The 230,686-nt window shown below is 53.2% G+C and carries 183 protein-coding genes, 1 tRNA gene, 1 other RNA gene and 3 pseudogenes (2 of these 188 running past the window's edge); 109 read left to right on the top strand and 79 right to left on the bottom strand.

Translation table 11 applies throughout. The features are described 5' to 3' along the window. Both HU175_RS13965 and HU175_RS13960 read right to left on the bottom strand, forming a co-directional pair. Positions 1-433 carry the start of a RagB/SusD family nutrient uptake outer membrane protein gene (locus HU175_RS13965; protein ID WP_176567183.1) on the bottom strand. The gene continues 1,346 nt to the left of window position 1, outside the view, so 433 of the gene's 1,779 nt are visible here — the first part of the coding sequence; its start codon is at positions 431-433; the stop codon falls past the left edge of the window. Between the two features lie 86 nt (positions 434-519). After that, positions 520-3,816: a SusC/RagA family TonB-linked outer membrane protein gene (locus tag HU175_RS13960; RefSeq protein WP_176567182.1), complete on the bottom strand. Its 3,297-nt coding sequence runs from the start codon at positions 3,814-3,816 to the stop codon at positions 520-522. A 399-nt stretch (positions 3,817-4,215) separates the two neighbouring features. On the opposite strand from HU175_RS13960, the gene HU175_RS13955 reads away from it, so the two are divergent. Together HU175_RS13955 and HU175_RS13950 are read left to right on the top strand one after the other, a co-directional pair. Continuing rightward, entirely contained in the window at positions 4,216-7,356 is a 3,141-nt protein-coding gene (locus HU175_RS13955; protein WP_176567181.1) for a DUF6493 family protein, read from the top strand. A 75-nt stretch (positions 7,357-7,431) separates the two neighbouring features. Then, entirely contained in the window at positions 7,432-8,778 is a 1,347-nt protein-coding gene (locus HU175_RS13950; protein WP_176567180.1) for an SWIM zinc finger domain-containing protein, read from the top strand. A gap of 102 nt (positions 8,779-8,880) precedes the next feature. Here HU175_RS13950 and HU175_RS13945 read toward each other — a convergent pair whose 3' ends face one another. The 5 genes from HU175_RS13945 to HU175_RS13925 form a co-directional block, all read right to left on the bottom strand. Beyond that, complete coding sequence (locus tag HU175_RS13945) at positions 8,881-9,210, bottom strand: type II toxin-antitoxin system PemK/MazF family toxin (RefSeq protein ID WP_176567179.1); 330 nt, start codon at positions 9,208-9,210, stop codon at positions 8,881-8,883. Further along, positions 9,198-9,455 (bottom strand): AbrB/MazE/SpoVT family DNA-binding domain-containing protein, encoded by a 258-nt coding sequence (locus HU175_RS13940; protein ID WP_176567178.1) that lies wholly within the window; start codon positions 9,453-9,455, stop codon positions 9,198-9,200. The genes HU175_RS13945 and HU175_RS13940 overlap by 13 nt, the downstream gene beginning before the upstream one ends. 81 nt (positions 9,456-9,536) lie before the next feature. Continuing rightward, positions 9,537-10,214, bottom strand: coding sequence for a tRNA (guanosine(37)-N1)-methyltransferase TrmD (gene trmD / locus HU175_RS13935; RefSeq protein ID WP_176567177.1), 678 nt, complete (start codon positions 10,212-10,214; stop codon positions 9,537-9,539). Beyond that, entirely contained in the window at positions 10,204-10,791 is a 588-nt protein-coding gene (gene rimM / locus HU175_RS13930; protein WP_176567176.1) for a ribosome maturation factor RimM, read from the bottom strand. Before rimM ends, trmD begins: the two co-directional genes overlap by 11 nt. A 70-nt stretch (positions 10,792-10,861) precedes the next feature. After that, positions 10,862-11,419, bottom strand: coding sequence for a 30S ribosomal protein S16 (locus HU175_RS13925; protein WP_176567175.1), 558 nt, complete (start codon positions 11,417-11,419; stop codon positions 10,862-10,864). Positions 11,420-11,722: 303 nt separating this feature from the next. On the opposite strand from HU175_RS13925, the gene HU175_RS13920 reads away from it, so the two are divergent. Then, positions 11,723-12,877, top strand: coding sequence for a zinc-dependent alcohol dehydrogenase (locus HU175_RS13920; RefSeq protein WP_176567174.1), 1,155 nt, complete (start codon positions 11,723-11,725; stop codon positions 12,875-12,877). 11 nt (positions 12,878-12,888) lie between these two features. After that, positions 12,889-13,389, top strand: a complete 501-nt coding sequence (locus tag HU175_RS13915) for a hypothetical protein (protein WP_176567173.1) — start codon at positions 12,889-12,891, stop codon at positions 13,387-13,389. A 244-nt stretch (positions 13,390-13,633) separates the two neighbouring features. On the opposite strand, the gene HU175_RS13910 is transcribed toward HU175_RS13915, so the two are convergent. From HU175_RS13910 to HU175_RS13900, 3 genes are all read right to left on the bottom strand, one after another. Then, a complete protein-coding gene (locus HU175_RS13910) occupies positions 13,634-14,596 on the bottom strand; it encodes a TIGR03885 family FMN-dependent LLM class oxidoreductase (RefSeq protein ID WP_176567172.1) in 963 nt (320 codons plus the stop codon). Between the two features lie 14 nt (positions 14,597-14,610). Continuing rightward, positions 14,611-14,988: a 4-alpha-glucanotransferase gene (locus HU175_RS13905; protein ID WP_176567171.1), complete on the bottom strand. Its 378-nt coding sequence runs from the start codon at positions 14,986-14,988 to the stop codon at positions 14,611-14,613. A 323-nt stretch (positions 14,989-15,311) separates the two neighbouring features. Continuing rightward, the gene (locus tag HU175_RS13900; protein ID WP_176567170.1) at positions 15,312-15,941 is read right to left on the bottom strand and encodes a DUF4142 domain-containing protein; all 630 of its coding nucleotides are present in this window, start codon (positions 15,939-15,941) and stop codon (positions 15,312-15,314) included. A gap of 85 nt (positions 15,942-16,026) precedes the next feature. Here HU175_RS13900 and HU175_RS13895 point away from each other — a divergent pair, with 85 nt between their 5' ends. Together HU175_RS13895 and HU175_RS13890 are read left to right on the top strand one after the other, a co-directional pair. Beyond that, positions 16,027-16,452: a helix-turn-helix domain-containing protein gene (locus HU175_RS13895; protein WP_176567169.1), complete on the top strand. Its 426-nt coding sequence runs from the start codon at positions 16,027-16,029 to the stop codon at positions 16,450-16,452. Next, positions 16,443-17,039, top strand: a complete 597-nt coding sequence (locus HU175_RS13890) for an IS630 family transposase (RefSeq protein WP_228724414.1) — start codon at positions 16,443-16,445, stop codon at positions 17,037-17,039. The genes HU175_RS13895 and HU175_RS13890 overlap by 10 nt, the downstream gene beginning before the upstream one ends. 129 nt (positions 17,040-17,168) lie before the next feature. On the opposite strand, the gene HU175_RS13885 is transcribed toward HU175_RS13890, so the two are convergent. The 4 genes from HU175_RS13885 to HU175_RS13870 all read right to left on the bottom strand — a co-directional run bounded on the left by HU175_RS13885 (position 17,169) and on the right by HU175_RS13870 (position 21,836). Continuing rightward, positions 17,169-18,032 (bottom strand): manganese catalase family protein, encoded by an 864-nt coding sequence (locus HU175_RS13885; protein WP_176567168.1) that lies wholly within the window; start codon positions 18,030-18,032, stop codon positions 17,169-17,171. A 746-nt stretch (positions 18,033-18,778) separates the two neighbouring features. Next, positions 18,779-19,355, bottom strand: an RNA gene (gene rnpB, locus HU175_RS13880) — RNase P RNA component class A. A 26-nt stretch (positions 19,356-19,381) separates the two neighbouring features. Further along, positions 19,382-20,800 (bottom strand): DUF4403 family protein, encoded by a 1,419-nt coding sequence (locus HU175_RS13875; protein ID WP_228724159.1) that lies wholly within the window; start codon positions 20,798-20,800, stop codon positions 19,382-19,384. A gap of 13 nt (positions 20,801-20,813) precedes the next feature. Then, on the bottom strand, positions 20,814-21,836 hold the full coding sequence (locus tag HU175_RS13870) for a Smr/MutS family protein (RefSeq protein ID WP_176567166.1): 1,023 nt from the start codon (positions 21,834-21,836) through the stop codon (positions 20,814-20,816). A gap of 168 nt (positions 21,837-22,004) precedes the next feature. Here HU175_RS13870 and HU175_RS13865 point away from each other — a divergent pair, with 168 nt between their 5' ends. Then, entirely contained in the window at positions 22,005-22,427 is a 423-nt protein-coding gene (locus HU175_RS13865) for an EamA family transporter (RefSeq protein WP_176567165.1), read from the top strand. A 73-nt stretch (positions 22,428-22,500) separates the two neighbouring features. Beyond that, entirely contained in the window at positions 22,501-24,930 is a 2,430-nt protein-coding gene (locus HU175_RS13860; protein WP_176567164.1) for a helix-turn-helix domain-containing protein, read from the top strand. Position 24,931: 1 nt separating this feature from the next. On the opposite strand, the gene HU175_RS13855 is transcribed toward HU175_RS13860, so the two are convergent. Beyond that, positions 24,932-25,834 carry a glycosyltransferase family 2 protein gene (locus HU175_RS13855; protein WP_176567163.1) on the bottom strand — a complete coding sequence of 301 codons (903 nt, stop codon included), beginning with the start codon at positions 25,832-25,834 and terminating at the stop codon, positions 24,932-24,934. A 190-nt stretch (positions 25,835-26,024) separates the two neighbouring features. Here HU175_RS13855 and HU175_RS13850 point away from each other — a divergent pair, with 190 nt between their 5' ends. After that, a complete protein-coding gene (locus tag HU175_RS13850; RefSeq protein ID WP_176567162.1) occupies positions 26,025-26,252 on the top strand; it encodes a hypothetical protein in 228 nt (75 codons plus the stop codon). A gap of 35 nt (positions 26,253-26,287) precedes the next feature. Here the strand turns inward: HU175_RS13850 and HU175_RS13845 are convergent, their stop codons facing one another. Then, positions 26,288-27,634 (bottom strand): Gfo/Idh/MocA family protein, encoded by a 1,347-nt coding sequence (locus HU175_RS13845; protein ID WP_176567161.1) that lies wholly within the window; start codon positions 27,632-27,634, stop codon positions 26,288-26,290. Between the two features lie 200 nt (positions 27,635-27,834). Beyond that, a complete protein-coding gene (locus tag HU175_RS13840; protein ID WP_176567160.1) occupies positions 27,835-29,733 on the bottom strand; it encodes a DNA topoisomerase IV subunit B in 1,899 nt (632 codons plus the stop codon). A gap of 247 nt (positions 29,734-29,980) precedes the next feature. On the opposite strand from HU175_RS13840, the gene HU175_RS13835 reads away from it, so the two are divergent. The 20 genes from HU175_RS13835 (at position 29,981) to HU175_RS13740 (ending at position 54,105) form a co-directional block, all read left to right on the top strand. Beyond that, complete coding sequence (locus HU175_RS13835) at positions 29,981-32,572, top strand: SLBB domain-containing protein (protein ID WP_176567159.1); 2,592 nt, start codon at positions 29,981-29,983, stop codon at positions 32,570-32,572. A gap of 21 nt (positions 32,573-32,593) precedes the next feature. Then, positions 32,594-33,712 carry a hypothetical protein gene (locus HU175_RS13830; RefSeq protein WP_176567158.1) on the top strand — a complete coding sequence of 373 codons (1,119 nt, stop codon included), beginning with the start codon at positions 32,594-32,596 and terminating at the stop codon, positions 33,710-33,712. A gap of 44 nt (positions 33,713-33,756) precedes the next feature. After that, positions 33,757-34,587, top strand: a complete 831-nt coding sequence (locus HU175_RS13825) for an ABC transporter permease (protein ID WP_176567157.1) — start codon at positions 33,757-33,759, stop codon at positions 34,585-34,587. 62 nt (positions 34,588-34,649) lie between these two features. Continuing rightward, positions 34,650-35,906 (top strand): ABC transporter ATP-binding protein, encoded by a 1,257-nt coding sequence (locus tag HU175_RS13820; protein ID WP_176567156.1) that lies wholly within the window; start codon positions 34,650-34,652, stop codon positions 35,904-35,906. Positions 35,907-35,936: 30 nt separating this feature from the next. Further along, complete coding sequence (locus tag HU175_RS13815; protein ID WP_176567155.1) at positions 35,937-37,037, top strand: DegT/DnrJ/EryC1/StrS family aminotransferase; 1,101 nt, start codon at positions 35,937-35,939, stop codon at positions 37,035-37,037. 77 nt (positions 37,038-37,114) lie between these two features. Beyond that, positions 37,115-39,178, top strand: coding sequence for a glycosyltransferase family 39 protein (locus HU175_RS13810; protein ID WP_176567154.1), 2,064 nt, complete (start codon positions 37,115-37,117; stop codon positions 39,176-39,178). A gap of 39 nt (positions 39,179-39,217) precedes the next feature. Continuing rightward, positions 39,218-39,916, top strand: a complete 699-nt coding sequence (locus HU175_RS13805) for a WbqC family protein (protein ID WP_176567153.1) — start codon at positions 39,218-39,220, stop codon at positions 39,914-39,916. Between the two features lie 110 nt (positions 39,917-40,026). Then, positions 40,027-40,683 carry an acetyltransferase gene (locus HU175_RS13800; RefSeq protein ID WP_176567152.1) on the top strand — a complete coding sequence of 219 codons (657 nt, stop codon included), beginning with the start codon at positions 40,027-40,029 and terminating at the stop codon, positions 40,681-40,683. A gap of 132 nt (positions 40,684-40,815) precedes the next feature. Beyond that, positions 40,816-42,030, top strand: a complete 1,215-nt coding sequence (locus HU175_RS13795; RefSeq protein WP_176567151.1) for a glycosyltransferase family 4 protein — start codon at positions 40,816-40,818, stop codon at positions 42,028-42,030. After that, positions 42,030-43,175 carry an acyltransferase family protein gene (locus HU175_RS13790; protein WP_228724158.1) on the top strand — a complete coding sequence of 382 codons (1,146 nt, stop codon included), beginning with the start codon at positions 42,030-42,032 and terminating at the stop codon, positions 43,173-43,175. The genes HU175_RS13795 and HU175_RS13790 overlap by 1 nt, the downstream gene beginning before the upstream one ends. A 46-nt stretch (positions 43,176-43,221) precedes the next feature. Next, positions 43,222-44,232, top strand: a complete 1,011-nt coding sequence (locus tag HU175_RS13785; protein ID WP_176567150.1) for a glycosyl transferase — start codon at positions 43,222-43,224, stop codon at positions 44,230-44,232. Positions 44,233-44,234: 2 nt separating this feature from the next. Next, the gene (locus HU175_RS13780; protein ID WP_176567149.1) at positions 44,235-45,275 is read left to right on the top strand and encodes a glycosyltransferase family 9 protein; all 1,041 of its coding nucleotides are present in this window, start codon (positions 44,235-44,237) and stop codon (positions 45,273-45,275) included. Positions 45,276-45,277: 2 nt separating this feature from the next. Then, positions 45,278-46,105 carry a DUF5672 family protein gene (locus HU175_RS13775; protein WP_176567148.1) on the top strand — a complete coding sequence of 276 codons (828 nt, stop codon included), beginning with the start codon at positions 45,278-45,280 and terminating at the stop codon, positions 46,103-46,105. Next, entirely contained in the window at positions 46,089-47,135 is a 1,047-nt protein-coding gene (locus HU175_RS13770; RefSeq protein WP_228724157.1) for a glycosyltransferase, read from the top strand. The genes HU175_RS13775 and HU175_RS13770 overlap by 17 nt, the downstream gene beginning before the upstream one ends. 16 nt (positions 47,136-47,151) lie before the next feature. Next, complete coding sequence (locus tag HU175_RS13765) at positions 47,152-48,186, top strand: hypothetical protein (protein WP_176567147.1); 1,035 nt, start codon at positions 47,152-47,154, stop codon at positions 48,184-48,186. Positions 48,187-48,279: 93 nt separating this feature from the next. Beyond that, on the top strand, positions 48,280-49,389 hold the full coding sequence (locus tag HU175_RS13760) for a glycosyltransferase family 4 protein (RefSeq protein WP_176567146.1): 1,110 nt from the start codon (positions 48,280-48,282) through the stop codon (positions 49,387-49,389). Positions 49,390-49,393: 4 nt separating this feature from the next. Continuing rightward, the gene (locus HU175_RS13755) at positions 49,394-50,299 is read left to right on the top strand and encodes a glycosyltransferase family 2 protein (protein WP_176567145.1); all 906 of its coding nucleotides are present in this window, start codon (positions 49,394-49,396) and stop codon (positions 50,297-50,299) included. Positions 50,300-50,339: 40 nt separating this feature from the next. After that, on the top strand, positions 50,340-51,710 hold the full coding sequence (locus HU175_RS13750; RefSeq protein ID WP_176567144.1) for an O-antigen ligase family protein: 1,371 nt from the start codon (positions 50,340-50,342) through the stop codon (positions 51,708-51,710). A gap of 23 nt (positions 51,711-51,733) precedes the next feature. Then, a complete protein-coding gene (locus tag HU175_RS13745; RefSeq protein ID WP_176567143.1) occupies positions 51,734-52,930 on the top strand; it encodes a glycosyltransferase family 1 protein in 1,197 nt (398 codons plus the stop codon). A gap of 20 nt (positions 52,931-52,950) precedes the next feature. Then, positions 52,951-54,105: a glycosyltransferase gene (locus tag HU175_RS13740; RefSeq protein WP_176567142.1), complete on the top strand. Its 1,155-nt coding sequence runs from the start codon at positions 52,951-52,953 to the stop codon at positions 54,103-54,105. Between the two features lie 26 nt (positions 54,106-54,131). On the opposite strand, the gene HU175_RS13735 is transcribed toward HU175_RS13740, so the two are convergent. After that, positions 54,132-56,114, bottom strand: coding sequence for a sialate O-acetylesterase (locus tag HU175_RS13735; RefSeq protein WP_176567141.1), 1,983 nt, complete (start codon positions 56,112-56,114; stop codon positions 54,132-54,134). A 135-nt stretch (positions 56,115-56,249) separates the two neighbouring features. Here HU175_RS13735 and HU175_RS13730 point away from each other — a divergent pair, with 135 nt between their 5' ends. From HU175_RS13730 to mtaB, 5 genes are all read left to right on the top strand, one after another. Continuing rightward, entirely contained in the window at positions 56,250-57,221 is a 972-nt protein-coding gene (locus tag HU175_RS13730) for a glycosyltransferase family 2 protein (protein ID WP_176567140.1), read from the top strand. Next, positions 57,214-57,789 (top strand): WcaF family extracellular polysaccharide biosynthesis acetyltransferase, encoded by a 576-nt coding sequence (locus HU175_RS13725; protein ID WP_176567139.1) that lies wholly within the window; start codon positions 57,214-57,216, stop codon positions 57,787-57,789. Before HU175_RS13730 ends, HU175_RS13725 begins: the two co-directional genes overlap by 8 nt. Next, on the top strand, positions 57,786-58,544 hold the full coding sequence (locus HU175_RS13720; RefSeq protein ID WP_176567138.1) for a glycosyltransferase family 2 protein: 759 nt from the start codon (positions 57,786-57,788) through the stop codon (positions 58,542-58,544). Before HU175_RS13725 ends, HU175_RS13720 begins: the two co-directional genes overlap by 4 nt. 180 nt (positions 58,545-58,724) lie before the next feature. Next, complete coding sequence (locus HU175_RS13715; protein WP_176567137.1) at positions 58,725-59,933, top strand: glycosyltransferase family 4 protein; 1,209 nt, start codon at positions 58,725-58,727, stop codon at positions 59,931-59,933. A 127-nt stretch (positions 59,934-60,060) separates the two neighbouring features. Next, complete coding sequence (gene mtaB / locus HU175_RS13710) at positions 60,061-61,401, top strand: tRNA (N(6)-L-threonylcarbamoyladenosine(37)-C(2))-methylthiotransferase MtaB (RefSeq protein ID WP_176567136.1); 1,341 nt, start codon at positions 60,061-60,063, stop codon at positions 61,399-61,401. A 227-nt stretch (positions 61,402-61,628) separates the two neighbouring features. On the opposite strand, the gene HU175_RS13705 is transcribed toward mtaB, so the two are convergent. The 3 genes from HU175_RS13705 to HU175_RS13695 form a co-directional block, all read right to left on the bottom strand. Further along, on the bottom strand, positions 61,629-62,963 hold the full coding sequence (locus HU175_RS13705) for an ammonium transporter (protein ID WP_176567135.1): 1,335 nt from the start codon (positions 62,961-62,963) through the stop codon (positions 61,629-61,631). Positions 62,964-63,022: 59 nt separating this feature from the next. Beyond that, positions 63,023-64,180: a porin gene (locus HU175_RS13700; RefSeq protein ID WP_176567134.1), complete on the bottom strand. Its 1,158-nt coding sequence runs from the start codon at positions 64,178-64,180 to the stop codon at positions 63,023-63,025. A gap of 349 nt (positions 64,181-64,529) precedes the next feature. After that, on the bottom strand, positions 64,530-64,880 hold the full coding sequence (locus HU175_RS13695) for a 4Fe-4S dicluster domain-containing protein (protein ID WP_176567133.1): 351 nt from the start codon (positions 64,878-64,880) through the stop codon (positions 64,530-64,532). Between the two features lie 132 nt (positions 64,881-65,012). On the opposite strand from HU175_RS13695, the gene HU175_RS13690 reads away from it, so the two are divergent. Further along, positions 65,013-66,050, top strand: a complete 1,038-nt coding sequence (locus HU175_RS13690; protein ID WP_176567132.1) for an acyl-CoA reductase — start codon at positions 65,013-65,015, stop codon at positions 66,048-66,050. A gap of 83 nt (positions 66,051-66,133) precedes the next feature. Here HU175_RS13690 and HU175_RS13685 read toward each other — a convergent pair whose 3' ends face one another. The 3 genes from HU175_RS13685 to HU175_RS13675 form a co-directional block, all read right to left on the bottom strand. After that, entirely contained in the window at positions 66,134-67,603 is a 1,470-nt protein-coding gene (locus HU175_RS13685) for a Dyp-type peroxidase (RefSeq protein ID WP_176567131.1), read from the bottom strand. Between the two features lie 211 nt (positions 67,604-67,814). Beyond that, entirely contained in the window at positions 67,815-68,636 is an 822-nt protein-coding gene (locus tag HU175_RS13680; protein ID WP_176567130.1) for a family 16 glycosylhydrolase, read from the bottom strand. 49 nt (positions 68,637-68,685) lie between these two features. Continuing rightward, positions 68,686-69,606 carry an alpha/beta hydrolase gene (locus HU175_RS13675; RefSeq protein ID WP_176567129.1) on the bottom strand — a complete coding sequence of 307 codons (921 nt, stop codon included), beginning with the start codon at positions 69,604-69,606 and terminating at the stop codon, positions 68,686-68,688. 142 nt (positions 69,607-69,748) lie between these two features. On the opposite strand from HU175_RS13675, the gene HU175_RS13670 reads away from it, so the two are divergent. Further along, positions 69,749-70,453, top strand: coding sequence for an esterase family protein (locus HU175_RS13670; RefSeq protein WP_176567128.1), 705 nt, complete (start codon positions 69,749-69,751; stop codon positions 70,451-70,453). A 74-nt stretch (positions 70,454-70,527) separates the two neighbouring features. On the opposite strand, the gene HU175_RS13665 is transcribed toward HU175_RS13670, so the two are convergent. The 6 genes from HU175_RS13665 to HU175_RS13640 form a co-directional block, all read right to left on the bottom strand. After that, entirely contained in the window at positions 70,528-73,032 is a 2,505-nt protein-coding gene (locus tag HU175_RS13665; RefSeq protein WP_176567127.1) for a glutaminase family protein, read from the bottom strand. Positions 73,033-73,115: 83 nt separating this feature from the next. Further along, a complete protein-coding gene (locus tag HU175_RS13660) occupies positions 73,116-73,805 on the bottom strand; it encodes a DUF3823 domain-containing protein (protein ID WP_176567126.1) in 690 nt (229 codons plus the stop codon). A 113-nt stretch (positions 73,806-73,918) separates the two neighbouring features. Beyond that, complete coding sequence (locus tag HU175_RS13655) at positions 73,919-75,787, bottom strand: RagB/SusD family nutrient uptake outer membrane protein (RefSeq protein ID WP_176567125.1); 1,869 nt, start codon at positions 75,785-75,787, stop codon at positions 73,919-73,921. Between the two features lie 11 nt (positions 75,788-75,798). Continuing rightward, positions 75,799-79,305 (bottom strand): SusC/RagA family TonB-linked outer membrane protein, encoded by a 3,507-nt coding sequence (locus HU175_RS13650; protein ID WP_176567124.1) that lies wholly within the window; start codon positions 79,303-79,305, stop codon positions 75,799-75,801. 23 nt (positions 79,306-79,328) lie between these two features. Then, positions 79,329-80,339 (bottom strand): FecR family protein, encoded by a 1,011-nt coding sequence (locus tag HU175_RS13645; protein ID WP_176567123.1) that lies wholly within the window; start codon positions 80,337-80,339, stop codon positions 79,329-79,331. A 28-nt stretch (positions 80,340-80,367) separates the two neighbouring features. Then, positions 80,368-81,027, bottom strand: a complete 660-nt coding sequence (locus HU175_RS13640; RefSeq protein ID WP_176567122.1) for an RNA polymerase sigma-70 factor — start codon at positions 81,025-81,027, stop codon at positions 80,368-80,370. A 282-nt stretch (positions 81,028-81,309) separates the two neighbouring features. On the opposite strand from HU175_RS13640, the gene HU175_RS13635 reads away from it, so the two are divergent. Beyond that, positions 81,310-81,954, top strand: a complete 645-nt coding sequence (locus tag HU175_RS13635) for a hypothetical protein (protein WP_176567121.1) — start codon at positions 81,310-81,312, stop codon at positions 81,952-81,954. Between the two features lie 170 nt (positions 81,955-82,124). Here the strand turns inward: HU175_RS13635 and HU175_RS13630 are convergent, their stop codons facing one another. Together HU175_RS13630 and HU175_RS13625 are read right to left on the bottom strand one after the other, a co-directional pair. Then, complete coding sequence (locus HU175_RS13630; RefSeq protein WP_176567120.1) at positions 82,125-82,301, bottom strand: hypothetical protein; 177 nt, start codon at positions 82,299-82,301, stop codon at positions 82,125-82,127. 66 nt (positions 82,302-82,367) lie between these two features. After that, positions 82,368-83,297 carry a DUF5677 domain-containing protein gene (locus tag HU175_RS13625; RefSeq protein ID WP_176567119.1) on the bottom strand — a complete coding sequence of 310 codons (930 nt, stop codon included), beginning with the start codon at positions 83,295-83,297 and terminating at the stop codon, positions 82,368-82,370. Positions 83,298-83,567: 270 nt separating this feature from the next. Between HU175_RS13625 and HU175_RS13620 the strand changes: the two genes are divergently transcribed. The 20 genes and pseudogenes from HU175_RS13620 (at position 83,568) to HU175_RS13525 (ending at position 110,898) form a co-directional block, all read left to right on the top strand. Continuing rightward, positions 83,568-84,650, top strand: coding sequence for a RimK family alpha-L-glutamate ligase (locus tag HU175_RS13620; protein ID WP_176567118.1), 1,083 nt, complete (start codon positions 83,568-83,570; stop codon positions 84,648-84,650). Positions 84,651-84,999: 349 nt separating this feature from the next. Next, positions 85,000-86,643 carry a TldD/PmbA family protein gene (locus tag HU175_RS13615; protein WP_176567117.1) on the top strand — a complete coding sequence of 548 codons (1,644 nt, stop codon included), beginning with the start codon at positions 85,000-85,002 and terminating at the stop codon, positions 86,641-86,643. Between the two features lie 7 nt (positions 86,644-86,650). Beyond that, on the top strand, positions 86,651-87,982 hold the full coding sequence (locus HU175_RS13610; protein ID WP_176567116.1) for a TldD/PmbA family protein: 1,332 nt from the start codon (positions 86,651-86,653) through the stop codon (positions 87,980-87,982). A 58-nt stretch (positions 87,983-88,040) separates the two neighbouring features. Next, on the top strand, positions 88,041-89,681 hold the full coding sequence (locus tag HU175_RS13605; RefSeq protein ID WP_218036994.1) for a TldD/PmbA family protein: 1,641 nt from the start codon (positions 88,041-88,043) through the stop codon (positions 89,679-89,681). Between the two features lie 26 nt (positions 89,682-89,707). Beyond that, positions 89,708-91,054, top strand: coding sequence for a TldD/PmbA family protein (locus tag HU175_RS13600; protein WP_176567115.1), 1,347 nt, complete (start codon positions 89,708-89,710; stop codon positions 91,052-91,054). 121 nt (positions 91,055-91,175) lie between these two features. Further along, a complete protein-coding gene (locus tag HU175_RS13595; protein ID WP_218036993.1) occupies positions 91,176-92,816 on the top strand; it encodes a TldD/PmbA family protein in 1,641 nt (546 codons plus the stop codon). A gap of 5 nt (positions 92,817-92,821) precedes the next feature. Then, positions 92,822-94,159: a TldD/PmbA family protein gene (locus tag HU175_RS13590; RefSeq protein WP_176567114.1), complete on the top strand. Its 1,338-nt coding sequence runs from the start codon at positions 92,822-92,824 to the stop codon at positions 94,157-94,159. A gap of 82 nt (positions 94,160-94,241) precedes the next feature. Continuing rightward, the gene (locus HU175_RS13585) at positions 94,242-94,916 is read left to right on the top strand and encodes a hypothetical protein (protein WP_176567113.1); all 675 of its coding nucleotides are present in this window, start codon (positions 94,242-94,244) and stop codon (positions 94,914-94,916) included. A gap of 113 nt (positions 94,917-95,029) precedes the next feature. Continuing rightward, positions 95,030-95,536 carry a GNAT family N-acetyltransferase gene (locus HU175_RS13580; protein WP_176567112.1) on the top strand — a complete coding sequence of 169 codons (507 nt, stop codon included), beginning with the start codon at positions 95,030-95,032 and terminating at the stop codon, positions 95,534-95,536. Between the two features lie 21 nt (positions 95,537-95,557). After that, a complete protein-coding gene (locus HU175_RS13575) occupies positions 95,558-96,175 on the top strand; it encodes a DUF4159 domain-containing protein (RefSeq protein WP_176567111.1) in 618 nt (205 codons plus the stop codon). A 155-nt stretch (positions 96,176-96,330) separates the two neighbouring features. Further along, positions 96,331-97,314, top strand: a complete 984-nt coding sequence (locus tag HU175_RS13570) for an AAA family ATPase (RefSeq protein WP_176567110.1) — start codon at positions 96,331-96,333, stop codon at positions 97,312-97,314. 83 nt (positions 97,315-97,397) lie between these two features. After that, positions 97,398-98,261 (top strand): DUF58 domain-containing protein, encoded by an 864-nt coding sequence (locus HU175_RS13565; protein ID WP_176567109.1) that lies wholly within the window; start codon positions 97,398-97,400, stop codon positions 98,259-98,261. 3 nt (positions 98,262-98,264) lie between these two features. Continuing rightward, positions 98,265-99,467, top strand: a complete 1,203-nt coding sequence (locus tag HU175_RS13560; protein ID WP_176567108.1) for a BatA domain-containing protein — start codon at positions 98,265-98,267, stop codon at positions 99,465-99,467. Continuing rightward, complete coding sequence (locus tag HU175_RS13555) at positions 99,464-101,704, top strand: hypothetical protein (RefSeq protein ID WP_176567107.1); 2,241 nt, start codon at positions 99,464-99,466, stop codon at positions 101,702-101,704. Before HU175_RS13560 ends, HU175_RS13555 begins: the two co-directional genes overlap by 4 nt. Continuing rightward, positions 101,701-103,323, top strand: coding sequence for a hypothetical protein (locus tag HU175_RS13550; protein WP_176567106.1), 1,623 nt, complete (start codon positions 101,701-101,703; stop codon positions 103,321-103,323). The genes HU175_RS13555 and HU175_RS13550 overlap by 4 nt, the downstream gene beginning before the upstream one ends. Before the next feature lie 223 nt (positions 103,324-103,546). Next, entirely contained in the window at positions 103,547-103,864 is a 318-nt protein-coding gene (locus HU175_RS13545; protein WP_228724156.1) for a hypothetical protein, read from the top strand. Between the two features lie 328 nt (positions 103,865-104,192). Next, positions 104,193-106,838: pseudogene (locus HU175_RS13540) on the top strand (efflux RND transporter permease subunit); the annotation flags it as partial. 114 nt (positions 106,839-106,952) lie between these two features. Next, a complete protein-coding gene (locus HU175_RS13535) occupies positions 106,953-107,843 on the top strand; it encodes an IS982 family transposase (RefSeq protein ID WP_176565439.1) in 891 nt (296 codons plus the stop codon). Positions 107,844-107,848: 5 nt separating this feature from the next. Next, a pseudogene (locus tag HU175_RS13530) lies at positions 107,849-109,666 on the top strand (efflux RND transporter permease subunit); the annotation flags it as partial. Positions 109,667-109,686: 20 nt separating this feature from the next. Beyond that, positions 109,687-110,898: an efflux RND transporter periplasmic adaptor subunit gene (locus HU175_RS13525; RefSeq protein ID WP_176567104.1), complete on the top strand. Its 1,212-nt coding sequence runs from the start codon at positions 109,687-109,689 to the stop codon at positions 110,896-110,898. Between the two features lie 148 nt (positions 110,899-111,046). On the opposite strand, the gene HU175_RS13520 is transcribed toward HU175_RS13525, so the two are convergent. After that, on the bottom strand, positions 111,047-111,307 hold the full coding sequence (locus HU175_RS13520) for a hypothetical protein (RefSeq protein ID WP_176567103.1): 261 nt from the start codon (positions 111,305-111,307) through the stop codon (positions 111,047-111,049). A gap of 570 nt (positions 111,308-111,877) precedes the next feature. On the opposite strand from HU175_RS13520, the gene HU175_RS13515 reads away from it, so the two are divergent. The 3 genes from HU175_RS13515 (at position 111,878) to HU175_RS13505 (ending at position 113,934) form a co-directional block, all read left to right on the top strand. Next, positions 111,878-112,300 (top strand): hypothetical protein, encoded by a 423-nt coding sequence (locus HU175_RS13515; RefSeq protein ID WP_176567102.1) that lies wholly within the window; start codon positions 111,878-111,880, stop codon positions 112,298-112,300. Between the two features lie 76 nt (positions 112,301-112,376). Further along, complete coding sequence (gene porQ, locus HU175_RS13510) at positions 112,377-113,408, top strand: type IX secretion system protein PorQ (protein ID WP_176567101.1); 1,032 nt, start codon at positions 112,377-112,379, stop codon at positions 113,406-113,408. Between the two features lie 19 nt (positions 113,409-113,427). Then, entirely contained in the window at positions 113,428-113,934 is a 507-nt protein-coding gene (locus HU175_RS13505) for a KdsC family phosphatase (RefSeq protein ID WP_176567100.1), read from the top strand. A 184-nt stretch (positions 113,935-114,118) separates the two neighbouring features. On the opposite strand, the gene HU175_RS24670 is transcribed toward HU175_RS13505, so the two are convergent. Both HU175_RS24670 and HU175_RS13495 read right to left on the bottom strand, forming a co-directional pair. Continuing rightward, positions 114,119-117,334 (bottom strand): PD-(D/E)XK nuclease family protein, encoded by a 3,216-nt coding sequence (locus tag HU175_RS24670; protein WP_228724155.1) that lies wholly within the window; start codon positions 117,332-117,334, stop codon positions 114,119-114,121. An 85-nt stretch (positions 117,335-117,419) separates the two neighbouring features. Beyond that, the gene (locus HU175_RS13495) at positions 117,420-118,016 is read right to left on the bottom strand and encodes a tRNA-(ms[2]io[6]A)-hydroxylase (RefSeq protein WP_176567099.1); all 597 of its coding nucleotides are present in this window, start codon (positions 118,014-118,016) and stop codon (positions 117,420-117,422) included. 144 nt (positions 118,017-118,160) lie between these two features. Between HU175_RS13495 and msrA the strand changes: the two genes are divergently transcribed. Then, complete coding sequence (msrA, locus tag HU175_RS13490; RefSeq protein ID WP_176567098.1) at positions 118,161-118,823, top strand: peptide-methionine (S)-S-oxide reductase MsrA; 663 nt, start codon at positions 118,161-118,163, stop codon at positions 118,821-118,823. On the opposite strand, the pseudogene HU175_RS13485 reads toward msrA, so the two are convergent. From HU175_RS13485 to HU175_RS13470, 4 genes and pseudogenes are all read right to left on the bottom strand, one after another. After that, positions 118,820-119,756: pseudogene (locus HU175_RS13485) on the bottom strand (pirin family protein). The gene msrA and the pseudogene HU175_RS13485 sit on opposite strands and share 4 nt — an antisense overlap. A gap of 67 nt (positions 119,757-119,823) precedes the next feature. Continuing rightward, positions 119,824-121,095, bottom strand: coding sequence for an Hsp70 family protein (locus tag HU175_RS13480; RefSeq protein ID WP_176567097.1), 1,272 nt, complete (start codon positions 121,093-121,095; stop codon positions 119,824-119,826). A 195-nt stretch (positions 121,096-121,290) separates the two neighbouring features. Further along, on the bottom strand, positions 121,291-122,409 hold the full coding sequence (locus tag HU175_RS13475; RefSeq protein ID WP_176567096.1) for an alpha/beta hydrolase: 1,119 nt from the start codon (positions 122,407-122,409) through the stop codon (positions 121,291-121,293). A 213-nt stretch (positions 122,410-122,622) separates the two neighbouring features. Next, positions 122,623-124,125 (bottom strand): capsule assembly Wzi family protein, encoded by a 1,503-nt coding sequence (locus tag HU175_RS13470; RefSeq protein WP_228724154.1) that lies wholly within the window; start codon positions 124,123-124,125, stop codon positions 122,623-122,625. 299 nt (positions 124,126-124,424) lie between these two features. Between HU175_RS13470 and HU175_RS13465 the strand changes: the two genes are divergently transcribed. From HU175_RS13465 to HU175_RS13455, 3 genes are all read left to right on the top strand, one after another. Next, positions 124,425-125,144, top strand: a complete 720-nt coding sequence (locus HU175_RS13465; protein ID WP_176567095.1) for a hypothetical protein — start codon at positions 124,425-124,427, stop codon at positions 125,142-125,144. 42 nt (positions 125,145-125,186) lie between these two features. Then, complete coding sequence (locus HU175_RS13460; RefSeq protein ID WP_176567094.1) at positions 125,187-126,215, top strand: prefoldin domain-containing protein; 1,029 nt, start codon at positions 125,187-125,189, stop codon at positions 126,213-126,215. Positions 126,216-126,318: 103 nt separating this feature from the next. After that, positions 126,319-127,365, top strand: a complete 1,047-nt coding sequence (locus tag HU175_RS13455) for a hypothetical protein (RefSeq protein ID WP_176567093.1) — start codon at positions 126,319-126,321, stop codon at positions 127,363-127,365. 164 nt (positions 127,366-127,529) lie between these two features. Here HU175_RS13455 and HU175_RS13450 read toward each other — a convergent pair whose 3' ends face one another. Then, a complete protein-coding gene (locus HU175_RS13450) occupies positions 127,530-130,454 on the bottom strand; it encodes a hypothetical protein (RefSeq protein ID WP_176567092.1) in 2,925 nt (974 codons plus the stop codon). A 265-nt stretch (positions 130,455-130,719) separates the two neighbouring features. On the opposite strand from HU175_RS13450, the gene surE reads away from it, so the two are divergent. Both surE and HU175_RS13440 read left to right on the top strand, forming a co-directional pair. Beyond that, positions 130,720-131,496: a 5'/3'-nucleotidase SurE gene (gene surE, locus HU175_RS13445; protein ID WP_176567091.1), complete on the top strand. Its 777-nt coding sequence runs from the start codon at positions 130,720-130,722 to the stop codon at positions 131,494-131,496. 13 nt (positions 131,497-131,509) lie between these two features. After that, on the top strand, positions 131,510-133,078 hold the full coding sequence (locus tag HU175_RS13440) for a GH3 auxin-responsive promoter family protein (RefSeq protein WP_176567090.1): 1,569 nt from the start codon (positions 131,510-131,512) through the stop codon (positions 133,076-133,078). Between the two features lie 54 nt (positions 133,079-133,132). Here HU175_RS13440 and HU175_RS13435 read toward each other — a convergent pair whose 3' ends face one another. The 3 genes from HU175_RS13435 to HU175_RS13425 all read right to left on the bottom strand — a co-directional run bounded on the left by HU175_RS13435 (position 133,133) and on the right by HU175_RS13425 (position 135,115). Then, positions 133,133-133,723: an HXXEE domain-containing protein gene (locus tag HU175_RS13435; RefSeq protein ID WP_176567089.1), complete on the bottom strand. Its 591-nt coding sequence runs from the start codon at positions 133,721-133,723 to the stop codon at positions 133,133-133,135. A 125-nt stretch (positions 133,724-133,848) separates the two neighbouring features. Then, positions 133,849-134,490 carry a LysE family translocator gene (locus HU175_RS13430; RefSeq protein WP_176567088.1) on the bottom strand — a complete coding sequence of 214 codons (642 nt, stop codon included), beginning with the start codon at positions 134,488-134,490 and terminating at the stop codon, positions 133,849-133,851. Between the two features lie 76 nt (positions 134,491-134,566). Next, positions 134,567-135,115 (bottom strand): NUDIX domain-containing protein, encoded by a 549-nt coding sequence (locus HU175_RS13425; RefSeq protein WP_176567087.1) that lies wholly within the window; start codon positions 135,113-135,115, stop codon positions 134,567-134,569. Between the two features lie 146 nt (positions 135,116-135,261). Between HU175_RS13425 and HU175_RS13420 the strand changes: the two genes are divergently transcribed. From HU175_RS13420 to HU175_RS13400, 5 genes are all read left to right on the top strand, one after another. After that, on the top strand, positions 135,262-136,272 hold the full coding sequence (locus HU175_RS13420; RefSeq protein WP_176567086.1) for a cation diffusion facilitator family transporter: 1,011 nt from the start codon (positions 135,262-135,264) through the stop codon (positions 136,270-136,272). Between the two features lie 3 nt (positions 136,273-136,275). Next, a complete protein-coding gene (locus HU175_RS13415; RefSeq protein ID WP_176567085.1) occupies positions 136,276-137,190 on the top strand; it encodes an AraC family transcriptional regulator in 915 nt (304 codons plus the stop codon). 124 nt (positions 137,191-137,314) lie between these two features. Further along, positions 137,315-137,779 (top strand): hypothetical protein, encoded by a 465-nt coding sequence (locus HU175_RS13410; RefSeq protein WP_176567084.1) that lies wholly within the window; start codon positions 137,315-137,317, stop codon positions 137,777-137,779. A gap of 2 nt (positions 137,780-137,781) precedes the next feature. Continuing rightward, the gene (locus HU175_RS13405) at positions 137,782-138,105 is read left to right on the top strand and encodes a DUF3817 domain-containing protein (protein WP_176567083.1); all 324 of its coding nucleotides are present in this window, start codon (positions 137,782-137,784) and stop codon (positions 138,103-138,105) included. Positions 138,106-138,442: 337 nt separating this feature from the next. Beyond that, entirely contained in the window at positions 138,443-139,024 is a 582-nt protein-coding gene (locus HU175_RS13400; protein WP_176567082.1) for a DUF998 domain-containing protein, read from the top strand. Here the strand turns inward: HU175_RS13400 and HU175_RS13395 are convergent. Together HU175_RS13395 and HU175_RS13390 are read right to left on the bottom strand one after the other, a co-directional pair. Continuing rightward, positions 139,013-139,603, bottom strand: a complete 591-nt coding sequence (locus HU175_RS13395; RefSeq protein WP_176567081.1) for an HD domain-containing protein — start codon at positions 139,601-139,603, stop codon at positions 139,013-139,015. The genes HU175_RS13400 and HU175_RS13395 overlap by 12 nt on opposite strands. Positions 139,604-139,678: 75 nt before the next feature. Continuing rightward, positions 139,679-140,248: a Crp/Fnr family transcriptional regulator gene (locus HU175_RS13390; protein WP_176567080.1), complete on the bottom strand. Its 570-nt coding sequence runs from the start codon at positions 140,246-140,248 to the stop codon at positions 139,679-139,681. Positions 140,249-140,425: 177 nt separating this feature from the next. Between HU175_RS13390 and HU175_RS13385 the strand changes: the two genes are divergently transcribed. Both HU175_RS13385 and HU175_RS13380 read left to right on the top strand, forming a co-directional pair. Then, positions 140,426-141,103, top strand: a complete 678-nt coding sequence (locus tag HU175_RS13385) for a response regulator transcription factor (protein ID WP_176567079.1) — start codon at positions 140,426-140,428, stop codon at positions 141,101-141,103. After that, positions 141,100-142,416 carry a sensor histidine kinase gene (locus HU175_RS13380; protein WP_176567078.1) on the top strand — a complete coding sequence of 439 codons (1,317 nt, stop codon included), beginning with the start codon at positions 141,100-141,102 and terminating at the stop codon, positions 142,414-142,416. The genes HU175_RS13385 and HU175_RS13380 overlap by 4 nt, the downstream gene beginning before the upstream one ends. Positions 142,417-142,488: 72 nt before the next feature. On the opposite strand, the gene HU175_RS13375 is transcribed toward HU175_RS13380, so the two are convergent. Beyond that, a complete protein-coding gene (locus HU175_RS13375) occupies positions 142,489-143,859 on the bottom strand; it encodes a hypothetical protein (protein WP_176567077.1) in 1,371 nt (456 codons plus the stop codon). 152 nt (positions 143,860-144,011) lie between these two features. Between HU175_RS13375 and HU175_RS13370 the strand changes: the two genes are divergently transcribed. Continuing rightward, the gene (locus HU175_RS13370; protein ID WP_176567076.1) at positions 144,012-147,965 is read left to right on the top strand and encodes a YCF48-related protein; all 3,954 of its coding nucleotides are present in this window, start codon (positions 144,012-144,014) and stop codon (positions 147,963-147,965) included. 265 nt (positions 147,966-148,230) lie between these two features. Here the strand turns inward: HU175_RS13370 and HU175_RS13365 are convergent, their stop codons facing one another. The 4 genes from HU175_RS13365 to HU175_RS24955 form a co-directional block, all read right to left on the bottom strand. Next, on the bottom strand, positions 148,231-149,307 hold the full coding sequence (locus tag HU175_RS13365; protein ID WP_176567075.1) for an amidohydrolase family protein: 1,077 nt from the start codon (positions 149,305-149,307) through the stop codon (positions 148,231-148,233). A 340-nt stretch (positions 149,308-149,647) separates the two neighbouring features. Continuing rightward, the gene (locus HU175_RS13360; RefSeq protein WP_176567074.1) at positions 149,648-154,795 is read right to left on the bottom strand and encodes a cellulose binding domain-containing protein; all 5,148 of its coding nucleotides are present in this window, start codon (positions 154,793-154,795) and stop codon (positions 149,648-149,650) included. A gap of 223 nt (positions 154,796-155,018) precedes the next feature. After that, a complete protein-coding gene (locus tag HU175_RS13355; RefSeq protein WP_176567073.1) occupies positions 155,019-155,561 on the bottom strand; it encodes a phage tail protein in 543 nt (180 codons plus the stop codon). An 898-nt stretch (positions 155,562-156,459) separates the two neighbouring features. Beyond that, a complete protein-coding gene (locus tag HU175_RS24955) occupies positions 156,460-156,588 on the bottom strand; it encodes a hypothetical protein (protein WP_255432964.1) in 129 nt (42 codons plus the stop codon). A 341-nt stretch (positions 156,589-156,929) separates the two neighbouring features. Here HU175_RS24955 and HU175_RS13350 point away from each other — a divergent pair, with 341 nt between their 5' ends. Both HU175_RS13350 and HU175_RS13345 read left to right on the top strand, forming a co-directional pair. Next, on the top strand, positions 156,930-157,457 hold the full coding sequence (locus HU175_RS13350) for a hypothetical protein (protein WP_228724153.1): 528 nt from the start codon (positions 156,930-156,932) through the stop codon (positions 157,455-157,457). Between the two features lie 340 nt (positions 157,458-157,797). Beyond that, positions 157,798-158,451, top strand: coding sequence for a hypothetical protein (locus HU175_RS13345; RefSeq protein ID WP_176567071.1), 654 nt, complete (start codon positions 157,798-157,800; stop codon positions 158,449-158,451). Between the two features lie 320 nt (positions 158,452-158,771). On the opposite strand, the gene HU175_RS13340 is transcribed toward HU175_RS13345, so the two are convergent. The 3 genes from HU175_RS13340 to HU175_RS13330 form a co-directional block, all read right to left on the bottom strand. Next, entirely contained in the window at positions 158,772-159,686 is a 915-nt protein-coding gene (locus HU175_RS13340) for a helix-turn-helix domain-containing protein (protein ID WP_176567070.1), read from the bottom strand. Between the two features lie 53 nt (positions 159,687-159,739). After that, entirely contained in the window at positions 159,740-160,603 is an 864-nt protein-coding gene (locus HU175_RS13335; RefSeq protein WP_176567069.1) for an SDR family oxidoreductase, read from the bottom strand. Between the two features lie 918 nt (positions 160,604-161,521). Beyond that, a complete protein-coding gene (locus HU175_RS13330) occupies positions 161,522-162,355 on the bottom strand; it encodes a hypothetical protein (protein WP_176567068.1) in 834 nt (277 codons plus the stop codon). Between the two features lie 509 nt (positions 162,356-162,864). Between HU175_RS13330 and HU175_RS13325 the strand changes: the two genes are divergently transcribed. Together HU175_RS13325 and HU175_RS13320 are read left to right on the top strand one after the other, a co-directional pair. Then, the gene (locus HU175_RS13325; protein ID WP_176567067.1) at positions 162,865-163,491 is read left to right on the top strand and encodes a helix-turn-helix domain-containing protein; all 627 of its coding nucleotides are present in this window, start codon (positions 162,865-162,867) and stop codon (positions 163,489-163,491) included. A gap of 112 nt (positions 163,492-163,603) precedes the next feature. Then, entirely contained in the window at positions 163,604-164,938 is a 1,335-nt protein-coding gene (locus HU175_RS13320) for a serine hydrolase domain-containing protein (protein WP_176567066.1), read from the top strand. 273 nt (positions 164,939-165,211) lie between these two features. Here the strand turns inward: HU175_RS13320 and HU175_RS13315 are convergent, their stop codons facing one another. The 6 genes from HU175_RS13315 to HU175_RS13290 form a co-directional block, all read right to left on the bottom strand. After that, positions 165,212-165,463 (bottom strand): DUF3820 family protein, encoded by a 252-nt coding sequence (locus HU175_RS13315; protein WP_176567065.1) that lies wholly within the window; start codon positions 165,461-165,463, stop codon positions 165,212-165,214. A gap of 12 nt (positions 165,464-165,475) precedes the next feature. Next, the gene (locus HU175_RS13310; protein WP_176567064.1) at positions 165,476-165,820 is read right to left on the bottom strand and encodes a cupin domain-containing protein; all 345 of its coding nucleotides are present in this window, start codon (positions 165,818-165,820) and stop codon (positions 165,476-165,478) included. Between the two features lie 85 nt (positions 165,821-165,905). Continuing rightward, positions 165,906-166,478: a hypothetical protein gene (locus HU175_RS13305; protein ID WP_176567063.1), complete on the bottom strand. Its 573-nt coding sequence runs from the start codon at positions 166,476-166,478 to the stop codon at positions 165,906-165,908. Positions 166,479-166,518: 40 nt separating this feature from the next. Continuing rightward, positions 166,519-168,933, bottom strand: coding sequence for a TonB-dependent receptor (locus HU175_RS13300; RefSeq protein WP_176567062.1), 2,415 nt, complete (start codon positions 168,931-168,933; stop codon positions 166,519-166,521). Positions 168,934-169,016: 83 nt separating this feature from the next. Then, positions 169,017-170,051, bottom strand: coding sequence for a DNA polymerase III subunit delta (gene holA, locus HU175_RS13295; RefSeq protein WP_176567061.1), 1,035 nt, complete (start codon positions 170,049-170,051; stop codon positions 169,017-169,019). 168 nt (positions 170,052-170,219) lie between these two features. Continuing rightward, positions 170,220-170,756, bottom strand: a complete 537-nt coding sequence (locus HU175_RS13290; RefSeq protein WP_176567060.1) for a DUF421 domain-containing protein — start codon at positions 170,754-170,756, stop codon at positions 170,220-170,222. Positions 170,757-170,990: 234 nt separating this feature from the next. On the opposite strand from HU175_RS13290, the gene HU175_RS13285 reads away from it, so the two are divergent. Beyond that, the gene (locus HU175_RS13285; protein ID WP_176567059.1) at positions 170,991-171,320 is read left to right on the top strand and encodes a hypothetical protein; all 330 of its coding nucleotides are present in this window, start codon (positions 170,991-170,993) and stop codon (positions 171,318-171,320) included. A gap of 532 nt (positions 171,321-171,852) precedes the next feature. Then, positions 171,853-172,179: a hypothetical protein gene (locus HU175_RS13280; protein WP_176567058.1), complete on the top strand. Its 327-nt coding sequence runs from the start codon at positions 171,853-171,855 to the stop codon at positions 172,177-172,179. A 78-nt stretch (positions 172,180-172,257) separates the two neighbouring features. Here HU175_RS13280 and HU175_RS13275 read toward each other — a convergent pair whose 3' ends face one another. From HU175_RS13275 to HU175_RS13255, 5 genes are all read right to left on the bottom strand, one after another. Further along, positions 172,258-172,851: an ACP phosphodiesterase gene (locus HU175_RS13275; RefSeq protein WP_176567057.1), complete on the bottom strand. Its 594-nt coding sequence runs from the start codon at positions 172,849-172,851 to the stop codon at positions 172,258-172,260. Further along, on the bottom strand, positions 172,848-173,378 hold the full coding sequence (locus tag HU175_RS13270) for a deoxycytidylate deaminase (protein WP_176567056.1): 531 nt from the start codon (positions 173,376-173,378) through the stop codon (positions 172,848-172,850). Before HU175_RS13270 ends, HU175_RS13275 begins: the two co-directional genes overlap by 4 nt. 47 nt (positions 173,379-173,425) lie before the next feature. Next, entirely contained in the window at positions 173,426-173,761 is a 336-nt protein-coding gene (locus HU175_RS13265) for a nucleotidyltransferase domain-containing protein (RefSeq protein WP_176567055.1), read from the bottom strand. A 43-nt stretch (positions 173,762-173,804) separates the two neighbouring features. Then, a complete protein-coding gene (locus HU175_RS13260; protein WP_176567054.1) occupies positions 173,805-175,133 on the bottom strand; it encodes an ABC1 kinase family protein in 1,329 nt (442 codons plus the stop codon). 116 nt (positions 175,134-175,249) lie between these two features. Beyond that, positions 175,250-175,930: a TetR/AcrR family transcriptional regulator gene (locus HU175_RS13255; protein WP_176567053.1), complete on the bottom strand. Its 681-nt coding sequence runs from the start codon at positions 175,928-175,930 to the stop codon at positions 175,250-175,252. Between the two features lie 117 nt (positions 175,931-176,047). Between HU175_RS13255 and HU175_RS13250 the strand changes: the two genes are divergently transcribed. From HU175_RS13250 to HU175_RS13235, 4 genes are all read left to right on the top strand, one after another. Further along, the gene (locus HU175_RS13250) at positions 176,048-176,566 is read left to right on the top strand and encodes an ABC transporter permease (RefSeq protein ID WP_228724152.1); all 519 of its coding nucleotides are present in this window, start codon (positions 176,048-176,050) and stop codon (positions 176,564-176,566) included. Positions 176,567-176,681: 115 nt separating this feature from the next. Further along, positions 176,682-177,227, top strand: coding sequence for a hypothetical protein (locus HU175_RS13245; RefSeq protein ID WP_176567052.1), 546 nt, complete (start codon positions 176,682-176,684; stop codon positions 177,225-177,227). Positions 177,228-177,409: 182 nt separating this feature from the next. Next, positions 177,410-178,612 (top strand): hypothetical protein, encoded by a 1,203-nt coding sequence (locus HU175_RS13240; protein WP_176567051.1) that lies wholly within the window; start codon positions 177,410-177,412, stop codon positions 178,610-178,612. A gap of 142 nt (positions 178,613-178,754) precedes the next feature. Beyond that, the gene (locus HU175_RS13235) at positions 178,755-179,789 is read left to right on the top strand and encodes a DUF2278 family protein (protein ID WP_176567050.1); all 1,035 of its coding nucleotides are present in this window, start codon (positions 178,755-178,757) and stop codon (positions 179,787-179,789) included. A gap of 7 nt (positions 179,790-179,796) precedes the next feature. Here HU175_RS13235 and HU175_RS13230 read toward each other — a convergent pair whose 3' ends face one another. From HU175_RS13230 to HU175_RS13210, 5 genes are all read right to left on the bottom strand, one after another. Further along, on the bottom strand, positions 179,797-181,938 hold the full coding sequence (locus tag HU175_RS13230; protein ID WP_176567049.1) for a ComEC/Rec2 family competence protein: 2,142 nt from the start codon (positions 181,936-181,938) through the stop codon (positions 179,797-179,799). Then, complete coding sequence (locus HU175_RS13225) at positions 181,935-182,390, bottom strand: GNAT family N-acetyltransferase (RefSeq protein WP_176567048.1); 456 nt, start codon at positions 182,388-182,390, stop codon at positions 181,935-181,937. The genes HU175_RS13230 and HU175_RS13225 overlap by 4 nt, the downstream gene beginning before the upstream one ends. A 61-nt stretch (positions 182,391-182,451) precedes the next feature. Then, entirely contained in the window at positions 182,452-183,732 is a 1,281-nt protein-coding gene (locus tag HU175_RS13220; protein ID WP_228724151.1) for a M43 family zinc metalloprotease, read from the bottom strand. A 58-nt stretch (positions 183,733-183,790) separates the two neighbouring features. Continuing rightward, positions 183,791-184,756 (bottom strand): PhoH family protein, encoded by a 966-nt coding sequence (locus tag HU175_RS13215; protein WP_176567046.1) that lies wholly within the window; start codon positions 184,754-184,756, stop codon positions 183,791-183,793. A 265-nt stretch (positions 184,757-185,021) separates the two neighbouring features. Further along, complete coding sequence (locus HU175_RS13210) at positions 185,022-186,902, bottom strand: beta-N-acetylhexosaminidase (RefSeq protein WP_176567045.1); 1,881 nt, start codon at positions 186,900-186,902, stop codon at positions 185,022-185,024. 234 nt (positions 186,903-187,136) lie between these two features. Here HU175_RS13210 and hslU point away from each other — a divergent pair, with 234 nt between their 5' ends. Next, the gene (gene hslU / locus HU175_RS13205; protein WP_176567044.1) at positions 187,137-188,522 is read left to right on the top strand and encodes an ATP-dependent protease ATPase subunit HslU; all 1,386 of its coding nucleotides are present in this window, start codon (positions 187,137-187,139) and stop codon (positions 188,520-188,522) included. Positions 188,523-188,555: 33 nt separating this feature from the next. Here hslU and HU175_RS13200 read toward each other — a convergent pair whose 3' ends face one another. Then, positions 188,556-188,978, bottom strand: coding sequence for a hypothetical protein (locus HU175_RS13200; RefSeq protein WP_176567043.1), 423 nt, complete (start codon positions 188,976-188,978; stop codon positions 188,556-188,558). A 437-nt stretch (positions 188,979-189,415) separates the two neighbouring features. Between HU175_RS13200 and HU175_RS13195 the strand changes: the two genes are divergently transcribed. Beyond that, complete coding sequence (locus HU175_RS13195) at positions 189,416-190,552, top strand: alpha/beta hydrolase family protein (protein WP_176567042.1); 1,137 nt, start codon at positions 189,416-189,418, stop codon at positions 190,550-190,552. A gap of 44 nt (positions 190,553-190,596) precedes the next feature. Here the strand turns inward: HU175_RS13195 and HU175_RS13190 are convergent, their stop codons facing one another. Together HU175_RS13190 and HU175_RS13185 are read right to left on the bottom strand one after the other, a co-directional pair. Further along, positions 190,597-191,010, bottom strand: coding sequence for an energy transducer TonB (locus tag HU175_RS13190; RefSeq protein ID WP_176567041.1), 414 nt, complete (start codon positions 191,008-191,010; stop codon positions 190,597-190,599). A 184-nt stretch (positions 191,011-191,194) separates the two neighbouring features. Beyond that, positions 191,195-192,439 (bottom strand): MFS transporter, encoded by a 1,245-nt coding sequence (locus tag HU175_RS13185; protein WP_176567040.1) that lies wholly within the window; start codon positions 192,437-192,439, stop codon positions 191,195-191,197. 204 nt (positions 192,440-192,643) lie between these two features. Here HU175_RS13185 and mltG point away from each other — a divergent pair, with 204 nt between their 5' ends. The 11 genes from mltG to HU175_RS13130 all read left to right on the top strand — a co-directional run bounded on the left by mltG (position 192,644) and on the right by HU175_RS13130 (position 203,096). Beyond that, positions 192,644-193,681 carry an endolytic transglycosylase MltG gene (gene mltG / locus HU175_RS13180; protein ID WP_176567039.1) on the top strand — a complete coding sequence of 346 codons (1,038 nt, stop codon included), beginning with the start codon at positions 192,644-192,646 and terminating at the stop codon, positions 193,679-193,681. 114 nt (positions 193,682-193,795) lie between these two features. Next, entirely contained in the window at positions 193,796-194,206 is a 411-nt protein-coding gene (locus tag HU175_RS13175; protein ID WP_176567038.1) for an acyl-CoA thioesterase, read from the top strand. Positions 194,207-194,370: 164 nt separating this feature from the next. Next, positions 194,371-195,324 carry a YihY/virulence factor BrkB family protein gene (locus HU175_RS13170; protein ID WP_176567037.1) on the top strand — a complete coding sequence of 318 codons (954 nt, stop codon included), beginning with the start codon at positions 194,371-194,373 and terminating at the stop codon, positions 195,322-195,324. 254 nt (positions 195,325-195,578) lie between these two features. Beyond that, positions 195,579-196,592, top strand: coding sequence for a glycosyltransferase (locus HU175_RS13165; protein WP_228724150.1), 1,014 nt, complete (start codon positions 195,579-195,581; stop codon positions 196,590-196,592). Between the two features lie 110 nt (positions 196,593-196,702). After that, positions 196,703-197,323: an L-threonylcarbamoyladenylate synthase gene (locus HU175_RS13160; protein WP_176567036.1), complete on the top strand. Its 621-nt coding sequence runs from the start codon at positions 196,703-196,705 to the stop codon at positions 197,321-197,323. Between the two features lie 99 nt (positions 197,324-197,422). Further along, a complete protein-coding gene (locus tag HU175_RS13155) occupies positions 197,423-198,463 on the top strand; it encodes a hypothetical protein (protein ID WP_176567035.1) in 1,041 nt (346 codons plus the stop codon). Between the two features lie 64 nt (positions 198,464-198,527). Further along, positions 198,528-198,728, top strand: coding sequence for a hypothetical protein (locus HU175_RS13150; RefSeq protein WP_176567034.1), 201 nt, complete (start codon positions 198,528-198,530; stop codon positions 198,726-198,728). A gap of 153 nt (positions 198,729-198,881) precedes the next feature. Further along, positions 198,882-199,757, top strand: coding sequence for an alpha/beta hydrolase (locus tag HU175_RS13145; RefSeq protein WP_176567033.1), 876 nt, complete (start codon positions 198,882-198,884; stop codon positions 199,755-199,757). A gap of 2 nt (positions 199,758-199,759) precedes the next feature. Further along, positions 199,760-200,644, top strand: a complete 885-nt coding sequence (locus HU175_RS13140) for an alpha/beta hydrolase (protein WP_176567032.1) — start codon at positions 199,760-199,762, stop codon at positions 200,642-200,644. 5 nt (positions 200,645-200,649) lie between these two features. Beyond that, entirely contained in the window at positions 200,650-201,540 is an 891-nt protein-coding gene (locus tag HU175_RS13135) for an alpha/beta hydrolase (RefSeq protein WP_176567031.1), read from the top strand. 2 nt (positions 201,541-201,542) lie between these two features. Then, positions 201,543-203,096 carry a carboxylesterase/lipase family protein gene (locus HU175_RS13130; RefSeq protein ID WP_176569211.1) on the top strand — a complete coding sequence of 518 codons (1,554 nt, stop codon included), beginning with the start codon at positions 201,543-201,545 and terminating at the stop codon, positions 203,094-203,096. Between the two features lie 78 nt (positions 203,097-203,174). Here the strand turns inward: HU175_RS13130 and tig are convergent, their stop codons facing one another. Together tig and HU175_RS13120 are read right to left on the bottom strand one after the other, a co-directional pair. Beyond that, the gene (tig, locus tag HU175_RS13125; RefSeq protein ID WP_176567030.1) at positions 203,175-204,539 is read right to left on the bottom strand and encodes a trigger factor; all 1,365 of its coding nucleotides are present in this window, start codon (positions 204,537-204,539) and stop codon (positions 203,175-203,177) included. 109 nt (positions 204,540-204,648) lie between these two features. Continuing rightward, positions 204,649-204,730, bottom strand: a tRNA-Leu gene (locus tag HU175_RS13120). A 184-nt stretch (positions 204,731-204,914) separates the two neighbouring features. On the opposite strand from HU175_RS13120, the gene HU175_RS13115 reads away from it, so the two are divergent. From HU175_RS13115 to HU175_RS13090, 6 genes are all read left to right on the top strand, one after another. Next, entirely contained in the window at positions 204,915-207,182 is a 2,268-nt protein-coding gene (locus tag HU175_RS13115) for a RelA/SpoT family protein (protein ID WP_176567029.1), read from the top strand. A gap of 126 nt (positions 207,183-207,308) precedes the next feature. Beyond that, the gene (locus tag HU175_RS13110; protein WP_176567028.1) at positions 207,309-207,818 is read left to right on the top strand and encodes a Fur family transcriptional regulator; all 510 of its coding nucleotides are present in this window, start codon (positions 207,309-207,311) and stop codon (positions 207,816-207,818) included. 76 nt (positions 207,819-207,894) lie between these two features. After that, on the top strand, positions 207,895-209,181 hold the full coding sequence (locus tag HU175_RS13105; protein ID WP_176567027.1) for an adenylosuccinate synthase: 1,287 nt from the start codon (positions 207,895-207,897) through the stop codon (positions 209,179-209,181). A gap of 142 nt (positions 209,182-209,323) precedes the next feature. Then, entirely contained in the window at positions 209,324-210,055 is a 732-nt protein-coding gene (locus HU175_RS13100) for a hypothetical protein (RefSeq protein ID WP_176567026.1), read from the top strand. Between the two features lie 614 nt (positions 210,056-210,669). Then, positions 210,670-211,902, top strand: a complete 1,233-nt coding sequence (eat, locus tag HU175_RS13095; protein WP_410528602.1) for an ethanolamine permease — start codon at positions 210,670-210,672, stop codon at positions 211,900-211,902. A gap of 207 nt (positions 211,903-212,109) precedes the next feature. Further along, complete coding sequence (locus HU175_RS13090; RefSeq protein WP_228724148.1) at positions 212,110-213,459, top strand: hypothetical protein; 1,350 nt, start codon at positions 212,110-212,112, stop codon at positions 213,457-213,459. A 54-nt stretch (positions 213,460-213,513) separates the two neighbouring features. Here HU175_RS13090 and HU175_RS13085 read toward each other — a convergent pair whose 3' ends face one another. The 4 genes from HU175_RS13085 to HU175_RS13070 form a co-directional block, all read right to left on the bottom strand. After that, complete coding sequence (locus HU175_RS13085; protein WP_176565439.1) at positions 213,514-214,404, bottom strand: IS982 family transposase; 891 nt, start codon at positions 214,402-214,404, stop codon at positions 213,514-213,516. A gap of 181 nt (positions 214,405-214,585) precedes the next feature. Next, positions 214,586-215,431 (bottom strand): SMP-30/gluconolactonase/LRE family protein, encoded by an 846-nt coding sequence (locus HU175_RS13080; protein ID WP_176567024.1) that lies wholly within the window; start codon positions 215,429-215,431, stop codon positions 214,586-214,588. 54 nt (positions 215,432-215,485) lie between these two features. Further along, on the bottom strand, positions 215,486-216,691 hold the full coding sequence (gene chrA, locus HU175_RS13075) for a chromate efflux transporter (RefSeq protein WP_176567023.1): 1,206 nt from the start codon (positions 216,689-216,691) through the stop codon (positions 215,486-215,488). 73 nt (positions 216,692-216,764) lie between these two features. Continuing rightward, a complete protein-coding gene (locus HU175_RS13070) occupies positions 216,765-217,724 on the bottom strand; it encodes an isopenicillin N synthase family dioxygenase (RefSeq protein ID WP_176567022.1) in 960 nt (319 codons plus the stop codon). A gap of 291 nt (positions 217,725-218,015) precedes the next feature. On the opposite strand from HU175_RS13070, the gene HU175_RS13065 reads away from it, so the two are divergent. Beyond that, on the top strand, positions 218,016-218,252 hold the full coding sequence (locus HU175_RS13065; RefSeq protein WP_176567021.1) for a hypothetical protein: 237 nt from the start codon (positions 218,016-218,018) through the stop codon (positions 218,250-218,252). Between the two features lie 227 nt (positions 218,253-218,479). Here the strand turns inward: HU175_RS13065 and HU175_RS13060 are convergent, their stop codons facing one another. Beyond that, positions 218,480-222,736 (bottom strand): hybrid sensor histidine kinase/response regulator transcription factor, encoded by a 4,257-nt coding sequence (locus HU175_RS13060; RefSeq protein ID WP_176567020.1) that lies wholly within the window; start codon positions 222,734-222,736, stop codon positions 218,480-218,482. A gap of 286 nt (positions 222,737-223,022) precedes the next feature. Here HU175_RS13060 and HU175_RS13055 point away from each other — a divergent pair, with 286 nt between their 5' ends. The 5 genes from HU175_RS13055 to HU175_RS13035 form a co-directional block, all read left to right on the top strand. After that, the gene (locus tag HU175_RS13055; protein ID WP_176567019.1) at positions 223,023-226,070 is read left to right on the top strand and encodes a SusC/RagA family TonB-linked outer membrane protein; all 3,048 of its coding nucleotides are present in this window, start codon (positions 223,023-223,025) and stop codon (positions 226,068-226,070) included. 58 nt (positions 226,071-226,128) lie between these two features. Then, positions 226,129-227,760 carry a RagB/SusD family nutrient uptake outer membrane protein gene (locus tag HU175_RS13050; protein ID WP_176567018.1) on the top strand — a complete coding sequence of 544 codons (1,632 nt, stop codon included), beginning with the start codon at positions 226,129-226,131 and terminating at the stop codon, positions 227,758-227,760. A gap of 55 nt (positions 227,761-227,815) precedes the next feature. Further along, positions 227,816-228,688: a family 16 glycosylhydrolase gene (locus HU175_RS13045; RefSeq protein ID WP_176567017.1), complete on the top strand. Its 873-nt coding sequence runs from the start codon at positions 227,816-227,818 to the stop codon at positions 228,686-228,688. 199 nt (positions 228,689-228,887) lie between these two features. Beyond that, positions 228,888-229,883, top strand: coding sequence for a glycoside hydrolase family 43 protein (locus HU175_RS13040; RefSeq protein WP_176567016.1), 996 nt, complete (start codon positions 228,888-228,890; stop codon positions 229,881-229,883). Positions 229,884-229,895: 12 nt separating this feature from the next. After that, positions 229,896-230,686: the 5' portion of a glycoside hydrolase family 88 protein gene (locus tag HU175_RS13035; RefSeq protein WP_176567015.1), read on the top strand. It continues 352 nt past the right edge of the window; the window shows 791 of its 1,143 coding nt (coding positions 1-791); it begins with the start codon at positions 229,896-229,898; the stop codon falls past the right edge of the window.

Here is a 230,686-nt window from a genome sequence, read left to right as displayed (position 1 = left end):
TGATCCAGGGCACATCGCCAAAGCGTTTTACCTTATCGAAGTAGAACCACGCCCGGAAGAACCGCGCCAATGCCGTGTAGTGCCGCCGAACATCGGCCGACACAGCCGGGTTGTTGTTATTCTCCAGGAAGTAGTTGATATTCCTCAGGTTGGTCCAGGTCCAGCCCGAACTCTGCCGCGAACTGTAAGCCCCTTCCCGCAGGAAATCAGGCACCTGGGTCCGAGCACCGTAGTCCGCCATTTCATCCGAGCGGATAATATCGCCCGCCGTGGGCAGAATGTTGTAGAACGAGTTGGCGTACAACTCCAGACCGCGTTCACTGCTGAATACCGCCGTTTTGGTGGCGGTGGCTTCCGGAACCTGATCCAGTTCGTTACAGCCTGCCAGCGTTAATCCACCCAGCAGGATGAGCCATCCTTTATATACTTTCATAATACCTATGCGTTTGGAATTGATCAGAAGATCGGGCCTGTCATGAGCAGCCAGTACCTGAACTGCTCATGACAGGCTGATAAAATTTAGAATGTAGCCGAGAGACCCATCGTAAAGCTTTTCAGGATGGGGTAGTTATACCCGTTACCGCTGTTACCATCCGTTACGGTCTGGTCAGAACGGCCGATGTTTTCGATATCGATATCACGCGTAATCCGGTAGAAAGGCGACCACGACCACAAGTTTTCACCCGAGAAGAAGACCCGCGCCGTGCTCATACCGGCACGACCAACCAGTTTTGACGGCAGGTTGTAGCCAATCTGAATGTTTTTCAGCCGCACATACGCTACGTTCTGCAGGTATTTGGTCTGCGCCTGGGCCAGTTCTCCTGAACCGTTCTGCGCAGTATAGCCACGGTAACGGGGCAGGTAGGCATCCGGGTTGCTTTCCGACCAGATATTACCCAGTTGCCAGGTCGGGATTTTGTTATATGGCCGGTTGTACTGCCCCCAGAAATTGGCCGCTTCCTGACCAGGCCACCAGTCCTGCTTGCCGATACCCTGGAAGATGGTCGAGAAGAAGAAGTTGTTCCAATCAGCACCCAGCACGGCGCTGTACGTATAGCGCGGAGTTGAGTTACCGATCACCCTGCGGTCGCCGGGGTTGCCTACCGTATTGTCGCCGTTATTGATGACGCCATCGCCGTTTACGTCGCGGAATTTGATATCACCGGGCAGCAGCTGACCGCTGGTCGACGCTTTGATCAGCGTTTGCTTGGCCGAACTGTTGATCTCGTCAACCGACCGGAAGAAACCGTCGGTCGTGTAGCCCCAGATTTCGCCCACCGTCTGGCCAGCGTAATAGTCTGTCAGCAGACGGGTAGGGTTGTTGTAGCGCGTGATTTTGGCCTGATAGTCCCCTACCGTAAAGCGAACGTTGTAGTTGAATGGCTTCGACGCTACGTTGAACCGGTCCTGCCAGGCGATTGTCGCTTCCCAGCCCGTCGTGCGCAGATCGGCGTAGTTGCCTTTCGGTACTGACGTACCAAAAATAGCTGGCTGGGTCATTCCTACCGTAAACATGTCGGTCGTCCGGCGGACGTAGGCATCCCCCGTGAACGTCAGACGGTTCGACAGCATGCCCAGATCCAGACCGATGTTCTGGGTGGTCGAGGTTTCCCAGGTCAGACCATCGGGCAGTACGTTCGGCTGGGTCGTTTGCTGCGGCCGAACGCCGTTAAGCACCCGCCCAGATTGCGTAATACCAAACCGTTCCTGAAATGAATACGATGCAATGCTTCCGTTCCCCAGTGAGCCGTACGACGCCCGGAATTTCAGGTCGGTAATCAGTTTATCCGATACGTGCCAGAACGGTTCGCCCGACAGACGCCAGCCCGCCGATACCGACGGAAAGAAGGCAAACCGCTGGTTGGCCGGAAACTTCGACGACCCATCGTACCGACCGTTGAATTCCAGCAGATAGCGGTCTTTGAACGAGTAGTTCAATCGGTAGAACGTACCCAGAACCGCCCATTTCTCCTGTTCGCCCAGCGTACTAACGGACTGACCCAGTGCCAGGTTGATGTTGCTCGCGTCTTCGTAGATCAGCCCGTTCCGCAGCACCTGCAGGCGGTTAAAGTTCGACTGCTCGAAGTTCAGACCGGCCAGCAGTTTAACGTAGTGGTTCTGGCTGAACCGGGGCTCGTACTCACCGTAGAGGTTGGTGGCCATGTACTGCGTGTTGCGGGAGTTGTTCTGGATGTCGTTCGTGTTCGTACCCACGTATTCGATCACGCCCGGCCGGCGGCTGTAAGGCACCGGTACGCGGGTTTGCAATTCGTCGTTGTCGGTCGTCTGGAACGTAAAATCACCTTTGATGCGCAGTTTGTCGTTGAAGAACTGCGTAGCCACACTTACCGTATTCCGGAACACCCGGCGATCCATATCGATGCCGTTTTTGCCGTACCAGAAGTCACCTACCGTGTAAGCCGCCGAGTAGGTCAGCGTACCGTCCGGGTTAAACATCGGTGCCATCGTGTGGCCTTCGTCGGCAATGTTCCGCCAGATACTACCACCCTCACCCACGTTCAGTGGGTTGTGGTACTTCATGGACGAGAAATCAGCGTTATTGGTGATCCGTAACCAGGGAAATACCTGGATCGACCCTTTAGCCCGCAGGTTCAGCAACCGGTAATCATCTGAATTATAGCGAAATAAACCATCCTGCCCGAAGTAGCGCCCTGTTACGTAGAAATCAGCCTTGCCGCTGCTGCCCGTGAACGTCAGGTTATGTTCGGTAGCGCTCAGGCTCTTTTTGTACAGCTCCCGGTACCAGTCCGTATTTTCGTAATACACGTACTCACCGGCTGCGTTCACCTCCGTTTTTGGCAGGCTTGGGTCGTTGGCACGACGCTCGAACTCCGTCAGGTAGGCAGGCGAAAACTTAACTGTTTTGTTAACGTTCTGGGGCGTCTGCGAGTAATCGTTCCAGGCCGACCAGCCCTCGTTGAACATCTTCGCAAACGTGTAGCCATCGGTCACGAAGTCCGGCACAGTCGTTGGGCTCTTGATCGAATGATTCAGCGAATAGGTCAGACTTGTTTTCTCTTTCGTCGGGTTTTTTGTCGTAATCAGCACCACCCCGAACGCAGCCCGCGCCCCGTAGATAGCCGCCGAAGCCGCATCTTTCAGCACCGAAATGCTGGCAATGTCATTCGGATTCAAACGACTGGGATCACCTTCTACGTTGTCAATCAGGACAAGTGCACTACCGCCCTGCCCGATCGAGGTTGTCCCCCGGATGTTGTAGCTCGGCGACTGCGTTGGTTTTCCGTCACCCGGAATGATGTTCAGGTTAGGAATAACGCCCTGCAGGCCCTGCGACAGGTTCGTCAGCGAACGGTTCTGCAGCACCTCGCTGCTGATCTGATCGACCGATCCGGTCAGGTTTTCTTTCTTCTGCGTGCCGTACCCGACCACGACAACCTCATCCAGCGATTTGTTGTCGGCCTGGAGCACGACGTCAAACTGGGTCCGGTTGCCCACCGTTACTTCCTGAGGCAGGTAACCCACGAAGCTAAATACCAGTACTGTTTCCGGACCCGGCACTGTCAGCTCAAACTGCCCACGGGCGTCGGTGTTGGTCCCCCGCTGCGTGCCTTTCACAATCACGCTCACGCCGGGCAGCGTTTCTTTGTTATCCGACGCCAGTACGGTTCCTCGTACCGTCACTTCCTTCGGATTAGCCAAACGTAATGTGACGGTCCGCGGAATTGGTCGGGCATAACCAGTCCCAGCCAGCGGGCCCGCCAGTACGCAGGGCAACAGCCCAACGCCTACGACGGTCTGCCAGACGGTAGTTCTTAAGAATACACCTTGTTTCATGGTATTGACTAGTTGGATTTTTTGGCAAAAAGAGGTCTGCTACCACGGTTTTCGTGGTACGATTGGCAATACGATCTGTATCGATTTACAGCATGGAGGATGTAACAATCCTCACTCTGGGAAGCGTATTTACTGTACTAAACTCGTCACATGGCTTGCCCTGGAAGTGGCTCTAAGTATGCCGCAAAACTACGCCGAAGCATATTAACGGAGTTTTACGCCGTGTTATGAAATTGTAAAGGGGAATGATAAGTCCGTCGTCGCAGAGAGGGACAAATGAGAGGGAAGAAGATGAGTAAAAGGGACGAAATAGTGAGTAAAATTTCATATATTACTCTCTATATCTGACAGGTTTCTGCTGCAGGCTGTGACCTTATTTCGCACCCCTCATTCGTCTCTATGACACGCTATTTTACCTGTATTAATGACTCGTCCAGTAAGTTCTGGCAGCTTGATATCGAAGCTACCCGTGTTCTCATTACGTATGGCAAACTTGACACGGCAGGCCAAAGCCTGACTAAAGCATTCGACTCGACCGAACAATGCCAACAGGCTGTCGATAAGCTGATTCGGGAGAAAACAAGAAAGGGATACATTGAATCAGGTTCTGACGTGGCCGCTCCTGCCACGTCAGAACCATCCAGAAGCAACAGCACAAGTACAAGCAGTCTGGAACAGCAGAAAGCTATTCTGGACCGGTACGATCAGATCATCCGGGACACACAGACATACCAGCTTTTGCCATTCCTGCAAAGCGTCGACAAATTGCATTATCCAGCACTGAGAAAGAAAGTCAAGGAAGCCAAAAAATACTGGTGCGATACGGTTACCGAGCATGGTAGCACCCGGTGGGGAACCCGGGGCACTAACGGCCAGAAAACAATTGTCAGCCTGTCTGCTCTGGCAGTTTTGCCTTTCTCGGATATCAAAGGCTTTGACCTCTATTGGTTGCTAGCTGGCGAAGAATGGTCTATCTATACACGGCCCATTTTATTATGGGCGCGTCCTCAATGGCTAACGGAATTCCTGACTACCGACAATCAGAAAAATCGCTGGCATATCCTCGACTATCGGCAGTTACGAGAGCTAGAAAACGAAAACCTGATTACGTACCAGCCCGAATTATTTGCCGCTTCAGTCGTAAGCATAACGACATACGATCACCGGACACGCACGTATAGCAACATCACGGATCAACAGAACTTTCTCGCGTCAGACCCTGTCGTTCTGAATCGGGAGATACCCAGTTTATTCGATTACCCGGTTTCTACAGATGCCAGCACGTATATGCCAAACAGCCCTTCAGGCAATACTGAATCTGTTTCGGTCTGGTCCCAACTCTTCTCCCGGCTCCTCTCAGAAGGAAAACTTGACCGCCTGTGGTTTTTCGAGAAGTGTCTGAGCGTGCAGACAAAAGACTTGAACACAAGTTTACGCCTGTTCTATCGGAAGCAGGTCGAAGCAGCGGCCCCTACCGCTGCTGAATTGCTTGCCTTACAGACAAGTATTTTGCCCTTGCTGGCCGCGCAGCATCCACACGTAGTGAACTGGGCCATTAGTCTATTGAAAGCCGTCTACACCGCGCCTGATTTTTGCGTTAACCAATTGCTCGACTGGACTCCGTCAGTGATGATGCGGTCGGACTGCAAAACAGGACTCAAAACGCTGTTGACCATTTTCGAGCGGTTCCTGAAAACACAACCTGATTACCGACCGAAAATATCCTTCCTGCTGGCCGATGTGTTTGCCCTGAACGATCTCTCGCTGCAAACCAAAGCAGCGACCTTATTAGCAAAATATGGTGACCCAACCGATGAAGACCTGCAATACCAGCTTCAGTCGTATTCCGATCAGATACTGGGTCAGGTTGCGGAAACGCTTCGACCGTTCCTGAAAATCATCACTGTGCAGCCCGACGACGTAAACCAGCCTGTTGACTATACGTATGCCCCGTCGTCCAAACGGGAACAGCGGCTTATCCCCGGCCAGGAAGTAGCCTTACCTGCCACCTGGAATGATTTCCTGTTTCTAATCGGTAAGTTCTTTGGCTCTGACAAGCCACTAGATATGGAAATCCTTATGAACACACTCGTGCTGCCCCCCACTGATATACCGGCTGATTTTCGGGATCAGCTGGCCGTCTATCAGAAAAAACTGGACAACAGCTATTTCGCGTCGGGCATAACCAAACGGTGTCTTGGTTTCTACCTGAATTATTGGCTATCTGGCACCCAGGACGATACTGTTATACAGAGCGCCTTAAACCAGGTAATAACAGATAATAAACGGGACTTCGTATCGGTAATTGGCCGACGAATGATGCACCTCCATCAAAAGCGAACGAGTAACGCTACGTTACCGCTGTTGAGCATGCCGACACACGCTCCCCACTGGATTTCGCCGACTACGTTGCTGGCACGGCTGGTGGCCTATCAGCAACAGAATGAACCCATCAACCAGCTCGATTTAGCCATTGCCATTGCCCGAATGCCCCGTGAAAATACCGCCGAAGCCGTCCTGCTTTGTGATCAGCTGTCGGGAAATCTGAAACCCCTGATGGCGTTTTGTCTCGGCGTGTCAGACGATTTAGTGCTACCCCGGCAAAGCACAGTCAGTAGTCTGCTGTCGGTTTTCAAATCCGACAACTCTATTGCTGAACAGCAGGCGGTTTGGGCGGTGGCAGCCCGCACATTCTACCCGGATGCTGACTTTCCAACCCTTATGGACGTATCGTTTGCCAACACTCCGAACGTAGCACAACCGTTTGTGCCCACCTATGCCATCAGGACGGAGCGGGCTTCGTGGGAAAACTATTTCACCGGCCGGCCAGAGTACGGAGCTCCTTACCAGCAATTAACGGTATCGTTTCCGGCTCAGCAGCGTTTATTGCCTGTTCTTCTATATAGCAATGACCTCTCAGGAAATAACCTTAACTGGAATTTTGCAAACCTGTCGCCAGTCGACACAGCGTATTGTTATAGTCTGATACCTCAGCGGCCAGAATCTTTGTTCACACTCATTGCTAAACATAGCTGTACTAGTGCTGATCTAGGTGTGTCTGTAACGCCGACCTTACAGCTTATGCTGCAACCGGGTTTTCAGTTTCGCCACCTATCGCTACTGACGCTGGCCTGTGGCTTACTGGCGAAGAAGCGGGAACAGGGTACCCTGGCAGCCGAAGTACTTATTCACCATGTTAGCGAACAGACGCTTGATGTCGTTCAGCTTGGCCATCAATTAGGCTACCTGCTCGCCAATACGTATGCGCCCCTACAGCGGCTGATTGACGGCCTGAACCTGGTTAGAGATGTTAGTCCGCTTCACAATAAAGCCCTGCTTTTGATCACCGACGCCTTGTTCTCATCACTGACAGCTCTGTCGACTCCGCCAAAGAACACCAGGAAGCTACTGGAAATCTATTTTGATCTGCTGGTAAAACTGAACGAGTCCCCAGCCGAAGCAACGATAGTGGTTTTACATAGCTGGCAGCAAAACAATTCCGTGAAGGCACTTTGTACCAGCATTTTAGCGCTCGGTTAATTTTCTAAAGAATCAACTGCAAGACCTGTCAATGCCTCTCATACCAATCGGGCGTTTCCAATAAACCTTTTCCACATGCAACCATTAACTGACAGCGATTACACTTATACCTCGGCCTCAACCTTTACCGACAGTGAGCAGGGAAATACGCTGCTGTTGTCGCACCAGACCGAACTTGATGAGGTCAATAACATTCCCTGTTTCTTTTGGGGACGACTACGCGAGCCTTATCTAATCTCCCGGTGCCTGATGACAATCGCCAAAACCGTTCGGTCGCGTTTTGCCCTGACCAGTCAGGAGTTAATGGCGTTACGCGACCCTATTGTAACAGCAGGGTCCGGACAGGTCCGTTTTGAAGGTTTTTCGTCATGCAACGGTGTATACGCCCGGCTGGATATTCTACCAGAAGGTCTGGATGGTGAATTCCTAGCGAGCGGCACTACAAACGTTGACTTTAACGAACCCATGCTTAACGCCCTCAACAGCATCACCCAAACAGAGACGATGGTCTTGTCTGTCGGGCAGCGATCGGTTACCGTTATTAGCGCAACCGCTAAAGTCGTTGAACGCAAGGTCACCTTACCGAACCGGTGGATCAAAGGGCTGACCAGCGTGCAGTTCTATCTGGCGGAGATGCAGCCGGTGTTCACGCTGACCAAGGCGCAATCTATCCAGTTGTTTCAGAGCCTGCCGAAGAGCACCGTCAAGGCCGATTTGTTCATCGTTCAGCGAGCCGGAAAATATCTCTTTTCACCCTTGCAACAGGGAAAAACAGTCCGGATTGGCGGTGCCCACCGGCTACGTTTACTCGAAGGACTGCTCCCATTCATCCACAGTCTGACCATTTACCAGAGCCAGGATGAACAGGCGGCTGGCTTTGTTCTCCACCTCGGCTCGCTCCAGATGGTGTTTGCATTCTCGGCGGATGCGTACCGGGGATTTTCGGGAGAAGGCAAGGCGCTCGAACACCTGATCAACGGCCTGCCTCTGGAGCTGATCGTAGGCGTCAACAGCCTCCTGAAGGCCAACGAAGCATTCAACCCAAGTATGCTGGCTCTGGAAAACGACGTCTCCTTCGGCGATATGGACACGCTGGTCGCTAACCTTTCGAGTATTGGTCTGCTGGGCTTCGACCTGGTTAATAATCAGCATTTCTACCGTCGACTGCCGTTCAAAACACAGCGTATCCTGAGCCTGAATCCGCGACTAAAAAACGCCCGCAAGCTCGTTGCCGACAATGATATTACGATTAACGTTCGTAAATCGGGGTATCTTGAAGCGACGGTTCAGGGCAGCAGCGGCCTCTTTCACAAAGTCGTTATCGAGAATGACCGCGCCCGTTGTACCTGCGACTGGTTCACCAACCACCAGGGGAAACGGGGGCTCTGCAAACACGTACTGGCCGTACGAATGCTTGAATAGATTGCCTACTATTTTTTCAGAATGTCTGATAAAAGCAGAAAGACGTAAGACATTGGGAGAGGTCTCCTGTATCTTACGTCTTTCTGCTTAAGGCTTGCAGGTTCAATAGACAAACAGCGCCACCAGTGTCTGACAAACTTCTTGGCAAACTGAATCATCTAAACTACCCAATCGCTTTACCAGACGGGTTTTGTCTACGGATCGAAGTTGATCCAGCGCGATCTGCCCGTCCTGACCGGCAAAGTGCGTATTGATTCGTGTTGGGTAGAGCTTACGGGTACTGGTCATCGGGGCAATGAGAACTGTATTCAGCCGCCGATTAACTTCGTCAGGAGATACGACTAAACAAGGACGCGTCTTGGCAATCTCACTACCCTTGGTCGGGTCCAATGAGACCAGCCAGATGTCAAAGCGATGGATTACCACGTCCATTCCTCCTGGTCGAACTTATTGCCCGCACCATCGAACAGATCGTTATCTGGTTCATCGCCAGCTTCCTCGGCGGCTTTAAACGCGTTATCCCAACCATCACGAGGATGTTTTTTGAGCGGCTTCAGCAAGACCCCTTCATCGGTAAGTGCTACGTCAACAGATTCTTCGATACCAGCCTGCTGCAATAAATTTTTGGGTAATAAGATGCCCTGCGAATTCCCGATCTTACGAATTGTCTGTATCATAGATCTACCACATTAAACGCCGTTATAACAAAGATATAACGGCGTTTAATACAATTTCGATTCCCACTAAAGTAAATTCGATTACGGCTCCAGCAAATCAGGCCGTCGGGTGCGGGTACGGGCAAGAGCCTGCTCGTGGCGCCACTCGTCAATTTTGGCTTCGTGGCCCGACAGCAGAATGTCCGGTACCCGATGCCCTTCAAATTCGGCCGGACGGGTGTAGACCGGTGGGGCGAGTAAGTTATCCTGAAAGGAATCGGTCAGAGCTGACGTTTCGTCATTCAGAACACCGGGAAGCAAGCGAATAATCGCGTCGGACAGTACACAGGCAGCTAATTCTCCCCCCGACAAGACGTAATCGCCGATGCTTATTTCTTTCGTTACGAACAGCTCTCGGGCACGCTCGTCCACGCCTTTGTAATGGCCGCAGAGGATAATCAAATTCTGTTTCAGCGACAGCGCGTTGGTTGTCTGCTGATTCAGCCGCGCACCGTCGGGCGTCATGTAAATAATTTCGTCGTAGGTCCGCTCGGCCTGAAGCGACCGGATGCAGTTGGCAATCGGCTCAATCTGCATCACCATACCCGCGCCCCCGCCAAAGGCATAGTCGTCCACCCGCCGGTGTTTATCGGCCGTATAGTCGCGCAGGTCATGCACCACAACCTCTACGTAACCGCCCTGCTGCGCCCGTTGCAGAATGGAATGCGCAAAAAAGCTGTCCAGCAGCCGGGGCAGGCAGGTAATGATATCAATCCTCATCCGTCTCGTCCAGATCACCATCTACCTCGGGCTTGTCCTTGCTATCCTCTTCCATGTAGATAGCCAGCAAGCCTTCGGGCAGGGCAACGTTAAGTTTTTTATTCGCCCGGTCTACCGTCCGGACAATCTCGCTGTTAATCGGAATCAGAACCTCTTTGCCCTGATAATCCATAGCGATCAGATCCTGCGCGTTCATCGCATAAACGCCCAGCACAGTACCCAGTTCGCCTTCGGTAACGTCGACCACCTGATACCCCACAATTTCGTGGAAGTAGAAACGGGTTTCGTCGGTGATGGGCTCCAGGTTGTCCAGCGGCAGAAAGGCCCCGCAATTGATGAGCCGTTCGGCCTGCTCAATGGTGTCAATATCTTCAAAGGCAATGATGGCGCGGCTGCCTTTCACAATAGCGATGGATTCAATGAAGTACGGCACCAGCTCGCCCTTCACTTCCAGCAGTACCGAATCCAGATCCGCATATTCGCTGGCGTCGTCAACATCCAGAAATAGCACGAGTTCACCACTAACGCCGTGCGTCTTGGTGATGTGGCCTACCTGATAACAGTCGTCTTTAGTCACAGTATGCTTGGGTATAAAAAGAGCCTGTTCAGCAAGAACAGGCTCTTTTGTAACACGATTTGTCGAAAAACTATTCCGCTGCGGGAGTTTCTTCCGGAGCAGCTGCTTCTGGAGCTTCTGCTGCCTCAGCCGCAGGAGCTTCTTCAGCTACGGGAGCTTCTGGCTCTTCAACTTTGTTTTTCTTCGCAATTGCTTCAGCGCGCGTTTCGTTTACTTTACGCTCAGCTTCCAGACGAGCGGCACGAGCCTGCTCTTTGCTTTGCGTTTTGGTCGTCGCTGCGTCAGCCTTCCGATTTTCTTTGTCGTCTTTCCAGGTGTTGAATTTCTCATCAGCCTGATCCTGCGTGATAGCGCCTTTGTTAACGCCAACCTGCAGGTGTTTGCGGTACATGATACCTTCGTGCGACAGTACCGAACGAGCGGTATCGGTTGGTTGTGCACCTACCATCAGCCAGTGTACGGCGCGATCCGATTTCAGAACAACCGTCGACGGGTCGGTATTTGGGTTGTACGAACCGATTTTTTCAATGAAACGACCATCACGAGGAGAAGTCGATTGGGCTACGACGATGTCGTAGATAGCCATTTTTTTGCGTCCACGACGCGATAAACGGATTTTGACAGCCATTTGTGCTTGTTTGGTTTTGATGGGAGACGCATCCCCCGCGTAAAACGTGGGCGCAAAGGTACGTAAAATTCCATCAGGATTACCCTATTAATCAGATAAAGTTTTGCTATGGCGGAATGGTAGACAATTTCAGGTAGGCTTTTCCCACGAACGTTTCGCCAACAAGTAGTCTGTTTGCTCATTTAACCGGCAGGAGCTTCCCTTCTATCCCCGCATTCTCATAAAGCACAGCATCGTCAGCCACAAACAGATTTGAGCCGTTCGTTAATGGTAGTCGAACTATTAACTCTAACCATCCTGTCTATGTTGGCGATGAATTACCGGGGTCCCCAGCGGGTCCGTATCGATCACAAACCCTACCCCGAAATTAAGCACCCACAAGATGCTATTGTCCGAGTCACGCGCTCTTGCATCTGCGGCTCAGATCTGCATTTGTACAATGGTAATGTGCCCGACACGCGGGTGGGCTCAACGTTTGGTCATGAGTTTATTGGGGTCGTTGAGGAGATCGGCCCCGATGTACAGAAGTTAAAAGTAGGCGATACGGTTCTTGTGCCGTTCAACATCGCCTGCGGCAAGTGTGCATTCTGCCAGCAGGGACTATTTGGAAACTGCCACGAATCCAATCCAGAGGCTACGGCCGTTGGGGGTATTTTTGGCTACTCGCACACAGCCGGTGGTTATGATGGTGGACAGGCAGAATACGTCCGCGTCCCCTATGCCGATGTGAGTCCTACGGTTATTCCACCGGGGATGGACCCGGACGACGCCGTTTTGTTAACCGACGTGGTTCCAACAGGGTACCAAGCTGCCGAAATGGGAGGCATCCAGCCCGGCGACACGGTCGTTGTTTTTGGCGCGGGGCCCGTAGGTATCATGGCGGCCAAGTGTTCCTGGCTGTTCGGGGCCGGACGCGTTATCGTGATCGACCATGTTGAGTATCGATTGGAGTTCGTAAAAAACTACGCCAACTGTGAAGTCTACAACTTTAAGGAGATGGACGATCCTGTCCTGTTTCTCAAGAAAGCAACAGACTGGATGGGCGCGGATGTCTGCATTGACGCCGTAGGTGCCGAAGCCGCGGGTAACGTAATTCAAACGATTACGGGTCGTAAAGGATTGTTACAGGCCGGTTCAGCAACGGCGCTGCACTGGGCGATCAACTCCGTTAAAAAAGGAGGTATCGTTTCCATCGTTGGTGTATACGGGCCAACGGGAAACATGGTGCCAGTTGGCAATATTGTTAACAAAGGACTAAGCATCCGGGCGAACCAAACCTCTGTCAAGCGGTTGCTTCCCCGACTCATTGAGCACGTTCAGAATGGCGTTTTAGATCCCAAAGCAATGATTACGCACCGCGTGCCGCTGGAAGACGTCGCCGATGCGTACCGCATTTTCGCCGATAAACTGGACAACTGCATCAAACCCGTTCTCATTCCACCTTCCGCCCGCTCATAGCTGATAACATCATGGAGAATTTAGCTAAGAATTTTTCGCACATCAAAGGTTGGGGTATCGATGCGGATCCGAAAAACGATCCGACTTACCCCATGAAACAACATCGCACTGACGAAGAACAAAAAGGCTATAACTGGGAGCGTCCCGCGCAGCAACCTGTTGACATTGAAGTCCTTCACTCAAACGAACGACCTAACGTAAGTGCGGTGTTTGGTACGTCCGCGCCCCCTAGAGGCCTGAGTGGTATGCTCCGGCGCTACGCTTTTACCTACAGCGAATCTAGTTGGGGCCACTGGCTGCCCTTGATCATGGCCGACCGCGTCAACGCCGTTGAGGGTATCCTAGAAGACCTGAAGCGCGGACACATCCCAAATATATTTGCTGAAAAGGGCTGGAAAGCGGAGTGGAAACATAATCCAAAAAGCCTTACGCAAAAGGTGCTGGTCGGCACATTGATCACCGGAGCCGCCATACTGCTTCTGCGCGGACGTAATAAATCGAGAAGAGATTAGTTACCCAGACCAGAATACATCGACAAAAAGCCGCAGTTGTTGAGACAACTGCGGCTTTTTGTTCATCAGTTCATTTGACATCGGGCATTCCCAGAAAGGCAATCGGCGGACGAAAGCGCTGACGTGTGGAAGTCCAAGCGTTTCGTGCAACAGTTCCAGTAGTAGCTGGCTCCATACGTAAACTCCTGTTTATCGATTTACCGTTGGCTTCTGTACACATCCAGGACTGCGCGTTCTCTATTTATTACGTTAATAAAGCTGGCAACACATGCTGCCCGAAGTCATCGATAAACCGTTGTTGCTGCAGGTTGACATTATGAAGCGTGAGCAGTTCAAAGCCTAATTCTTTGTATTCGTGTAGCCAGGCTACGTGCTGATGAACATCGGCGGAGATATGAACCATATTGTCTACCTCAGCCAGATTAACCAATTCTCCCGCCATATCAAACTGTTCCGGGGTACGGAGCTCGGTCAGCATGGCGTTGGGAAAAATATTAGCGCGCCATTGCTCGTAGGCTCCCTGCTGCGCATCTTCTTTAGTCTTCCCGTAAGATAGCTGCACTTTCAGATACATGGGCTTTCCAACTCCCCCACCGCGTCGAAAGGCATCGACCACTTCGCGGAGCTGGTCAATTGGCTGCGAGATTGTTAGCAGGCCGTCGGCCCAGTTGCCAACCCACTCGGCCGTTTTGCTGGTTACGGCCGCGCCAAAAATCAGCGGGTTTATGGCGGGACGGGTGTACAGTTTAGCCTCCTCAACCGTGACGAGCCCCCGGTACGTAACGGTTTCCCCGGCCCATAACGCCCGTATCACGTCAACGCACTCCTTTAGCCGGGCGTTACGCTCAGCCTTGGCGGGCCACCGGCCACCGGTGATATGCTCATTGAGCGTTTGCCCGGTTCCGACGGCGATCCAGAACCGTTCGGGGAACATCTCCGCCAACGTAGCAGCCGCCTGTGCAATGATGGCCGGATGGTAGCGCTGACCCGGTGCGTTAACGACACCGAATGGCAAGCTGGTAGCCTGCAAAGCGGCCCCCAGCCAGGACCAGGCAAAACCACACTCACCTTGTTGCGTAGTCCAGGGATGGAAGTGATCCGAGGAAGTGCCCGCTGTGAAGCCTGCCTGCTGCGCCGATTGCGCCAACTGAATCAACGTACTGGGTTTGAACTGCTCGTGAGAGGCATGGTAGCCTATTTTAATCATAGTGTTGCCTGGATTTAGTATCGGTGGTAGACAGTTGTCCACTCCGTCAATTGCGTTTCGATATCAGATGTGAGTTGCCCTGGCAGCAGCCGCCAGAGCCAGTTACGACCGGTCGTTGCTGGTGTATTCAACCAGCTTGACTCGTCAAGGCCCAACACGTCCTGCAAGGGGATGATGGCCAGTTCGGCAACGGAGGCATACACGAGACGTATCAGAATCTGGTGAACGTTTTCCTCCGTTACGGCCATGCCAATGTAGCGTTCCAGTTGCCGACTTTGCTTCTGCCCTTTGTCCTGACGATACCAGCCCCGGCATGTATCATTATCATGCGTGCCCGTGTAGGCTATTGAATTGACCGTATGATTATGTAAAATGTTTATCGACTTGGGCATCCAACGTTATGTCAACCGCGGCTACCAAGCTGTTACGTGTCTTTTACCAGAATTGATAAACTACTGACGGTCAATCAATTGAAAGTAAACTTATTACTTCTATTCTTCAGATATAGCTGTCGCTGGCCTTTGCTTGAATGAGAATTCGATCTCGAAAAACAGTCTAACGCGCCACTACATACGTTTTCGTTTCAATTAGGTCAGTCAGCGAACTTACCCGTACTACCCGACCCTAAAAAACCGGAAGACACTAAGTGTCTTCCGGCTGTATTTAATCAGCGCTTATAGGGCCAATCACAGTAAGGCGTTCGTTCGTGAATACACTAGAGTTTATTGTTAATCTGCTCTGCTACTTTCAGGTGCGTTTTTACCAAAGGGTGAGCCGCTTTAGCAAGGCCTTTCAGGTTAGTATCAGAGGCACTTGACTCAACCTTCGACATCACCTTGTTTAGTTTTTCGTGCCCTTTCACGCCACTTTCCATTACGTACATTCGATCCAGCTCGGCACCAGACATTTCCTGCAGTTTGGTTATCATCGCCTGCGTTTCAGCGTCCGGGGTTTCGGGCAGGGTCACTCCCTTTGCCTGGGCTATTTCTTTTAGTTTGGCCGACAGACTAGTCTGTTCGTCTACTTCAGCCTGCGCCAGCTGACGTACTTCCGGATTAGTGGCTTTCTGCTGGGCAATCTTGCTCACTTCCAGTTGCATCATACCGCCTTTAGCCACTTCCATCATCAGGCTTTGGTCAGCGCTGGACAGCTTGGCATTGGTGGGCGAAACGGCGCTGACGGCAGCCGCTCCTTTCTTGTTCTGGCTATCGAACTCCTGAAGGCTTTCTTTGCCCACCATGGTGGTTGAGCTGGAATTCATGCCAGCACTGTTTTGCTGGGCGATGGAGAGGCTGGCTACTGAGAGCGACATCAGCACTCCGATTGCTATTGCATTGGTTTTCATAACGTATTGATTGTGATTAAGTAATTAGACAAAATTAGGTTAATACAAGTATGTTTCGGTTCTTCGCTTTAAAAACAAGCTAGCTTTGGGAAAACCGCGCACTATCGAACTCCAACCCGCCGAACGGCAAGCCCTTGAACAAGCGTTTCGCAGCGACACCTCCCATGCCTTTCGCCAACGTTGCCAGATCGTCTTGTTCAAAAGTGAGGGCCGTACCTCCAAAGAAGTTGCTCAACTCGTTAAACAGCACTATGTCTCGGTCAATGCCTGGTTAAACCGTTATCAACAAGCGGGACTCAACGGCCTGCGGACCAAACCCGGACGAGGGCGTAAAGCCCTGCTTGACAAGCAAACCGATGCCACTTTAGTACGACAGGTAGTGCAGAACGAACGGCAGCGACTGAATCAGGCTAAAGCGCAGATTGAGTCTCAAACGGGTCGTTCCATGAGCCTAAAGACCTTGCAACGCTTTTTAAAAAACTTGACGGTTCTTACCGACGCATCAGACTGAGACCCAAAAGCAAACCAAATGCTGAGTTGTACCAGGTTCGTTACGAGGCTCTTAGCTTGCTGGAAGAGCAAAGTCAGGCCGGAGTTATTGACCTCTTTTACGGCGATGAATCCAGCGTCAGCGAAGAAGGATACGTGCCCTACGGTTGGCAGTTTAAAGATGAATCGGTGCATATTGAGGTCGCAAAGGGCCAACGGCTGAATTGTTTTGGGATGATTTCGCGCCAGAATCAGTTGCACTATGCGACCACAAATGGCTCTATTACATCAGCTTTTGTCGTCAACCAGTTAGAAGAACTGTCTTGGCGGCTGTCCAAACCAACGGTAATCGTACTCGATAACGCCCGGATTCATACGTCCGATAAAGTTCGCCAACGGCTTGGAGACTGGCACCAACGGGGCTTATACCTGTTCTATCTGCCGCCTTACAGCCCCCATTTGAACTTGGCTGAACGACTTTGGAAAGAGCTGAAAGCGCGTTGGTTACGGCCTGAAGATTATCAGACCAGTAACACGTTGTTTTATGCCGTCTGGTTAGCATTAGCCGCTGTGGGTCAGGAATTGTTCATTCGATTCAGCGATTTTTAGTCAAACTAATTTTGTCGCATTACTTAAATAGATAGATTGCCCTGTACTGTTTGATCTGGTTTGCCTTTCAGACTATATCCCCGTCAGTATTTTTTAATTCAACCGACGGGGATGCAGACATCAGTTTGTCTAGCTTGGATCATTGGCCTTTTGCATTTGCTCAACCTGAGCATACCCTTCAGGTTTAGGCGGAGCCAGCATTGGCTCATCCCCGTAAGGCTGTGCTTTTTCCTCCCGGAACTGACCCTTGCCATCCAGCGATGGGCCGTGGGTCCACCGGCGATCCTGCCCCTCCGAGCGTTGGTCAGGCGTAACGTCGGAATTAACGAACACGTAACTGAAATCCTGGTTTTCGTTGCTCTGCGGGAAACTGTTCGGAATTGGCAATACGCCATTGGTGCTGCCATGTCCCAGTTCTTCCAGCACGGCCAGCCATTGCTGCTGGTGCATGGTATCACGGGCAATCAGAAATGATAACATATCCTTCATACCAGCGTCATCCGTTAGCTCGTACAAGCGTGTAGCCAGTACCCGTCCCGTTGATTCAGCCATTACGTTGGCGTACATGTCAGCGGCAATGTTGCCCGAACTAACAACCCAGGAGCCATTGAAGGGAACGCCGTTGGCATCAGCGGCCAGGGCACCAAGTCCTCCCGACAGGAAATGACGTGGATCACCACCCCCCACTATTTTCTCCATGAGCGAATCTCCCCCAACGATATCTTCAATAACACTGCTTGAGGAACCTTCCAGATTGAGCGCAACAGCCGTTGCCAGCATTTCGATATGGCCGATTTCTTCCGTGCCTGTGCTCAACAGCATATCCCGATACCGTACTGGCCCACGCGAGTTCCATCCCTGGAACAGGTACTGTAAGCAAACCCGGATTTCTCCTTCAACACCGCCAATGGCTTGTTGCAGTGCCTTGGCAAACTGCGGATTTGGTTTGTCGACCCGCACTTTGTACTGTAGTCTGTTGTCGTGAAAAAACATGCGTTGTTTCGGGTTAAATGGTTATTTACTCGGCTTATGCCCATCGATTTCCCAGCATACTATCAGCAACTGTGCGGCCGTCACACCTGCTGACAATTAGTATTCTACAAACTCGATAGGTATTATGATAACAGAGTATTTTAGGGAAGGACCCGCAAACTTCCTGGCTTAGTGAGGCAACGGAACATGCCGATATCGTTCCATCTCTGATCCTTCTTGACGCTGTCAATCCCGTTACTCAGGCCGATTCATTTTACTCTTCATTCGGACGGTACGTTTACGATCGCACAGCTACGGTATTTGGGGTCAGGTCAGTTGATTATTTGAGCTGTTTCTGCAACCCGCTAACCCACTGGGACGTTTTTTCGGTATAGGTGAAGAGTTGCCAGTAAGCGCTCGTCTCTGTTGTAGCCATGCGTCATCAGTAAACTAGTTTTGACTACTGACAGCAAAACGGGGGATATCATGTTTAGTACGGTAAAGTATGGCAACGGTTCTTCCTGAATAAAGCGTCAAGGCACGCTGGCAAACGAACCGTCAACCAGCATGACAGACTCAAAACAGCTTCTTATGCCCTACTCCATCGCAGCTATTCGCACGTAGATGTTCACCACCCCAATCCAGCCGGGCCGTCGACTTGGGCACCGTTATTTTTCTGAACACCAACGCATTTCACCTCAGCTAACATAGAAAAAGGGCATTCTCGTCTGAGAATGCCCTTCATCCCTGTTTCCATAAAAAGTCCCAGTCAACTCAGACCTATAAGCCGGGTTCTGTCCACCATTGCTGGCTGGCTTATCATTTATCTGGGATGGCCGTCACCGACCACCTCGTTCGACCTACCCGCGTCGGTGTTGGTCCTTGCAGACCGCTGGCGACGAGCAGCCGCGCGTCCGACGCTTATTTGGTCTTTCAGCCCCTAAGGGTTGCCGTGCCCCGTCGGTCACCCGCCGGGCGGTGGGCTCTTACCCCACCGGTTCGCCCTTACCAAGTTCAATGAGTGAATGAGTGAATGAGCGAATGAGTGAATAGCTGGCGCAAGCTTATTTAATACACTGTAGTTCAAGTTTTTTTATCGTTCCGAATGACTACGCCTTATTCGGAATGATAGAAATGACGGAATACTTTTATTACGCCGGATGGCTATTCACTCATTCACTCATTCGCTCATTCGCCATTAAAAAAATGGCGGTATGTTTTCTGTTGCCCTGTCTGTCGAACGGCCGTTCCCAGCCGTCCGCCTTCCCGTTAGGAAGTAAGGTGCTCTGTGCTGCCCGGACTTTCCTCGCCCGATAAATCGGACGCGATAAGCCAGTCTGCGTTGTCTGGGACCGCAAAGGTAGCTAAAATTACTGGAGCCCGTCCACTTTTACATCGATACGTCCCCTGGCGTTCACTACGGCCAGCAGGGCGGTGGGGGTCAGGTATACCTGGTCCGGACGGATTTCGTCGATGTGTCCGTTGATAACGACCCCCTTAGCGAGCTGGTTGTTTTTCAGGCGTTCCTGAAGTTGCTTCTGCACATCAGCTAGTTGCGAGCCAACCGGAATTGTCATCTGTTTTTCCAACGTATTGGCAAACGCTCCCTGCAACAACCAGCTTGCCGACCGCTGTAGAATGTTTTTCGTGTCAATATCGTATTTGAGGTCCTTTAGCGAAATGGTCTGGGCTTTGGCGTCGTAGTACGGTTTACCGCGCAGATAGATGTCACCGTTAACCGTTCCTTTCAAACCTGCCTTGATAATCAGATTATTATCCTGCCCGAACATGTCCAGGCCGGTGATCGTGATGCTGTAGCGATCGTTGCTGAAGGAGAATTTCTTTCCGACGAACTCGTCGGCCGCCAGCTTAGCGGCTTCGCTGTAGCTGGCTTCACTGAGGAGCCCAATTTGAAAATCATCCCGCACCTTCGACACAACGGTTAGATCGGGCAATGATACCGCCGGGCGAACGTCGGGTTTGGCGCCGGTCGTAGTCAGCGTGTGCCCCTCAATGCCGATGGTGGTCCGTACCGTACGCCCCTCGAACCGCAGGGGCGTTATCAGGATTCCTTTGGGAACGACCTGCAAATACGTTCGGTATTTTTCGGAGAGTAGATACGGCTCCCGCAGGGTGTTCCAGGCCTTCAGCACCGGGGTTCGCAGATCAACGTTTCGGCGCACCTGCTGATCCAGCGTCTGCGTAACCATTCCCAGATTCTTGTCGATCATCCGGCTGACCAGGTTTGTGATCGGCACATTGATTCCAACAACGCTCACCGTCGGGCGACGCACCCAGCCGTACCCATCGGCCTGCGTCTGGGTGTGTACTGACCAATCCTTATCCAGATCGAATTTGGTTTTAAAGCGCAGATCGATTTCAAATTCGGTTTCCTTATACTGCGTGAATCCCAGCACCGACACGCCCGCTTTGACCCAGATGCGTAGCGGCACCGTGAACTGAAACAGACTGTCCTGCGCATTGACCAGAATCGTCCCGCGCTTCCAGACCTTCACCATAAACTGGTCCTTATTATTGTCTTCCAGGCTGTTGTCCTCGTAGATCAGACCGTTGACCTGGGCGTTAATCTGCCGTTCAACGTCGCTCATGGCAATGGAAACTGGTACGTGGACCGTTGACAAAAAGCGTTCGTTGCGGACTTCCATTTCGGTGAATTTATAGGATTCTTTAGGGACTTTGGGATTCACTTGAGTACCCATCTGGCAGGCCGCGACCAACCAGACAAGACATACACTTACCCACAGCCGAAGTTTTTCAAAAACTAGCATACGTAACGGCCGCTTATTTAAGCGTGACCTTCGTGGCCCCATAGCCAAACTTCTGTTTCTGCGCGTCCTCAAAGAATTTAACGCTAGGGTGCTGGCCCAGCCGCTTGTGCAGTTCCGCCCGTAAACTACCGCTACCCACACCATGAATAAACGTAATCTCGTTCATACCACTGGCAATGGCGTTTTCCAGTGATTTCTCGAAGGTGTGCAGTTGTAGCTTCAGCAGATCGGCTGCCGTTCGGCTGCCAACGCCGTCGGGTAGCAGGGCGTCGGTGTGCAGATCGACCACTGTCGACGGCCGTTCGACTGACACGCCCGCCGATGCTGACTTGGGATTCAGCATAGCCGCTTTCAGATCATCGGGCCGAATTGTGGCTGGCTTGGGCTCAGCGGGCCGGTTGGCGGTCTGACCGGCGGCACTGGCCTCATCGGCATCAAGCTGGGTTATGAAACCGGGTTGGTTGAGCACCGGCACAGACGTTTTGTTCTTGAAGAACGTAGCGGCCCGTCCCTTGAAGCGTTTGATCAGCGGAGCCCGTAACGATGACTTACCCGCCCGAAACCACAGCCCCTGCACCACGAAAGTAGGCCATTGCTCAAACTTAGCATGCTCGTACTGGTCGTTCATTTTCTGCTGCGATTTGGCTTTCAGTACGCCACTGTGCAGCCCCCGAAACTGAACACCGCCACTGGCTCCCGCCGATTCTTCGCCCAGCGTATACGGGAACTCCCAGTCAGTGTTGTTGATCAGGTGCAGCGTGTATTCGCGGTCATTGACCGGTACGAATGCCAGGTAGATACCCTGATTGGCCAGGATATCGGGCGCTTTGGGCGCTACCGTTTTCTGGGGGGCGTAGGTACTGGTTTTGAGCAAGCGCTCAGCTTCCAGGGGCGAAACCGGCACCAGTTCCGAACGCATAACCGGAATCCGGAAACCGTCTTCAATTTCAATTTCAATCATATCACCGGGCAGAAACCGCGAGATAACCCCCTGCTCTTTTGCCCGTAACAACCGGACTTTATCGCCAATATTCATCGTATGGACTGAATCAAAAAATATCTTTTCTCCTACTGGTATAACTACAAATTCACCAGTTTCGGTTTGCCAAAATAGCCAATGACAAAGACAAATGGCCCCCGGCTGAATTTATTAAATCAATTTGCCCCTATATCAGCTTTATAACGAGTACGTTATCTAGCTGCTATGTGGATACTCTTTTCGTTGCTGGCCGCCTTGGCGACCGCTGTTGTCGTTACGCTTTCGAAAGCGGGCATTAAAAACGTTGATTCCAGTCTGGGGTTTGCTATTCAGTCGGTGCTGATTGTAATTGTTGCCTGGAGCGTGGTCATCGGGCAGGGTAACCTGTCGGACCTCAATCGCATCGACCGGCGCTCCTGGATTTTCCTGGGAATTGCGGGCGTTATTACCTGCCTGTCCTCCCTCCTTTCATTCCGGGCGTTGAAGCTGGGCGATGCCGCCCGTACCTCATCGCTGGATAAAGTATCCCTGGTTTTTTCGGTTCTGCTGGCCGTCGTTTTTTTAAAGGAAAAAGTGAACTGGCAGGTCATCTTGGGCGTAGTCTTAATGGGGGCAGGGGCCGTGGTGATCGCGATGGCGCGGGAGTAACATGAGTCAGTTGCGCCGTCAGAATCCTGCCGGCAAAGCGTTATCTTTGCTGGTTGCTGATCCACCGTATCCGATGACTACCTCCGTAAACGAAAAGCTGGCCCTGGCCACTGATTTTGTCCTGCACACGAACCACACGATCTTCCTGACCGGGAAAGCGGGCACAGGCAAAACCACCTTTCTGCATCAGATCAAACAGGCCAGTGCCAAGCGGCTCGTGGTCGTAGCCCCCACAGGTGTAGCCGCCATCAACGCCGGGGGCGTCACCATTCATTCCTTGTTTCAGCTGCCGTTTGGGCCACTCGTTCCGGGCGCGGTGCAACAGGAGGCCCGGAAGTTCAATCGGGAGAAAATCCGACTGATTCGTACGCTCGATCTGCTCATTATCGATGAGATTAGTATGGTACGGGCCGACGTGCTCGACGGCATCGACGAGGTGTTACGTCGGTATCGGCACCGGTCCGAGCCATTTGGCGGAGTGCAGTTGCTGCTGATTGGTGACATGCAGCAGCTTCCCCCGGTGATTCGGGATGAGGAATGGAATCTGCTTAGCCCTTATTATGACACGGGCTATTTCTTCGGCAGTCGGGCGCTGCGGCAGACGTCCTACGTCTCCATTGAGTTGACGCATATCTACCGGCAGTCTGATCAGCGCTTTGTCGACCTGCTCAACAGCATCCGCGAGAAGACCGTTACGCGGGCGCAGTTGAACATGCTGAACGAGCGACACGTACCGGATTTCTCCCCCGACGATCAGGAAGGTTACATCACGCTCTCGACCCATAACACCTCAGCGCAGCAGATCAACAGCCAGAAGCTAAAAGCGTTGAAGGCGCCGTTGCAGACATTCACGGCCACCGTTGAAGGGGATTTCCCCGCTAACACCTACCCTACCGAAGCCGAACTGGATCTAAAAGTCGGGGCGCAGGTGATGTTCGTCAAAAATGATATCTCCCGCGACAAGCTGTATTACAACGGCAAGATCGGGCGTATTGTGGACATCGATGACGATATCATCTATGTTAAAAGTGCGCAGGACGGTCAGGAGATTACCGTGAGCCGGGTTGACTGGACCAATGTGCGCTACAGCCTGGACCCGACGACGAAGGAAATTAAGAGTGAAGCCATTGGTACGTTCACCCAGTATCCTCTGCGGCTGGCCTGGGCCATTACCATCCATAAAAGCCAGGGACTAACGTTTGAGAAAGCGATTATCGATGCGGCTTCGGCCTTTGCCCACGGCCAGGTGTACGTAGCCCTCAGCCGCTGCAAGACATTGGAAGGACTTGTCCTGCGGGCACCCATTCCGGCCCACAGTATTAAAACCGAGCAGTTGCTGGAAGATTTTCACGAGCAGGTTCAGTTGCAAACGCCTACCGAACGTGAGCTTTACGACGCCAAACGCACCAACCAGGAAAATCTGCTGCGGGAGCTGTTTTCGTTCGACCGGGCGGCCTCGCTGCTGTACCGCTGCCGCCGGGTGGTCAATGAGCATACGAGCAGTCTCCCCGACGAAACGGGCCCAACGCTGGCCCAGCTAGCTGATACGTTACGCGATAAAGCCCAGGAAATCAGCCATCGTTTTCTGCGGCAGTTGCCCACGTATTTCGCCGTTAGCGAACTCCCCGAAGATAACGAACCCCTCCAGGAGCGTGTCCGCAAGGCCAGTACGTATTTCCGGACGGTACTGGCCGATGATCTGATTCCCACGCTGGAAGCCCTGCCCACCGATTCCGACAACAAACAGGTATACGAAGCCTTGCTGGAAGCACTGGAGGGACTGGACAAAGAGCTGTTCACTAAATTACGTTGCATTGACGGCTGTCTGCCGGGGTTTGAAGCCTTGGCTTACCAGCACGCCCGCAACCGGGCAGAACTTGATTTCAAATCCAGCCGGAAGAAAATCGAAGAGAGTCCCACTGGCAACACGCGGGGCGGGTTGTACGGCGCCCTGATGAAGTGGCGGAATGATCTGGCGGGGGAGCACAATACAACCGGTTACATGGTGCTGCCGCAGAAAACCCTCGCCGAGCTGGCCCGTCTTCGCCCAACGACGAAAGAGGAATTATTGACGATTAAAGGCTTTGGCAAGACTAAAGTTCGGCAACTGGGCGATTCGTTGCTGGCCGTCATTACCGCTTTTGGCAACCAGCGCGAAACGAAGGTGAAATCGACAACGCCCAAAGTCGCAAAAGAACCCAAAACGCCATCGGCAGCGGTCACGTTTGAGTTGTTCGGGCGGGGGAAGTCCGTAGCGGACATTGCCGCCGAGCGGCAGTTATCTGTTTCCACCATCGAAGGGCATCTACTACACTACGTCGATTCGGGTGAGTTACCAGTAGAGGTGCTGATCCCCGCCGAGAAGCTCAACCGCATTCAGACATACCTGGCCGACCACCCCGCTCAGACGCTGACCGAGGTACGGCAGGGCCTGGGTGACGCCGTTTCGTTCAGCGACATCCGATTCGTGCAGCACGGTCTGCGTGCCCAAGCAGCCGACTAGCTCAGGAAATCAGCTTGTAGTTCTTGTATTCGCCAATCCGTCGTCCAGCCAAGGCATCGAGCCAGTAGGCCATCCGCTTTTTGAGCGGCAGGTCGCCCTTGATTTGACTGGGATCGAAGTCGTAATTGCCGTTTTTGATCCATTCTGCCATAACCGCCGGGTGCGTCCCCGTAAACTTTTTCACCCGCTCGATTTTGTAGTAATCGGTTTCATCGCTGTCGTTCTCGAATGCTTTTTCGAGCTGGGCATCGTCGAACCAGAACGAAGCGAAATATTTTGATTTCTCGGTCATGGCCTTGGGCGAGCGCACGTAGCTGTAATGATAGACCGGTACGCCAACGAGTTTAACGTGCAGCTTCATTCCCTTATGCCCCTGCTCTTTCATAGCAGGATCCGGATAGCGCCGGAACCCCTGCGAATCGCGGTAGGAGAACGCCCCGATCCCCCGCCGGAAAATTCGGATCTCACGCCGGTGCTGATAGCGGGTTCCGTTCAGATAGTCGTAGCTGCCGTAGAAATTCAGGAAATCGAACAGTAAGCCCTCCACCCGTGGATTGGAATCGACCTGTTCGATGGCCTTCCGAATAGCCGGCAGGTCCTTTTCGTGGATAATCTCGTCGGCCTGGATATGAAACAGCCAGTCACCCGTGCAGGCATCCAGCGCGACGTTGGCCTGCTGGGCAAAAATCTGCCCGCCCTGACGTAACGCTTCATCCCATACAGTGTCGATGATGCGAATTTTAGGACTGTTAAGCGCTTCGATGGCCTCCCGCGTGCCGTCTTCAGACTGACCAACGGCGATCACAAACTCATCGCAGAGGGGAAGAATAGACTGAATGGATTCAAGAAATGGGTACTGGTATTTGAATCCGTTTCGGATATACGAAAATCCGCTAATGGTCATGGATGAGGTCGACGGTGATATGGCCGCAAATATAGCCGACTGGACCTTTTGATCCGCAGCTCATATGTCCCGCTCCTAAATCCGTGGGTAATCGTATGCGTAGCTTACGGCACACGACGTACAGCACATCCTTATTCTGCGTAAGCTGCATCCCAGCGTAGCGCTGGCGGATTTGGTTAAAGACACCAACGTGAGTAGCTCCTTGTGCCTGAAAGCCTGCGGCCTCTTCCCGGATTTTATAGGCTGGGCGGAAGGCACGGAGCGTTTGCCTATTCCATTCGCCAGCGCAACGTCGTTATCAACTCACATTAAACGACAAAAGGGCACCCGCTTGTGGGTGCCCTTTCCGGTTGAATACAGAGTCTTGATCGATGAGCACGGTGTCGCCTACGACGACACGTATCTACTTTCTGACTAGTCGCGTAAGCTGTTCTATATAGCTTATGAGACTGCCTACATTACCGGTGGCTCCCAGCCTTTGGCGTACTCGCGTCCCCACAGCTTCATCGCTTCTTTATCGCGGATATGCCCGTTCGACGAGTCAACCTCGAAGGGTTTGTTGACCCGGTACGAGATGTTGGCCAGATGACAAAGCAACGTACTCTTTGCGCCATCGTCAATGGTGGAAGCCTGCTTTTCCTTGCCCCGGATGGCTTCGAAGAAATTAACGACGTGGCGGGTTGTCATGTCGCCACCACCACCCAGCGCCGTCCCGGCTTCATTTCCGGCCGCCTTGCTGTCTTTGATCACTTTTCCGTCGCGGTTGAAGAGTTTGTAGCCGTTCCGGTCGACGTAGACCGTGCCGTTGGAGCCGTAGATGATCGTTCCCCGGTCGCTGCCGTAGGTTTTATGACCGTTACGGCTTTTTCCGTCCCACTTAATGATTTTATCACCGGGGAAACGGAATGTAGCGTCCATCGTATCGTACATGACCCAGCCATCTTCCACGAAGTACCGCTTGGCGGCTTCAACCTGTACGTATTCCGGGTATTCGACCTGAAGCGCCCAGCGCGCTACGTCCAGTTCGTGCGTAGCATTGTTGCCGGTTTCGGCGGTACCGTATGTCCAGCCATACCAGTGCCAGTTGTAATCCCAGGTATCATCGGTGTACTCCGTGCGGGGAGCGGGTCCCTGAAACAGATCCCAGTCCAGCCCATCGGGAACGGGTGCCTTTTTAGCTTTGGGGACCTCATCCCGGTTGTTCGCGTAGAAAGCAACCGCCTTGAAGGGCTTACCGATAGCGCCATCATGGATCTGCTTAATGATATCAATTGTTTCCGTCGATGATCGCTGCTGATTCCCCATCTGGATGATCTTGCCGTATTTTTTCTGGCAGCCCATCAGAATTTCACCTTCGCGGGGATTATGGCTACAGGGCTTTTCGACGTACACGTGTTTACCACCCTGAGCCGCCAGCCAGGTCCCCGGCGCGTGCCAGTGGTCGGGTGTCGCGTTGATCAGCACGTCCACGTTTTTGTCGGCAATGACCTTCCGGATATCGTTCTCCAGCTTGGGCGTATAATCGATGTACTTCGAAAATTTCTTAACGGCTGCCTCCCGCTGCTTTTTCATTACGTCGCACATATATACCAGCTCGACGTTGCTGCTTTTCAGCGAAATAGGTTCGTAGTATGCGCCCAGCCGTCGGCCCAGCCCGGCAATGGCCACATTCAGCCGTTCATTCGACCCGATAATTTTGGCGTAGCTTTTGGCCGACATGCCGGTAGCCAGGCCACCAATCGACAGCCCGGCCGTACTCAGCGCGGCTTTCTTGATAAACTCTCTTCTGGAAGTATCCATTCAACGCAGGTTGGTTTAATCGTTTATGCCTCTACGACTCTTTTCAATAAAAACAGCGATCTCTTCGCTATCTACTGACAGGGGAGCCAACAAATATTTCCGGCAGCTGCCCCTGATATAAAGACGCCCAGCCAGGACAACTGCCTGGCTGGGCGATCTACAGGTAAAACTAAACTGGTGTTGCCAAGTCCATGTCACAGCTACGCAACCAGAACAGCGGCATCGTCTACGTCCTTCTCGATACGCAGGTTATCAATGATAAAGCGCTGCCGGTCGGGGGTGTTTTTGCCCATGTAATAGCCAAGCAGTTTTGGAATCGAGGTTTCCTTTTCCATGATCACCGGCTCCAGGCGCATGTCCTCGCCGATGAACAGGCCGAACTCATCCGGCGAAATCTCCCCCAGTCCCTTGAAGCGAGTGATCTCGACTTTCTTACCCCCTTTGGCGAGCTTGTCCATAGCCGTCTGCTTTTCTTCTTCCGAATAACAGTACGTCGTTTCCTTGTGGTTTTTCGGATTACGAACCCGGAACAGGGGCGTCTCCAGAATATACAGGTGCCCATTACGGACCAGATCAGGGAAGAACTGCAGGAAGAATGTCAGCATCAGCAACCGAATGTGCATACCGTCTACATCGGCGTCGGTAGCAATCACAATCCGGTTGTAGCGCAATCCTTCCAGCCCTTCTTCAATGTCCAGCGCGTGCTGCAGCAGGTTGAACTCCTCGTTTTCGTACACCACCTTCTTGGTCAGCCCGAAGCAGTTCAGCGGCTTGCCCCGCAGACTAAAAACTGCCTGCGACTGCACATTTCGCGACTTGGTGATCGATCCGCTGGCCGAGTCCCCCTCGGTAATGAACAGCGTCGACTGGTAGCGGTCGTCCGCCTTTACGTCGGGCAGGTGATTGCGGCAGTCGCGGAGTTTTTTGTTGTGCAGACTGGCTTTCTTGGCCCGGTCGTTCGCCAGTTTTTTAATCCCGGCCAGTTCCTTCCGCTCCCGCTCCGACTGCTCGATCCGTTTCTTAAGCGCGTCGCGCACGGTCGGATTCATGTGCAGGTAGTCGTCAAGCCGCTCTTTCAGGAAGTCTTTTACGAACGAATTAACTGACTGCGCGTTCGGTTCGGGCGACATGTTGATCGAGCCCAGCTTGGTTTTAGTCTGCGACTCGAACACCGGCTCCTGAACCCGGATGCTGATGGCCGCGATGATGCTCGCCCGAATGTCGGTCGTTTCGTAGTTTTTATCGAAGTGCTTCCGAACCGTTTCGACAACGGCTTCCCGCAGGGCGTTCAGGTGCGTACCGTGCTGGGTCGTATTCTGCCCGTTCACGAACGAATAATATTCTTCACCATAAGCGTTACCGTGCGTCAGCGCCACTTCAATATCGTGCCCTTTGAGGTGAATGATCGGGTACCGAAGTGACTCTTCGTCGGTTCTGTTCCGTAGCAGATCCAGCAGCCCGTTCTGCGAAATGTACTTCTGCTTGTTAAACGAAATGGTCAGCCCCGCGTTCAGATAGCAGTAATTCCAGATCATGTTCTCCAGATACTGGGGAATGAAATGGAAGTTTTTGAAGACCGTATCGTCGGGCTCGAAGCAGATCAGCGTACCGTTGCGCTCACTGGTCACGTCTTCTCCCTGCTGGCGGAGTTCACCCCGTTCAAATTCAGCCCAGACGGTACGTCCCTCCCGGAACGACTGCACCCGGAAATACGTCGACAGCGCGTTCACGGCCTTGGTACCAACGCCATTCAGACCGACCGATTTCTGGAAGGCCCCTGAATCGTATTTACCGCCCGTGTTAATTTTGGAGACGACTTCCACAACCTTACCCAGGGGGATACCCCGGCCGTAATCCCGCACCTCGACCCGGTGATCAGTTACCCGGATGTCAATGATTTTGCCATGCCCCATGACGTGTTCGTCGATACAGTTATCAACGGTTTCTTTAAGCAGGACGTAAATTCCATCGTCGGCAGCCGCGCCGTCGCCTAGTTTCCCGATATACATACCCGGCCGAAGACGGATGTGCTCGCGCCAATCCAGCGACCGGATGCTATCTTCGTTATACTGAACCGGTTGTTTGCCTGATTCTGACATAGAAAGCGTTTAATAGATACTATTAGGAGCAGAATCGTATTAGAATCTCTCCCGGAAAACATTAGAAAAGTTATACCGTGCTGACAAGGTAGGAAAAGTTTCCACAGAATAGGAAAGTATTCGTAATCCCGCAAAAGTTAGCTTACTTTGCCAACGAAACCTGACTACGTACTACCATAGTCAAAAATGTCGTTAGATACAGACCTTCGCTACACACGTCTTCGGCGCTGTTCGACATCTTAAAAATATGCAAAAATTGCGAGTTAATCACAACTTCCCGCTTAATTTTTTATCTTCGGCAAAGGCCTCTTTTCATCGTACGTTTAACGCAGGCATTGCGGCTTCGCTGCTGGTCCTAACGAGTCTGACCGCCCAGGCGCAGGTCACTCCTGCCAGTCCAGCACCCTCCAACAGCTCCGGTACAACCACATCGCCAGCCGCTACCGGCCGGGGCGCGGGATTACCCGCTGGTGTTAACATCCCGGCTAACATCCAGCAGCAGATTAACCAGCAGCGGGGAAACGCCGGTAGCCTGCAGCCCAACGCCAACGGCACCAACACCCCGCAGAACGTTCTGCGCAGTGACGGGACCGTCGACCAGAACAATCCGAACATTGATACGACGGGTAACGGGCTGAATAAAAACCAACCTGCTACGCTCGAAGATGGCTACGAACAGGCCCGCCTGCGCGAACAGGCCGAACAACGCCGGAAATTATTCGGTTACTCGGTCTTTAATAACCCCGACGCGAACGCTACGAACCCCTTTCAACCAAACGTCAACATTGCGACGCCACGCAACTACAACGTCGGCCCCGGCGACCAGCTGAATATCCGCATGTACGGCTACTCCGAGGCTGATTTCAGCCAGACCGTATCGCCGGAAGGAAACATCTATTTTGCCGAGCAGACCGGTATCGGCCCGGTGTCCATAACAGGTCTTACTATCGAACAGGCCAAAGCCCGAATCATCGATCGACTGGCGCGCAAGTTCGTAGGTCTACGCAAATCCTCGTACGGAGCCGCTAATACGTTTATTGACGTATCTCTGGGCGGTACAATCCGTAGCATTCGGGTAACCGTCACGGGCGACGCTATCCGGCCAGGAACCTACCAGATGTCGTCGCTCTCAACGGCGATGAACGCTATTTATCAGGCGGGAGGCCCCAGCGAACTGGGTTCGTTCCGAAAGGTGCAGTTGATTCGTAACAACAAAGTTCTTGCTACACTTGACCTGTACGATTACCTGTTGAATGGTACCCAGCGGAACGATTTCCGGCTCCAGGATAACGATAATATCCGGTTCACGACCTACATTTCACACGTTGAAATTACCGGTACGGTCAAGCGTAACAACATCTTCGAAATGCTGCCCGGCGAAAGCCTCGACCGGCTGCTGTTCTACGCCGGTGGCTTTGCGGCCCAGGCTTACAAAGAGCGGGTTAAAGTAACGCGTCTGACAGATATGGAGCGGAAAGTAGTCGACGTAACCAAGTCAGAATTTGCCTCATTTACCATGCAGGACGGTGATCTGGTTACGGTAGAACAATTGCTCGACCGCTTCGAAAACCAGGTAACAATCGAAGGTGCGGTATATCGTCCCGGTCAGTTTTCGCTCGATCAACACAAGACCCTGAAACAACTGATTGCAGGGGCAGAAGGCTTGAAAGGGGATGCGTTTACTGGCCGTATCAATATCATCCGGACGCGGGAAGATCTGGCCATCGAGAACCTGACCATTGACCTGACCAGCATCATGAACGGCAGCAAGCCCGATATTACCCTGCAGCGCGAAGATCAGGTCATTATTCCCTCCCGCTTTGATCTGGCTGAACCAGCCGCCGTTTCGGTACAGGGTGAAGTAAACCAGCCGCAGGAAGGAATTCCGTTCATGATCAACATGACGCTTAATGACGCGCTGCTCCGTACAGGAGGTCTGAAAGAATCGGCCGCGGCTTCGCAGGTAGAAGTTATTCGCCGGAAGAAAGACGTTGATCCCCGGTCGACATCGGCGCAGATTGCCCAGACCTTCCGGTTCAACGTCAGCCGGGATCTGTCGCTCAACGCCGACGATAACAAATTCCTGCTGGAACCTTACGATCAGATCGTCGTTCGCCGGTCGCCAAACTACCTCGTGCAAACCTACGCCAATGTTGAAGGCGAAGTTATCATTCCGGGTGCTTATGTCATTCAAAGCAAAGACCAGAAAGTATCCGACCTGGTTACGCAGGCCGGCGGTCTGACGCCACAGGCTTATGTGGAAGGTGCTACGCTGGTCCGGGTCATTACGCTGAGCCCGGACGAAGTAAAGCGCAAACAACAGGCAATTACGGACCTTGCCGATGATGTTACCGGCCGTTCGCGGGTGCAAGTTGATTCAGTTTCAACCAGCCAGCCAACGTCCATCGGCATTAACCTGCGGAAGATCCTGGAACGCCCCGGTTCATCGGAAGACATTCTGGTTCAGGCGGGCGACGTACTGCGGATTCCAAAACGGCTTGAAACAGTACGGGTACAGGGCGAAGTGCTATCGCCCAACACGATTAAGTTCCGGCCGGGTCAGACCTTCCAGGATTACATTTCGCAGTCGGGTGGTTTTACCTCCCGGTCGCAACGGAAGAAGTCGTACATTGTGTATGCAAACGGATCGGTTGACCGGACGCGCAAATTCATGTTCTTCAATGTGTACCCACGGGTAGAGCCTGGTGCCGAAGTCATCATCCCACAAAAAACCTCGGCTCCGTTGACCGCACAGCAACTGTTAGGTACGGCTACAACGATCACCAGTTCTGTTTTTTCGCTGATTACTTTACTATTGGCGTACCGGGCTATCCGCTAGGCCACCCAACAAGCTAAATCCATGAGTCCGAACAACCCAACGACGGCTTCGAACCCAAACGGTCTGTCACAGCGTCCGCTCCCCCCCGATCAGATTTCGCCCAAGGCGGTAGTCCTGAAGGTGATGCAGCTCAAAAACGTTGCCCGCCGAAACTGGAAACTGCTGGTCATCTTTTTGGCGATTGGTGCCGGTATTGGTTTCATCTATGACCTGATGAACAAAAAACCGGCCGTTTACAGCGCCGACATTCTGTTCAACCTCGGTGGCGGTGGTGGCGCTAGTGGCGGCTTGGGCGAACTGGGAGCCCTGGCGGGTGCCTTCGGGATTGGGCAGGGAACGCCCGATGCCAATATCTTTGTGGGTGACAACTTCCTGATCTACGCCAAGTCGCGGCCGGTTCTGGAAAAGACACTGATGAAGAACGACACCATCAACGGCAAGGACACCATGCTGGTGAACTATTACATTCGCCACAGCGGTATCCGCGACAAAGAGTGGGAAAAGAGCGATACGCTCCGTTCGTTCTACTTCAGTCGGATCAAGAAACCCAGTGAGTATACGAAACTCGAGCAGATTGCCATGTCGGACATCTGCACCCGGATCGCCACGGAGATGAGCGTTACGCAGCCCGAACGAAAATCATCGTTCATGGAGCTTCGCTGTGCCATGGAAGATGAAATGCTGGCCGCTACGTTCCTGACCTCGCACCTGGAAACCATCGAAGAAGATTACCGGCAGAAGCAGACCAAGAAAAGCCGGGAAATGTACGATTTGCTGAAGGACCGTGCCGATTCAATTGCCCGGGTCATGAATAGAACAGATAGTCGTCTGGCGCAATATATCGACCAGAACCAGCAGATTGTTGTTGCGCAGGGTAAAGTGACCGAAACAAAACTGCAGCGTAATTCAAGCTTTCTATCGACGCTCTATTACCAGGCGCTGCAAAGTGCCGACAATATGCGGCTGTCGATGATTCGCGAGGCTCCGCTCTTTACCATTATCAAGGGCGTTTACTATCCGCTCTACAAAGACGTACCATCGACGCTGGGGGTTCAGGCCGGTATTGCGCTGGCCCTGGTACTAGCAGTTATCGTTATTTTCCTGCGGGAAACCTACCGTTCTGTCATGCAGGAGAAATAACCTGCCTGTGGTTCGCTCTTTTTTAGGTTAACTGACAATCGATTTTGAAAACGCACGAAGTAATTATTGAACCAGGCCGTTCGGAGCGGCACTACTGGCGGGATCTCTGGCAAAACCGCGAACTGATGTATATACTGTCGCAACGCGACGTATCTGTTCGCTACAAACAGACGGCCTTGGGAACGGCCTGGGGACTTATTCGTCCGCTGACGACCATGCTGATCATGGTGGTAGTATTCAGCAACATCGCCAAGCTTCCGGCCGATCCGGGAATTCCGTATCCGCTGATGGTGCTGGCAGGGATCACAATCTGGGGTTTCTTTGCGACGGCATTTACGCAAATCAGCAATAGCGTAACGCTGAATGCAAACCTGGTCACCAAAGTCTATTTCCCCCGGCTGATCATGCCGATCAGCTCAATTTCGGTTGGTTTCATTGACTTCCTGGTATCGCTGGGGCTTTTTATACTGGTTGCGATTTACTACCAGTTTATGCCCGACTGGCACCTGATATTCCTGCCCCTGCTTATTCTGCTGGCTATTATGGCCGCTTTTGCCTTTGGCCTGTTCTTTGCAGTTATTAATGTGCGGTTTCGGGACATTGCCCAGCTTATTCCGTTTATTGTACAGATTGGCTTTTACGCCTGCCCAATTGCTTATCCAAGTCGGTTAGTTGCCGATAAATCGTGGTACTCGCTGTATATTCTAAACCCGATGGTTGGGATTATTGATGGATTCCGGTGGTCGCTGCTGGGCGGAAAATCGTATTTCAATCCGCAGAGTCTTATCGCTTCTGTTGTTATTGTCTCTGTTTTCCTGGTGATCTCGCTTTACTTTTTCCGGAAGCGGGAGAATACCTTTGTTGATGATATTTAATTTCAGTGGTTCTATCTGCCCCTGCCCGTTCGGGGTAGCAGGTAGCCATCGTTCACGTTGCTATGTCTGTTATTACTGTCGATAATATAAGTAAACATTACATCATTGACCACAAGAAGGGAAAGGGAAGCACAACGCTGCGCGATGTGATTACCGAGAACTTCCGGCAGGTGTTTGGCGGCAAGAAAGACCAGGATCGTGTCACCCACGAGGAATTCTGGGCGCTGCGCGATGTAAGTTTTTCGGTAGAGCAGGGCGACCGGGTCGGCATCGTTGGTCACAACGGCGCTGGCAAATCAACCATGCTCAAGATCCTGAGTAAAATCATCGAACCTTCGTCGGGTAGTGTCCGGATCAAAGGCCGGGTAGCCAGTCTGCTCGAAGTTGGGACGGGTTTCCACCCCGAGCTGACGGGTCGGGAAAATATCTTCCTGAACGGCTCGCTGCTGGGCATGAGCCGGAGCGAAATCCGGAATCAGTTCGACGCCATTGTCGATTTTGCCGGGGTCAGTAAATTCCTTGATACACCCGTAAAACGGTATTCGTCGGGGATGTACGTCCGACTTGGCTTTGCTATCTCAGCCCACCTCGATCCCGAAATCATGATCGTGGATGAAGTGCTGGCCGTGGGCGACGCCGAGTTCCAGAAGAAGAGTCTGGGCAAGATGCGGGACAACTCCGCCAGCGGCCGGACCATTCTCTTCGTCAGCCACAACCTGACGGCCGTGCAGGCACTTTGCAATAAGACGCTGTATTTCGAAAAAGGACAATTGCTTGAGCAGGGCGAAACCAACCAGGTGATTGCCTCCTACCTCAGCAAAGTGTCGAAAACCCGGCTACTCCGGCAGTGGGAAACGCCCGAGGAAGCACCGGGGAACGACCTTGTCCGGATACGCAAGATTGAACTCATTCCGGAGTATCAGGACGAACTGACGCACATCGACGTCCGGACGCCCATGAAACTGCGGTTCGAGTTCTGGAACATGATGGATAAGGCCAACCTAAACCTGTCGCTGCACCTGAATTCTCTGACGGGTGAATGTATATTTAACGTCGGTACCCAGTCTCAAGCGTATGGCAAGGGCCTGATTGCGGGCGAGTGTACCATTCCCGGTTTCTTCCTGAACGATGGCTCCTATACCATCTCGGTAATGATCGTGAAAGATACCGTAACCCCGTTATACGTCATGGAAGACGGTATCATGTTCGACGTAGAGGACTACCGCGAAGGCATTGCCTGGTACGGAAAATGGCCGGGCTACGTCCGTCCGCAGTTCCCATTTCGGATGGCTTTGCTCGAAGGCGAACCCGTAAAATAAGCACGCGGCCATTTTAGTTAGTACCAGACCATGATCAACGTAACCAAATCATACTTACCGGATCTCGACGAATATACCAATTACCTGAAGGGTATCTGGGAACGGGTTCACCTCACCAACGATGGCCCCTTGCTACGGCAGCTGGAGAACGAGATGAAAGCCGTTTTAGGGGTGAAACACCTGAAGTTTTGCTCCAATGGCACGGTCGTGCTCCAGATGGCGCTGAAAGCCCTGGACATCACGAAAGAAGTTATTACGACGCCGTTTTCGTACGTAGCAACGACGAACGTCCTGCTCTGGGAAGGCTGCACACCCGTTTTCGCCGACATTACCCCGGACGATTTCTGCATCGATCCGGCCAAGATCGAGCCGCTCATTACGGAAAACACGCAGGCGATCCTGGCTACCCATGTCTATGGCAACGCCTGTCAGATCGAACAGATTCAGGCTATTGCGGATAAGCACAACCTGAAAGTCATCTATGATGCCGCTCACACCTTCGGGGCCAGCTACAATGGGCAGTCGATTCTGAGCTACGGCGATATCAGTACGTGCAGCTTCCACGCAACGAAAGTATTTCATACGGTCGAAGGAGGTTGTATTATTACTAATGACGATGAACTGGCGCAGAAACTGCACTTCTACCGCTCGTTTGGTCACCGCAACGATGATTATTTCAGCGTCGGGATCAACGCCAAAAACTCGGAGTTTCACGCGGCCATGGGCCTTTGCGTATTACCGAAAGTGCCGGATCTGATTGCCGCCCGCAAGCAGGTGTTTGGCTACTACGACGACCGGCTGGATTTTTCGCGTATCTCCCGCCCGACCCTGCTGCCGGGCGTCGAATATAACTATGCGTATTATCCGGTTGTGTTTGATTCGGAAGAAACGCTGCTGCGTGTAGTCGAGGCCCTGAAAGCACAGGAAATCATGCCCCGGCGGTATTTCTATCCGTCGCTCAATACGTTGCCTTTCGCGCAGATACCGGGTTCGGGTCAGTCGTGCCCCATCTCGGAAGATGTTTCGCTACGGGTGCTGGCGCTGCCCATGTACCCGGATCTGGCCGAAGCTGATGTGGATCGGATTGCGTCCATTGTCAACAAGGCTGTTGCGTTGGTCGATGCCGCCTAGTCGTTACGTTGTTTCCCGCCGGGGGTCTCCCACCGGGATTCTGTTATTGGCCATTCCGCTCACTGCAGCGTTTTTGTATGACGTTTGTTTATCTGGTTCTTCTCTTTCTTTTTGTCTATTACCTCACGCGGCTGGCAGCCCGGATCAGCCGCCCGTCGGTAAGTGAGTGGCTGCTGCTGACGTTTCTGCTGGGCACCACCAGCGTCATTCTGACCGGTTTTATCTTGTCTGCGTTTTACCTGACGGCTAACACACTGGCCTGGGCAGGCTCGGTTTTCGTGACGGCTACAGCTATTGCCTGGCCGCTGCAACGGTTGGCAAATGAACAGCCGCTAAACGTAGGCTCCCTGCTCATTGATCGCCGGCAGCAGTTTGGTCAGTGGTTCAGCGCCTTATCACCCTACCTGAAATTTTTGTTCGCGACCCTGTTCGGAACGCTGGCCATCGTGGCTGTGACAAATCTGCTGTTGGTGCTCTTTACCGTCCCTAATGAATGGGACAGTATGACAGGGCACCTGAACCGGGTCATGCAGTACATTCAGCGGGGCAGTATGCGGCACTTCGGGGGGACGAACTGGAACATTGATACGTATCCCAAAAGCGTCTGTAACCTCCAGATTTACGGGTTTCTGATGACTGGCCATTTCGAAAATGGTTTCAAGTTTATTCATCACCTCAGCTACTGGACAGCCATCGTGGCCGTTTTCGGCATTGTTCAGCGGCTGGGTCAGCTCATTCGTGGTAACGCTTCGTTGTCGGCGAGTTTCTTCGCGGCCCTGGCCTACGCACTGCTGCCCGACTTCCTGATGCAGGCGGTCACGACCGAAACCGATATCGTTCTGACGGCTTACCTGAGCCTGCTGCTTTATTTCCTGTTTACATACCGGCAGACGAAAGCATCCGTCTATCTGTACATGGCAGGTATGGCGTTTGGGCTGGCATTTGGCCACAAGATTACATTCGCGCTCCTCCTTCCCTCGGTCTTCGTCATCATGGTGTACACCGTGTTCCTGTCGGACTCGATCGCTACGACGTTTCAGCGAACCTGGCGACTGGCGCTGGGCATTGCGGTCGGCGTTTGTTTGTGGACGCTGCCGACGGGTTATCTAAAAAACATCGACGTGTTTGGCCACCCCATTGGCCCACCAACGGCCCTCAAACACCAGTCGGTGGAGCGGGCGGGGACACTGCGTAACTTGCTCGAACAGGGAAGCCGGAATGTGGTACGGTACGGGTATGACCACGTCAATCTCGACGGGATCCGGAATACGGCCCTGGGCGTTCGGGTTAACCACGAGATGCGACAGCCGCTGGTTTGGTTGGAGAATAAACTTCATATGCGGCTGGATGAAGAGACCGACTTCTCAATCCAGCCCTTTGCTTTCGATCGCCGATTCGATTTTTATAATGCGAATCCATACTGGGGTATTTTTGGCTTCGGTCTGGTCTTTCCACTCTTGTTACTAACATTAGTCGGCTTTACCCGCTCGACCGCGCATCTTTTCATTGGTTTAGCCTTTCTGTTGCACTTTGCGGCCCTCTCCTATTCCGCGCCGTATGACCCGTTTAAAGGCCGCTATTTTATCGAAACGGGCCTGTTCGGCATTCTGTTTCTGGCACTTCTCTTCCTGTCCCCTCGTACCCGGATCGATGTTGCGGGACGGAGCATCTGGAAAGGATACGTTGGGCTGGTGACAGTATTGGGCTGCCTTTCGGCCATTATGTGCATTTTCCTGAACATCCGGGCGCTGCCTTTTGCCTGGACGAATCCGGACGGGAAAGCGTATCCGTCGGCGTTCAACTCGACCCGGATCAAGCAAATGACACTAGGACGTCCTGATATTTACGCTCCTTACCAGCGTTTCGACGAACTGGTCCCCGACAGCGCTACCGTAGCGCTGGGCACGATAAACGACGATTACGAATACCCACTTTACGGACCGAATCTCTCTCGTCGGTTGATTACGATCAATCCCTTCGAGCAGGGCGTTCAGCCCATTCCTAAAGAGGCCGATTACCTGTTCTTTGCAAAAAGCGTAATCAAACCACAGCCCGGCGATATTCGATTGGGCACCGATACGACCATGCGCCAGCAGGTAGTGGTACCCGGTGAGGATTATTATTTACGAGAATTAAAATAAGGCCGCCTGTCAGCAGTCGACCTGTTAACTCAGTTCCTTATGACGCTCGCCATCATGCAGCCTTATTTTCTGCCGTACATCGGCTACATGCAGCTGATGAACCTCGCCGATACGTTCGTGCTTTACGACGACGTAGCGTTCATCAACCGGGGCTGGATCAACCGTAATAAGCTGCTGATTAACGGGCAGGAGCACTTGTTCACGCTTCCGCTCAAGGACGCCAGCCAGAACAAACGAATTAACGAGGTGCATCTGGCCGATGATCCAAAGTGGCGCGGTAAACTGCTTAAAACCATCGAGCAGGGCTACCGGAAAGCTCCTCAGTACGGGGCCGTCATGCCGATCACCGAAAAAATCATCAACTTTACGACCGACTCTATCGCGGATCTCATTTACGCCAGCCTGGTTGAGTTGAATCAATACCTGGGGATTACGACCCGGCTGGTAGCTTCCTCGTCGGTTTATGACAATGCCGAGTTAAAGGCGCAGGCCCGTATTCTTGACATCTGTAAGCAGGAAGGCGCTACACGCTACGTGAACCCGATTGGCGGCATGGAACTGTACGACAAACCCACTTTTTCCGAAGCGGGTATCGAACTGAACTTCATCCGTTCGCAGCGGGTAGCGTACCCGCAGTTCAAAAATGAATTCGTTCCCTGGCTCTCAATCCTGGACGTTCTAATGTTTAACGACGTACCAACGACGAAAGCCTTTTTAACACATTGTGAACTGATATAATTGTGAATGGGCGAATGAGTGAATGAGTGAATAATTGCTGAGGCAAAACCAAACATTCACTCATTCACCGCACCGGTGGCCCGGTCATTCACTTATTCACTCATTGATATATGGCAAAGGTTATCATTTTTGGGATCATGGATACCGCCGAACTGGCGCATTTTTACCTGACCCACGATTCGGAACACGAGGTAGTAGCATTTACTGTCAGCCAGGAATACATAGCTGATAAAACCGGTTACAAAGGCCTGCCACTGGTCGCGTTTGAGGACGTTCAGGAGCTGTTTCCCCCACAGGAATACAAGTTCTTCGCGCCAATGACCGGACGGGGCATGAACAAAAACCGCGAACGGATCTACCTGGAAGCGAAAGCCAAGGGCTACGCATTCATTTCCTACGTCAGTTCCAAGGCTACTACGTTCAACAACGAGATCGGCGAGAACTGCTTTATTCTGGAAGATAACACCATTCAGCCGTTCACAACGATTGGCAACAACGTCGTGCTCTGGAGCGGTAACCACATTGGTCACCACGGCCAGATCAAAGACCATGTGTTCTTTACGTCGCACGTCGTGATGTCGGGTCACTGCGTTATCGAACCCTACTGCTTCTTTGGCGTTAACAGCACCATCCGCGACTACCTGACCATCGCTGAGGGAACCCTCGTCGGTATGGCTTCAGCCATTACCAAATCAACCGAAGCGTGGGGCGTCTACGTCGGTAACCCCGCCGAAAAACGCTCCATCCCGAGTTATAAAGCGTATTAGAGAGGGAGGAAGGAGGAGAGGGACGAAAGGGATAGGAGAAGAGTAATTGATACAATTCTTCCTCGTCTATTCTCCCTTTCCTCCCTCCTCCCTCCTCCCTTTCCTCCCTTTCCTCCCTTTCCTCCTTCATTAATGACCCTACTACTCCTTAGCAACGACGCAAATCGCGCGGGTGCCCAGTTGGTCCTGCTGCACCTGATGCGACTACTGAAAGAAGAAGGCGTTCAGATGCGGCTGCTCCTTGGCGAAGGTGGTTCTCTGCTGGACGAGTATCGGGCGTTATGTCCCGTCACGATCTGGACAACGCCCAGCCCTTTCGTTACCAACGCCGTGGGCGACAAGGTATTGGGAAAACTGGGGCTCTGGCACCAGCTCAACGAGCGAAAATCGGCTCAGCAGCAACGAATTGTCCAACAACAGCTCGACCTGGATTCCGTCGATCTGGTGCTGGTTAACACGGTTACCAGCAGCCGCTGGTTTCGGGAACTGGCCATTCCGGCGCATATTCCCGTGGTTACGTTTGTGCACGAACTGGCTATGTCCGTTCGGATCTATACCCGTCCTGATGACCTGACGTACCTGCTGCAGCGTACCACGCATCTGCTGGCAGTATCAGACACAACGGCCCGGTATTACGAACAGCACTGGGGTTTTGATCCGGCCCGCATTACCCGCTTTACCCTGATCGATACACCCGCAATGGAACGCGCGGTCGGTCTGGCAAGCCAGCAGCCGAACATCTACGCCGAACTGGGCCTCCCCAACGATGCCCTGATCGTAGGCGGCTGCGGCAACGCCGAATGGCGCAAAGGCAACGACCTGTTCATCGCCATTGCCCGACAGGTAATTGGCCGATCAGCCGACCAGCCTGGTGCGGCCCAGCCTGGCGCGGCCCGACCCATTCATTTTGTGTGGGTTGGTGTTCCGGCCGGCACATTACGCGACGATCTGGAACTTGATGTTCAGAAGGCCGGTCTGGCGGGTCGCGTGCACCTGATCTCTCCGACACCGGATGTATTACGGTACATGAGCCGGTTCGACGTATTTGTGCTTTGCTCCCGCGAAGACCCCTACCCCCTGGTGGTGTTCGAAGCGGGTCTGAGTGGCGTTCCTGTCGTCTGTTTTGCCGACGCCGGTGGCTCGCCCGAGCTGGTCGAATCTGATGGCGGGGCCGTCGTGCCGTACCTTGATCTGGACACCATGAGCAGCGAGATTCTGGATTTGCTGCAGCAGCCGCAGAAACGCCAGGCTATGGGTCAGCGGCTGGGCGCAAAAATCCGGGAAAGGCACGCGGCCCGACAGAGTGTCGATACACTTCTTTCGTTATTTGCTCAACTGACTCCCTAATGGCTACGCAACGTACCAGTCCACCGGCCACCGATCTTCTGCGGGCAACGCAGCCACTACGCGGGCACATGCCTCAGCTGGATGCGCTACGTACGTTTGCCGTGCTGCTGGTTATCATATACCACTGGTTTCCGACGGGTGAGGGCATCAATCGGCTTCCCAATGGTACAATTGGCGTCATGATCTTTTTTGTACTGAGCGGCTTTCTTATCACGCGGATTCTGCTGAACAATCGCAACCAGATCAACGCGGGTAATGGCTCGCTGGGCATTACGTACCGGAATTTCTTTGTTCGACGGGCGTTGCGGATTTTTCCGCTGTACTATCTGGTCATCACCGCTGTTTTGGTGCTCATTCCGCAGGCATCGGATATTGACGATCATCCGCTGTATTACTACCTCTACGGTTACAATATTCTGCTCAGTCAAACCGGTAACTGGTCTGATGTTCTGTCCCCCTTCTGGACGCTGGGCGTCGAGGAGCAGCTTTATCTGGTCTGGCCCTGGATCGTTCTGCTGACACCCCGCGCTTATTTTCGCTGGGTACTTGTCGCTATGGTTGCCGTTGGCGTGCTCTTTCGGGGATACGGCTATAGCCAGGGGCAGCTTGACGGCGTACTGGCTCCCGCCAGCTTTGATGCCTTCGGGTTGGGGGCTTTGTGGGCTTATATGGTTACGGAGCAGACAGACGCCCTACCTCGTTTTCTCCAGCGATTATCGGTCAGCTCAGTGCTGGCTTTCGTTGGTTTTGTTAGCCTGTCGCTTCTGCCCGGTGATCATATTCTGGTAGTTCTGTTCCAGCGACTGATGATCTCCGTACTCTCACTTTTTCTGGTAGCCAGGGCCAGCGTGGGCGTTCAGGGCCTTGGCGGCAAGATACTGAATAACAGCGGCCTACAATATATTGGACGAATCAGTTACGGCATTTATGTCTTTCATATGCTTGTTCCTGGGTATATTGTCCCCCTGTTGTTTCGACTGACCAATCGGCTGGGCGTATCAATTACGTTAGATTACTGGTCCCATCGGCTGTTTAGTCTGGTGGTGCTGCTGGCGCTGGCGTCGGTATCCTGGTACGCCTTTGAGAAACCCATTAATCAGTTGAAACGTTATTTTTCGTATGATGCAGGAAAAAATGAAGGGTGATTCCGTAACGCACGACGTGCATTCCTTCATTTTCCTTTTTTGATCCATGACCATTGCGTTTACCATTTGTTCCATCAACTATCTTGCCCAGGCCCGAACCCTGGGTGAATCACTACGCGTAACAAACCCGGACTATACCTATATCATTGGTCTGGTCGACAAACTCGAAGGAGCCAACTTACCCGCGAACCTGGTCCCCGACTTTCCGATGCTGGAAGTTGATAAGATCAATATCCCGGATTTTGCGGCCATGTGCGATCGGTATGACATTACCGAACTCAACACCGCCGTCAAGCCTTTTTACATCGACTACCTTTACGAAAATTACCCGGACGCCAGCAGTGTTATCTATTTCGATCCGGATATTATTGTTTTCCAGCCGCTGGAGCAGCTGAATAAAGCGCTGACCCAGTACAGTCTGGTACTTACCCCCCATACCTGTTCGCCCACGCCCGACTGGGAGCGCCCGAACGAACAGCATCACCTGAATACCGGCATCTTCAATCTGGGTTTCATCGGACTACGTAACGACGATACCGCGCGTAGTTTTGTGAACTGGTGGAAAGACCGGCTGGTGTACGAATGCCGGATCGACCTGTGCGCTGGTCTTTTCGTCGATCAGCACTGGGTTAACTTTGCTCCGGTATATTACGATAACGTTCTGATCGATCAGCACCTGGGGTATAACGTAGCGTACTGGAACCTGCACGAGCGTCGCATTGCCCAAAATGCGACTGGCGACTGGATTATCAGCCCGATGAACCAGAGCCAGCAAACGGGTCAGTTTCTGCTTCAGTTCTTTCATTTCAGCGGTTACAATCCCTACAAACCCGACGAAATTTCGAAATACCAGACTCGGTATACGTTTGCCGATCGGCCAGACACCCGGCCCCTGTTCGATTTGTACCGGAATCAGCTGATGCATCACCAGAACGACAAATACCGTCAGTACCCCTGTGTGTACATCAAGCCCCCCGCCGTGCTACGATACAAACGGGTCCGGAAAGCGCTTAAAATACCGTTTGAACGCATCATTACCTTACTAGAATCCCGTTAAACATGGCCGTCTCGCATCCAAAGGGGTCTAGTTTTCAGGCGCTCTGGACACACCGTTATTACAAATACACGCACATAGTCGGTAAATACCGATCTTACTCGGCCAAATACCGCCAGCTTCGTCGGCTGAAAAATTCGTTGGGCGGGAAACCGCTGGTCGCTATTATTCTCTCGGAGCAGATGGGCGATATTATTGCCTGCGAGCCCGTTGCGCGCGAAGTTCGTCGGCAGCACCCCGATGCGCACATCATCTGGGTTGTACGGGAAGCCTACGTCGAACTGGTCAAATATCATCCTGATCTGGACGGATATCTGACCGAGAAATGCCCCAGCGAACGCATGATGCTGATTCAGTCGGGTATTTACGATAAGGTGTACAACATGCACATCTCCCACCGGAAATGTAAATATTGTCCCGAAGACATCGTCAACCCTACCGCCGACGCGATCGATCTGACCTTCGACAATTACTACCATCGGGGGGATCTGCTGTATATGTTCTCGCAGGCCGCTGGACTCCCGGCGTTGGACGAGCAGCCTCGGATGTACATTCCGGACAGCGTCAAACAGCAGATCGATGCGCTGAAGCTACCGGACCAGCCAATCGTGATTCACACCCAGTCCAGCCACATCATGCGCGACTGGCCCGCCGATAACTGGAACCGGCTCGTTAACTGGATGCTGGCCACGTTCCCGAATCCGATCATCGAAGTAGGGATTCAGCCGGTGGTTACCAGCAACGATCCCCGGTTTGTTAATTTGTGTGGTAGACTAAGCCTTTTGGAAACAGCCGAAGTGATTCGTCGGGCCCGGTTGTTTATTGGTATCGATAGTGGACCGGCCCACATGGCCAATGCTGGTAACACCGAGGGCATTCTGCTACTGGGAAAACTTTTTGATTTTGTCGATTACATGCCCTACTCCGGTCGTTATAAACGGGGCGAAGGCGTTACAATCCTAAATAATTTTGACCAGCCCTGCGCTACCCTCCCCTACGACTGGGTGGAGAATGCCGTACGGAAACACCTGGATCAGCCGGAATAAGTATGAAGCCAGCCTCACCGGTCAGCGTTGCCGTTGTTATCCCCGCATATAAAGAGCAACTATCTGATTACGAACGCATTTCACTGACTCAATGCCAGCGGATACTAGGGCACTACCCAATCTGTTTAGTAACTCCCCGGTCACTTGACATTTCCAATTACCGGGAAATATGCCCAACTTTGCAGGTACGCTCCTTTGACGACGGTTACTTTACCAGTATCCAGGCCTACAACCGGTTAATGGTATCAGACGAGTTTTACCGGGCGTTTCAGGACGTAGAGTACATGCTAATTCACCAGTTGGATGCCTTTGTGTTCCAGGATGACCTGGCCGACTGGTGCCGTCAGGGCTATGATTACATTGGAGCGCCCTGGCTTCGGGACCGCGACTATACGGGTTGGTCCGATGAAATTTGGTTCAACGTGAAAAAGAAAGTGGCAACTCTGGCCGGCCTCAAAAAGGCAGATGGCGTAACTCCACGCGAAATCATTAGTCTCAACAGCGTGGGCAACGGGGGTTTATCGCTACGGCGGGTCTCCTCGCTGCTACGGTACCTGCCCCGTTATCATCAGAAACTTGCTCAGTATGAGCAGTTTCAGCAGGATCAGTACAACGAAGACATTTTTTGGAGCATTGAAGTAAATCGATATTGGCCTAATCTACGTATTCCTTCCTACAGAAAAGCCCTTCATTTTGCCATCGAATTCTATCCGCAGTGGGCTGTTGAACATTTCAATAACGGAAAACTTCCCTTTGGCTGCCATGCCTGGGATATTCATGGTACAGCGTACTGGCGACCAATTTTCGCCCGGTATGGTTACCAAATTTAATGTAGTGATGACGGAACCGGTCCGACCAACGATCTCGATTGCCCTATGTACCTATAATGGGGAAACGTATTTACCCACGCAGTGGCAGAGTCTACTCGACCAACATCAATATCCGGACGAAGTCGTTATCTGCGACGACCGCTCCACGGATGGTACTCCAGCCCTGCTTCGGCAGCTTGCCGCCGACGCCCCCTTTCCGGTGCGTATCCTCGAAAATCCAGTCCAGCTGGGGTACAATAAAAACTTTGAACGCGCCCTGTCGGAATGCACCGGCGATCTGATTTTTATCTGTGATCAGGATGACTACTGGTTCCCGGAAAAAATCAGCACCATGACGGCCTACATGACCGAGCGTCCGCATCTTCAGCTGGCTTTCTGCGACGCCTGGGTAACGGACGACGACCTGAAGGGCCGTCAGATCCGGTTCTGGGAATGCGTAAATTTCGACGCCGACGTCCGTCAGCGCTGGAACGACGGTGAAATTATGGAAGTTATGCTGGATGGCAACCGGGTTATGGGTTGTGCGTCGGTGTTACGTCGCAGTTTTCTGCAAACGGTTCTACCCATTCCCGAAGCTATTCCCGGCTATATTTACGACGGCTGGCTGGCGCTGGTAGGCGCCACCGACAACACCATTGCGTTTGTCGATAGTCCGCTACAGCTGTACCGAACCCATACCCAGCAGCAGGTAGGTGTCCAAGAGCAACCCCCGCAGGCACAGGTTCGGGTCCGGGACCGGTTTGGGCGGGATCGATCTAAAAAGCTGGCTCCCCTCCAGAAGAAGAAAGACCAGCTCGATATGATTTACCAGTTACTGTCGTCCCGTGTTGCCCGCAATGCACCGGGTCTGCTGCAGCTCCGTCGCCGACTGGGGCATTTTACGATGCGAAGTTGTCTGCCCCAGAATCGCTTGGCGCGGCTTGTTCCTGTCCTAACAGGGCTGAGCCACGGCAATTATAACCGATACGCCGAAGCAGCCGCAAACTGGTACGCTCCGTACCTGGCCGCTTTCGGTGATCTTTTTGAATGAGTAAGTCTTCTTCAGCGTGTTACTAACGATCTGTACTATCCGTCAGTTGCCCCAGGCATTCACATTGGGCGACAGTTTTATCCAGCATGCCGCTCAGCCCGATGGCCTTCTGCCCACGGTAGTGATTGGGCTGGTTGACGACCATACTCAATTACCCGCTGGTTTCACGTCTCCTTACCCAATTCTGCCGGTTTCCGACATCCTGACGAAGGCCGAGCTACGCACGCTGTCGGGTATGTACACCCCCGTTGAGTTTGCGGCTGCCTGTAAACCTCGTTTTATTCAGGAAGCATTTCGGCGGTATCCGTCTGCCCAGACGCTGATATACGCTGACCCTAACATACGTTTCTATAGTTCTGCAGCATCCATCCAGGCGGCACTGGCGGATGCCAATATCCTGCTGACCCCCCACATTACCCGCAAGCAACCTGATCTGCTTCCCGATGACCAGCCTGCCTGGCCCGACGAGAAATTCTTTCAGAACATTGGCCTGTACAGTTCCGATTTTCTGGCGTTTCGACGTTCGGCCGAGACCAGCCGGTTTCTGAACTGGTGGCAGGACCGGACGCAGCAGCGGGCCTATATCAATTACTGCGAGGGACTATGTACCGATCAACTCTGGCTGATGCACGTACCCGTCTTTTTCGCGGGTGTCAACGTGGTTAAATCCCCCAGCTGGCACCTGGCCCTCTGGAATTTACCCGATCGAATTATCCGCCAGGCCGGTAGCGAGTGGTTGGTAACTGGCACGGGAAGTACGCACACCGAGCCCATCTGCTTTGCCAGTTTCAAAGGGCTGTTCAACATGGACGAGGGCTTTTTCCCGAATCAGAATCGGGTGCACCTGAGCGAGCGTCCCTACGTTGTGGCCTTCCTGAACGAATACAAGCGGTTCGTGGCGGCTCAGGACTATACCCTGCCGGAAACACCAGCGGCCTACGGGCGGCAAGTATCGCCGGTCGTGCTGCGAGGCTGGCGGAAGACGACCGTTGAGTCGTTACGAACAATTTTAGATTTTATCGACCGGCTGCCTTTACCCGTGTTACGTTAACCACACGTCCGGAAGAGTTGTCCAATAAAGTGGTACTTTTGCGGCTTAATGCCTTACCGGCAATTGCCCGAACCCAATCCTGGGTTTCTTTTTATGAAAGTCCTTTTCGACCATCAATGCTTCACGGGAGGCATGTACGGGGGGGTATCCCGGTACTTTTACGACCTGATGCGTTCTTTTACGCACATTCCGGACGTTGAATTTGATCTATCACTGCTGCTGTCCAACAACGATTACCTCAACCGGGCGTCGTTCAGCAACCACATCCGTTACCGGCGGTTTGCGCAAAACAAACGGGTTAACCAGGCAGCATCGGCTTTGAACCGCATCAATAGTCTCCGGCAGATCAAAGCCGGCAATTTTGACGTTTTCCACCCAACGTATTACCACCGTTATTTTCTGGATTCGATCGGTAAAAAACCGTTCGTACTGACGTTCTACGACGCGGCCAGTGAGCGGTACAAAGACCAGTTTCCAGAGCTGGGCGAGGGGCTGACTGCCGTGAAGCAGCAACTGCTTGACCGCGCCGACGCCATTATTTCGATCTCCGAATTTACCAGCGAGGAGCTGGTCCGTTATTTTAACGTCGACCCGGCTAAGATCAGGACCGTCTACCTCGGCACCGAGTTCAGTGAACCCGCCATACGGTCGGTACAGCAGCCGAAGCCCGTTGATTTCCCGTACCTGCTCTTTGTAGGCAAACGGGAGTTATACAAGAATTTCAGCGGGTTTTACCGCGCTATTCAGCCGGTAATGAATCGTCACCCGGATCTGCACCTCATCTGCGCCGGTGGCGGCACCTTCACTCCGGCCGAGCAGGCAACTTTCCACCAGGCCGGTCTGAGCGACCGGACGCATTTCCGCCCGATTACCGATGCCAGCCTGATGGGTCTTTATCAGCACGCAATAGCCTTTGTTTTTCCGTCGCTGAACGAAGGCTTCGGTATTCCGGTGCTGGAAGCATTCAGTGGCAACTGCCCGGTTGTCTTAAGCAACCGAACCTCGCTACCCGAAGTAGGCCAGGATGCGGCCCTGTATTTTGATCCTGACGATGACGATTCGGTTGCCGATGCCATCGAGCGCGTCGTGACGGACGAAGCCTTACGGGATTTACTACGTCAGAAAGGCAACGTACGGCTGCAGGCTTTCTCGTGTGATAAAACCGCCCGGCAGACGCTGGATGTTTACCAATCGCTCCGATAACGGTATGGCAACATCGACAGAATCGTTACGTTCGTTCGTGACCCGCCCCTACCAGTCGCAGTCTTCGTCAGCTACGACAACGTCGTACCCTAAGCTTACGATCGTTACGCCGTCGTACAATCAGGCGCACTACCTGGAACGCACGATCCTGAGCGTCCTGAATCAGCAGTACCCGAATCTGGAATATTTGATCATCGACGGTGGTTCGACGGATGGTACGCTGGAAATCATCAAAAAGTACGAACCGTACCTGGCGGGCTGGGTCAGTGAAAAAGACCGGGGTCAGACCGATGCCATCAATAAAGGTTTCCGCATGGCTACGGGCGACTACGTAGCGTTTCAGAACTCAGACGATGTTTTCGCCCCCGATGCGCTGCACCGCGTGGCCCGGGCCTGGCAAAAATCGCCGGAGATCGACGTTTTTTTCGGCGATATGTACATTACCGACGAAGAGGACGTTATTCTGGAAGAGCTGCGGGCGCCAGATTTCTGCGCGGAATGCCAAGTGTACGAAGGGATGCAGGTATTCAACCAGGCACTGTTTATCAAACGAAATCGGCTGGATGAGTTTGGGTTACTGGACGAAAATCTGCGGTTCGTAATCGATTACGAAATTATTGCCCGGCTTGGGGTTCAGCCAGGGATGCGGTTTCAGCATATCGACGGATTCTGGGGCGGGTTTCGGGTGCAGCCCGACGCTAAATCATCCACGATTGCTAAAACAGTGGGTTTACAGGAGCACGAGCAGGTAAAAAATAAATACCGGCCTTACCTCCGGTCGCGGCTGAGCGAATCCTTCTGGCTGCGGTACTGCCGCCTGCGGAAGTTGTTTACGTTCGTTTTACAGGGTAACTTTGGCTACGTACGTCACCGACTGCAGCTCCGTCGCCGATCGGCGAATCCATCGTAGTACGTAGCAGGTTTGTAAAACCTGCCTAGCATAAGCATTCATGAACAGACTGATAAATATTGTACAGACGCTCGACCTGGCCAGAATAGTGGTAGGCATCTGTATTCTTGTCGACGGGTATCCGCTGATTTTCTTTTTCCGGGATGCTCTGAAACTAGCTCCCGGCAGTACCGCGTTTACGGCGATTGCCCTGGCGGGCGGCCTGGTACTAATGATTCCCTTTACGTTTCTGCGTCGGCTTTACCGCCCTAACGAAACCATGTTCTGGATGGGAATCGGCTTTATTACGCTCTCCATTATGTACATGTTCCTATTCAATGGGGTTCCTGGCTTTCAGGATACGGGAAAGGACATGATTTACTACGCTTATGCGCTGATTTTCTTTTTCCTGCTGGTCAATATTCCGAATGACGTCGTTCGGGTTTTTATTCCCGTCATTGTGCTGTTTACGCTGGTGTCCAATATGGGGCTGATCTACTCGCTGATCACGAACCCCAACTGGGCCGTTGGTCAGCGGGCGACGATTACGCTGGGCGACGACGACTCGGGCGGTAACCCGCACGTTTTCTCCCGCAACGCGTTCATGGGGCTTATTGCCTGTGCGATCTGGCTGCTTCGCGCCCAGACGCCGGTTCTCCTGAAACTGTTTGCCCTGTTTGCGGGGGTGGTCAATCTGGCAATTTTGGTGCTGACCCAAACCCGGTCGGCCATTGTAGCGCTGATTATTGCCATTTTGTTCTTTATGTACTTCAACGTACGGCCCGCTCAGATCCGGGCAACGGTTCGGGGATTGGTCAAACCAATACCCATTGCGGTTATGGCACTTGGCTTTGTCGCCTTTATCTTTTTGCTGCGACGCTATTACGACGCGTATGGTATTCTGTACGGCTACGTACTGAACTTTATGGAACGTAACCTGGAGAACGTGTATGCGCTGCTGGGGCTGAAAGCCCAGGGAGCTGCCTACACGGCTACCCTGGATGCCTCGGCTGCCAACCGGTCGGTCAGTGCTACCTTCTTCTCGAACGTACTGGTGGGGCATATACACATGCTCATCCTGGGTTTTGGGTATAAGTTTCTGTACCTAGACGTTCCGGTGCTGGAAGCGCTTACTAACCAGGGAATTATCGGTTTCATTCTGTTTGGCGGGGTTAACCTGCTTTGCCTGTATCACGCCGTTCGGATTATGAGTTATAATCCGAACCCACTCAGCGTGTTCCTGGCGTATTTTTTCATGCTGATACTCGTTCAGATCTTTACCAATGGTCGACCGTACGAGATCTCGTTCTGGTTTCCACTGGCCTTGATGACGCGCTTTCTGGGTGTTGAGCATTTGTTCCCAGCCCAGCTCTCCGACTACGCCCAGCCCGTCGTCGACGAAGAATTTACCGTTGTTCCCAAACCGGCCTAGACGGTATCGTCCCGGTTTCGTTTATGCGTATTCTTATTGTTCATAACTTATTGTGGGCGCACTACAAGGCCACAGTTTTCCAGGCCCTGCAACATCTGGTCGATACCCGGCCCAGCCAAGCCCGGCGTGGATTCGCCGGGCCGGGTGTGGAGTTAAACGTCCTGCAGATTGCCCGTAATGAACGGTCCAGGGCAGGCCTGGAAAAACAAGCCGATCAGGAAACGCCAGTTTACCAGTATAATTACACCTTACTCTTCGACCGGTTCCTGGAAGACACTACCGTCCGCGAACGGGCAACGGCGCTTCTACGGCAGGCTAAAGCGTTTCGACCCGATGTGATCAATCTGACGGGCTATTACGATCCGGCTCAAATTCTGCTGCTGCTCTGGGCTAAACTCAATGGCGTTCGGGTAGTGATGCAGATCGAAAGCACAGCCGCCGATCACCAGCGCCGGGGCCTGAAAGAACGCTTTAAGCAATGGGTGTTCAGTCAGTGCGATGGCTTTTTCTGCTTCGGCAGCCAGTCGGCCAATTACCTGCTCCAGTTGGGCGTTCCCGAGCGCAAGATTCTGCTCCGGAAAAATGCAGTTGATAACGACGTTTTGGCCGATAATTACCAGCAGGCTCTGGCAACCCGGCAGATACGTCAGCAACAATTGGGTTTACGCCCTAATAATTTCATTTTTGTTGGTCGGCTGATTGGGTTCAAGAACCTGCCCACCCTGTTGCAGTCCTTTGCTGACGCCCGGCAGCAGAGCAGCCAGTCCTCGGACTGGGGTCTACTGATTCTGGGAGAAGGCGAAGAACTGGCGAGTCTGACCGCCCAGCGGGATGCTCTTGACCTGACGAAAGCCGTTACGTTTCTGCCCGGTCAGCCTTGGTTTCGCGTACCCGAGCTGCTGGCGTTGAGCAATGTACTGGTACTGCCCAGTACGTCAGAGCCCTGGGGATTGGTTGTCAACGAGGCCATGGCCTGCGGCCTGCCCGTTATCGTATCGGACCGTTGCGGCTGTGTAGCTGATCTGGTCGACAACGGTAAAACCGGCTTTGTTTTTGACCCCGCTCAACCCGACCAGTTGACGTATCACCTGCGGCAGTTCATGGACGGCCAGGTTGACGTAGCGAAGCTGAGTCGGGCCGCTAAAGAGCGTATCGCTCACTACTCACCAGCCGCCGTGGCGGGGGAAATGCTGGCGGGTTTTATGAAAATCACTTCCTAACTGGTTATTTCGCGGCATCTATGCGCATTCTTGATATCTGTGCCTATACCTGGCAGGCAGGCGGTCCGCCGAAAATCATCTTCGATCATACGCAGGTTGCCCTCCGCTACGGTCATCAGGTCGATATCCTGAGTCCGTACTCACCCGGCGAAACGCCTTACCCCGTTCCCGAAGGAGCCCGCTTGATTCTTTGCAAACGCACCCCTGTTATCAGCCGCTTTTTCCGGGAGGTATCGGGGGAATTGTATCAGTACCTGAAGCAACATATCCACGAATACGACATCATTCATTGTCATGGTCTCTGGCATTTTGGTACGTTGGCGCCGTTTATGCTGGACAACCGGGTGGCCAAAGCGATTACCATTCACGGCGTGCTCGACCGCTGGGCGTACAATAACAACAACTGGAAGAAATCACTCATCGACAGGCTTGCCCAGAAGGCTTATCTGCGTCGGGCGAGTCTGGTGCAGATCAACAATACCGACGAACGCGAGGACCTGATGCGTTACCTGGGTTACCAGCATCCAAACGTAGTAATCATTCCCAACGGGGTCAAGATGAGCGACTTCGTTAACTTGCCGCCCAAAGGCACCTTCCGCCAGAAGTTCAACATCCCCGCCGACAAAAAGCTGGTGCTCTTCATGAGTCGGCTCAACATCAAAAAGGGGCTCGATCTGCTCTTACCCGCTTTCCGCGATTACGTGAAAGACCACCCGGATACCGTCCTGATTCTGGCCGGTTCGGATGATGGGTACGAAGCCGCTACGCGGGCTTTTATCGAGCAGCAAAATCTGGGCGACTCGATCCGGGTGGTGGGTCTCCTGACGGGCGACGATAAGAAAGCAGCCCTGGCCGACGCTGATCTGTTTACGCTGCCCTCCTATTCCGAAGGTTTTTCGATGGCAGTGCTCGAAGCTATGGCGTCTGGCGCTCCCTGCCTCGTCTCAGACCGGGTTGGTTTTGGCGAAGCCATTCGCGAGCACAAAGCCGGAGAATTGGTCGACTTGACACCCGAGAGTGTTCGGGCCGGGCTGGAAAAAACGCTGAGCAATGATGCCCTTCGCCACCAGATGAGCCAGAACGCTACCAATCTGCTGCGAAATCAGTATGACATTGATATCGTAGCCAAGCGTCTGCTGGATGCTTACGAATTGGTTGTAAAGCCAGAAGCATAATACGTTGGGCCGGTTTGGCATCCAGCTTAGCGAACCAATAACTTTTGCCGTACGAGCTGCCCCTCAGCGGTTTGTATATCAGCGATGTATAACCCTGTTGTTACGCCCATCATCGGCAATGACAGTTGATTCGCGGCTTTACCACGCCAGCTTTTTACCTCCCGGCCGAGCAGATCATATACGTTCAGGCCGATAAACGTCTGCTGATCGCCCTCGATACGTAACACCTGGTCGGCACCGAGCGGGTTTGGATACAGGCGGACAAGGGAGGCCGTTGGCTCAGTTGCCAGTACCAGCAGTTTGGCGCTGACAACATTGCTGTACGCCGACTCCGACACGGCGCTGACGGCCTTGATTCGGTAGGAATAGGTATTCATAAGGTCAGGCAATGCATTATCTACATAGCTGGCGGCCATGCTGTTCAGGCTGGTAATCTGCCGAAAATCCCCCGTTCCGTCGGCCCGTTCGAGCACCTGTACCATCGCTCCCGCCGGGCTTTGCCAGACCAGCTGGATCTGCCTGTCGGTCAGGGGTCGGGCGGCCAGCGTCGTTACGGCTGGAATAGCGTCGGCAATAGCAACGCTGTCGAACGTAAACGCTCGCATATCCCGGCTGTTCTTCAGCGTTGGGCCGTTATAAAAACTTGATTGGGAGTCGGCGAAGTAAGGCGGCATATATCGTATCGTTTTGGCGCCGGCGGGTTCTTTCAAACTCAGAACCACCCGGTTCTGCTTCACCTGCGCACCAGTCACCCAGCCTGCCTGTTTGTCCAGATAGAACATATCTTTCAGAAAACGCTGGCCCATCAGCTGCCCCGTAGCAAAGCTATAGTAAGCCGTATCGCGCCAGACCATCTGCATGGCCTCGTCGAACGCCAGCGTGACCGAGTCCCGGCGGGTGTTATAGAACACTTTTTTGGGTTCGGGCGAATTGATCTGCAACGTATCGGTCGCTCCGTAGAAATCGCGGGCAATCTGCCGGAACTGCTCATAGGCCATTTGCTGGTGTCCCAGCGCGTCGTAGTGGATGCCGTCGTAGCCCCTTGTGCCAACAGTGGCAATCGTTTCGACATTCTTGTACAGGTATTTGGTTCGGCGCTGGAAATCGCGCAGCGCGGCTGCCCCCGGCTCCCCATTCTTCATCAGATCAAGCTGCCCCACATACAGGCGAAACGTATCGCCATAGTCTTCGCGCAACTGCCTGTAGAATACATCAAATTTGGTGTCGTACCCTTCGGGGCCACTGCCGGCTTCATTCTCACCCTGCTTCCAGATAATTGCTTTTACCTGGTTAGCAACTCCTGCCCACTGTGCTCGGTATAGTAACATGCCGTAATACGTACTCAGATTCGCGTGATTACTGGGGTCCCGGGCCGATAGAGCCAGCATGCCCGTCCCGCCGATGGCCCCGTTCAGCATCAGCGTGGGGATGCCATAGGTCTGGAGAATCAGTCGCTGGAGAGTTAAGCCAAACCCACCTACACTGCTATACGGGTCTTTCGCGGCATACCAGCGCATGGTTGTCCGTGGATCGGTATTAAATACGTACGTGCAGTTTCGAAGGTATTTGTCGTCAAAGCCAACACCATAATACTGATCTATACCGGCCTGTGCCAGCGCGTTTGACTGCCCGTGAATAAGGTACACATCTCCGCATACAACCCGCTGCCGGGTCGCAATCAAGGTCGAATCGGTACCCTTGAACAGAAATACGTGAAATGAGTACTCAGCAGGTTCGGCTTTGATAGTTGCGGTCAGTTGAAAAGTTAGGCTGGCCGCCGTAGATAATGACTGGCTAAGCGTTTGAACAAGTATCCCTTCCCGACGCACCTGAACGTTAACTTTATTGTAACCGGTAGCCGTTACGGTACCGCTAATACCAACATTGGCCTGATTGCTGGCGTTGCGGGGATAGAGCTGTAAATCCTGAGGTAACTGGGTAAATGAAACCTGCCCCAGGGCCCACACATGAGTCATAAACAGGATAAGCGTCCAGTAAAGTCTATGCATATTCTTTTTCCCGTATAAAAAAAGTTATAATATTGTAGTAATTATCTGACTCGGTACAGTTGTCAAACATAGAGCTCCAAACCTATTAAAACAACTGCTAATCAGGTCTTTTTTGCAGATTTTGCTCCCGAATCTATGGCCGACGTATCGGTTATTATTCTGACATTCAACGAAGAAAAACACATTGCCCGGTGCCTTACGAGTTTACAACTCTTTACGGACAGGATATTTATTGTTGATTCGTATTCCACCGACCGAACCGTCGATATTGCCCGCTCCATGGGCGCCGTCGTTGTCCAGAATCCCTGGGTAAACTACGCGACGCAATTCAACTTCGGCATCGCCAATACACCCTTTCAGACAACCTGGCTCATGCGCATGGACGCCGATGAATACGTCCTGCCCGAGCTGGCCAACGAAATCAACCAGAAGCTGGCAACGCTCCCCACCGACGTAGCGGGTATTCACGTTAAACGGCGGGTCATGTTTTTCGACCGATGGATGCGGCACGGGGCTTACTACCCGATCTGGCTGATGCGGTTATGGCGTCGTGGGCAGGGACAGTGCGAAGAACTCTGGATGGACGAGCACATTAAACTGTCGGAATTCAACGGGCAGCCCGCCAAAACCATTCAGTTCGAGCACGACCTGGTCGACCATAACCTGAACAACCTGACCTGGTGGACGCAGAAGCACAACCTCTACGCCATTCGGGAAGTCATTGACCTGCTTAATATCAAATACAATTTCGACAACGTCGAGCGGGTTGAGCCGAATCTGTTTGGGCCTCAGGATCAGCGGACGCGCTATCTTAAAATGAAATACGCGTCGTTGCCCCTCTTCACGCGCCCGATTCTGTACTTTGCGTACCGGTACATTATCCGGCTGGGCTTTCTGGATGGGCGGCCGGGCCTGATGTGGCACTTCCTGCAGGGGCTCTGGTATCGTTTTCTCGTCGACGCCAAATTGTTCGAAGCCTATTTCCACGCGGGCCGGGACAAGGAAGCACTCATTCAGTATTTCCAGCAGCAGTATGGCAAAAACCTCAGACCAGCTTCGCCCGGTGCTGGTGACAGTAAATCCGTGAACGTATCCATCAATGAGTAGTATGCCCGTCGCTCAGGAAGGAAAAGCAGATTTTTCGCGCTATAACATCGATTGGTACAAGCCGGGGCCGCGCTGGAAGATTGTGCTGTGGTTTTTGGTCAATTCACTCATCATCAATACGTACCTGCCTATTCCGGTTTCCCTGAAACGGTGGGTGCTACGTTTGTTTGGTGCTAAACTGGGGCAGGAGGTAATTATCAAACCGGGCGTCAATATCAAATATCCCTGGCTGCTTAAAACGGGCGATCACGTCTGGATTGGCGAGCAGGTCTGGATCGATAACCTGAGCGACGTAGTGATTGGTAGTAACGTCTGTCTATCGCAGGGTGCCCTGATCCTGACGGGCAACCACGACTATCGGCAGCCCACCTTCGACCTGACAACCCGGCCTATTACACTGGACGATGGCGTCTGGATCGGAGCTAAAGCCGTGGTGTGTGCGGGCGTAACCTGCCATTCCCATTCGGTACTGGCCGTTAACTCGGTCGCCACCCGTCCATTGGAGGCCTATGGTATCTACCAGGGCAACCCCGCTGTCTTCGTCCGGCAACGTCACATTAACCCATGAAGGTATCTATCATTACTGTCGTTTACAACGGCGCCGAACATATCCGCGGCTGCATCGAGTCGATCCTGACGCAGACCTACCCGAACATTGAGTACATTGTCGTGGATGGTAACTCAACGGACGGAACCGTTGACATCGTTCGCTCGTATGGCACCAAAATTGCCAAGTTTATTTCGGAACCGGACAAGGGTTTATATGATGCCATGAACAAGGGCATTGGTATGGCTACCGGTGATGTTGTTGGTATTCTGAACGCCGACGATTTTTACCGGCATGAGCGGGTGATTGAGAACATGGTGGCTACGTTTGAGCGGACGGGAAGCGACGCCGTTTACGGCGATCTGCTGTACGTCGACCGGATCGATCCACAGCTGATAAAACGGTACTGGCGCTCGGGTGAGTACACCGGAAGCAACTTCCTCTGGGGCTGGATGCCGGGACATCCGACGTTTTTTGCCAGGCGCTCGCTGTACGAAAAATACGGTTTGTTCCGGCTCGATATGAAGAGTGCCGCCGATTATGAGCTGATGTTACGTTTCGTGCATAAGCACAAAGCCAAGCTGGCTTACATGAACGAGATCACCATCGTGATGCGGGCCGGTGGCATCAGCAATAGTACGCTCAAAAACCGGCTACGGGCCAATAATGAGGACCGGCTTGCCTGGGAAATGAACGGACTAAAACCTTATTTTTTTACCCTCTGGCTAAAACCAATGCGGAAGCTGGGCCAGTTTGTCACGAAACCACGACCCTAAGCAGAATTGGTTGGTCACCGGGAATCAGTACCGTATAATCAAATTCTGTTTGCAAACAGTAGTAAACCGTTGACTTTTACACCTGTGTGCTCGTCACTATAGCCATCTCACTAGACCGACTCTTTGGCAGCCCAACGCGGGAGGGCCGGCACGGTATATGAGCTACAAAACTGCCACCTTATGAATTTAGACTTACTCGTTGCTTTTCTGCAGCACAAATTCGATGACGAACTTTTTACGCTGGGGCTTTACCAGTGTATTCTTTCCTTTCTGGTAGCCTGCTTCGTTGCCGTTATTTCGATTCCGGTCATCATTAAAATTTCCGAGTTGAAATCGCTGATGGAAAAGCCCGGCGAACGTCGAGCGCATACCACCCCAACCCCCACTTTCGGCGGCATTGCGATTTACGCGGGTATTCTGATTGCCTATTTTTTATGGCCGAGTATCGATCAGACGGATGTGTACCGCACGACGCTGTCGGTAGCGGGTATGACCATCCTGTTTTTTATCGGTATCAAAGATGACCTGGTGGGTATCGACCCTAACAAGAAAATCCTTTTCCAGGTCATGGCCGCGCTGATCCTGATTTTCTTCGGCGATCTGCGCGTTGACTATCTCTATGGTATTCTGGGGTTTCATCATATCCCACCCTTTTTTAGTATTATCCTGACCTGTTTTATTTTTATCGCCCTGACCAATGCGCTCAACCTGATCGATGGCATTGACGGACTGGCGGGTGGTATTGCGATGATTGCCAGCGTTACGTTTGGCGGCTGGTTCCTGCTCACCAATCACTTCGCCATGGCTAGCCTGGCGTTCACAGTGTCGGGGGCCCTGATCGGCTTTCTGCGGTTCAACTTTTCGAACACCAGCAAAATCTTCATGGGTAATACCGGCTCGCTGATTCTGGGCTTTCTACTGGCGTTCTTTGCGGTTCGCTTCGTCAATTTGAACGTATCGTTTCGGTACGAACCAACGGCTTTTTTCAACGCGCCGATCATTGCCATTGTCATCCTGATTATCCCGATTTTCGATACGCTGCGGGTGTTTCTGGTGCGGATCCTTTCAGGTCGTTCACCGTTCTCGGCCGACCGGAACCACATGCACCATATTCTGCTGGATAACGGCCTGTCGCACATTCAGACCACGCTTGTACTGTGCGGCATTTCGCTGTTCAACACGGTGCTGTTTTTTATGCTTCACCGAAACATCACCAACACGCAGTCTCTGTTCATTCTGGCGGCTTTGTTTGGGCTTTACATGCTCACCAGTTTTGGCCTCAAGATGCGGATCATGTACCTGACGACTCATCCGCGTCGTCGTCGGGCTATCCTGCGCCGGGAACTCCAGAATGGTATCTCGGGCCGCCGGATCGTTGATTATCTGTAGTCTACACATCCCTTTAAGTCTTAGCCCGCCGGTTAATCCGACGGGCTTTTTCATTGATTAGGGCGAGGGGAAGAACGCGTAACGGAACCCAACCGGCTGATTTTTTGTAATTTTACGGGATACGACAATGACCGTGAAAAAAGTTGCTTTCTATACACTCGGCTGCAAGCTGAATTTTTCCGAAACCTCGACCCTCGCCCGTATGATGGAGCAGCAGGGATATGAGCGGGTAGAATTCAATCAGCAGCCCGATATCTTTATCATCAACACCTGCTCTGTAACCGACAACGCCGACAAGAAATGCCGGAAGATCGTTCGGGAAGCGCAGAAAATAAACCCCGATGGCTACGTGGCCATCCTGGGCTGTTACGCACAGCTCAAGCCCAAAGAAATTTCCGAAATTCCGGGGGTAGATGCCGTACTGGGTGCGGCCGAGAAATTCCGGCTGGTGGAGCTGATGCCGACGTTTGAGAAGGTACAGAGCGGTCAGAACGCCCAGATTTTCAACTCACCCATCGAACACGCTATCGACTACCACGCATCGTACTCGCTCAACGACCGGACACGGACTTTTTTGAAAGTACAGGATGGGTGCGATTACCCTTGCGCCTACTGCACTATTCCGCTGGCCCGGGGCAAAAGCCGATCGGATACGGTAGCAAACGTGATACGGGCCGCCCGCGAGATCGCCGAGCGGGGGGTCAAGGAAATCGTGCTGACAGGAGTTAACATTGGCGATTTTGGCTTGATTGACGGCATACGTAACGAGACCTTTTTCGATCTGGTGAAGGCCCTGGATGAAGTCGAGGGCATTGAGCGGTTCCGGATTTCCAGCATCGAACCCAATCTGCTTACCGATGAGATCATTGCGTTTGTAGCCCAGTCGAAACGCTTCGTTCCGCATTTTCACGTTCCCCTCCAGTCGGGCAGTAACCGTGTACTCGGCCTGATGCGCCGACGCTACAAACGGGAGCTTTATGCAGATCGGGTGGCAAAAATCAAGGAACTTATGCCCCACGCCTGCATTGGCGTCGACGTCATTGTTGGGCATCCCGGTGAGACCGAGGTCGAGTTTAAGGAAACGTACATGTTCCTGAACGAACTGCCAATTTCCTACCTGCACGTCTTTACGTATTCAGAGCGCCCGAATACAACGGCGGTATCGATTCGCCCGGTCGTACCGGGGCACATCCGGGCGGAGCGCTCAAAGATGCTGCATATCCTTTCGGACAAAAAACGGCGGGCTTTTTACGAAACCCAGCTCAGCCGTGAGGCAACGGTTCTGTTCGAAGAAGATGTAGAGAACGGCATGATGCAGGGCTTCACCGAAAATTACGTTCGCGTAGTGGCCAAGTACGACCCGCTATTGATCAACGAAACATTGGTGGTTCAATTGACAGATATTAACGCTGACGGGCTGGTTAACGTCACCGAAGCTCCGCAGGCTGTAGCGGCTCTGGTTCATTAGTTGCGGCTCGTTGTCGTTTCGTCCCTTATATAATTCTTTCATCGGCGGCCAATGCTGTCCCATGTATAACAAGGCCCGGTTCAATGAGTTGAACCGGGCCTTGTTATGATACTGTGTAAAGAAGGAAACCGCCCCCAGAAGGAGCGGCTCCGTAAGTACAACAAAACCACAGTAAAACTGCCAAGCTTTTGTGCCGAACAGGGTGCCTGTGGCTTTGTTGTTATGGATTAAGCTTCGATCAGGAACTCGTCGTGCTGACTAACGTCCAGACCTTGCTGTTCATCTTCTTCGGTTACGCGCAGGGGCAGGATCAGATCCGTGATTTTCAGCATCAGGAACGACATAGCAAAGGCGAACACCGATACACCAACCAGCGCGATCATGTGATTGATGAATAGTGTTGTCTGACCAAACGCCAGACCTTCACCACCTTCAGCAACAGCCGAGTTAACACCGTGGCTGGCGAATACGCCCGTCATCACCATACCAACCATACCGCCAACACCGTGGCAGGGGAATACGTCCAGCGTATCGTCCAGCGTTGATTTAGAACGCAGGTGAGCGACAAAGTTCGATACCATAGCAGCAACCGTACCCACAAAGATGGAGGTTGGCACAGTTACGAAACCAGCCGCGGGCGTGATGGCAACCAGACCAACAACAGCACCAATACAGAAACCAAGTGCCGACACTTTCTTACCACGGGCTGCATCGAACAGCACCCAGGCCAGACCCGCTGCCGCAGCGGCCGTATTTGTAGTAGCGAACGCTGATGCAGCCAGTGGCGTAGCGCCAACAGCAGAGCCAGCGTTGAAACCAAACCAGCCGAACCACAGCAGACCCGTACCCAGCAGAACGAATGGGATGTTGGCAGGTGGGAAGTAGCTCGATTCGAGGTGCGACCGGCGACGTTTCAGATACAGCGCACCCGCCAGCGCGGCCCAGCCCGCCGACATGTGAACAACTGTACCACCCGCAAAATCAAGCACACCTAACTTAAACAGAATACCCTCTGGGTGCCAGGTCATGTGTGCCAGTGGTGCATACACGAACAGGCTGAACAGGATCATAAACAGAACGTACGAGCGGAAATTGATCCGTTCGGCCATCGAACCAGTTACCAGCGCCGGAGTGATCACCGCAAACTTTAACTGGAAGAAAGCGAAAACGACCAGGGGAATGGTAGCCGCCAGCGACCAGGGTTTGCCGTCGAGCACACCTTTAAACATGAAGTGGTCCATTGGGTTGCCGATGAAACCACCAATCGACGTACCGAACGCCAGGCTGAAACCAACAACTACCCAGAGAACGCTGATTACGCCCATGGCAATGAAGCTTTGCAGCATGGTCGAGATAACGTTTTTGTTATTCACCATACCACCATAGAAATACGCCAGACCTGGTGTCATCAGCAGCACGAGCGCCGTAGCAACGAGCATCCAGGCGGTATCACCCGAGTTAATTCCTTCCGTCACAATCTGCGTCGGAACGGCAGGCATCAACACAGCAGCCACGCTGATAATCAGTAGTATGGCTAATGGAATGTACGTAGGCTTTTGCATAATAATTGAGGTTTTTTGTTGTACTGATTATTAAAAACTAGGTTGTAAAAAAGAGAAAATTAAAACTTAAAGATGGCCGCCATGCCCAGGGTCGTCTGCGATGGCGTCAGCGAACCGTCACCTTTTTCGAATTTGTTAGCCGAATAGCTGTCGATACGTAGTTCTGGCTTCAGCAATACGTGCGCATCGGCCATGGTTATGTTACCCGTAATCGTGATCGAGTTGACGCTGGCTCCGTTACCGGCCGCATCCGTCAGACCCCGAACGTTACTCTTGTTGTCAAATACCTCGTAACGAGCGCCCAGTCCGAACTTGTCCGTAAAAGCGTAGTTCGTGTACACAGCAACGCCCCCCCAGGTTTTTGTCGTCGATGGGCCACCAACGTTTTGGTAATCGCCCTTCTGCGCGCCCGTAGCGGCATTTAACCCCAAGAAGAATTTTTCGGTAATCTGATAGGTCGTCGTCAGATCGAACAGCGAGTAACTAGCGTTGTTGGCAGGTACTCCTGTAACATCCTGCGATGCTTCATTCGATACAATCCCGTTCAGGTAGACATTCCAGCCCAACACCGGCGAGAAGAAGAACTGCCCGATTACGCCTTTCTTTTTGTTGTTGTCGACAATGTTATCGACGTTGTTCACCAGACCCAGCATCAGGTAAGCCCGGTCGCTGAATGCATATTGGCCTTTCAGACCAATGTGATAGAACGGACCATTGTTAAACAGGTTAGATAGGGAGTAATTGTAATTGACTGGAGCATCAATCACTTCATAACCGATGTGCGTACCGAACTGTCCCGCCGTAAACGTCAGCTTATTCGTTGCTTTGAACGTAATGTATGCCTGTTTGATCGCCAGCGCTGTAGAGCCGGGGGTTCCCAGCAGGGCTACGTTATTACCGTAGTTTCCCAGATCGGCAAAAGGACCGAATGCCAAGTCAAAAACGGCATCCACTTTATCGGCCGTATATATGGCCTTGGCCTGCACCAAGCCAATTCCGAACTGACCAGACCGCTGATCAAAGGCCCGGGCGTTGGAAGCTCCGTTGGCATTTAGCCCCAGATTAGACTGACTTGATGGGTTGTTAAAGTTTCCGAAATAATACGTATCCATGTAGCCGGAGAAGGTGAACTTACCCGGTGTGCTAGCAGTAGAGTCCTGAGCTACTGTTTCATAACCAAAAAACAAAGAACTAACTAGTAAAAATAATTTTCTCATAGGTATAATTTGGTAGTTGCGAAATAAGGTTGCACTTCATTTCGCGACAAATTTTACCACAGAAACATTATCACACAATACACAAATTTAAACAAATATGGCAAAATACCGTTTAATAGGCTTTTTATCTAAATTTTACTATTTAATTCAAAATAATTCATATTATAATTTCCGTTACAACAAATTTATTGAACTTTACTGCTCCTGCCTTCGTAGGATACGAACCAGGATCAAACAAATGGTAATATTGTCCTATTCAGATAAGTTTACGATTCAGGGCATTAAATAAAAAAAGCCTGCCCAGAACGTTCTGGGCAGGCTTTTTACAACTAAGTATTTTTTACCGACGTTACGCTTCGGCATGCAGCCACGCTTTCTTGGCTAAGAGGGTGTCTTCATCTTCTTCGTGTTCCGGATCGGGAACGCAGCAGTCAACGGGACAAACGGCCGCGCACTGCGGTTCTTCGTGGAAACCCATACATTCGGTACACTTGTCAGCAACGATATAGTAAAACTCGTCAGAAACTGGCGCCTGGGGTGACTTGCCGTCAACAACCGTACCATCACCAAAGTCGACTTCGGTGAGCTCGGTACCGCCACTCCATGTCCATTCGACACCCCCTTCGTAAATAGCGGTGTTTGGGCATTCGGGTTCGCAGGCACCGCAGTTGATGCACTCGTCGGTGATCATGATTGCCATGAGCAGAACAGATTTATAGACTGTAAAATTTTATCTCCTTGATACGAACAACAAATATAACTATTTAAAGGTTGGGGGCAAACTAAAATTTATTCCGGTCGGTTGCTACCATAAATCACGTTCCCTTTTTAGATGCTGCAATCAGAACGCCTGCAAACGTTCGTTGCGCTGGGAGACTATCTGCGTTCGGCAGATACCCGGCCAGAACTGGAGGAAATTGCCCACCGGGCTTATCATAAAAATAATTGGTTTACACCAGATAACGTTTTACGCGCCTTACAGGCTATCGCCGATGAGTTTCTGACGGCCAATAAACTCAGCGCCTGGATTCAGGCCTACGCTCCTGCTGAACCGGCCCACCCGAAAGTTATTGGGGTTGTTATGGCGGGCAATATTCCGGCCGTTGGTTTCCATGATCTGCTCTGTGTTTTAATGAGCGGTCACAAGCTGCTGGCTAAGCTGAGTAACCAGGATTTTGTACTAATCCACTTTTTAATACAAAAATTAAAAGAGATCAATCCTGCTTTCGATCCGCTGATTGAAGAAGCTGAACGACTGAATAAGGCCGATGCCTACATCGCCACCGGCAGCAACAATACGGCCCGCTACTTCGATTACTATTTCGAAAAAAAACCCCACATCATCCGGCGCAACCGAACTTCGGTAGGGATTCTACTGGGCGAGGAAGATGAAAGCGTTTTTGTTGATCTTGGCCACGCTATTTCGGATTATTACGGACTGGGCTGCCGGAACGTATCAACGATACTGGTACCGGAGAACTATGACTTTACGCCCCTGTTACGTACGCTGGAGCCGAATGTCAGTACGTATCTGAACAACCATAAATACCAGAATAACTACGACTATAACAAGTCGATTTATCTGATCAACGCCGTGCCGCATTACGATAATGGCTATCTGCTTTTGACTGAAAACGACGGTCTGGTGTCGCCAATTTCAGTCTTGTACTACCAAACGTATAACACGCAGGACGATGCCGCGGCCTGGCTGACTGAGCGTGCTGATCGGATTCAGGTCGTCGCATCGGCAAAGTCCAGCTCCGGACAGGGCTGGTATCCGGGTAGTGTTCCCTTTGGGCAAACTCAGTCCCCCGGCCTCTCAGACTACGCCGATGGAGTCGATACGATGGCGTTTTTGGTGAAGTTGTAGAACTTGGAGAAAGGAACAAGAAAAATGTTAATCACGGCATAGCATCATTCTTATTCCTTTCTCCATTTTCTCCTTTCCTCCTTCTAAATAAATATCTGCAGCGTTTCGGGCAGGAGCGGGTTGCTGCTTACTTTCAAGTTGATGAGCGTTGACAGGCTGGGGGCAAAGAAATAGGCCCCTCCTTTCATGTGTACGTAATCGGCGAACACAAACGGCTTCGTCGGCACAGCCTGCCCCCAGGTGGTTGGCCACTGCTGCGGCTGCACGACATCAGTCGTCTTGTGCTGGCCAATGACGGGATCGATTCCCGTTCCCGTATTCACAAAATTTGGTTCATTTGCCCAGTGCGCCTGCATGAATTCAAACTGCCCCTTTTCAAACTGATCGCCCAGGTTAGCGACGAAGCACATAAACAGAAGACCGTATCCATCCCCTTTTGTGGGGAAGTGCGCCGGATCGAAATCGCCGTTTGGCAATCGGACCCGAGCCGCTTTCTCGAAAGGAATACCCCGTCGAACCAGCCGCTTCGATTTATTAAAATCAACCCCTGCTCCGTCACTACGCGGATTCGTTTTGCGGATATGAGCGTGAAACGGGCATTTTCCGCCATCATCACCGGCGTACATGAAGTCGTTTGGCACTTTATCCTTGGCTATATTTTCCAGAGCATCTTTGAATGACGTAACGGGTGTGCCGTCCTCAAAGCGTCCGACCACCAGCGCACCAGCCCGTTCGGCATCGTCGCCGGTGAGACCTATTGCCGCAGCAAGCTCCTCTTCCCGCTTTTTAAAGCCTTTTACGTCCTGTTCCAGCTTTCGAAAGACGAAATAACTCCCGAATGCACCGGCCTTTCCCGGATCAGGTACCAGCGCCAGGTTTAAAGGCGCTTCAGGGTGCCAGTTGGTATGGCCTATCCTGCTGGCTTCGTCGTCAATATCTTTTTTGAAGAAAAGCGGCTGACTCACACCGTCGGCGTAGCCGTTGTGCTCAATGCCGTTTCCGGCCTCATTCCGAATTCCTTTGCCGGGTTCTTCCCGAAGCGGAATTGCCAGGTTTTTGAGCGAGATAATAATAGCCCGTTTCAGTGCCCGCACCAGTTGCGGACTGTCATCGCCAATCAAAATCAAGGCATGAATATCGGCATCGTAGCCAGCGTCCCAGGTGCTGCTTTCGGGATCAGACAGGCGCGTCTTTGACGCTTTCATCCCATTACGAAAAGATGGATCCTGGGGAGTTTTGCCATCCGGTACGCCCAGATATTTATAGCCGCTGGCCGTCAAAAACAGATTGACGAACATTCCGGCCGACACCTTATTCGTCTTGAAGAAATCGGTCTGCTCCATCTGTTTCTTCGCTGACGTAACAAACACGCGCGTAAAGGCCGACAACCAGTCTTTGACCAGCGCCTGACGCCCAGCGGAGAACTTTATGAAGAGATTGATGGTGTGGTCACGACCGTGACCTTTCAGAATGTTTCCCTGCAAGTCAGCCAGCATAGCAGGAAATTCACCCGCATTGGGATCAATGCTGGTGGCGGTAAGAGAAATAGGCATGAGTCAGGAAGTTTTGGGTTAGTCGTAAATAATTGACTGAAAACTAACCCATTGCCCTTTCATGCCCGAATAATCCCTGAGCAAACGGCAGGTTGGCTGAGGGAACGGCAAAAGCGCAACTACTTCCTCAACAATCTGACTAACAGAATATTAACTGATCATATCAGACCTTTATCGTTCACCCTCTCCTCCCTTCCTCCCTTTCCTCCTTTCATTGATATACCCTCACATAATCAACTTCCATACGCTGCGGCCAGATGGTTTCGTCGATACCTTTCCGTCCTCCCCAGTTGCCACCCACCGCTATGTTCAGCAGCAAATAGAACGGTTGGTCGAAGGGCCACTGTGCTTCAGAACTGCCCAGCGTGGCTTTCCGGACGGAGTAGTATTTTTGATCATCGACGTAAAAATCGATCTGATCGGCGGTCCAGTCGATGGCGTAGGTATGGAAATCCGTCGTTACGTCCCTAACGGGTATTGAGCCGCCTTTTTCCGTTTTTTTGACGTGGTTATATGCCTCGGAATGGATGGTACCGTGGACAACGCCCTCATCGTAGCCGACGTGCTCCATGATATCGATTTCACCACCCTTCGGCCAGCCCACGCGCGACAAATTAGTACCCAGCATCCAGATCGCGGGCCAGGTGCCAACGCCCTTAGGCAGTTTGGCCCGGGCTTCGACACGTCCGTAGGTCCAGGTCTGTTTCCCGCGGGTCAGGAGCCGGGCCGACGTGTACTGGCTGCCCTGATACGCTTCTTTGCGGGCTTCGATAATGAGTTTACCGTTTTCGATACGGGCGTTCTCGGGACGCCGACTGGTGTAAAACTGTTTTTCATTGTTCCCCCAGCCGTTACCTCCTGTTTCATACGTCCATTTCGTCGTATCAGGCAGCCCCGGCTTGTCGAACTCATCCGCCCAGACCAGCTTCCGCGCCCCCGGCCCCGTCGTACTCTGCGGCACCGTAACATCAGCCGCCTGACCGCGCAGGCACAGCCCCAGAACCAAAATATTCACGATCAACAATCCCTTCATAGCTCCACGTTTCAATCTATCACAGCTTTGGCGCCCGCTCTTTCGCTCTTTATTTTCCAAACGCCCACGTCAGAAAGTCAGGCATCACCCTGCTCCAGGTTTCCTGGTCGTGTTTGCCACCTTGCACTTCTACGTAGCGGATGTCGGTTGGACCACCAGCACGGTCGTACTGATAGCCTTTCTTCGTCAATTCCTCGATGAGGTCGATTGTGTCGTCGATGGCGTCGATAATGCCGTTGTTGTTCCGGTCGCTGGTTTCGTCGTCGGTACCGGCTTCAAACCAGAATTTCAGGTTCCTGCTGTAATTGCCTTTCCGAACCAGATCGTGCATGATCCGGTCGGTTTCGTCACGATAGCCAGCCTCGGTACTCTTACTCCGCCACCATAGCGCGCCAGAGAATACGCCCGCCCGGCTGAACCGATCCGGATGATGAAACACCAGATCCAGCGCCGATAAGCCTCCCAACGAGAAACCCGCAAAGGCGGATTCTTCAGGTCGGTCACTGACCGGATAATGATTCTGCACATAAGGCAACAGTTCTGTCAGGACAAAGTCAGTATACAAAGCCGCTTTACTCCCCCGATGCATATAATCTGCCTGGGCGGCCGTACCATACTCCTGAATTCGGTCGCCAGCGTGAATGGCCACCAGAACAAACGGACGGACGGCCTGTTGTTCGTACAACGAATCCAGCACGTCGGTCAGGTGCAACCGCTCCAGATCCTGCCCATCATTCAGATAAAGGACCGGCAGGCGTTCCTGCGGCAGGCGGTCCTGGGGCAAGCCTTCTTGCGGCAAGCGTTCCTGCGGCAAGCGGTCCTGCGGCAGGCGATCAGATCGATAATTTGGTGGTAGAATAATGTCCAGATGTACGGTGCGCTGGAGCGGAACGGAGAACAAAGAATCATCACGCAGCCTGGTAACAGTCATTGACTTGCTGCGGGGAGAGGCCGGTATCGAGTCAGCCATAAACAGGAAAAATGTCAACAGTAAACAGATTACAAACTGCAAAATAGGCTTTTTTCGGCGCATCCGTGTTGTCCGTTTTGTCGTTGCATTCGATTTACTCTATTTTTCAGCCAAGTTTTATCCCTTTTAAACGCCTATCATCGTGCAGGAAACTCATCGTAAATGGTACTCGCACCACCTGGGCCGCGACATCGACATGCTGGTTTACGGCCATTGGGGATACCCCGTTCTTATGTTTCCGACCTCCATGGGCCGGTATTATGAATATAAGGATTTTGGCTTTATCGAAACAGTCCGGTGGTTTGTTGAAACAGGTAAAATTAAACTCTACTGCATCGACAGCATCGACCGCGACAGCTGGTACGCCAAACACCTCCATCCCGGCACCCGTATCTGGAACCACGTCCTGTATGACCGCTTCCTGCACACAGAACTGGTGCCCGGTATTCAGCGCGAATGCAACGAACGGAAAATTGGCGTTGCGGGCGTCTCCTTTGGCGGCTACCACGCCCTGAATTTTGCGTTTCGGCACCCCGAACAGGTTGGTAACCTCTTCACTATTGGCGCGGCCTTCGACATCCGGTCTTTTCTGAGCGGTTACTACGACGAAAACGTCTATTTCAACAACCCACCCGATTTCATACCCAACGCCAACAATCCCGAGTTCTATCACATGAATATCGTCCTGGGTTCGTCGGAGTACGATTTCTGTAAGCCTTCCACGCTGAATATCTCAACGATTCTCCGGAACAAGGGCATTCACCACACGCTTGATCGTATGCCCTGGGGCGATCATGACTGGCCAGTCTGGAAAGAGCAATTCCCACGCTTCATGAGCCTGATTTAGCCACTCTCACCCGAGTCAAAACCCAGAAGCCAGACGCAGATTGCGTCTGGCTTCTGTGGATTATGCTTACCCTGCTATTTTTTGGCTTTCTTTTTCAACTGCTCATCCAGCATCTTGATAAAGTAACCACCGACAACCGACCGGGCCTGGAAGCCAACCTGTTTAGCGTCGGTTGTTTCGTGCCAGTCGGAAAGTGGTACGCGCGTTGGCGTTTCGTTGGCGTATTTCCAGATCGGATCGATGAACGCCTTGAAGTCCTTATCTGAATCGGCCATCGTTGCCGTCCAGATTATCCAGTCCGATTTGGTGTACGTCTTCCGGCTGTCGAGCGGCAGGCCGTAGGGCTGCTGGTGCTTCAGGTAGAAATCGATTTCTTTATCGGCTACCTCCTTCGGGAACACATTCAGATCAAGCAATTGATCCCAGACGATGTTGTACTTCTGGCTCCAGCTGCCGGGCGTTTTGTCGAATGTCAGGGCATAATGGTCGCCTTCAACGTCCATCTGCATCCATTTCTTAGCTAATTCGCGGGCCAGTGTCAGGTATTCGTCAGCAGTTTTCTGGTCGCCCAGCGCCTGCGCCATCTGCCCGTAGCAGGCAATGCCCATGATCGCTTTAGCCGATAAGTTGGCATTCCGCGCCAGGTGACCGGCAAAATCATCTGTACAGAGCTGGTTGCCCGGATCAAAACCATCCCGTTTCAGGAAACCTACCCACTTGGTCAGCGTTGGCCAGTGCTCCCGCGCGAAGTTGGGGTTACCGTCCATCTTGACCGCAGCGGCCGTCAGGATGATCATGTTACCGGCTTCCTCGACAGGCATATCTTCGCCATAAGTCTGACCGTTTGCCAGTGGATACGTACCAATGTCGTGCGCCGGGAAATCTTTTTTCCACCGGCCTGACTCGCTATAGTCGAAGATGAAGCGCAGTAAGCCCTTCGCCAGCTCGTTGTTGTACAGCAGAAATAGCGGAGCCGATGGGTACGTTACGTCCACCGTGCCGATGGAGCCATTCGAGAAGTTCTCTTTGGAGAGAAAAAATACCTCGCCTTTCGGACCAGCCACAATTTTGTGAGCCGAGATGGCCTGCCGGTACGCCAGCTGACACAGATCAGCATACTCTTTTCCGCCAGCTTTGCGCGCATCGTCATACAGCTGTTTGTCAAAGTCGGTGCTTTTCCGGCGAAGGCGGGTGTAGTCGGTTTCGGCCAGTTGCAGCGTCTTCTCCATCGTCATGTTGGGATCGCGGTGCCACCAGCCCCGCAGATTCTCGCCAAAATACTGCACCGAGTAGAGATCGTCGTACCCCAGCAGCAGGTGTTTCGACGCACCCTCTTTCGTAACGTTGCCCAGATTCAGCACCGTAGCCAGCGCTACGCTATTCGCCTGACCGGCATTAAGCTTTGCAGCCGGCAACGTCCCTTTTGTAACAAACGACTGCTTCAGCGTTGCGGGCACACCAGTTACGATCTGGCTGCCTGATCCTTGCGGAACTGCCAGATAGGCATACCCCCAGTCGATCCGGATGTTATCGCCTTTCTTGCCCAGCAACGGCTGCGCCTTGGTACCTACCGATCCGTAGGTCAGGCCCGATCCCTGGCCGGCTTTGGTCACTACGTCCTGAACGGGCGTGTTGGTTGCCATTGTCGCCGACTCGGAAAAGTACACCTGAACGGCGTGCGGTTTGCCATCGCGGGATTTTGCTTCGAACGTGACGTAGCTAACAGGCCGGGCGGCTATTTCCAGTTCATCCAGCAGCAGGGGCGACAGGAAATTCACCTGCAGATCGACCGGTCCCGCCGTAAACGTGTAATCGGTTTGGGTAGCGGCAACCTTTACGTCGGTTTGTTCGGCTTTGGTCATGGTCGGACCGGCGGCCGGACTTACCAGGCCAACATCAATGAACGAACCCCCTACCGGGCTGACGCAGTGAGCCGCCAGCACATTTTTTCCTTTGCGCAAGGCTTTCTGCCCTTCGGCCGAGAGCGGGTAATACACATACTCACCCGCGCAGCAGTTCTTCGTGATGATCAGCGTTCCATTCAGATAGACCTCAACGTCGTCGTCATAGCTCATCGACAGCAGCAGACTTGCCGGATCGATCTTGCCGTCGTAGGTAAACTCACGCCGGATGTGAATACCGTTCGGATCAGTCTTGCTGCTGAGCCATTTCGTGCGCGATTCGGCATTGTCGCCAAAGGGACCGGGACCTGTTTTCCAGTCCTGATCGTCGTAATCCGGTTTTTCCCAGCCCGGATTCGGTTTAGAGAAGGTGTATTTAGCAGTGTAGGCTTTCAGCTCGCCGGTAGGCAGTAACGTATTATACGTAGGTGGTACGGCTCCCATAAATTGGTACGCCTTTCCATCGACCCGGACAACGCCTTCCATCGACTGCGGTTTACCGGTCCAGTGACGGGTGGGCGAATCCGTTAGCTTGTCGGTCGTACTCCAGACACTGAAATAGGGATCGTGCGTAACGAGCGGGTAAGCCGGTGGACGTAATGTCTGAGCCTGCACCGTAGCAACAACCAGCAAAGCGGTGGCCAGGGCTGCGGTGCGTAGAAACGATTGGTTAAACATGAACAGGTTGTTTTGTAAGGTAAAGAGCAACTACAGTATAGAAAGCAGTAAGTCGGGCTCTATAACTCAGTACAGGGGAATATTTAGGGCTGAACTTTTTGTACGGGCGAGAAAATAAGGTCTTCCACCCCCACAATTTTCACTCCGATCCGGGCGTAGGCATAGCTCTGCCCCGAAATGGTCGGAAAATTGGCACTAAGCGCTACGGCGTTCAGATCTTTGATCGACGTACCCGTCAGATCGGACGAGCTCAGGCTGGTGCGACTGTCAACAAACTGGGTCTTACTTACGTACAGCGACACGCGTTCGATGGCGCGGGCGTCGGTACCGGTAATAATCTGCTCAAGTTTGCAGGTTGCCGAGACTTTGCCACTCGACACAGAAAAGGCGGGTGTACGTACCATGTAATAGGGCATTACGTCGATATCCAGCGTCTGGTTACCCGTCAGGTTAACCGTCGTAGTATCCGAGTTATCCCTGCGCATCCTCCGGAATGGTCCCTGCGCCGACGGAATAACCAGCTTGTAGGTAGCGTTGAAAAGCTGAGCGGAGTACGAACCATCCTGCCCAACGGTTACCGTAATGGGAATCCGCTTCTGCCAGCCTGGCTCCCACAGCTCGAACGTTACGTTATTATACTCAACGTTGATCGGTTCGCCCTGGTAAACGAGCCGTCCCTGTAACCTTGATTCCGGCTCAGGATAGTTGTCGTACGCGCAGGAGAAAAGAGAGAAGCTGGCGAAACTGAGGAATAAAATAGATAGGAGTTTCATGGCTTATAAAGAGCTAAAGACCGGGTCGCCGGTGCGATGAAAGAGCGAAAGAGCGGATGAAGAGGGGCGGGTTGCGTCAGCAACTATTCACTCTTTCGCTCATTCACTCATTATCATTGGTTTGGATTTCGAACGATTTGCGGGTTATTCGTACGGATCTCGTCGCTGATGAACGAGTAGTAGTTGCCAAGCCGGAAGCGGTGGGCGTTGGTGACGCGGCTGGGCAGCACCTGCTGGAATACCCATTTACCGTCGTTCGGTTGTCCGGGATTATACACTTTGTAGGGCCATAACCCAAAGACACGGGTGCTGGGCTCGTCGGCTTTCCCCGGATTTTTGGTCAGATCAGCGCTCACACCATTCCAGACAACGTGTGCCAGCCGCCAGCGTTTATAATCCCACAATTCGTGGCCTTCAAAAGCTAGTTCCACCTTACGCTCGTGCACAATCCGATCGAACGTAATATCGTTGGCGGTGAGCGGTTTGGTAAGACCGGCGCGGGCGCGAACCTGATTCATGAAGTCAGCCGCTACGCTTTTCTGACCTAGTTCAAAAGCGGCTTCGGCTGCGTTGAGCAGTACTTCAGCGTAGCGGTACCGAACCCACCATACTTCGCTTTGCGTACCGATCTGCGCCGAGCCAACCGCCGGGTCCATGTATTTGCGGACGTAGAAACCCGACTGCGCCGTAAACTCCAGCCCATCGACGGGACCATCCAGTCCAACCACGGCTACGGGCGTAGTCCCGCCCGGCAGCGTTTTCTGACCGCCGGGTTTATCAGCCGTCACGACCGAGCCGTTCCCCAAACGGTAACCCGCCCAGATATCGACCGGCTTTCCCTTGAAAGACGAGCCCGGATACAGCACCGTACCAGCCAGACGGGCATCGCGACCGGCGAACAACTCAGCGGGGTTGCTGTAGTAGATCGGGCTTCCTGCCGCATCCGCAATTGGCAGCGGGGCAAACGTATTGTCGAGCTTCTCGAACGACTGCACCAAATTCAGCGACGGGTTCAGCCGTCCGCCGTTGGTTCCTTCTTCCGCCGATGTCAGCGGGCTGTTGTCCAGCGTCCAGCCAACGACTTTACCACTTTTCAGTTTGTAGTCGTAGGCGAAAATCACCTCCGGATTATTGGCTTTATCGAGAAAGAGATTGGCGAAATTGTCGGACAGGCTCGTCGTATTTTTCTGGTAGAGCAAATAACCCGTAATCGCCTGAGCGGCCTTCAGTGCGGTCTGGTAATAGCCCGTCGCCCGCTCGGCCGGAATGCCCACTTCACCGCCCGGCAACGACACCTGTGGGGTGTTGGCACCGTACCGGGCAATTGATCCGGCGTAAAGGGCTGCCCGCGCTTCCAGGGCCAGCGCAGCGGCCTTCGTCGCCCGCAACTTGGTCGCGGGGTTGTCGGGCAGGGCTGTCTGGATGGCCTCCATTTCGCTGATAATGAAATCGTAGATTTCGCTTTCCTTCTTACGTGGGTTGCGCAGCGACGTAGCATCGCCACTGAAATCATACGTTAACGGTTCCAGAATCAGCGGTACACCGCCCATGCGTTTGACCAGTTCAAAGTACACCCCCGCCCGAATAAAACGGGCTTCGGCCAGAAAGCGATCTTTTACGGCCGGAGCCAGTGCTGTTGACTGCCCGCACTGCTGAATGAACAAGTTGATGTCGCGCAGGTAGCCGTAGTCCCAGTAGTTCCAGCTGTCGTAGTTATACTCCTGATTCTGGTGCCGGAAATAGTCGCCGAAGTTTGACGCGAACGCTTCATCGAAGTTGGTAAACTCGTACCAGCGGTCGGTCCGCTGAAAATCCGGGTAGCGGTCATACAGATCGGCAATGGCCGAGAGCGTCAGTTGTTCATTGGCAAAAATCTGATCGGTCAGCAGGATATTTTTCGGCTCCCGATTCAAAAAATCGTCGTCGTTGCAGCCTCCGCAGACAGCCAACAGGGCCAGTAACGTAATGGTTATTTTTTTCATGGTAAGGTCGATCAGAACGAAAGGTTAATGCCCATGTTTACCAGTTTGTGCTGGGGATACTGCAGGCCATTCTCGTCGGTGATTTCAGCATCGATACCCAGTTGCCGCACGTTGTCGAGCGAGAACAGGTTGAACGAGTTAACGTAAATCCGCGCCCGCTGAATTTTGATTCGATTCAGCAGCGATGCGGGCAGCGAATACCCGATTTCGGCCGTCCGCAGGCGCAGGTAACTGATGTTCGTGAGCCACCACGACGAGTTCTTGTTGTAGTTGCTGTGACCACCGTCGTTGAAGCGCAGGGGCGGGTTTTTACCCTCGACCCAGGGGCTATCGGGGTTGAGCGGATCGGCGCGGTGCCAGCGATCGTTGTACATCGTTGCCAGCAGGTTCCCCGTGTTCTGATACGGCCACCGCATCTCCCAGTTCTGGTTGTAAGAGTACATGCTACCACCCGAGAAGTCAGCCGTCAGATCGAAGCCTTTGTAATTGAGCGACAGGTTGATACCGAAGTTGACAATCGGAACCGTCGAGACAGGGTAGCCAATGGGCCGCTCGTCGTAGCCGTCAATACGTCCGTCACCGTTTACGTCGCGGTAGATGAAATCGCCCGGCAGCATGGTCTTGTTTCCCTGGCCGTCGTTGTTGACGGTATAAGCATTGATTTCGTCGATCGATTTAAACTGCCCAACGACTTCGTAGCCCCAGAAGATGTTGCTCCAGCGGTTTTCGTTTGAGTTGCGGTAGTAGTCCCAGGAGTTACCAAACGTTGGTTTGTAGGATTGCAGTGAGCGGGAGCGCGAATAGCCGACATTGCCCCCCAGCCGGAAACCAATGCCCTTGAAGGTACCATTGTAGGCCAGCGAAGCTTCGCCCCCGATCCGGGCATCGCTGTTAACGTTTTCGTCCGGCAGCGCATAGCCCAGTTCATTCGGCACCAGTACGTCGTATTTACGGCCGCGCAGCCCCGTCCGCTTGCGATAGAAATAATCGAATTCGCCCGTTAACCGGCCGTTGAACAGGTTATAATCGATGCCGACATCGGTGATGGTACTGGTAAACCAGGAGAGGTTGGTAATCGGTACGCCCGTGTTCCGTGAGCCTTTGATCACCTGCCCATCGAGCACCACCGTTGATGTCGCATAGTTGTAGCCGGGGATATAGGCAAACGCAGAAATGCCAATGTTATCGTCGCCCAGCTTACCGTACGATGCCCGTAGTTTAAGATCACTCAGGGCCGTCTGTTTCATATTTTTGAAGAACGGTTCCTCACTGATACGCCAGCCTGCTGATACCGACGGGAAGAACCCCCACCGCCGACCCGGCGCAAACCGCCAGGCCGCATCCCGCCGACCCGATACCTCGGCAAAATATTTGTCGGCGTAGTTGTAGGTTGCCCGGCCAACGTAACCAATTCGCGCTTCCTCGTAATCGGTGTCGTTATAGGTGTCCATGTCGGCAAACTGAATCAGCGGCAGTACGTTGGTCTTAGGTACCGAGTGCACAAATGTTTCCTGCTCCCGGCGGCTGATACGTTCGGCTACGAATGTACCGCTGACATTGTGCCGACCGAAGCTGTTGACGTAGTTCAGCTGCCCCTGCAGGACGTTCTCAAAAATCTTGCGCGTCACCCGCTCGCGGTACGGATTTGAGCTACCACCCGAAATGTTGTATTTGTCGGTAGCCGGGTCGTAGGTGTACACGTCGTAGGTGTACTCGTGGATGTTCTGTAACCGGTCGGCGAAGTAATACGAGTACACCCCGCGCGCCGTCAGCCCTTTAATCGGAAGCTGGTATTCGGCGTTGAAGTTGGTTTGCAGCACGCGCCAGTCCTCGCGGGCGTAACCCGAAATGGCGTAGTTCAGGATCGCCCAGTTCTCCGCATTGTGGCCAATATTATTGGGATACAGGGGATTATCGTTAGCGTAGGGACGTTCGGTTGGGCGGTTGCGGAACAGCGCGAAACGGGGTGCCCAGTAATCATCACCACCCGGCACGCCGGGGTTCTGCCGCGTTTCGATACGTCCGTTGATCTGCACGCCCACCTTCAGCCGGTCGGCCACGCGGGCGTCGATGTTTGACTGAATATTAGTCCGGTTGAAGTTATAGTCCTTCAGCACGGCATCCTGATTCAGCCGCGTTACCGAGAAATAGTAATTGATTTTCTCGGAACCACCGGTGGCGTTGAGGTTGACCTGGTACTGGGGAGCATTCTTACCCACGATGAAGTTGTACCAGTCGAAACTCTTGTAGCCATATTCGGTTCCCTGCTGCCATTTGTTCAGCTCGTCCTGCGTAATCGTGGTCTTCCCCGTCTGGTTTACCTCGGCATCGGCTTTACCCACCATCCAGTCATAAGCGGTCACTCCCTTCGGAAAGCGGGTCCAGTTCTGAAAACCGTAGTAAGCGTCGAGGTTGATCGTATTGCGGTTGCCGGTTTTACCCCGCTTGGTCGTAACGATGACGACGCCGTTGGCCGCCCGCGACCCGTACACCGAGGCCGACGCGTCTTTCAGGACCGTAATCGACTCAATATCAGCCGGGGCAATGTTATTGAATTGACCGGCATCTTTCTGAATGCCGTCAATAACGAAGAGCGGATCGCCCATACCGCGCACCTGCAGCAGCGCCGACGAACCGGGGCGCCCTTCAGCCTGCCGGAACGACACCCCCGGAATTTTCCCGGCCAGGGCTGCGCTGACGGTAGACGTTTTGGCCTTTTCAATATCGCGGCTGGTGATACTCGAGATAGCACCCGTCAGAGACTCCTTACGCTGGGTACCGTAACCGACAACAACAACTTCGCTCAGCGCCTGGTCCGATGATTTCAGGCTGATCACCAGATTCGTCTGATTACCGACCGTTAGTTCTTTATTGCCAAAGCCGATAAAGCTGAAAATCAGGACCGCGTTCGCGTCGGGCACGTCAATGCGGAAATTTCCTTCCGAGTCGGTGGTCGTACCCCGCTGAGTACCTTTCAGGACTACGCTTACCCCGGGCAGCGCTTGTCCGTTCGTGCTGTCGCGCACGACACCGCGCACCACTTGATCGCTGAGTGGGTTTACCGACGAAAAGGCCACGGCGGTAGTCATCATCATAGGAACCGAACCCCCAACTACTGGCTGTGAGGTTCGCAATGGTTCGGCCGCAACGGTCCGGCTGTCCTGTTTAACCGGCACGACTATGTACGACCCTTCTTTGATTCGGCGGAATGTCAGGCCAGCGGGATCCAGCAGCGCCTGAAGCGACACTTCCAGCGAGCCGTCCGACGCCCGGAGTGCCCCCGTCGGCACAAACTGGTTTTCTACCAGTCGGTTTTCAAATAGAAGATTAATGTGATGACGGTTCTTCAGCGAGATCAGCGCATCACGTAACGATCGTCCGGCCGGAGCTGGTGAATCTTTAGCCGGCTGACGGAACTGTCCGGCCCGGGCCAGCACCTGCGCCTGGCAAAACCCACCGGCACTGCTCACGATCGCACCCGCCAGCAAACAGACATAGGTACGTAGGATTTGTTTCATGGGAGTAGGAAAGGAATAAGAAGCTATTTTTCGGAGAAATAAATACGGTTGCGCTGCCGGGTAACGTTGATTCCCAGCAGCTCCCGCAGCACGCGCAGCAACTCATCGGCGCTATCGGCATCAAAGGTGCCGGTCACCATCCGCTCGGCCAGCCGCGCATCTTTGATGGCTACGTTCAGTCCGTAATTTTCCTGGATCATGTACCCGACCTCCCGCAGCGGAGTATTGTTAAAGACAAAGCGGTGCTCGGTCCAGGCAACCTCATCCACCGGCCGGGCTACGGAGCTGACCTGTACGGTTCCGTTAGGCTGCCAGGTTGCCAGCTCACCGGGGCGCATCAGCCACTCCCGCTGGGCGGTACTGGGCGCCAGGCTGCGTAGTTTCACGCTGCCCGTTAACAGCGCCACCCGCGTTGCCCGCGCCCGGTTGAAGACCACGAACTCGGTTCCCAGAACTTCGACGTCCAGCTCGCGGCCTGTCCTGACCACAAACCGCCGGTTGTCGTGGGTGTGCGTCACCCGAAACGTCGCTTCGCCCGTTAGCGTTACGATGCGGTCCTGCACCAGTGTCAACGCCTGACCCAGCACCGTACGGGGTACGCGCAGGCTTGAGTTGGAATTCAGTACCACCTGGCTGCCGTCGGATAGCTGGACCGTTTTAAGCTGACCGAAATGAGTAACATAGGTCTGGTAGAGGATCGGTTCGCGAAACAGCCAGCCTATCAACCCAATGAGCAACGTCAGCGAAGCGGCTACCAGCCAGGGGGAGAGCAGCCGCCAGCCCGTGCGGACGGGTGAGGGGGTTGCGGGCAGCGGTGCTGAAATCGGTTCATTCATGACCTGCCGGAAGCGCTCCAGCGCCGAATCCGTATCGGCTACGTACTGCGGGTACGTCGATTCCCATTCGAATAGCGTCTGGTAGTAAATGACCTGGTGCTGCGGGTCTTTCAGCCAGTCCTCGATCAGCCGAACCTGCAAAGGGGTTGTCCGACCGGCATGGTGCTCCAGCAGCAACGCTTTAGTAATCGTTTGCATAATATTATGATTTTCAGGTTGTAGCGGATTACGCCTGCAGACCGAAGAACAGCGCGAGGCTCCAGACCCATTCGTCTTTGAGGACTGTGCGCAGTTGAGTAAGGGCTTTGCTCATGTGCGCTTCGACGGTTTTTAGCGCAATGTTGAGTTCGTCGGCGATTTCGCTGTATTTACGTCCTTCAAAGCGACTCAACAGAAAGACTCGGCGGCACTGGGGCGGCAGTTCGTCGATCGCTTTTTCAATGCTACGCTGCAGTTCATCGTACTGCATGATCTCCACGGGCAGCGACCGGGAATCGGCCACGTCATCGATCCGGTCATCGGAGCTTTGGCGGGACTTGGTTATTTCCCAGCGTAGGTAGTTGTAGGCCCGGTAGCGCACGGCCCGGAACAGGTACGCCTGAAAGGACGTATCAATGGCTAGATATACCTTGTTTTTCCAGAAATTACAGAACACCTCCGAAACGATGTCTTCGGCCGTTTCCCGGGCATAAACCAGGCGGACTGCATGGCTGCAAAAGGAAGCGTAATACGTGCGAAACAGCAGTTCACAGGCCTGATGAGGGTCTGTAGCAAAGAGGGTTTTCAATGGCCAATCCAGATCAGTACTCGATTGGTGCGATATGTCTGGCTTACCGTCAGCGGGAAGTAACGAATGATCCGACAGAGTAAGTAAGGGTTGAGTCATAAAAACGATCGGTTGAGTAGGTGTTTTCTACCGGCGGCAATCGTATAGACAAGTCATCTGGCACTTACCCTTACTGTTTTTTATATTTTTTGTATATTTTTTTTGACCAAGCTTATAATTTCCGACCATTTACGGGCTGAGCAAGGCTGTAGCGTTGGGTAAGCCTTCACTTGAGAATTGACTATCGAGTAAAAAACGGACAGTTTAGTTCTTTACTAATCGTGTCATTACTGACCGTGAAGCTGCCAGAGGTTATTAACCAGTCTAAACTCAACGTTTCAGATGAACAACCAACGACAAAGAGCGCTTTCCGCTCACGTAGCATGGCTTGGTTTATTTGTTGCCGCTCTACTGAGTGCTTGTTCCAAACCTGAGTCGGTAGACTCTGTTGCGTTAGCACCGGATCAATACGTGCTCAAAGACATCCGATACTTTGTTGCACCGGGTGATCGAGTCGATACAACGACGCTGCAACTGAAAGGCTCAAGCGTACAGAACACAGGTTCCGTTCTCGCGACTCGGCAGGTTGAAGAAAGTTTCGGGGGATTGGTCAAAACATCCCAGTTTACCCTTGACCCAACCACTCAGCTCCCCCAGGAAGTGGACCTGAATCAGTACGCAGTTAGTGTACCCGAACATTGGTATGGTAATAACCGGTTTGACCGTTCCATTGACACATACCCACTCAGCACTATCGAACAGCAAAAGCCCTACGGGTTTGGTCAGAAAAGCACGCTGACGGTTAACATCCCGCCCAGATCGAAAATTGACATCAGCCACCAGATTACGGTTTATCGGCTCACCTGCTCCTTTGAGGGTAATCTGGAGAATGTAACGACCGGGCAACGTTACCAGCTAAAAGGCAACTGGGCGGGCATTTTGCAGTACGCTAACCCGACAACGCTGCTGAAAGAATCTACTTTGTAATGCTTTACCCTCCCCTTCTTATTCACTTATTAATCAGGGTATCACATCCGCATAACAAGTCAGCGCATAACGACCAGAAACACTGGCCGCAAAGTTCGGATCAATTTCATCCTCTTTCTTGCAGCCTGATAGCCAGACTATAGCTACGAACAGCAAAGGCAGAATCTTTTTCATTTATAATACCCCCAGATCTCCCGATTTTTAGCCACGTCTTTGCCCTGTATCTGGTCGACAACGAACTCATTAAGCAGCGTGCGTCCGGACAGAATCTCGTCGGGTAGCGTGTTGACGGGCACAAATTTCATGCGCTTATCGAATGCATTGGTGTACGAGAAAGTTACCGGCAAAACGTACCGCCCCGAGGAGCGGGCTCAATAACTAGCAACAGGCCGGCCGCTAGTAGCCTTACCGATTTATATAAAAGTTATTATGGGTTCTCGACTAGATACCCAAAGAAACGGTTCTCTAATCGTTAAATACCAAGCTATGTAGTCGCTTTTTTTGTTAGCTACCCGTTTGTTGATGTAAAGCTCAAACACCATAAGAGACAAGGACATAACCCATTGCGTTACTTCTTGTAAATGCCCAAAGTGCCTTATTTGAAAGATCTCAGCACTGCCATCGGCTGCTATGCTTGCCTTACCTACAATAACATCAGTGCCATGAACCGGCCCTGACCATCGACGATAAACAACATCATATATGCCTATACAATTTAGGTGTTTCGCCAATTCTTCAATACTTGAGTAGCCATTGAAGAATCGGTACCAAGGTGGATTCTTTTCTTTTAACCTTCGTAACCGCTGATATTCTTCTTCCGCTTTTTGGTAGGCTGGCTCTCGCAGTAATGCCTCCAACGCTTCAATCTTCTTTTTAGCTCTAGGGTCTGTTGGAACAATAAGGTTTTTAACATGTTGATCTTTACTCAAATTGCTTCTTATCTGTTTTCCCATTTCAGAATCAGCGTCAGTCCGTTGCCAAGCTTTGATTTGTTGGTGAACATGCCAGACTAAAAAAGCCATACCTCGGTCTTCAGTGTCCTTTTCAAGCATATAAGAAAGACTAATGTATGTTTCTAGTATTCCTCTGAGTATTAGCTTGCAAGGATCGATCGACGATTGCTTTACTAAAATCGATATAGAATCGACAAGCTCCAGGAAATGCCTGAAGGACATAATAACAGGTGTATTATAAGCATCTGTTCTTCTCACCTCCGTATCCCATTTTAGAACGTTGGATCCGAAATCAACGAAGTGGTCTATAACAGTACCAAGTTTATCTACCAATTCTTTAACATGTGGGTCTGGCTCCTTTGGAATAATATCGTCTATTGGGCCGTACATACCGTGTTTTTGAATGTGTGATAATTTAAGAAAAATAAATCTACAGTAAACATCGTTCGAGCTACTAATCTCATTTGACAGTCAATTACTATTGAATCATTAATCAAATTACAAGCTGACATATGGAAAAGCCTGGCCAACAACGCCCAGGCTTTTTTGTTTCTTACCGTAAACCACGCATCTTGCCGGTGCGCCAACAGCGTAAAGCAAAACCTTATTTTCCCCATTGTCTTTACTACAACCAACATCCAAATACTTAACTAACTCATTATGAGCACGCAAAAGAAAATTGGTATCCTATTCGGTCAGGAGAATACATTCCCCCAGGCTTTCGTGGATCGGGTCAACGAAAAGCAAAAAGATTTTCCCGCCGAGTTCGTCAGCATCGATCAGGTTGAACAGAGCGTTCCCACCGACTACGCCGTTATCATTGACCGGATTTCGCAGGACGTACCGTTCTATAAAGCGTACCTCAAAAACGCAGCACTTACCGGCACGGCCGTTATTAACAACCCATTCTGGTGGAGCGCCGATGAGAAGTTCTTTAACAACGCGCTGGCGGTGCAACTGGGCGTCCCGGTCCCGAAAACCATCCTGCTGCCGTCGAAACACCGGCCCGACGATACGAACCATAATTCGTTCCGGAACCTGCAGAATATGAACTGGGACGGTATTTTTAACCACATCGGCTTTCCAGCCTTCATGAAGCCGCACTCCGGTGGCGGCTGGAAGAACGTGTACAAAGTCGACAATCCGGAGGAGATGTTCCGGGCTTATGACGAAACTGGTCAGCTGGTTATGCTCTATCAGGAAGCCATCGACTTCACGGACTATGTACGCTGCTACTGCATCGGCGGCAAAGAGGTGCTGATTATGCCATACGAGCCCCGGAATCCGCACCATCTCCGCTATGACTCACAGTTGAAAGTAACCGGCGACGCGGGTAAGAAACTGCTGGCAACGATCAAAGACTACGTCCTGAAGCTGAATCACGGTTTGGGTTACGATTTCAACACGGTCGAGTTCGCCGTTCGCGATGGTATCCCTATTGCTATCGATTTCTGTAATCCTGCTCCTGATGCCGACGTAAACTCAGTCGGTCAGGCCAACTTCGACTGGGTAGTTGAAGCCGCTGCCAATATGGCCATCGAACGGGCTAAAACCGCGCAGTCAGGCAAAGACAACCTGACCTGGGGAACCTTCGTCCGGAACTCGATTGGTGCGCCTGCTCCGGCGAAACCGGCAAAAGCAACGGCCGCCCCTGAAGTAGGAGAACCTACCAAGGAGAAAAAACCCACTAAGGCAAAAGCAGCCGAAACAGACAAGCCTGCCAAAGCAAAAGCAAAAAAATAATCAGTTTTTTTCGTTTCTTTTCAGCGTCGATAAACCGGGTTTATCGACGCTTTTTTTATTCCCCGGATGGTGTAATTTTCCTGTGAACCAGCGAAATCGGCCGGCTATTCAGGCCCTTATTCCGGTCATTCAGCGAATCAATTTACCGGTTCAGCCCACTTGATGCAATTTTTGAATCAGGGCGGTCAATTACCCCAATACCCAAATAATATTGGGCATCGAACCTAAACAACCAACTTACCGTTTGTCACAAAATCGAAAACGGATGATGTTATCCTCGTCATTATTAGGCATATTCGCAGTCGATGAGCGCTTTACTGCTCACTAATCATCAACTAGTGTCCTCTTTATGAAACGAAGAGATTTCATCCAGTTATCTGGATTGGGCGTCGGAGCGCTGATGGGCGCGTCGATTCCTGTCTTTGGCAATCAGGTTCCCCTCGAACGATTACTTGCGCCAGGCATCGACGTAGCCACCAAGAAGAAACTGGCCGACATTGCGCTGAATACCGCAAAAAGTAAAGGAGCTTCCTATACCGATATCCGCATTGGTCGCTACCTGCAGCAATCCCTCTTTACGCGCGAAACCCGCGTTCAGAACCTGGTCAATTCCGAGTCGTTCGGCGTGGGCATCCGGGTAATTGCCAATGGTACCTGGGGATTTGCCGCTACCAGCGACGTAACACCCGAGGGAGTAGCCAAATGCACCGAAACCGCCGTTGCTATCGCCAAGGCGAACGCCAAACTTCAGACCGAACCCGTGCAGCTGGCCCCGCAAAAAGGTGTTGGCGAAGTGGCCTGGAAAACGCCAATCAAGAAAAACGCCTTCGAAGTACCCATTGAGCAGAAAATTGACCTGCTGCTGAACGTCAATAACGCAGCCCTTAAAAACGGCGCGGCTTTCGTTACGTCAAATCTGTTCCTGGTCAACGAGCAGAAATACTTTGCCTCGTCCGACGGTTCGTACATCGACCAGGACATTCACCGGCTGTGGCCCACCTTTACGGTCTCGGCGGTAGACCGGGCGGCTGGTAAATTCAAAAGCCGCGACGCCTTTAGTTCGCCCATGGGTATGGGTTACGAGTACCTGGATGGGGTTGCTTCGGAGAAAATTCAGGCTCCTAACGGGCTGGTTGGCTACCGCAACTCCTACGACATGGTGGAGGACGCGACGCTGGCGGCTAAACAGGCAAAGGATAAACTAACGGCGAAGACCGTTACGCCGGGCAAATATGACCTGGTGCTCGATCCGAACCACCTCGGACTGACCATTCACGAATCGGTAGGCCACCCGCTGGAACTCGATCGCGTACTGGGTTACGAAGCCAATTACGCTGGCACTTCCTTTGCCACGCTCGACAAGTGGAAATCTAAGGACTTCAATTACGGCAGCAAGCTGGTCAATATTGTGGCCGACAAAGTGCAGCCGAACGCGCTGGGTACGGTCGGTTACGACGACGAAGGCGTTCCGGCTAAAACGTGGAATCTAATTAAAGACGGCATCCTGGTGAACTACCAGGCGATCCGCGATCAGGCGGCCATTCTGGGTGAAAAAGAATCGAACGGGTGCTGCTACGCCGACAACTGGGATTCAGTGCAGTTCCAGCGGATGCCGAACGTATCGCTCCAGCCCGGCACCGAAAAACGGTCGGTTACCGATATGATCAAGGGCGTCGAGAAGGGTATTTATATCATCGGACGCGGGTCGTACTCCATCGATCAGCAGCGCTACAACTTCCAGTTTGGGGGTCAGTTGTTCTACGAAATCAAAAACGGGCAACTGACTAACATGCTCGACGACGTAGCGTATCAGTCGAACACGCAGGAGTTCTGGAATTCGTGTTCACAGCTCTGCGATAAGGACGACTACCGCACGTTCGGTTCGTTCTTCGACGGTAAAGGGCAACCTTCGCAGGTAAGCGCCGTTTCGCACGGCTGCCCGACTACGCGATTCAACGGTGTAAACGTGATTAATACCGGTCGTAAAATCTAACCCGAACATGGCCATTTTAACCGAAACAGAAGCAAAGAAAATTATTGATAAAGTCCTGTCGTTCTCCAAAGCGGATGAGCTGAGCGTAAACCTGTCGGGCGGACGCCGGGGCAACATTCGTTACGCCCGCAATGCCGTTTCGACCAGTGGCGAAGGCACCAACCTGTCGCTCGGGGTAACGGCGGCTTTCGGAAAACGAACGGGTACAGCCACCATTAACGAGTTCGACGATGCGTCGCTCGAAAAAACGGTCCGGCGCGCCGAGGAGATCGCCCGGCTCGCTCCCGAAAACCCCGAGTACATGCCCATGCTCGGCCCTCAGAAATACTTAAAGACGGACCCTTACGCGGAAAGCACCGCTAAAATTGACGCCGATTACCGGGCGCAGGCTACGTTTGATAGTCTCGATCCCTGCCGGAAGAAAAACCTGATTGCAGCTGGCTACCTGGAAGACCGAACCAATTTCAACGCCATTGGCAACACGAAAGGCCTGTCAGCCTATAACCGGGAAACCTCGGTCGAGTTTTCGGTCACCGTGCGCACCGCCGACGGACTGGGATCGGGCTACGCTACCCGCGACGTAACGGACGTCAGCAAACTCAACACGAAAGACGCAACCGAAGTCGCCATGCAGAAGGCGATGGCGTCGAGCAGCGCCCGCGCGCTCGAACCGGGCAAGTACACCGTTATTCTGGAGCCGGCTGCACTGGTAGCCAACGTCGACGCGTCGCTGATGAATGCGTTGGTACGCTCGATGGATGCCCGCTCGGCCGACGAAGGCCGTAGCTTCCTCAGCAAAAAAGGGGGCGGTACGCGGCTGGGCGAAAAACTCTTCGATGAGCGCGTCACCATCTATTCCGATCCGACGAATCCGGAAGTACCCAACGGCGCATTCAGCGGGGATGGTCGGCCGCAGGAGAAAGTAACCTGGATTGAAAAAGGGGTGGTAAAAAACATGCCGTATTCACGCTACTGGGCCGAGAAAAAAGGCGTACACGCTACCCCAGCGGGCGGTAACTTCATTATGGAAGGGGGGACTCAGTCGCTGGCCGACATGATCAAAAGCACCGAAAAAGGCATCCTGGTAACCCGGCTCTGGTACATCCGCCCGGTCGACCCGCAAACGCTGCTCTACACGGGACTGACCCGCGACGGAACCTTCTACATTGAAAACGGGCAGATCAAGTTTCCCGTCAAGAACTTCCGCTTCAACGAGAGTCCAGTTATCATGCTCAATAACCTTGAAGCCCTGGGCAAACCCGTTCGAATGGGTGGTAACCTGGTTCCACCCATGAAAATCCGGGACTTTACGTTCAGCAGCCTTTCTGACGCTGTGTAACGGACGCCAAATAGCCTGTACCGTACAAACCTGTTTTTAACCAATAACCGATACAACCTTGAAACGACGCGATTTTGCCCAACTAATGGGCATGGGTGCAATGGGTGTTGCCATGCCTTCGCTACCCTCTTTTGCCCGCACGGTGAGTCCCGAAGCGCTGCTGGAACCGGGGCTGGATGTAGCCGTCAAAAAACGACTGGCCGATGCCGCCCTCAACGCGGCCAAAGCCAAGGGAGCTACCTACGCCGACGTGCGTATTGGGCGCTACCTCAATCAGTCCGTGCTGACCCGTGAGAACAAAGTGCTGGGGATCATCAACACCGAATCCTACGGGGTTGGCGTGCGCGTAATTGTCAATGGCAGTTGGGGCTTTGCTTCCGTCGGCGACGCCCGCGACGAATCGGTTGTCGCTAAAGCGGCCGAAACCGCCGTAACCATTGCCAAAGCAAACGCCCGGCTCCTGACCGAACCGGTCCAGCTCGCTCCGCAGAAGGGCTTCGGTGACGTGAGCTGGAAAGCGCCCATTACCAAAAACGCGTTCGAAGTTCCGGTTAAAGAAAAGGTTGATCTACTGCTGGCGTGTAATGCCGCGGCTATGAAAAACGGCGCCAACTTTGTCAACAGCGTCATGTTTCAGGTGAACGAGCAAAAGTATTTTGCTTCCACCGACGGCACCTACGCCGATCAGGATATTCACCGGATTGGCCCCAATTTCACCGTAACGGCCGTCGATCCCGCCAATGGTCGCTTTGCTACCCGAAATTCCCTGAGCGCACCGATGGGCATGGGCTACGAGTACCTGCAAACAAACCCCAAAGACAAAGTCACCGGCGTAACGACCCGCTACAACAAGGGTTACGACATGCTCGAGGATATTACCGCAGCCGCCCAGCAGGCCCGGGAAAAGACCGGAGCTAAATCGGTGGAAGCAGGTAAGTACGACCTCGTCCTCGACCCCTCGCATACCTGGCTGACCATCCACGAGTCAGTGGGCCACCCCCTGGAGCTCGACCGGGTGCTGGGCTACGAGGCCAATTACGCCGGTACCTCCTTCGCCACACTCGACAAGTGGCAGTCCAAAGATTTCCAGTACGGTAGTAAGGAAGTTAATTTCTTTGCCGACAAAACGCAGCCCGGCTCGCTGGGCGCCGTTGGCTGGGACGACGAGGGTGTCAAAACCAAGCAGTGGGATCTGGTGAAAGACGGCATCCTGGTCAACTACCAGGCCATCCGCGATCAGGTGCATATCATCGGGGAGAAAGAATCGCAGGGCTGCTGCTACGCTGACAACTGGAGTTCAGTCCAGTTCCAGCGCATGGCCAACGTATCGCTGGCGCCGGGCAAAACGCCCCTGTCGGTACAGGACATGATTAAAGACGTCAAGAAAGGTATCTACATCATCGGCGATGGGTCATTCTCCATCGATCAGCAGCGGTACAACTTCCAGTTCGGCGGACAGCTCTTCTACGAGATTAAGGATGGCAAGATTGCGGGTATGCTCAAGGATGTCGCCTACCAGGCCAACACCCGCGAGTTCTGGAACTCCTGCGTTGCCGTTTGTGACGAAAGTGATTACCGGCTCGGGGGCGCTTTCAACGACGGTAAGGGGCAGCCTTCGCAGTCGAGTGCCGTATCGCACGGCAGCGCGACAGCCCGTTTCAACGGAGTTAACGTCATCAATACTGCTCGTAAAATCTGATTGGATCCCGATAAACAGAGACCAGAATGGCCATCTTAAGTAAAGAAGAAGCAAAGAAAATTATTGATAAAGTGCTTTCGTACTCGAAAGCCGATGAAATGAGCGTAAGCCTGTCGGGTACCCGGACCGGCAACATTCGTTACGCCCGAAATTCGGTGTCGACCTCCGGCGAAACGAACAACCTGTCGCTGGGTGTAACGGCCGTGTTTGGCAAAAAAGCGGGGACGGCCACGATCAACGAGTTTGACGATGCGTCGCTCGAGAAAACGGTTCGGCGCGCCGAGGAGATCGCCCGGCTCGCTCCCGAAAACCCCGAGTATATGCCCATGCTCGGCCCCCAGAAATACCTGGAGACCAATACCTATTCGGAAACCACGGCGAAAATCGACCCGGAGTACCGGGCGCAGGCCGCTTTCGACAGCCTCGACCCCTGCCGCCAGAAGAACCTGACGGCGGCAGGCTACATGGAAGATTCAACCGGCTTTACGGCTATGGGCAATAGCAAAGGGCTGTTCGGCTACAACCGGGAAACAGGCGTTGATTTTTCGATTACGGTACGTACCGCCGATGGAACCGGCTCGGGTTACGCCATCCGCGACGTGAACGATGCCAGCAAACTCAGCACCAGAGCGGCTACCGACATTGCTATTCAGAAGGCCCAGGCCTCAACGGGTGCGCGGGCACTGGAACCCGGTAAATACACCGTTATCCTTGAGCCGGCGGCATCGAGTGAGCTGATCCGCAACATGATGGGTAGCATGGACGCCCGCTCGGCCGACGAAGGCCGTAGCTTCCTCAGTAAAAAAGGCGGTGGGACGCGGCTGGGCGAGAAACTCTTCGACGAGCGCGTCACCATCTATACCGATCCAATGAACCCAGAACTGCCACTCTCGCCCTTTGGTGGTGGCGGTGGGGGCCGTTTCGGCGGTGGCTCCGAAGGCGTTCCCCAGGAGAAAATTACCTGGATCGAGAAAGGTGTCGTGAAGAATATGTTCTACTCGCGGTACTGGGCGGACCAGAAAAAAGTGAAAGCTGTTCCCCGTCCATCGGGTATTATCATGGAGGGCGGCACCGAATCGCTGGCAGACCTGATCAAGAGCACCGACAAAGGGATTCTGGTAACGCGCTTCTGGTATATCCGGGCCGTTGACCCACAAACGCTCTTGTATACAGGCCTGACCCGCGACGGAACCTTCTACATCGAGAACGGCAAGATCAAGTTTCCGATCAAGAACTTTCGCTTTAACGAGAGTCCGGTCATCATGCTCAACAACCTCGAAGCGATGGGTAAGCCCGTCCGGGCGGGTGGCTATTTATTGCCCCCGATGAAAATTCGGGACTTTACGTTCAGCAGTCTGTCTGACGCCGTGTAGCTGACGTGGTCTATGTATTCCAGTCAAATTATCGAGCGTCGTCAACGTATAGTAAAGAAGACGCGTTGACGACGCTTTATCCGTAACTTACCCACTGAACCTACTTAAATACACTATCACCTTGAATCGCCGGAACTTTAACCAACTGCTGGGTATGGGAACCGCGGGGCTAATGATCCCTTCCCTGCCCGCCTTCTCACGAACCGTCTCCCCGGAACGTCTGATGGAGCCGGGCCTCGACGTTACCGTCAAAAAACGACTGGCCGATGCCGCGCTCAATGCCGCCAAGAGTAAGGGGGCCAGCTACGCCGACGTACGAATTGGCCGTTACCTGAATCAGTATGTCACGACGAGGGAAGACAAAGTACAGAACATTGTCAACACCGAATCGTATGGGGTTGGCGTGCGTGTCATTGCGGATGGGTGTTGGGGCTTTGCCGCCGTTGTCGATGCAAAATCAGACGCCGACATGGCGAAAGCGGCCGAGTCGGCCGTAGCGATTGCGAAAGCCAATGCCAAATTGATGAAACAACCCGTTCAGTTGGCTCCGCAGAAAGGGTACGGTGACGTCAGTTGGAAAGCCCCCATCACCAAAAACGCGTTTGAGGTTCCGGTAAAGGAAAAAGTTGATCTACTGATGGCGGTCAACAGTGCCGCGATGAAAAACGGGGCTGACTTTGTCAACTCGGTTTTGTTCATGGTGAACGAGCAGAAGTACTTCGCATCGACCGATGGTACGTACGCGGATCAGGATGTCCACCGCATCTGGCCAACGTTTACCGTAACGGCCATTAACAAACAATCGGGCAAGTTCGAAACTCGCCAGGCGCTTAGTTCCCCGATGGGCATGAGTTACGAATACCTGACAACCAATCCGAGCGACAAGGTGACGGGCGTAACGACCCGTTACAACAAAGGCTACGATATGGTCGAAGATGTTATCGCGGCTGCCAAGCAGGCCCGTGCCAAGCACTCAGCCAAGTCGGTCGAAGCGGGCAAATACGATCTGGTGCTGGATCCGTCTCACCTCTGGCTGACCATCCACGAGTCGGTGGGCCACCCCCTGGAACTCGATCGCGTGCTGGGTTACGAAGCTAACTTCGCCGGAACCAGCTTCGCGACGCTCGACAAGTGGAAATCCAAAGACTTCAACTACGGCAGCAAGCAGGTGAATCTGGTAGCCGACAAAACGCAGGTCGGTTCACTGGGCGCCGTTGGCTGGGACGACGAAGGCGTTAAAACCAAGGAATGGGATCTGGTCAAAGACGGTACACTAGTCAACTACCAGGCCATTCGCGACCAGGTGCATATCATCGGGGAGAAAGAATCGCAGGGCTGCTGCTACGCTGACAGTTGGGGCTCGGTGCAGTTTCAGCGGATGGCCAACGTATCGCTGGCGGCCGGTAAAACACCTCTGTCAGTGCAGCAAATGATCAAAGACGTCAAGAAAGGTATCTATATCATTGGCGATGGGTCATTCTCCATCGACCAGCAGCGGTACAACTTCCAGTTCGGCGGTCAGCTCTTCTATGAGATCAAGAACGGCGAGATCGCAGGGATGCTCAAAGACGTAGCGTATCAGTCGAACACCCAGGAGTTCTGGAATTCATGCGTTGCCGTCTGCGACGAAAAAGACTATCGGCTGGGCGGTTCGTTCTTCGACGGCAAAGGACAGCCTCAGCAAGTGAGTGCGGTGTCGCACGGCAGTTCAACGGCGCGTTTCAACGGAGTTAACGTCATCAATACAGGTCGTAAAATTTAACAGTCATGGCGATTATTCTCACCGAAGCAGAAGCCAAAGCGCTACTCCAAAAAGTATTAAGTTATTCGAAAGCCGACGAGTGCGAAGTGAATCTGACAGGCGAAGAACGGGGTAACCTGCGCTACGCCCGTAACGAGGTCTCGACCAGTGGCTCAACCATCAATAAGAACCTGGTCGTTCAGTCGTCTTTTGGCAAGAAAGTAGGTACGGCCACGATCGATGAGTTCGACGATGCCTCGCTCGAAAAAGTCGTTCGCCGGGCCGAAGAACTCGCTCAGCTTGCCCCCGAAAATCCGGAATACGTGGGCGTTCTGGGACCACAGACATACGTTAAATCAACGGGTTTCTTTGACTCAACGGCGGGTATCTCCCCTGCTACCCGGGCCGATGCCGTAGACAAGAGCTTACAACTGGCCCGCGCTCAGAATCTGACAGCCGCTGGTTTTCTTCAGGATTACCGGGGCTATTCAGCCATGATGAACTCAAAAGGTCTGTTTGCCTATTACCCCAGCACCAACGTCAACTTCTCGTTGACGGTACGTACTGACGATGGGAAAGGCTCGGGTTACGTAGCACGTGGCTACAGCGACGTATCAAAACTGGATACGGCAGCCGCTACCCGCATTGCCATGCAGAAAGCGCAGGGCTCGGCGGCAGCGCGCGCCATCGAGCCGGGTAAGTACACGGTTATTCTAGAGCCTACGGCAGCCGTTGTCCTGCTCGAATACCTCATGTGGGGTATGGACGCCCGTTCCGCCGATGAAGGTCGCTCCTACTTCAGCAAAACGGGAGGCAAAAGTCGCCTGGGCGACAAAATTGTCGATGAGCGCGTCACGCTTTATTCTGACCCAACGAATCCAGAACTACCAGCGTCTCCCTGGTCAGGCGACGGGCAGGCGCAGGCGAAAACGATGTGGATTGACAAAGGCGTCGTAAAAAACCTGTCGTATTCACGCTATTGGGCCCAGAAGCAGGGCAAAAAGCCGCTGCCTTACCCCAATAATATGATTATGGCGGGCGGCTCGTCGTCGCTGGAAGAGATGATCAAAAGCACCCAGCGCGGGATTCTGGTCACCAAACTCTGGTACATCCGTGAAGTCGATCCGCAAACGATTCTTCTCACGGGCCTGACCCGCGACGGGACTTTTTATATCGAAAACGGCAAAATTAAGCATCCGGTAAAGAACTTCCGCTTCAACGAAAGTCCGGTTATCATGCTCAACAACCTTGAAGCGCTGGGCAAACCCGAGCGCGTCGTGAGCACCGAATCGGATCAGAACTACCTGGTGCCGCCAATGAAGATCCGGGAGTTTACGTTTACGAGTCTGTCAGACGCAGTGTAATCAAGAAAGTCTGTACCTCCCTCGGTGTGCTCCTTACTGAGGGGGTACTAACCTTCTTATCTCCTAAATACACGGCTGATTTATGAAAACTCTAGAGCTTGATCCGGAAGATGTTAACGAGGTTCTTGACCAAATCGAGCAGTCCTTCAACGTTGATTTTCAAAAGGCATCTCTAGCCGATATTCAAACGTTTGGTAAGCTAGTCGATTGGATTTCGGCGTCAATGCCTCAGCTGGATACGGATGATTGTACCAATCAGCAGGCGTTCTATAAGCTTAGAGATGAGCTATGCGGAACCCTGGCTATTGACAAAGCCAATGTCTCCCCATCGACAGAGCTGGCTACACTTTTTGACGAAAAAACGAGAGAGAAGCAGACCAAGCAACTGGAGCAACGATTGGGCTTTCCAGTTAATATACTGGTTTTTAAACCAATTTTTATCTACTTAACAGTAGCTATCTTTCTAGCTTCATTCGTGGTCCTCTATATAAAGCCGCTGTATGGTATCTGCGGGTTTGTTTGCTGGTTCGGGCTTGTTAATCTATTCTCGCGCATACCGGCCGCTAGTACGTTCAGTATAAAAACGGTAGGAGAGCTGGCTAAAAAAGTTAGCCGTGAACGTTATCTGTGGTCACGACGGAATCCAGGGACGATCAATAGTAACGAATTAATGGAAAAGGTCAAGCAGCTGTTTGTTGCCGGTACAGCAATTAGCTACCAGGAGCTCACGCCACACCTAATTATACCGTATAGCTAATCTTCTCCACGCTCTTGATTCACGCCATTTTTGATAAGACAGTTAATCAATCTGAAACTTACAGGTCCTGATGCGCAAATTGGCGTAGTGATACGCAAGCTTATTACACGTAAATGATCACCATTACCCCGGCAACCGAAGAGCAATTGTCTACTATCCGGTCTATCGCTTATCAGACGTGGCCCAGTACGTTTGGCGCTATTCTGTCACCTGAACAGATCGAGTACATGCTGACGATGATGTATAGCCCGGAAGCGCTGCTGACTCAAGCACACGAAAAGAACCACGTGTTCCTGCTGGCGAATGAATCGGTTAGTCAAGAGGCACTGGGATTCGTGTCGTACGAGCTGGACTATAAGGGCGAGTCGGCAACCAAGATTCATAAATTGTATTTGTTGCCCGATAGCCAGGGGAAAGGCGTCGGCCGGCAGTTGATCGACTGCGTATCTGAGCTGGCTCGGCGACACGGCAACGACCGGCTGAGCCTGAACGTAAACCGGAATAACAAAGCCATTCAGTTCTACGAGCGGATAGGCTTTTCGGTTGTGAAGCAGGAAAACATAGATATCGGCAACGGCTATCTGATGGAAGATTTTGTGATGGAGAAGCCCCTGTCGTAACATTAACAACCTGAGCGAAATTTGAAACCGTTTGTTTTTACCCGTATTCAATACACCTCCGGTGACTGGGACACCGACCAGCGGATGCCGTCGAACCTGCTTCATTCGCTGGTTGAGTACACGACTATACCAGTTGATCAGAAAGAGCATGTCGTGCAGTTAAGTAGCCCGGATCTGTTCAAAAGCCCGTTCTGTTACCTGAGCGGACACAAACTGGTGGAGTTTTCGGCGCAGGAACGGGATCACTTCAAACGGTACGTACAAAACGGCGGGTTCGTGTTTGTCGACGACTGCAACCACGATATTGATGGTTTATTCGCCAAGTCATTTGAACAGGAAATGGAGCGGACCTTTGGTCCGAAAGCGTTGCAGAAGATTCCGAACACTCACCCCATTTACAATTGCTTCTTTACGTTCGCCGAAGGGCCGCCCACGACTTCGTTCGAGCTGAACGGCTGGGGGGATGATCTGGTGCACGATTACCTGAAAGCAATTACCGTCAACGGCCGGATTGGGGTGCTCTACAGCAATAAGGATTACGGCTGCGAGTGGGATTATGATTTCCGCAACAAGCGGTTTCTGGCCGAAGATAATACCAAGTTCGGCGTCAATATCGTCACGTACGCGCTGACAGCATAACTAGAGAAGAAAGACAAAAAGGATGTAAGAGAAAAGACGTGAGACGCTGGACGAAAGATTGGCGCCTAATTTTCTTCGGCCTGAAGTCTTTTATCTTACATCCTCTTTGTCTTACGTCTTAATTAAAAGTGCTTTATACAACCTGAAACATAACTTTGGAACAAGCTAACTTAACTCACTACAAAGCGCTGGTGGCGCGACTACCCCAGCTACGACAGGAGATCAGCAAAGTCATCATCGGACAGGAAGAAGCTATCAGCGAAGTTTTGATCGCGTTGCTGGCGGGCGGTCACTGCCTGCTCGAGGGCGTACCCGGTCTAGCCAAAACCCTGATGGTGAAAACCATGTCGGATGCGCTGGCGATGCGCTTCAAGCGGATTCAGTTCACGCCCGACCTGATGCCCGGCGATATCGTCGGCACCGAGATCCTGGAAGACGACCACGAGACGGGACACAAAGTGTTCAAATTCAACAAAGGTCCCATCTTCGCTAACGTTGTGCTGGCCGATGAGATCAACCGGACTCCGCCCAAAACGCAGGCCGCCATGCTGGAGGCCATGCAGGAATACAAGGTAACCTACGGTGGTAACGACTACCCCCTCCCCCGCCCATTCCTGATCATTGCGACCCAGAACCCCATCGAGCAGGCCGGTACGTATCCCCTGCCCGAAGCGCAGCTCGACCGCTTTCTGCTCTACATCAAACTTGGCTATCCCAATGAGCACGAAGAGTTGAACGTACTGAAAAGCACGACCGGCACCAAGCGCGCCGAACTACAAACGGTACTGTCGGACGAGGATATTCTCAGCCTACAAAATTTGACCCGGCAGGTGCATATCAGCGATGAACTGATCGAATACATCAATCGGCTTGTACGAGCTACGAGGCCTCAAACCAGCCCATCGGCCTTTGTTAAGCAATGGTGCGAATGGGGTGCGGGACCGCGGGCTGGTCAGGCGCTGGTCCTGTGCGCCAAAGCACGAGCGGTTCTAAACGAGCGGTTCTCGGTTATTCCAGAGGACATTCAGACGCTGGCGTTCCCCATCCTGCGGCACCGGATTGCGCTGAACTTCCGCGCCGACGCAGAAGGCATCACGACCGACCGGGTTATCGAGGAACTGCTGAAAGGCGTTAAATAAACTGAATAGCTCTCGGAGGTAATCTCCTAGCTGACATCCATCGGTCTATTTTCTTACGTCAATCATCTTTTCTCTCGATCAACATGGCTAAACTCGCCACGGATCTTATCAAACTAAACAACCTGCAACTGGCTGGCAAACTGGTCAGCGACGAGCTGCTGCTGGGTATCCAGGCCAGCAAGCGGTCCGGTGTAGGGACCGAGTTTGAACAATTCCGCCACTATGAACCCGGTGACGATCCGAAGCGTATCGACTGGAAACTGTTTGCCAAAAGCGGGCAGTACCTCGTGCGCGAATCGGCGACGGAAAGTAACCAGCAGCTGCGGTTCCTGATCGATCTGTCGGGGTCGATGAACTACGCCGAAAGAAACGTCAGTCGGCTGAATTACGCTAAATTACTGCTGGCGTCGCTGGCGTACCTCAGCAACCGGCAGGGCGATCAGCTCAGTTTGTATGCCCTGCAACAGAGCGCAGTGCAGACGCTGGTTCCCGCCGGGAAGCAGGCGTTTCAGAAAATCATCTCGACGCTCGATGCCGCCCAGGCGTCGGGCGAGTGGAAAACGACGCAGGCTTCGTTCCCGGAATTTAGCCGCAAACAAACCGAAATGCTCGTGCTGGCGTCCGACTTTCTGCAGGTGGGTGATGAGTGGATCAACCTGATTCGCAGCGTAGCCGGACCGCGCCGGGAGATTGTCATTTTTCAGATTCTGGGCGATCAGGAGCTATCGTTCGACCTCAGCGGCTTCTACCGGTTTCAGGATCTGGAAACGGGACGAGAGATGGAATTACAGGCCGAAACGGTCCGTGACCTCGTTCGGGAGCGGTCGGCGGCTTACCTGACCCGCTTGGAAGAAGCGCTACGTATTCCGCACGTCCGGCTGATACGGGTACGGATGAGTGAGCCGGTCGCGTTGGTATTGACCCGTTTTTTAACCGGAAAGAACTAATTAATGGAGTTTGTTGAACCATACCTACTGTGGGGGAGCCTGGCCGTAGCGATTCCGATCGTGATTCACTTCTGGCACCAGAAGCAGGGCAAACCCCTACCGTGGGCAGCTACACAATGGCTCACGGAAAAAGACCAGCAGCAGAGTCGGGGACTACGTATCGACAACATCCCGCTGCTGATCCTGCGCTGCCTGTTGTTGCTGGTGCTAGCCCTGCTGGTCAGTCAGCTAGTACTGAACAAGTCAGACCAGACCGAAGCGATCAAAACGGTTCACCTAGTGCAGCCCAGCGCCTTCGTAACCGATAATTTTCGATTTGAGCTGGACGAAGCCGCTAAAAAAGGGGAAGCCGTTTACCTGGCAAACAATGAGCTTACTCCTATTGCCAGTCAGTCGAATCAGCCAGTAGCAACGACTCCTTTCAACGCGTTGCTACTGCAAACGGCAATCAATGAACTTCCTACAGAGACAACCAATCTGCATCTGTACGTGCTGAATAGTGAGTCACTGGCGGACGTACCGGCGATTACGGTGCCGCAGCGATTCCACTTACACAGCGTAATCGATTCGACCAGTCAGCCCCGGCCCTATTTGACGGCCAAAGACGGTAAGAAACTCTTCATCAACCAGGCTGGAAAACTAACGGCCACCAATGCTATATCCGGCCTGGCGACACCCGGCGTAAAACTGGCATCAGCACCCTCGTACGAAGGAACGCTACACGTATTGCTCCAGTACGCTAACGCCCCCGAGCGCCAGACCGTACGAGCGGCTCTCCAGGCGCTGATGGATGTGTACGCGCTCGACCTGACCATCGACGAGAAACCGACCCGCCGAGCCTACGACTGGGTTTTGACCGACAAGCCCCCCGCGCGCTTAACGCCCAAAACGCTGTACATCGTCTCGGCGAATGAACAAGTTCCCCACCCCGCTAACGTTATCTACACAAACGAACACCTGACACCCCAAACTTCCGACCGCGTCGTGAATGGCCAGTTACCGGAGTGGCTGGGGCAACAGCTCATTCAGCAGTACGAGCTGAATGCTCAACCCCATTCGCTGAGTAAACAGGCTTTAGCCAATTTGTTTGTTCCATCAACAAAACGTAGCACCTCCCAGCAGGCCAGCTTACAGAGTATTTTACTCCTTCTGTTTGTGAGTCTCCTCCTTGCTGAACGCTGGCTGGCGCTAACCAAAAACGCATGAACGAACTGAAACGAACTCTCTCGCTGGTTACGTATCAGCTTTACGCCAACGCCCTGCTCCGTTGTGTGCTGCTGGCAATCTCAGCCTACCTGCTGGTTGCTACGTTCGCCGGACCTTCGCTTTTAGCTCTTGCCGCTGGCATCGTCGGTTTTGGCCTGGGCACGCTGTTGAGCAAGCCCTTTCAGGACAAACGTCCACAGGCGGTTCGACTGATTCACCAGTCGGTGGGTGATGTGGAATACAGCCTGCCGCTGCTGGAAAAAGAACAGCTTAATCTGGCCGAGCAACTACAGCTCGACCGGCTCAACGAGCGGCTCCAGCAGATTCCGGTACCGGGCGTTCTGCTGAAAAGCGCGGGCTGGTACGCCATCGGCTTAGCAGCTGTTGTGGCGTTATACTTCGGCTATCCTTTATTGCAGCGCCGGGCAACGCCTACCCCCGACGACCCCAGGACGCAGGTGGCTACGGCGGCCGCTGTCAAACCGGGTGCCCCGACGTTTCAGTCGGCGGCTTTACGGGTGCAGCCACCGGCCTACACCCAGCTTCCCGACCAGAACTCCCGCGACCTGAACGCGTCGGCTGTGGTGGGTTCGACGCTGACCTGGCGGGTGCAGATCAGCAGCCAGCAAAACGTCAAAGTCCGGTTGGTGAATAGCAAGGGTCAGGAACTGGCGTTTCAGCCGTCGGGGGGTGCGTTCACGTACCAGGATCAGCTCCTGAACTCGGGTCTTTATGCGATTAAAACCTACTGGCAGGATCAGCCCGGCCACGATTCGCTGATCTACCAGTCGGATTTTTACCGGCTCGATGCCAAACCCGACATGGCGCCCAAGATTGAGCCGGAATCGAAAGAGCTGTACAAGTTTCATTTCCTGAAAGACCCCAAAACGGTCTCCATCGCGGCCAAGCTATCGGACGATTTTATGGTCTCACAGGCGTTCATCGTAGCGACCGTAGCGCGGGGGTCGGGCGAGAATGTCAAATTCCGGGAGGTCAAGATGCCGCTCGGTCCGAAGAATTTCAAGGAAACGCGCATTACCAAAACACTCGACCTGAAAGCGCTGAATTTTGCGCCGGGTGACGAGTTATACTACTATTGGGCCGCCTTCGACAACCGCCGTCCCGAGCCCAATTTCACTAAATCAGATACGTACTTTCTGGTGTACAAAGACACGACGCAGGTAGAAGAAAGCGAACTGGCGACGATGGCGGTCAACATCATGCCCGAGTACTTCCGGAGCCAGCGGCAGATTATTATCGATACCGAGAAGCTAATTGCCAGCAAGAAGAAATCGACTGACAAATCCTTCCGCAGTACGTCCAATGAGATTGGTTTCGACCAGAAGGCATTACGGCTGCGGTACGGTCAGTTCCTGGGCGAAGAGTTCGAGAAATCCATTGGCGGGGGGGATGCCCTGCCAACTGACCAGGATGGCGATGTCGTCGTTGGTTACGCGATGATGCAACAATACATGCACAAGCATGACGAAGGCGAGGGTGATCACAGCGCTCCGGCGGCTGCGCCGGCTCATGCCGGGCACGATCACGCCGGGCACAGCCACGGGGGCGGTGGCGGCAACGACGAAAAAGATCCGGTTGCCGCGCTGATGGAGCAGTACATTCACTCCCACGACGACGCCGAAACGAATACGTTTCATGAACAATCGACACGGTCGCTGCTGAAGATGGCGCTGGAAAATATGTGGCAGTCGGAGTTACACCTGCGTATGTACGAGCCCGTTCAGGCGCTGCCCTACGAGCAGAAAGCGCTGGAATATCTGAAGCTATCGCAGCAGAAAGCGCGGTCGTACGTCAAGAAAACGGGCTTTGACCCGCCACCGATCAAGGAAAAAGAACTACGACTGACGGGCGAACTAACCAACGTAACGCCGACCTTCAATCAGGACAAATCGTTCACGAAACAACGGCTTGAACCGTTGGTAACCAATGTACTAGGCTATCTGGAACTCCCCGAACTCTCTTCGCGCCAACGCCTGACGGTGCAGCAGTTGGGTAATCAGCTGGCCGATCAGACGATAAACAGCGGCCTGCGCAACTGGTCGGTGCTGGCCAGCCTACAAAAAATGGCGGGCGGCAAACCGCTGACCGCCACCGAGAAGCAACAACTCAAAACCAAACTCTACGCCCTGACCGGTACATCGGTGAAAACCGGACCGGCATCGTACTCCAGCGAGCGTACGCTGGAGCGGGCTTTCTGGCGACACATCCGATCATGACGACAACCCTCGACTGGGCATCTCCGCTTACCTGGCTCACGGCGCTGGTTCTTTTTGTACTCCTGGGCGTGCAGGGCTGGTTTCTCTTTCGTGATCGCTCGCTATCGCCCGGCAAACGATTGCTGCGGGGCGGTCTGAATCTGCTACTCTGGCTGGTTGTAGTGGCGTATTTCCTGCAGCTCCGCTGGCCGCTGGATAGTCCGGAACGACACGTACTGCTGGTGGGCAATGACGTACCACGAGCCGTTGCCCAGCGGGTGAGCGACAGCCTGCACCTAACCGAAACGCTGACGCCCCGGACGTTCAAAGAGACCGTTGACTCGGTGACGCTGGTTGGTCAGGATTTCCCAAAGGAAACACTGACGCAGCTGAGTAGGGCGGCCGTGGAGTGGGTACCGTACAACCAGCCCGATCAAGTACAGGATTTACACTACAAGGGATTACTACGGCAGGGCGAGCAGCAGACCGTGACGGGATGGATACAGTCATCAAAAAAACAGACGCTGGCGATTCGGTATGGTCATGTAACCCTCGATAGTACGTCGGTTCCGGCCGGAGCAAGTCCGTTTACGCTGCGGTTTCCAGCCTTCGTTCGGGGCCGTAATCAAACGGAGCTTGTATTAAGCGGCAGAGCAGTTGATACGTTGCGTTTCTTTACGCGGGCCTCCCGTCCGCTGGCGGTTCAATTCGTTTTGAGCAACCCCGATTTTGAAACCAAGACGCTGGCCGATTGGCTCGGAAAACAAGGATACGCGGTTCAACTCTCGGCAACGCTGTCGAAGAATATCAGCAGCGCGGTCAGCATCAACCAATCGAAAGACAGTGGCAAGAAAATACCGGATATTGTTGTTACGGACCCAAGCAATGCCGCCAACGCCGTAGTCAAGAAAGCAGTGGCCGACGGTCGGACGGTATTTTTTCTCAATCTGGCAACGCCCGAAACGGAAAGCCGGGTTATCAACCAGGCGTTGGGCAGCCGGTTTCAGGTGCGTCGCGTATCCAACGACCCGACGGTTCCGGTCGGCAATAATCTGAACGCCCTACCCTACCAGTTTGGCCCATCGCTGACGCAGTTCCCGGTAACGGGCTACCCCATTGCCATACAGCGCGCCAGCGGCCGGGTAGGCGTCAGTCTGCTGAGCGAAACCTACCCTCTTACTCTCAGTGGCGACAGTCTGACCTACAGCCGCATCTGGACGAGCGTTCTGGCACAGTTGTACCCAATCGACAACAACGTAGTGCAGGTGGAGGCTCCGCTTTACGTTGGGCTGCCAGCAGAACTGCGCACAAACAACCTGACAGCAAAGGCCGTCGCCATTCGGGCGGGTGGCGACACCACTCGTCTGCAACCTTCTCCCCTCAACGACCAGTCGGCCAGTACGCGAATCACATTCGCGAAGGATGGCTGGCAGCCGGTTCAGGATTCGCTGATGGTGTACGTAAATAACGCCAGCCAGGCGCAGCGGTCATGGGTTAATCAGTTTGTGCTGGCTCACAATCGGCAGCAGTTTCTCCCCGCCCGCATTCAACCGGAGCGCTACGCCCAGCTCCCGAACTGGTTCTGGCTGGTTGCGTTATTGATTTGTTTTACGGCGTTGTGGGTGGAACCCAAGTTTTGACGCGTGGCAGAGATCGACGGAGTAAATTACGTCGCTGGTAACCCATTCAGATCTTAGCCAAGTGTGGTCTACTTCTAAATTACACCTGACTGCTTGTAGCCTCGAACTTTCTGGTAAACTTTACGTTGGTTCGAGTGACACAAGTACAGTTGACATGAAAGCATTGGTGGCATTTATACTGGCAACGCAGATCTTGGTAAGCAGTTTGCTTCCTGGATTCAGTGTGGACCAATCCACCAAGCTGGTCGATCTGATACAGCATTTCCAGCAACACCGCAAGACCGCGCCCGATCTGAACTTCCTTGATTTTATAGGAATGCACTACGGGTCAACTTCCGAGCATCAGAAGCACCCCAATCACAGTCATCAAAAACTACCCGCGGTTAGTCATGCCGCTCCAGCATTTACCGCCCCTTCGGCGATTTTGCTGTCAACGACTATTTTCTCTATACTGTTACTGGCCAAAACAGCCTGTTTCCGCTACACCAATTTTTACTCATTCGTCAGCATATCGTCGCTGATCAATCCCCCCCGACGCTAGCGGGGCGTACCTACAGGCCATACTATATCCTGACGGGTTCATTTTCTCCCTGTTTCCGGGCGCTTGGCCTGTAATCCACTAACTCAACTTGAGTTACGTTACCGGTCTGCACCCTCAGCCAGGCTGTTCAACTGTCACTGTGATAGCGCTTTTGCCATTGCTTCCGCGACCCTGTGTCCCGTTCGCTCGAGCAAAACACGATTCCTGAATTCGCCCGTGACAGGCATCAGCTCTAGTGCATCAATGCGTCGGTCATACTCCGATGCAGAAATCCCCTACGCATTTTCTTCTGGAATAATTACAAGCCCACTTCCCGTTCGTCGTCGCGATGTTGAACGCTATCATTCATTTTTCAATCCATAATAAATTAATTGTCGGCCTGTTTACCCTGGCGCTGGTCGGATGGGGTATCTGGTCGGTGTCGCAACTGCCAATCGATGCCGTGCCTGACATCACCAACAATCAAGTGCAGGTCATCACCAGCAGCCCATCGCTGGCGGCCGAAGACATTGAGCGGCTGGTGACGTTCCCGATCGAAGTGGGGCTGTCGAACATCCCCGGCCTGACCGAAATTCGCTCGTTTTCCCGCTTTGGGCTGTCCATCGTCACGGTCGTGTTTTCCGATGCGACGGATGTGTACTGGGCACGTCAGCAGATCAGCGAGCGATTACAGACCGTAATCGGCCAGATTCCGCCAGACGTAGGAACTCCAGTGATGGCTCCCGTGACGACAGGTCTGGGCGAAATTTTCCAGTATACGGTCGTTCCCAAAAAAGGCTTCGAAAACCGCTACTCGCTGGCGGATCTACGTACCATTCAGGACTGGACTATCCGCCGGGCTCTGCTGGGGACACCCGGCGTGGCCGACGTCAGTGGGTTCGGTGGGTTGCTAAAACAGTATGAGATTGCCGTTGACCCCGACCGCTTACGGAGCGTCGGCATCACCATTACCGACCTGTATACAGCGCTTCAGCAAAACAACCAGAACACGGGTGGTGCTTACATCGACAAAAAACCAAATGCCTTCTTCATCCGCTCCGATGGCCTGATCCGATCGACCGCTGATATAGCCGACATCGTTATCCGCCTGAATGACCAGGGGTTACCGGTGCGCGTTCGTGACGTAGCACAGGTGCAGATTGGCTCGGCGGTGCGCTACGGGGCCGTGACCCGCAACGGAGAAGGCGAAACGGTCGGGGCCGTGGTCATGATGATCAAAGGCGAAAACTCGTCGGCGGTCATCAAGCGGGTCAAAGAAAAAATCACCCAGATTCAGCAAACGCTGCCCCCCGGGGTGCAGATTATTCCGTTCTTGGACCGTACCAAAATGGTGAACAGCGCCATCGGTACAGTGGAGCGGAACTTACTGGAAGGGGCCACTATCGTGATTGTGGTACTCGTTCTGTTGCTGGGCAATTTCCGGGCGGGCATTGTGGTAGCGTCCGTCATTCCGCTGGCGTTGCTGTTTGCCATTTCGATGATGAACCTGTTCGGTGTGTCAGGCAATCTGATGAGTCTGGGCGCTATCGACTTCGGACTGATCGTCGACGGGGCGGTGATCATTGTTGAAGCGACGTTGCACCATCTTCAATTGCGAAAGAGTGAATTAGCGAATGAGCGAATGGCCTTCGGCGCCAGCAATTCACTCTCTCACTCTTTCGCTCTTTCACCTGCCCAGATGGATGATGAGGTCTACCAATCGGCGGGGCGTATTCGGTCGTCGGCGGCCTTTGGCGAAATCATCATTCTGATTGTGTACCTGCCGATTCTGGCTCTGTCGGGAATTGAAGGCAAGATGTTTCGCCCGATGGCGCTGACAGTTGCCTTTGCTATTCTGGGGGCGTTTATTCTGTCGCTCACCTACGTACCAATGGTGTCGGCCTTGCTGCTCAGCAAGAAAATCGAGCACAAAGAATCGTTTTCCGACCGGATTCTCAAACGGATCCATCGCGTTTACGAACCGATTCTGTTACGTGCGCTCAATCATCGGATACTAATTCTGAGCAGTGCCGTTTTGCTGCTGGGGGTCGCATTATTTCTGTTCTCCCGCATGGGAGGTGAATTTATTCCGCAGCTCGACGAAGGTGACTTTGCCGTCGATACGCGCACGCTGACGGGTAGCTCGCTGTCCGAAACCGTCGATGCTACCCTGAAAGCCCAGCGGATTTTGCTCAAGCAGTTTCCTGAAGTTGAACAGGTAGTGGGAAAAATAGGCTCCGGCGAGATCCCAACCGATCCCATGCCCATCGAAGCCTCCGACCTGATGGTTATTCTGAAGCCCAAAAACGACTGGACATCGGCCACCACCCGCGACGAGCTGGCGGGCAAAATGGCCGAAGCCTTATCGGTCATTCCGGGTGTTACGTTCGGGTTTCAGCAACCTGTGCAGATGCGTTTCAACGAACTCATGACCGGCGCTCGGCAGGACGTAGCGCTCAAGATTTACGGCGAAGATCTGGGCCAGCTCACGAAACTGGCCGAGCAGGTGGGCAAGTTGATCCGAACCATCGACGGGGCCAAAGACCTGTACATCGAGCAGGTAGGCGGCCTATCGCAGATTCTGATTCGACTCAACCGGGCGCAGATTGCCAAGTTTGGGCTAAACGTAACGGACGTGAATCGGACCATCAATACCGCCTTCGCCGGACAGTCGGCGGGGCTGGTCTTTGAAGGCGAGAAACGGTTCGATCTGGTCGTTCGGCTGGCCGCTGACCGACGCCAGAGTGTCGAGGACATTCAGAATGTATACGTATCGGTTCCGGCCAGTGCCGCCGGTCCCGCCCAACAAATTCCGCTGGGGCAGATCGCCCAGGTAACGATCCAGGAAGCTCCCAATCAGATTCAGCGGGACGATACCCACCGACGGATCACGCTGGGTTTCAACGTGCGGGGAAGCCGCGATGTCGAAAGCATTGTCACGGAGTTACAGCAGCAAGTGGGGCAGCAGATTAAATTTCCGCCCGGCTACTCCATTAAATAACGTGAATTATGGATAACTCCCCATTTAACTGACTGATAGTAAGTACATAGTGAGCAAGTGATAGCGAGATTTGCACTGCCAAGTAACAAAACTCAATCACCTGCTCCTATGCTTCGCGAAGATAAGGCCCTTAAATTAATTGAGATCTTCATCACCTGTGATGATTTTTGCAATGTCCTGACCCAGTGGCAAATGCAGCAAGGCACCTTGCCCACTATTCGACAGGGCGAGTTAACCGACAGTGAGATGTTAGCGATCACAATCTTCTATCATCATTCAGGGGCCAAATGCTTTCAGTACTATTACCAAGACTGGGTAGAGGCTCAACTAAGGAGTTATTTTCCCAAGTTGATCAGTTACGAGCGATTCGTGGCCCGTATGCCTCGCTTACTACCTGGACTTTTTGTACTCTTAAAATGGCTTTGTGCCCAAGGCCAGCGAACCGGCTTCTACATTGTCGATAGTAAACCGCTGGCCGTCTGTGATAACCATCGCATCCAGGCCAATAAGGTCTTTGCTGGCCTGGCCGCCCGTGGGAAGTCCTCTATGGGCTGGTTCTTTGGGCTAAAAGCGCATTTAGTCATTAATCAGTACGGCGAGTTAATCAATTTTATCATTACGCCTGGTAATGTCTCGGACAACAACGCCAGCTTATTGCCAGAGCTACTGGCGGATTTGCAGGGACAGTGCTTTGGCGACCGGGGGTATTTGACTAAACTGTTTGCCGAGTTTTACCAGCGAGGTCTTCATTTAGTAACCAAGCTTCGACGCCGGATGAAGAACACCTTGATGCCCTTGAGTGATAAACTCAACTTACGCAAGCGCGGCTTAATCGAATCGGTCAATGCCTTGCTAACATCGGTCTTCGACCTCGAACACACTCGCCATCGGAGTGCGCTTAATAGCCAGATCAATGTCTTGGCAGGTTTGATCGCTTATTGTTTTCATGACCGTAAGCCATCTATTGTGATCCCAGTTCAAAAACGCATTTATCCATAATTCACGTTAAATACGGCGGCCAGTTTCAAAATCTGGTCGATGCCAAGCAACGGTTGAGCATCGCCGTGCCGATTGCCCTCGCCCTGATTTTTGCCCTGCTGTTTTTTACGTTCCACTCCGTTCGGCAGAGTCTGCTCATTTTCATGGCGATTCCGATGGCAGCCATCGGGGGCGTGTTTGCACTGCTGATTCGGGGGATGCCATTCAGTATTTCGGCGGGCGTGGGTTTCATCGCCCTGTTTGGGGTGGCCGTACTGAATGGTATTGTCCTGATTGCTGAGTTTAACCGACTTCGTCACGAGGAAGGACTTACCGACATGACCGAGATTATCCGGCAGGGGGCCGAAGTGCGGCTACGCCCGGTTATCATGACGGCCCTGGTCGCGTCATTCGGTTTCATTCCAATGGCGCTGTCGAACTCAGCGGGCGCTGAAGTACAGAAACCACTGGCTACCGTCGTGATCGGTGGTTTACTGACCGCTACGTTGCTGACGCTCATCGTGCTACCCATCCTGTACTCGTTGTTCGAGCGAAAAGCCGTGGACAAGGAAGCGCAGGCGGCCCGGTTATCGAAGCCAACGGATTCGGTGAAAATTGCTGGTATTGTTCTGTTGCTGGGGCTCGTCACGACGGGTTGGGCACAAGGGCCGCAGCAGATCACGTTACAACAGGCCATTCAGCAGGCTACTACGCGGAACGGCCAGTTACAAACGGCGAATCTGGGTGTCAGCCAGCAACAGGCGTTACGTCGAACGGCCTACGATGCCGGGCGTCTGTCGGCTACGCTTATGCTGGGCCAATACAACAGCCGCCGATTCGACAACAACCTCGCTCTAACGCAAACCATCCCGAACCCAACCCTGATGCGCCGATTGGCGCAACTGAACGATCAGACGGTCAGCGCGCGGCAGGCGGAGGTAGCCGTTACCCAAAACGATATTCAGTACGGCGTTAAGTCCGCCTATTACGAACTGAACTACCTGTACCGGAAACGTCAGCTTTTTCAGCAGCAGGATACCGTAGTGACCGAGTTCGTCAAGGCGGCAACGTTGCGGGTCAAAACCGGGGAAACGGGTAGTCTGGAGAAGGCGACGGCAGAAAGCCAGCTGGCCGATCAGCGGGTCAAACTAGCGCAGAACGAAGCGAGTCTCATCGCAAGCCAAAGTCAGTTGCAAACGTTGCTGTATAGCCCTCAGCCGGTTGACATAACCACCGAACCACTGCCGAAACTGACCATCGACGGGATTCAGGACAGTATAGCGCTGGCCCGGAATCCGCAACTCCGGCAACTACAGGAGCAGACTCGAGTGGCAGAACAAAGTCGACTGGTAGAGCAGGCCCGGCTCAAACCCGATTTTCTGGTTGGACTATTCAGCCAGACGCTCGTTGGTAATCAATTGATCGATGGGCAAGAGCTATATTTCGGTCCTGGCTATCGATTTAATGGGGGGCAGATTGGCGTTACGTTCCCCCTGATCGGCCAGCCACAGAAAGCGCGGATCAATGCCGCCCGCATTGGTGAACAACTCGCACTGACCGAACTGAAAAACCGGCAGTTTGCGCTGAGTCAACAACTGAAACAGGCGGTCGGGCAATACCAGCAGTACCAGCAGGCGCTGACCTATTACGAAACGAACGGGCTATTGCAAGCAGCTCTGATTCAGACCAATGCCCAACGCGCGTTTAGCGGTGGCGACATCGGCTACGTCGAATTCTCGCTGGCGTTGCAACAGGCCTTCACCATCCGGTCGAACTACCTCGACCTGCTCAATCAATACAACCAATCTGTTCTCTACATCAACTACTTACTGGGCAATTCCTAATCCGACCCATGCCGTACTCCATGCATACCTTACTTTCTGCATCGCTCCTGACGCTTCTTCTGGTGGCGGGCTGTAGCTCATCCGATAAACAGGACGGTAAAGCAGATACTAACCTCGCCGAAGTAGCGACAACCAAGAGCGATTCAACCAAGACGGGCCCTATCCGCGTGTCACTGACCCAGGCACAGTATGACGTAGCGGCTATTCAGCTCGGCCAGCCGGCGTTACGGACGCTTAACACCACGCTCAAAGCAAACGGAACCATCGACGTACCAGCCTCGAATCTGGTCTCGGTGACGGTCCCCTTTGGCGGATACATTCGAAAAATCGACCTGGAGCCAGGCATGAAAGTTCGCAAAGGACAGCCACTGGTCGTGCTGGAGAACCCTGAATACATTCAGTTACAGCAGGATTATCTGGACACTAAAGCCAAGCTGGAATTCGCCGACCTGGATTATGCCCGTCAGCAGGAGCTGAGTCGCGACAACGTAAACGCCCTGAAGCAGTTTCAGCAGGTGCGCGCGAACCGGCAGAGTTTGCAGGCGCAACTGGCCGGTATGGCACAGCGATTGGCCATCCTGCACATCAATCCCACTAAACTCAGTCCAAGTCAGCTGACCCGTCAGGTAGCCATTCCGTCGCCCGTGTCAGGATTTGTAACTAACGTACCGGTTAACAACGGGCGCTTCCTCAACCCATCCGATATCCTGGTCGAAATCACCAATGTCGATCACCTGCACGTTCGGCTCAGTATTTTCGAAAAAGACATCAGCCGGATTCATGCCGGACAGATTGTCCACTTCGGGATGGGTGGCGATCCGTCGTTCGTACATCGGGGGGAGATTTTCCTGATCGGCAAATCCATTGCCGCTGATCGGACCATTTCGGTGCTGGCGCATCCGGACGGCTACGCCCCGGATCGCCGGCCGAATGACTTCATCCCAGGTGGCTACGTATCGGCACTGGTCGATATACGGACGCAGCCCTTGCAAACCCTTCCCGAAGCGGCCGTCGTCAGCTACGGTGGTAAGTCGCTGGTATACGTGCTGGAGAAGAAGCAGGGCAACCCCACCAGCTATCAGTTCCGGCAGGTGGACGTAAAAACGGGCGTTCGGGAAAAGGGTTACGTGGCGGTGACGCTCCCCTCGGATATAAATCCCACCGTCACGCCGATTGTCGTCAATGGCGCGTACAGCTTGCTGGCGAAACTCAACAACAGCGAGGAGGAGTAAGGACGATACGAAACTTGTTCGCTCCTTACGGGCTCGAAAACGACCTGGCAATTCTGTTCGTGGGCATCCAGTAACGCGGTGTTAGCTCCGCAGGAGCTGTCGACATGTTACTGGATGCCTGTAATTTTGGGGATCAGTGATCGGCTGATTATTCTTTCAATCCACGCGCGTCCAACTCCTTAAGGACGTCGGCCATTGTGCGGAAGCGGTTGGCGTCACCGATCATACTGATGCCCGACATAATCAGGGCAAAGCCTCCCGTACTCACCCAGAACCAGGGGTCGGCGTTCACTTCTTTCAGTTTACTGCCGTGCAGCAACGTAGCCAGCCCGCTCCCCAGCAGCATGGCACCACCGCCACCAAACAACCAATATTTCGTAATCAGTTTTTTCTCCCGTTCCGTTCTCATCGTCTGTGTCGTTTATAGAAATAGAACTGCTTTAACGGCATTGGGTTTGCGAGAATGTTGATTTGGCGCCTAGTCTGAGACCGTTTGCTCAATTCAACAGGTCAATGTCCTAAACTCGAAACTGATTGGCCGAAATAGAAACATGCGTTACAAAAAGAAAGTCGACCTTTCGCCCCTGTTTTGACTAGTTTCTTTTCAGAGAGCTGTAGTGATCAAATGGCCAGCGCATGTTGTGTTGGCCATTTTTTGTTTATAATCACTCAGACAATGTATTGTCTATAGTTGGCTGATATAGAATTCCACAAACAGCTTCATCGTTTCTCCATTTGATAGTCCCTGTTTCCGCCTGTGAAAAAAGCTCTCGTACTATGCTATCTATTTCTGTCAACCTGTTTCAGTCAGGGACAGGATATTATCGATATAGCAAAGAAGGTGCCCGTCCCGCGAGATCAGGTTTCGCCAAAAGACCTAGCCTCCTATTATTTCCCGCTGACCTTATCGCCCGATAGCGCCGTCTACGTAGGACTTGATCCATTCATGAACCGATCTTGTTCTAAGGTTCTAGCGACTATGCACGAACGCATCATTTACCGTAATCAATCTGATACGGTCATTTATCGGCTCACTTGGCTGCGGGCCTTTCATCCACCAGTTGTTATTCGTCTGGAAGAGTATAAAGGAAGCTGTTGGCTTATATGGAAAACAGTAGATGAAACGTCCAGTCCTCAACTGGTTACCCGCCGAAAAAAACTGGATCAAAAAACCTGGAACACGTTTAATCAACGAGTAAACCGGGCCGCTTTCTGGCAGTTATCCACCAATGAAGACGTGATTGGCGTAGATGGTTTTGATTGGATACTGGAAGGTAAATTACCTGATCGGTATCACGTAGTAGCTCGATTTATGCCGAAGGTTAATAGCGACTATTACCAGTGCTGTCATTTCTTAATTGAGTCAACAAGACTACAGCTTTCAAACAAAGAAAAGCACTAGCAGACTCTCGCTTCGTCAATCGGCTAGAACTGTCTAAAAATTGGCGTTTCTTTGCAAAAAACTGCCCGTTCCTGGCTTGAAAGCGCTTTACGTCCTCTTATTTGCTGGATTTCTCTCTCCCCTGCTGGGCCGTGCTCAGTCGCTGGGCGGACAGCGCGTTTTCTCGTTTCTTGATTTACCGACCCACGCACGTGTGGCTGCCCTCGGCGGGCAGGTTGCCACCGCAACCCGCCCCGATGGCGCGTATTACCTCAATAACCCCGCCCTGGCTGATTCGCTGACGGCCAATCAACTGTCCATCAGCCTGATGCCGTACCTGGCAGCGGCCAAGTACTACACGCTCCACTACGGACTTCCCATCCGCTCGGGGGGTAAATGGGCGGTGGGAATGCAATACCTGAGTTATGGACAATTCGACATGACCGACCCGGCGGGAAATACGCTCGGTACGTTCTCGGCCAACGATTATGCCGTTAGCCTGACTCACGCCCGCACCGAAGGTAACTTCACCCTAGGCGCAACAATCAAAGCCGTAGGATCGGCCATCGAGACGTACTCAGCGTTTGGTGTACTGGCTGATTTCGGCGGGGTCTGGCGGCATCCAAAACAGGAGCTTACCTTCGGGCTGGTGGCGAAAAACGTGGGGTACCTTGTTCGAAATTACGGTCCGACGGATGCTGATTTGCCTTTTGATCTCCAGGCGGGGGTAACGCTCAAGCCCCGTTACGCCCCCTTTCGACTAACGGTAACAGCGCATCACCTCCAGCGTTTCGACATTGCCTACAACGACCCGAACCTGAACGTCCAGTATGACCTGAACGGCAACGCTATTCCGCGCACCGTCAGCGTTGGCGAAAAACTGGCCCGGCACCTGAGTGTGGGGGCCGAACTACTCCTGAGCCGCAACGTCCAAATCCTGCTCGGCTACAACCACCTAAAACGCCAGGAGGGCAAACTGGCAACGGGAGCCGGTACGGCCGGAATCTCGTTTGGGGCTTCGGTACAGGCGCGGGGCTTTCAGCTTACCTACGGTCGGTTTGCGGCTGCACCCACGGCGGGTACCAGCCAACTCTCATTATGTATCGATTTTGACCGGCTCCTGCGTTGAGCCGCTTTTCTTACTTTCTATGAATCCAGACATTCTGGCGAAAGCCGCCCGCATAAAACTCCTCCTCACCGACTGCGACGGTGTTCTGACCGATGCCAGTGTGTACTACGGTGAAAACGGGGAGATCTTCAAGAAATTCAATATCCGAGATGGCATGGCCGTTGAGCGACTGCGCGAACAGGCAGGCGTCGAAAGCGGCATTGTCACGGGCGAGCGGTCGCCGTCGGTCGTGACGCGAGCGGCCAAACTAAAGATTACGGAGTTACACCTCGGCGCGAAGGATAAACTTTCACTCCTGCCCGAGATTCTGGAGCGGAACGGCCTGGATGCGTCGGAGGTGGCGTTCATTGGCGACGACGTGAACGATCTGGCTATTTTACAGGCAGTGGGTTTGTCCGCCTGCCCCGCCGACGCAACGAAATTCAACAAAGCCGTGGTCGACTACTGCTGCGAGCTGAATGGCGGGCAAGGCTGCTTCCGTGAAGTGGCTGAACTGATTATCGAAGCCAAACAGGCCCTGTACTAACCGCGGCAGCCTGAAACAGTCTATTATGATTAAGTGCAAAACCACCAACAGTTTAGCGTATTTCAAACTACCTTTTTGTCATGCTGACGAAGGAAGCATCTTCAGTAACGAACCTGTTTTGACTACCGAAGATGCTTCCTTCGTCAGCATGACAAAATAATCTAATGTATTTTCGGTGATCTACTTACCGCCCACAGATTCCTTTGTAGTCGCAATACGTACAGGTGTCGAGTTGGTCGGTTTTGCGGAATGGGTCGCCCATATCCAGCATCCGCAGAATCAGTTCCTGCAGCAGTTCCTCCGACTCAGTGATGTACTGGTCATCGTCGGCCCCGAACGAAACGGGGTTGGTCTTGAACCCACCGCTCACGTCGCGAAACGAATAGAATCCCGCTTCGACGGGCAGGTTATGGATCGGATAAATCTGCTTACGGGCTTTATCGCGGGGCAAACCACCGTGATTGCGGATGTTCTTCAGGGCCAGGTAACGGTACAGCCACAACTGCCGCATTTTGTCTTCCTTGCCGTTGTGGCGGAGCGCATCTTTTAGCCCCTCGGTATCTTTTATACTCTTGAGATCGACCTTCCCCGTTTTGTAATCAACAATTCGAATCTTGTTGCCCAGCCGTTCGATTCGGTCGATTTTTCCGGCCACGCGAACGCGAACCGTTTGGTCGATGCCCAGCGGAATCTCCAGCCAAGCTTCCAGGGTTTGTTCGGTCCCAATGACAGTCAGGTCAGTCAACTCGCGCTGTTGCCGCTGAAAGTCCAGCATCAGGCGGTTGGCCATGTCGTAGAGCAGCAGGTTCATGCCCGACTCGACCACGCGACCTTTCATCGTGTTCGTAAACTCTTCTTTCAGCAACCGGACAACGTCTTCTTCTTCAACAGGCTTTCCTTCCAGACGGTATTCCTTATCCAGCCGTTCCAGCACAGTGTGCAGCCAGTTTCCGAGGTCGGCCGAGCCCATTTTCTCTTCCACTTCTTCCTCTTCGCTAATTTTAACGATCTGGCTGAAATAGAACCGCATCGAGCAGCTGATGAACTGGTTCAGCTGCGACGGGTAGAGGCCGGTTGTCGTCAGGCGGTCCAGCAGTTTCTGTCGGACGGCTTCCGTTTTCGGAATACTTAGTTCGGTAATATCCGCAATCTGGCTCAGACCCGACCGGCCGAAACGTACCGTCGGTTTGCTCAGGCTGATCCGCCCACCCGACTGCGGCACCAGTTCATGCTCCAGTTGCCGCACAAACCGACTGACTTCGCCCCGACCGCTGCCGTAGGCATCGGTTGAGGTCGTGTGCAACAGCACAATGTCCGACGCGCGCTGGAGCAGGCGGTAAAAGTGATACGCCATTACGGCTTCCTGCTCACGGTATGTCGGCAGGTGCAGCTCCGACGCAATATCGAACGGAATCAGTGAGTTCTGCTTCCGGGACTGCGGCAGGGTACCTTCGTTGACCGACAGAATTATGACCCGGTCGAAGTCCAGCGCCCGGGTTTCAAGCATCCCCATGACCTGCAACTGGCTATTGCCCTCACTGGTAAACGGAATACTCGTCTGCCGGATCAGTTCGTACAGAAACTGCCGGAAGCTTTTCACCGTAACGGGCGTATGGTTCTTGTCGCGGGCCTGCCGTTCGAGCGTCGTTTCCAGTTGTTTGAGCTGGGTATGAAACAGATAGAGATATTCGATCTCGATGGCATCCTGGCTCTGTCGGTACACCTCGCGCAGTTGGTCAATCAGCTCGTAGAACGTGCGGATGGCTTTGGCAGGATCATCGTTGGGCCATCGCGTAAACAGCGTCCGGATTAGCGGATCGTCGGTTCCGTCTTCGGTCTGGCTCAACTGCTGCAGATCTTTTTCGGTCAGGTAGACAAGCTGATCCGTAACGATCTTCTTGGCAATCCATTGAAACAGCGGCTCGGGTGGCTCCACCTCCCCGTTGGGCCGCGTTGCTCCCGGCCACATCAGTCCGTTGATGCGTTCGTACTGCTTCACAAACGGGTGATTCAGCACCTTCACGACGTGGCGATGGTGAAACTTCGGTATTCGCAGGTCACGACCATCTTTTGTCCGAAACTCATGGACGGTCCGCTGCATTTCGAATAACGTATCGATCAGCGTGAACAGCAGCGAACTTCGCAGCGACAAGCCCATCGTTACGTTCAAATCGGTTACGCTCTCGTCCAGCGCATACAACATCGGCACCAGCAGCGTCTCATCCGCCAGCACAATCGCCGTGCGAGGGGCGTAGGGCGCGGGGCGTGGGGTGAAGGGTTGAGGGCGGGGGATTGGGGCGGGGGGGTCGAAGAGGGATAGTTGAGTGGACTGAGCGTATTGGGTGTGGAGGGCGGTTGAACGACTTTCGCTCACAGTTCCAGATTCCACATCATCAAAACCTAAGTCAGCGTCATTCATCCCCAACTCCTCATCCCCATTACCCTGATCCCCAAACTCTTCACCCCACGCCCTACGCCCTACGCCCTCATCTTTTTTCCATTCTCCATACAGCTTCCCCGCCACTTTGGTCTGCATACTGGCGTTGGGGACGCCGACGACGCGGATGCGTTTATCCGTGCCGAGCAGGTTGTTGGATAGTTGCTGGAGGTCGGCGCGGTTCTCTCTGGAGAAGAGCCAGCCATTTTTCTGATAGCGACGCAGAAACTCGCCTGCCTCCTGCTGCCGGTTGTCGACGTAGTACTGATCGGCGTCCCAGAACAGCTCGGCTTTCTGGGCATCGACCAGGACCCGAATAATGTGTTCTTCGGCGCGGCTCAGGGCGTTAAAACCCACGAAATACACCTTTTCGTAAGCCAGATTATCCCGGATCAACGTATCGACCTGCTCGGCCAGCAAGCGATACGCCATACCACGATACGCCAGCCCCTGGTCAACCAGGCGGTTGCGCAGATTCGTGTACGTAACGTGCAGGTTTTCGAACAGCTTAAAATAGCGGGACGTACCGGGCGTTTCGGTAATTGCTTTGGCCGAGGGCGGCAGATCCGGCTGCCAGCGCTCGAGGGCTTTGGCGGCCGTCAGATAGGAGAACAGTTCGCTGGGATTGACGAGATACTGATCGATCCGGTCGAAATCGGCCAACAATACTGATGCCCAACCGATGAATTGCTCAAACTCAACCAGCGGGTCGATCTCCCGGAACACGTCATATAATTCAAATAGCAGACTGACCGAGTCGATGAGTTGCAGACCCGATGCTTGCGTAATGAAATCGTCGACGGCCATAGCGTGGGGGGCCAGAAACGGCTTATCGGACTGCATAGCCAGCTCGTCCAGAAAAACCGAAACGGCCCGGCGCGTGGGCAGAATAACCCAGACATCGCTCAGGCTGGGGCCGTGGGCGTCAAAAATTCGTTGAGCGGTTTGTTGGAGAAAAGTCATTCAGTACTTGGACGGCGCTACTAAGCAAAGTCGGATAGTAAAGATACAGTTCCCCGGTCGACCATCAGCAACGTTCAAGATAGTTTTAGTGCATCCGGTCGCCCCGGACAGTCATATTCGCCAGAATCTCGGCTTCGGTCGCCAGGAACTCCTTCCAGCGCTCGCGCACCCGGGCCGGTGGCACGTATGTTTCGGCCAGTTCAATAAAGCAGCGGTAGTGCCCCGCTTCCGAGACCATCAGTTCACGGTAAAATTTGCGTAATCCTTCGTCGGTTATGTTTTCGGACAGCAGCTTGAACCGCTCGCAGCTCCGGGCTTCGATCAGCGCGTTCATCAGCAGGTTATCCATGAGCTGTTCCTTCTGATCACCAATCGACCGGCGCAGCTTGGCCCGAAGCTGGTTGACGTATTCGTCCTTGCGCTGGCGTCCGAGGGGAATGTTGCGTTTACGAAGTTCCTTGAGCACCCGCTGAAAATGGCCCCATTCTTCAGCCACGATGGGCGTCAGCATCTCGACCAGTTCTACTTTGTCTGAATACGCAACAATGAGCGAAATACAGGAGGACGCGGCTTTTTGCTCGCAGTACGCGTGATCGATCAGGATGTCGCCAATGTTCATTTCGGCGATGTTAACCCAGCGCGGGTCGGTCGGCAATTCTAAGCCCAGGGTGGTAAGCGACATAGGACGTTCGGCCATTTATGCGCAAAGATAATACGTCACCAACAAATCAACTCTATGCCGTTTTTTGGTGTTACAGACGTACGAGTCATTACCCAAATCCAGTGATTTCGGAAGACTGTACCGTCTTCTTTGCAACAACCGTTTATGCGATTATCCTTTCTTATTGCACTTATCGTCAGTGCGCTGTTTATCAGCTGCAACTCCCAGCCGGATAGGCCCCAGGTAATGGACCTGAAACCATCGTCCTTACCCGCGCTGCAACCCGGCGAGGCCGTTGCTACGTTTGCGGGGGGCTGTTTCTGGTCGATGCAGGAAGAAATGAGACTGTTGAAAGGGGTTCGGCAGGTCGTATCAGGCTATGCCGGGGGCGATGTCGAAAAGCCCACTTACGAGCAGGTCAGCTCCGACCAGACCGGCCATGCCGAAGCGATTCAGGTGTATTACGACCCGAAGGTTTTGCCGTACGATAAACTGCTGGATGCATTCTTTGCCGCCCACGACGCCACAACACTGAACCGGCAGGGGCCGGACGTGGGTAAGCACTACCGCTCGATTGCCTTCTACCGGACGCCCGCCGAAAAAACACAGATCGAAGCTGCCATCCGGCGCGAGGATGCGTCTGATCATCACCAGGACCCGGTTGTCACGCAGGTCACGGCTTTGGATGCTTTCTACCCCGCTGAAGGCTACCACCAGGATTACTATCGCCAGAACCCATATAACATGTACGTGGCCACCGTCTGCCGCAAGAAGGTAGGCAAATTCAAGGATCGCATGAGCGATTACCTGAAAAAAGACGTGGATTAAGACAACGGCTGGGGTGGTGGCGTTCCGGTACCGGCAGGCCTGGAGTTATTGACAGGTAGCGGCACAAACTCGGTGTTATCGTTGGGCGGCAAGGCGATACGTCCCGCCAGCCAGTCGGCTTTGGCTTCTTCAATTCGTTCAGGGCGTGACGACACGAAGTTCCACCGCACCGGCGGCCCGGCAGATAAAGCGCTCACCCAGAGGTTCACCGCCTAGCAGCATGATCGTACTGGTTTCGCGGGCAATGATTACGGGGTCGATACCGGGCGTGAAGACAATCAGTTGTCCAACGCCGTAGTTTCGCCCACTCACTTCCACACTACCTTTTGCGACGTAGGCACCCCGCTCCGGATAGCCCAGTGGCAACCCAAAGCGAGCACCCGGTTGCAGGACCAGATGGACGTAAAACATGGGCGAATGCGTTTTCACATCGTTACGTAGTCCAAAAGCGTCACCGGCAATGAGTCGCAGCCAGATGCCTTTGTCGGTGAAGACTGGCAGTTCGTGCGGTTGGTAGTTGTCGAAAGCCGGAGCGCTCTCTTCGTCTTCCTTCGGCAGGGCCACCCAGGTCTGAATCATCTCCAGTGACCCACCCGCCAGCGTCGCCGGGTCTTCGAATCGTTCGGAGTGAGCAATACCGCGTCCCGCCGTCATCCAGTTCACTTCGCCCGGCCGGATGATCTGCTGTACACCCAGGCTGTCCCGATGCGTAACCTGCCCATCAAACAGATAACTTACCGTCGATAACCCAATGTGCGGATGGGGCAGTACGTCCATTTCGCTCACCTGATCGGGTGTCCAGTTTACGGGACCGGCATGGTCCATAAAAATGAACGGCCCCAGCATACGCCGAAGCCGATACGGCAGAATACGCCGGACAGAAAAGCCATTGCCCAGCGACGCAGGCCGGGCATCAATGATAGAATCGATCATAGCACAAGTGATCAGGAAACGCAACGAAACCGGTCACATAACCCAACCGCCGGCAAAGCGGTTCACCTCAGTGGGACAGGCTGTAGCCGAACTTATGCTGGCTGTCATAAGCTAGACCAAGACCCACGCTGGACAGCTTATTTTCTTCGGCCAGCGCTGCGTTCGGGAAGAGCTGCTGGAACGCTTGTTTTACGGAGTAAACTTCGGTTGAGCCACCCGTCATAATGACCAGATTAATCGCCTGGTTGCTAACTCCGGCTTCCATAAGACACTGCCGGGCCGACGCGGTGATTTTGTCTACTTCCTCCTGAATTGCCTGCTCGAATTGGTTACGTTTGATGGGAATGTAGAATCCCTCTTCCAGAAAGTTGAGTTCGGTATTGTGTTCATCCTGATCAGTAAGCGCTATTTTGGCGACCTCGGCCGCAGCCAGCAACGAGTGACCGGTTTCCTTCTCCAGGACGTCCAGCAGGCGTTTGAAGCGCGGTTTGTCGTGCGACTGGTGCAGCAGCAGCCGGATCTGCGTGATCAGCTTGGGTGTGTACAGAAAGTTAACCTTACTCCACTCGGCCAGATCCTGATAGGGTTTAATGGGCACTTCCAGCCCTTTGTCGCCGTAGGTAGATCGATACCCCAGTTCGGGCATGATGCCCGCCAGACTTAGCTCCTTGTCGAAATCATTCCCACCAACCCGAACGCCCGTATTCGCTAGAATATCCGACGAGCGGTCAGCCTTGTTAATGTACTGATTCGACAGCCTGATTACCGTAAAATCCGACGTACCGCCCCCCAGATCGACAACGATGGCCAGTTTCTCGCCCTGAATCCGGGCTTCGTGCGCAAAAGCAGCCGCGATGGGCTCAAACTGAAATTCGATGTTCTTGAAACCAATCCGCTGGGCAATCGCCTTCAGCTCGGTCTGGGCCTGGGCGTCGGCCTGCGGGTCGTTATCGACAAAATGAACGGGCCGTCCCATTACGACTTGCTCAATAGACTGATCAGCTACGGCATCCGCTTTCTCCTTGATGTGGCGCAGGAACGACGTAATGATGGTTGGGAAATTCATGGCCGCGCCGTTCACAACGGTGCCTTGCTTCATCAGCGACGTACCCAGTACCCGCTTTAAACTGCGCATGAACCGGCCCGGCTGACGATCCAGAAACAGTTCAATAGCCATGCGTCCGTAAAACGCTTTGTTATCGGCCTGACGGAAGAAGATAGCGCTGGGAATCGTAACGCTATCCTGTTCGACCGGAACCAAACTTACCTGCCCGTCCCGCGCAATGGCAATACTTGAATTTGACGTACCAAAATCGATTCCACAAGAAATTGCTGCCATCGTTCTACCCTAATCCTGAATTATTACACCAAAAAGGGGCGCAAAGGTAAGGGTAAAAAGTGGTTTTGACGTATCGATTGATGCATGCGTTTGTAAACCCTGCTCGATCAAAATCGTTAGTTCACGTCAATACATGAAGGGGCCAGCAACTGTATTTGCCGGCCCCTTCGCGGAATATCTACAGCAGAAAACGACTTACTTAAACGCTTCCCGCAACCGAACCGCGGCCAGTTCGTGCGCATCCTGAGCGCCCCGGACTACCGCATAGGTGGTAAAGAACTCGTGGGTTACGCCCGGAAAGAGTTGATACGCTACCGACACACCCTGCGACTGCAATTTATCGCGCAGTTGCATACCCTCACTTTGCAGCGGGTCAATTTCAGCCCCGATGATCGTCGTTGGTGGTAAGCCGCGCAGATCGGCTACGTCGACCAGCGAAATGTAAGGGTGATCCCCATCGGCCATCGTGCGGAAATATTTGTCCACAAACCATTCAATCAGCGGCCGGTTCAGCGGCATCGCGTTGGCGTACTTGATGTAGGATGGGGTGTTCAGGTCGTTGTTGGCAACCGGATAAACCGACAGGATATGTATTGGCATCACCAGACCCCGATCGCGGGCCATCATACTGACCGCAACGGCCATGTTGCCCCCGGCGCTTTCGCCCGCAATAGCCACCTTATTGGGGTTACCGCCAATCGAAGCCGCATTTTCTTTCACCCATTTGTAAGCCGCGTACGAATCTTCGTGCGCCGTCGGGAATTTGAATTCCGGGGCCAGCCGGTAATCAACCGAAACGACGACGGCGCCCGTGTTCTGCGCCAATGCCAGGGTCGACGCTTCGTACAGTTCCGGATTGGCAATCACCCAGCCACCACCGTGCATATACAGAATAACCGGAGCCGAGCTGGACGCGCCAGCTGGCGTGTAAATAACCACCCGAATAGGCGCGCCATTGTAGCCCGGAATTGTCCGCTGGGTAATTGCTACGTTTGCTTTGGGGGGAGTAATCTTGTTTTTATCCAGCAGGGAATTAACCGCGTCTTTCACGAACGGTTTCGTCCGGGCCTCCTGAGCCGTTAACTGAACAATGGGCACCGGGCTGAGCCGCCCCAGTTCTTCGACAACGGCTAACATTTGCCGGTTAATATCCGGTGCGTAAGCGGGGGCAGGTCCCGTTGGCTGAACGGCGGCTTGTCCGGGCAGTGGAACCTTATGATCCTGGCAGGCCGTCAGCGAAAGGAGCGAAAAAACGGCAGCTGCCGTTCCCAGTTTAACCTGATTTAACTTTTTGCTAAAGTGAACGTGCTTCATAAACGTTGTTTTTAGCAACTACTTGTTTGAGACGAGGATAGTTTTCGATTTCTGTTATATGGACCGCTATTTAAGCCCGCCCCCCGCTATTCCCCCAAACAATCGAGCCATTCTAAATTATAATTATATGATTATCAATATCTTATTTATAACACATCCGTTTAATAGACAAACTGGATTATTTAGAATTAACCCCACAATGTATGACTGAAATCACCAGGCTTTGCGGAGGCTGACGAATCCACCGGTACTTGTCGGGAATAGTTGCCCCCGATCCAGGGAGAGCGACGTAGTAAGCACCGTTGACGCCCGTTTATCCAGGGGCCAGCGGGCCGACAATAGCGACGAAAACTGGTGGAACGTTTCCGTAAATGGTCGACTATACGTACCGAAGTTGCGGCTGTACGATAGTCGCGCAGTCAGTACCGTACCCTTCCGAAACGCCCCTTCTCCTCCTACATACCAGGCAACCAGTCGATTGTTTGGAAAGAAACTGCCGCCTTCATTAACCGCCCGTGTCGACAGTTCAGTGTACGGGGCAATGAACGGCGTGCCGATGGTCCGGCCCTGATACGTCCACCCTTCGCGGTACTGGCTATGGTTGAAATAATTATCGGCCCCCTGGTAACGGGCCGACTGATCGAAGACAGCCCCGCTCTGGTTGGTTGTGCTTAACCACTCAACCAACAGCCGTTTCACCCGAAACCGGGCATTGGAAGGGCGCCGGTTGAGGTAACGCAGTCCTGTCAGTCCATCGGGTACGTTCTGGAACGCCAGCCCGGATGCGTCTTCGTACAGGTGCTGGTGGTAAAGCAGCCAGTTTGCCTTATTACCTCGCCACTCGACCGAAAAATCGTAGCTACCAAGGTGATTACCGATGCGGTTGGTTCCGTCGAAATCAGTATATCGGTCGTTCTGCACGTCTCCGGGATAATGCCCGGTAATCATCGACAGGTAATCCCGAAACGTGGTGGGCAGCCGGCCGTCGACGGCCAGTGGCGTCCCGACCAGATAGTCCGCCCGACCACCCCATTGTACCTGGTGATTTAGTCCTCCCGTTACCCACACCCGCCAGTTGGGTTTACCCACGCGGACATACAGGTACTTCTGGTGCAGGTAGCTTCCCTGAATGTAGGTATTGATGAGCCAGCCATGCGCATAGCCCGCCCGGAAGGCAATCAGCTTCTTAGTAAACCCCAGAGGTACGAAATCGGGCGTATGCAGTTGAATTTTCGGGTAAGGCAGCGCGTTGCCCGACCAGGCCACAAAACCTGATGTCAGCGTGGTGTCGCCTAATCCGGCGACTTCCCGACGGTTCCCGGCATACAGCTCGACAGCCCCGAGCCGAACCTTTCCGTAAGCATCGGGCAGGAAAAACCGGGCCGTATTGTAATAGGAAGCCGGGGCCGTATTCGCCACTACGTTCAGTCCGAATCCCCAATCGAAGCGGGAGGTTCGGCGGTTAAGCGTATCCCGTCGGAGTTTATACTCCTTCATGGCGCCCAGCCGTACTGTCGCCAGCGATCCCTGCAAGGGAACTGTTCCATACTGATTGGCCCGCAGCCAGAAAGGCGTCTGCGCCGAAGTGGCGGCAAAGCCGCCCAGTTCGGCGCTGTACTGTACACTTTCGGTTGACTGTGCCCGTATCGGCAATGTCAGCAGCCAGCCGAAGCTGACCAGGAGAAACTGGCGCGTGACAACCACTGAACTCAGCACAGGAATTACGTTAACTGAAATGATTGGCTAAAGATAGACGACGGAACAGAAATGCCGTTCGCTCCAGCCCTAAATTAACGATGGGCAGCTATTCACTGGTCCTGCCCGGCGCATCGCTGGTCCGTGTCTAACTTGGGGCAAAACGGGCTATACTCCGCCTAATCCAAGGTTTTGGTTAAATCATTCGACCCGTCCTACGACAATCTATCAAGTCCCCAAACCGTTTGGCCTAACCGCGGTTGTTGGTTTAACCATTACCTGCTAACATTGCTTTGTCTTTCACCAACTCGATAGACGCTATGCCTGAATCAGACCAATCACTCGGACGTAAAATCCTGAGTTTCTTTGTCAAAGAAGAAGAACCGGCTCCGTCGGCAACCGGTACTCCAGTCGCTCCGGCGAATGCAGCACCAGCCGCACCCCGTCCTGTCGCCAATCCTACCAGTACGCAGCCGACGGTGTCGAACGTACCGCCCAGGGAAACAACGGTACCGGGTACGATTGATCCAAAATTCGCGGATCACTTTGCCGATGTACTGGCGAAGAACAATCAACCAGGGCCGGACTATTTTGAGTTTCGCGAAACACTACGTAGCCTGAGCAACCTGGGCCTGCCCGAAGATAAACAGTATCAGGCCGCATGGGCCAGCTTCAAAGCCCTGGCGGGAACCAGCGACGTAGCCATTCTGACCAGCACGGCCAATCATTACCTGAACGCGCTGAACAAAGACCGCGATGCCTTCAAGAAAAGCGTCGACGCGGCTTTGAGCGAACGTGTAGGTGGCCTGCAGAACGAACAGAAACGGCTGCAAACCGAAAACGAGGCTTTGGCGAAACAGTTAATCGAGATACAGAAGCAGATAGACAGCAACACGAACCGGCTAAAAACAATCGACGGCGAGATCAGTGACCAGAGCGAGAAAATCAACCGCAACGGTCAGAATTACGACATCACCTTCGGTCATTTCACCAGTCAGATCAAGGGTGATATTGATCGCATGACGCAGTACCTGAAGTAATACAACCCATCAACTCCATTCCCTTTCTGTCAACTAAAGCAAATGGCAACTCCTGACTTTTCTCAATTAGGCGGTAGTACGGACGTCGAAAAGCGTTCGTTCTGGAGCCGCCCCGAAGGTATGCTGGGCATGATTGTGCTGGCCGGTATCGCCGGATTCGGGCTGGTGTATTTCAACCGCATCGTCGAATTCCTGATCCGCGTTACGTCCAACGTACTCGAGCTATCGCTGCTGCTGGGCGCGCTGGGCGTCCTGATCTTTCTCTTTACCAGCCGCGACGTACGGACGGCGGTTTTCTTCCTGTTCAAGTCGCTGATGCGCAGCATTACGGGCACAGTAATCCAGCTGAACCCGATCGCAATCATGAAGATCTACATCGACGATCTCAAGAAGAAGCGGCAGCAGATGCAGGGGCAGATCGATACGCTGGCCGGTCAGCTGGTGAAGCTGAACAAAAAGATTAACGAAAATAATGAGTCGATCAAGCAGAAGTTCGCCGAGGCCAACAAGGCCAACTCCATGTCCGATCGGCCCGGTATGCGCGAGCAGGCCCAGCTGGCCACCATTGAAGGGGCGGGTTTGCAGGAGATGAACGAAAAACTCCAGCCGCTGCAGCGCAACATTAAAACGGTGCTGGCTTTCATGGAAAAGGTAAACCAGAGTGCCGACTATATCATCAAGGAAACCGAGATTAAGGTACGCCTGAAAGAAACGGAGTACCAAATCGTGAAGGAAAGCTCGAACGCGCTGAAGACGGCCGTCAGCATCTTCAAAGGCGACCCCGACAAGAAGTTTTACTTCGACCAGTCGATGGAATATATTCAGGACGACATGAGCCAGAAGCTGGGGGAAATGAAACGGGCCATGGACCTGTCGATGGACTTCATCAATGGGGTGGATATCCAGAACGGCGTCCTGTCTGACAAAGGCGTCGCGCTGCTGGAAGCCTACAACAAAGGTGAATTCAAGATGGTCCAATTGGATGCCCAGAAAGCCAACCCTATCACCGCCCCTCAACCCGGCCAGATCAACCCGCCCAAGGATGCGGGATACAGGAATCTATTAGATTAGTCTTTTTATTGAGCGAATGAGTGGTTAAGCGATTGAGCGAATACTCCATTCATCCGCATTTTTAGTCACTCATTCGCTCATTCACTCAATCACTCATTGATATATGCAACGCTTAACCGTGGCCGGACGGCTGCTTATTACAGCCCTGATTGTGGCTGCCATTTATTTCGGATTCCGCTACTTTGGCGGTAATGAAGCCCTGCGCAAGATTGCCCCCGAAAAGGAGTATACGGAGTCGCAGACGATGCCCCGCACTGACAATGAAAGGGCGGAAGAAACAGTTGAAGAATCGATGGCATCGGATAGTAAGTCGTCGGACGAAGCCAGCAGTACCAGCGGTGCCCGGCGGCCGTTTGACTTTACGCCCCCAGCCCCGGAAAATGGCAAGCTGAAAGGCGTGGTTGAACTGGGCGCCAGCGGTTTTAACTCGTTCATCATCCGCGTGGACGATCAGAAGCGCTGGAAGCTCGAAAAAGCTGAGTTCGGCAACAGCCTGGTGCTGGAAAACATGGCGTCGGATGATGACGTTCGGGCCGGACTGAAAAGCTACATTGGCAAAATGCTGGACTTCGGCGTCGGTGGCCGCGACATTCATTTCGTGGTCAGTTCGGGTGCAGTAAAAGCCGAAGGCACGCAGAAGATCATCAAAGCGCTGAAAACCCTGAACTACGTCGTTAATACCGTAACACCCGAACAGGAAGGCTCGCTGGCCCTGCGGTCGGTGTTACCTGCCGAGTACGCTGACAACTCGTATGTTGTTGACATCGGCTCGGGAAACACGAAAATTTCCTGGAAAGAAAGTGGCTCGACAAAAGCGCTGGAAACTTACGGGGCCAAGTATTATCAGAACAGCACGCCCGACGACAAGGTAGCGTCGGAGGTATCGGTCAAAGCCAAGCAGATACCCAGCGATCACCGCAAAACCTGCTTCATTATCGGCGGGGTTCCGTTCGAACTGGCCAAAGCTGTTCGGAAGGGTAAAGAGCGGTATACGGTTCTGGATGCGCCTTCGGCCTACAAACTCGAAGACGCCAAAGCCAAAGCGGGTCTCAACATCTACAAATCCATTGCCAACGCCACCGGTACCGATCAGTTCGTCTTCGACTGGGACGCAAACTTCACGATTGGGTATTTGCTGACGCTCAAGTAGGAAAAAGGAAACGAGGAACAAGGAGGAAAGCATCTAAGCCCTTTTCCTCCTTGTTCCTCGTTTCCTTTTTTCCGTGTTCCCTTCTCCATCCTCCCCCCTTCCTCCTTTAGATTCGCTTTTGCTTTTTGTGCTCCTGATGGGCGTACCCACCGGATAGGCCATTTCTAAAATCCGATATCCACAACGAGTGGCTGAATCAACGGTTGCCGAGTCGTCATGTTATAGATAAACCGGGCACCTACTTCAAACGGAGTTCGCAGACGTAGTGCGTTGAAAATAAACGATACGTCCAGCCCGGCGGTCTGATAGCTGCGCCGGGTCTGGCTCGTGGTGGGTGCCGTTGGCAACACACTCTGCCCATTAGCGGCATCGAAAAACGCCGACGCTTTGATCCGCTGTACGTAAACAAACCGGCCCAGCGACCAATGCGTGTCGGCAATGGGGAAATGGTATTCAGCGCTACCCGCCAGTATTTTATTGTCGCTGACGTAAGCCTGTCCACGCGGGTAGAAAATCAGGGGGCTGAATCGATACGTATCCGTAGCCCGTTGTTGCTGGTAACCTCCACGCAGGCGAATCGAATGGTGTTTCAGCAGACCAGGAACAAACAGGTTGGCCTGTATGCCCAGTTGATGTGCGTTGAGCATCCCGCCAAATGGCGTTGTCCGGTACGTAACGGACACCGTCTGTCCCCACCGGTAAGTAAGGTCGCGCGTGCTCAGTCGCAGCAGCCGCGAGTAGTTAAATCCATAAGTCAGCGCATTCAGCGAACCGGCAAACCCTACCTCCGTAAGGTACCGGCGGGGGAGGTCATAGCCCGTTACGTGCTGGTAACTGTAATAGGCCGACAGGTTCATGTTCTGTACGTACTTGGAGCTGGTCAGGTTCAGCGGTAGTCGTATTCCGGCCGTTAACTGATCGTATTGCCATTGATCGGTTCGCAGACTATCGAGTGGCCCCCTGCGGTCAATGTAAATAGACGTATTGCGGTTGCCATGCTGAAAACTCAGATCGATAATGGGATATAAGGCTTGATAACTCAGGTTCGCGAAGAAGTTCCCAACCCGTTCGGCCTGGTTATACCCGTACCCGACACTGAACTGAGTTGTGCTCAGAATGTCCTGCGAATTCAGGCCAACGGCCAGTGACTGCCCTGTGCTGCTCACCACAGGCCCCCAACTATAAATATTCAGGGCGTGGGCCAGTCGGTTAAAACGCCGAGCTACCGGAGGTTGCGTTGCCGGAACGGAGTCGGCCAGAATCCGGCGCCCCTGGGCGGCTGCTGGGTCAACTTTGGGTAGGTTACCGAAGAATTGAACAAGCTGCGTCTGATCCCGTCGGGCGGGATTCGCCGACACGGGCTTCCAGGTATCAGGCGTGAGCGCCATGTCGGCAATGCGGTAGCCAGTAGCGTTAAAATCATCGAATGCCAGCTTCGTACCCGACGGCGATACGGCCGCGTGGTAAGCCGCCAGCGGTCGGGAGGTTACCTGAAAAATCTGTTTCGAGCGAACGTCTACCGCGTAAATATTATCGATACCGGACCGGGGGGAATTATATAGTACGTAGTTACCCCAGGGCTGCGGATGACTGATATTCTCGTTGGCTCGGGGTAGCAGATCGGTCTGTTGACCGGTTTCGGCATCAATCGACTGAATCGTTTTTTGCCGGTCGCGCAGGGCAACAGCCACGACCGTCCGGTTATCCCGCCAGCGGGGGTGCAGGTAAAACTCATTATCCGGGTTGGGCAGTACCTTCAAGAGCTTTCCTGTCCGGGCGTTCAGGATACACAGCCGGGTTTTGTAGTCCGCCGTATTTTCAACGACAATGAGCCGACTCGTATCGGGCGACACAGCCACGGCCGTATAGCGGGTCTTTTTTGTCAGGTGCGTGTACTGCCCCGACGTTACGTCCAGCCGCTGCACGTTGGAATACACCCGCTGCCCCCAGCGCGGATCATAACCAAACTCAATCCAGAAAACGGTATTGTTTTTTGCCGACAGCATGTCGGGATCGTTCGGGAAGCCCTGCACGAATAGCGTCTGTTCCTGCCCGTTCCGATCCAGCATAACCAGCCGGGGTGTATCCCCCAGCCCGCTCTTTACGCACACCACCGTCGAATCAGTAAGAAATTGCGGGTGCTGATAGTTGGTAAAAACGGGTCGGCGGCTGGCCTGCTTCTCGGCGCGAACCGGAAAATTCGTGGCGGGCGTCACCGTCAGTCTGGCCTGCTGTTGCTGCCAGACCTCCGTCAGGTCGTCCATCGCTTTCCGATACAGATCTTCGGTCCGCAGTCCGGTTTCGTTTTTGATGCTGGCCGAAAACGCGAATGGCCAGGGAAACCGGCGGTAGTTCCGGTCCAGTACCCGGCCCCAGATGTCAGCGCCGTACTCCCGTTTCAGGTAGTTCGTCATGAAATACCCCAGTACGTAGTGATTCGGTACGTTATCGCGATATGAACCGCCAACCGCTTTGGGATAGCCGAACCGACGCCCGGCCAGCAGATTGGCCCGCATACCCAGGTCGAAGTTCGGAATCCGGCCCCGGCCGCTGGTACTCAGCACGGTTTCGGTACCCACGGCATCGCCCTCGGCAAACCAGTCGGGCACGGTAATAATGGGGAAGAACAAACCAGCGTTACCCAGCAGCGTGTACAGCACCCGTCCGTAGCCCTGCAACGCTTTGTCGTACTGAACAACGTGCCGAAACTCATGCACGGCCAGCAGATCGAGCCAGTTGTACGTACCCAGCAGGCCGGGGTCCTGGGGCGGGACGGCGAAAAACTCCGACCGGCGCGGGTATAACGTAACGAAGCCATTGCTGCCCGTTGTCTGATTCTGGAGCACAACCGAAATGGGTCGGGGCTTTCTGCCCAGCGTCGCGCTGACAGGCTCGTAGAGGCTTTCCAGACGCTGGGCGGTACGCTGAGCAGTGGTATCCAGCCCCTGCGGGTACAGCATTCGGAAATGAGGAGTCTTGATCTGGTACCAACGCAGGCTGAACGGATTCTGGTCGAGAATGGGAAGGCTCTGGGCCACACCTGCCAGCGACGCCAGCAGCATCAGACACGTTACGGATAGTGTTTTCATAGATAGATCGTTACGCAATGTACGGCATAAGCGATGCATTTGCATCCACAGGAGCCGCGCACGGTGTTAGACACGTTTAATCTGACTGACACTGTTGGTACAATTTACCCCTTTTTCTCTGACAGGATTACAGGACTTTCAACGTATCAAAATCCTGTAATCCTGTCAATAAATAAGCTTGTCATACACCCGTCCGCGTAAGTTTCAGCCGCGTTTCGGGCGTATTTACGTACTTTTGCGGCCATATAACGAAACGCAATGGTACATGGCCGATAAAAAACCTCTGATCCTGATTTCAAACGACGATGGCATTACGGCACATGGCATCCGAACGCTGGTAGACCTGATGAAGCAGCTGGGCTCGGTGGTCGTCGTAGCGCCCAACAGCCCTCAGTCGGGTATGGGCCATGCTATTACAATTGCCAACCCCATCCGGCTCTACCCTTCTGATATTTTCGGTGACGTACCGGCCTACGAATGTTCGGGTACTCCCGCTGACTGCGTGAAGCTCGGCAAACACCATATTCTGAAAGACCGCACCCCTGATCTGGTCGTTAGTGGCATCAACCACGGGAGCAACTCGGCGATCAGCGTCCTGTATTCGGGTACCATGTCGGCGGCTATTGAAGCGGCCATCGAAGGGATTCCGGCTATCGGTTTTTCGCTGGGGGATTTCACCCGGCAACCCGATTTTTCGCATACCCACGATCACATTCTTTCCATTGCCGACGCGGTTTTGACGAACGGCATGAAACGCGGCACGGCTTTGAACGTTAACTTCCCGGCTAAATCCGCCGAGCCGCTAAAGGGTATCCGCATCTGTCGGCAGGCCAATGCCAAATGGCAGGAGGTCTTCGACGAGCGACGCGATCCTCACGGCCGCCGGTATTTCTGGCTGGCGGGCGAGTTTGTCAATTACGACACCCACGCCGAAGACACCGACGAGTATGCGCTGTCGCAGAATTACACGTCTGTAGTACCATGTCAGTATGATATGACCGCCTACGGCATGCTCGATACGTTGAAAAACTGGAACCTGTAAGTACGCACTTCTCATGGCATTATTAGGCAGAATGCTCAAAAACGGAATCCGGCTCACGAATTCCGCCGTTCAGCTCCGTCGATCCAACCCTATTCGGCAGCAGCGCAAAGCCTTCCGAAAACTTATTTCAAAAGCCCAGTTCACCGAATTTGGACGAACGTACCAGTTCGATGCGCTGCTCAGCGCCGTAGAAACCGACAAGAGCAAAGCGTTCTACGACTTGTATAAACAGAACGTACCCATCCACGATTACAACCGGATTTTCGATACCTGGTGGCACCGGGCACTGGCTGGCGAACGCGACATTACCTGGCCGGGCCGGGTCAAATATTTCGCGCTCAGTTCGGGCACGTCGGAAGCGGCCACCAAATACATTCCGGTAACGAAAACCATGTCGAAAGCCATCCAGCGGACCAGCATCCGCCAGATTCTGACGCTGGGTCGTTACCAGAATCTGCCGTCGACCCTGTACGAAAAAGGGTACCTGATGCTGGGCGGCAGCACACAGCTCAACGCCCGCGAAGGACACTACGAAGGCGATCTGAGTGGCATTACAGCCAGCAAAATTCCGTTCTGGTTTCAGCGGTTCTATAAACCGGGAAAAGACATTGCCCGCGAGCGGGACTGGGCGCTGAAACTCGACGAGATTACCGAACAGGCCGGCAACTGGGATATTGGCTACGTAGTGGGCGTACCAGCCTGGATTCAGCTGCTGATGGAGAAGATCATTGCCCGATATAACGTAAAAACCATTCACGATGTCTGGCCGAACCTGATGGTCTTCTGCCACGGCGGGGTGTCGTTCGAGCCGTATCGGCAGGGTTTCGAGAAGCTTCTCGCCCACCCTATTACGTATATCGAGACGTATCTGGCGTCTGAGGGGTTCATTGCCTACCAGTCGCACCCCAACGCGGCCGGTATGCAGCTGGTGCTGGACAACGGCCTGTTTTTTGAGTTTATTCCCTTCAACGAGCAGAACTTCAGCGCCGACGGTGAGCTGGTGGCGAAACCGGAAACGCTGATGATTGACGAGGTGCAGGAAGGAAAGGAGTATGCGCTGCTGCTGTCAACCTGCTCGGGTGCCTGGCGTTACCTTATTGGCGATACAATTCGTTTTGTCGACAAAAGCAAATCGGAAATCGTTATCACGGGCCGCACGAAGCACTTCCTGAGCCTGTGCGGAGAGCACCTGTCGGTCGATAACATGAATAAGGCGCTCGAAATGACAGCCGACGATCTGGGCATTGCGGTTCGGGAGTTTACCGTGGCCGGGGTACCCTACGATACGTTGTTTGCTCACCACTGGTACGTAGGAACGGACGACGCGGTAGATGCAACGGAACTCCGCAACCGACTCGATACACATCTGAAAGACTTAAACGACGACTACGCCACCGAGCGGCAGCACGCCCTCAAGGAGGTAACCGTGACCGTACTGCCGACCGCTACGTTTTACGACTGGATGAATCGGAAGGGAAAAATGGGGGGCCAGCATAAGTTTCCCCGCGTTTTGAAGAAAGCGCTCATCGCCGACTGGCAAGGTTTTCTGGCCGAACGGGGGTATGCCCAGCCGCACCAATAGTCCGTTGCCGAACTGGCCGATTCGATCCGTCACGAACAGAGTACGGCAAACGTGCTAAAAAACGTAACGCGTATTCGGATCGGCCAGCCAGCGGACTACCCATCTTGGGAGCAGCAGTACACCTACGCCCAGGAGTAAACCAAGTCCGTAATCGACCGGCGCTGCAACCTGATACGCCAGGATATACCACACAAAATATCCGGCCGCAGGGAGGGAAAACAGACAGCCTGCCACCATACCGGGTGCGTAAACTTGTCGGCCCCGGATGTTGAACAACCAGATGTAATATACCCAGCTTCCGACGGAAACAACGACAACAGCAACTCCCAACCAGAGCCACTGGTCGCCGAAAAAAGCCGCCGATCCGTAGAGTCCCCACCCAAACAGGCTATTCAGTACAAAGGCTGACGTTGGATTCAGCGGATAATTATCAGGCTGATTGCTCTGGTACGCCAGTTCATTCAGCCGGCGGGGAAACAGGCCCGGAAATTTATACTGCTCATACTGTTGCGCCAGCAGCCCCGTAAAGTTGAGCAAAAGCAGAAACGATACATCGGACAGGGTCATGTTATCGTAGAGATGCAGCAGGCAGCACAAAGCCAGCCCCGCACTCAGATCGGGCCAGTGGCGGTACAGAAATTTCATGGGTATGTAGATGAACGAGGTTAGACAGAAGAAGAAAGACAGCCAACAGACGTAAGAGAAACGACACGAACTGGTCTTTTTTCTTCCGTCTGTTTTCTTTTTCTCTACTCTTTTACCAGCCTTCGCTACCGGTGCAAATAAGCAACCAACGGTTCGTAGAGCCGGGAATAGGCGATGTTGACAGCCCCAATCAGGAAAACAACGCCCGTAACGCGGTTGAAAATCAGCACCACGCGGGGGGTAAAGAATCGCTTCAGGCGGTTTGCGTAATAGGCCAGAGCCGTTTCGGTCAGAAAAACGCCTACCAGGCTGGCGCTCATAAACGCGTATTGCTGGGCGTCGGTGTAATGAAAATGCGTCCGGATGTAGGCTACGATCGCTACCCAGGATACGAAGTTGACCGGGTTGAGCGCATTCAGGAAAAAGCCGGTCGTAAAGTAATAGATGAAGTTACCGAAGCTGGTTTTGGGATACGCCAGCCGGGGGGTTCCTTTCAAAATATTGACCAGTCCCATGGCCGTCAGGAACACGACGCCAACGCCCGCCATGATGTACTCAAAGCCGTCGATTTTTGGTAGAAACGACGTACCGAGCAGGGCCGCCAGCACAAACAACGTATCGCCTACAATCACCCCCAGAATGATTTTCATTCCGGAGCGGAAGCCGTTATCGACGCTGTTTTGAATAAGGGCAAAGAAAACGGTTCCGAACGTCAGGCAAAGCGCCACTCCGACCAGAAAGCCGTATAGTATTGGTAAAAAAAGCACAGGCAAACGAACGATTAAAGGATCGGTTAGTTGAGTCTGACAACCGGAAAGAGCAGGCGAAGGTTTGTTTTACCCTTTAAACCCCGCGCAGCCGCGCTACCATCAACAACCCGCTCACGCTGATGGCGTCGGTGATCTGGCTGTTCATCACCATATCGACGGCCTGCGCCAGTGGCAATTTCCAGACTTTCAAATCTTCGGTTTCTTCGGGCTCGTGTTCGCCTTCGGTCAGTTCCTCGGCTAAATAGATAAACCCTTCTTCGTCCGTGGCGGAGTTGGAGGTATGGATGCGGGAAAGCTGGGTCCATTTGGCGGCTTCCAGCCCCGTTTCTTCTTTCAGCTCTCGCTTCGCCGAATCGAGCGGATCGGTACCCAGCGGAGAGCCGCCTTCCGGGATTTCCCAGGAATATTCGTTCAGGGGGTAGCGGTACTGCCCAACCAGATACGTATTGCCGTCGGCGTCAATGGGAACGACGCCGGTCGCCTTGTTTTTGAAACTGACAACGCCGTAAATACCGGGCGATCCGGCAGGTGTGATGACTTCTTCATGCCTGACCGCCAACCAGTTATTTTCGTATTTAACGGCCGAATTGAGCGTTTGCCAGGGGTTTACAACTTCGTTCATGCCGACGAAAGTACGAACTTTTCGTCTACGATTGGCTACCTTTGTGGCCGGATTCGCACTCAGCCACCGTCGATGCTAACCGGGCGTCGTACTACCCGGTCTCACCTGACCAGGTCATCCTGACCGGAACCTGCGCTTGCTGCACTATGCTGACTTCACAACAACTGAAATACCGTTGGATGGGCATCTCGCTGGGGATGAGCCTTGTTCTGCTGGTCATAAAATTTACGGCTTATTTCCTGACGTTCTCAACGGCGATTCTGACCGATGCCGTTGAATCCATCGTCAACGTCATTGCCAGCGGCTTTGCTTTCTACAGCATTTACCTGGCTGGTCAGCCCCGCGACCAGAACCACCCGTACGGGCACGGGAAAATCGAATTTCTGTCGTCGGGTTTTGAGGGCGCGATGATCCTTTCGGCCGGAATCGTCATTTTCTGGCAGGCAATTCTCACCTACTTTGAACCCAAAACGCTCAGCCACCTCGACTGGGGTATTGCGCTGGTGGGCGTAACGGCGGTGGCCAACGGCTTTGTGGGCTGGAGCCTGATCCGGTCCGGGGCAAAAACCAACTCACTGGCACTCGACGCCGATGGGCGGCACCTGATGACAGATGCGCTCAGCAGCGTTGTTGTTATGGTGGGCGTGGCGCTGATCAAACTGACGGGTCAGTTCTGGATCGACAGCACGTTGTCGCTGCTGATCTCGTTTGTGATCGTTTACAACGGATTTCAGCTCATCCGGCAGTCGGTAGCCCGGCTCATGGACGCGACCGACGTACCGACGCTGGAACGGGTGGTTACCCTGCTGAACGTGCACCGGGACGAGAACTGGATCGACGTTCACAACCTGCGGGTGCAGCGCTACGGGGCTGACCTGCACGTCGACTGCCACCTGACCCTGCCCTATTACTGGCAACTGGAACAGGTACATAACCAGGTTCATCTGTTTGAAGATACGCTGAAAGACGGCTTTAACAACGAGGTCGAAATCTTTGTCCACTCGGACCCCTGCGAACAGGCCTGCTGCCACTACTGCCGCGTAGCCGACTGCCCCGTTCGGGCGTTTGCGTTCGTACGCGACGTTGACTGGACGCCCGCTAATCTCCCGCTGAACCAAAAGCATTTTGTCCCGCTAAGTCCCCAGGATATTCGTTAAGCCATGAAGGAGGACACCGACCCTATAAATCTCTACGAACCCCGGGTCTTTACGTCGAAGTTCATGCCTTCGCCGGAACTGGTGGCCCGGCTCAAGGGCGATGTCAACAAGTTTCTGATTGTTCGGGTGGAGGATATGTACAAACACGTAACCCGACCGGTACCCGCAACGCGGGCCACCATCCATTCGATGCTGTTCCTGACCTCGGGGGCGGCCACGATGAAGATTGGAAGTGACACGTACACCATTCAGCCGGGGCAGGTGTTAATTGTGCCTGCCGGGCAGGTGTTTTCGTTTTGCGAAAAGGATGTCAACAGAGGCTATCTCTGTAGTTTCCACGACGATTTTCTGATCGGCAAATTCAGCAGCGAGCGCTTGAAAGACTTCGAGTTTCTGCGCGTCTGGGGCAACCCCCGGATCAGTCTGGATGCGCAGACAGGCCAGTTTGTTGAGCACCTCTTTTCCCGAATTCTGCTTGATTATGCCGAGTACGGACTAAATAACCTGGACATTATTCAACCGTATCTGATTACGCTCCTCTGCGAAATCAACCGGGCGTATACGCCTATGTCGGGCAGCACACAAACCTCAGCGGTAAGCCTGACCAACCGCTTCAAAGAGTTACTGTTTACGCACGTCCGGACCCACCACCGTGTTACCGATTACGCGACGCTGCTGCACATTACACCGAACCATTTAAACAAGACCGTCAAGGCCATTACGGGAAAATCGCCGACGAAATGGATTGACGAAGCCATTGTACTGGAGGCTAAAGTCCTGTTGAGTCAGCGAACTACGTCCATCAGCCTTGTAGCCGCCGACGTTGGATTTACGGATCAGGCCTATTTCACACGGTTGTTTAAAAAGCAGGAAGGTATTACGCCATCTACTTTCCAAAAGATGATTGATTTGTCCTAAAACTGGCGTTACCTGTCCTAACGAGTTTTGGTACTGGGACAGAACTTTGCAGCGTAGCACGTACGCGTACGCTTACCCATATAGTACCTGATTTTACGGCGCTCAATCTTGTATTACCTTTCTGATGTATTCAATCCTGTTAGTGCTCCACTCCTACTGGCGGTGGATGGTGCTGTTGAGTCTGGTGTACGGCATCTACCGGGGTGTCCGGGGTTTCTCCGGTTCGGTTCCGTTTACGAAATTCGATAATCTGCTGCGGCATACCACGGCCACTATTGCCCACGTTCAATTGATACTGGGGTATCTGTTGTATTTCAATAGCCCGTTGGTGAGTTACTTCCGGAGTCACTATACCGAAGCCAGCAAGAATGCCACCGTGCAGTTTTTCGGCCTAACGCATGTCCTGCTGATGACCGTCGCCATCGTGCTGATCACGATCGGCTCGTCGGCGGCCAAGCGGCAACCGACCGATCAGGCCAAATTCAGGACCATGACCATTTGGTTTGCGCTAGCTCTGCTGGTCATCTTTGCGGCAATTCCCTGGCCATTCTCACCGCTGGCCAATCGTCCTTATTTTCGTCCGTTTTAACCATGCAAACTTTCTTCACCACCAAAATCGGCCGACTCCGGCTAATCGCTTTCCTCGAAGGCGTCTCCCTGCTCGTTCTAATCGGTATCGGCATGCCCCTGAAGTACGCTTATAACGACCCGAGCTGGGTCAAAAGCATCGGCCCGGTTCACGGTCTGTTCTTTGTGTTTTTCGTTATCAACACCATTAGCGTAGGCATTGAATACCACTGGAAGTTTACCGAAACGAGCTGGAAAGTCCTGCTGGCCTCGTTTATTCCGTTCGGTACGTTCTATGTCGACCACCAGATTCTGGCCCCTATTCACAAGCGCGAATCGAACAGCTAACTAGTTAGACCTGACAACAGCCGTAGTTTTGGACCGTTCGCTCAGTAAAACGGTATTATTTGAGAAAAAATTTGGATTATTTCTTTTAAGCAGCCAACTTTAACTCATCAAACCCGAAGGAGCGCGGGTTACCAAAATTGCTTTTTCAATTCAGGTTGTATTCAACACCGGAAAGGCTGGTCGCATTACGACCAGCCTTTTTTGTTTTCTGCCCCTGGTAGTCAGGCTCTTCCGCTTGCTGTCAGTTCCTACGGCCTTTTATCAAAAAAGCCACCCGCTACTCGGCATTGAGCCCCACTTTTGAGCCGACTCTTTCGCAACCAGGTGCTCATCGCTCATGCCGTTTTTCTTTATCCTTGTCAGTACGTTATGGCTTGTAGTCGGCATGCTGTATGCTAATTCACGAAAACCGGGGTACAGCCATTGGCGGGACACCATCAGTGAACTGGGAGAGATAGGTACTCCCCTTACACGGCCGGTAAGTTATGGCCTGTTTCTGCCCGTGGGGTTACTTTTGTGGCTGGCAGCCTGGCTGACGGAAGATAAAACTACGACTGGTCTGGCAACCTGCGTTGGTGCGGGTTACGTCATAGCGGCCCTGTTCCCCTGCGATGTTGGTTCGCCTGCGTCGGGCAGCGGGCGGCAGCAGCTGCACAACCTGGGCGGGGGCATTGAATACCTCGGTGGAGCTTACTGGCTAAGCCAGTTGAGCCCCGGTCCCACCATTGCCGGTTACAGCCTGTTTTCGCTGGCAGCGGGCGTAGTAGTCACCGGGGCGGTTCTCCTGTCTGTTCCTGGCATTCCTATCAGAGGGCTGACACAACGTATCGTTGAGGCTCTGTTATTCGGTAGCCTGCTGTTACTAGGCCTAGTTAATCAGCAGCCGCTTTCCGGGCTGTCGGATTACTTATTTTTTTAAGATTCCTTTCTCAACACTGTCATTGAGCAGTTGATCTGCGTACTGCCAGATCCGGTCAGACCCCTGCTGGATAACCTGTTTCCGGGAATACACCTGCTCATACTTTACGTCGAATTCGGCCCAGGTCCCGCCATTGTTCGACGTGTTCTGCAACAGGGGTTCGAGCCGGTCCATAGCCCGGGCAAACTTAGCTTCGTTGGTCTGGTTCTCCTCAAACTCTTCCCAGATGGCGATTAAGTCCGCGGCCTGCTCATCGGGCAGTAGGCCAAAGATTCGTTGAGCGGCTTTCCGCTCTTCAACCGTATTGGTATGATTCTTCTGCGTGTCATAAATAAACGTGTCGCCCGCGTCTATTTCGACAATATCATGAATCAGCAGCATCTTGATGACCTTGAGCAGATCGACCGGAAAATTCGCGTGATCAACCAGAACAAGAGCCATCAAGGCCAGATGCCAGCTGTGTTCGGCGTCATTCTCGTTGCGATTGCTGTTCAGCAGCTTCGTCTTGCGAAGGATGTATTTCAGCTTGTCTACCTCCTTGATAAACTCAATCTGTCTGAGGAGATTCGTCGATTCCATCTTGTTGCTTGTTAGTGATGAAACAAAGTTGAGCGATCTCCTGGTCAGCACAATTGCCAATTGGCAAGAAATGCGTCAGGTAATCTTTTTTCGGATTCGACTGAGCGAGGACGGGGTGATGCCCAGGTAAGAGGCCAGCATAGTGAGCGGAACCCGATTGGCCAGTCCTGGATAGTGATCCAAAAAATTTAGGTATCGTTTCTGGGCGTCCTGCACCAGCATATTGCTGGTAAATTTCAACTTGTTTTCCAGTACGTAGGACGTGATTTTAACGAATATATCCTGCCACCCGGGAATAAGCGCGGCCAGCTGCGTAAAGTCTTCTTTGGAAAAGACCAATAACTGGCAATCCGTAATGGCTTCAATGTACTCGGTGGAAGGCTTATCGTCGCGAAAGCTGTTAACATCAACCACAAATCGGTTTTCGTAAACAAAGTACCGGGTGAAGCTGTCACCTACCTTATCGTAATAACAGACCCGAAAAACGCCGTCCGTTACGTAGCCTATCTGCGTGGAGATTTTCCCCGCTTCGGCAAAATAAGCCCCTTTGGCGATGTGCCGGTGTCTGGCCTTCGTCTGAATCAGCTCCCGTTGCTGACCGTCAAGGTGACCAAATTCAAGCAGATAGGCAATTAGCTCTTCCATTGGTCAAAGCTATTAAGTAATGTACACAGATCGAATTTCCACTCCGGGTAGCTTTGTTACGTATACGTGGCAGATCCGACGATGAACGGTGATTCTCTCCGGACGATTGCGAACGCGAACTTCCCAAATCTTTCCAGAATTGACCACTACCTTAGAGATTTACTTGGCAGGTAACGTATGAAAGTGCTGGTAGTCGAAGATGAACAGGGTCTGGCCGAAAGTATTACGGCCTACATGAGCCGGGAGGGGTATATCTGCGAAACGGCCGCTACGTTTCAGGAGGCTGATGAACGGGTCTATCTTTATTCGTACGACTGCGTCATTGTCGACCTGACGCTGCCCGATGGGGATGGTCTTCAATTGATTCAGAATCTGAAGCGGCTGGAAGCAACAACCGGCGTAATCATCATTTCGGCCCGTAACTCACTGGAAGACAAACTAAAGGGTCTGGAAATTGGCTCCGACGATTACCTGACCAAGCCGTTTCACCTCTCGGAGTTGAACGCGCGGGTAAAATCGCTGTTACGTCGGCGGCAGTTTGGCGGACAAACGGAAATCCGGTTTGAGGAAATCCGGGTGGTACCCCAGTCGCGGCTGGTTTATGTGACCGATCAGCCAACCCCCCTCTCGCGAAAAGAGTATGACCTGCTGCTGTATTTTCTGTCCAATGTAGACGTTGTTCTGACGAAAATGTCCATTGCCGAACACCTCTGGGGCGACAACATCGACTCGGCCGATTCGCTGGATATGGTGTATTCGCACATCAAAAACCTGCGTCGCAAATTACTCGAAAAAGGCGCGGGCGATTACGTGCGTTCGGTGTACGGCATCGGCTATAAATTCAGTCCCTCTTGAAACTACTCGCCCAAACCAACCGGATCTACTTCGCCTTCTCGCTGGTCATTTACCTGCTGACCGCGCTGGCGTTCTACCAGATCATCCGGTACCTGATCTACGACGAGGTTGAAACCCGACTGCAGATCGAAAAGCAGGATTTCGAAGCCTACATCCGGACGCACGATACCTGGTCGAGCAGCCCGTATTTCGTCGAAAATAAAATTGAGATCATGCCGGTGAGTAATCGGCCGGTTGAGGGCGACGTATTGACCGACACGCTTATTCTTAACCGCTACGACAACGAGGTCACGCCCTTCCGGCAGCTGGCTTTTTACGCCCCCATTAAGGGTCAGCTCTACCGGGTTGAAATCCGGAAATCACTAATCCAGACCTTTCGGCTGATTGAAGCCATTACGTTGGCCATGCTCCTGTTTCTGGGCCTGCTCCTGCTGGGAACGTTCTGGTTTCAGAGTCGGCTGTCGGGGCGGCTCTGGCACCCGTTCTACGATACGTTGTCGCGCATCAAAGGCTTTGATATCCGGCAAAGCAGCCCCTTACAACTAGAACCCTCCAGCATTACCGAGTTCACCGAGCTGAACGACGTCTTCAACAAGATGGCCGACAAGATGCAGCACGATTACCGAAGCCTGAAGGAGTTTACGGAAAATGCCTCCCACGAGATGCAGACCCCCCTGGCACTGATTAACGCCAAGGTCGAGCAGCTCATTCAATCGGAGCAGTTGACACAGGAGCAAACTACCTGGATTGAAGCTATTTACCAGGCATCCCGGCGCATGGCGCGGCTGAACCAGGGGCTATTACTGCTGGCCAAGATCGAGAATCATCAATTCGTTGACGCCCAGCCCATCAATCTGACCCATGAGCTCATGCAGCGGCTGACGGATATGGAGGAGGTGCTGCACCATAAGGAAATCACCATTCGGGCCGAAGTGAACCCGGATCAGGCGTTCTACGCTACGTTACCCGCTTTTCTGGCCGAGAGTTTACTGTCGAATCTGGTCAGTAACGCCATCCGGCACAACTACCCGGGCGGGCGCATTGAGGTGCAGTCGTACACTCATTTGCTGTCACTCAGTAACACCGGTCCGGCTCCTGTAACGGATACAGCAGCGCTGTTTCAGCGGTTTAAGAAAGAAACCAGCGTTCAGGAATCCGTCGGACTTGGGCTGGCGATCGTGAAGCAGATCGGCGATACGTACGGACTGACCGTACGCTACCAGTTCGCGTCAGGGCTGCACACCATTACGTTGACACAAGCGTCCGTCCAGTCTGCGTTTACCGAATCAGCGCACGGCTCTGATAACAGGTAAACCAAAATCTTGCCCCCCAGCTTAATGGCCTGATGCCTTCCCTCCTCCACCGGCAGGCGTTGAGCAATCTGATTACAAGTCGGTCAGGCGTACGACAAAGGCTTGTCCAACGGTATTCTGCGGGAAACCGTTTCCCATCGAGACAGGATACCGTGAGCAGACTGCCATCAACTCACGATTGACTTTAAACAACCGATACGGATAACCGCGGATTGGCAGCGACCGTTGTCGGCGCAGGTTTCTGTCAAAGACATCAACGGCTTTGACCTGGCTGTTGGCCGCGTAGATCAGTTGACTGTCGTCACTGAAGGCATAATCCGCGTATACGCTGTTCGGTGAGTTGGCAGCAAGTGTCCCCTTCAGGACTAGATTGTAATCAAAAAGCGAACCTTTGTTCGAAGTCAGTAGATAAGTGCCATCGGGGGCAACCCGAACGATCCGGTGGTCGACGGGTGCGTCACCGACCTGCTCGATGGTAGAAATATACTCCCCCGTGGGCTTAAAATAATGCAGCACTGACCGGGTAGGAAAGCTATTCATACTAATTGCCAGCAGGTGAATCACCGGGTTAATGTCATTACGGAAGGCAATTAGTTTGTCGGCTCGTCTAGCGTAATAACCGCCTACTGCCGACGCTTTTCCCCCTACATAGCTCGTTATTACCTCACTCGATAAAAAAAACACATTTTCCGAAGTTGCCAGCGACCAGACTACGTTAGGACGCATAACATACTGCACCTTATTGAGATCTCCTCCCGGAAACCGAACGTAAGAGAACCCGGTCGGAACATACAAATCTCCCGTTCGAGGATCGATATGCGGATAATATGAATACTCGGTTTGATTAAAATTGAGAATAGCAAATCGGGCGTCGGCATAGCTGGCCACGCGCTTCGACTGAAGCGTGTAGGACTCAATTAAACCTGATTGATAAAACAGATAAAATTCCTGGCGCAGTGAATGGAACAGAATCTCATAGGGGCCATTGTTATCAACCGAAAACAGAAACGGGTGCTGGGGTAACGTACAGTCCACACTATTACTGGTGATACGCGCTGGCGTGCCCGGTGTCGACAAGAGCCCTACAACGGCGTAACGCAGATAAGGAGCATAAGGAATGTTTCTGTCAACGTACGTCGTTGAGTCAGCCTGATCAATCCGGGCTATAACGCTGAAACTTCCCGTCCGGGTAACGGGATCGAAAGCCGGATCTTCTGAGCGGAGCAGTTGGTAGGCCACAAAATCAGCGTGCGTCAAGCGGCTCCAGCGCAGGGCGATCTGCGTGCTGTCGGTGTTGAATCGGGCGTCCTGCAGAATGATTTTATCCGGGAAAGAGTCGGCTACCGGGTCGACGGGTTTGCAGCCCCAGTTCAGTAAAAAAATAAATGCCCACAGGGCCGGCAAAGGCACTACTTTTTTCGCGCGGTTTCGGTACTTTGTCATTTGTCTGAAAACTAAACATATCGCCTTTTATTCTTTATATGCCGCTACGTTTACCTGCTTATTTTTTTCTACTTATCTGTTTTTTTCAATCCGCACCGGTCCAAGCTCAATGGCAGCGTGTGTTTACGGGGTCATCCAGGTGGCCCGCTTCGGTGTACTCGCAAGGAGACGAAACCTGGTCATCGGTCGTTCAGGAAGTAAATGGTATCACATCGAGTCGGAACGTAGCGTACACGTCCGATGAAGGGCAAACCTGGTCGTTCGTTGGTACGTCGACCGGTCCTAATTACCCCGATCCTCCCGCCAGATCGCTGGTAAAGCTCAACGGACGGCTGTTTGCCGCCAGCGGTGCTGGTCTGTACGTATCGACGGACGGCGGTAAAATATGGGCTGGCGTCAAAACTGAGTCACCGTTCACCAATATCTCGCAGTTGACGACCAATGGCCAGTTGTTAATCGCGGCCCGGTACGACTACGAGGGGGCGGTGCTGCTCTCCGCTGACTATGGCGTAACCTGGCAAACCAGTCCGGTCCAGGACTTAAAAGGAATTGCCTGCCGGAACGATTCGCTCTTCGCCTATACCTCTTCGGCAATATTGCTTTCCACGAACGCTGGTAAGACGTGGACAAAATTACTTGACAGCCAGTATTCCATTCAGCAAATCGCGGTCACCAACACGGGTAGTCTGCTAGTAACGAGCAACCGGGACGGTTTTCGAGTGTATGATCTGAATCGGCAGGCGTGGCGCATCATAACGCTCACGTCCCGGTTGAACCAGACTGAGCAACCGTCAACCCGACTGCTGGCCGTAACCGATAAGTTCTGGTTTGTTTCGACAGACTACACCCGGAATGTGTATGCCAGCACGGACCAGGGGAAGACCTGGATTGACATCAGCGCCGGTTTACCAACCGACCGCCGACGTTACATTTCCGGTCTGACAGCCCTGTCGGTATCCAACCGTTCGGTATTTACGATCCTTGGACCGTCAATCTGGCGACGGGATTTAAGCGAACTGCAATCCGACTACGTTGAATTTCCCGATAGTCTGGTCGCGACAACCAGCCCCCGCGATCAGACAGTGTTGACCTGGCGCGACAATAGCCTGACCGAAACGGGTTTCCGGATCGAACGAGGCTTGTCCGAAACAGGTCCGTTTGCCGAAATCGCCCGGCTACCCGCCAACGTGACTCAGTACACAGACACCGATGTTGCAAACGGCCCAACGTACTACTACCGACTCAGAACCGAGGTCAATAGTCAGTTATCCGGTTATAGCCCCGTACTCACCGCGATCCGACCAGTTCGGAGCTGTCAGTCGATCAATCGCATTATGGGTACGAGTTTTTCCGATGTTCAGATGGTTACCGACAGCCGGGGGTATCTGGTTGAAGAGAACTCGGACGGATCTACTCAACAGCAATTACTGGAAACGCTGGATGGCGGAAAAAGCTGGCACGCTATTTTTCCGCGGCTGGGCAGAGCTTATTTTTCATTCGTTCGGTTCAACGGTACCGATCGAGGGTATATCGTGAGCGGTAGCGGTAACTTATTGCAAACCCGCGACGGCGGGAAGAGCTGGCGCGAGGCTCTAACGGCCAACACCTTTATAAGAGCTCCTCATTTCGTGGATGACAAGATCGGTTTCACAGCGGGGCAGAACGGCATGATTTACGCGACAACCGACGCCGGTGATACCTGGATTGGCCGGGAGAGTCGGCTACGGGATCCCAGCTCTATCTGGTTTATCAATCAACGGGTTGGTTACGCGACGGCAGGAAATTCTGTCCTGAAAACAAACGATGGGGGCTATAGCTGGGTGCCTGTATTTACGGATAACCAATCCTACGCAACCATGCAGCGAGTCTGGTTCAAAACTGAATCCGTAGGTTTTGCTTTTGGCAATAATGGGTTGATAAAAACGACCAACGCTGGAGAAACCTGGAGCCGCCTGTCGGTTTCCAGTCGGACCCTCGCCATCATGGATCTCAAGCAAAATGCGGCTGGTCACCTGTTCGTGAGCGGTTTATATCCAGGGCCTAATCAATCCATAGGGCAGGGCTCCTTTCTGTTTAAATCTGTTGATCAGGGTGCTACCTGGGATTCGGTCGCCGTACCAGCCAGAGGTTACTTTACGCGGCTTAGCTTTTCCGGCCAAACGGGATGCCTGGTAGGGCCGGAACGCAGTATTGCCATGAGCTACGACGGGGGAGCTAGCTGGCAGTCGGTCAGCCATGACCCGTACTCAGTCCGTGCCGTAAGCCGGATCAATCAGTCGATCGTATCGGCGACGAGGACAGGGGCCAAAGCCATTGTATTGTGGAGCCGGGATGGTGGCGAGAGCTGGCAAAACTACGAAATTGCGCAACCGCAGGTCCTCAATGGCACCGTCTACGTGAAGCAGATCAATCCGGAGCGGGTTATCGTTCTGACCGATTACCTGGTGAGCCAGACGAACGATGGTGGCCGCACCTGGGCCTCTCGATCGCTGCCCATGGCCGGCAAGCAGTTCTACAACCTGGTCATCGTCAACGAAAGAATCATGTACGGCGTTATCCCGCGCGATTCTCGCGACGGCCTGGACCTACTCAAAACTACTGACGGTGGCCTCAGCTGGCGCATTTTGCCTACGCCGTTCAACCCCAACATAGCCATGTCCTTCCTCGACGAGAACAACGGGCTGGTTAACGCTAATTACATCGGGGATATGTACAAAACCAGCGACGGCGGACAAACCTGGCAGAAGTTACGCGTCAGCGTAGACGGGAAGGGCATGTTTCCGAGCGGCCTGCAACTGGTTACGCCAGCCATTGCTTTCGCCTGGGAATCGGAGCTACTTTACAAAACCGACAACGGTGGGCAAACCTGGCAGTCCGTTAACTTGTCCAGTACCCAACTGCCGGCTTCATCCAGCCAGCCCATTCATTCCTGTTTGTTTGTCAACACGAATCTTGGCTACATGCATCGCAGTGGTCAATTGTACAAGACCGAAGATGGTGGCCGAACATGGCGGGGAATGGGAGGGCTGGCAGCGGGGAATGGATTTGCCCAGATAACGGCCGATGACGAATTCTTATTTTTGTCTAATAATTACTACGGGGCGCTTGGCAAAGTACTACTGCGCGAGACGCCAGCAATGCCTCACGAACCCATCGGTAAAGTGGTAGGGTGTTTGGGGACTCAGCAAACCTACTCGATCACCAACCAGGATGCGTATTCCTACGAGTGGCAGTTGCTGGGTGGAGGTCAGTTGGCCGTGAACCGTAGTCGGGTCACGATTGCGGTTACTACGCCCGGTACGTATACATTAACCGTCCGGTCGCTGGACGAGTGTGGTGTTAGTGACGTAAAGGCCATCCAGCTGCCCGTGCGAACACGACCTGCCACACCGGTCTGGGAAGCGCAGGCGTTGAGTCCATGTCCGGCAACAAGCGTTTCCTACAGCGTTCGGCCGGTAGATCAGCTGAGCTACGACTGGCGGATTAATGACAGCTTGTTGGTCAGTGACCGCTCCAGTACGGTTGGCATCACCTGGCCCAAACCGGGTGCCCATACGTATGTGCTTTCCGTTGTGGGTAACGATGGGTTCTGCAGCAGCGATCCTGTTTCCAGTACGGTCATTGTCAAATCGCTACCGGTAAAACCCCTCGTATCTCAGTCTGGGTCGGGTGAGTTGCAAACAAATTTTACCGGTCAGGTTCAATGGACGTTCCGGGGACAGCCAATCCCAGGGGCTACCAATCAGAAATACACGGCGAATCAGGGCACAGGGTTTTACGCCGTGCGAGCGATTAATGAGTGTGGCTATACGCTTTCAGATTCCGCGTTTCTGATGATTACGGCGCTCGAAAACGGCTTAGTGGATAGGGTAACCGTTTTCCCCAATCCAACCCAAGCCCGATTGTCCATCGATGTAACTCACCCCAGGACAAAGCCACTGCCGCTGACTTTAACCACGTTATCCGGTCAACCGATGATCAGCCGATCACTAGCGCCCGGTACTGTTCGCGACGAAATCGATGTCAGCGGCTTGCCAACGGCGACTTACCTGCTGATCGTTGGCGACGACAAAGAAAGGGCCGTCTATAAAATTATAAAACAGTGATACGTAGCCGCGCTGTAGACTGGCTAACTCAAATGTGAGCCTATTCACGTTCATTACCTGCCCGGTTGAGCTGGCCAGAAATTGATTCCCGTATCAGCCGGACAGAGTCGTTGTCAAGCCGGGTTGCCCTCATTTGGGACATCCTGATCTTCTGGCCTGATCAGCTAGTTTGTCGGTTTGGGATAATTGGTAGAGCCTTTCATAGGATTAAGTTGCCTGTGTTTTCCCTCAAGGCACAGGCAACGTCACTGCCCTCGCGCTGGGCCTACTTCTTACTGGCATGATCGCCCCGTACGGCTTTCCGGCCGTCAAGAGCCGCATCCAGCCGCAAAAACCGAGCGGCATTGTTGTAAAAAATGTCCCGCTTCTGAGCCGCGCTCAAAAAAGGTGCCTGCTCAATCGCCTGGATGCCCACAGCAATAGCCCCAGGCCACACCATCTGATCCGAACCGAACATCACCCGCTTGCCAAAACCCGCATCCATGATGCGTTTTAGGTAGGCATAAAATTCTGCCCGGGGCAAAATATAGCAGATCACCCCTAGATTCACATACGCCTGGGGGTGCGTATACAGGGTGGCCAGCAAATCATCCCCCAGCGGCCACCCCGCATGCGCGATGGCCACCCGCAATTTTGGATGACGAATCATGGCCTCTTCGGCCGTGAAGGCGCTGTGCAAGCGGGCCCGATACTTGGGATTCCCGAAATAGGCCACCCCCGGCGGTCCCGTACCAATGTGTACACTGACCGGCACGTCAAACTCTTCGGCTAGTTTGAGGTAGGGTTCGACCACCGAATCCGACAGGGTGATGCCCTGATACTGCAGACACAGCTCGCCAAACACCTTGACGGCCCCCGTCTGAAAATACTGCCGCAGCGAGTCCAGGGTGAGCATAGGGTCCCCCATGGTAAACAGCACACCTGGAATGATGCGATCCGGGGCTTGTTGTTGCCAGCGTCGTACGTAGGCCATCGGCCCGCTCGTCACCCCGATAATGTTATACTTGTTGAGTAGCGCAATGGTTTGGTCACGCAAGGCGTCATCGGAGGGGGCGGAGGTCAAGCAGTTGGCACACATTGAGGAAGATTTGAGCAACTGATTGGCATAGCCCAGCCCCCCACCCTGTTTGGGATCCTGCGCCGACCAATCACGATAGGGGGCGCCAATGGTGACGGGTGGAGGGCCCTGGGCGGTAAAGGGAAAGGCATGCAGATGCATGTCGATGATAGGCAATCGTTGGTGGCTGCTTTGAGCCCAGGCCATTTCTGGGGTTAGCAGGCAAGCTAAGCTGGTCAGGCCATAAAGGGAAACGTGGCGCAGTAGGGTACGAAATCGAATCACGGGAGTAGGTATCAAGGTGGTTACTTCAGGCTAAAAGTAATCATGGCGTGTCTAGCAGGCAACCGGATAAATATATGGTATCAGGCGTATCATGAGACGCCCATTATTTCTGTCTTTAATACGCCCGAAGGTTGCAACATCGGCTGAAGATTCTACTGTTCCACCTGGTAGGATGTTGTGAGACGGATCATGCACGGTTTGTGTCAAGCTATGTCAGTGCAATACAGCCCCAGCCACCGGCGTACTATCCGGTAACGTCCGCCAAAATTACCACGCAAAACGCCCCGCCAGAGTGACCAGGCGGGGCGCTGCAAAAGGTATGGTTTAGGCTAAGGTGGACTTAGTCGGCTTTGATGACCTTCACCGTTTTGCTTTGAGTGGGCGTGCTCACCTGTAGCAAGAATAAACCGCCCGCCTGGCCAGCCACTGACAATTGATGCCGCTGGGTAGCCTCCGCACTCGGTACATGCTGCTGGTGGACCACCCGACCCTGGGGTGTTAGCAGCTGCAGCTGCAGAGCTTGGCCTTCGGCACCTGTTACCTCAACGCTTACCTGATCGTTCTGGATCGGATTACCCAGCACCTTGATGGTAAGCTCGGTGCCGGCTTCCGCATAGGCTACCCGAGCCGAGCCGCTGGGCTCCTGCCCCCATAGTCGCTCATTGCCCGCATAGACGACCACCCGGCTATTCTGGCTACGGTCCTGGGGTTGCTCCTGGTACGAGTAGTCATTGGCCTGGTTGAAGCGGCCACCGTCGGGTTTGCTGATTCGGTACCGGATCGTACCTGTGCTGGTGCCCGGTGCCAGTTGACCGCTCTGGTTGAAGATCAGCTCCAGGTAGGTGTCGGCTCCGTTTACCGGCTGAGGTAACTTAACGAGTCGCGCGCTCACGTTGCCTTCATCAACCTCCACCTGCAGCCGTTCGTTACCGTCTGACGTGAAGTAGTAGCGCGCTTTCAGATCGCTGTAGTTGATGGCTACGTTACCCTCATTACGCACTTCCAGATACGTACTGATTTGAGTCGCGTCAGGACCATTCTTACTCTCCGTCAGCGCCCGAACCGCCCGGACCTGGACGCCACTTCCTGGTTCTACCCCCGCGATTAGGGCACCATCGTAATAAGCCGTAATGCGCAGGTTACCCGTCAATTGGTTGCGAACCGTGTTGTATGAATAGTCATCCAGCTCATTTAAGGGGCCATAGTCACTTTTAGTGAAGTAGCTCTGGATAGGACCCGAGTCAGCGCCGGTCGCCAGGCTGCCCGCTCCCTCGGTGAAACTGTACTCCACGTAACCGGTTGCTCCCTGCTGGGCCGGATTGAGTGCCACGTAACGCAGTCTGACGTTCTGGTTACCTACCTGGGCGTAGTTCATTGAGAGATTACCCAGCGTTCCCCCGCCTTCCACCGTCACATAATAACGTAGCGTTACTCTGGATAGCGGCAAGGGGCCAGTGCTGTTGTTTTGCAGGACCAGCAGAGGCTGGATGGCATTGTTGTCAGCGTAGTTGTCCACGTCCCGGTGCAACACCGTCAGACGGGCACCAACAGTCACCGTGGCGGTAGCTAGGGGACCAGTACAGCCCTCAACCGTACAACTGGCCCGGTAGACAAACGTACCGGCCTGCGTAGTAGGTACGCTGATGGTATTGCTGGTACCAGCACTATTGTTAGGACCCGTCCAGTTGATACTACCCGCACAGCCGCTGATGAGCAAAGTAACGTTGCCTGTATTCAGATCCACGGTAACCGTTGACTGCCCACTCTGAGTGGTGACAACTGGCGCATTGGGCACCTCTTTGACCGTCACCGTCTGAGAGGTCGTCTGACTACAGCCACTGCTGTTGGTGTACGAATAGATCACCGTATGGGAGCCTACAGGTAGAACAGCTGGGTTGAACTGCGCAGCCTGATTCCCATCAATGGTGAAGGTGCCGCCTGCTGGTGAACCCACCAGCGTAACCGTTGCCGCGTCTTTACAGTAAGCACTCGCCAGGCCCGTAATCGAGACCGCCGGTAGCGGGTTAACGGTAATCGACTGGCTGGCGCTGACGCGTTGGCTGGCATCCGTCACGATGAGCGTAAAGCTTTGCAGCCCCTCACCCGCTGCCGTAATGGTTCGGCTAAAGGCGGTACCGTCCCCCGTTCCTGTGACTGGACCATTGCCATTGGTCAGCGTGTAGCTGTAGGGGCCATCCGCATTGCTTACTGTAGCGGTAAAGGTGAGTGGACTGCCCACACACACATTAGAGTTGAGCGGAGCAAAACCCGTTAAGGTCAGCGGCAGATAGCTGATTGAGTAGGGATTTGCGGCCGTGTTTCCATTGATGGCGGCATCCTGGGCTACGTTGGCGGCTATGTTCACCGTGACGGGGCCGTTAGCTAACGGCGTTACTATGAAGGTATAGGTAGTACCGCTGCCCGTAAAGCCCGACAGGGTTCCATTCGTGAGGGTAATGTCTCCCGCCACAAACTCGGTTACCGACTCAGAGAAGGTTACCGCAAAGGGAATGGGGCTGGTTCGGGTAGTGCCGGCGTTGGGTGCCGCGGAGGAACTGATCGTCACCGTCGGCCGTATCTGATCGATGGTGAAGGTCTGACCGCTGGTGAATCCGCCACTGATAGGATTTCCCGCCAGGTCCGTAATACCCGAGCCGCTGCTGTTGACGTCCAGTCGCAGGGTACCGTTACCCTGCACCTCACTCACGATTACGTCATATTGACTGTTACTGGTATTGTTGACGGGTTGCGTACTCACGATTGTGCCGGTAACGGAGCCATCAGTGGTTATGAGTGAGAAACTGCCGTTGTTAACGCCGGTTACGGCTTCATTGAAGCTGACGCGGAAAATCACCGCCGTCCCGTTGGTGAGTGGGCCCGTGGGGTTCTGGCGGTCACTACTGCTGACGGTTGGTGCCACGCCATCTACCAACACGCCCACCGTCGAGGGAACAGTATTGAGCGTCAGGGTAGCGTCGTTTCCTACCCCATCGCGAATCGTACCGCCGTTGAGTGTCAGTGCGCCTACCGCAATGCCATCGGTATCACTGTCACCCGCCTGCACGGTATAGCTAAACAAAAGGGCCTGGGTACCACTGCCCGAGACATAGGTAGCCTGACGCGTCGTCGCACCAATGGTGAGCCCAACCTGTGGCGCACCCGTCACCGTAACCAGTTCGGACATATTCACGGTAATGGGCAGCGTTTGGCCAGTCCGGTAGGTGCCGTTGGCGGGCACGCCTACGCTGCTGACCGTAGGCGCTACGGTATCAACGGTGAAGGTGTTGGTGTTCGAATTGACGCTCACAGTCGAGCCGCTGGACTGGGCCGTGGCGTACACCGTGTGATTGTCCTGGCTGAGGGCCGTGGGCTGGGTGAGTCTCCAGTTACCCAACGCGTCGGCCGAGGTCGTACCGATACTGCTGCCGTCCACGTACACCATCACAGTGCTGTTGGCCGGGGCCGTACCGCTATAGTCCGGAGTGCTGTCGTTGGTTCGGCTGCCATTGGCGGGCGTCAGCACTACTGGGGCCGCCGTCACGGGCTGGTTATACGTAATGCTTAAGGGAGAGGCTTCTGTGTTACTATTGCCAGCATTGTCCTGAGCTACGTTCGCCGGTAGTTCGACCGTCACCACCCCGCTGGTCGTGAGCGTCACCGAAAACGTATAGGTGGTACCGCTGCCCGAAAAACCGGTGATTGTGCCACCCGTCACGGTTAGATCACTACCCACAAAGCTGGTAACGGTTTCCGAGAAGGTGATGGTGAACGGAATAGGACTGGTGCTGGTAGGATTTTGCGCCGATGAACCAATGGTAGCCGTTGGCCTAACCGAATCGACGATGAAGGTGTTGGTATTACTGTCTACACTGTTGTTGCCAACCGCGTCCGTTGCTCTGGCCCGCACCGTATGACTCCCTTGAGCCAGGGCCGTAGGCTGGGATAAAGACCAGTTGCCCGCGCTGTTGGCCGTAGTGGTGCCGATGCTGGAGCCGTCGATGATCACAGTCACCGTCGAGCTAGCCTCGGCCGTACCCACGTAAGACGGCATGGTTGTATTGATGAAACTACCGTTGGCTGGCGTTAGTGCTACCGGGGCAGCTGGGGGCGTCTTGTCGATCGTGTAGAGCGAAGTGCCGGTGAAGGGCTCGTTAGAAATGCTGGGTGTGAGGCCGTTGTCATTGGCCAGCGTCAGCCCGAGTGTGCCGCTGCCGCTCCCCGTGTTTACGCTCACGGTGTAAGTCGTACCTGAGCCGCTTACGCTCGCGATGCTGCTGCCAGTAATTCCGCTGCCCGGTGACGTAGCGAAATTACTCGTCGTAATTCCCGCAACGCTGCTGGCGAACGTGACGGTGAACTGCACGGTACTGGCGTTGGTGAGGCTGGTGCCATTGAGAGTGATGGATGTGACCGTCGTCGGAGCTTGTGCTGTTCCAACAGCAAGGCCCACAATACCCGTATTAGCGGTTCCGATCTGGGCACCATTGTCGAGTAACAGGGTGATATTACCAGCCGGCGTCACGGCTGCAATATCCCGGTTGTTAATACTTATGTCGTTTACCAGTATCCGATTATTGACCGCATCGTAGGCTAGCGAGCCTGGCGCGGTAGGAAAACCCCGGGTATTACTGTTTACATCTACTACAATCTGCTCCGGCCCACCGCTCAGTGGAATGCGCCTTAACTGATCGTTAAACGTACCGATGCCATTATCCCGCAGAACGTAATAAAGTGAGTTGTCGGCAGTGTTGACAGCAAGGCCGCCCTGGGTAGTAGTGACGGTAGCACCGCCAGAAGAGATTTCCGCAAAAGAAAAAGCCTTCGTTACGACACGGGTGGATAAGTTTACGGCCGACACGTACAGGTTGTTGTTTTCTAGATCGCTAACGGTACTGGACACACCATTTGCCACCAGCAGGCGATTGTTCTGCCGGTCAATGACCAGAGTTTGGGGTGTAAGCGGGAAGTTGGTAGTATTGCTGTTAACAACAATTTCCTCGCTACCACCGGCCAGCGGAATACGACGTAACTGGTCTGAAGATGTTCTGAAGTTGTTATCGCTGACATTATAATATACATAGCCGCCGACGTTGTCTACGACTATACCCGTTACGACAGTGGCAGTACTACTGGCTATAGGGCTGATAGTTGCAAACAGACTAGATGTTCCACTAGTACTGACGACGTACAAAGCTGGACTTGTAGCGACAACGTTTGCCACAAAGACCCGGTCACCGACCGCGTCGTAAGCTATCTGCGCCAGCGAAGCGGGGAAGTTGGTACCGCCGTTGTTGCTGTACACAACGGATTCCCCACCACCGTTCAGCGGAATGCTCCGTAGCTGGTCGTTGAAGGAGTTTAAGCTGCCATCACTGACGGCGTAGTATATCCGGCTCTGTGCGTAGCCGGTTGGCACTCGACTGAACAGCAGTATCAACAGCCACCACACCAGAGTAAGTTGCGGCTTGAACAAGTAATGATGTTTCATAAACGAAGCAGAAAGAGAGAAAAGGCAGATATAATTTATAGAGCAGGTGTAGTAAAAACTTTAGCAGCGGACTAGCATGGCTACTCCACTGCTCAATGAAAAAGGTAGACCGTTGACACGTGAACCAAGCTATAGTGTTCTGGTCAGAGACAGATCGCTTACAAGCAGGCACCACGAGTCGGCTTTATGATAGGGTACCGCTCCGTACCTGCCAGACAGCGGTCTAGTCGCGCGGGGGGAATATGCCTTCCAGACAGATGATGTAATTCATACCCGTGTAAGGGGGCATGATGTCCAGCGGTTGGTTTCCTCCGATCGTACCGATGCTGCTTGGTGCCAATGTCGTAAGATTGCTGACGGGCCCGTAAGCTTGAACACTCACGCTTCCGCCCTCGGACGTTGTTCCCTCAGGGACCGCCAGTACCTGCGTGTTGTTAGGTAATCCAGAGCCATACTGCATCGACACCATCTGCGGGTGGCTATGCATTGGTAACTGCGCGGTTGTCATGGTCACGCTGGCTGACCCAGCCATTTGACCGGATACCACCGGTGGCAAACCAGGACCATAACCTGCCCCTACCGGTACGCGGCTCCGCAGATCTGGCAATGCGAACGTAGTCTGTCCATTACCACCATAGGTGGTGCCCAGAATCGCGAAAAGGGCGTTGTATTGAGCGATAGAAAGGAGCTGCCCCTGGCAAAACATCCAGCCACGGGGGGCAAAGTTGCCCGCGAATAATTTTACAATACCGATGTACTCGTCCATACGTAGAAAAAGGGTTGAAAGGTGAAAGGAATTAGAACTGATTAAGATTAGTAGTTATGGGTACTTGTAGCTTGAATTACAGCAATTTAACCCCATAGCGTAAGCGTTTTATTCTGTTTATTCTGCAGCTATCAGCTCGCAATCGCTGGTTTAGATACACTGATTAATAGCAGAAGCATTACCTATATCTGGGCGTCATTTAAGAACAATACCCCTACGCGTCATTGTCTCGATTTAAACACATGGCCATGACTAGACTAGTATAGCAAGGCTACAATCGATTTAGATAATGCCATCGGAGACCGGGGGAGTATTCACATACCCGTCGGCGGAGTAGTCAGTCGATAATCCCGCAAGAAGAAGTAGAGTTTTTTTAAGATAGAACGGATAGAGTCGTTTAGGTTTCAGGCGGGTCACTCTATCAATTGTTACCAATTTTGTACTAAAATATAAAATCGGTAACAATTGATTTAACAGTAAGCCTTTACAGTAATAAAACTACTACCTAAAGTCACTTATATTGCTATAAATGTTGTCAGTGTGCCACCAGCCGTGGTGAGCGACCCGAATTTGGAGGTGAATACATGAAAAAGAATACCTTCGGGTCTCAGAACGCCCTGCTTCTCCAGCCGAAAGCGTTACTTTCTTTAATCTATGAACGACCGGTAAAGCCATTTTTGAGTCTTTTTCCAGGTGTCAATAAGCCTGTAAACGTTCATGCTGATAGATAGGAATGAGTGCACCTTGACGATTTTGCTCTAGTACCCTTGCGAGTGGTTTCCAGGCATATCAGCTGTCATCTCTGTCTGGGAGGGAAAAGCAATGGATTGCCTGTACAGTAAAGGTTGAGCAACCCATTGCTTTTTGGGCCTTCTGGGTAATTAATCTGCAGCAGGACCTAGAAAATCGTACCAGGAACGCTGTGAATCAGTTCTTTCTTGTAGTCAACACCCGGCTTCTGGTGGAGAGTATGATGCGACGTACCATATCCTGACGGATTCATCTTCCACCAACTAGCAATATGCATTTCCTCAAACTTATACCTGCTAGTTCAACGCGCATCATTACGTAGTCCGCGCTGGCTTAACACACGCAACTTATTGAGCTGACATTAAAGAATGTTAATGTTGCCCAGCTTTCGAAAACTGGTAATATTGCCAACCGACACGAAGCCGTCAGGCTGGCAATGGCAGAACAGACAACGGTAGCAACAAATAGCGGATGTCAGTTTGTTGGTGACAGGTCGGTCATAACGGACACCCAAATTTCGCAATGAAAATATACCTGTTTGTTCTACTTAGCGCCATCAGCTTATGTAGGGCCCACGCCCAGTCAACGGCAGACTCAACAGTCAACCGAGCTAATATTTTGAAAATTAATCCACTGAGTCTTATTGTCGGCGACGTATCTGCGTTTTATGAACGGATGCTGACCAAACGTGCATCGCTGGTGGGTGGGGTGGGCTTCGGTTCGGCAACGTTTGAATATCATAACGCCAACAACCCTACGTCGAGATTATTTTACTACAAACGGGTTACACTAGAATACCGGCACTATTTCCCCCGTCGTCCTTTTTCCCCCACTGGCTTTTACGCAGGCGTATACGGTCGCTATTCCGGGCTCAAGCTCGACGACTATCAGTTCGACAATCAGGGTACTATTATTCGAGACCCAAGCGGTAAGTTAGTCAGGGCTATCCAGCAGCTTTACGTCTGGATGCCCGGCGCTATGGCTGGTGTACAGACCGGCACCCCGCGAGTAGTGGTCGATTTGTTTCTGGGACTTCACTATCAACTACCGACTAGCAGTCCCCCTCTCAAGGCAATCCTGCCCGAACAGATGAGCCGGAAAGGATTTACTCCACGCTTTGGGCTGACCTTGGGCTATCGGTTTTGATGATGAGATGGTGTATAGGCTGACACTCAGCCCACGCAGAAGATTTTTTACTCGCCAGTATAGTAATCGGCTGACTGGGTTGAATCAATCGATAAAGGGGAACATTGAATGCGATTAAAAAAAGGGCACAAATCACGGTCTGCCGTTGCGACCGTCCGCGGCTGCGACCGTCCGCGGCCGCGGTCACGACTTGAAGAGCCGCATCTAAAACAAATGCCCCAATTTAGGATGCATATATCTAACTAATATTCGCGCGTCTCCGGTCGGCGAGCCTCTTGTGAGAAAACTTCGTTCATAGTAGCTTGCTCAGTAACGTGTAGATTTGTCAATCCACATCCTGATGACCAACTCATTAGCAATCAGCCGCTTCTACCTTACCCTGGTTCCTTTTTTAGCCGCTGCTGTGGCTTTAGGCATCGGACGTAGCAAACCTCAACTCTATCTACCCATCTGGCTGGCCCATGCACTCCTGATGGCATTCGCTGTTTGGCGGTTGGGAAAGAACTGCTTCACCAGTCCCGATCCTGAGCAAAGGCAACTCAGCACCATTGCCCTGTTGGTCATCATTCCCTGGATCGGGTTTACCGTTTTTGCGGGTATGGGACCTCCCCCTACTTCTATACCCGAATGGGTCGAGACGGCTACCGAACAACAGATCCGCTATGCCCTACTAATCGCGGGAGGAATGCTGATCACGGTCGGGTTAGCCTTGCTGGTTAACAAACTCCGCCAGAGTGGAGAAAAGCAATACTGGTTACTTGGTTTACTGGCGATGGGCATCGCCCTGCCTTTATTTATCCTCAACATGTCCTATTGGGGTAGCTTTCTAGTCGAATCGTTCACCAACTTTTCGGCTGCTTCAGTAGCGAAACGGCCCGATTGGTACTTGTCCATACGTGCGCTTTTTAGATGGGATTGGCAGTGTGGAGGTAGCTCTTTTATATTTGGCTACGGCTGCGTTGGGGTTAGCCTTACGATCAGTTGGCTGGTTTAAGTCAACGGCTTGTCGTCTTTATGTGGTTTTCAGTCTGGTCGGCGCTTTATTGAGTGTGCTACCATCGTTTTCGTTTGAACCGATCGGGATTGTCACCTACTTAGTGTCTATCCCTGCTTTTCCTTTCATCATCCCCTATTTGATGGCACTTAATTTGTTGAACTTAGCCAATCGTAATCCCAAAACGGATCGATAAAGTTAATCTGCTAAGACTCACTGGTTTCATTTGGGAGCGTCTTTTGAGAATATTTTACGGTGTTCGTCTTCCGTTTTAATAACTGTCCATCAAAGCCGTATATACTACGGTTTTAGAGCTTGGCTTAATTGAATGAATGACGAAATTCTAGCGGGGAAGAACTGGTCTTGCTCTTGAACAACTTACTGAAAGACTGTGGGTGCCCGAACCCCAATTCATAAGCAATCTCACTGACCGATAACGTACTCGTGGATAGCAGCTCTTTGGCTTGTTTAATTAGCCTATCGTGAATATGCTGTTGGGGTGATTGCCCCGTTATCGTTTTCATCAAATTGCTCAGGTACGTAGGGGATAGACTGAGTTGCTCAGCCATATACCCCACCGTTGGCAAACCGGTTTTCAGCAGTTCGCCACCCACAATATAAGTCTCCAAGGCGGCCTCAAATCGATCAAGAAGTTCATGGTTAATGATCCTACGGGTGATAAACTGCCGTTGGTAATACCGGTCCGCATAGTTGAGCAACACCTCCAGTTGAGCGATAATAATGTTTTGGCTGAACTTATCGATGGGCCCCTGGTATTCCCGCTGAATCTGCTGGATAATACCAACGATTGTTGATTCCTCCGTTTCAGACAAGAACAGGGCCTCACGAATCGAATAGTTGAAATAGTCGTACTGTCGAATCCCTTTGGCCAAAGGAGTATGCCACAAAAAATCAGGGTGAATCATCAGCAGCCAACCTGTATGCTCGTGTAATTCATCCGCCCTAACGCTAAGCACTTGACCGGGAGCTAGAAAGACCATTACCCCTTCGTCGAAATCATACGGCTGTTGGCCGTAGTACATTCGGCCCGTAAAATTCCATTTTAGTGCAATCGAATAGAAGTTATTAACAATGCTCTTAGGCTGCTCAAGCCGCTTTGGTTTGATGTCCTCAAACCGGACTACACTAATAAGCGGATGGGCTGGTTTAGGCAAGCCCGCCAGCTGATGATAGGCAGCCAGGGTAGCAATTCGGTGAATTGTTTCGGTTGGCATAAGTAAACAGGCATATTGCTGACTTCAACTTGACTAAAGGCAGTTCCTATGTGTTATCTGTTGTATAACAACATTAATCCTTGATTGAGGCTAGTCGGCTTTCGGCCCAGCAGCTTTTCCAAATCGGGGCTTATAATGTCTTCTTGGCCATTGGCGATGTCGGTTATAAAACCAGTGATTCGACGGGCTACCACATCAGACAAACCGCGTCCGATTAGTTGTGTTTCAAAAGTGGCCGGTTCTGCTGGAGTATAAGTTACTGGTTTGCCAGATAGGTCGGTCAGCACGGCAGCTACGTCATAAAACGAGTATGACTCACTGTTAGTTAAGTGGTACGTCATGTTGCCTTCGTCATTAATAGCCAAAGCATTAGCTATGGCTTCACCCATTTCACTACGTAGCGCCAGCGCAACTCTACCCCGCCCAGCTGGTAAATGGATACCCCGCTCGAAAACAGCATCACCACCCACAAACTGCGGAATAGCATCCATGTACAGGATGTTCTGAAACAGCGTGTAGGACAGTCCACTAGCTTTGATGTAGTCCTCCGTCTGAAAGTGGCCTATCATCAACTGATTGGTCAGCGTTGCCGGGTCTTTCAGCGCTCGGCTCGTATACATAATCCGTCGAACCCCCGCTTTTTTAGCTGCATTGACAACATTCTGGTGTTGACTCACTCGATTTTCTTCATCTGTACCCGCAATCAAGAGGACTGTCTCGATCCCCTGCATAGCTTTGTTGAGCGCGTCAATGTCGTCATAGGTACCCAGGCGGATTGTTACACCCTGTTTGATCAGATTGACTGCTTTGGTTTCGTTTCGCACAAAGGCGGCAATCTGGCTGGCTGGCACGTTTAGTAACAGTTGGTGAATGACGGCAGTACCCAGCTGGCCCGTAGCTCCAGTTATTAAGATCATAGTCTTATTTTGGTTTGGTTAAGACAAAGATCTCCTATAGCCCACCTACGCTCGTAGCTTAATTTATGGTTATTGTAGCCGAATTAATGATCAGGCAACCTGTGGACTTGCTACATTTGACCGGAGACTACTTTTAGGCAGATTTGGAGCAAAATTCAATTTAACCATGACTAAACAGCCGCAACGGCGGACCGTGTGTGTTTGATGAAGCCTTTAAAGAGATGGCCACGCGCCGGCGGGCCGGTCGAATTATCGTATGTTAAAGGCTTGATCCAGGATGCAGCCTGTGAACCGGGTATCGATCCGGACCCAATCAGTAAGTGACGATAACGCTCCCCAAAAACGGATCAATCTCTATCTACCAACACCACCCTTACTCCTGAACAGCAACAGATCCGACGGTTGCAACGAGAGCCGAAAGAAGCTCAGTTGGAAGGCAATATAGCAAAGAAGGCCATCAGTATCCTCTCCAGGGCCGACGAGAGATATTCCAGTTTATAAAAGAGAACATTTGTTTCCCGTTGAGAAGATGTGTACAGTGCTGAAGATGAATAATAATGGCTATTACTATTGGCGCAAGCATCCCGTCGACATTAGGCAACAAAACCAGCATGAGTTGGTGAACCACATTCGCAGGGTGCACAAGCGGGAAAAGCGGAATTAATCAAGAACGTGGTTGAGGACTGAGTCTAGCCGGGTAAGCTATTTCCTTCCAACCATTGAACAGGCGTATTTTAGGCGAGCGGCAATTATCAAGGCTGGTGGAAAAAAGAGAAAGGGGAAGCTAACCATTAATGCTCAGCTTCCCCTTTCTCCTACGAATACACGTTAATCTTGACCAATAAGCAATATTGGGTGACTCCGTTGCAATGCTTTCCTACTGCACGCTCATTTTAGACATGCACTTTTCTGCACCGATCAGTATGATTCGTAGTTATATGTTAACGTTTCGATAACTGATCCGTTGTAAGTCGCTGTCCGTTTCGTTGGTAGACCCTGCCCATTATACTCATAGGCATAGGTTGTCAAACCTGAGTTGAAGTTCTTTTGTGATGCGTTCGTCTTGGTCAGAACGTTATTCCGACTTAGTCGCTGGGTATTACTAACCGTAGGGTCCAGCAAGCCGAAAAGCGGATTTGGCCTGTCATCGTAGGTATAGGTAACCGTACCAGTATCTCCTCGGCCAGCGGAGTACGAATATTGTTCAGCTGTGATATTATCACCGGTAGTTGTATACTTGAAGGTATTGACATCGGTTCCACTGCCAACTTCAGAATACTCAGTTAGTTGCTGGCTGGCATTGAAGGTATAGTTGTAATTCCGTACGACGTTTGAGGTGTAGATTTTTGAGTTTAAAAGGCCATACTTGGTCGTAGCGAAACTAGTTCCAGTTGGCATTGATGGGTATGGAGTAATCGTGCCATCGCGCTGGTCAGCGGAGTTTGGATACTCCAAGTACAACGTTCTGGTATCGTTGCTAACGTAAGTATACTTCTGCTGAGGATCACCATAAGCAATGATGGCCAGAGTATTCACTCCTGCAACAGCACGATTAATGGATACGGGTCGATTCTGACTATCGTAGCTGTAGGTATACAAGTAAGCAGCGGTACCCGTGGGGGTGGCACTCTGAAGTGACTGAAGACGAAGGCGGGCGGGCGAGGCAGGGCCACCTAGCCGGTGGTCGGTGCAGGAAAAAAGGCTCACTGCCAGGAGCAGCGTGAAGAATGAAGTACTTAGACTGAGTTTCATTGTGTATTGATTAATACCAGCGCAATAGTAATCAATTAGACCAAACGGGCACATAGGCCGGTACTTTACTGATTCAGTGGGGCTTTACTGAGTCAGTTTTGCTCCATTTCAATAGCTAATTTTGTCACTCAGGATTGACGGACGAGAGACTTCCCATTCGTTCAAGCGCAATTCCTCGGGCTAAATACTTTTTTATTAAGCACCAAATTACCAATACTCAGATTTTCCTTCGTCTCACAGATGAGCGTATTATGAGAATATTTAAATCAGTTATCGCAATCTGTTTTAAAAGCATTCATCAAGGATTAGGTGATGTTATTGGCACGTATTCTCACTAGCCGCACCTACTCAGGGCAAAGGAATAGTCATGTATCAGCTTCTTGCGGATCGAGGGCTTGACATCGGCTTGGGCCAGGGCAAACGCTACGTGACGGCATTGAAATAAGTCGCTGCAGGAGGCCAAGTGACAGACACTTATGAATAGCTTTGGGCCTAAATTCTATGGGCCAATGGAAAGTAGTTCCACCTCAAGGCGCAATGCCGCTACGCAAAGCCAGGAGATAAGCAGCCGGGTCAAAACCTATCGTCGGCAGCGTAACCTTTCTCAGGAAGAGCTCGCCGACTTAGCGGGGCTATCTCTACGCACCATTCAACGAATCGAAAAGGGTGAATCGGTGGGTAGCGCCTATACGTTGCGCACCCTGGCAGGCGCTTTACAGCTAAGTCTGGAAGACTTGATGGCTCCCCAATCACCACCCAGCACCGTTCCAAACCCAGCCAGCTTACACTACCTGCTTAAGCTAAACTGGAGCGCCTTAATCGGTATCATCCTGCCACTGGCCAATATTGTCATACCGGCCATCCTGCTTTGGCGCAACCGACACGATCAACTGGTTCGACAGCGCGGGCAGCAGATTGTTAGCTTTCAGCTTATTTGGACGATGAGTACTCTGTTGATGATGCTGGTTATCCCCTTACTATCGGCGGGATTGTCTTTCCCGGTAGGTATGCCTTTTCCCTTATTTATCCTCGTCTATGTGATTTGTCTGGGCGTTAATCTATTCGTCACCTTCCGCATTGCCCTGCAACTGCCCAACCCACCCTCATTCCTCGGTAAGTTGCCTGCTATGCTCTGAATCAGCCTTGTCATAGCATTGGCGGGAAAATGTCATACCTCTTCTTTAGGGGATTGGACTCGGGGCATCGAGATTTGCCAACCTAATCCGGTTCGGCAATCGATCATCGCTTATGAGTAACAAACGTGTATTTTTTCTCCTGGTCATGAGTTGGGCTTTTTGCGCCAACGCTCAGCCCGTCAAGCAACAAATTGAAAAGCTAGTCGATACCTATGCTGCGTTAGGCAAATTTAACGGCAGCATTCTGGTGGCCGCTCAGGGTAAACTCTTACTGAATAAGGGCTATGGCTACAAGGATATCAAACAGAAAACGTTCAATGATCCCCATACTATTTACCAGATTGCTTCCCTCACCAAGTCCTTTACGGCTACCCTTATCTTAAAGCTAGTCGAATCAAACCGCCTGGCCTTAACCGATAAAGTCAGTCAGTTTTATCCCGACTTGCCCAAAGGCGATAGCATTACGATTGACCAATTATTATCCCATACATCCGGCCTTTCGGACGACGACTCGAACACCAGAACGAAAACGTATCCCGGTTCCGAGGAAGCTAAATTTTTGGTAGCCCTGCGAGAGCGACCCTTGGATTTTATCCCTGGAACGGACTGGAAGTACAGTAATGCAGGCTACATCTTGCTGGGGTATATTATTGAACATGTATCCGGCATGAGCTACTATGAGGCCGTCCGAACCTACCTGTTTTCTCCGCTTGGGATGAACCACAGTGGGTTTGATTTTATTGGCCTGTCGAGTCCCAATAAGGCAACGGGTTATTGGGAGTTCCCCCAAAACGATACGGCTCGTGCAGCCACCCTGATTGACTATAGAGGCCCCCGTGCCGCCGGAGCCATCTATTCCACAACCGGTGATCTCTACCAATGGCATCAGGGCTTACAGGGGGGTAAACTAATCAGTTCATCGTTACTCAACCGGGCGTACACCCCCGTCAAGAACAACTATGGCTATGGTTGGATGATCGATTCAGTGGGTCGGACAAAAGTGGTTTGGCACAGTGGTGATATCTGGGGCTTCAAATCCGAGTTGGCTCGTGTCCCCGCCGATGACATCTGTATCATTATGCTCAACAACATGGAAGACGTGGATTTGCATATCATCACGCGCAAAATCCTGGCGATTCTTTATCACCAACCTTACCAATGGCCCGCCCGCACTAGAATTCAGTTAAGCACTAGGGTGTTGCAAGCGTATATAGGAGAGTACCAATTACGGCCAGGGGAATGGATTAAAGTAAGCCTTGATGGCCATCGTCTAACGGCCACTACGACGCGCAAACAAGAGTTGTATGCCCAAAAGGAGGATTATTTTTTATTGGATGATGGCCGTGAACAACTCGGGGTTGTTTTTAACCGGAATTCCTTGGGCTTAGTGACGGATTTGTCGTTTAGTCTTGGCGAACGTAAAGTAATCTGTCCCAAAAAGGAATAGGTGTCTGCTATGTGCGTCACGACTTCATCCGACAAGCTACTCTGTTATGTCGCTGGACCAATTCTCAATACTGAATCGTCTCTTTTAAGGCCCCTCCTGTGCGATGGTCGGCGAACCTGAACCAGTGGCGTTAACTTTATCTCCTCTTGGTCTCTAATTGTCATCCGTCGGGCGGTTCCGTCACGAAACAACGTATAATTTCGAGTACTATAGCTGAGTTTGTGAGACTGATTTTCCTCGTTTAAGCCCTATTACCGTTTCGAACAGGATCATTCATTTAAATGACCGTTTGGCCTGCTGCTGTAATTCGGCGAGTAGATACTCAAGACCGTTCAGCCGGATTTCGTGCATCGTCTGCAAAAGCTGCCCCAGTTTACCCGCGGGAAAACCCTTCTTGGCGAACCACTCCAGGTACGAAACGGGCAAAGTCCGAATTAGCTGCCCTTTGTGTTTGCCGAAGGGCATTTCGTAATGCAGCAATTCAAGTAATAACTGTGGGTTTCCGTTCGGTTGATCAGACATCATCGTGTCGTAGTGTTAGGCATTCTCGGTATAAAATATGGCCAGCCAAACCGTATGGGTATCTTCCTTCGTCCACGTCACCCGGTGACGAACGTGAGCAGGGATATTAATGTACGTTCCCGGTACCAGATAAATATCATGGTCGTCCCCTTCCAACCGCAAACGGGCTTCCCCCTGTAAAACGACAACCCATTCGGACTCCGCCTGATCGTACCAAAAGTCAGGTGGCGACGCCTGCCCCTGCGATACAATCCGCTCAACCCGAAAGTTACCACCCGTCAGCAAATCGGTCATCAATTCTTCCGGCAGTAGGTTCGGAATGGCTGCGTAAAGATTGCCAGTTGACACAGGTGAAGGCATAAGGGCTAAATGGAATAGTTGCTGACTTACCGCAAACCTACCCATTTAGCCCTTACCAAAAAATGTGTTCCGTGCGTACGCTACCTTATCGGATCACCACCGGAAAGGTTACGTCCAGGTCCGATGAACCCGGGGTGGCCGTACCGTTTTTTGTGTTTGGCTGGTGACGTAGCACGACGTTCAGGTTACCAGTACTGGCCGTACCGGTCCGGACGCTGGTCGTAATACCAATTGGATATGGGCCGGGCGACGGGTTAGTATCCCGGTCGGTAGCCGTTACCGTAAGCGAAGCCGGAGAACTGGTTGCCGGGGTGTACGTGTAAACAAACAGGTGCTCGTTAGCTTCTTCCCGGATTTCGTCGGTTTGGTTAACGTTCGGCGTTTTCGACTTATCCAGCAACGTAATCGCGCCGTTGTAGGTCGTGTTAACTTTCAAATTTAACGTAGCGTTGGTTACGTTAGGCTGCGCGTTACCAATGCCGTCGATGGTGGCGGTTACGACTTCCGTTGGTGCGGCCGTGTTCGTTAGCGACAAGGTCGCCGTGGTGATTCGTTCGTTGTCATCGGTTGGTGTCGGGTTTTCTTCATCCCGGTTACAGGCCGTCATTAGGACAGCAACAGGCAACATGAATACAACTGCTTTTTTTAAAGGCTGCATAGCGTAAGTAAATTAACGTGAAACAAATAGAAAAGCTCGGTCAGGTGTGCTGCCCAAACGACAGAGGGACCTTGATTTTTAGCATGATATTCCGGCCCGGCGCATCGGCGAAATAGCGAAACCGGTCCAGATAATCGCGGTACACCTGGTTTAGCAGGTTACTCCCGCTTAGAATGACATTGATCAATTGCTTTCCGGCTCGCCACGAGAACCCGGCCTCGGCACCCAGCAGGGTATAGGCTGGCGGAGGTGGTGCAAAATCGCCGGTAAAGATCAATTGCCCATTCTCCTGCCGTTGCGTAACGGCGGGCGCTCGGTTCTGCCGGGCTACATATAGTACATTAGCACTGATGTAAGCTCCGGAAATACGTCGCAAACTCGTTTCAGGGTCGGCTGTCAGCGCGTAACGCAGTCCGTTATCCGTTCGGTTTGGGGGAATATACACCAGGTAATCCCGGTTGGTCTGGTCGTAGGCGAAAAGCAATGACGTCTTAGACGTAAAGCTCAGGCGACTTGTCAGGTTGTACCGAATTGTGGCATCGAGCCCCCGGAACGTAGCGCGTACCTGGTCATACGAATAGGCAGGGAACGCTCCCCGCTGCCGCACGATGGGCACTGAATCCGGCTTCAAATAGATGTAATTGTTAATCAGGTTATTGTACAGATTTACATCAGCAGACAGTCGTTTGCCGGTATACGTCAAGACGATATTACCGTTGTAGGCCTGTTCGGGATTCAGGTTGGGATTGCCCCGTTCGTAGGCAACGGCGCTCTGGTGCAGTCCGTCGGAATACAGATCACTGACGTTGGGCGCGCGCCAGGCTGTACTCAGGTTAGCGGCCAGGCTCAGTTGGGGACTGAACTGATACGTAGCGCCGAGCGAGCCTGTTACGTTATCCCAGTCGTGGGTTTGGCTAGTAACCCGGTTGGTTGATTCGTCCAGGAAGAAAGCGCGCAGCCAGCGGTAGTCATAGCGGAGTCCGCCTTCTATCGTCCAGCGATCGCGGGCGTAGCGCTCGATGGCGAACAGCCCCGCGCCGTAGTTTCGGTAGTTTGGAATCAGAAACAGATAGCGCCGAACGTTGCCCTGCGTCAGGCCCGTCAGGCCAACGCTCCCGGAAAAATTACCGCCACCGGCCGTCTTAACGGGTGCATGTTCCCAGATCAGGTCGGCAGTTTCGGTGGTTAGTTTGAGATAAAGCTCCGGGTCCGTAATGCGGCTGAACGACAGAAAATCGTACTCCCGCCGAACGTTCTGCTGCTGGGCCACGGTAGCCGTCAGCGTTCCCCACCGATCGGAATGCAAAAAAGCCCGTACTTTTAACAAATTATGCTGCACCTCCTGATACGGTCTGCCCAGCGCGTAGGAGAATCCGGGCTGAACGAGAGGCTCCGGTCGGGCGATGGCCGCGTAGAAATCAGCCAGGCTGCCCACCTGCGCCCCGGTGAACAAGCCGACGGTAGCATTATACTGACTAAAGAATACTTCTACGCCCCCCCGCCGACGGGTGTAGTTCACCGTTCCCGAAAAGTCGTTCTCGCGGTAGCTGCTGTTTTCGAGGTAGTAAGTGGGTGTTTTCGTGTAACCAACGCGTTTCAACGTTCCCTGCAGGCGCCAGCTTAGCCCCGTCAGCTTCTGGCCAAACGCCTGTTCGAGCAGCCCCGATACGGTTCCTTGTCGCCCGTTGGTACCACCTACCAAGTTTACCTCGCCACCCACACCAGGCGCGGTCGGCATGGCTTTGGGCTCCACCAGAATAACGCCCCCGATGGCATCAGAGCCGTACCGAATACTGGCAGCGCCTTTGATTACCGTCAGGCGAGCGGCCAGGAACGGGTCGATCTGGGGGGCGTGTTCGGTGCCCCACTGCTGGTCTTCCTGCCGGACGCCGTTGTTCAACGTAACGATTCGGTTGCTGTAGAGCCCGTGAATAACTGGTTTGGAGATGGATGGACCGGTTTGAATCGAGTACAGACCGGGCAGCGTTTTCAGACTCTCCCCCAGCGACTGTCCCCGCGTAGCATCGAGACTATTTCCCGACAGAGCTGCCTGTACCTGCAGCAGTTGCTGCGCTTCGGACCGGCGTTCGGTCACGACAACCTCCTTCAACGTCTGGTTGTCGGGCTTGAGTAGCACAGGGGGTAACGTAACCAGCGAATCGGTACCGACGGTTACCTGTATCGTCTTTTTCTCGTAGCCAATAAACTGGTATTCGAGGGTGTAGGTACCGGAGCAGATATTGATCAGCCGAATATAACCGGCGGTATCGGCCACGGCGCCGGTCGCCAGTTCCCGCACGTAAACGGCAGCACCCGTCAGTGGCTCGCGATTATCCTGGCCAAGCACTTGGCTGGTCAGCGTCGTTGCACAGGGGGACTGGGCGTAGCTGCGCTCGGTCTGCCCAACGCATACCAGTACAACCAGCCAACCAACAACGTACGTCCTCCAATTCATTTGCTACCGCAGCGCATCTTCTGTGTTTGACCACAACATATCATGCAACCACGTTGCAAATATAGCAAAGAAATGAATCGGACCTAATGCAGTACGTCGAATACCAGTTCGCGCAGGATGTCACCTTCGGTCAGCGTGGGTGCGTCGATGCCTTTGCTGCGGGCGTCGGCCCGGCGGATGGCGTGAATGATATCCGCCACTTTATTCATCGGGAACGTCCGGGCTGCGGTCAGGTAGTCTTTCACGAAAAACGGGTTGATCCCCAGCAGTGAGGCCAGCCCTTTGTCGCTCTGGTCTTTGGACGCCTGCACCATCAGCACCTTGCTGAAATAGCCGAACAGCTGCGCCAGGATCACCACCAGCGGGTTGTCTTTAGGGTTACGGGCAAAATAATCGACGATGCGATTCGCTTTCACTACGTCACGCTGGGTCAGTGCTTTTTGCAGTTCGAAAACGTTGTATTCCTTGCTGATCCCCACCAGGCGTTCGACCGTATTGGCTGAGATTTCCTCGCCAACGTGGAGGTTGATCAGAATCTTATCAATTTCTCCTGCCAGCCGTTTGAGGTCATTGCCGATGTGGTCGGCCAGGAGCTGGCAGGCTTTGGGACTCACTTTGGCCCCCTGTTCGCGGCAGTACTCCCCTACCCAGTCGGGCACTTTGTTGTCGTACAGCTTTTTGACACTCAGCAATTTGCCTTTGTTGCCAAACGCTTTGACCCAGGCTTTTCGCTCGTCCAGCCCCGGCTTTCCTTCTTCTTTTGTATAGCACAGCATCAGGATTGTACTCGACAGCGGATTGAGCGCGTAGTCTTCGAGCAGTGTCTGAGCTGATTTGTCGCCGATGCCGTTGAGTTGCTGAGCTTCTTTCACGAGCACCAGCTGCCGTTCGGCCATGAACGGATACCGGCGGGCGTAGTTCAGCACCGCCCCCACGTCGGCGTCCTTGCCGAAGAGAACAAACTGATTGAAACCGCGCTCGGCTACGGGTACGGCCACTTTTTCCAGTTCCTCGGCAATACGGTCAATGTAGTACGGCTCGTCGCCGTGAATCAGGTAAACAGGGGCAATTCGCTTGTTGCGAATATCTTTCAGAAGGGTATCGACGGCGGCAATCAAAACAGAATCGGAGAAAAAGCGAGCGCGCCCGGTACGCAGGACGCTGGTAACCTAACATATTTCAGGGCAAAATAATCCTTCACCCCGCCCGTCTGCAAATCTTCTGGCTTTTCAATTTCTGATTTTAACCAATCTCTCCGGCAGCCCCCACGCCGTAGTCGATCGTTACTACAGCTTTCGAACGTCTTTCAGGCTGGATTCCTGCTGTCGTGCCTCACCCTGAATGACCGTGAACGAGCCATCGGTTTCCAGCACCACAGCCGTTACATCGGGTAGTTGAGCCACCCCGGCGCTGCGCATGGCCGACCGTACGTCATCTTCCGTAACCCGCTCCTGCCGCAGCGCGTTGTTAAGGAACAGTCCCTGATGAAACAGCAATGTAGGCTCACCTTTAATCCGCTTGCGGAACCACGACCAACGTACCGACGACCAGGCCACAGCGTATTGTAGCCCGATCAACAATGCCAGTGCTGTCAGGCCGTCGGCAATTCCGGTCTGCCGCGACACGATGATGGTTGATAACGTCGATCCCAGCGCCACGGTTACGACCAGGTCGAAAGCGCTCATTTTTGACAGAGTCCGTTTTCCCGAAATCCGGACGAAACTTACCAACCCGACGTAAGCGACGACACCGACCACCAGCACCCGCGCAATACTTTCCCAGCCTTTAAAAATCCAATCACTCAGCATCGTCAGTATATCCATCCTGGTATTCGTTAGGTAGTTATCCATACTTAAAACCCGGCCGGGAAACTATATGTTAGCGAGTGTTCGATACCGGAATGACCCACGCTTGCCGTTAGCCAACCCACAAACTGAGCGGAACTAATACAAATCAGCTATTGGGTTGAGAATAGTTACCTTCTGGGGTAACAAACCTCATTACGAATCCGGATCAGGTGCGCTTGTTTTGTCCTGTCAAGAAACAAACAATACGCTATGGCAACGCTCGCACAATCAACTCAATATACCGTTACTAAAAACAGCACCTGGCTCAATCGTTATACTCAGTTCACCACTGCGGCCGAATTTAACCGGCTGGGCTGGGCGGCTACGGCACTTACCATTCAGGGATGCATACTGTCCCCGGTTCACATTCTGCTGATGTCCGTCTACGGCGGGGGCGACTGGCAGTTTCTGGTCAGCATGCTTTGTTTTCTGCTGGTTCTGGTTCCTATTCTGTCAGCACTACCGGTCAAATACATTTTTCCTGCTTTTGGCATCAGCCTGCTGGTTCACCTCAGTATGATCCTGCTCAACCTGCTGTAATTTCCTATTCACACCAGCAACCTTCACCAGCTAATCCAGCCTGTCTCCCGAAAACGATCATCTTAACTACGAATTTTGCGCAGGGACCAAAACGCGGCTCATTATGCCGTTTAACTCGCCCACGACTGGCCGATTATCTTACTGGTACGCGTGCTATTTTCTACCCAAAAATCAGGTCAAATCTGGCGACTTTCCGCTGAGCATCAGGCGATTCGAAAAAAAGTCAAGTGCTCCCTAAAACGGCAGGCTCAAGTTCCATATACCCACGTAGTCGGGCTCGTAAGGAAGAAAAGTGAGGGAAGGCTGGGGATTTAATTCAGTCCTGTTTTTTGGATTTATGTACATTACTCAAAAAACAATCAATAACTGAGCATAATTACTCAACTTAATAAATAGACATTATACTGACAGTCAAATCTTTATCCTCACAATTACTTAAGTTAATTTTACATTAAGACTGCCACAGTTTTGGCAGTTGATACGTAAAGGGTAAAGAATCAAAAATCCATTTGGTTCTTTACCCTTTATTCGCATGAAAAAGCTAATAACAGCGGGCGTTGTGGTTGCCGTAACGCTACTAGGTTACGCTTGTACAAAAACCTCAGACGATACCTTATCACCAGAAACCAGCGCGGCCCGGCTGGGTGGCGTTGCCAGTGGAACTGCTACGGGGCCGCACAGCGGTACGGGGACTCATCCCCATAGTGGCACGGCTACAGGCCCCCATAGCGGAACAGCGACGCCCCCGCATAGCAGCACGGCAACTCATCCTCATAGCGGAACAGCAACGCCCCCGCATAGCGGCACAGGAACACCCCCACACAGACCGGGTAGACCCAAACCAAAACCGGGTCACTAAGCTCTTTTAATGTAGAATCCCCTGCCGGTACGTACCGGCAGGGGATTCTTTTTGGCGCTATCCAAACGAACTGGTCTTCTATGCGTGTCGTCCAACCTCCTGAACATGAGCAACCAATTCGGGCCAAAAATGGTCAAAGCGGTCACCAATGAATTCGTAATGCAGGTTTAGATCAACAATAGCCGTGTCCAGCCCGGACGCGTAAACTGTTCGGCGGGAGATTCCTTTCAGAGAACGGTCGATTCCTTCCAGCGTCTGGTAACCCGTCAGCCAGTCATAACGAACCATGCCGTTGAGCAGTTGTACGGCATGAGCCGGCAGACGAGCGCTGTTTTTCTGCAACGTGCCGTAGAAATAAGCTATAAATGTGTCCAGCGGTTCACCCATCAATGAAGCAAATCGGGTGGCCAGGAAGTGGTCAAAAAAAACATCGACGGCCACGCCTGCGTATTTATGGCAACGGGGATGCAGCAGATCCCGGACGGCGGCCACGTCCGGATGATCGTCGGTGAACGTATCGATAGCCCGGTGCAATCGAACGCCATCAATGACACCGAGTTCCAGCCCATGTCGCTCGCTGGCGGGGTTGCCTTTGATGAAGTCGCCGATGAAATTACCGATCAACCAATCGTCGTTGTGCGCCGACAGACAGGCGTGCGCCAGGATATTCATGCTACCCGTGGGCTTTGCCCAGCCCTGGTCAGTGGTGGCTCCGATACCAGCGTAACGCCTTCGCCCGGTTCGTACCGATCTACCGTCACGCCAAACCGACGTAGGAAATCAACGCCCTCATCGGAGCCAATGCCTTTGTATTCGGCGTAGGAATGCAGGAACACCACGCGCTCAATCTTCATGCTGTAGATGATACGGGCGCAGGCAATACAGGGCGACAATGTTACGTAGATAGTGGCCCCCTCTACCTCCGATTTGTTCTGGACGGCGTAGAGAATGGCGTTTTCCTCGGCATGCAGCGCCAGCGAACAGGATCCTTTTGAATCGCGGGGGCAGCCGACTTCCGGAAATTCTTCGTCGCAGTTGTGCGTCCCGGCGGGAGGGCCATTGTAACCAATGGAAATAATCCGGGTATCGCGGGTTAGTACCGCGCCAACCTGTGCCTTAATGCAGTGAGAGCGTTTGGCCAGGTTAACGGCCAGCTCCATAAAAATATCGTCGAAGCGCGGACGGTGGGTAATCAGCATAAGCGCAAAAATATAAGGAAAGCCGAAGGGTACCAACCGCCCGGCGGTCAGACTGTCGTCGTAACAGGTGCCTGATAGAGTAGCACGCCCACCCGCTGAATATGATCAATCAACTCCGGGTTTGATGCCGTCTGGAGATTCAACAGATCGAATCGATACAATAATTCCAGGTCATCCAGCGCGTTGTGAAGATCGAGCATGGCCCGGTACGTCAGGCCGTTTCCGACAATGGCCAGATCAATATCTGAACCCGTTCGGTACGTCCCCTTTGCCCGGGAACCGTACAACACAACCCGTTCCACTGCCGGATAGGCCGTAAAAACGCTTTGTATCAATCGTACCGTTTCGTCTGACAAACCGTGGTTGTTTTCGTTACTTTTCATAGAGCAAACTAACGAAAACAACCATTTTTACCCAATTAAATCGTTAGAGGACAACTTGCTTCTTCGAGCGAAGCCAGTCAGGGCGGTTCGTTACGACCTCGGCTTTCAGTTCGTTCAGCATGGCATACAGACCATAATACGTCCGGTTCACATAGAGCCCATCCTGCGAACCGCGTGCTACCTTGGAGGTCCGCAGTTCTTCCAGATTAGCCAGTTCCTCGGCGAAGGCATATACCTTGTTAAAATAAACGTCGTCCCCAAAGTCGAACGTATCCGTCAGGAACGGCTCGCCCAGCATCCGGATCATCTGCTTGAACAGCCCCGTAAAGAATACCCGCTCCTTGGGCGAATCGGCCGACGAGAGGAATTCGAGATTCTCGAAAATCTGCATAATCAGCGTATCGTCGTCGATCGTATCGGGGTTGACGAGCTGGAAGTAGTTGGTATAATAAAAATCAGGAATGACTTTTACGCAGCCGAAGTCGATCACGCCCATTGTGCCATCAGGCCGCATCAGGAAATTACCGGGGTGCGGGTCGGCGTGAACCTGTCGCAGCGTGTGAATCTGGAAATCGTAAAAATCCCACAGTGCCTGCCCGATCTGATTACGTATTTCCTGCGATGGGTTCGTTAGCAAAAACTCCTTCAGGTGTAGACCGTCCAGCCAGTCCATCGTCAGAATGCGCTTGGACGAGTACTCCGGGTAATAGGTCGGAAAGATCAGATTGGGGATGGATGCACAGGCGTTGGAAATCTCAATCGACCGCTTTAGCTCCAGATCATAATCCGTTTCTTCCAGCAGCTTTGATTCGACTTCACCCATATAGCGATCAATCTGCTGCTCGTCGAGATTCAGCAGCCGAACGGCCAGTGGCTTGGCGATCTTCAAATCGGAGCTAACCGCATCGGCCACCCCTGGATACTGCACCTTTACGGCAAGTTTTTTCCCGTCTTTCCAGGCCTGGTGCACCTGTCCGATGCTGGCCGCATTGACAGCGTCAATATCGAACTTATCGAATAGCTGCGAGGGGGCTTTCCCAAAGTATGTCCGGAACGTTTTGACAACCAGCGGCCCCGACAGCGGTGGTGCCGAATATTGAGCCATCATGAACTTGTCGGAGTAGGCCACCGGCAGCAGCCCCCGGTCCATACTCAGCATCTGCGCCATCTTGAGGGCCGAGCCTTTCAGCTCGCTCAGCGCGTCGTAGATATCCGCTGCGTTATCCTTGTGCAACTCCTCCCGCGACAGACTGGGGTCGATCAGTTTCTTGCTGTAATGCTTGATATAATTACCGCCAACCTTCACCCCCGCCTTTACAAACTGGCTGGCGCGGGCAACTTTGGTCGTCGGGACGGAATTTTGTGTCTTCATGAACAATGAGTGAAAGAGCGAATGAGTGATTGAGTGAATTTTGCGCCAGTACACCGGTCTCCCGATCCCTATTCGCTCATTCACCGCACCGGCGGCCCGGTCAATTGCTCATTCACTCATTTATTTTGGTACATAAACTTGGCCAGGTCGAAGAGGCTGTCCAGGGGGGAGCGACCAACCAGGTCGAAAGCGGTATTAACGGCTTTTTCGATGGCGGTATCTGTTTTTTCAAAATTCCTGCTGACGTCACGTACCCAGAAATCAAGGATATACAGCGTCTGCCCCCAGAGTGCATCGGGGTAGCGATCGGTCAGAAACGGCCGGGGTTCAACTTCCTTACTTTCGCGGCCTTCGGCCAGCAGGTCACGGGCATAATCCACAAAAGCTTCTTTGAATGGATGCAGCACCCGACTTGTACCGGCCTGCCGCCCCGCCCGTTGCCGCGCTTTGGCAATGGGACTGGCAGCCATCGTTTCCGACCGGAGTTGTCCATAGCTGTAGGTCACGAAGCTGCGCTGCGCTTTCAGCAGCTCAATCCAGGTGTAATAGAACGCCAGTACCTTTTCCCGAACCGAGTATCCCTGGTACGTATCGTCGGCTTCGACTGTAGCTTTGGCATCATTAAAGAGCGATAGCCACACGTCGGCTTCGATCGCGTCAAAGGAGGCATAATCAGTGTAGAAATCAGCTTCGGCCATCTTCAGCTTTTTGGCAAACTGAAAGACGGAAATGGGCTGTTTACCGTTTTCGAGAACGTATTCGACGTACGCTTTACGGATTTTTTCGGGCGTTTCCATATACAAACAGAACGGTATGATCACGGGAAAAGTTTGTGTACGATCACTCAAAAACCATTGCTAAGTGCCGCTCTTTTCGCATAAATTTCGACAAAAGCATTTCGCTTAATTTTTCGCATGAAGAACAATTTACCGGGCCTCTTAATTTTTCTCGGTTTGTGGAGCGTTCAGCCGGCGATGGATCAGGCATCTCACGAGGTCACGACCGATAAACCCGCGGTAGTCAACGGAATTGAATACGGATACGCCATCCGAAACGAAAGCCAAAAGGACGTTGGCAACAAAGGCACTTTCAACCGGTATGAGATCACGGTTTACGTAGCCAACAAAAGCGGATGCACCAAACTAATGTTCCCGAAACAGACCGCCTTTGGGCTGCAGAATCAGGATCTGCTGGCCAACTTCGACTGTCTGAACGCCAATGGAGCGCGCATGACGTCGAAATCAGCTACAGTACGAGCCCGTCCGTTTATAGTGCCCTATTCCACGTCCACCAAAAATGCCGAAGGCAAAACCGTGACGACAACCGTTCAGGTCCAGGCCGGACACATGCTCGAAAACGGCGAGACGGTCTCCGAAAATATTATTGTGTTGGTTCCCGAAGGTGAACTACCCATTATGAAAGTTCGGATGTAAGGTCCGGCAACGGGGTTGGTTCTACACGCCCTTCCGATTACCAACGCCTAGCACTACGTCTGTTTTTCGCTTATTTTTGTCGTAGCAAGAAAAATACGTTCGTAAATCAGTAACTATGAAATTCGTTAACCAGTTGCCTTTCCTTACGCTCTTCTGCCTGACGGCCGTTTTCCTGACTAGTATCCCGAGCTTTGGCCAGTATGGCTACGGCGGTTATGGGAATGGCATGTACGGTGGGGGGATGGGGCGCCGTATGGGTGCTGGCCAGACCAGTGGACTGCCCCCCGCCATACCGAACATAGCCGGTGATCTGGCGAACAAGGAAACCAAGTGGCTGAAAGAGAACCTGAACCTGAGCAAAGAGCAGCTTAAAGACGTCAAGAAGCTCAACAACGAATATGCCAGTCAGCAGCAGGACGCACTCAAAGATATCGTTGGAAAAGGTGGCGGACGCCCGTCGCCGGAAGCGGTCAAGCAGATCCAGGATATGATGCTGATGCTGAACGAAGAGAAAGAAGATCAGCTCAAAACCCTGATAACGCCGGAGCAGTGGACGCTTTATCAGTCCAAGAAGGAAGAGATGCAGAAAGAAATCGGCGGTTTTCGGCCGCCCGCCAAAGGCGTCGCGGTTACACCACCGGCCTCAACCACGAACCCCTAATAGGTTTGAACCCGCTCATCAGTCGATGAGCGGGTTTATTTTTTTAGTATGTTCTGTTGCGCATTGATAAGCTCTCCCTCCAGATTAATAATCATCCAGATCGCTGGTTTAACTTGAGTATAACCGATAAACCATCTTCTTCCAGCATTGTCTAAGGGTCACTATCTACCTACTCTTATGCCATGCTACGCCCTTTTCTTCTCCTCGCTCTTTTTGCCGCTTTGTTAGCTGCGTGCAGCACGGGCAAAACCGCCCTGAACCACGGCCATTTTGATCTGGCCGTAAAACGGGCGTCGTACCGGCTTCAGCAGCCCAAAGGCATCGGCAAACGCGGTTATACGCTGGCTCCCTGGGTGCTTCAGCAGGCTTTTATCCGCGCCTATGAGCAACACCAGACGACAATTCGTCAGCTTTCATCACCCGCCAACACAGCTCCTTTCCGTTGGGAATCGGTATATCAGGCGTACGAAAAACTACAGGCGCTTACCGATGACGCGCACAAGGCTAATCAAGCCCTCGATCGTCGTGTCCTGACCGTATGCGACAGTTGTCCTAACTGGTTAACGGCCTACCCTCTCTCGTACCAGGATCGTCAGCGCGACACGCGGGAGCTAGCCGCGGCCGACCGATACGAAGCCGCTGAACAGGCGTTTGCGTATCGGGAACAAGATCGGTTAGCGGCTAAAGACGCCTATCTGAACTATAAAAAAGCGCTGGATTGGGTACCTGACTATCGGCAGGCAAAAGCAAAATCCGAAGACGCATTCCCCTTCGCCATCTTACGGGTGGTAGTCGAACCATTGGGGCCAACGCGTGACATAAGCCAGTCCGATAATCAGCGTCTAAGTGAAAAAATACTGGATAGACTCGGCCACTCCGAAGCACCGTCTACGTTCGTTCGGCTGTACCCACCAACCGAATCAGCCGGCGATGGCTTTCCGATTCACCAGGCCATTCAGATGCAGGTAACCGATTACGATGCCTATGATGAACGTACGTCCTCGTCCAGCACAACCGTCTACAGCACGCAGGAGTATAAGGTTGGCGAGAAGAAAATCAATGACTCTACCAAAGTAGATATTCTGGAAAAAGCCAAAGGGACCCTCACTACGCACCGGCGGGAAATTCGAGCGGGGCTGGATTTGCGAATGCGGGCCGTTGATACCCAGACGGGGCAGACGCTGTGGGAAGAACCCATCTGGGAGAGCCGCACCTGGCAGACGGAATGGGAGACATTCAGTGGGGACGACCGCGCCCTGAATGGCTACAGCCTGAAAAGTGCCAATTTGTTTCCGCCCTCCCGCTGGTCCTTGTACACCGATATGCGCGATGAACTGGTCGGGGATGTGGTACGTCGATTACGCGTCCGATACAGCCAGGATTAGGTTTTATTCAGGATGGTACGTAACGAACGGCCGGCGATTTATTAGCACTCAGTGAGCCATTCGCTCAGTTAACAAATGGGTAGGCAATGAAATTTGATAGTTTGCCCGCTCAAACGCGTCAAATCGCGCAAACTGCTTTCGTATGCCTCTCCATCGCTATGGAATCCTGAAAGGAAAAGCCGTCGATTCACTGCCCGGTACTACCCGCAGTAACCACTTCCAGATTCGTATTCTGGCCAAGGGCGAAGACCACCGCATCGCTATCAACGTACTTTCGAATGATACGAAGAACCGGGATCTCCAGTTTCTGGTGATCGACTCATTCAAACACCCCGTCTGCGACCGGATCAGAAGCCTTCCCGAAGGGTTTACTGCGGTTGCTTCCGAGCCGGGCGGCATGGCGCTGGATTTCATCCGGGGAAACCTGTTCGACATTAACCAGATGCAGATTCTGCCCCCTTCCCAGGATGGGCCTGACAACGATCTGAATGATAAGATTGGCTTCTACGTCGATCAGGCGAAAGCTCGCCGGGCTGATGTCTATGCCTTTGGCGAGAAGTGGGGCCCCGAAGCCAGCAAACCCGATCAATATTTCGGGTTTCGTCCGGGCAACGGCATCCATGATATTCACATGAACCAGGGTAACCCGCCCGGTCCGCACGCGGGCGATAACGGTGTATGGCAGGACGGGGCCGTGTTGATTCATTTTCCAGAGGATGATCGCTGGGTCGCTTATTTTCTCAAATTCCAGTCGCAGACGGTTCATACCGAAGAGCCCGGCGGAGAAACGCCCGAACCCGGTACCCCAGGTGGCACTCCCGGCGGTACACCAATTGGCGGCACTCCCGAACTAACAAATGGCCTGCGGATTCTGGCGGCTCTGGTCAATCCGGCGGGCGAGGATGCGGGTACTGAGCAGGTGCTGCTCTTTAATCCGCTGTCGAAAGCCGTTTCGCTCGACGGCTGGGGCTTACTGGATTCCCAGAAGCGGAAGGAAACCCTCTCGGGTCAGCTGGCCTCCGGCGAAACCAAGACGGTTCACCTTTCCGGAAAGCAGGCGCAGTTAGCCAATAAAGGGGGGATCATTACGCTGGTGGATCAGGCTGGACTCAAGATTCATGGCGTTAGCTACACCCAGGAGCAGGTCCGTACGCAGGGCGAATGGGTCGTTTTTTAACAAAGCGCTACTTTAGATCCGCTACGTAAGCCCCCATCTGCCGCACCGAATAACACGCAATCCCCCGCCGACCGGCTTCGGCCAGCAGCCGGTCGGTCAGGGGTGTTTTGTTGGAATCATCGAAGATGATGTGACGAGCCACCACGCGGCCATTGAGCTGTTCCCAGTCACGGAGGGCATTCCGGCGGACAATCAGGTAATCAACAACAGCGGGCAGTTTCCAGCGATTCTGTCCCGTCAGCTTGTTGACCAGCAGGATGGATTTTCCCTGCCAGACCCACAGTCCATAGGCCGGTGTCTGGTGATAGGCTGACACCGCTGGGGTCAATACCGTATCAGGCTGATTAGTTAGTTGGGCAACTGCCGGGCGGGAGATCCCCCAGCCCCCAAAGGTATTTTTGAGATAGAAATCGTACGAGCGGGTGTCATGGAGAGGCAGGTCGGTCAGCAATGTACTGGTGTACCCATCCGTTAAACTCACGGCTGTCTTGTGCGGCAGAAAATGAACCGCCAGCCGGCGCTGGTGCCGTTGTTGGTAATCGTCCTGGATGGTCAGGCCCGCCAGCAGCAGCGCCAGCCAGCAGGTCGCCCAGGCATAGGTTCGGTTACGGGTCAGGATCAACGCCGTACCACAAAGGATAACGGCGTATACGAGGATCAGTGCCACGGGCGATAACCACAAACCGTCCCAGGCTGCGCCGGGTAGCTTTCCCGTCTGCGTGACGGCATAATTGAGCAGCCAGGCCACTTCTTTCAACAGCCAGCCTAGTACGTCACTCAGGTAGGGAATCCAGCATACCGCCAGCAGCGCCATTGCCAAGGGAAGTAGTACCAGCGAGCAGCCCATCACCAGCGGGTTGGCCAGCAGAAAATAGGTTGGAAACTGGTGGAAGTAGAAAACCGCCAGCGGGAACGTAACGAGCTGGGCCACCAGCGCTACGGCAGTTAACTCCCAGAGTTTGTTCAGCCAGGAATAACGGAACGTAATGGACTGGTATACCGACGACTGCCAGGCACCCAGCCCCGCTACGGCCAGACAGGACAGCTGAAACCCCGCCGAAAATAGGGCGTACGGATCATAGAGCAGAATGAAGAACGTAGCCGCTCCCAACGTATTGGGTAAGGGAGTCCGGCGGCCAAGCGCTTTGGCAATCAGCAGCAGAGAAAACATCCCCGCCGAGCGCAGGACTGGCAGCGAAAATCCGGTGACCAGGGCATAGAACCACAGAATAGCCAGTTGCAGCAGCACCAGCCAGACCCGGTCGTCGCGTTTCCCTGCCACCAGACCAATCAGAAACGTCAGCACCAGAAACAAAATCCCGACGTGCATACCCGATACCGACAGAATATGGACCGCCCCCGCAATGGAATACGCCTGATACTGCGCCGTGTCCAGATCGTCCCGAACGCCCAGAATCATGGCGTTCACGATGCCGTACTCTGCCCGACTGCCAATCTGCCTGGTAAATACACCATCGGCCCACTGGTTGACTTGAATCGCCAACTGAGTTAAGACATTCGGCGGGTCGAGGCCAAGCACCCTGCGCTGGAACGGACGCAGGTACTGCTGGTGGTAAATCCCCCGGTAACTCAGGTGACGCTTGTAATTGAACTCACCAGGGTTCAGGGGCGGATCGATGAGTCGGGGCGTTCCCGTCACCAGCCACACCTCGCCGTAACGCGGCACGGGCTGGTTGGCCTTGTCAAGATAGACCAATATCCGTCCGCTCATCGGTTGCCAGTGACGATCAACCAATCCACGATGCACGGCCAACTCAACGCGGTACGTCTTGGCCCGTTCTTCAGGTTGGGTAGTTACCACACCTTCGTAGCTCTGCAGCAGCGTATCGGCGGGCGTGGCTGCTACGTGTAAAATTGAATCGGGCTGGTTACTGCCCGTTCGCAGGTAAGTCACCAGCCAGCCCAGCGCGACCAGCAGCAGAAAAGCGCCGAGGCCCGAAGCCGGGCGAATAGGCCGGTACGGCTTGGGGAATTTTACCCAAAAACCAGTCAGCAACAGCCCCACGCCCAGCGTCAGACTCAGCCAGGGCAGCCAGTTTGAATCGGGTAGCAGAACATAGAGGCCAATACCGGAGCCAAGGCCAGCTGCGTACCGAACAAAGGGATAACTGCCGAACCCGGTGCTCATTGGGTAACGTATGCCGAACCCGGCAGGACCATTTTATAGTGCTGAATGCCCGCTTCTTCAAACATGGCTCCAACCGGCACAAAGCCAAAACCAGCGTACAAAGGCATCGCCGTTACCTGCGCGTGCAGGTAGATCCGCTCAATGGGTTCGGGTTGCTGATTAAAAATATCATTGAGAACGGCACGCACCAGCGCTTTCCCAGCACCTTGTCCCCGGCATTCACGCAGGACCGCAAAACGTTCCATTTTCACCCCTTCCGATGTCCGGCGCCAGCGTGCCGTGCCGCAGGGCGTCCCGTCATCCGTTCGGGCCAGAAAATGCGTACTGGTCGATTCGTACTCATCGTATTCCTCTTCGGCCGATACTTGCTGCTCTTCCACAAATACGGTACGCCGAATGGCAAAAGCCGTTTCTAAATCGGCAGGACTGGCAATTGGTAAAACGTCTATCATATAAAAAGCGACTGGCAACGTTAGGCGCCAGTCGGTTGGTGACCTTGCGCGAAAGCTGCGCTTATTGAACCAGCAGGCGTTTGCTGACCTGTTCGTTAGCCGTTTTCACCCGGACAATATACAGGCCAGTGGGTAAACCGCTTACGGCTACCGAAACAAAAGTGCTTGGCGTACTATAATACGGATAGGAACGAAGACGTCGACCACCAGCATCGAACAGGTCGACCGTAAAATCCTGTGCGCCTTTTAGTAGCACTTCCACAATAGGGTCGATCGTAGCCGGATTTGGCGACACACTTACCGTCAGTATTTCGGCTTCAGGTGGCGCTCCTTCTGCTGCATTCCGGATAAGTCGCGCCCGACGGGGACTCAGTTGTAGTACCGCCCGCATCCGGGCTACCTGCCCTTTTGTGAACAGGTTCATGCAGGCATCGGGCGAGTAGTCCATGTAATCCTCGGTCAGGTTACGGGTACGCACCCCACCGACGCAGGTTGAGTACAGTTCCCGGCACTGGGTTGTCTGGTTCAGCGTTTCCGTTGGGGGTGTATCGGCTACGTAGTCGTTACCACAGGATAGGTCTCCGTTCGGGTGGAGCAGGCCCAGCCAGTGACCAATTTCGTGCGTAGCCGTTCGTCCCAGGGCATAAGAGGCACTCTGTACCGTTCCTGTTTGGCGACCAAAATACCGATAGTCGATAATGGAGCCGTCCACATATTCACTACCGACGGAAGGCAATCCCTGTAACGTATCGGCAGCGGCCGGAAATTCGGTATAGCCCAGATAGCCGTCCAGATTAGTTACCCATATATTGAGATACCGGTCGCTGGGCCAGTAGACAACTCGCGCCAGCTCCTGGCGGTCAGCATCCGAGATAGGATTAAAGGCCGATTTAGTGGCGTAATACGTCCGGGTAATTCCGGTTGATGGCTGTCCGTTGGGATCAGTCGTGGCCAGGTAAAATTCAATGCCGGCATCCGCGCCCAGTACGTTGGTATTATATCCGTTGGATCCTTCCTTCCGGCGGTAGTCTTCGTTCAGCACCTGAATCTGCGAAATGATCTGCTCGGCGGAAATATTGACGTTGTTCCCCCCGCCGATGGTGCCAGATGCCGTGCTGTGTACGACATGCACAACAACTGGAATGCGGTAGATAGTCTCATTAGCCTGCAGCCGGAAATTTTTCTGCGTTTCCAGGTACTGGTCAATCCGGCGGTTGAACTCGTTGAACCGCTGGATTCGCCCGGGATTCTGCTGCTGTTTGAGTTTTTCGTAAATACCCGACCCGCAGCGAATAACGGCCGTGTCGGCGGGCGTCTGCGCCCAGGCGACGGAAGATACCAAACACGCAAAAGAACCGGCCAGCCAACGCCAGCCGGTTCTCCCGTTTCGTCTCAGGCGATTACTGCCCTGCTTTTTCATAAGCCGTTACAATTTCCCGCACGAGCCGGTGACGTACCACGTCCCGACCATCAAGTTCGACAAACGAAATTCCTTTGACATCTTTCAGAATGGCCAGCGACTCGACCAAACCAGACTTCTGCCGGTTCGGTAAGTCAATCTGCGACCGGTCGCCGGTGATGATGGCTTTCGATGTTGGCCCCATCCGCGTCAGAAACATCTTCATCTGCATCGTCGTCGTGTTCTGCGCTTCGTCGAGCAGAATAAACGCATTGTTCAGCGTCCGTCCGCGCATGTACGCCAGGGGGGCTATTTCAATGATCCGGTTTTCCTGATAAAATTTCAGCTTCTCGGCCGGAATCATGTCGTCCAGCGCGTCGTAGATTGGCCGCAGATACGGGTCAATCTTTTCTTTCAGATCGCCCGGCAGAAAGCCCAGGTTTTCGCCCGCTTCCACTGCCGGCCGGGTAATGATGATTTTCTTGACTTCCTTATTTTTCAGTGCCCGAACGGCAATGGCAACTGCCGTATAGGTTTTACCCGTACCAGCAGGCCCAACGGCAAACACCAGGTCGTATTTCTCGGCGGCCTCTACCAATCGTTTCTGATTATCAGTTTTCGCCCGGACCACAACCCCGCGCGTTCCATACACCAGTACTTCATCATCGTCGGGTGGCACCGGAGGAACGGCCCCTACCCCGGCAGTCGAGATACCACTGGTGCTTAGGTAGTTCTGCACGTTCTCGTGCGTAATCTTTCCGTAACGCTGGTAGTGTTCAAGCAACGAATCCAGGATGTCGCTGATCCGGGTAATCTCGGGCGTAGTGCCTTTAATCCGGATTTCGTTGCCGCGGGAGATGATCTTACTCATCGGGAATGCTGCGGCAACTTCTTTAATATTAGTATTCTCTACGCCCAGAAAATCAATGAGCGAGACATTATCGAGGGTGATGACTTTTTCGACCAAACAATGACTGACGTTTAAGTGTGACTTCCGAAAAGTAAGCGATTTCTTTTCGTATATAACACGTTTTTTTGAAAATTTATTCGCGTTCGCGCTATCGGTAACGCAAATATCAAAAGCGGCCAGAAAGCAGTACGCTCCGGCCGCACTGACAACGACAAAACCAGCCCTTCTGTTACGTAGGTGCAGCTATACAGGCGTACCGATGCACGCTAAAAACGTCGCAACCTTCACTCCTCACCCGGATTATGAAGAACCGACATACTACTTACCGCCCCGCCCGCTTCATCAGCGCATCGCGCGAAAGCGTAATCAGGTGCCCGATGAGTTTGCCCGCCCGGTACGTCACAACACGCAGCGTGATCGGTCCGTCGGGCAGTTCAACGGGCTCGCTGTATTTGGTTGAGAACTGATCGGGCATGGTGTCGTCGATTGAATAGTAAATAGCCAGGCCGGGCACTTCACTAGCCATGTTCAGCATGAGTTTGTTATCCTTCATACTGGTCTTGACAATGGCGTCGTATATCGCCTTCGAGTAGTTCACCTGCGCCACATCCGCCCGGTCAAAGTGCGACTCCATCCGCTCCACGAAATTCGGCCAGTTCTTGATCTCCTTTGGCGACCAGTACACCTCAGACAGCGCCCAGGCGCGCGGGTAGGTCATGTATTCGGCGTGACGTAGCGTTGGAACCTGCTCGGTCCAGAGGTTCCCCTGCCCACCCAGAATATACTTCGGATCGACCCCGTCCGGCACGGGTTCGTAGTTGTAGCTGGTCTGGGCACGTAGTGTTGCGTAAATAGGTGGGTCAACGGAATTATCGCCCTGGTTGTAATCAAGATACGCGAAGGTCGTTGGTGTCATCACTATGTTGTGGCCCATGTGGGCGGCTTCGATCCCGCCTTTCACGCCCCGCCAGCTCATAACCGTAGCCGTTGGCGAGATTCCACCTTCCAAGATTTCGTCCCAGCCCAGGAATTTCTTGCCTTTGGCGGTCAGGATTTTCTCGACCCGTCCCATAAAGTACCCCTGCAGGTCTTCGACGTGCCGGATGTTCAGTTTTTTCATCAACTCCTGGCAGCCGGGGTCCTGCGCCCAGTAGCCTTTGTAACATTCATCACCACCGGCATGGATGTAGGGGTTCGGAAAAAGGGCGGCAACTTCGGTAAAGACTTTGTCCAGAAACTCGTACACCTTCTCGTCCGACGGGTTCAGCGTGTTCTCTACTTTCATTTTAAAGGTACCGTTGCCATACCATTCTGAGAACGCCGTACCCGGATTAACGCTCACCGGCGCTTTGGTGCAGCTCAGTTCGGGATAGGCTGCCAGAGCCGCCATGCTGTGACCAGGAATATCAATTTCCGGCACAATTGTCACGTTGCGATCCTGGGCATATTTGACAATCTCGCGAACGTCGTCCTGGGTATAAAATCCGCCGTAGGGCGTTGGCTCACCGGGTTTCGGTTCGGGGCGGTCGTTGAAGTGGCCGGTCCGGGCCACGCGCCAGGCGCCAACGCTGGTCAGTTTCGGCAACGATTTGATCTCCAGACGCCAGCCGTTATCGTCGGTCAGGTGCCAGTGCAGCGTGTTGTATTTTAGTTTGGCGATCTGGTCGATGTATTTTTTTACGTCCTCTTTTGGAAAGAAGTGACGGCTCACGTCGAGCATAATTCCCCGCCAGCCGAAACGTGGGTAATCGGTGATTTGTACGGCGGGTACGGTCCAGCTGGTACTTACCGCTGTTTTACTGCCAATCTCTTTGGGCAGCAGTTGTGCCAGCGTCTGCGCCCCGTAAAATAGCCCCGCAGGTTGGTTCGCTGTGATGATAACACCTTTGGGCGTAGCCGTCAGCGAGTACCCCTCGGCCCCAAGCTGGGTGTTTGGCGTCGCGTTCAGGTTAAGCTGGATAGCACCCGATTTACCTTCTTTCGGCCTGATCGAGAAGCCAGTAGGCGTATTCAGTTGCTGCGCCAGCAGGTCGGCGGCAACTTTTCCCCCACTCTGGTTATACTGAATACTGGTTGACCTGGTTAACGTAAATGTTCCTTTCTGCGCCTGCATACTGACAGGCTGTGGGATTAAATGAATGGGGGACTGCGCCTGGGCGACGCTGACGCAGAGTGCCAGAAAAGCGGTACGAAGAAAGTGCATATGTACTTTGAAAAATAAGGACAGGTTTACCCAGCTTCTCAGCCACTGATCCGTCTGAACGGGTTAGCGGCATTGATCTGTTCCGGGAAAATCAAAGGTAGTGGATTTGGCCCGACAACGCCCATCCGAAGAAGACGGACACTGTTGGAACGCCAAAAATCCAGTTCTTATTGGCACATTTTCCCGTTTCCTGCGTTTCTTCACCATGGACGTTAACCTGTCCCCCTTTTTTCAATGACCCAATTACTCAAAGACCTTACCCCCCGGCAGATCGTTGCCGAACTGGATCAGTACATTATCGGCCAGCACGACGCCAAACGGAACGTAGCGATTGCCCTCCGCAACCGCTGGCGCCGGATGAACAGCGCAGCCGACATGCAGCGCGAGATTACGCCTAACAATATTCTGATGATTGGCGCGACCGGCGTCGGTAAAACCGAAATTGCCCGGCGACTCGCCAAAATTGCCGATGCCCCTTTCATCAAGGTGGAAGCGTCGAAGTTTACCGAAGTCGGCTACGTAGGCCGCGACGTGGAAAGCATGGTTCGGGATCTGGTTGAGCAGGCTATCAATATGGTACGTTCGGCCAAAAAGGAAACGGTTAAAGTCAAGGCCCAGCAGAACGTCGAAGATGCCATCCTGGACATTCTGATTCCCCCCGTCAAACCAGCGGGTGCCCCGTCCGTGGGCTTCTCGAACGAACATAACGATCCGGATGCCGAACTGAACGAACGTACCCGCGAACGGTTCCGGGAGAAAATCCGCTCCGGCGAGATGGACGACCGCAAGATCGACATCGATGTTCAGCAGTCGCAGACGCCAAATATTGGCGTGCTGGGCGGTGGCGTTGATGACCTGTCGATGATGAACATTCAGGAAATGATCGGCAACATGATGCCCAAGCGGGGCAAGAAACGGAAGGTGACCATCGCCGAAGCCCGAACGATTCTGCTGGAGGAAGAAGCCGCCAAGCTAATCGATATGGACGAAGTGAAGGAAGAAGCCATCCGCAAAGCCGAAGACGCCGGGATTATTTTCATCGACGAAATTGACAAGGTAGCTTCCTCCCGTTCCGGCAACGGCGGTGGGCCAGACGTTAGCCGCGAGGGCGTTCAGCGCGACCTACTGCCTATTGTTGAAGGCAGCGCCGTGAACACCAAATACGGTATTCTTCACACAGATCACATTCTGTTTATTGCAGCGGGGGCCTTCCACGTTGCCAAACCCAGCGATCTGATTCCGGAGTTGCAGGGTCGTTTTCCTATTCGGGTGGAGTTGCAGAGCCTGTCGGAAAACGATTTTTACCAGATCCTGAAAGAACCCAAGAACGCACTGACCAAGCAGTACGAAGCGATGCTCCAGGCCGAAGGCGTTGAACTGACCTTCGACGACGAAGCGCTACGTGAGCTGGCCCGGATTGCCTTCGAGGTCAACGCCGACGTGGAGAACATTGGTGCCCGGCGGCTTCAGACCGTGTTAAGCCACCTGATGAACGACTTCATGTTCGACATTCCGGACGTAATCGGCGCGAACGCCCACGTCGTTGTGACGAAAGAACTGGTTGGCCAGAAATTAAATGGCCTGGTCAAAAACCGGGACCTGAGCCAGTTCATTCTGTAAACACCAGGTAATCCCAGAAGCGCTCACGCTGGCTTAGTCGAGGCTGGCGTGGGCGCTTTTTTGTTGGAGTAGTGTCACCACCTGACCAATAGCGTGGTCCGTATCGGCGCGTTTCCGGTCGGGTGGATCGAAGCGATTGAAAGGCCGCAGTTCGAGCACAAACGTTTCCTCAACTGACGTATCATCCAGCGGAGTATACAGCTTGTAGCCAGTCAGATGAACTGGTAGAATGCCGTACCGTCGTTTGAAGGTTGTCAGCAGGTACGTCATCAGTTGTTCTACCGCTTCAACCGTTCTCCCGTCTGCCGGTACGAAGCGGACTTCGGCCCGGTTACGATCCACCAGCGTCTGCTCGTTGGGAGCGAAATGGCCCTCGCAGCTCGAAAACGTCCGGACCAGTTCCGTTGCGTTGAGCGCATCGACCAGCGGGCGGATACGCGGTTCTATATCATCCATGACTGTGTTTCTTATCTGCTCAGGTCATGCCCGTAGTCTATCACCGGCAGCGGTTTCAGTCAGAACCTGACCCGTTTGATTATCGTGCCGTTGCCCATGTAACCCTCCTGGAGAAAAACAATCAGGTTCATTGCCTGCAACGCGACTGGGCTAACATTAAGTCAATAAAATATACTATACTGCGTCATCGTCAGTCCGTTTTATAACGCCAGCCTACACCGGACACCGGTTTACTAAAGTTCGCATTTATTCCTCAAATAAATATTTTAAACGGTTTCCGATCGTACTTTTATAGCTTGCTACTACTCCATGGTAGATTTTTTTTCATGATCTATACTAGTTTACTACGCGTTCTACTTATCCTAGTCTGTTCAGTTACTATCACCGCTTGCACCGACTTCGTACCTCAACATATACCGGCTTTACCTACCCCAGAATTGGCGGCTCAGATGGGTCCCTGGCGGCCCAGAGATCTGGCGAAGCCCCCCCTTTATCGCTGGATCAACGCAGAAACTGAGCCGGTCCGGCAGCTTATTTATAGCGGTCCCGCCTACGGAAACCTAGCTTCTACGGACGTGTTTGCCTACTACGCTAAACCCAGTAACGGCGCAACCGGCAAAAGGCCGGCAATCGTTCTGGTACATGGCGGAGATGGCTACGCGTTTAAGGACTGGGTTCAGTTGTGGGCCAGTCGCGGCTACCACGCCATTGCCATGGACCTGGGGGGCAGTGGCCCTGATTATCAACGCCTGTCTAAGGGAGGACCATCACAGAATAGCCGCGAGAAATTTACCAGTATTGCCCAGCCGCAGGACAGACAATGGGTTTACCATGCCGTATCTAACGTTATGGCGGCCCACTCGCTGATCCGAAGCTTACCTGACGTTGACACCAGCCGGACGATTATGGCAGGTGTGAGCTGGGGAGGATTTCTGACAACGATAGTTGCCGGGCTGGACCCTCGTCTGAGTGCAGTCAGTATCAGTTATGGCTGCGGTTTCCTGAATGAACCCGGTAGCGTGTTCGATCAAGATTTCCTGTCTCTGACAGCCCAGCAGCGCACTCAATGGCTCACCAAATACGACCCGTCCAACTACCTGCCGCAGGTCCGCACGCCCGTGCTCTGGCTGGCCGGCGCCACTGACCAGTACTTTGCGCCCGTCAGCCTCAGCAAATCCAGCAGTCTGGTGGCGCAGAACTCTCAGTATAGCCTGCGTCCTTACTTCAAACATTCGCAGAGCGATGGCGCGAATGCGCCCGAAATTGAGGTATTTTTCAATCAGATCCTGTTCGGCGCCCCTCCATTGGCTACGTTAACCGCCGAGCATGTTGGCTCTGGTCTGGTCAGCGCCAGAGTACTGGCCAAAACGCGGGTGTATGGTGCTGCCCTATCGTACACAACAGACAACACGTTGCCGTACGAATCAAGAAGGTGGATAACGCTGCCCGCTAAAGTTGAGGGTTCGTCAATTACCGCCCCTGCTCTACCCACCAACACAACGATTTGGTTTTTAACGGCTGTCGATGAACGGAATACCATCGTATCAGGTGCCTATCATGTTGTGCAACACTGAAAATCCGGTTATGATAATGGCACCCGGCCTGACTCTTTTAGTTTTTACTTACCGTTAGTAAATCGGATGGGAACTACGGCGTAGGCCCTCAATAGTCGTCCGTCCTGAGAACCCGGTATCCATCTGGGCATGGTTCTGCCAATTCGATTGGCTTCCTGCGTCAGTTCCTCACTGACGTCCGTATAAATCGTTTTGACCTCTGATACAGAGCCGTCTTTTTCTATTAAAAGCCTGAGTTGTACCAGCGGTCCTTTCTTGGAATTAACCGGGTATTTACTGTTTGCCTGAATAAACTGGAACAGGGCCTCCTTACCACCCACAAATGCAGGGGGCTCCTGAACAATCATATAAACCGTTGTATCAGACGGCATCGGCCTTCCGGACTGCCCCCTGGCCTGCGTAGCAGAAAGTGCTGTTACTGTGGCCCCGATAAACGCAAGCGCTAGTAAAAATTTCATTGGTGTGAAGGAAAGTCCCACACAAAGAGTCAGCAGTAAAGCTATTTCCATAAACTGGCTGTCATCTCTTTTCACTACTGGATCGACCTGACAACCCCAACCTGTGCTAAGGCAAACGGTCCCGGAAGAGCGCTCTATGCTGTTATTCCGGGACCGTTTTCTGCCGCGTTCATCTAACAAGATCTTACTCCTGCTCCTGAATGACAGCATCGGTAACGGGCGTTTTTACCCGTTCGTGTTTAGACCACAGCCAGCCCAGGTAGGCTACCGCTACCAGCGCCAGCAGACCCGACAGGGCAAAAGCGCCACTGATCCCGGCTGAGCCCGACAGATGATTCAGCATCCAGCCCGACCCAACGGCGCCGAGTCCGATACCGGCTTCGAGGGCAATGTACATCGTCGCCATAGCACGGCCCCGCGTGTGCTCGTTGCTTAGATCGGCAGTCCAGGCCTGTACCGTCGGGGAGTTCATCCCCCCCGACAGCCCGTAACAGATAGCGGCTATCCAGAACCACAGTACGGAGTTGGTCACCATCAGCAGGCCCATCGACACGGCCAGCAGCAACGTAGCGACAAACAGAATGGGCACCCGACCGTATTTATCCGAAGCCCGGCTGAATACCAGTCGTACAACCAGCGAAGCAATCGTATAGACCGTAAAAAACAATCCTTTATTGGTAATCCCCAGCGATGTGCTCAGGGTAGAAACAACCGTCAGGATGGCCCCCGTTGATACGGATTGCAGCAACAGCACAATGAACGGATTGAGGGCCTGCTTCTCAAAAATCTCCTCCTTTTTCAGCTTCAGAAGACTAAATCGAAACGGCTGTGGATTAACCAGTGTTTCGGGCATACGTAGCAGAATCCCGATCGACAGCAGCGCAAAGGCCGAGGAAGTCCAGAACATGACATCCATGGAATACGCTTCGGCCAGCCAGCTTCCAATGGCGGGTCCCAGCGACATACCCATAGCCGTAAAAAGTCCCAGCATACCCATAGCTTCACCCCGACGGGTAGGAGGAACAACGTCGGCCACGTAGGCAGCCGTGGCTGTTGGTTTGGTCCCCGTCGAGAAACCGTGAATGAGCCGGAGCGTCAGAAAGCCCCATACCGTAACCAGGTACGGGTACAGGAAACCACACAGAAAGCAAATGATTGACCCAAACGCCATGACCGGCACTCGGCCAACGGTATCGGTGATTTTGCCGGAGAACGGACGTGATACGCCCGCCGTGAGCGTAAACAGGGCAATGATCAGCCCAACATACTCGCGCCCCCCCAGCCGCGTCAGGTAATCGGGCAGTTCCGGAATCATCATCTGGAAGCTGGCGGAGAACAGAAAGTTACTGGCGCTCAATAGCCAGAAGGAAAGTGTGTAAAGCGACGGACCGTCGGAAACCCGGCGGATAGAAAGAGGACGACCTACCAAAGCAGCGGGGATTTGGTTCGCCCAAAAGTACGGTCTTTTTTCCGGAATTGCCGTTTAATCAACGCTCCCCACCGATTTTAGCCCCGACTTGGCGTAATCGTCATGCGGATGATGGGCACGCGGTTAAAACAAGACTTATCGAAGGAGGTAGCTCATTTGCGGGTCTTTTCTTCTAAATTCGCGCTTGAAATTCCAGTAGTCTTTATGTCGAATAATGTTAAGATTGGTCTGTTTCTCACAGTATCCATTCTGCTGACAACTTTCTCTTTTTATTTCTGGCAGGTCTTCCGAAGCCCTAACCTGCAGGTGCAGGACGGCGATAAGACCTTTGCTCTCCTCATTCCCAAGGGGTCCACGTTCGATTCGGTAATGGACACCCTGAAAACGCACAAAGTGATCAACGACGAAACGTCGTTTCGTTTCCTGGCCAAGCTGATGAAGTACCAGGAGCGGGTTAAAGAAGGCCGGTATGAGATTACGCCCCGTATGAGTAACCGGGCTGCGCTGAACAAACTCCGGAGCGGCAGCCAGGATGCCATGCCCGTTACGTTCAACAGCATGCGCCAGAAAAGCGACCTGATCTATCGTCTGGGCAGCAAGTTTGAATTTGGCCCCGATGCCCTGGGTAAGCTACTGAACGATCCGGCTACCTGCGAAAAATACGGCTTCGACACGACGACGATTGTCTGCATGTTCCTGCCCAACACCTACGAAATCTTCTGGACGGTTAAACCCGAAGCTCTGCTGGACCGGATGGGGTCTGAATACAAGAAGTTCTGGACGCCCGAGCGGCAGGCCAAAGCGAAAGAACTGGGTATGACCCAGACGCAGGTGCAGGTACTGGCGTCCATTGTGGCCGCCGAAACCAACAAACGCGACGAACAGCCGCGGGTAGCGGGCGTGTATCTTAACCGTCTGAAACGAGGCATCAAACTCGAAGCCGACCCAACCGTCATCTTTGCCTTACGTGATTTCACCATCCGCCGACTGCTCAACAAACAGCTCACCGTCGATTCGCCGTACAATACCTACCGCTATACAGGCCTGCCACCGGGACCAATCAACCTCCCCGCCCCGGCGACCATCGATGCTGTCCTGAACGCCGAAAAACACGACTACCTGTATTTTGTGGTCGATGCCAAGTTCAACGGCTATCACACGTTCTCAAAAACGCTGTCCGAACACCTGGCCAACGCCCGCCTGTATCAGCAGGCTCTTACCCGGATGAAGATTATGAAATAGAAGGAGGAAAGGGAGGAAAGGGACGAGAGGGAAATAGACATGACCAGATACGATTCTCCTGTTTCTTTCCCCTTCCCCCCACTCGTCCCTTTCCTCCCCTTCCTCCCTCTCCCCATGTACACCTACGACGTTCCCAACATCCGCGTACGTTATTACGATACGGACCAGATGGGCATAGTTTACTACGGTAACTATGCCCGTTTCTACGAAATTGGCCGGGTCGAAGCCCTGCGACAATTGGGGGTGAACTACAAAGATCTGGAAACGAGCGGCATTGGCATGCCCGTTTACGACCTGCAGTCGCGGTTTATCCGGCCCGCCCGCTACGACGATCTGCTCACCATTCGCGTGTCGATTCCCCAGTTGCCCAAGACGCGGATCAGCTTCAATTACGAAATTATCGACCAGCACGGTCACATCCTGAACAACGGTCAGACAACACTGGTCTTTGTCCGGTCAGCCACCGGGCGCCCCTGTTCTGCACCCCCCGAACTCATCAGCGCCATCAAACCTTTCTTTGAATAGGAGGTTAAAAAAGGAAGGAATCTGTAGAAGGAAGGTATTTAGGAACAAGGAACAGGGAGGACAGAAACAAGAGAAATTAGTCGCGTCTATCGTCGGCCCTCTTCCTTTCTCCTTGTTCCTGTCCTCCCTGTTCCCATTCCTGTATTCACTGATTACCGAAGCCTATGTTTGAAAAGTTAATGAGCTTTGACGCGATGCAGGGAACGCGTACCTGGCTGCAGGAACACCAACCCATCGATTCCCGCCTGTCCTGGTACGAGTTCCTGAACAAAGTGATTACTAAGATCGCCGAAGACGATACCAGCGAGCGGGCAGCATCCGTTGCCTACAGCCTGATTCTGGCCGTTTTCCCGACCGTCATTTTCTTCTTTACCCTGATTCCCTACGTACCGATTGATAACCTGCGGGCGCAGATCATGGATTTTTTCCAGCAGGTGTTGCCAGGAAATACCTACAGTACCGTCGCAACAACCATTCAGGATATCATCAGTCGGCCGCAGGGCGGGGTGCTTTCGTTCGGTTTTCTGTTCGCGCTCTATTCAGCTACCAGCGGACTGGTGGCGCTGATGAACGCCTTCAACTCCTCGCACCACACCCATGAAGATCGTAGCTTCTTCAAAGTTCGGGCCATTGCTGTTGGTTTGACCTTCACGCTCGCGTTTGCCCTGATTCTGGCCGTCGTTGTCCTGATTGTGGGGGGCGTTGTGAGTGACTACCTGCTAAAGTTCGGGATTCTCAACAACGTCGTATTCGTCAACCTGCTGGCCATTGGCCGGTATCTAATCGTCTTTGCCGTTTTTGTGGGAGCCCTGTCGGTTATTTATCGCTACGGCCCCGACGTGAACATGAAATGGGCTTTTGTAACCCCCGGCAGCGTAACGGCCTCCCTCCTGATCGTGTTGACGACGCTCGGTTTTTCCTACTACGTATCTAATTTTGGTTCCTATAACAAGGTCTATGGCTCCATCGGTACGCTGATCGCTCTGATGATCTGGATCAACCTGGTATCGCTGCTGCTGATCGTCGGGTTTGAGATCAACGTAGCCCTCTATGACCTGGAGGGAGACAAGAACCCCAGTGTTGCTGAGAAAACAACAAACGTCACCTCAGACGAGTGAAGTGACGTTTGCAAACCCTAACCCATAAATGTAAGACTCCTTCCGACTACTGACAGTACTACGGTAAGAATCTACCTGTTTACGGCGAAAAACCATGCCAATCTCTATTTTTGCCCGCTATATGTTACCTTTTTCTCCGTTTAATCAAAAAAACGAGAGTACACTGGCTACCACCCGGTAAGTTTGTTGAAACGAATCGGAGGTTGGCAAGTAATCTGATAGCACGGCCACCTCATCAGAATTTTGCTTTTTGTATGCGTTCGATTACCGGGCCATCTGTCTCCTTACCCATGAGCGTTTATCTGGATCAGATTCAGCCCTGGGTAACTGTTATCTGTACCTGCTTTAACCAGGCCCGTTTTATTACGGCAACGCTTCAGTCGGTAGCCGCTCAGGACTATCCGAACGTCGAGTTAATCGTGATCGACAACGCCAGTCAGGATACGTCTGCCGAACAGATCAACGCCTTTCAGAAGCAATATCCGGCCACTCGTTTTATTCAGAACGATACCAATCTGGGGCTTAACCGGGCGTTCAACCAGGGGCTTACGCTGGCCAGTGGGCGATACGTGATCGACCTGGCTGCCGACGATCTGCTCTTGCCCCACCGCATCAGTCGGCAGGTGGCGCTATTTGAAGAATTGGCTGGCCCTTATGCCGTTGTCTTTTCCAACGCAACGTATATCGACGAGCAGGGCAATCAACTGAATCAACACTACCCGACCGATCAGACGGGTCGGTCGGCGGTTCAGGTGCCATCGGGAAACGTGTTTCAGCAGGTGCTGGAGTCCTATTTTATCTGCACACCCACTATGATGATGCGCCGGGACGTCCTGAACGAACTGGGGGGCTACGACGAAACACTCGCCTTCGAAGATTTTGATTTCTGGGTTCGTTCCTCGCGTCAATACCATTACGCCTACCAGGACGAAATTCTGACGCTCAAACGACGGGTTGGCAATTCACTATCGGCGCAGGTCGTGCTGCCCAGCAATCAATTACTCCGGTCGTCCCTGGTAGTATGCCAGAAAGCACTGCCCCAATGCATTACGCCCTTGGAACGCCATGCTCTGGCGAATCGTATTCGGCGGTTCACGCGCAAGGCATTCTACGCCGAACAGTTCGATCTCGCCCAGCAGTTCGGGCAGTTGCTCCGAAAACTGGAACAGCCGGACCTGCTCACGCGCCTGGTTCTTCGGCTCAGCTGGCTGAATATTCCCGTTAATCGGCTGTACCGTCAGTACCGCCAACTGCAGCAGAAAGGGTAAACGCTGGCGCTCCAAAGGCCGCTGATTTAAACAGATTCCCCTTTTTCGGCGTTTTCCTGGTGACTGATTCCGTTCTGTTAGCAAACAGACGTCCGAAATTGCCTGGTACTATGCCCGCTGAGTTTTTAAAACTGTATCCCGAAAACCCCGATCCCCGCCGGGTTGACCATATCGTAAAGGCCCTCCGCGACGGAGCGGTTATCATTTACCCAACCGATACGATTTATGGGATGGGCTGCGACATTCACAATGCCCGCGCGGTCGAACGAGTGGCCCGCATCAAAGGCATCAAACCGACAAAGAACGATTTCTCGTTTATCTGTTATGACCTGAGCCACATTGCCGACTATGCCCGGGTGAGTAATCAGGCGTTCAAGCTGATGAAGCGGGTGTTGCCGGGTCCGTTCACGTTTATTCTGGAAGCGACCAACGCCGTCCCCAAACTCCTGAACACAAACAAACGGACGGTGGGTATCCGCGTACCGGACCATAACATTCCCCGGCAGATCGTGAAGGAGCTGGGTAACCCCATCATTACCACTTCCATCCGCGACGAGGACGAAGTCATCGAGTACTCGACCGATCCCGAGCTGATTTTCGAGAAGTTCCAGCACCAGGTCGACATTATTATCGACGGCGGCTACGGCGGGAACGTGGCTTCGACGATCGTTGACGCGACCGATGATGATTTTTCGATCATACGGCAGGGACTTGGCGAATTAGGGCTTTGAAAAGCAAGCCCAGCGTTCTATACTTGCACCGTAGGGTTAACGCTCGTTACCGACGACGTTCAACCCTTTTTTTGTGCATCATCCCTAATATCAGTTTATATGCGTTTATCCCTGGCCGCCCTTTCTTTTCTGGCCTTAAGTCAGTTGGCTGGCTGTACTTCCTCTCAATCCGACCAAAAAGACAGCCCTGCTACCGGCGGTTTGTCTGCATCGGCGGCCACTAAATCGTCAACGACTCCTGCCACACCGGCCTCGGAAGCCACTCCTGCCCCTGATTCCAGCGAAACGAAATCAAGCTCGACCGGTCGTACCGGCGACCCAACTCTGGATTCGCTGACATTTGCTCCGGAGGGTGCCTTATTACCAAAACACCGAATTCTTGCCTATTACGGAAACCCACATTCCAAAAAGATGGGTGTCTTAGGAAAATATCCGAAAGAGGATATGCTACGTCGGCTGGATCAGGAAATCAAAAACTGGGAAAAAGCAGATTCGGCCAAGTTGCCAATCCTTCCGGCGCTTCACCTGGTTGCTACGTCGGCTCAAGGCGCTCCTGGCAAAGACGGTGGTTACCGGCTACGGATGTCGGATAAAACCATCAAAAAAATCATTAAATGGGGGGATGAACACAAAGCCATCGTTTTCCTGGATATTCAACGGGGACATGCGCCACTAGGCCCCGAAATGGAATACATGAAGAAATACCTCAAGCTGCCTTTCGTTCATCTGGGCATCGATCCTGAGTTCTCGATGGTGACGGGCGCGAAACCCGGCACGAAAATCGGCAGCTACGATGCCGCCGATGTGAACCAGGCGGTGAAGTTCCTGAGCCAGATCGTGAAGGAAAACAACCTGCCCCCCAAAATCCTGGTGGTGCACCGCTTTACGCAGGGCATGATCAAGAACTATAAGAACATCAAACTAGATCCGAACGTCCAGATCGTGATGGATATGGATGGCTGGGGACCACCAGTTCTGAAGAAAGATTCCTACAAGGCGTATATCCAGAAGGAGCCCGTGCAGTACACCGGCTTCAAACTGTTTTACGAGAACGATTTCCGCAAACCGGGATCACGCATCATGACGCCTGCCGAGGTGATGGCGCTGACGCCAAAACCGCTGTATATTCAGTATCAGTAGTCGATTCAATTTAGTCCAACGCCCTGGTTTGCCGTTTAGACGGAAGGCCAGGGCGTTGGACGTTTTGAGGGTACACTGGAATGATTTCGAGCCCTACCGGCGAAACGTAACGTTTTACCCCGCCAACGACGTCCCTATTCTACCACTTATTGATGATCTCGATTTCATCCGGAACAAAAAATCATGGGGCTATACGTTTCGCGTTGGCTTCTTTGAGATGAAGCAAACCGGCTTTAACCTGATTCGAGATCGCCTGCTTGCCTGATGGTTTTCGGGGCCGAATCCGTAGTACGTATTGGCAGCTTTGCCCTGATTAGTTGCATTAATTTCTTGTTATAGCCCAACAAAAACGGATATTTTCCTGACTGGTGGTGTATTTTTGGCGTATTAGTTATTCCTACGTAAACCATCGTGTCTTATGCGCCTAATCCGTTTTCTCCTCTGTAGCGGCTTCCTGTTACTACCGTTCTTTGGTTTCAGTGCCAAAGTTGATACGCTGGACGTACCCAGTGCCGCCATGAAGCGAAATTTACGGGCGGGCATTGTCCTCCCCGAATCGTACGCGAAAGGAAAAGCGACCTATCCGGTGCTGTACCTGCTGCACGGGGGCGGTGGGCAGTTCAGCGACTGGCTAAAGCAGACGCCAGACAAAACGTTGCTCCAGCGCCTGTCCGACCAGTATAACCTCATTATTGTTACGCCCGAGGGCGATCGTTTGGGCGGTTATCTCGATAGTCCGATCCAGAAAGACAATCTGTTTGAAACGTATGTCACGAAAGAAGTCGTCGAAAAAATCGACCAGACGTACCGGACCGTCCGCGATCGCAAAGGGCGGGTCATCACAGGCTTGAGTATGGGCGGCCACGGGGCACTTTATCTGGCGGGCCGTCACCCCGATCTGTATTGTGCGGCTGGCAGCATGAGCGGAGCCCTGGACCTGAACGCCACCAATTGGCGAATCCCACCCGAGTTTGCCAAGCAGATCGAACCGCAGTTTGCCCGGATTCTGGGGCCTATGGGATCAACACCCGATTATTACGCGGCTAATTCGGTCGTCAACATGTGCGACAAGCTGAAAGCCAGCGGCCTGAAAATCATCATTGACTGTGGCGTGGATGACTTTCTGATCGAACCCAACCGGGAAGTACACCGTCGGTTGGTGTATAACAAAACCGAGCATGACTACACCGAGCGGCCGGGCGGTCACACCTGGGACTACTGGCAGAATTCGCTCCCCTATCACCTCCTGTTTTTCGCTAACGTCCTAAAAGCAAACGGCACAACAACGCAATAGATATGCTACGTTCCCGATTACTCAAACGTCTGTTTTTTGTGGGCATCCTGTTTCTGTCCCTACCAGTGCTGGCTGCGCAAGTCGATACGTTGGCCGTTCCCAGCGCGGTGATGAAAAAGCAGTTGAAGGCAGTGGTTATCGTACCCCAGTCCTACGCGAAAAGTAAAGCCAGCTACCCGGTGCTGTATCTGCTGCACGGTGGCTACGGCCACTTCGACGACTGGATCAGGAAACTGCCCGACAAAACGTTGCTGCAACGCCTGGCTGATCAGTACAACCTTATTATCGCCATGCCCGAAGGCGAAATTTTCAGTTATTACGTGTATAGCCCCGTCGTTAAAGACAGCCAGTTCGAGACGTACCTCACCAAAGAAGTCATCGGCCAGATCGATAAGACGTATCGTACGGTACGTTCGGCGAAGGGACGGGTCATTACGGGTCTGTCGATGGGCGGCTACGGGTCGCTGTACCTCGCCACACGCCACCCCGACCTGTACTGTGCCGCCGGGAGTATGAGTGGTGCCCTCAATCTCGACATGAGCAGCTGGAAACTGCCGCCCGAAAGCGCAAAAGGCATCAAGGGCGAATTTGAGAAGATACTGGGCCCTATCGAACAGTCGCCGGATCGGTACGGAAGTTATTCGGTCATTAACCTCGCTGACAAGATGAAAGCCAACGGCCAGCCACTGGTTTTTGACTGCGGGGTTGATGATTTCCTGATTGAACCGAACCGCGAGCTGCATCGGCGGCTGGTCTTCAACCAAACCCCGCATGATTATACCGAGCGCCCCGGTGGTCATAGCTGGGAGTACTGGCAGACATCGCTGCCCAACCATGTTCTGTTTTTCGCTAACGTTTTAAAAACCAACGGCACCACCGCCCAATAATGCCAATGTTCAATAAAGTCGCGACTCTATTTATAACCGTCAGTCTCCTAAGCTCGCTGCCAGCGCTGGCCGCCAAAGTGGATACCATCGATGTTCAGAGCCCGAGCATGAACCGAACGCTACGGGCTGCTGTCGTGCTGCCCGAGCGGTACGTCAAGGCGAAAAAACGGGATACGCAGGCATTTCCGGTGCTCTATCTGCTCCACGGTGGTTCAGGGAGTTTCCGCGACTGGCTAACCAAAACGCCGGATAAAACGCTGTTATATCGTCTGGCCGATCAGTACAACCTTATTATCGTAACGCCCGAGGGCGATCCAAGAAGCTATTACTTCGACAGCCCCAACGTAAAGACCAGCCAGTTTGAAACGTTCATTTCAAAAGAACTGATCGACCGGATTGACAATACGTACCGTACTGTCCGCGATCGGAAGGGGCGTGTTATTGCGGGTCTGTCGATGGGCGGTCACGGGGCGATGTTTATTTCCAGCCGTCACCCCGACCTGTACGCAGCTGCTGGCAGCATGAGTGGCGTCATGAACATCAATACAACGACCTGGAAGATAGACCCCGCTTTTGCGAAGTCCCGTGCCGATAGCTTTGCCGAGCTGCTGGGTCCGGCGCAGACAGGCGACACGCCGTATCCTGGCTACACGATGGTAACGCTTACGGATAAGCTTAAGGCCAACAACCTGCCCCTGATTTACGACATTGGCGTGGACGATTTTCTGATTGAGACGAACCGGGATTTGCACCGCCGACTGGTGGAGAACAAAACCCCGCACGACTACATCGAGCGACCTGGTGGCCATACCTGGGAGTATTGGGAAAACGCGCTTCCCTACCAGCTGCTCTTTTTCAGCAAGATTCTGAAAGCTAACAATGCGGCTGTTTTATGAGGATGTTTTTCAAATCATCTCCAACCCTACGCCTATTCCTCGCCAGCCTGTTCGTCTCCGCGGTGCTGGCGTTTACGGCAGCCCCCGATCCGTCAGCACCTGTGCCGGTGACGGGTGGTCGGGTGTCGGGCACGCTGAACAAAGCGGGCGATATTCGCATTTACCGGGGGATTCCGTTTGCGGCCCCGCCGGTGGGTGCACTGCGTTGGAAAGCGCCACAGCCCGTTAAACCCTGGTCGGGTGTACGGAAGTGCGACGCCTTTGGGCCCAGCCCCATGCAGGGTACCCCGGCTCCGTTCAGCATGTGGAGTGAGGAATTTCTGATTCCCAAAGCACCCATCAGCGAAGACTGCCTGTATTTGAATGTCTGGACGGGAGCGAAAGCCAGCACGGCGAAACTACCGGTTGTGGTCTGGATTTACGGTGGCGGATTCGGTAGCGGGGGTAGTGCCGTACCAATCTACGACGGCGAAGCTACGGCCCAAAAAGGGGTCATATTTGTGAGTATTAACTACCGGGTTGGTCCTTTCGGCTTCTTCGCCCACCCGGAGCTGACGAAAGAGTCAGGTCACGACGCGTCGGGGAATTACGGATTACTGGATCAGATCGCAGGATTGCAATGGGTAAAACAGAATATCGCAGCCTTCGGTGGTGATCCCAACAACGTAACAATTGCCGGTCAGTCAGCAGGATCGATGAGCGTCAATTGTCTGGTGGCCAGTCCACTCGGCAAAGGACTGTTCAACAAAGCCATCGCCGAAAGTGGGGCCAGCTTCGGCAGAAACTACCCGTCGCGCCAGGAGGCCGAAGAGAACGGTTTGAATGTAATGAAGGCATTGGGGGCATCTTCCCTCGCCGAATTGCGGGCTAAGCCTGCCGACGAAATTTTGAAAAAAGCCCAGGCTTTGCGCGGCCCTATCATCGACGGTTATGTATTGCCCAAATCTGTTAGCAATATCTTTGCTGATGGTCAACAGAATCGCGTTGCCTTACTGACGGGCTGGAATGAGGATGAAGGGTTGCTGAACGGTCCCATTAAGAACGCGGCCGACTTTCGTCAACAGGCAGAACAACGCTACGGCAATCAGGCGGCCAAATTCCTGATACTGTATCCGGCGTCTACCGACGCCGAAGCCAATCAGTCACAGATGAACCTCGCGCGCGATCAGATTTTTGGTATGCCAAACTATACCTGGGCGAACATCCAGAGCGAACAAGGCCAACCGACCTACGTGTACCGGTTTACTCGCAAAGTACCCGCCACCGGTGAGTACGTCAAATACGGCGCTTTTCACACGGGCGAGGTTCCTTACGCCTACGGCAACCTCGATTTCGTCAATCGCCCCTGGGAATCCGTCGACCGGGAGTTAGCCAGCACCATGTCTACCTACTGGGTGAACTTCATCAAAACCGGCAATCCGAATGGGTCGTCGCTGCCGAAGTGGCTCCTTTATACGCCCAAAAAGAAAGAAATAATGGTATTTGGCAAAACTGCCCAGTCGGCTTTTCTGGCCGACTCTGCCGCGCTGAATATGCTGTATTTTTTTCAGCGCTAGTTATTTCTCGAAAGCACTGCCAACAAAAAAAGCCCCGCCGAATGTCGGCAGGGCTTTTTTTATATATTAAGAAACAGCTTAGCGATTCTCAACCAGCGCTTTAAACTCGTCGACAGTAATGTCCTGCGTAACGATCGTCAGTTGCGTTTTGGCGTATTCGATCACTTTGTCGTCATACACCTGGTTGAACAGGCTGGTATAGTTCTGACCGTTGTTTTTATCATCCATCAGGTAGTTGCGGGCGATGCGATCAATCGTTTCGTTCATCTCCTCGTTGTCGCCACCCATGTAACCGAACTGGTTCCGAACCATCTCACGGGTTGCGCCCAGCACTTCGTCAAACTCAACTTTGATGTCGGCCTGCTCAGCGATCTTGTTTTTGATCAGTTGCAGCTTCACCGATTTCGTGAAGTCGTCGTACTGCTCCTCAACCTGCTCTGGCGTAAACTTCCCTTCGTTTACTTCCAGCAGCCAGTTTTTCAGGAACTCGTCGGGCAGTTGGATCGAGGTATTGTCCAGCAGCGTTTTCTCGATGTCGAGACGCAGCAGTTGATTCGACTCCCGCTCGTAGTTGCTCTTTATGATTTCGGCTACTTTCGAACGGAACTGCTCTTCGTCCGAAACAGCGCCTACGCCCAGTACTTTATCAAAGAACTCCTGATTCAGTTCGGCAGGTTCGTGGCGCGTGATGTCGTCCGTTTCGAACGTAAACTCACCCGTCAGGTTAGCCGCATCTTCTTTCGGTGCGCCCGTAGCCGTAGCCCGAGCTTTCTCATCCGGAAACGCCTGCTCTAGCTGGAACGTAATTACGTCACCTTTTTTCGTACCGATGAACTGACCTTTTGTCTCTTCAGCCATCTGGTTCAATGGGAACGCCGTTTTGGCCGAGAAACCAGCTTCTGCGCCTTCTGGCGTATTTACCTGCTTCAGTTCACCGTAGATGGTGTCGCCATCACCTACTTCATCAGCATGCGTATGGGTATGGAACCGCTGACGCAGATCAGCGATTGTTGACTCAACTTCGGCGTCACCGGCCTGAATTTCGTAGTCGGTTACGCTGGGCAGTTGGGCAAAATCAATATCAAATTCCGAAGCCAGACCCAGCGTGTAGCTGAACGCGAAATCGGTTTGGTTATCCCAGTCGATAGCGTCAGCCAGTTCCCGGTTGGGAACAGGATCGCCAACAACCTGTAATTTATTTTCGCGGATATACTGGCTTACGGTTTTGCTCAGCATCGCGTTGATTTCGTCAACCAGGATGCTTTTACCGTACATTTTCTTAACGAGCGAAGCCGGTACGTGCCCGGGGCGGAAGCCTTTCAGCTGCACCTTTCGGCCGTAATCTTTCAGCTTCTTATCTACCTCCGGCTTGTAGTCGTCCGGCGTCAGGGTAATTTTCAGCGAAGCATTGGTTTCGCTGGCTTTTTCTAACGTAATATCCACGTTTATCTCGGTTTAAAATGGCGAATGAGCGAATGATTGATTGAGTGAATAGCCGGAATACGACTTAAATCAATTCACTCATTCACTCATCCACTCATTCAAAACTTCGTACGGGCGGAGGGACTCGAACCCCCATGCCTCGCGGCACCAGATCCTAAGTCTGGCACGTCTACCAATTTCGCCACGCCCGCTTTTCCCAAATCAAAGCAGCGCTGCTGCCTTAACAGGGTGCAAAAGTACAACGCAATTCCAGGAATGCAAGGCTTTTGTTAAAAGGTTTTATTTTTTCTCAATTCTGTAATCAGATTACGGCGATTAATGTGTTAACTTGTTGTACGACTACAACCGAATTGCCATTACCCGCTAGCGATCCCTATGATGAATGCCGTCGAACGTCGCCCCAGTCCAGAGCCTGTCATTGATTTAGAGCAGGAGCGCCAGGAAATCCTTAAACGCTACCGACGACTGCTACGTGCTGCCAAACCCTCTCTCAAGGGCGATGATGCCAAACTGATAAAAAAAGCCTTTAACACCTCGGCCGAAGCGCACAAAAACATGCGTCGCCGGTCGGGAGAACCATACATCTACCATCCGCTGGCCGTCGCCCAGATTGCCGTTGAGGAAATCGGGCTTGGTCCCACCAGTATCGTCGCGGCCCTGCTACATGATGTGGTGGAAGATACGGATACCACCATTGCTGATATTGACCGGGCCTTTGGGCCCAAAGTAGCCCGGATTATTGATGGGCTTACTAAGATTTCGGGCTACTTTGAATACGGTACGTCGCAGCAGGCGGAGAACTTCCGCAAGATGCTACTCACGCTTTCGGACGACGTACGGGTGATTCTGGTAAAGCTGGCTGACCGCCTGCATAATATGCGGACGCTGGATTCGATGCCGCGCGACAAGCAGCTCAAGATTGCTTCGGAAACCATCTATATTTATGCGCCCCTGGCCCACCGTTTGGGCCTGTACGCCATTAAGTCGGAGCTGGAAGACTTGTACCTGAAACACGTTGAGCCGGAAGCCTACAAGGACATTGCCCGGAAGCTGCGCGAAACCAAGCTTTCCCGCGATCGGTTCATCAACCGGTTTATCGAACCCATCGATAAGGATCTGGCCGAAACGGGACTTGCCTACGTTATCAAAGGACGGCCAAAATCGATTTATTCGATCTGGAATAAGCTTAACAAATCGAATAAACCGTTCGAGGAAATTTATGATCTGTTCGCCGTTCGGGTCATTATGAACGTACCCCAGGAGCAGGAAAAAGCGGCCTGCTGGCGGGCGTATTCAATCGTAACAGATCATTACAAACCAAATCCCGACCGGTTGAAAGACTGGATCAGTACGCCACGTACGAACGGGTACGAATCATTGCACACGACGGTAATGAGTAAGTCCGGGCAGTGGGTAGAGGTCCAGATTCGTTCGGAGCGGATGAACGAGATTGCCGAAAAAGGATACGCGGCCCACTGGAAATACAAAGGTAACGACACCCAGACCGGTGCCGGGATCGAAACCTGGATCAGCCAGGTGCGCGATATGATCGAATCGGCGGGTAGTGGCGATAAGAAAGCCGCTATTGAGTTCGTGGACGATTTCCGGTCGAACCTTTACAGCGAAGAAGTCTTTGTCTTCACCCCGAAAGGGGATCTGAAAGTCCTGCAGCGGGGGGCAACGGCGCTCGACTTCGCCTTCGACATTCACACGCAGATCGGCGCACACTGTATGGCCGCCAAAGTCAACAATACACTGGTTCCGCTGAGTCACGTACTGCAGAACGGCGATCAGGTTGAGGTCATTACGTCGAACCGGCAGAAACCCAGCGAAGACTGGCTGCGGTTTGTGGTTACCTCAAAGGCCAAAACCAAGATCAAAGATTTGATCAAGGAAGACAACAAACGCTACGTTACCGACGGGCGCGATCTGGTTGCCAAGAAACTGCGGGTGCTGCGGGTGGAGATGACCAACGAAGTACTGAACCAGCTGCGGGCGTATTTTGGCTCTAAAACGACGGACGATTTCTTTTATCGGGTGGGTAAAGGCCACATCGATGTGCAGGAACTGAAGAAGTTCAAATCGGACAAGGAAGCTAAGGAAAACCGCGCCAATAAACTCAACACCGACGCCCTGCCCGATGCCAAGGCGTTCGTGAAAGAGCTAAAGAAGATCCACGGTGAACGCGCGGACGCCGATATGCTGCTGATTGGCGAGGATATGGACCGGATCGACTATACGCTGTCCAAATGCTGCAACCCAATTTCGGGCGATGATGTGTTTGGTTTCGTGACGATCAACGAAGGTATCAAGATTCACCGCGTTACGTGTCCTAATGCCGTTGAACTGATGTCGAATCACGGCAACCGAATCATCAAAGCCAAATGGACGTCCCAGAAAGAACTGGCTTTCCTGGCGGGACTACGCATCACAGGCACCGACCGGGTGGGGCTGGTCAACGACGTAACGCGGGTGATCAGCAACGAACTACACATCAACATGCGGTCGGTCACGATTGACTCGACGGACGGCATTTTCGAGGGAAATATCCGTTTATACGTTCATGATACGGGCCACCTCGAAACGCTGATGCGCAAGCTGGAGCGGGTTTCGGGTGTCTTTGAAGTCGTGCGCTTCGACTAGCACTTATTAGCCCCGCCGTTGGTTTTTCTATAAACAACCAACAGCCCATTTACTGGTGTGGCCGCATTCGTGCGCCAAAACCAGTTTTTAAGTCTTATTTTTGCACAAAAACCATCGGAACCGGATATGCCTGCGCCGACTCAATCGAATTTAGATTCCGCCCGGATGATTTTTACGGCCTACCTCGAACGGAAAGGACTACGTAAAACGCCCGAGCGCTTTGCCATACTGGAAGAGATCTACAACCGCCAGGACCACTTTGATGTGGACGAGCTGTATATCTCGATGAAGAACAAAAAATACCGGGTCAGCCGGGCTACGGTGTACAATACGCTCGACGTACTGGTTGACTGCGACCTGGTTACCAAACATCAGTTTGGCCGGAATTTGGCCCAGTACGAGAAGTCGTACGGGTACCGCCAGCACGACCACCTGATCTGCACCGACTGTCATAAAGTGATGGAATTCTGCGACCCACGGGTACAGAACATTCAGAACATGGTGGGCGACATGCTGAAGTTCAACGTCATGCACCACTCGCTGATATTTTATGGTTCCTGCAACCGCGAGAACTGCGAAAACCGCCAGGTAACGGAGAAAGCCGAACAGGGCGTTCAGGTACCGGTAGAGGACTAAATTGACTTGACAGGAGCATACGGCTACGATCAGGAAACACCCGATCGAGTGTGTTCTTCTTTTATTCTAGTTAACAATGGTAGATGTTTTATTGGGCCTCCAGTGGGGCGACGAAGGAAAAGGCAAAATTGTGGACGTACTGGCCCCACAATATCAGGTCGTAGCCCGCTTTCAGGGCGGACCGAACGCCGGGCATACGCTCGAGTTTGACGGGTTCAAACACGTCCTTCACCAGATTCCGTCCGGAATTTTCAGAAATGACATTCTCAACATCATCGGCAATGGTGTGGTGCTCGACCCAGTCGTTTTCAAAAAGGAAATTGATGGATTGGCCAAGTTCAACCTGCCACTGACCCAGAATCTACAGATCTCCAAGAAAGCCTCGATTATTCTGCCGACGCACCGTCTGCTGGACGCGGCCTACGAACAAGCCAAAGGCGAATCGAAGATCGGTTCCACCCTACGGGGTATCGGCCCAACGTATCAGGATAAAGTAGCCCGCCAGGGTATGCGGGTAGGTGATATTCTGTCGCCGAACTTTGCCGATAAATACAACAAACTGGTCGCGCTGCACAAGGTTATTCTGGATCAGAACAACTTCGATTACGCATCGGTATTGCCCCAGGCCGAGGAAGATTTCTTCGCAGCCGTTGAGTTCATGAAGCAGTTCTCGCTGACCGATAGCGAATATGCCGTAAACAATGCTCTGACGGATGGGCGTAAAGTTTTAGCTGAAGGAGCGCAGGGCTCGTTACTGGATCTCGACTTTGGGTCGTACCCATTCGTTACGTCGTCGAGCACGATGTCGGCGGGAGCCTGTACCGGTCTGGGCGTAGCGCCGGGTCAGATTGGCGAAGTATTCGGAATATTCAAAGCGTACTGTACCCGCGTGGGCAGCGGTCCGTTCCCGACTGAGCTGGATAACGAAGTAGGCGAAAAAATCCGGCAGGAAGGCCGAGAGTTTGGCGCGACGACAGGACGTTCGCGCCGGTGCGGCTGGCTCGACCTGCCCGCCCTGAAATACACCATCATGATCAACGGCGTAACGCAGCTGATCATGATGAAAGTGGACGTGCTGAATATCTTCGACGAAATTGAGGTCTGCACCCACTATCAACTGCCCGACGGTACGGTCACGGAGCAAATGCCGTATGACCTCTGCGACACAGCAGTGACGCCTGTTTACAAGACGTTCAAAGGCTGGCGTTCGGACCTGGCCAATATCCGGACATTCGACGAAATGCCTGCGGAACTGGCCGATTACGTACAGTTCCTGGAAGAAGCGCTGGGACTACCCATCAGTTTTATTTCGACCAGCCCCGACCGGGAAGCCATCATTCACCGGCAGGCGGTAACGGCTTAATATCCCTCATTACGATACAGACAAAGGAGCATTCGTAGCCGGGTGCTCCTTTGCTTTTATAGCCCGGCTAGTAGACTACCAACCTTGACAGGCTTGCATAAGCGGTCCGGATTTTACAACTTTAGTAGCGTAAACAAAACCTATGTCCGCCCGAAATTTTTATCAGACACTCTACCAGACCGATACGTTATTTCGGCTGGCCGATGATGCCTGGACTCCGGTGGTGCAGTCGCCAACCGACACGTTAGTGGACGAGCCGGTTGATGCTACTGTTTCCGAACCCGTTGCTGTAACAACTGGCTTTCTTGATGAACTGGACGCGATAACGGCAGGCACTGCTATCGTGGCCGACACAGTAGCCGCTGTCGAAGCTGTTGCAGTCGAACCCGCTGACGAAGCACCCGAGCCGGTTGTTGTATATACGCCCGAACCCTTACCAGAACCCGCCCCGCGGCCAACGACACCATCTATCCTCCCCCCCATTCAACAACAGTCGCGCCTGCCGAAGCTGAACCACAAAGTGCTTGTCTTGGCCGACGAAGAACTGGACCCCAGCAACCTGCTCTTTCTGGAGAAAATTCTGAAAGCCGTGAACCTGAACATCGACGGCGTCGATCTGCTGAATCTGCATGGCGTTCGGGACGTCAACTTCGACGAACTGCTGAAGGGCAAATACATCAACCATTTCATTACGTTCGGGGTACCGTTTGAACGCATCAACCTCGACATCATGATGGACCGGTACTCGCCGGTTCGGTTCGAGGGTATTACCTTCCTGATGGCCGATTCACTGCCGACTATCGAAGCCGATCAGGCGTTAAAAAAACGGCTGTGGCAGGCTCTCCAGCGCGTTTTCCTGCAACGATATAATTAATCGGCAGTCTTGCCTTCATGAAAGTCAGGCTCCGACGGGTGCTCTTAACCGATTTGTGATTCTTGAAGCTGTTAATAAACCAGCGCCAAGTAGTAGCCTAACGGGTCACTCCCCTTTCTGTAGTATCGGAACAATAGCCATCCGACTATTGGATAAAGCCTATCCGGTGGACGGGTGATCTCGGCAGGCAAGAGGAAAGCCGTCGGCGTCCCTAGTGCCCATGGGACCTCTATGATCTGGACACCGACCGGCATAATCTGGCCGCTAATCATCCCGATCTGGTGGAATTTTCTAAAAACAGCGGATTGAGTGTGCGCTGTCTGATACGTAGAGTTTATTCTTCGTTGGCACCCATAGGATACTCCTACTGGGCGCTGATGTTTGTCAGCAGGACAAAGGACGTAATAGCATTGTAAACGCCTGTTCGCTATTTTGCAGCAACAGTCGATGTCCACACGTAGCTATTGATTGCTCTTTACGCCACTAGTCTTCTTCGCAACCTGATGAACAACCCGCCGAAAAGCTCCGCCCCACTGCCTGCGTCCAACGCTTCGTCCAGCCCGTCTTTGCGGAAAGTCATCACCACTACGCAGCTCTGGGCCATTGCGGTTGGTATGGTGATTTCGGGCGAGTATTTCGGCTGGAATTATGGCTGGGCCACGGCCGGAACAATTGGTTTTCTGATCGCGACGTTGCTGGTTACAATCCTTTACATTGCGTTCATTTTCAGCTATACCGAACTGACAACGGCCATTCCCGACGCGGGTGGGCCATTTGCCTACGCATCCCGGGCGTTTGGCCCGACGGGTGGGTTCATCGCTGGTTTCGCTACGCTGGTCGATTTCCTGATGGCTCCCCCGGCCATTGCCGCGGCCCTGGGAGCCTACGCCCATTTTCTGCACCCTGAATTACCAGTATTGGGCGTGGCCGTGGGGGCTTACTTCGTGTTTATCGGCATCAATATCCTGGGCGTTAAGGAGTCCGCTAACTTTTCGGTGATCATCACCATTCTATCGGTCGTTGAACTGCTGGTTTTTATGGCGCTGGTTGCTCCATCCTACAAAACCGAAAACGTTCTGGCTCATAATGAAGGGTTTGGCGTTGGCGGCATCTTCGCAGCCATTCCGTTTGCCATCTGGTTCTACCTGGCCATCGAAGGGGTAGCGATGGTCGCCGAGGAAGTCAAAGATCCGCATGAAACCATTCCCCGTGGGTATCTGCTCAGTATCGGTACGCTGGTCGTGCTGGCCATCGGCACCATGCTCCTCTGCGCGGGCGTAGGCGACTGGCGGCAGTTGAGTCAGATTGATTATCCCCTCCCCGAAACGTTGGCTATGGCGCTGGGGCGCCAGAATTCGTGGGCCAAAGTTTTTGCGGGGCTTGGCCTCTTTGGGCTGATCGCTTCGTTTCACGCCAATACCCTGGGGTATTCCCGGCAGTTATTCGCCCTGGCCCGGGCGGGCTATTTGCCGTCGTTTATGGCCGACGTGAACAAGCGCTTCAGAACACCGCACTGGTCGCTGATCATCGGCGGACTAATTGGGCTGGCCGCGCTTTATTCGGGAACGACGGGCGAAATTATTACGCTGTCGGCGCTGGGCGCTGTGCTGATGTACATTGTCAGTATGGTTAGCCTGTTCGCGTTGCGTCGGCGCGAACCCAGGCTGGAACGCCCGTTTCAGACCCCCTGGTATCCGGTCGTTCCGTTCGTAGCGCTGGCCTTATCGCTAGTGTGTCTGGTAGCCATCATGTGGTATTTTCCGGGACTTACGGCCATTTTTGCGGGACTGATGGCAGGCTGCTGGCTATTGTTTCGGTTCCTCATTCTCCCCACGATCCGGCAATGAGACAGGCTTCAGTTTGGCCGATATTTGGATCATTGGGGCACTATTCACGTATTTACCACCGTTTTCAACGCAGCGATCAGGCTTGCCGACCGGATTTTGTCCTCCCGGCAGGGATAACTTGTTCGCATTGAACCGCTTCCGCCAACGACACCCGGTCGACTCGAGTGTGAGCAGACTTACTGGCGGAAACGTAATGAATCGACACGTATGGAAATGAATACTAATCCCGATTTTCGTCATGGCTACACCAGTGGCGTGGAGGGCGTCAGTCGGGAAAACTACGAAGGCTATCTGTCGAGTCGGGTTAATTCCGACTGGCTGGCCGAACGTATCGAACAAAAACAAACGGAACTGACCGACACCGAGCGGCAGTTGACCGACGCGACCAACGCCCGGCGGGCTACCTACGCCGAGTTGCAGAATCACGCCCTGCAGGTCGAACGTCTGGCGAAACAGGTCGAGAGCCGCGAGGCAGACCGGCAGACGCTCATTGCCGACCGCGACCAGCTCCGCGAACGCCGGGCGAAGGCATCGCCGGATTATTCATTGCTGGCGGGAATTCTCTTTCTGATCGCGGGAATTTCGTTTCTGGCGGGGGATCTTATTATCTCCCACGAGATTGTCGCCTACGCCCTGAATATCCGCAATACCAACGAAGCCTGGGCCTTCGCGGTTGGTCTGGCGATGGTCTCTATTCTGTTAAAACCCGCCTACGACCGGCTGATCGAGCAGCCGTACCAGGAAGACCCGGTCGCTAATCGCAGCAAGTACGAACGCTTCAAGATTACACTGGCTGTTTTCTCGGTTCTCACGCTGGCCGTGCTGGGCTGGTTCCGGTACGAAGCCTACCGCACGGATCAGTTGAAGGCCGCCATCAACAAATCGGTACGCCAGCTACAGCTGAACACCGACCCAACGGCCACGACGCAGGCGCTCGATGCTGTTACGCTCAGCAAGATCGAAAAACAGTTGAGCGAATCGAGCGAGCTAAATCTGGCGCTGGTCAACAGTCCCTGGGCGCTGCTGTCGTTCGTCCTAAGCGGCATTTTGTTTGCGCTGGCGGGGGCTGTCTGTCTGGGTATTGCGCTGCCCGTACTGTCGGCGTTCTGGTTCCGCTGGCTCCAGGCTGATATTAAACTCTGGAAGCTACGCCGTCGGCTCAAACGCCTGGATACGGACATGGAACCTCTGCTGACCCAGCTGGCTGAACAGCGGACGCAGCAGAACGTGCTCCAGCACAACCTGGACCTGCTCCCAACCCTCGACGAGCTGAAAACCCAGCGGCAGACAACGAGGGCCGAATTAAACACGCTAATGGCCGAACTGAAACTGGCCCTGGCCGATAGCCGCATCAGTACGTTCAACGACGGCTACAACCAGGGCGAAGCCATTCGCGGCTCGCTGACGGACGATGAGCAGAAACAGCTGCTGAAAGGGCGCCTGTCTCCCACCAAGGGGGTGGCCACTAACGGCACGGCTCAGGAGAAACCTGCCAACGGCACTTCGCATCCTCAGCCGCCTTACCAGCCCATTCATACCGTTTCGGCGGACGAGTAGTAGATACGACTACGTGCTGTACTCAGGTCAACTTTTTGAGTAACATAACGTGAATTATGGATAAATGCGTTTTTGAACTGGGATCACAATAGATGGCTTACGGTCATGAAAACAATAAGCGATCAAACCTGCCAAGACATTGATCTGGCTATTAAGCGCACTCCGATGGCGAGTGTGTTCGAGGTCGAAGACCGATGTTAGCAAGGCATTGACCGATTCGATTAAGCCGCGCTTGCGTAAGTTGAGTTTATCACTCAAGGGCATCAAGGTGTTCTTCATCCGGCGTCGAAGCTTGGTTACTAAATGAAGACCTCGCTGGTAAAACTCGGCAAACAGTTTAGTCAAATACCCCCGGTCGCCAAAGCACTGTCCCTGCAAATCCGCCAGTAGCTCTGGCAATAAGCTGGCGTTGTTGTCCGAGACATTACCAGGCGTAATGATAAAATTGATTAACTCGCCGTACTGATTAATGACTAAATGCGCTTTTAGCCCAAAGAACCAGCCCATAGAGGACTTCCCACGGGCGGCCAGGCCAGCAAAGACCTTATTGGCCTGGATGCGATGGTTATCACAGACGGCCAGCGGTTTACTATCGACAATGTAGAAGCCGGTTCGCTGGCCTTGGGCACAAAGCCATTTTAAGAGTACAAAAAGTCCAGGTAGTAAGCGAGGCATACGGGCCACGAATCGCTCGTAACTGATCAACTTGGGAAAATAACTCCTTAGTTGAGCCTCTACCCAGTCTTGGTAATAGTACTGAAAGCATTTGGCCCCTGAATGATGATAGAAGATTGTGATCGCTAACATCTCACTGTCGGTTAACTCGCCCTGTCGAATAGTGGGCAAGGTGCCTTGCTGCATTTGCCACTGGGTCAGGACATTGCAAAAATCATCACAGGTGATGAAGATCTCAATTAATTTAAGGGCCTTATCTTCGCGAAGCATAGGAGCAGGTGATTGAGTTTTGTTACTTGGCAGTGCAAATCTCGCTATCACTTGCTCACTATGTACTTACTATCAGTCAGTTAAATGGGGAGTTATCCATAATTCACGTTAACATAGAATGAATAGGCCCCATCAGCTTTTAGCACTGATGGGGCCTATTCATTAACAGCACTAGTCAAGATTACTTCACCGAGTAGGCTTTAACGGTGTTGTGGAAGAACGTAGGGATAAATAACACTTTGCTGGCGGGATCGTAGCCAATGTCCGCCGTGTTGATTTTCTCCGCCGACGTATCGAGTTTGAGCTCGGGCGTACCGTCAGAATTGACGTACCACACCTTACCGCCCCACTCGGTAACAATGTATTTTTTGTTGCCGAGGGCCACAATTCCGTCGATCCCCCCCATGCCTTTGGCAATCGTTTTTACTTCTTTGGTGGTCGGATTCATGGACAGCAAGGAGCCATCGCCGTTACCGATCAGGACCTGATCGTTCTCAAACAAGAGTCCATTATTGCCTTTCAGCGGAGCCCCTCCCAGAACAAGAGTCATTTTTCCATTCTGTAAGGCCCATATTTTGCTGTCGTTTGAATCCGAAACATAAATAATACCTTTCTTCGTATCAACGGCAATGTCGTTGAGGAATTTAGCCCCGTCGACGGGATACCGGTTCACAATTTTTCCGGTTGCCAACGCGATTTCGGCGACCTGCGTCATTTCCGTGACGTAGAGTTTGTCGCCCAGAATACCCATCCCTTTTGTCGAGTTTAGGTTCTCGGTGAATTTCATCTGAATCACCTTACCATCCATCCCCAGTTTAGCCACGTAACTGGTTTTGTTTTCCAGCGATGGGCCACCATTGATACAGGCTACGTACAGCACCTTTCTGGCAGGATCGACCAGCACGCATTCGGGGGTACGGATGGTTGTATCGGTCTCCCAGAGCGGTTTCAGATTAATTGTCTGGGCCTGAGCGAATGACGTAGTAACGACAGAGCTAATGAACAGAAAGCGAGTAATTTTCTTCATGATTAACAGGTTTAGGTAACTGATTATATAAATTTTAAGAGATGACTTGTTTGCTCACGGAATGACCACCCCGGTCAGTAAACCAATGGCAATCAACACAACGGGGGGAATGCGGGTATAAACCAGCGCCAGCATGGTTAGCCCCACTACCACCACAGACGGCCAGTGGGGAGCCATCGGCTGAAACAGGACGATGGCCGCTGCAGCCGTGAGCCCCGTACTGGCCGCGTTAACCCCTTCCAACGAGGCACGTACCACGCGGTAGCGTTTGAGCTGTTCCCAGAACCGGTAGACAAAGAAGATCAGGAACGTACCGGGCAGGAAAATCCCCGCTGTGGATACAAAACTTCCCCAGAACTGACCCATCAGCCCGGAGTCGCGCATGGACATAGCCCCGATGTAAGACGCAAAGGCAAAAACCGGCCCCGGTACGGCCTGCACCAGCCCCAGGCCGGACAAAAATTCTTCGCGGGTCAGGTAGTGTTTAAACGCCACAAACTCGTTGTAGAGCATGGGCGTCAGCACCTGCCCACCGCCAAAAACGAGGCTGCCGTTCCGGTAGAAATTCTCGAACAACCGAACTGGCAGCGACTGGGTAACGGCCCCCAAGCCAGCAGCGCCGATCAGAACACCCAGCCACAGCAGAAAATTGCTCCATTCGATGCGAAGGGGCTGCTTTTCCATTTTGTCCTGCTTCTCATACGTCAGCGCCGTCGTCAGTCCACCGAGAATGATCACAATCGGTGTCATGTAGGGCGATCGGAATACGTACGCCACCAGGGCCGCCGTGACTGCCAGCGCCAGACTCACCTGGTTTTTGATAACCTTCTGGCCTATACGATAGCCCGCTACGATCAGAAAGCCCACGGCCATCGGCTGAATAAAGCGGGCGAAACGCAGGGATAGATGCCGCTGCTCCAGGTAAAACATAATCATGCCCACCGCCGTCATCAGCGACACGGCCGGCAGCACCCATACCAGTAACGTCAGGTATGCCAGATTAGGACCACCAATTTTGAAGCCAACGGCGGTAATGGTCTGGGTGGAGGTTGGACCGGGAAGAATCTGACCAAGCGCGTTCAGCTCCAGCAGTTCATTCTCAGTAATATAGCGCCGTTTCTTCACGAAGCGCTCGTAAAGCATTGCCAGATGCACCTGGGGGCCGCCAAACGTAGTTAACGACAGAATCAGGACATCTTTCAGAAATATGATGTACCGAATCCGACGGACGGGTGCCGCTTGCAGTAAAGAATTTGCCATAGGCCGCTGAATGGTTCGCGGGCCGTGTCCGGCGGGAAAGGCTTGTCGGACACGGCCCGCTGCTACGTACCGTTTAGGCTTTTTTCAGCCCTAATTCCATCAGTCGTTCGTTCAGAAACTCCCCGGCGGTCATATCAACGTAGAGCTTGGGGTGGCTGGCGTCGATACAGCTGTCGAGGCTGCTCAGATCCATGTCGGCCCGGGGGTGCATGAAGAACGGGATCGAATACCGGGACTGGTTCATTTTTTCCCGCGGAGGGTTAACAACCTGGTGGATCGTCGACTTTAGCTTGTGGTTCGTGAGCCGGTCCAACATGTCACCCACGTTAACAACCACCTGATCGGGCAGGGCGGTAATACCGATCCACTTCCCATCGCGCCGGAGTACTTCCAGCCCATCGGCCGACGCACCCATCAGCAGCGTAATCAGGTTGATGTCGCCGTGTGCGGCCGCACGTACGGCTCCGTCTGGCGTTGTATCCGGGTCGAGCGGGAAGTAGTGCAGCGCCCGTAGAATGCTGTCGCCGTTTTGAACTTTGCCTTCGAAATAGTCCTCGGGGAGTTCCAGGTACAGAGCGATAGCGCGCAGGAGTTGTTTGCCCGCCCGTTCCAGCGTTTGGTACGCCGTCAGGGCCGCTTCGCCAAACTGGGGGTAAGCCTCGGGCAGTACGTTCCCCGGCATCTCGCCAACGGGTTCGGGTTGTCCGAAGTGATAAAACTCTTTCAGATCGGCTACTTTAAAACCTTTAGCCGTTTCTTTTCCTTTACCAACGTACCCCCGCTGGCCATTCAGGTCCAGCCGTTCGTACTGTTTCTTTACGTCATCAGGAGCCGAAAAGAAGGCCTGGGCGCTACTATAAAGCTGTTGGGTCAGCTCGTCCGTCAGGCCGTGGTTCCGAATGGCCACAAACCCAATCTGGTTGAATGCCCGGCCCAGATCGGCCACAAAACGCGCTTTCCGCTCCGAATCTCCCGACGTGAAATCAGCTAAATCCAGCGAGGGAATTTCATCATATAACTCTTGCGACTGCATAGCAAAACTGTTTACACAAACTTACGAAATTCTTCATGTTTACGACATCTGGACTACTGCTACCAGTCCGATTCGTCAATAGCCGACTAATAAATGCAACAACAATGCATTTATTAGTCGGCTATTTGCTTAAAACGTGCCTGCTTATCATTTTGCAACGCTACGGCATTTTAATAGTCATTCTTTCAGCTCTGTGTGTACTCCTCATCTGCTCCGCCGTAAAGCCGATTACATTGGCATCACTGCTCTATCCTTTGCATCATTCACTGCCTGGTTACGCCCTTGCTCTTGATGACCAGCACCTTACTGACTGATCACACGCTACGTATTGGCTATCTCAGCCTCGACTACGTGTTCGTAGGTATCAACGTCGTTGCGGTCTGTGTTGCAACCTGGCACCAGGCCAGCCCTGTCATCAAACGAGCACTGTGGAGTTTTCTACTTCTGTTTGCCGTAGCCATCATCCTGGAAGACGTGAGCGAATTATTTGAATCAAGCATATACGAGTCACAGTTTTGCCAACGTTAAACGCTCAGCGATTTTTAGCGGAGAGACTAGCCTTCAAGCACGCACACTGATGGTTGGGTAACCAGGGTAGTAATACCGTACCTATGCGTTGGTACTACCTCTCCGCAACGTATTTCCTGCTAATAAAAACTCTGGCAAAGTCTCAACTTGACGCTTTGCCAGAGTCTACGCACGGGCTCCCCTATCAACTACATAGTACCACCAGCTGGTACCAGGGATCAGTAACACTACAGCATATCCTGGATTTCTTCCACTGACTTAGCCGACGTCCGATGCTGGCGGGCGTACTCCGAGGGCGATACGGTATAGACGCTCTGAAACGTTTTCCGGAAATATTTCAGGTCGTCGATGCCCACTTGCTCCGCAATTTCAGATACGCGTAGGTGGCTGTCGGCCAGTAGCTGCGCGGCTCGTTTCATACGAACATCCCGAATGAATTCAATAACCGACTGGCCCGTAATGGCTTTCAACTGCCGGTAAAACGTCGACTGGCTCATGCCCATCTCGCGCACCAATACGGGTACGCTGAACTCAGGATTCGTCAGATTCTGCTCGACCAGATTCATGGCTTTGTCCAGCAGCTGCCGTTCTTCGTCCGGGATCACAACCTGGGTCGGCTCCAGCAAAATCTGACGATGGTAGTATTCCTTCAGGCGGCTCCGGCTTTGCAGCATAGACCCGATTTTAGCGTACAGAATCCGGGGATTAAATGGTTTCACCATGTACTCGTCGGCTCCTGACTCCAGCCCTTCTACTTCCTGAACAGCCGCCACCCGGGCTGTTAGCAGCACTACCGGAATATGTAATGTCTTCGGATGTTCCTTAATCTTTTTACAGAGTTCCAGCCCGTCGCTGCGGGGCATCATAACGTCGCTGATGACCAGATCCGGCAGCATTTCCTGCGTTTTCTGCCAGCCCTCTACCCCATCGACCGCCACGGCAACCTCGTAGGTCGATGTGAACAGTTCCTGTAAATATTGCCGGAGCTCGTCGTTGTCCTCCACCAGCAGCAGACGCCCCATTGGACCCGGGCTGAACTCGGCTGTCAACGGCAGATCCGGTTCATCCACGACAGGGGTTGGCTCCGTGCCACCGTCCACTACTGGTGCTTCCAGCAGCGCTTCCTCACGGATCTGGGCGGGCGTCAGGTGGGCGTGCCCGAACGGCAGTCGAACGGTAAACGTAGTACCTAACCCGGCGTCGCTCTGAACAATAATCTCCCCGGTATGTGCTTCAACAAACTGTTTCACCAGCGACAAACCGATGCCGGTACCCATCATACGTAACGTGTCGGTATGCGACGCCTGGTAGTACGGATCAAAGATTCGGTCAAGTTCACTGGCTTCCATCCCGACGCCCCAGTCACGCACAACGATTTGCAGGTAGTTGTCCACCAGCTTGTTTTCCGTTCGCTGCGCTGGCTGGTCAGTTGATCCAACAACTGCTACCAGCAGGTTTATTTTACCGCCTTCGGGGGTGTACTTGAAGGCATTCGACATCAGGTTGGTCAGGATAATTTCCAGCTTACTCCGGTCGAAATAAAGCATGATGGGAGCTCTTGGGGCTTCGAGGGCGTAGTCAATCCGGCATTCTTCGGCCTTTAATTTGAAGAGCAGAAAAATCTCCGTCAGAAACGGCAATACGTTCTCCCGACTGGCGTGCAACGATACGTGCCCCGACTCTACCTTCCGGAAATCCAGTAGCTGATTGACCAGATTCAGTAGTTTACGAGTCTGCTGGTGCATCAGCATAATCTTGTCCCGGAACCCGTGCGGTGGTGCCGCCGTACCGGCCAGCTCTTCCATCGGCCCCAGAATCAGCGTGAGCGGGGTACGCAGCTCGTGCGATACGTTGGTAAAGAACCGAAGCCGGGCATCGGTCACTTCTTTCTCGGTTTCCACCTTATACTGCTCCAGCGCCAGTTTATTCTTCAATGCCTGCTGCTGGGCGGTGATACGCCGATACAGCAACAGGGCTCCGGCTAGCGCGGCTGCGTAGAGCAGGTACGCCCACCACGTCCGCCACCAGGGCGGCAGCACCGCAATAGTCAACGTAGCCGGGGCTAGGCCCCATTTCCCTTCACCGTTGCTGGCTTTCACAATCAGAGTATAATCGCCGGGGGGCAGGTTGGCAAAGCTGGCCGTACGCTGGCCCTTTGCCGGATAGATCCAGGCGTCATTGTAGCCAATCAGGCGGTACGCGTAGGTATGTTTCTGCGGATTAATGTAGTTCAGGCCGACGAAGCCAATGGAAAAATCCTTCTCTTCAGCCTTGATTACCAACCGGTCCAGCTGGTCCAGCGGCTTTTCCAGCAGCACCCGCCCATCGACGGTTTCGCCGATACGGATCGGTTTATTAAAGACCTGCAAGTCCGTAAAACGAACCAGGGGTGGGTATGGATTCGGGACCAGCAGCCGGGGCCGGAAATACGTAACGCCGTTGATGCCACCGAAGTACAGGGTGCCGTCGTTCGACCGGTAAGCAGCCCCAATTTTGAACGAATTACTCTGTAGTCCGTCTGCTTCGTTGTAACGCAGGAGCTGGCGGCTCACGGGATCAAAGCGCACCAGTCCATCCCCGCCCATCCACAGCTTCCCCTGCTCATCTTCCAGCAGACTTTCCACGTTTGACTGGGGCACGACGTCGCTGTACCGCCGGATTACATCCTGCCCTTGCGCGTTGGTTGTCAGCTGATTCAGGCCGCCCCCGATCGTGCCGATCCACAACGCCCCCCGGCGATCTTTCAGCAACGGCCAGGCGTAGTTAACGGACAGACTGTGAGCGTTTTCCGGATCGTAGGTGAACTGCCTCAGCAGTTGCAGCGATGTGGGCGTAACGCGGAGTTTCAGCACACCCGCCCCTTTGGTACTGGCCCAGAGCAAATCACTGGCTTTGTCGTAGAGCAGAAACGTAAACTGGCGCGTTGGTAATTCTGGAGCCCTGAACTGGTGCAGCAGCTTCCCCTGCTGGTCGAAGCGGAGCAGGCCCAGCTCGAAGGTAGCGACCCAGATGGTGCCGAATCGATCTTCGACAATCCGCTCGATACTGGTTGAGCCGGGTAGCCTGACGTAATTTTGAATCCGGCCGTTCCGGAAGAGGGCCAGTCCGTTGTAGCGGGTGCCGACCCAGAGCGTACCGTCCGACGCCTGGCAGAAGGTCGACACATCAATCCCCGTAGCGTTGCCCGGCAGCGGCCGATTCAGGAAGTTTCGATACGTACCGTTGGTCAGGTTATAGCCCGAAAAACCGTTGCGGGTACCGATCCAGAGTGTATTGCTTGTTTCATCCTTCAGGATAGCATTGATGTAGTTATTGGGCAGGGTTGGGATTTGCGACAGTTGCCGACGCAGGATGCCGAAGGGTTTCCGGTGCAGGTCTACCTTGTTCAACCCACCCGCCGAAGCCGCCAGCCAAAGGATTCCGAACCGGCTCTCGAAAATCTGATGAATCCGGCCGGAGTTGATGCTGAACGGACTGTTGTCGAGCGGTAAAAACGTTCTTGGGTTATCGACCCGGACGGGTAAGACCGTTCCCGCTGCGTTTCTGGAGCCAAGCGGATTAGCCTCCCAGAGAGACAAACCGAAGTTGGTGCCCACCCACAACTGCCCGAACGAATCCAGATACAAACACTCAATATCTTCGTACTCCTTGGGGAGCGGATGCGCATCCAGCTGGCGGGCGGTACGTCGGTTGGCTTTGTCCACCCAGAATATGTTTTTGTCAGTGCCAATCCACAGGTCACCCCGCCGGTCGAGGTGCAGGGCCAGTATGGCAGATGCTCGTACCGACGTCCGGATAACACGGGGTAACAGAGTCTCGTTGGTCGGCTCATCGACGTAATAAAGGCCATCCCCTAACGTAGCGATCCAGATTTTCCCTTCGCCATCGGCCACCAGGTCCGTTACGCGCCATGAACGCTCGGGCGTATACGGGAACTGAATCTGGACGATTCGGACCAGCCAGCCCTGTTCGTCAATAGTCAGCACAAACGCCCCCCGGCTGGGCGTACCGGCCCAGATGCGCCCCCGCCGGTCAACCGTCAGGCTGGTTACGTCCGTCTGCGCCAGCAGTTGCACCAGCTTCTGATCGGCGGTAGATTTTGCCTGCTGACTACTAGTTACGAAGCGGCCGTGGCCGGCGTCGAACAGGCTCAGGCCAGCGCTTTCGGCCCCTACCCACAGCCGCCCCTTCCGGTCCAGCAGCATAGACCGGATGCGATTACCCGACAGTCCGTTCAGCGGGTTGACGGGCATCTGGTAGTTCTTTAACTCATAGCCGTCGTAGCGGTCGATCCCATTGTTGGTGCCGATCCAGACGAAGCCGGCCTTGTCCTCAACGCTGCACATAACGTCGCTGTGCGACAGACCCTCGTTGACGGTAATGTGCTCAAACCGGTACTCCTCCGGTTTATGCTGACCGTACGCCAGCAGTGGCAGCATACCAAGCAGAAAGCGACCAATTATTCGAAAAAAAGCTCTATTCATTCATCAGCGACGCTTGTCTTTTCCCTGTTTAGACATCCGATTCCCTACCCCTTAAAAGAAAAGTAAAGCAATGTATTGATCATCAACAGCTTGCACCCAGATAAGTCCACAAAACAAGTGATTATACAGTTCTGTAGCTACGAAAATACCCCCTTTTATTGACGAAAACTACCCCCAGTTACAGAAAAACCTTGTCTTACTTTTGCACTATTCCAATTATAATTTTAATAACTCATCAGCTCTGATCAACTAAATAGCCAAATAAACTAAGCTTTCCTCTTTCTCTATGAACATGAAATGGCTACTCGTTTGCGGCACGCTACTCCCCCTCCACGGAGTTTTTGCGGTGTCACTTCGGCCGGATGGTAATCCAGCTCGTTCACCCCTTGCTGTCCGCGCAACTACGGCATCGCTGGCAGTCACCGCTCCGGCCGTCATCTCCGTTACCGGGAAAGTGACTGACGAAAAAGGAGGTGCGCTGCCCGGGGCCAGCGTTGCACTTAAAGGTACGTCAATTGGTACCAATACTGATGCAAACGGGGGGTACACAATTCGCATTCCTGACGGCACCAAAGACCCCGTGCTGATCTTTTCGTACATCGGCTACCAGTTGCAGGAAGTTGCCCTTGGCAATCAGACCACGGTGAACGTTCAGCTCCAGGGTGACTCAAAATCCCTGAATGAGGTCGTTGTGGTTGGGTACGGTACGCAGAAACGCTCTGACATTACGGGCGCCGTGGCGTCGGTTCCCAAAGCCCGTTTGTCGCAGTTACCCGTCACGAACGTGTTGCAGGCCATACAGGGATCGGTGGCCGGGGTGAACATCACCCAGTCGTCGTCGGTACCGGGCGCAGCCCCCTCAACCGTCATCCGGGGACAAAACTCCATCAATGCGAACTCTGGCCCGTACGTCATCGTCGATGGAATTCCGCTGAGCAAAACCGGCGGTTCGCTGAGCGATATCAACCCCAATGACATCGAATCGATGGAAATTCTGAAAGACGCATCGGCGGTGGCTATTTACGGGACCAACGGCGCCAATGGGGTTATTCTGGTGACAACCAAGCGGGGCAGCACAGGCAAGCCCACCATCCGCTACAACAACTACGTCGGGGTGGAGAATTTTGCGCACATCCTGCGGCCCCGCAACGGCGAGGAGTACGTGCAGAAATACAAAGACTGGCTTACCCAGACCGGCCAGAAACTGGTCAATCCCGTACCCAACTACAACGAACTGGCGAACTACAACGCAGGTATCACGACCGACTGGCTCAAGGAAGCGACGCAGACCGGGATTCTGCAGGATCACAACCTGAGCATATCGGGCGGTGGTCCCAACGTACGCTATTTTGTCTCGGGTGAGATCCTCGATCAGAAGGGCGTTATCAAAGGATACCAGTACAAACGGGCCAGCTTCCGCTCAAACCTGGACATCAACGTAACGGATTACCTGACAATCGGCACCTCGCTCTTTATCGCCAACAACAACCGCGACGGGGGCCGGGCCAACTTGCTCAACGCCACGGCTATGAGTCCGTACGGGCAGGAGTACAACGCTGACGGCACGTACACCATCTACCCGATGTTCCCGGAGCAGCTCTACACCAACCCGATGCTGGGCCTCACGACCGACCGGATCGACCGCAGCACCAACCTGAACGGCAACGGCTACCTGGAGCTGAAACTGCCCAACAAACTGTCGGGGCTGAAATATCGTATGAACATCGGCTACTCGTTCATCCCTGCGCGCACTGCCAGCTACACCGGCCGGGCAGCCAACGATCTGCTGGGTACGGCCAATACGTTCTTCTCGGAAACGAACAGCTTTACACTGGAAAACATCCTGTCCTACGCCAAGGATTTCGGCAAGCACCACATCGACTTAACAGGTCTGTACAGCGCGCAGCAGCGGAGATACAACACCTCAACGGCGAACGCCGTAGGCTTCGTCAACGATCAGCTGTCGTTCAATAACCTGGGGGCCGGGGCTACCCAGACGAGTAACTCCTACGCTGACCGTTACGCCCTGAACTCGCAGATGGGCCGGATCAACTACTCCTACAACAGCCGCTATCTGTTTACGGTAACCGCCCGGCGCGATGGTTCGTCAGTATTCGGGTCCAATACGTCCAAGTATGGTCTGTTCCCATCGGCGGCTATCGGCTGGAATATCAGCAACGAAGCGTTCATGAAAGACATTCCGGCCGTTACGAATCTGAAGCTCCGGTTGTCGTACGGTAAGTCAGGAAACGAGGCCATCAGCGTCTACCGGACCATCACGACCAACAACGTAGGCCGCTCGCCCTTCAACGGCGTCAGCACCATTGGGGCATTCCCCGGCAATCTGGGCAACAACAATCTCCAGTGGGAAACAACGCTGAGCAAAAACGTTGGTCTTGACTTTGGCTTCTTCAGCAACCGCATCAACGGTAGCATCGACGTGTACCAGAACCGGACCAAAGGGCTGCTGCTGTTACGGAGCTTGCCGATCATCACAGGCTATTACAACGTGTACGACAACCTGGGCGAAACATCGAACACGGGGGTAGAAGTAACGCTGAACACGCGTAACGTAGCCCGTGGCGACTTCGGCTGGGAAAGCACCGTCGTTTTTGCGTCCAACCGTAACCGGATTCTGGACCTCTACGGCGACAAGAAAGACGACCTGGGGAACCGCTGGTTCATTGGTCAGCCGATCAGCGTGATCTACGATTACAAACTGGCGGGTGTGTGGCAGAACGGCGAGAGCGCAGCCGCGCAGGACCCCGGTTCGGTAGCCGGTGACCTGAAATTTGCTGATCTGAACGGCGACGGTAAGATCACACCCGACGGCGACCGGATGATCCTGGGCCAGACGGCACCGAAATGGACGGGTGGTCTGACCAACACGTTCCACTACAAGAACATCAACCTAAGCGTCTTTATTCAGACCGTACAGGGAGTGACCCGCAACAACGCCGACCTAACCTACGCCGACGAAACCGGCAAACGAAACACCCCTGTCGACGTGGGCTACTGGACCGCCGAAAACATGAGCAACACGCGTCCCTCACTGGCCTACAAAAACCCACGGGGCTACGGCTACGCATCGGATGCTAGCTTTACGCGCATTAAAGACGTAACGCTGAGCTACGTTCTGGCGCCCAAGCTACTGGACAAACTGGGGCTGGGCAGCCTGACCGTGTACGTCAGCGGCCGAAACCTGTACACGTTCACGAACTGGATTGGCTGGGATCCCGAAGCGGTGCAGCAATCTAGGGGTACGGGCGACTGGACAAACAACTACCCGCTCACCCGCTCCTTCGTCGGTGGCCTCAACATCAGCCTGCGCTAATGCACGTGAGCAAACGAGCCAGCTGAATCGCTCTTTCACACTTTCGCTCTTTACACGAATGAAAACATACTTAAAAATAGCCTTATCCGTCTCGGTCCTGGCCACGGCTACGGCCTGCAAGGATACCTTTCTGGAAGAAAAACCGTTCTCGGCCTATACCCCCCTGACCCTGAACGACTCGCTGGGTTTCGAAGCGTCGCTGGTCGGCCTGTACAACCACACCAGTACGTATTTCTCCTGGTCGTCCCGCCAGGGCTGGCCCAGCGTCTGGCAGGTAGGTACCGACGTAGCTAACGCCACGGCGAACCAGGAAGGTGTCGAGATTCCATATTACAACTACGCCCAGCTGACCCCGACCGATGGGGCAGCGGCCCGCACCTGGGACCGGAATTACATTATGATCAACCTCACTAACACGATCATCAATGGAGCCGAAGCACCAACGCTCACGGGGATCAGCGCGGGGGGTAAAGCCCGTATTAGCGCCGAAGCCAAATTCTTCCGGGGTTACGCGTACAATAATCTGGCAACCTGCTTTGGTGGAGTCCCTCTGATTACGCAGGCGCTCACGGGGCCTAAGACGGACTTCGTACGGGCTCCGCTGGCCGACGTAGACAAGCAGATCGTCGACGACCTGACATTTGCCGTGGCGAATCTGCCTGACATCGAAAGCGTAAAGTCGAACTCGAAAGGGAAACTCTACGGCCGGGCCAACAAATTCATGGCTATGCAATTGCTGGCTGAAGCCTACCTGCGCATGGGCAAGCCCGACCTGGCCGAAACCCAGCTGCAGAGCATCATCAGCAGCGGGCGCTTCAAGCTGATTAAGAATCGCTATGGTCTCCGGTCCGGTGGCGCAGGCGACTACTACTCGGATATGTTCGTCTACGGCAACCAGCGCCGGGTGCAGGGCAATACCGAAGCCATCTGGGTGCTGGAGCAGGAAAACCCCGCGACGGTCGTGGGTGGTATTACCGACAACCCTCAGCAACGCCGGGTGTGGGGCGCGGCTTACCACAACGTACAGGGTATGGCGCTCTCCGATTCAACGGGCGGCCGGGCGCTGGGCCGGTTACGGCTAAGCAACTGGGTACTGTATAGTCTCTACAAGCAGGGCGACATTCGCAATTCGCAGTATAGCATCCGCCGTCGTTACGTCTACAACGATCCAACGAAGCCGGCCACGTACGGCAAACCGGTTCCGTACGCGGGCACCGATACGTTGTTCAACATTGCTCCGCACACGACCAAGTGGTACCAGTTTGACCCCAACGATACGTTCGGCTACGCCATGATCAAAGATTTTATCCTGATGCGACTGGGCGAAACCTACCTTCTGCTGGCCGAAGCACAGTTCAAGCAGGGCAAACTGGAAGCGGCTGCCACGAGCATCAACGCCCTCCGCGAACGGGCCTTCCCGGCTTACCCAACGGTGGGCAAAGTAGCCGCGTCGGATATGACGCTGGATTTCATTCTGGACGAGCGGGTACGCGAACTGATTGGCGAAGAAAACCGGCGAATGACGCTCATGCGCACCAAAACGCTGGTCGACCGGGCAGTCCGGCTCAACAGCAACAGCGCCGTTAACCCGCTGCGGGGACTGACCAGCACGCACCTGCTGCTGCCGATTCCGCTCAACGAAATTCAGTTGAACAAAGACGCCGTCCTGGCGCAGAATCCGGGATACTAGTAACTTTTCGGGGTGTCGTACTTATTCAGTGCGGCACCCTTTTCCTTTACTCGCTATGGCTTTTTTTCGTCTTCTCGTCGCCAACGTATTCGTCCTGAGTGTAGTGGCCATTCCTGGTCACAGCCAATCGGTTCGATCGGGCGGCAAAGCACCCAATCCCGAATCGGACACCACCTGGAAACTGGTCTGGTCCGACGAATTTACCAAACCGGGGGCGCCTGATCCGAAGAACTGGCAGTTTGAAAAAGGTTTCGCCCGGAATCACGAAGATCAGTGGTACCAGGCCGATAACGCCCGCTGTGCCAACGGCTTACTCACAATCGAAGCGCGTCGCGAACAGAAGCCTAACCCAACGTATCAGGCCGGCAGCAGCGACTGGCGTACGCAGCGCAAAACAATTGAGTACACCTCGGCCAGCCTGAACACGAAGGGACTGCACCAGTGGCAGTACGGTCGATTCGAAATGCGGGGCCGGATCGACATCAGCCCCGGCATGTGGCCCGCTTTCTGGACACTGGGCGTAGCGGGCGAGTGGCCATCGAACGGGGAAATTGACATCATGGAGTACTACCGAAACGACCTGCTCGCTAACGTGGCCTGGGGCACCAATCAACGCTACAAAGCGGAGTGGCGCACGACGAAGAAACCGGTTACGTCCTTCAACGACCCCGACTGGGCCAGTAAATTCCACGTCTGGCGGATGGACTGGGACGAAACGGGCATTCGCCTGTACGTTGATGACCAGCTGCTGAACAGCGTATCGTTGCAGGAAACCATCAACCAGGACGGTACCAGCATCAACCCGTTTAAACAACCGCATTACGTCCTGCTCAACCTGGCCCTGGGTGGCGACAACGGCGGTGACCCCAGTAAAACTACGTTTCCCCGGCGTTTCGAAATCGACTATGTCCGGGTCTATCAACGGTAACTCGTTCTAAGAAACTAGTTGACAACCTCTAGTCCCCTTCAGGGCGGGGCTATTAAGTTTTAGGGCAATCTACCCGAAGGTGATTTAATCACTATCAGAGTCAAATTAAGAACTTAATAGCCCTGCCCTGAAGGGGATTCAGGGGTTGTTAGGCTTGTTAAGAAATAATTTTTCAGACAGTTTCTAACTGCTTTATTCAATGAACATCTTACGCTCAACCTGTTTTAGTCTGTTGCTCGGCCTTGGATCACTGACGGTCCAGGCCCAGTCGACAACCGGCAAACAAACAAAATTCACGCCCGGCGAACGCTGGTACGACCAGAATGGCGCCCTCATCAACGCTCACGGCGGGGGACTGCTGTACCAGAACGAAACCTACTACTGGTTCGGGGAGAAGCGGGGGCAGTCGGCCTCCGAGGGCATCAACGTTTACTCATCTAAAGATCTCTACAACTGGAAGGCCGAAGGCATGGCGCTGGCCAAATCGACGGATCCACAGAGTGAAATTGCCGTGGGCGGTCTAATGGAACGGCCGAAGGTGATTTACAACCCGAAGACGAAGCAATACGTCATGTGGTTTCACCTCGAACTGCCGGGGCAGGGCTACAAAGCCGCCCGCGCCGGGGTGGCCGTCAGTGATAAGGTAACCGGGCCATACCGCTATGTCAATAGCTTCCGGCCCAACGGCCACATGTCGCGGGACATGACCCTGTTTGTGGACGACGACGGTTCGGCGTATCACATCTACTCGGCCCGCGAGAACTACGACCTGCGCATCACCAAACTCACTGACGATTACCTGTCTGCCAGCCAGGCCGATACGCTCCTGTTCAGCAAACACCAGGAAGCACCGGCCCTCTTCAAGAAAGACGGGCAATACTACATGATTACCAGTGGCTGTACCGGCTGGGCTCCCAACCAGGCCAGTATGCACGTAGCGCAGTCGCTGTTCGGCCCCTGGAAACCAGTCGGCGATCCAATGCAGGGCCCACTAGCCGATAAGACCTTTGGCGGTCAGTCGACTTACATTCAGCCGGTTCAGGGCAAGAAAGACGCATTTATCTTTATTGCCGACAAGTGGAACCCAAAAGATTTGAAAGACAGCCGGTATCTGTGGCTGCCCATCACCTTTGAGAATAATCAGCCCGTAGTGAAATGGGTAAATTCGTGGAACCTGAATCAATGGAACAACTAAGTGCCTCCAATTATGCGGTTGTACCGTTTTGTTAGCTTTTTTCTGCTATTCGCTACGTCTGCCTTACGAGCGCAGCCCCAGCCAACGGCGGCTGGGGTGCTGGAAGCGATTCAGCGCGTCAACGACCACTGGCAGACCACCAATCCCACCCACGGACGAGCGTTCTGGGACAACGCGGCTTACCATACGGGCAATATGGAAGCGTATTTTCTGACCAAAAACGACGCGTACCGGGCGTACTCTGAAGCCTGGGCCGAGCACAACGAGTGGAAGGGCGCTAAGTCCGATGATAAAGCCAGTTGGAAATACTCGTACGGCGAAACCGACGATTACGTCCTGTTTGGCGACTGGCAGATCTGCTTCCAGACCTACATCGACCTCTATACCCTCAAGCCGGTGCCCGAACGAATTACCCGCGCTAAAGAGGTGATGAGCTACGAGATGAGCACTGACCGGAACGACTACTGGTGGTGGGCGGATGGTCTGTATATGGTGATGCCGGTCATGACCAAACTTTATAAACTAACCGGCGACAAGCAGTACCTGGAGAAGCTACACGAGTACTTCACCTACGCCAACAGCATTATGTACGATCGTGATGCGAAGCTGTACTATCGCGACGCCAAGTATGTCTATCCGAAACACAAGAGCGCGAATGGTCAGAAGGATTTCTGGGCGCGGGGCGATGGCTGGGTGTTTGCCGGGCTAGCCAAAGTGCTAAACGACCTACCCAAGAACGACCCGCACCACGCCGAGTACGTAGCAAAATTTACCGGCATGGCCGAAGCGATCCTACCCGCCCA

It is taken from the genome of Spirosoma sp. KUDC1026, from assembly GCF_013375035.1.
In the GTDB taxonomy this organism is placed as follows: domain Bacteria; phylum Bacteroidota; class Bacteroidia; order Cytophagales; family Spirosomataceae; genus Spirosoma.
The sequence above is the reverse complement of the archived record's forward strand: the minus strand, read 5'-3'. Positions and strand labels throughout refer to the sequence as shown.

Bases quoted from the DNA above. Each gene is read 5' to 3' on its own strand.
- HU175_RS13960 (WP_176567182.1), bottom strand. From the start codon at position 3,816: ATGAAACAAGGTGTATTCTTAAGAACTACCGTCTGGCAGACCGTCGTA.
- HU175_RS13955 (WP_176567181.1), top strand. From the start codon at position 4,216: ATGACACGCTATTTTACCTGTATTAATGACTCGTCCAGTAAGTTCTGG.
- HU175_RS13950 (WP_176567180.1), top strand. From the start codon at position 7,432: ATGCAACCATTAACTGACAGCGATTACACTTATACCTCGGCCTCAACC.
- HU175_RS13945 (WP_176567179.1), bottom strand. From the start codon at position 9,210: ATGGACGTGGTAATCCATCGCTTTGACATCTGGCTGGTCTCATTGGAC.
- HU175_RS13940 (WP_176567178.1), bottom strand. From the start codon at position 9,455: ATGATACAGACAATTCGTAAGATCGGGAATTCGCAGGGCATCTTATTA.
- trmD (WP_176567177.1), bottom strand. From the start codon at position 10,214: ATGAGGATTGATATCATTACCTGCCTGCCCCGGCTGCTGGACAGCTTT.
- HU175_RS13925 (WP_176567175.1), bottom strand. From the start codon at position 11,419: ATGGCTGTCAAAATCCGTTTATCGCGTCGTGGACGCAAAAAAATGGCT.
- HU175_RS13920 (WP_176567174.1), top strand. From the start codon at position 11,723: ATGTTGGCGATGAATTACCGGGGTCCCCAGCGGGTCCGTATCGATCAC.
- HU175_RS13915 (WP_176567173.1), top strand. From the start codon at position 12,889: ATGGAGAATTTAGCTAAGAATTTTTCGCACATCAAAGGTTGGGGTATC.
- HU175_RS13910 (WP_176567172.1), bottom strand. From the start codon at position 14,596: ATGATTAAAATAGGCTACCATGCCTCTCACGAGCAGTTCAAACCCAGT.
- HU175_RS13905 (WP_176567171.1), bottom strand. From the start codon at position 14,988: ATGCCCAAGTCGATAAACATTTTACATAATCATACGGTCAATTCAATA.
- HU175_RS13900 (WP_176567170.1), bottom strand. From the start codon at position 15,941: ATGAAAACCAATGCAATAGCAATCGGAGTGCTGATGTCGCTCTCAGTA.
- HU175_RS13885 (WP_176567168.1), bottom strand. From the start codon at position 18,032: ATGTTTTTTCACGACAACAGACTACAGTACAAAGTGCGGGTCGACAAA.
- HU175_RS13875 (WP_228724159.1), bottom strand. From the start codon at position 20,800: ATGCTAGTTTTTGAAAAACTTCGGCTGTGGGTAAGTGTATGTCTTGTC.
- HU175_RS13870 (WP_176567166.1), bottom strand. From the start codon at position 21,836: ATGAATATTGGCGATAAAGTCCGGTTGTTACGGGCAAAAGAGCAGGGG.
- HU175_RS13865 (WP_176567165.1), top strand. From the start codon at position 22,005: ATGTGGATACTCTTTTCGTTGCTGGCCGCCTTGGCGACCGCTGTTGTC.
- HU175_RS13860 (WP_176567164.1), top strand. From the start codon at position 22,501: ATGACTACCTCCGTAAACGAAAAGCTGGCCCTGGCCACTGATTTTGTC.
- HU175_RS13855 (WP_176567163.1), bottom strand. From the start codon at position 25,834: ATGACCATTAGCGGATTTTCGTATATCCGAAACGGATTCAAATACCAG.
- HU175_RS13845 (WP_176567161.1), bottom strand. From the start codon at position 27,634: ATGGATACTTCCAGAAGAGAGTTTATCAAGAAAGCCGCGCTGAGTACG.
- HU175_RS13840 (WP_176567160.1), bottom strand. From the start codon at position 29,733: ATGTCAGAATCAGGCAAACAACCGGTTCAGTATAACGAAGATAGCATC.
- HU175_RS13835 (WP_176567159.1), top strand. From the start codon at position 29,981: ATGCAAAAATTGCGAGTTAATCACAACTTCCCGCTTAATTTTTTATCT.
- HU175_RS13830 (WP_176567158.1), top strand. From the start codon at position 32,594: ATGAGTCCGAACAACCCAACGACGGCTTCGAACCCAAACGGTCTGTCA.
- HU175_RS13820 (WP_176567156.1), top strand. From the start codon at position 34,650: ATGTCTGTTATTACTGTCGATAATATAAGTAAACATTACATCATTGAC.
- HU175_RS13815 (WP_176567155.1), top strand. From the start codon at position 35,937: ATGATCAACGTAACCAAATCATACTTACCGGATCTCGACGAATATACC.
- HU175_RS13810 (WP_176567154.1), top strand. From the start codon at position 37,115: ATGACGTTTGTTTATCTGGTTCTTCTCTTTCTTTTTGTCTATTACCTC.
- HU175_RS13805 (WP_176567153.1), top strand. From the start codon at position 39,218: ATGACGCTCGCCATCATGCAGCCTTATTTTCTGCCGTACATCGGCTAC.
- HU175_RS13800 (WP_176567152.1), top strand. From the start codon at position 40,027: ATGGCAAAGGTTATCATTTTTGGGATCATGGATACCGCCGAACTGGCG.
- HU175_RS13795 (WP_176567151.1), top strand. From the start codon at position 40,816: ATGACCCTACTACTCCTTAGCAACGACGCAAATCGCGCGGGTGCCCAG.
- HU175_RS13790 (WP_228724158.1), top strand. From the start codon at position 42,030: ATGGCTACGCAACGTACCAGTCCACCGGCCACCGATCTTCTGCGGGCA.
- HU175_RS13785 (WP_176567150.1), top strand. From the start codon at position 43,222: ATGACCATTGCGTTTACCATTTGTTCCATCAACTATCTTGCCCAGGCC.
- HU175_RS13780 (WP_176567149.1), top strand. From the start codon at position 44,235: ATGGCCGTCTCGCATCCAAAGGGGTCTAGTTTTCAGGCGCTCTGGACA.
- HU175_RS13775 (WP_176567148.1), top strand. From the start codon at position 45,278: ATGAAGCCAGCCTCACCGGTCAGCGTTGCCGTTGTTATCCCCGCATAT.
- HU175_RS13770 (WP_228724157.1), top strand. From the start codon at position 46,089: ATGGTTACCAAATTTAATGTAGTGATGACGGAACCGGTCCGACCAACG.
- HU175_RS13760 (WP_176567146.1), top strand. From the start codon at position 48,280: ATGAAAGTCCTTTTCGACCATCAATGCTTCACGGGAGGCATGTACGGG.
- HU175_RS13755 (WP_176567145.1), top strand. From the start codon at position 49,394: ATGGCAACATCGACAGAATCGTTACGTTCGTTCGTGACCCGCCCCTAC.
- HU175_RS13750 (WP_176567144.1), top strand. From the start codon at position 50,340: ATGAACAGACTGATAAATATTGTACAGACGCTCGACCTGGCCAGAATA.
- HU175_RS13745 (WP_176567143.1), top strand. From the start codon at position 51,734: ATGCGTATTCTTATTGTTCATAACTTATTGTGGGCGCACTACAAGGCC.
- HU175_RS13740 (WP_176567142.1), top strand. From the start codon at position 52,951: ATGCGCATTCTTGATATCTGTGCCTATACCTGGCAGGCAGGCGGTCCG.
- HU175_RS13735 (WP_176567141.1), bottom strand. From the start codon at position 56,114: ATGCATAGACTTTACTGGACGCTTATCCTGTTTATGACTCATGTGTGG.
- HU175_RS13730 (WP_176567140.1), top strand. From the start codon at position 56,250: ATGGCCGACGTATCGGTTATTATTCTGACATTCAACGAAGAAAAACAC.
- HU175_RS13725 (WP_176567139.1), top strand. From the start codon at position 57,214: ATGAGTAGTATGCCCGTCGCTCAGGAAGGAAAAGCAGATTTTTCGCGC.
- HU175_RS13720 (WP_176567138.1), top strand. From the start codon at position 57,786: ATGAAGGTATCTATCATTACTGTCGTTTACAACGGCGCCGAACATATC.
- HU175_RS13715 (WP_176567137.1), top strand. From the start codon at position 58,725: ATGAATTTAGACTTACTCGTTGCTTTTCTGCAGCACAAATTCGATGAC.
- mtaB (WP_176567136.1), top strand. From the start codon at position 60,061: ATGACCGTGAAAAAAGTTGCTTTCTATACACTCGGCTGCAAGCTGAAT.
- HU175_RS13705 (WP_176567135.1), bottom strand. From the start codon at position 62,963: ATGCAAAAGCCTACGTACATTCCATTAGCCATACTACTGATTATCAGC.
- HU175_RS13700 (WP_176567134.1), bottom strand. From the start codon at position 64,180: ATGAGAAAATTATTTTTACTAGTTAGTTCTTTGTTTTTTGGTTATGAA.
- HU175_RS13695 (WP_176567133.1), bottom strand. From the start codon at position 64,880: ATGGCAATCATGATCACCGACGAGTGCATCAACTGCGGTGCCTGCGAA.
- HU175_RS13690 (WP_176567132.1), top strand. From the start codon at position 65,013: ATGCTGCAATCAGAACGCCTGCAAACGTTCGTTGCGCTGGGAGACTAT.
- HU175_RS13685 (WP_176567131.1), bottom strand. From the start codon at position 67,603: ATGCCTATTTCTCTTACCGCCACCAGCATTGATCCCAATGCGGGTGAA.
- HU175_RS13680 (WP_176567130.1), bottom strand. From the start codon at position 68,636: ATGAAGGGATTGTTGATCGTGAATATTTTGGTTCTGGGGCTGTGCCTG.
- HU175_RS13675 (WP_176567129.1), bottom strand. From the start codon at position 69,606: ATGGCTGACTCGATACCGGCCTCTCCCCGCAGCAAGTCAATGACTGTT.
- HU175_RS13665 (WP_176567127.1), bottom strand. From the start codon at position 73,032: ATGTTTAACCAATCGTTTCTACGCACCGCAGCCCTGGCCACCGCTTTG.
- HU175_RS13660 (WP_176567126.1), bottom strand. From the start codon at position 73,805: ATGAAACTCCTATCTATTTTATTCCTCAGTTTCGCCAGCTTCTCTCTT.
- HU175_RS13655 (WP_176567125.1), bottom strand. From the start codon at position 75,787: ATGAAAAAAATAACCATTACGTTACTGGCCCTGTTGGCTGTCTGCGGA.
- HU175_RS13650 (WP_176567124.1), bottom strand. From the start codon at position 79,305: ATGAAACAAATCCTACGTACCTATGTCTGTTTGCTGGCGGGTGCGATC.
- HU175_RS13645 (WP_176567123.1), bottom strand. From the start codon at position 80,339: ATGCAAACGATTACTAAAGCGTTGCTGCTGGAGCACCATGCCGGTCGG.
- HU175_RS13640 (WP_176567122.1), bottom strand. From the start codon at position 81,027: ATGACTCAACCCTTACTTACTCTGTCGGATCATTCGTTACTTCCCGCT.
- HU175_RS13635 (WP_176567121.1), top strand. From the start codon at position 81,310: ATGAACAACCAACGACAAAGAGCGCTTTCCGCTCACGTAGCATGGCTT.
- HU175_RS13625 (WP_176567119.1), bottom strand. From the start codon at position 83,297: ATGTACGGCCCAATAGACGATATTATTCCAAAGGAGCCAGACCCACAT.
- HU175_RS13620 (WP_176567118.1), top strand. From the start codon at position 83,568: ATGAGCACGCAAAAGAAAATTGGTATCCTATTCGGTCAGGAGAATACA.
- HU175_RS13615 (WP_176567117.1), top strand. From the start codon at position 85,000: ATGAAACGAAGAGATTTCATCCAGTTATCTGGATTGGGCGTCGGAGCG.
- HU175_RS13610 (WP_176567116.1), top strand. From the start codon at position 86,651: ATGGCCATTTTAACCGAAACAGAAGCAAAGAAAATTATTGATAAAGTC.
- HU175_RS13600 (WP_176567115.1), top strand. From the start codon at position 89,708: ATGGCCATCTTAAGTAAAGAAGAAGCAAAGAAAATTATTGATAAAGTG.
- HU175_RS13590 (WP_176567114.1), top strand. From the start codon at position 92,822: ATGGCGATTATTCTCACCGAAGCAGAAGCCAAAGCGCTACTCCAAAAA.
- HU175_RS13585 (WP_176567113.1), top strand. From the start codon at position 94,242: ATGAAAACTCTAGAGCTTGATCCGGAAGATGTTAACGAGGTTCTTGAC.
- HU175_RS13580 (WP_176567112.1), top strand. From the start codon at position 95,030: ATGATCACCATTACCCCGGCAACCGAAGAGCAATTGTCTACTATCCGG.
- HU175_RS13565 (WP_176567109.1), top strand. From the start codon at position 97,398: ATGGCTAAACTCGCCACGGATCTTATCAAACTAAACAACCTGCAACTG.
- HU175_RS13560 (WP_176567108.1), top strand. From the start codon at position 98,265: ATGGAGTTTGTTGAACCATACCTACTGTGGGGGAGCCTGGCCGTAGCG.
- HU175_RS13555 (WP_176567107.1), top strand. From the start codon at position 99,464: ATGAACGAACTGAAACGAACTCTCTCGCTGGTTACGTATCAGCTTTAC.
- HU175_RS13550 (WP_176567106.1), top strand. From the start codon at position 101,701: ATGACGACAACCCTCGACTGGGCATCTCCGCTTACCTGGCTCACGGCG.
- HU175_RS13535 (WP_176565439.1), top strand. From the start codon at position 106,953: ATGCTTCGCGAAGATAAGGCCCTTAAATTAATTGAGATCTTCATCACC.
- HU175_RS13525 (WP_176567104.1), top strand. From the start codon at position 109,687: ATGCATACCTTACTTTCTGCATCGCTCCTGACGCTTCTTCTGGTGGCG.
- HU175_RS13520 (WP_176567103.1), bottom strand. From the start codon at position 111,307: ATGAGAACGGAACGGGAGAAAAAACTGATTACGAAATATTGGTTGTTT.
- HU175_RS13515 (WP_176567102.1), top strand. From the start codon at position 111,878: ATGCACGAACGCATCATTTACCGTAATCAATCTGATACGGTCATTTAT.
- HU175_RS13505 (WP_176567100.1), top strand. From the start codon at position 113,428: ATGAATCCAGACATTCTGGCGAAAGCCGCCCGCATAAAACTCCTCCTC.
- HU175_RS24670 (WP_228724155.1), bottom strand. From the start codon at position 117,334: ATGACTTTTCTCCAACAAACCGCTCAACGAATTTTTGACGCCCACGGC.
- HU175_RS13495 (WP_176567099.1), bottom strand. From the start codon at position 118,016: ATGTCGCTTACCACCCTGGGCTTAGAATTGCCGACCGACCCGCGCTGG.
- msrA (WP_176567098.1), top strand. From the start codon at position 118,161: ATGCGATTATCCTTTCTTATTGCACTTATCGTCAGTGCGCTGTTTATC.
- HU175_RS13480 (WP_176567097.1), bottom strand. From the start codon at position 121,095: ATGGCAGCAATTTCTTGTGGAATCGATTTTGGTACGTCAAATTCAAGT.
- HU175_RS13475 (WP_176567096.1), bottom strand. From the start codon at position 122,409: ATGAAGCACGTTCACTTTAGCAAAAAGTTAAATCAGGTTAAACTGGGA.
- HU175_RS13465 (WP_176567095.1), top strand. From the start codon at position 124,425: ATGCCTGAATCAGACCAATCACTCGGACGTAAAATCCTGAGTTTCTTT.
- HU175_RS13460 (WP_176567094.1), top strand. From the start codon at position 125,187: ATGGCAACTCCTGACTTTTCTCAATTAGGCGGTAGTACGGACGTCGAA.
- HU175_RS13455 (WP_176567093.1), top strand. From the start codon at position 126,319: ATGCAACGCTTAACCGTGGCCGGACGGCTGCTTATTACAGCCCTGATT.
- HU175_RS13450 (WP_176567092.1), bottom strand. From the start codon at position 130,454: ATGAAAACACTATCCGTAACGTGTCTGATGCTGCTGGCGTCGCTGGCA.
- surE (WP_176567091.1), top strand. From the start codon at position 130,720: ATGGCCGATAAAAAACCTCTGATCCTGATTTCAAACGACGATGGCATT.
- HU175_RS13440 (WP_176567090.1), top strand. From the start codon at position 131,510: ATGGCATTATTAGGCAGAATGCTCAAAAACGGAATCCGGCTCACGAAT.
- HU175_RS13435 (WP_176567089.1), bottom strand. From the start codon at position 133,723: ATGAAATTTCTGTACCGCCACTGGCCCGATCTGAGTGCGGGGCTGGCT.
- HU175_RS13425 (WP_176567087.1), bottom strand. From the start codon at position 135,115: ATGAACGAAGTTGTAAACCCCTGGCAAACGCTCAATTCGGCCGTTAAA.
- HU175_RS13420 (WP_176567086.1), top strand. From the start codon at position 135,262: ATGCTGACTTCACAACAACTGAAATACCGTTGGATGGGCATCTCGCTG.
- HU175_RS13415 (WP_176567085.1), top strand. From the start codon at position 136,276: ATGAAGGAGGACACCGACCCTATAAATCTCTACGAACCCCGGGTCTTT.
- HU175_RS13410 (WP_176567084.1), top strand. From the start codon at position 137,315: ATGTATTCAATCCTGTTAGTGCTCCACTCCTACTGGCGGTGGATGGTG.
- HU175_RS13405 (WP_176567083.1), top strand. From the start codon at position 137,782: ATGCAAACTTTCTTCACCACCAAAATCGGCCGACTCCGGCTAATCGCT.
- HU175_RS13400 (WP_176567082.1), top strand. From the start codon at position 138,443: ATGCCGTTTTTCTTTATCCTTGTCAGTACGTTATGGCTTGTAGTCGGC.
- HU175_RS13395 (WP_176567081.1), bottom strand. From the start codon at position 139,603: ATGGAATCGACGAATCTCCTCAGACAGATTGAGTTTATCAAGGAGGTA.
- HU175_RS13390 (WP_176567080.1), bottom strand. From the start codon at position 140,248: ATGGAAGAGCTAATTGCCTATCTGCTTGAATTTGGTCACCTTGACGGT.
- HU175_RS13385 (WP_176567079.1), top strand. From the start codon at position 140,426: ATGAAAGTGCTGGTAGTCGAAGATGAACAGGGTCTGGCCGAAAGTATT.
- HU175_RS13375 (WP_176567077.1), bottom strand. From the start codon at position 143,859: ATGACAAAGTACCGAAACCGCGCGAAAAAAGTAGTGCCTTTGCCGGCC.
- HU175_RS13360 (WP_176567074.1), bottom strand. From the start codon at position 154,795: ATGAAACATCATTACTTGTTCAAGCCGCAACTTACTCTGGTGTGGTGG.
- HU175_RS13355 (WP_176567073.1), bottom strand. From the start codon at position 155,561: ATGGACGAGTACATCGGTATTGTAAAATTATTCGCGGGCAACTTTGCC.
- HU175_RS24955 (WP_255432964.1), bottom strand. From the start codon at position 156,588: ATGCATATTGCTAGTTGGTGGAAGATGAATCCGTCAGGATATGGTACG.
- HU175_RS13345 (WP_176567071.1), top strand. From the start codon at position 157,798: ATGACCAACTCATTAGCAATCAGCCGCTTCTACCTTACCCTGGTTCCT.
- HU175_RS13340 (WP_176567070.1), bottom strand. From the start codon at position 159,686: ATGCCAACCGAAACAATTCACCGAATTGCTACCCTGGCTGCCTATCAT.
- HU175_RS13335 (WP_176567069.1), bottom strand. From the start codon at position 160,603: ATGATCTTAATAACTGGAGCTACGGGCCAGCTGGGTACTGCCGTCATT.
- HU175_RS13330 (WP_176567068.1), bottom strand. From the start codon at position 162,355: ATGAAACTCAGTCTAAGTACTTCATTCTTCACGCTGCTCCTGGCAGTG.
- HU175_RS13325 (WP_176567067.1), top strand. From the start codon at position 162,865: ATGGAAAGTAGTTCCACCTCAAGGCGCAATGCCGCTACGCAAAGCCAG.
- HU175_RS13320 (WP_176567066.1), top strand. From the start codon at position 163,604: ATGAGTAACAAACGTGTATTTTTTCTCCTGGTCATGAGTTGGGCTTTT.
- HU175_RS13315 (WP_176567065.1), bottom strand. From the start codon at position 165,463: ATGATGTCTGATCAACCGAACGGAAACCCACAGTTATTACTTGAATTG.
- HU175_RS13310 (WP_176567064.1), bottom strand. From the start codon at position 165,820: ATGCCTTCACCTGTGTCAACTGGCAATCTTTACGCAGCCATTCCGAAC.
- HU175_RS13305 (WP_176567063.1), bottom strand. From the start codon at position 166,478: ATGCAGCCTTTAAAAAAAGCAGTTGTATTCATGTTGCCTGTTGCTGTC.
- HU175_RS13300 (WP_176567062.1), bottom strand. From the start codon at position 168,933: ATGAATTGGAGGACGTACGTTGTTGGTTGGCTGGTTGTACTGGTATGC.
- HU175_RS13290 (WP_176567060.1), bottom strand. From the start codon at position 170,756: ATGGATATACTGACGATGCTGAGTGATTGGATTTTTAAAGGCTGGGAA.
- HU175_RS13285 (WP_176567059.1), top strand. From the start codon at position 170,991: ATGGCAACGCTCGCACAATCAACTCAATATACCGTTACTAAAAACAGC.
- HU175_RS13280 (WP_176567058.1), top strand. From the start codon at position 171,853: ATGAAAAAGCTAATAACAGCGGGCGTTGTGGTTGCCGTAACGCTACTA.
- HU175_RS13275 (WP_176567057.1), bottom strand. From the start codon at position 172,851: ATGAATATCCTGGCGCACGCCTGTCTGTCGGCGCACAACGACGATTGG.
- HU175_RS13270 (WP_176567056.1), bottom strand. From the start codon at position 173,378: ATGCTGATTACCCACCGTCCGCGCTTCGACGATATTTTTATGGAGCTG.
- HU175_RS13265 (WP_176567055.1), bottom strand. From the start codon at position 173,761: ATGAAAAGTAACGAAAACAACCACGGTTTGTCAGACGAAACGGTACGA.
- HU175_RS13260 (WP_176567054.1), bottom strand. From the start codon at position 175,133: ATGAAGACACAAAATTCCGTCCCGACGACCAAAGTTGCCCGCGCCAGC.
- HU175_RS13255 (WP_176567053.1), bottom strand. From the start codon at position 175,930: ATGGAAACGCCCGAAAAAATCCGTAAAGCGTACGTCGAATACGTTCTC.
- HU175_RS13250 (WP_228724152.1), top strand. From the start codon at position 176,048: ATGAAGAACAATTTACCGGGCCTCTTAATTTTTCTCGGTTTGTGGAGC.
- HU175_RS13245 (WP_176567052.1), top strand. From the start codon at position 176,682: ATGAAATTCGTTAACCAGTTGCCTTTCCTTACGCTCTTCTGCCTGACG.
- HU175_RS13240 (WP_176567051.1), top strand. From the start codon at position 177,410: ATGCTACGCCCTTTTCTTCTCCTCGCTCTTTTTGCCGCTTTGTTAGCT.
- HU175_RS13235 (WP_176567050.1), top strand. From the start codon at position 178,755: ATGCCTCTCCATCGCTATGGAATCCTGAAAGGAAAAGCCGTCGATTCA.
- HU175_RS13230 (WP_176567049.1), bottom strand. From the start codon at position 181,938: ATGAGCACCGGGTTCGGCAGTTATCCCTTTGTTCGGTACGCAGCTGGC.
- HU175_RS13225 (WP_176567048.1), bottom strand. From the start codon at position 182,390: ATGATAGACGTTTTACCAATTGCCAGTCCTGCCGATTTAGAAACGGCT.
- HU175_RS13210 (WP_176567045.1), bottom strand. From the start codon at position 186,902: ATGCACTTTCTTCGTACCGCTTTTCTGGCACTCTGCGTCAGCGTCGCC.
- hslU (WP_176567044.1), top strand. From the start codon at position 187,137: ATGACCCAATTACTCAAAGACCTTACCCCCCGGCAGATCGTTGCCGAA.
- HU175_RS13200 (WP_176567043.1), bottom strand. From the start codon at position 188,978: ATGGATGATATAGAACCGCGTATCCGCCCGCTGGTCGATGCGCTCAAC.
- HU175_RS13190 (WP_176567041.1), bottom strand. From the start codon at position 191,010: ATGAAATTTTTACTAGCGCTTGCGTTTATCGGGGCCACAGTAACAGCA.
- mltG (WP_176567039.1), top strand. From the start codon at position 192,644: ATGTCGAATAATGTTAAGATTGGTCTGTTTCTCACAGTATCCATTCTG.
- HU175_RS13175 (WP_176567038.1), top strand. From the start codon at position 193,796: ATGTACACCTACGACGTTCCCAACATCCGCGTACGTTATTACGATACG.
- HU175_RS13170 (WP_176567037.1), top strand. From the start codon at position 194,371: ATGTTTGAAAAGTTAATGAGCTTTGACGCGATGCAGGGAACGCGTACC.
- HU175_RS13165 (WP_228724150.1), top strand. From the start codon at position 195,579: ATGCGTTCGATTACCGGGCCATCTGTCTCCTTACCCATGAGCGTTTAT.
- HU175_RS13160 (WP_176567036.1), top strand. From the start codon at position 196,703: ATGCCCGCTGAGTTTTTAAAACTGTATCCCGAAAACCCCGATCCCCGC.
- HU175_RS13155 (WP_176567035.1), top strand. From the start codon at position 197,423: ATGCGTTTATCCCTGGCCGCCCTTTCTTTTCTGGCCTTAAGTCAGTTG.
- HU175_RS13145 (WP_176567033.1), top strand. From the start codon at position 198,882: ATGCGCCTAATCCGTTTTCTCCTCTGTAGCGGCTTCCTGTTACTACCG.
- HU175_RS13140 (WP_176567032.1), top strand. From the start codon at position 199,760: ATGCTACGTTCCCGATTACTCAAACGTCTGTTTTTTGTGGGCATCCTG.
- HU175_RS13135 (WP_176567031.1), top strand. From the start codon at position 200,650: ATGTTCAATAAAGTCGCGACTCTATTTATAACCGTCAGTCTCCTAAGC.
- HU175_RS13130 (WP_176569211.1), top strand. From the start codon at position 201,543: ATGTTTTTCAAATCATCTCCAACCCTACGCCTATTCCTCGCCAGCCTG.
- HU175_RS13115 (WP_176567029.1), top strand. From the start codon at position 204,915: ATGATGAATGCCGTCGAACGTCGCCCCAGTCCAGAGCCTGTCATTGAT.
- HU175_RS13110 (WP_176567028.1), top strand. From the start codon at position 207,309: ATGCCTGCGCCGACTCAATCGAATTTAGATTCCGCCCGGATGATTTTT.
- HU175_RS13105 (WP_176567027.1), top strand. From the start codon at position 207,895: ATGGTAGATGTTTTATTGGGCCTCCAGTGGGGCGACGAAGGAAAAGGC.
- HU175_RS13100 (WP_176567026.1), top strand. From the start codon at position 209,324: ATGTCCGCCCGAAATTTTTATCAGACACTCTACCAGACCGATACGTTA.
- eat (WP_410528602.1), top strand. From the start codon at position 210,670: ATGGTGATTTCGGGCGAGTATTTCGGCTGGAATTATGGCTGGGCCACG.
- HU175_RS13090 (WP_228724148.1), top strand. From the start codon at position 212,110: ATGGAAATGAATACTAATCCCGATTTTCGTCATGGCTACACCAGTGGC.
- HU175_RS13085 (WP_176565439.1), bottom strand. From the start codon at position 214,404: ATGCTTCGCGAAGATAAGGCCCTTAAATTAATTGAGATCTTCATCACC.
- HU175_RS13080 (WP_176567024.1), bottom strand. From the start codon at position 215,431: ATGAAGAAAATTACTCGCTTTCTGTTCATTAGCTCTGTCGTTACTACG.
- chrA (WP_176567023.1), bottom strand. From the start codon at position 216,691: ATGGCAAATTCTTTACTGCAAGCGGCACCCGTCCGTCGGATTCGGTAC.
- HU175_RS13070 (WP_176567022.1), bottom strand. From the start codon at position 217,724: ATGCAGTCGCAAGAGTTATATGATGAAATTCCCTCGCTGGATTTAGCT.
- HU175_RS13065 (WP_176567021.1), top strand. From the start codon at position 218,016: ATGACCAGCACCTTACTGACTGATCACACGCTACGTATTGGCTATCTC.
- HU175_RS13060 (WP_176567020.1), bottom strand. From the start codon at position 222,736: ATGAATAGAGCTTTTTTTCGAATAATTGGTCGCTTTCTGCTTGGTATG.
- HU175_RS13055 (WP_176567019.1), top strand. From the start codon at position 223,023: ATGAACATGAAATGGCTACTCGTTTGCGGCACGCTACTCCCCCTCCAC.
- HU175_RS13050 (WP_176567018.1), top strand. From the start codon at position 226,129: ATGAAAACATACTTAAAAATAGCCTTATCCGTCTCGGTCCTGGCCACG.
- HU175_RS13045 (WP_176567017.1), top strand. From the start codon at position 227,816: ATGGCTTTTTTTCGTCTTCTCGTCGCCAACGTATTCGTCCTGAGTGTA.
- HU175_RS13040 (WP_176567016.1), top strand. From the start codon at position 228,888: ATGAACATCTTACGCTCAACCTGTTTTAGTCTGTTGCTCGGCCTTGGA.